General features: G+C 67.2%; 183 protein-coding genes, 3 tRNA genes and 1 pseudogene. 73 read left to right on the forward strand and 114 right to left on the reverse strand.

All coding sequences use genetic code 11. The annotated features are described in order from the left end of the window. Positions 1-174: 174 nt before the first annotated feature. The 25 genes from IM760_RS06885 to leuC all read right to left on the reverse strand — a co-directional run bounded on the left by IM760_RS06885 (position 175) and on the right by leuC (position 30,350). Positions 175-819 carry a 1-acyl-sn-glycerol-3-phosphate acyltransferase gene (locus IM760_RS06885; protein WP_204427857.1) on the reverse strand — a complete coding sequence of 215 codons (645 nt, stop codon included), beginning with the start codon at positions 817-819 and terminating at the stop codon, positions 175-177. A 1-nt stretch (position 820) separates the two neighbouring features. Continuing rightward, positions 821-1,618: a thioesterase family protein gene (locus tag IM760_RS06890; RefSeq protein WP_204427859.1), complete on the reverse strand. Its 798-nt coding sequence runs from the start codon at positions 1,616-1,618 to the stop codon at positions 821-823. A gap of 65 nt (positions 1,619-1,683) precedes the next feature. After that, positions 1,684-4,125, reverse strand: a complete 2,442-nt coding sequence (hrpB, locus tag IM760_RS06895) for an ATP-dependent helicase HrpB (RefSeq protein WP_204427861.1) — start codon at positions 4,123-4,125, stop codon at positions 1,684-1,686. A gap of 76 nt (positions 4,126-4,201) precedes the next feature. Then, positions 4,202-6,337 (reverse strand): putative bifunctional diguanylate cyclase/phosphodiesterase, encoded by a 2,136-nt coding sequence (locus tag IM760_RS06900; protein ID WP_204427863.1) that lies wholly within the window; start codon positions 6,335-6,337, stop codon positions 4,202-4,204. A 114-nt stretch (positions 6,338-6,451) separates the two neighbouring features. Beyond that, positions 6,452-7,228: an iron-containing redox enzyme family protein gene (locus IM760_RS06905; protein ID WP_204427865.1), complete on the reverse strand. Its 777-nt coding sequence runs from the start codon at positions 7,226-7,228 to the stop codon at positions 6,452-6,454. A gap of 96 nt (positions 7,229-7,324) precedes the next feature. Further along, positions 7,325-9,346, reverse strand: a complete 2,022-nt coding sequence (locus IM760_RS06910; RefSeq protein ID WP_204427867.1) for a transglutaminase TgpA family protein — start codon at positions 9,344-9,346, stop codon at positions 7,325-7,327. Beyond that, complete coding sequence (locus tag IM760_RS06915) at positions 9,346-10,290, reverse strand: DUF58 domain-containing protein (RefSeq protein WP_204427869.1); 945 nt, start codon at positions 10,288-10,290, stop codon at positions 9,346-9,348. Before IM760_RS06915 ends, IM760_RS06910 begins: the two co-directional genes overlap by 1 nt. A gap of 21 nt (positions 10,291-10,311) precedes the next feature. Next, complete coding sequence (locus IM760_RS06920) at positions 10,312-11,223, reverse strand: AAA family ATPase (protein ID WP_204427871.1); 912 nt, start codon at positions 11,221-11,223, stop codon at positions 10,312-10,314. 96 nt (positions 11,224-11,319) lie between these two features. After that, positions 11,320-12,531, reverse strand: coding sequence for an O-succinylhomoserine sulfhydrylase (locus tag IM760_RS06925; RefSeq protein WP_204427873.1), 1,212 nt, complete (start codon positions 12,529-12,531; stop codon positions 11,320-11,322). Positions 12,532-12,560: 29 nt separating this feature from the next. Continuing rightward, positions 12,561-14,090 (reverse strand): amidophosphoribosyltransferase, encoded by a 1,530-nt coding sequence (gene purF / locus IM760_RS06930; RefSeq protein ID WP_204427875.1) that lies wholly within the window; start codon positions 14,088-14,090, stop codon positions 12,561-12,563. A gap of 37 nt (positions 14,091-14,127) precedes the next feature. After that, a complete protein-coding gene (locus tag IM760_RS06935; protein ID WP_204427877.1) occupies positions 14,128-14,622 on the reverse strand; it encodes a CvpA family protein in 495 nt (164 codons plus the stop codon). Between the two features lie 77 nt (positions 14,623-14,699). Next, a complete protein-coding gene (locus IM760_RS06940; RefSeq protein ID WP_204427879.1) occupies positions 14,700-15,359 on the reverse strand; it encodes an SPOR domain-containing protein in 660 nt (219 codons plus the stop codon). A 13-nt stretch (positions 15,360-15,372) separates the two neighbouring features. Beyond that, positions 15,373-16,617, reverse strand: a complete 1,245-nt coding sequence (locus IM760_RS06945; RefSeq protein ID WP_204427881.1) for a bifunctional folylpolyglutamate synthase/dihydrofolate synthase — start codon at positions 16,615-16,617, stop codon at positions 15,373-15,375. 22 nt (positions 16,618-16,639) lie between these two features. After that, complete coding sequence (gene accD / locus IM760_RS06950) at positions 16,640-17,524, reverse strand: acetyl-CoA carboxylase, carboxyltransferase subunit beta (protein WP_204427883.1); 885 nt, start codon at positions 17,522-17,524, stop codon at positions 16,640-16,642. Between the two features lie 22 nt (positions 17,525-17,546). Next, complete coding sequence (trpA, locus tag IM760_RS06955) at positions 17,547-18,353, reverse strand: tryptophan synthase subunit alpha (RefSeq protein ID WP_204427885.1); 807 nt, start codon at positions 18,351-18,353, stop codon at positions 17,547-17,549. A gap of 22 nt (positions 18,354-18,375) precedes the next feature. Next, entirely contained in the window at positions 18,376-19,605 is a 1,230-nt protein-coding gene (gene trpB / locus IM760_RS06960; protein WP_204427887.1) for a tryptophan synthase subunit beta, read from the reverse strand. Between the two features lie 64 nt (positions 19,606-19,669). Then, positions 19,670-20,314, reverse strand: a complete 645-nt coding sequence (locus IM760_RS06965) for a phosphoribosylanthranilate isomerase (RefSeq protein WP_204427889.1) — start codon at positions 20,312-20,314, stop codon at positions 19,670-19,672. Positions 20,315-20,351: 37 nt separating this feature from the next. Beyond that, a complete protein-coding gene (gene truA / locus IM760_RS06970; protein WP_204427890.1) occupies positions 20,352-21,161 on the reverse strand; it encodes a tRNA pseudouridine(38-40) synthase TruA in 810 nt (269 codons plus the stop codon). 77 nt (positions 21,162-21,238) lie between these two features. Further along, positions 21,239-24,334, reverse strand: a complete 3,096-nt coding sequence (locus IM760_RS06975; protein WP_204427891.1) for a FimV/HubP family polar landmark protein — start codon at positions 24,332-24,334, stop codon at positions 21,239-21,241. 181 nt (positions 24,335-24,515) lie between these two features. Then, complete coding sequence (locus tag IM760_RS06980) at positions 24,516-25,535, reverse strand: aspartate-semialdehyde dehydrogenase (RefSeq protein ID WP_204427893.1); 1,020 nt, start codon at positions 25,533-25,535, stop codon at positions 24,516-24,518. After that, positions 25,535-26,647 (reverse strand): aspartate-semialdehyde dehydrogenase, encoded by a 1,113-nt coding sequence (asd, locus tag IM760_RS06985; RefSeq protein WP_204427894.1) that lies wholly within the window; start codon positions 26,645-26,647, stop codon positions 25,535-25,537. The genes IM760_RS06980 and asd overlap by 1 nt, the downstream gene beginning before the upstream one ends. 69 nt (positions 26,648-26,716) lie before the next feature. Next, positions 26,717-27,793: a 3-isopropylmalate dehydrogenase gene (gene leuB, locus IM760_RS06990; RefSeq protein WP_204427895.1), complete on the reverse strand. Its 1,077-nt coding sequence runs from the start codon at positions 27,791-27,793 to the stop codon at positions 26,717-26,719. Between the two features lie 31 nt (positions 27,794-27,824). Beyond that, positions 27,825-28,253 (reverse strand): hypothetical protein, encoded by a 429-nt coding sequence (locus tag IM760_RS06995; protein ID WP_204427896.1) that lies wholly within the window; start codon positions 28,251-28,253, stop codon positions 27,825-27,827. A 15-nt stretch (positions 28,254-28,268) separates the two neighbouring features. After that, positions 28,269-28,922 carry a 3-isopropylmalate dehydratase small subunit gene (leuD, locus tag IM760_RS07000; RefSeq protein ID WP_204427898.1) on the reverse strand — a complete coding sequence of 218 codons (654 nt, stop codon included), beginning with the start codon at positions 28,920-28,922 and terminating at the stop codon, positions 28,269-28,271. Between the two features lie 12 nt (positions 28,923-28,934). After that, positions 28,935-30,350 (reverse strand): 3-isopropylmalate dehydratase large subunit, encoded by a 1,416-nt coding sequence (leuC, locus tag IM760_RS07005; protein WP_204427900.1) that lies wholly within the window; start codon positions 30,348-30,350, stop codon positions 28,935-28,937. Positions 30,351-30,508: 158 nt separating this feature from the next. Between leuC and IM760_RS07010 the strand changes: the two genes are divergently transcribed. Next, entirely contained in the window at positions 30,509-31,402 is an 894-nt protein-coding gene (locus tag IM760_RS07010) for a LysR family transcriptional regulator (protein WP_204427901.1), read from the forward strand. Here the strand turns inward: IM760_RS07010 and IM760_RS07015 are convergent. From IM760_RS07015 to prmB, 3 genes are read right to left on the reverse strand one after another with little or no spacing between them, the layout of a single operon-like run. Then, entirely contained in the window at positions 31,399-32,550 is a 1,152-nt protein-coding gene (locus IM760_RS07015; protein WP_204427902.1) for an MFS transporter, read from the reverse strand. The two genes, IM760_RS07010 and IM760_RS07015, sit on opposite strands and share 4 nt — an antisense overlap. Before the next feature lie 10 nt (positions 32,551-32,560). Then, entirely contained in the window at positions 32,561-33,658 is a 1,098-nt protein-coding gene (aroC, locus tag IM760_RS07020; RefSeq protein ID WP_204427903.1) for a chorismate synthase, read from the reverse strand. A 19-nt stretch (positions 33,659-33,677) separates the two neighbouring features. Continuing rightward, positions 33,678-34,619 carry a 50S ribosomal protein L3 N(5)-glutamine methyltransferase gene (gene prmB, locus IM760_RS07025; protein ID WP_204427904.1) on the reverse strand — a complete coding sequence of 314 codons (942 nt, stop codon included), beginning with the start codon at positions 34,617-34,619 and terminating at the stop codon, positions 33,678-33,680. Positions 34,620-34,790: 171 nt separating this feature from the next. Between prmB and IM760_RS07030 the strand changes: the two genes are divergently transcribed. The 5 genes from IM760_RS07030 (at position 34,791) to IM760_RS07050 (ending at position 39,479) form a co-directional block, all read left to right on the forward strand. Continuing rightward, on the forward strand, positions 34,791-35,294 hold the full coding sequence (locus IM760_RS07030; RefSeq protein WP_204427905.1) for an EVE domain-containing protein: 504 nt from the start codon (positions 34,791-34,793) through the stop codon (positions 35,292-35,294). A 77-nt stretch (positions 35,295-35,371) separates the two neighbouring features. Next, positions 35,372-36,694: an ammonium transporter gene (locus IM760_RS07035; protein ID WP_239549671.1), complete on the forward strand. Its 1,323-nt coding sequence runs from the start codon at positions 35,372-35,374 to the stop codon at positions 36,692-36,694. After that, entirely contained in the window at positions 36,691-37,311 is a 621-nt protein-coding gene (locus IM760_RS07040) for a hypothetical protein (protein ID WP_204427906.1), read from the forward strand. Before IM760_RS07035 ends, IM760_RS07040 begins: the two co-directional genes overlap by 4 nt. 71 nt (positions 37,312-37,382) lie before the next feature. After that, positions 37,383-38,672 carry a dicarboxylate/amino acid:cation symporter gene (locus tag IM760_RS07045; protein WP_204427907.1) on the forward strand — a complete coding sequence of 430 codons (1,290 nt, stop codon included), beginning with the start codon at positions 37,383-37,385 and terminating at the stop codon, positions 38,670-38,672. Further along, positions 38,673-39,479, forward strand: coding sequence for an SDR family NAD(P)-dependent oxidoreductase (locus IM760_RS07050; RefSeq protein ID WP_204427909.1), 807 nt, complete (start codon positions 38,673-38,675; stop codon positions 39,477-39,479). It begins immediately after the preceding gene. Between the two features lie 113 nt (positions 39,480-39,592). On the opposite strand, the gene IM760_RS07055 is transcribed toward IM760_RS07050, so the two are convergent. Continuing rightward, positions 39,593-40,099 (reverse strand): DUF2505 domain-containing protein, encoded by a 507-nt coding sequence (locus IM760_RS07055; protein ID WP_204427910.1) that lies wholly within the window; start codon positions 40,097-40,099, stop codon positions 39,593-39,595. Positions 40,100-40,220: 121 nt separating this feature from the next. On the opposite strand from IM760_RS07055, the gene IM760_RS07060 reads away from it, so the two are divergent. Continuing rightward, positions 40,221-41,402 carry a saccharopine dehydrogenase family protein gene (locus IM760_RS07060; protein WP_204427911.1) on the forward strand — a complete coding sequence of 394 codons (1,182 nt, stop codon included), beginning with the start codon at positions 40,221-40,223 and terminating at the stop codon, positions 41,400-41,402. Here IM760_RS07060 and IM760_RS07065 read toward each other — a convergent pair whose 3' ends face one another. Next, complete coding sequence (locus tag IM760_RS07065) at positions 41,403-42,254, reverse strand: alpha/beta fold hydrolase (RefSeq protein WP_204427912.1); 852 nt, start codon at positions 42,252-42,254, stop codon at positions 41,403-41,405. It lies immediately after the preceding gene. After that, positions 42,241-43,083: an alpha/beta fold hydrolase gene (locus IM760_RS07070; protein ID WP_204427913.1), complete on the reverse strand. Its 843-nt coding sequence runs from the start codon at positions 43,081-43,083 to the stop codon at positions 42,241-42,243. Before IM760_RS07070 ends, IM760_RS07065 begins: the two co-directional genes overlap by 14 nt. A 115-nt stretch (positions 43,084-43,198) precedes the next feature. Here IM760_RS07070 and xthA point away from each other — a divergent pair, with 115 nt between their 5' ends. Then, on the forward strand, positions 43,199-44,023 hold the full coding sequence (xthA, locus tag IM760_RS07075; RefSeq protein WP_204427914.1) for an exodeoxyribonuclease III: 825 nt from the start codon (positions 43,199-43,201) through the stop codon (positions 44,021-44,023). Next, on the forward strand, positions 44,020-45,030 hold the full coding sequence (locus tag IM760_RS07080) for an ion transporter (RefSeq protein WP_204427915.1): 1,011 nt from the start codon (positions 44,020-44,022) through the stop codon (positions 45,028-45,030). Before xthA ends, IM760_RS07080 begins: the two co-directional genes overlap by 4 nt. 7 nt (positions 45,031-45,037) lie before the next feature. On the opposite strand, the gene sixA is transcribed toward IM760_RS07080, so the two are convergent. The 5 genes from sixA to IM760_RS07105 all read right to left on the reverse strand — a co-directional run bounded on the left by sixA (position 45,038) and on the right by IM760_RS07105 (position 51,043). Then, complete coding sequence (gene sixA, locus IM760_RS07085; protein ID WP_204427916.1) at positions 45,038-45,499, reverse strand: phosphohistidine phosphatase SixA; 462 nt, start codon at positions 45,497-45,499, stop codon at positions 45,038-45,040. After that, positions 45,496-46,530 carry an NAD(P)H-dependent glycerol-3-phosphate dehydrogenase gene (locus IM760_RS07090; RefSeq protein WP_228233679.1) on the reverse strand — a complete coding sequence of 345 codons (1,035 nt, stop codon included), beginning with the start codon at positions 46,528-46,530 and terminating at the stop codon, positions 45,496-45,498. Before IM760_RS07090 ends, sixA begins: the two co-directional genes overlap by 4 nt. A 100-nt stretch (positions 46,531-46,630) precedes the next feature. Next, complete coding sequence (gene htpG / locus IM760_RS07095; RefSeq protein ID WP_204427917.1) at positions 46,631-48,511, reverse strand: molecular chaperone HtpG; 1,881 nt, start codon at positions 48,509-48,511, stop codon at positions 46,631-46,633. Positions 48,512-48,578: 67 nt separating this feature from the next. Next, complete coding sequence (locus tag IM760_RS07100) at positions 48,579-49,484, reverse strand: TIGR01777 family oxidoreductase (protein ID WP_204427919.1); 906 nt, start codon at positions 49,482-49,484, stop codon at positions 48,579-48,581. After that, the gene (locus IM760_RS07105) at positions 49,481-51,043 is read right to left on the reverse strand and encodes a hypothetical protein (RefSeq protein ID WP_204427921.1); all 1,563 of its coding nucleotides are present in this window, start codon (positions 51,041-51,043) and stop codon (positions 49,481-49,483) included. The genes IM760_RS07100 and IM760_RS07105 overlap by 4 nt, the downstream gene beginning before the upstream one ends. Positions 51,044-51,402: 359 nt before the next feature. On the opposite strand from IM760_RS07105, the gene IM760_RS07110 reads away from it, so the two are divergent. Continuing rightward, on the forward strand, positions 51,403-51,642 hold the full coding sequence (locus IM760_RS07110) for a PA3496 family putative envelope integrity protein (protein ID WP_204427922.1): 240 nt from the start codon (positions 51,403-51,405) through the stop codon (positions 51,640-51,642). 64 nt (positions 51,643-51,706) lie between these two features. On the opposite strand, the gene sucD is transcribed toward IM760_RS07110, so the two are convergent. From sucD to sdhC, 9 genes are all read right to left on the reverse strand, one after another. Beyond that, positions 51,707-52,582 carry a succinate--CoA ligase subunit alpha gene (gene sucD, locus IM760_RS07115; protein ID WP_138771890.1) on the reverse strand — a complete coding sequence of 292 codons (876 nt, stop codon included), beginning with the start codon at positions 52,580-52,582 and terminating at the stop codon, positions 51,707-51,709. Next, positions 52,579-53,748, reverse strand: a complete 1,170-nt coding sequence (gene sucC / locus IM760_RS07120; protein WP_204427923.1) for an ADP-forming succinate--CoA ligase subunit beta — start codon at positions 53,746-53,748, stop codon at positions 52,579-52,581. The genes sucD and sucC overlap by 4 nt, the downstream gene beginning before the upstream one ends. Positions 53,749-53,843: 95 nt before the next feature. Then, positions 53,844-55,283: a dihydrolipoyl dehydrogenase gene (gene lpdA / locus IM760_RS07125; RefSeq protein WP_204427924.1), complete on the reverse strand. Its 1,440-nt coding sequence runs from the start codon at positions 55,281-55,283 to the stop codon at positions 53,844-53,846. A 15-nt stretch (positions 55,284-55,298) separates the two neighbouring features. After that, on the reverse strand, positions 55,299-56,558 hold the full coding sequence (gene odhB, locus IM760_RS07130; protein WP_204427925.1) for a 2-oxoglutarate dehydrogenase complex dihydrolipoyllysine-residue succinyltransferase: 1,260 nt from the start codon (positions 56,556-56,558) through the stop codon (positions 55,299-55,301). 36 nt (positions 56,559-56,594) lie between these two features. Continuing rightward, positions 56,595-59,432, reverse strand: a complete 2,838-nt coding sequence (locus tag IM760_RS07135; RefSeq protein WP_204427926.1) for a 2-oxoglutarate dehydrogenase E1 component — start codon at positions 59,430-59,432, stop codon at positions 56,595-56,597. A gap of 479 nt (positions 59,433-59,911) precedes the next feature. Next, positions 59,912-60,628, reverse strand: a complete 717-nt coding sequence (locus tag IM760_RS07140) for a succinate dehydrogenase iron-sulfur subunit (protein ID WP_204427927.1) — start codon at positions 60,626-60,628, stop codon at positions 59,912-59,914. 16 nt (positions 60,629-60,644) lie between these two features. Next, positions 60,645-62,420 (reverse strand): succinate dehydrogenase flavoprotein subunit, encoded by a 1,776-nt coding sequence (gene sdhA, locus IM760_RS07145; protein ID WP_204427928.1) that lies wholly within the window; start codon positions 62,418-62,420, stop codon positions 60,645-60,647. 3 nt (positions 62,421-62,423) lie between these two features. Continuing rightward, positions 62,424-62,795: a succinate dehydrogenase, hydrophobic membrane anchor protein gene (gene sdhD / locus IM760_RS07150; protein WP_204427929.1), complete on the reverse strand. Its 372-nt coding sequence runs from the start codon at positions 62,793-62,795 to the stop codon at positions 62,424-62,426. Further along, a complete protein-coding gene (gene sdhC, locus IM760_RS07155; protein ID WP_204427930.1) occupies positions 62,789-63,163 on the reverse strand; it encodes a succinate dehydrogenase, cytochrome b556 subunit in 375 nt (124 codons plus the stop codon). The genes sdhD and sdhC overlap by 7 nt, the downstream gene beginning before the upstream one ends. Before the next feature lie 573 nt (positions 63,164-63,736). On the opposite strand from sdhC, the gene gltA reads away from it, so the two are divergent. The 3 genes from gltA to IM760_RS07170 all read left to right on the forward strand — a co-directional run bounded on the left by gltA (position 63,737) and on the right by IM760_RS07170 (position 67,103). Then, on the forward strand, positions 63,737-65,023 hold the full coding sequence (gene gltA, locus IM760_RS07160; protein WP_204427931.1) for a citrate synthase: 1,287 nt from the start codon (positions 63,737-63,739) through the stop codon (positions 65,021-65,023). Between the two features lie 123 nt (positions 65,024-65,146). Then, positions 65,147-66,220, forward strand: coding sequence for an SMP-30/gluconolactonase/LRE family protein (locus IM760_RS07165; RefSeq protein ID WP_204427932.1), 1,074 nt, complete (start codon positions 65,147-65,149; stop codon positions 66,218-66,220). 4 nt (positions 66,221-66,224) lie between these two features. Next, on the forward strand, positions 66,225-67,103 hold the full coding sequence (locus IM760_RS07170) for an NAD(P)-dependent oxidoreductase (RefSeq protein WP_204427933.1): 879 nt from the start codon (positions 66,225-66,227) through the stop codon (positions 67,101-67,103). 13 nt (positions 67,104-67,116) lie between these two features. Here the strand turns inward: IM760_RS07170 and IM760_RS07175 are convergent, their stop codons facing one another. Continuing rightward, the gene (locus IM760_RS07175; protein ID WP_239549672.1) at positions 67,117-68,151 is read right to left on the reverse strand and encodes an amidohydrolase family protein; all 1,035 of its coding nucleotides are present in this window, start codon (positions 68,149-68,151) and stop codon (positions 67,117-67,119) included. A 217-nt stretch (positions 68,152-68,368) separates the two neighbouring features. Between IM760_RS07175 and IM760_RS07180 the strand changes: the two genes are divergently transcribed. Both IM760_RS07180 and IM760_RS07185 read left to right on the forward strand, forming a co-directional pair. After that, a complete protein-coding gene (locus IM760_RS07180; protein ID WP_204427934.1) occupies positions 68,369-68,767 on the forward strand; it encodes an MbcA/ParS/Xre antitoxin family protein in 399 nt (132 codons plus the stop codon). Continuing rightward, positions 68,764-69,462 carry an RES family NAD+ phosphorylase gene (locus IM760_RS07185; protein WP_338021375.1) on the forward strand — a complete coding sequence of 233 codons (699 nt, stop codon included), beginning with the start codon at positions 68,764-68,766 and terminating at the stop codon, positions 69,460-69,462. The genes IM760_RS07180 and IM760_RS07185 overlap by 4 nt, the downstream gene beginning before the upstream one ends. Positions 69,463-69,527: 65 nt before the next feature. Here the strand turns inward: IM760_RS07185 and IM760_RS07190 are convergent. From IM760_RS07190 to IM760_RS07205, 4 genes are all read right to left on the reverse strand, one after another. Beyond that, positions 69,528-69,603: transfer RNA gene (locus IM760_RS07190), tRNA-Glu, on the reverse strand. Between the two features lie 5 nt (positions 69,604-69,608). After that, positions 69,609-69,684: transfer RNA gene (locus tag IM760_RS07195), tRNA-Ala, on the reverse strand. Positions 69,685-69,799: 115 nt separating this feature from the next. Continuing rightward, positions 69,800-71,290: a glutamate--tRNA ligase gene (gene gltX, locus IM760_RS07200; protein WP_204427938.1), complete on the reverse strand. Its 1,491-nt coding sequence runs from the start codon at positions 71,288-71,290 to the stop codon at positions 69,800-69,802. Positions 71,291-71,403: 113 nt separating this feature from the next. Then, a complete protein-coding gene (locus IM760_RS07205) occupies positions 71,404-71,559 on the reverse strand; it encodes a DUF1328 domain-containing protein (RefSeq protein WP_204427940.1) in 156 nt (51 codons plus the stop codon). Positions 71,560-71,684: 125 nt separating this feature from the next. Here IM760_RS07205 and dusA point away from each other — a divergent pair, with 125 nt between their 5' ends. Genes dusA through IM760_RS07220 form a run of 3 tightly spaced genes read left to right on the forward strand, consistent with a single transcriptional unit; the run spans position 71,685 to position 74,142 of the window. Beyond that, positions 71,685-72,707, forward strand: coding sequence for a tRNA dihydrouridine(20/20a) synthase DusA (gene dusA, locus IM760_RS07210; protein WP_204427941.1), 1,023 nt, complete (start codon positions 71,685-71,687; stop codon positions 72,705-72,707). Positions 72,708-72,745: 38 nt separating this feature from the next. Next, positions 72,746-73,702, forward strand: coding sequence for a transaldolase (locus IM760_RS07215; RefSeq protein WP_204427943.1), 957 nt, complete (start codon positions 72,746-72,748; stop codon positions 73,700-73,702). Continuing rightward, positions 73,699-74,142 (forward strand): tellurite resistance TerB family protein, encoded by a 444-nt coding sequence (locus IM760_RS07220; protein ID WP_338021376.1) that lies wholly within the window; start codon positions 73,699-73,701, stop codon positions 74,140-74,142. The genes IM760_RS07215 and IM760_RS07220 overlap by 4 nt, the downstream gene beginning before the upstream one ends. Before the next feature lie 22 nt (positions 74,143-74,164). On the opposite strand, the gene IM760_RS07225 is transcribed toward IM760_RS07220, so the two are convergent. From IM760_RS07225 to IM760_RS19075, 7 genes are all read right to left on the reverse strand, one after another. Further along, positions 74,165-75,034, reverse strand: coding sequence for an MlaA family lipoprotein (locus IM760_RS07225; protein ID WP_338021377.1), 870 nt, complete (start codon positions 75,032-75,034; stop codon positions 74,165-74,167). Positions 75,035-75,139: 105 nt separating this feature from the next. After that, positions 75,140-75,931, reverse strand: coding sequence for an HvfC family RiPP maturation protein (locus tag IM760_RS07230; RefSeq protein ID WP_204427945.1), 792 nt, complete (start codon positions 75,929-75,931; stop codon positions 75,140-75,142). Further along, a complete protein-coding gene (locus IM760_RS07235; RefSeq protein ID WP_204427947.1) occupies positions 75,931-76,791 on the reverse strand; it encodes an HvfB family MNIO-type RiPP peptide maturase in 861 nt (286 codons plus the stop codon). Before IM760_RS07235 ends, IM760_RS07230 begins: the two co-directional genes overlap by 1 nt. 11 nt (positions 76,792-76,802) lie before the next feature. After that, positions 76,803-77,063, reverse strand: coding sequence for an HvfA family oxazolone/thioamide-modified RiPP metallophore (locus IM760_RS07240; protein ID WP_204427949.1), 261 nt, complete (start codon positions 77,061-77,063; stop codon positions 76,803-76,805). A 126-nt stretch (positions 77,064-77,189) separates the two neighbouring features. Then, positions 77,190-78,320, reverse strand: a complete 1,131-nt coding sequence (locus tag IM760_RS07245) for a beta-ketoacyl-ACP synthase III (protein ID WP_204427951.1) — start codon at positions 78,318-78,320, stop codon at positions 77,190-77,192. An 86-nt stretch (positions 78,321-78,406) separates the two neighbouring features. Beyond that, entirely contained in the window at positions 78,407-82,273 is a 3,867-nt protein-coding gene (gene hrpA, locus IM760_RS07250; RefSeq protein WP_204427952.1) for an ATP-dependent RNA helicase HrpA, read from the reverse strand. Positions 82,274-82,284: 11 nt separating this feature from the next. Next, positions 82,285-84,105, reverse strand: coding sequence for a M61 family metallopeptidase (locus IM760_RS19075; protein WP_204427953.1), 1,821 nt, complete (start codon positions 84,103-84,105; stop codon positions 82,285-82,287). A gap of 86 nt (positions 84,106-84,191) precedes the next feature. Here IM760_RS19075 and IM760_RS07260 point away from each other — a divergent pair, with 86 nt between their 5' ends. Then, a complete protein-coding gene (locus IM760_RS07260) occupies positions 84,192-85,106 on the forward strand; it encodes an alpha/beta fold hydrolase (protein WP_204427954.1) in 915 nt (304 codons plus the stop codon). Between the two features lie 9 nt (positions 85,107-85,115). On the opposite strand, the gene IM760_RS07265 is transcribed toward IM760_RS07260, so the two are convergent. From IM760_RS07265 to IM760_RS07275, 3 genes are all read right to left on the reverse strand, one after another. Then, complete coding sequence (locus IM760_RS07265) at positions 85,116-87,194, reverse strand: transporter substrate-binding domain-containing protein (protein ID WP_204427955.1); 2,079 nt, start codon at positions 87,192-87,194, stop codon at positions 85,116-85,118. A gap of 171 nt (positions 87,195-87,365) precedes the next feature. Continuing rightward, complete coding sequence (locus IM760_RS07270) at positions 87,366-88,787, reverse strand: thrombospondin type 3 repeat-containing protein (protein ID WP_204427956.1); 1,422 nt, start codon at positions 88,785-88,787, stop codon at positions 87,366-87,368. An 11-nt stretch (positions 88,788-88,798) separates the two neighbouring features. Then, positions 88,799-89,890 carry an OmpA family protein gene (locus IM760_RS07275; protein ID WP_204427957.1) on the reverse strand — a complete coding sequence of 364 codons (1,092 nt, stop codon included), beginning with the start codon at positions 89,888-89,890 and terminating at the stop codon, positions 88,799-88,801. A gap of 251 nt (positions 89,891-90,141) precedes the next feature. On the opposite strand from IM760_RS07275, the gene IM760_RS07280 reads away from it, so the two are divergent. The 5 genes from IM760_RS07280 to IM760_RS07300 all read left to right on the forward strand — a co-directional run bounded on the left by IM760_RS07280 (position 90,142) and on the right by IM760_RS07300 (position 94,206). Further along, on the forward strand, positions 90,142-92,163 hold the full coding sequence (locus IM760_RS07280) for a neutral/alkaline non-lysosomal ceramidase N-terminal domain-containing protein (RefSeq protein ID WP_204427959.1): 2,022 nt from the start codon (positions 90,142-90,144) through the stop codon (positions 92,161-92,163). 102 nt (positions 92,164-92,265) lie between these two features. Beyond that, positions 92,266-92,877 carry a hypothetical protein gene (locus IM760_RS07285; protein WP_204427961.1) on the forward strand — a complete coding sequence of 204 codons (612 nt, stop codon included), beginning with the start codon at positions 92,266-92,268 and terminating at the stop codon, positions 92,875-92,877. A gap of 100 nt (positions 92,878-92,977) precedes the next feature. Further along, a complete protein-coding gene (msrA, locus tag IM760_RS07290; protein WP_204427963.1) occupies positions 92,978-93,598 on the forward strand; it encodes a peptide-methionine (S)-S-oxide reductase MsrA in 621 nt (206 codons plus the stop codon). Between the two features lie 28 nt (positions 93,599-93,626). Further along, positions 93,627-94,052, forward strand: a complete 426-nt coding sequence (msrB, locus tag IM760_RS07295; RefSeq protein ID WP_204427965.1) for a peptide-methionine (R)-S-oxide reductase MsrB — start codon at positions 93,627-93,629, stop codon at positions 94,050-94,052. Between the two features lie 78 nt (positions 94,053-94,130). Beyond that, a tRNA-Thr gene (locus IM760_RS07300) sits at positions 94,131-94,206 on the forward strand. Between the two features lie 24 nt (positions 94,207-94,230). Here the strand turns inward: IM760_RS07300 and hmpA are convergent. Then, entirely contained in the window at positions 94,231-95,442 is a 1,212-nt protein-coding gene (gene hmpA / locus IM760_RS07305) for an NO-inducible flavohemoprotein (RefSeq protein WP_204427966.1), read from the reverse strand. 80 nt (positions 95,443-95,522) lie between these two features. Here hmpA and IM760_RS07310 point away from each other — a divergent pair, with 80 nt between their 5' ends. Beyond that, positions 95,523-95,948, forward strand: a complete 426-nt coding sequence (locus tag IM760_RS07310) for an Rrf2 family transcriptional regulator (protein WP_204427967.1) — start codon at positions 95,523-95,525, stop codon at positions 95,946-95,948. Between the two features lie 8 nt (positions 95,949-95,956). On the opposite strand, the gene IM760_RS07315 is transcribed toward IM760_RS07310, so the two are convergent. The 3 genes from IM760_RS07315 to IM760_RS07325 form a co-directional block, all read right to left on the reverse strand. Continuing rightward, complete coding sequence (locus tag IM760_RS07315) at positions 95,957-97,786, reverse strand: chloride channel protein (RefSeq protein ID WP_338021378.1); 1,830 nt, start codon at positions 97,784-97,786, stop codon at positions 95,957-95,959. Positions 97,787-97,846: 60 nt separating this feature from the next. Next, positions 97,847-98,167: a quaternary ammonium compound efflux SMR transporter SugE gene (gene sugE, locus IM760_RS07320; RefSeq protein ID WP_204427969.1), complete on the reverse strand. Its 321-nt coding sequence runs from the start codon at positions 98,165-98,167 to the stop codon at positions 97,847-97,849. A 77-nt stretch (positions 98,168-98,244) separates the two neighbouring features. Beyond that, positions 98,245-99,120 carry a LysR family transcriptional regulator gene (locus tag IM760_RS07325; protein ID WP_204427970.1) on the reverse strand — a complete coding sequence of 292 codons (876 nt, stop codon included), beginning with the start codon at positions 99,118-99,120 and terminating at the stop codon, positions 98,245-98,247. Between the two features lie 105 nt (positions 99,121-99,225). Here IM760_RS07325 and IM760_RS07330 point away from each other — a divergent pair, with 105 nt between their 5' ends. From IM760_RS07330 to IM760_RS07405, 16 genes are all read left to right on the forward strand, one after another. Further along, entirely contained in the window at positions 99,226-100,977 is a 1,752-nt protein-coding gene (locus tag IM760_RS07330) for a diflavin oxidoreductase (protein WP_204427971.1), read from the forward strand. Between the two features lie 8 nt (positions 100,978-100,985). Further along, positions 100,986-102,686 carry an NADPH-dependent assimilatory sulfite reductase hemoprotein subunit gene (locus IM760_RS07335; protein WP_204427972.1) on the forward strand — a complete coding sequence of 567 codons (1,701 nt, stop codon included), beginning with the start codon at positions 100,986-100,988 and terminating at the stop codon, positions 102,684-102,686. Between the two features lie 14 nt (positions 102,687-102,700). After that, positions 102,701-103,027 (forward strand): DsrE family protein, encoded by a 327-nt coding sequence (locus tag IM760_RS07340; protein WP_204427974.1) that lies wholly within the window; start codon positions 102,701-102,703, stop codon positions 103,025-103,027. A 17-nt stretch (positions 103,028-103,044) separates the two neighbouring features. Continuing rightward, on the forward strand, positions 103,045-103,458 hold the full coding sequence (locus tag IM760_RS07345) for a DsrE/DsrF/TusD sulfur relay family protein (protein ID WP_204427975.1): 414 nt from the start codon (positions 103,045-103,047) through the stop codon (positions 103,456-103,458). Between the two features lie 2 nt (positions 103,459-103,460). Continuing rightward, the gene (locus IM760_RS07350; protein ID WP_204427976.1) at positions 103,461-103,841 is read left to right on the forward strand and encodes a hypothetical protein; all 381 of its coding nucleotides are present in this window, start codon (positions 103,461-103,463) and stop codon (positions 103,839-103,841) included. Continuing rightward, positions 103,835-104,836 carry an NAD(P)H-dependent flavin oxidoreductase gene (locus IM760_RS07355; RefSeq protein ID WP_204427977.1) on the forward strand — a complete coding sequence of 334 codons (1,002 nt, stop codon included), beginning with the start codon at positions 103,835-103,837 and terminating at the stop codon, positions 104,834-104,836. Before IM760_RS07350 ends, IM760_RS07355 begins: the two co-directional genes overlap by 7 nt. A gap of 29 nt (positions 104,837-104,865) precedes the next feature. Beyond that, positions 104,866-105,228, forward strand: coding sequence for a DUF488 domain-containing protein (locus IM760_RS07360; RefSeq protein ID WP_204427978.1), 363 nt, complete (start codon positions 104,866-104,868; stop codon positions 105,226-105,228). Positions 105,229-105,358: 130 nt separating this feature from the next. Further along, positions 105,359-108,349 carry a xanthine dehydrogenase family protein molybdopterin-binding subunit gene (locus IM760_RS07365; protein ID WP_204427979.1) on the forward strand — a complete coding sequence of 997 codons (2,991 nt, stop codon included), beginning with the start codon at positions 105,359-105,361 and terminating at the stop codon, positions 108,347-108,349. Beyond that, entirely contained in the window at positions 108,346-109,173 is an 828-nt protein-coding gene (locus IM760_RS07370) for an FAD binding domain-containing protein (RefSeq protein WP_204427980.1), read from the forward strand. Before IM760_RS07365 ends, IM760_RS07370 begins: the two co-directional genes overlap by 4 nt. Further along, positions 109,157-109,687: a (2Fe-2S)-binding protein gene (locus IM760_RS07375; protein ID WP_204427982.1), complete on the forward strand. Its 531-nt coding sequence runs from the start codon at positions 109,157-109,159 to the stop codon at positions 109,685-109,687. Before IM760_RS07370 ends, IM760_RS07375 begins: the two co-directional genes overlap by 17 nt. Then, positions 109,680-111,215, forward strand: coding sequence for an AMP-binding protein (locus IM760_RS07380; protein ID WP_204427984.1), 1,536 nt, complete (start codon positions 109,680-109,682; stop codon positions 111,213-111,215). Before IM760_RS07375 ends, IM760_RS07380 begins: the two co-directional genes overlap by 8 nt. Positions 111,216-111,239: 24 nt before the next feature. Continuing rightward, positions 111,240-112,043 (forward strand): enoyl-CoA hydratase/isomerase family protein, encoded by an 804-nt coding sequence (locus IM760_RS07385; protein WP_204427986.1) that lies wholly within the window; start codon positions 111,240-111,242, stop codon positions 112,041-112,043. Between the two features lie 120 nt (positions 112,044-112,163). After that, positions 112,164-113,402, forward strand: a complete 1,239-nt coding sequence (locus tag IM760_RS07390) for a benzoate/H(+) symporter BenE family transporter (protein ID WP_204427988.1) — start codon at positions 112,164-112,166, stop codon at positions 113,400-113,402. After that, on the forward strand, positions 113,399-115,363 hold the full coding sequence (locus tag IM760_RS07395; RefSeq protein WP_204427990.1) for a TRAP transporter permease: 1,965 nt from the start codon (positions 113,399-113,401) through the stop codon (positions 115,361-115,363). The genes IM760_RS07390 and IM760_RS07395 overlap by 4 nt, the downstream gene beginning before the upstream one ends. Positions 115,364-115,400: 37 nt before the next feature. After that, the gene (locus IM760_RS07400) at positions 115,401-116,396 is read left to right on the forward strand and encodes a TAXI family TRAP transporter solute-binding subunit (RefSeq protein ID WP_204427992.1); all 996 of its coding nucleotides are present in this window, start codon (positions 115,401-115,403) and stop codon (positions 116,394-116,396) included. Next, the gene (locus tag IM760_RS07405) at positions 116,393-118,033 is read left to right on the forward strand and encodes a thiamine pyrophosphate-binding protein (protein WP_204427994.1); all 1,641 of its coding nucleotides are present in this window, start codon (positions 116,393-116,395) and stop codon (positions 118,031-118,033) included. Before IM760_RS07400 ends, IM760_RS07405 begins: the two co-directional genes overlap by 4 nt. Positions 118,034-118,081: 48 nt before the next feature. Here IM760_RS07405 and IM760_RS07410 read toward each other — a convergent pair whose 3' ends face one another. From IM760_RS07410 to IM760_RS07430, 5 genes are all read right to left on the reverse strand, one after another. Continuing rightward, positions 118,082-118,873: a sterol desaturase family protein gene (locus IM760_RS07410; protein ID WP_204427996.1), complete on the reverse strand. Its 792-nt coding sequence runs from the start codon at positions 118,871-118,873 to the stop codon at positions 118,082-118,084. A gap of 76 nt (positions 118,874-118,949) precedes the next feature. Then, positions 118,950-119,708 carry an SDR family NAD(P)-dependent oxidoreductase gene (locus IM760_RS07415; protein WP_194295815.1) on the reverse strand — a complete coding sequence of 253 codons (759 nt, stop codon included), beginning with the start codon at positions 119,706-119,708 and terminating at the stop codon, positions 118,950-118,952. 11 nt (positions 119,709-119,719) lie between these two features. Next, positions 119,720-120,979 (reverse strand): TRAP transporter large permease, encoded by a 1,260-nt coding sequence (locus tag IM760_RS07420; protein ID WP_204427998.1) that lies wholly within the window; start codon positions 120,977-120,979, stop codon positions 119,720-119,722. 4 nt (positions 120,980-120,983) lie between these two features. Continuing rightward, on the reverse strand, positions 120,984-121,553 hold the full coding sequence (locus tag IM760_RS07425) for a TRAP transporter small permease (RefSeq protein ID WP_204427999.1): 570 nt from the start codon (positions 121,551-121,553) through the stop codon (positions 120,984-120,986). Between the two features lie 64 nt (positions 121,554-121,617). Continuing rightward, positions 121,618-122,514: a TRAP transporter substrate-binding protein gene (locus tag IM760_RS07430; protein ID WP_239549674.1), complete on the reverse strand. Its 897-nt coding sequence runs from the start codon at positions 122,512-122,514 to the stop codon at positions 121,618-121,620. A gap of 367 nt (positions 122,515-122,881) precedes the next feature. On the opposite strand from IM760_RS07430, the gene IM760_RS07435 reads away from it, so the two are divergent. The 7 genes from IM760_RS07435 (at position 122,882) to IM760_RS07465 (ending at position 130,729) form a co-directional block, all read left to right on the forward strand. Continuing rightward, complete coding sequence (locus IM760_RS07435) at positions 122,882-124,303, forward strand: UbiD family decarboxylase (protein WP_204428001.1); 1,422 nt, start codon at positions 122,882-122,884, stop codon at positions 124,301-124,303. A gap of 77 nt (positions 124,304-124,380) precedes the next feature. After that, on the forward strand, positions 124,381-125,823 hold the full coding sequence (locus IM760_RS07440; RefSeq protein WP_204428002.1) for an aldehyde dehydrogenase family protein: 1,443 nt from the start codon (positions 124,381-124,383) through the stop codon (positions 125,821-125,823). Positions 125,824-125,844: 21 nt separating this feature from the next. Further along, on the forward strand, positions 125,845-126,795 hold the full coding sequence (locus IM760_RS07445) for a LysR family transcriptional regulator (RefSeq protein ID WP_204428003.1): 951 nt from the start codon (positions 125,845-125,847) through the stop codon (positions 126,793-126,795). Next, a complete protein-coding gene (locus tag IM760_RS07450; protein WP_204428004.1) occupies positions 126,782-127,411 on the forward strand; it encodes a UbiX family flavin prenyltransferase in 630 nt (209 codons plus the stop codon). Before IM760_RS07445 ends, IM760_RS07450 begins: the two co-directional genes overlap by 14 nt. After that, positions 127,398-128,363, forward strand: coding sequence for an XdhC family protein (locus IM760_RS07455; protein WP_204428005.1), 966 nt, complete (start codon positions 127,398-127,400; stop codon positions 128,361-128,363). Before IM760_RS07450 ends, IM760_RS07455 begins: the two co-directional genes overlap by 14 nt. A gap of 28 nt (positions 128,364-128,391) precedes the next feature. Beyond that, positions 128,392-129,246: a helix-turn-helix transcriptional regulator gene (locus tag IM760_RS07460; protein WP_204428006.1), complete on the forward strand. Its 855-nt coding sequence runs from the start codon at positions 128,392-128,394 to the stop codon at positions 129,244-129,246. 190 nt (positions 129,247-129,436) lie between these two features. Continuing rightward, positions 129,437-130,729, forward strand: a complete 1,293-nt coding sequence (locus IM760_RS07465) for a DUF1835 domain-containing protein (protein ID WP_204428008.1) — start codon at positions 129,437-129,439, stop codon at positions 130,727-130,729. A 249-nt stretch (positions 130,730-130,978) separates the two neighbouring features. Here the strand turns inward: IM760_RS07465 and IM760_RS07470 are convergent, their stop codons facing one another. The 8 genes from IM760_RS07470 to IM760_RS07505 all read right to left on the reverse strand — a co-directional run bounded on the left by IM760_RS07470 (position 130,979) and on the right by IM760_RS07505 (position 139,466). Then, positions 130,979-131,701, reverse strand: coding sequence for a response regulator transcription factor (locus IM760_RS07470; RefSeq protein ID WP_204428010.1), 723 nt, complete (start codon positions 131,699-131,701; stop codon positions 130,979-130,981). Beyond that, a complete protein-coding gene (locus IM760_RS07475; RefSeq protein WP_204428012.1) occupies positions 131,701-133,656 on the reverse strand; it encodes a sensor histidine kinase in 1,956 nt (651 codons plus the stop codon). Before IM760_RS07475 ends, IM760_RS07470 begins: the two co-directional genes overlap by 1 nt. 38 nt (positions 133,657-133,694) lie before the next feature. Next, positions 133,695-134,684 carry an LLM class flavin-dependent oxidoreductase gene (locus tag IM760_RS07480; RefSeq protein WP_204428014.1) on the reverse strand — a complete coding sequence of 330 codons (990 nt, stop codon included), beginning with the start codon at positions 134,682-134,684 and terminating at the stop codon, positions 133,695-133,697. An 86-nt stretch (positions 134,685-134,770) separates the two neighbouring features. Beyond that, on the reverse strand, positions 134,771-135,010 hold the full coding sequence (locus tag IM760_RS07485; protein WP_204428016.1) for an HP1242/YdcH family protein: 240 nt from the start codon (positions 135,008-135,010) through the stop codon (positions 134,771-134,773). Positions 135,011-135,068: 58 nt separating this feature from the next. Then, positions 135,069-135,896 carry a co-chaperone DjlA gene (gene djlA / locus IM760_RS07490; protein WP_204428018.1) on the reverse strand — a complete coding sequence of 276 codons (828 nt, stop codon included), beginning with the start codon at positions 135,894-135,896 and terminating at the stop codon, positions 135,069-135,071. Further along, entirely contained in the window at positions 135,893-136,714 is an 822-nt protein-coding gene (locus IM760_RS07495; RefSeq protein WP_204428020.1) for a hydroxypyruvate isomerase family protein, read from the reverse strand. The genes djlA and IM760_RS07495 overlap by 4 nt, the downstream gene beginning before the upstream one ends. A 69-nt stretch (positions 136,715-136,783) precedes the next feature. Further along, positions 136,784-138,721 (reverse strand): cytochrome c/FTR1 family iron permease, encoded by a 1,938-nt coding sequence (locus IM760_RS07500; RefSeq protein ID WP_204428021.1) that lies wholly within the window; start codon positions 138,719-138,721, stop codon positions 136,784-136,786. 76 nt (positions 138,722-138,797) lie between these two features. Next, the gene (locus IM760_RS07505; RefSeq protein WP_204428022.1) at positions 138,798-139,466 is read right to left on the reverse strand and encodes a DNA-3-methyladenine glycosylase I; all 669 of its coding nucleotides are present in this window, start codon (positions 139,464-139,466) and stop codon (positions 138,798-138,800) included. An 89-nt stretch (positions 139,467-139,555) separates the two neighbouring features. Here IM760_RS07505 and IM760_RS07510 point away from each other — a divergent pair, with 89 nt between their 5' ends. Then, positions 139,556-140,785 (forward strand): pyridoxal phosphate-dependent aminotransferase, encoded by a 1,230-nt coding sequence (locus tag IM760_RS07510; RefSeq protein ID WP_204428023.1) that lies wholly within the window; start codon positions 139,556-139,558, stop codon positions 140,783-140,785. A 12-nt stretch (positions 140,786-140,797) separates the two neighbouring features. Here IM760_RS07510 and IM760_RS07515 read toward each other — a convergent pair whose 3' ends face one another. After that, positions 140,798-141,691: a class I SAM-dependent methyltransferase gene (locus IM760_RS07515; RefSeq protein WP_239549675.1), complete on the reverse strand. Its 894-nt coding sequence runs from the start codon at positions 141,689-141,691 to the stop codon at positions 140,798-140,800. A gap of 154 nt (positions 141,692-141,845) precedes the next feature. Here IM760_RS07515 and htpX point away from each other — a divergent pair, with 154 nt between their 5' ends. Continuing rightward, positions 141,846-142,742 carry a protease HtpX gene (gene htpX, locus IM760_RS07520; RefSeq protein WP_204428025.1) on the forward strand — a complete coding sequence of 299 codons (897 nt, stop codon included), beginning with the start codon at positions 141,846-141,848 and terminating at the stop codon, positions 142,740-142,742. Positions 142,743-142,928: 186 nt separating this feature from the next. On the opposite strand, the gene IM760_RS07525 is transcribed toward htpX, so the two are convergent. Then, a complete protein-coding gene (locus IM760_RS07525; protein ID WP_204428026.1) occupies positions 142,929-143,675 on the reverse strand; it encodes a spermine/spermidine synthase domain-containing protein in 747 nt (248 codons plus the stop codon). After that, complete coding sequence (locus tag IM760_RS07530; RefSeq protein WP_204428028.1) at positions 143,675-146,569, reverse strand: DUF748 domain-containing protein; 2,895 nt, start codon at positions 146,567-146,569, stop codon at positions 143,675-143,677. The genes IM760_RS07525 and IM760_RS07530 overlap by 1 nt, the downstream gene beginning before the upstream one ends. A gap of 156 nt (positions 146,570-146,725) precedes the next feature. Between IM760_RS07530 and IM760_RS07535 the strand changes: the two genes are divergently transcribed. Next, positions 146,726-147,235, forward strand: a complete 510-nt coding sequence (locus tag IM760_RS07535; protein WP_204428030.1) for a hotdog fold domain-containing protein — start codon at positions 146,726-146,728, stop codon at positions 147,233-147,235. On the opposite strand, the gene IM760_RS07540 is transcribed toward IM760_RS07535, so the two are convergent. From IM760_RS07540 to IM760_RS07555, 4 genes are all read right to left on the reverse strand, one after another. Next, positions 147,210-147,860: an alpha/beta family hydrolase gene (locus IM760_RS07540; protein ID WP_204428032.1), complete on the reverse strand. Its 651-nt coding sequence runs from the start codon at positions 147,858-147,860 to the stop codon at positions 147,210-147,212. The genes IM760_RS07535 and IM760_RS07540 overlap by 26 nt on opposite strands. Before the next feature lie 32 nt (positions 147,861-147,892). Continuing rightward, a complete protein-coding gene (locus IM760_RS07545) occupies positions 147,893-148,939 on the reverse strand; it encodes a PA0069 family radical SAM protein (RefSeq protein WP_204428033.1) in 1,047 nt (348 codons plus the stop codon). Between the two features lie 63 nt (positions 148,940-149,002). Continuing rightward, on the reverse strand, positions 149,003-149,314 hold the full coding sequence (locus tag IM760_RS07550) for a DUF2288 domain-containing protein (protein ID WP_204428034.1): 312 nt from the start codon (positions 149,312-149,314) through the stop codon (positions 149,003-149,005). A 175-nt stretch (positions 149,315-149,489) separates the two neighbouring features. After that, positions 149,490-150,914: an alkaline phosphatase D family protein gene (locus IM760_RS07555; protein ID WP_204428035.1), complete on the reverse strand. Its 1,425-nt coding sequence runs from the start codon at positions 150,912-150,914 to the stop codon at positions 149,490-149,492. 150 nt (positions 150,915-151,064) lie between these two features. On the opposite strand from IM760_RS07555, the gene IM760_RS07560 reads away from it, so the two are divergent. From IM760_RS07560 to IM760_RS07570, 3 genes are read left to right on the forward strand one after another with little or no spacing between them, the layout of a single operon-like run. Continuing rightward, complete coding sequence (locus tag IM760_RS07560) at positions 151,065-153,845, forward strand: 7TM diverse intracellular signaling domain-containing protein (RefSeq protein ID WP_204428036.1); 2,781 nt, start codon at positions 151,065-151,067, stop codon at positions 153,843-153,845. Between the two features lie 60 nt (positions 153,846-153,905). Next, entirely contained in the window at positions 153,906-155,927 is a 2,022-nt protein-coding gene (gene metG / locus IM760_RS07565) for a methionine--tRNA ligase (RefSeq protein ID WP_204428037.1), read from the forward strand. Between the two features lie 12 nt (positions 155,928-155,939). Next, positions 155,940-157,841, forward strand: coding sequence for a metallophosphoesterase family protein (locus tag IM760_RS07570; protein ID WP_204428038.1), 1,902 nt, complete (start codon positions 155,940-155,942; stop codon positions 157,839-157,841). Positions 157,842-157,907: 66 nt separating this feature from the next. Here IM760_RS07570 and IM760_RS07575 read toward each other — a convergent pair whose 3' ends face one another. Continuing rightward, positions 157,908-158,369: a Spy/CpxP family protein refolding chaperone gene (locus IM760_RS07575; protein WP_228235357.1), complete on the reverse strand. Its 462-nt coding sequence runs from the start codon at positions 158,367-158,369 to the stop codon at positions 157,908-157,910. Positions 158,370-158,640: 271 nt separating this feature from the next. Between IM760_RS07575 and rsxB the strand changes: the two are divergent. The 3 genes and pseudogenes from rsxB to nth all read left to right on the forward strand — a co-directional run. Next, a pseudogene (gene rsxB, locus IM760_RS19115) lies at positions 158,641-159,039 on the forward strand (electron transport complex subunit RsxB); the annotation flags it as partial. Between the two features lie 499 nt (positions 159,040-159,538). Continuing rightward, complete coding sequence (locus IM760_RS07585; protein WP_204428041.1) at positions 159,539-160,069, forward strand: glycine zipper 2TM domain-containing protein; 531 nt, start codon at positions 159,539-159,541, stop codon at positions 160,067-160,069. Between the two features lie 217 nt (positions 160,070-160,286). Continuing rightward, entirely contained in the window at positions 160,287-160,925 is a 639-nt protein-coding gene (nth, locus tag IM760_RS07590) for an endonuclease III (RefSeq protein WP_204428043.1), read from the forward strand. A gap of 131 nt (positions 160,926-161,056) precedes the next feature. Here nth and IM760_RS07595 read toward each other — a convergent pair whose 3' ends face one another. From IM760_RS07595 to gyrA, 12 genes are all read right to left on the reverse strand, one after another. Beyond that, the gene (locus IM760_RS07595; protein ID WP_228234242.1) at positions 161,057-161,389 is read right to left on the reverse strand and encodes a ComEA family DNA-binding protein; all 333 of its coding nucleotides are present in this window, start codon (positions 161,387-161,389) and stop codon (positions 161,057-161,059) included. 101 nt (positions 161,390-161,490) lie between these two features. Further along, a complete protein-coding gene (gene pyrF / locus IM760_RS07600) occupies positions 161,491-162,186 on the reverse strand; it encodes an orotidine-5'-phosphate decarboxylase (RefSeq protein WP_204428045.1) in 696 nt (231 codons plus the stop codon). After that, the gene (lapB, locus tag IM760_RS07605; protein WP_204428047.1) at positions 162,183-163,361 is read right to left on the reverse strand and encodes a lipopolysaccharide assembly protein LapB; all 1,179 of its coding nucleotides are present in this window, start codon (positions 163,359-163,361) and stop codon (positions 162,183-162,185) included. Before lapB ends, pyrF begins: the two co-directional genes overlap by 4 nt. After that, positions 163,358-163,597, reverse strand: coding sequence for a DUF1049 domain-containing protein (locus IM760_RS07610; RefSeq protein ID WP_204428048.1), 240 nt, complete (start codon positions 163,595-163,597; stop codon positions 163,358-163,360). The genes lapB and IM760_RS07610 overlap by 4 nt, the downstream gene beginning before the upstream one ends. 22 nt (positions 163,598-163,619) lie before the next feature. Next, positions 163,620-163,970, reverse strand: a complete 351-nt coding sequence (gene ihfB / locus IM760_RS07615; RefSeq protein WP_204428049.1) for an integration host factor subunit beta — start codon at positions 163,968-163,970, stop codon at positions 163,620-163,622. A 69-nt stretch (positions 163,971-164,039) separates the two neighbouring features. Continuing rightward, the gene (gene rpsA / locus IM760_RS07620) at positions 164,040-165,719 is read right to left on the reverse strand and encodes a 30S ribosomal protein S1 (RefSeq protein WP_204428050.1); all 1,680 of its coding nucleotides are present in this window, start codon (positions 165,717-165,719) and stop codon (positions 164,040-164,042) included. Positions 165,720-165,930: 211 nt separating this feature from the next. Continuing rightward, positions 165,931-166,602: a (d)CMP kinase gene (cmk, locus tag IM760_RS07625; protein ID WP_204428051.1), complete on the reverse strand. Its 672-nt coding sequence runs from the start codon at positions 166,600-166,602 to the stop codon at positions 165,931-165,933. After that, positions 166,599-168,872 carry a bifunctional prephenate dehydrogenase/3-phosphoshikimate 1-carboxyvinyltransferase gene (locus IM760_RS07630; protein ID WP_204428052.1) on the reverse strand — a complete coding sequence of 758 codons (2,274 nt, stop codon included), beginning with the start codon at positions 168,870-168,872 and terminating at the stop codon, positions 166,599-166,601. Before IM760_RS07630 ends, cmk begins: the two co-directional genes overlap by 4 nt. Next, positions 168,869-169,975: a histidinol-phosphate transaminase gene (gene hisC / locus IM760_RS07635; RefSeq protein ID WP_204428053.1), complete on the reverse strand. Its 1,107-nt coding sequence runs from the start codon at positions 169,973-169,975 to the stop codon at positions 168,869-168,871. Before hisC ends, IM760_RS07630 begins: the two co-directional genes overlap by 4 nt. 9 nt (positions 169,976-169,984) lie before the next feature. Beyond that, on the reverse strand, positions 169,985-171,064 hold the full coding sequence (pheA, locus tag IM760_RS07640; protein ID WP_204428054.1) for a prephenate dehydratase: 1,080 nt from the start codon (positions 171,062-171,064) through the stop codon (positions 169,985-169,987). After that, entirely contained in the window at positions 171,064-172,143 is a 1,080-nt protein-coding gene (gene serC, locus IM760_RS07645; RefSeq protein WP_204428055.1) for a 3-phosphoserine/phosphohydroxythreonine transaminase, read from the reverse strand. Before serC ends, pheA begins: the two co-directional genes overlap by 1 nt. Positions 172,144-172,253: 110 nt before the next feature. Further along, entirely contained in the window at positions 172,254-174,980 is a 2,727-nt protein-coding gene (gene gyrA / locus IM760_RS07650; RefSeq protein WP_204428056.1) for a DNA gyrase subunit A, read from the reverse strand. Positions 174,981-175,289: 309 nt separating this feature from the next. Between gyrA and IM760_RS07655 the strand changes: the two genes are divergently transcribed. The 6 genes from IM760_RS07655 to IM760_RS07680 all read left to right on the forward strand — a co-directional run bounded on the left by IM760_RS07655 (position 175,290) and on the right by IM760_RS07680 (position 181,227). Then, on the forward strand, positions 175,290-176,642 hold the full coding sequence (locus IM760_RS07655; protein ID WP_204428057.1) for a TRZ/ATZ family hydrolase: 1,353 nt from the start codon (positions 175,290-175,292) through the stop codon (positions 176,640-176,642). Beyond that, complete coding sequence (ubiG, locus tag IM760_RS07660; protein WP_204428058.1) at positions 176,639-177,343, forward strand: bifunctional 2-polyprenyl-6-hydroxyphenol methylase/3-demethylubiquinol 3-O-methyltransferase UbiG; 705 nt, start codon at positions 176,639-176,641, stop codon at positions 177,341-177,343. The genes IM760_RS07655 and ubiG overlap by 4 nt, the downstream gene beginning before the upstream one ends. Then, positions 177,336-177,998: an HAD-IA family hydrolase gene (locus IM760_RS07665; protein WP_204428059.1), complete on the forward strand. Its 663-nt coding sequence runs from the start codon at positions 177,336-177,338 to the stop codon at positions 177,996-177,998. Before ubiG ends, IM760_RS07665 begins: the two co-directional genes overlap by 8 nt. A gap of 14 nt (positions 177,999-178,012) precedes the next feature. After that, positions 178,013-178,786 carry a YciK family oxidoreductase gene (locus IM760_RS07670; RefSeq protein ID WP_204428060.1) on the forward strand — a complete coding sequence of 258 codons (774 nt, stop codon included), beginning with the start codon at positions 178,013-178,015 and terminating at the stop codon, positions 178,784-178,786. 240 nt (positions 178,787-179,026) lie between these two features. Then, positions 179,027-180,184, forward strand: a complete 1,158-nt coding sequence (locus IM760_RS07675; RefSeq protein WP_239549676.1) for a putative solute-binding protein — start codon at positions 179,027-179,029, stop codon at positions 180,182-180,184. Then, positions 180,181-181,227, forward strand: coding sequence for a putative solute-binding protein (locus IM760_RS07680; RefSeq protein ID WP_204428062.1), 1,047 nt, complete (start codon positions 180,181-180,183; stop codon positions 181,225-181,227). Before IM760_RS07675 ends, IM760_RS07680 begins: the two co-directional genes overlap by 4 nt. Before the next feature lie 99 nt (positions 181,228-181,326). On the opposite strand, the gene IM760_RS07685 is transcribed toward IM760_RS07680, so the two are convergent. Then, positions 181,327-182,694, reverse strand: a complete 1,368-nt coding sequence (locus IM760_RS07685) for an ABC1 kinase family protein (protein WP_204428064.1) — start codon at positions 182,692-182,694, stop codon at positions 181,327-181,329. Between the two features lie 361 nt (positions 182,695-183,055). Between IM760_RS07685 and IM760_RS07690 the strand changes: the two genes are divergently transcribed. The 3 genes from IM760_RS07690 (at position 183,056) to IM760_RS07700 (ending at position 187,595) form a co-directional block, all read left to right on the forward strand. Then, on the forward strand, positions 183,056-184,078 hold the full coding sequence (locus tag IM760_RS07690) for a hypothetical protein (RefSeq protein WP_204428066.1): 1,023 nt from the start codon (positions 183,056-183,058) through the stop codon (positions 184,076-184,078). Positions 184,079-184,153: 75 nt separating this feature from the next. Beyond that, positions 184,154-185,161, forward strand: coding sequence for a putative solute-binding protein (locus IM760_RS07695; RefSeq protein WP_204428068.1), 1,008 nt, complete (start codon positions 184,154-184,156; stop codon positions 185,159-185,161). Between the two features lie 109 nt (positions 185,162-185,270). Continuing rightward, positions 185,271-187,595 (forward strand): TRAP transporter large permease subunit, encoded by a 2,325-nt coding sequence (locus IM760_RS07700; protein WP_204428070.1) that lies wholly within the window; start codon positions 185,271-185,273, stop codon positions 187,593-187,595. Between the two features lie 55 nt (positions 187,596-187,650). Here IM760_RS07700 and IM760_RS07705 read toward each other — a convergent pair whose 3' ends face one another. After that, positions 187,651-189,480, reverse strand: coding sequence for a long-chain-acyl-CoA synthetase (locus tag IM760_RS07705; protein WP_204428072.1), 1,830 nt, complete (start codon positions 189,478-189,480; stop codon positions 187,651-187,653). A 196-nt stretch (positions 189,481-189,676) separates the two neighbouring features. Between IM760_RS07705 and IM760_RS07710 the strand changes: the two genes are divergently transcribed. From IM760_RS07710 to IM760_RS07725, 4 genes are all read left to right on the forward strand, one after another. Beyond that, a complete protein-coding gene (locus tag IM760_RS07710) occupies positions 189,677-192,004 on the forward strand; it encodes a TRAP transporter large permease subunit (RefSeq protein ID WP_204428073.1) in 2,328 nt (775 codons plus the stop codon). A gap of 73 nt (positions 192,005-192,077) precedes the next feature. After that, a complete protein-coding gene (locus IM760_RS07715) occupies positions 192,078-192,233 on the forward strand; it encodes a hypothetical protein (protein ID WP_204428075.1) in 156 nt (51 codons plus the stop codon). Positions 192,234-192,237: 4 nt separating this feature from the next. After that, complete coding sequence (locus IM760_RS07720) at positions 192,238-192,591, forward strand: PilZ domain-containing protein (RefSeq protein ID WP_204428077.1); 354 nt, start codon at positions 192,238-192,240, stop codon at positions 192,589-192,591. After that, the gene (locus tag IM760_RS07725; RefSeq protein ID WP_204428079.1) at positions 192,588-193,325 is read left to right on the forward strand and encodes a methyltransferase domain-containing protein; all 738 of its coding nucleotides are present in this window, start codon (positions 192,588-192,590) and stop codon (positions 193,323-193,325) included. The genes IM760_RS07720 and IM760_RS07725 overlap by 4 nt, the downstream gene beginning before the upstream one ends. Positions 193,326-193,409: 84 nt before the next feature. Here the strand turns inward: IM760_RS07725 and IM760_RS07730 are convergent, their stop codons facing one another. Genes IM760_RS07730 through rnd form a run of 5 tightly spaced genes read right to left on the reverse strand, consistent with a single transcriptional unit; the run spans position 193,410 to position 196,083 of the window. Continuing rightward, positions 193,410-193,859: an HIT domain-containing protein gene (locus IM760_RS07730; RefSeq protein ID WP_204428080.1), complete on the reverse strand. Its 450-nt coding sequence runs from the start codon at positions 193,857-193,859 to the stop codon at positions 193,410-193,412. Continuing rightward, positions 193,856-194,230 (reverse strand): hypothetical protein, encoded by a 375-nt coding sequence (locus IM760_RS07735; RefSeq protein ID WP_338021379.1) that lies wholly within the window; start codon positions 194,228-194,230, stop codon positions 193,856-193,858. Before IM760_RS07735 ends, IM760_RS07730 begins: the two co-directional genes overlap by 4 nt. Before the next feature lie 28 nt (positions 194,231-194,258). After that, positions 194,259-194,696: a YcgN family cysteine cluster protein gene (locus IM760_RS07740; RefSeq protein ID WP_204428081.1), complete on the reverse strand. Its 438-nt coding sequence runs from the start codon at positions 194,694-194,696 to the stop codon at positions 194,259-194,261. Then, on the reverse strand, positions 194,689-194,988 hold the full coding sequence (locus IM760_RS07745) for a YcgL domain-containing protein (protein WP_204428082.1): 300 nt from the start codon (positions 194,986-194,988) through the stop codon (positions 194,689-194,691). Before IM760_RS07745 ends, IM760_RS07740 begins: the two co-directional genes overlap by 8 nt. A gap of 21 nt (positions 194,989-195,009) precedes the next feature. Then, positions 195,010-196,083 carry a ribonuclease D gene (rnd, locus tag IM760_RS07750; protein WP_204428083.1) on the reverse strand — a complete coding sequence of 358 codons (1,074 nt, stop codon included), beginning with the start codon at positions 196,081-196,083 and terminating at the stop codon, positions 195,010-195,012. Positions 196,084-196,230: 147 nt separating this feature from the next. Here rnd and gpmA point away from each other — a divergent pair, with 147 nt between their 5' ends. Next, on the forward strand, positions 196,231-196,977 hold the full coding sequence (gene gpmA / locus IM760_RS07755; protein WP_204428084.1) for a 2,3-diphosphoglycerate-dependent phosphoglycerate mutase: 747 nt from the start codon (positions 196,231-196,233) through the stop codon (positions 196,975-196,977). A 3-nt stretch (positions 196,978-196,980) separates the two neighbouring features. Here gpmA and IM760_RS07760 read toward each other — a convergent pair whose 3' ends face one another. Continuing rightward, the gene (locus tag IM760_RS07760) at positions 196,981-197,982 is read right to left on the reverse strand and encodes a lipase secretion chaperone (RefSeq protein WP_204428085.1); all 1,002 of its coding nucleotides are present in this window, start codon (positions 197,980-197,982) and stop codon (positions 196,981-196,983) included. Positions 197,983-198,161: 179 nt separating this feature from the next. Between IM760_RS07760 and IM760_RS07765 the strand changes: the two genes are divergently transcribed. After that, a complete protein-coding gene (locus tag IM760_RS07765; RefSeq protein WP_204428087.1) occupies positions 198,162-199,085 on the forward strand; it encodes a lipase family alpha/beta hydrolase in 924 nt (307 codons plus the stop codon). Positions 199,086-199,184: 99 nt separating this feature from the next. Next, on the forward strand, positions 199,185-200,186 hold the full coding sequence (locus IM760_RS07770) for a putative solute-binding protein (RefSeq protein ID WP_204428088.1): 1,002 nt from the start codon (positions 199,185-199,187) through the stop codon (positions 200,184-200,186). Positions 200,187-200,401: 215 nt separating this feature from the next. Here the strand turns inward: IM760_RS07770 and IM760_RS07775 are convergent, their stop codons facing one another. The 9 genes from IM760_RS07775 to bcsA form a co-directional block, all read right to left on the reverse strand. After that, the gene (locus IM760_RS07775) at positions 200,402-201,508 is read right to left on the reverse strand and encodes an acyl-CoA dehydrogenase family protein (protein WP_239549691.1); all 1,107 of its coding nucleotides are present in this window, start codon (positions 201,506-201,508) and stop codon (positions 200,402-200,404) included. Between the two features lie 338 nt (positions 201,509-201,846). Continuing rightward, the gene (locus tag IM760_RS07780) at positions 201,847-203,220 is read right to left on the reverse strand and encodes a phosphomannomutase/phosphoglucomutase (protein WP_204428091.1); all 1,374 of its coding nucleotides are present in this window, start codon (positions 203,218-203,220) and stop codon (positions 201,847-201,849) included. Between the two features lie 14 nt (positions 203,221-203,234). After that, positions 203,235-204,905, reverse strand: a complete 1,671-nt coding sequence (gene pgi, locus IM760_RS07785; RefSeq protein ID WP_204428092.1) for a glucose-6-phosphate isomerase — start codon at positions 204,903-204,905, stop codon at positions 203,235-203,237. Continuing rightward, positions 204,905-206,209 (reverse strand): UDP-glucose dehydrogenase family protein, encoded by a 1,305-nt coding sequence (locus tag IM760_RS07790; protein WP_204428093.1) that lies wholly within the window; start codon positions 206,207-206,209, stop codon positions 204,905-204,907. The genes pgi and IM760_RS07790 overlap by 1 nt, the downstream gene beginning before the upstream one ends. A gap of 8 nt (positions 206,210-206,217) precedes the next feature. Beyond that, a complete protein-coding gene (locus IM760_RS07795; RefSeq protein ID WP_204428094.1) occupies positions 206,218-207,096 on the reverse strand; it encodes a UTP--glucose-1-phosphate uridylyltransferase in 879 nt (292 codons plus the stop codon). A gap of 128 nt (positions 207,097-207,224) precedes the next feature. After that, positions 207,225-208,253, reverse strand: coding sequence for a family 8 glycosyl hydrolase (locus IM760_RS07800; protein ID WP_204428095.1), 1,029 nt, complete (start codon positions 208,251-208,253; stop codon positions 207,225-207,227). Beyond that, entirely contained in the window at positions 208,243-208,716 is a 474-nt protein-coding gene (gene bcsD / locus IM760_RS07805; protein ID WP_204428096.1) for a cellulose biosynthesis protein BcsD, read from the reverse strand. The genes IM760_RS07800 and bcsD overlap by 11 nt, the downstream gene beginning before the upstream one ends. 2 nt (positions 208,717-208,718) lie before the next feature. Further along, a complete protein-coding gene (locus IM760_RS07810; protein ID WP_204428098.1) occupies positions 208,719-213,257 on the reverse strand; it encodes a cellulose biosynthesis protein BcsC in 4,539 nt (1,512 codons plus the stop codon). Further along, a complete protein-coding gene (gene bcsA, locus IM760_RS07815) occupies positions 213,254-217,588 on the reverse strand; it encodes a UDP-forming cellulose synthase catalytic subunit (protein WP_338021381.1) in 4,335 nt (1,444 codons plus the stop codon). The genes IM760_RS07810 and bcsA overlap by 4 nt, the downstream gene beginning before the upstream one ends. Between the last annotated feature and the right edge of the window lie 40 nt (positions 217,589-217,628).

Consider the following 217,628-nt stretch of genomic DNA (forward strand, 5'->3'; position numbering starts at 1 on the left):
CATCTGTGATGGGTGGCCGGGCCCGCTTGCGGGTACTCGCGGCGTTCCCGGAAGGGCGTCGCGCCCTGAGTCGCGCCCCGGCTGGAGCGAGACGTCCCGCTAAACTGCGATGAACCAAAAAAGAGCCCTCAGCGGGCGTAGAGAGAGCCCTCAGCGGGAAACTAACAAAAGCCTTCAGCGGCGCCGTTTGAGCGGCGCCGAAAGACGCTCCGGATGGCGGGGCGTCACGTCGTCCAGGGCCGCATAGATCGCCTCCAGGTCCCGCTCCAGGTCGCCCTCCGGCCAGAACGTCTCCAGAATGCGTGCCTCGCGCCGCCGGTAGCAGAAGGTCACCACGATGATCGGCAGCCCCAGTTCCACCGCGATGCGGTGGAAGCCGGTCTTCCACTCCCCGGCACCACTGCGCGTGCCCTCCGGCGTGATGCCCAGCCAGAACGGATCGCCGGCGGCCAGCAGCCGCTGGGTTTCCGCCACCACGCCACCGGGCCGGCGGCGGTCCACCGGAATCCCCCCGGCGGCGCGCAGCAGCCAGCCGGCGGGGCCGCGGAACAGGCTGTGCTTGGCCATGAAGCGGATATCCAGACGCAGCCCGAGGATCGCGGCGATGCCCACCAGGCCGTCGTAATTGGAGGTGTGCGGCGCGGCGATCATCACCGCCCGGGGGCGATCCGGCAGCCGCCCCACCACCCGCCAGCCGATGCGGCGCAGGATAAACCGGCCCAGCCAGGCCACCCCGGCGCCGCCCCGGCGCGGCACTTGCGGGCCGATGTCCGCCGGCGTCAGCGGCGGCAACGCCCGGTTCGGTTCGGACCCGCTCATCTCAGGCGAACACCACCACGGTCTGGCGGCTGAACGCCACCGGGGTGCCCTGCTCGTCCCAGATCCGCGAGCGGGTATGGCCGTAACCGTCGGCGAAGGCGTCGGTGACCACGTCGTACTGCCAGTCGCGGGTGGGCGGCAGCGTGGCCGGGTCCACCAGGAAGTCCATGGTCCAGGTCAGGGAACTCATCGGCGCCGGCTTTTTCAGCATGGTGATCACCGAGGCCGGCCAGGTGTCCACCAGACAGGCCAGGCTGGCGGTGTCCTGGGGCTGGCCGTCCTCGGCGAAGCGCATGTAGCCCTGAAAGTCCGGCCGGGAGGAGCCGGTGTAGGGGTAGTTGTCGTCGGCATAGAGCAGATCGAAATGGCGCAGGAAGTCCGGCGTCAGGCCCTCCACGAACGGCACCGGGACGCAGTCCGCCGCCGGGCGGATGGCCGGGGCCGGACGGGGCGCCACCGCCAGCGAGGAGGGGCGTGGCTGGCCCAGGCTGCCCAGCATCACCGCCACCACCTGATCGTCCTGGTGGGCGCTGACCTGCACCTGGGTCACCGACTTGCCGGCGCGCAGGGTTTGCGCCGACAACCGCAGAGGCCCCGGCGCCATGGGCGCCACGAACGACAGGGAGAAACTGCGCAGCGGCGCCCGCTGGTCGCCCTGCTCGGCGGCCAGATGGGCGTCCATGTGAGCGATCAGGATGGCGCCGACGATGCCGCCGAAGGTGGCGCGGCCCTGGCCCCAGCCCTCGGGCACGGTCATCGAGGTGCCGGCGGCCGCCTCGACAATGGAACTGTATTTCATAAATCGCTCCCGACAAAAGCGGCTATTGATAGCAGAGCGGCCCCGGCTTGGAAAGGGGGGTTCTGTTAAGGGCGGTCGCGCAGGGCCCGCTTGGTTTTGCCGGTGGCCTCGGCGTTCAGCGGGTCCTCCGGCCAGGGGTGCTTGGGGTAGCGGCCGCGCAGATCCTTACGCACCGCCGCGTAGCCCTCCCGCCAGAAGCGGCCCAGATCCCCGGTGATGGCCGCCGGCCGGCCCGCCGGGGTGAGCAGCTCGGCGGTCAGCGGCAACCGACCCTCCGCCAGGGCCGGCAGCGCCTCCATACCGAAGCATTCCTGCAGCTTCACCGCCAGGCGGGGACCGCCCTCCGCCCGGTAGTTGATGGCCACCGCCCGGCCCGACGCCACCGTCCAGCGGGCCGGCAGCGCCGCGTCCAGGGCCCGCCGCCGGCCGTCGCCCAGGCGCAGGGTCAGGGCGTCGCCCAGGGGCAGCGTTTGCAGGTCCCGGCGGCTGCGCCGCCCGGCCAGAAACGGCGCCAGCCAGTCCGCCAGATCGGCCAGCAGTGCCTCGTCGTCCATGGCCGGCCACTCCGCCGGGGCCAGTTGGTGCATCCAGGCGGCGCGGGCGCGCAGTTGCAGGGTCTGCTCGTCCCAGGGCAGCAGATCCAGGCCCCGGGCGCGCACCGCCGCCAGCAGGCCTTCCTGCAGCAGCGCCGGGGACGGCCGCGCCAGTGGCTGCCGGGACAGCACCAGGGCACCCACCGCGCGCACCCGCTCCGCCACCACCCGGTCCCGTTCCGGGTCCCAGTGGACCTGCTCCCGCTCCTCGGCGCGGCGCGTGAGCACCCGCGCCACGGCGGCGTCGTCCAGGGGCCAGGCCAGCCGCACCCGGCCATCCCGGCTGTGGCCGTCGGTGTCCAGAATCAGCAGCCATTCCCGGGCCGCCAGCGCATCGCCGGGGGCGAGGCGGGCGCCGCCGCCGTCGGCCAGCAGATAGCGGTGGTCCTCCGGGCCCCGGCGCCGCGCCAGCCGTTCCGCGAAGGTGTCGACCAGGATCTCGTCCAGGGGGTCGCCGTCCGCCCGGTCCGGGCGTTCGCCGGCCAGGCGCTGCCATTCCCGCCGCAACGCCGGCCAGCGGGCCGGCTCATCCTGGAAGCGCCGCAGGCGGCGGGCCAGGTCCGGTTCCCGGTCCAGGCCCGGGGCCCGTTCGTTGAGCAGCACCGCCAGGGCGGCGGCGGTGCGCGCCCGTCCCCGGTCGCGGCCGGCCAGCACCAGGGCGCCCAGATCCGGCGGCAGCGGCAGGCCGTTGAGGCGCCGGCCCAGGTCGGTGATGCCACCGTCCCGGTCCAGAGCGCCGGCGCCGATCAGTCGCCTGCGGGCGGCCCGCCAGGGCCCCGCCGGCGGCGGGTCCAGCCAGAACAGGTCGGCGGGGTCGCGGCAGCCCCAACGGGCCAGATCCAGCACCAGAGCGTCCAGCGCGGTCTGCTGAATCTCCGGCTCGATATGGCGGGCCAGCACGTCTTCCCGGGCCCACAGCCGCAGGCAACGGCCCGGCCCCAGGCGACCGGCCCGGCCGGCGCGCTGGTCCGCGTTGGCCTGGCTGATGCGGCGCGTCACCAGGCGACTGCGGTGGCGACGCGGATCGTATTCGGGGCGGCGTTCCAGACCACTGTCCACCACCGTGGTGACACCGCCGATGGTGACGCTGGTCTCGGCCACGTTGGTGGCCAGCACCACCCGGGGCGCCCCGTCGCCGTCCTCCAGCACCGCCGCCTGGGCGTCGCCGTCCAACCGACCGTGCAGCACCCGCACCGGCGGGCCGTCGCGGAGCCGTTCCCGCACCCGCTCGATCTCGCGCACGCCGGGCAGGAACACCAGGGTGGTGCCCTGCCCGGCCACCGCCGCCACCTGGCGGGCGCAATGGTCCAGGGGATCCGTGTCCCGGGGCGACGGCGCATGATCAATGGCGACCGGGAACGCGCGGCCCTCACTGCGCACCACCGGCAGCCCCAGACCCTCCGCCAGCGGCCCCACCGCCAGGGTGGCGGACATCACCAGCAGACGCAGATCCTCACGCAGGGCGCCGCGTACTTCCTGCACCAGCGCCAGGCCCAGATCCGCCTGCAGCGACCGCTCGTGGAACTCGTCGAACACCACCGCCGCGTAGCCTTCGAGGGAAGGGTCGTCCAGCAGCAGGCGCGTCAGTACCCCTTCTGTGACCACCTCCACGCGGGTGGCGGCGCTGACCCGCGAATCCGCCCGGGTGCGGTAGCCGACCAGGCCGCCCACCGCCTCGCCCTGCTGTCTCGCCATGAAGGTGGCCACCGCCCGCGCCGCCACCCGGCGCGGCTCCAGCACCAGCACCCGCCCGTCGCCCCGCCAGGGGGCGTCCAGCAGCGCCAGCGGCACCCGGGTGGACTTGCCGGCCCCCGGCGGCGCCTCCAATACCGCCCCGCCCTGCTCCGCCAGACAGCGCAGCAGCGCCGGCAATACCGCCTGCACCGGCAATTCAGGGGAAACCGTGTAGGACATGGCGCTGGTACCGTGGCCGCAAAACGCACAGGGTAAAGGAAAGCGGGGGGCGGCGCAGGGGAAAAGCGACGGGGGCTCAGTCGGGAAACGCCTGCCGGGTCACCGCCCTGCTGAACCAGTACCCCTGCCCCGCCTGGCAGCCGAGCTGCAGCAACAACAGGGCCTGCTCCTCGTTCTCGATGCCCTCGGCGATCACTTCCAGATCGAGACTCCGGCCCAGGCTGATAATGGCTTTGACGATGGCCAGATCGTCGCGGTTGGACACCAGACCGGTGACGAAGTGGCGATCGATCTTCAGCCTCGTCAGCGGGTATTTCTTCAGCAGGCTGAGGGAGGCGTAGCCGGTACCGTAGTCGTCGAAGGCGATGCGCACCCCCACCTCCCGCAACCGGAACAGGGCACCCAGCACCTCCTCGTCCGCTTCCAGAATGGTGGTCTCGGTAATCTCCAGTTCCACCGCGTCCGCCGGCAGGTCGAAGCGCGCCAGCAGCGCCTGCATCTTGTCCACCAGCGCGGTGTCGCGCAGCTGGCACGGGAACAGGTTGATGCCGATGTGAAAATCCGCGTCCCGGGCGCGCCGTTCGGCGGCGAACGCGCAGCCGGTTTCCAGAATCCAGTCGCCCACCTGCAAGGCGAAGTCACTCGCCTCCAGAACTTCGACAAAAACGCCGGGGGACAACAGTCCGCGCTCCGGGTGGCGCCAGCGCAGCAAGGCCTCGGCGCCGGTCACCCGGCCGCTGGGCAGGGCCACCTGCGGCTGGAAATGAATCTCGAGATGGTGGGCATGGAAAGCGCGGCGCAGTTCCTGTTCCAGCCGGTGGCGCCGCTCGGCGCGCTCGCGCAGTTCTTCGCGGAACCACACGGCCCGGCTGCCGCCCTCCAGTTTGGCTTCCTGCAGCGCCAGCAGCGCGCGCTTGACCAGATCGTGGCAATCCGGGACGCCGCCACCGCCGGCACTGGCGGCGACGCCGGCGCTGGCGGTGAGACGGCATTCGAAACCGCGTACCCGGTAGGGTGCGCCGAGCCGGGCCAGAAGGGTGGCGCACAGCTCGCCGACCCGCTGCTCAGCCCCCTGGCCCGTGTCGCCCTCCAACAGCACCCCGTACTCGTCGCCGGCCAGGCGCGCCACCAGGCTGCCCGACGGCACCGTGTCCGAGATCCGGCGCGCGGCTTCGCGCAGTACCGCATCGCCCACCGCCATCCCCAGGGAAGAGTTGACCGCCTTGAAATGACCCAGGCCGATCTTGATCACGGTCACCCCCTGCCCCCGGTCCAGGGCGTACTGGGCTTGTTCCAGAAAGCGGGACCGGTTGGGAAGATCGGTCAGGCGGTCGTAGTCGCGCAGATAGCGCAGCCGGCTCTGCATGCTGTACCGCTGGGAGACATCGCGGATCACGAAACCACGCTGAAAGACGGCATCGCTGGCCCAGATGGTGGAGGAGACTTCCACCGGGCAACGGCCGCCGTCCGGCAGCATCAAAAATCCGGAGCGGTTGGCGAACGCTCCGGTCGGCTCCGCCGGCGGTTCATCGCTGTTGAACAGCGTGGTTTCCAGGGTGGCGCCGAACAGCTTGCCGAACGGCTGCCCCATGGCCTTATCCTGCGGCACGCCAGTCAGCCGCTCGGCCCCCTGGTTCCAGAAGGTGACGCGGCGGCTTTCGTCGGTGCAGACAATGGCATCGGGCATGGACGAGGCGAGCTTGAAGGCGGCGCGGCGGATCCCCTGAAGGCGCCGGCGGGCCAGATAGTCCATGGCCATGCCGGCCAGGTGTCGCAGGACTTCGGCCTGGGCGGCGGTGAGCGGCACGCGGGGCTGATAATCCACCACGCTGACGGCGCCGATGCTGATGCCCTCATCGGTAATCAGTGGCGCGCCGGCATAGAAACGGATCGCCGGCTCGGCGCGCACCAGGGCGTGATCGCGATAGACCGGGTCGGCCAGGGTATCCGGCACCACCAGCAGTTCGCCCCGGGCCACGGTGTCCGCGCAAAAGGACAGGGCATTATCCAGGGAACAATGTTCAAAGCCGCGACGGGCCTTGAAAACGTGCTGATCCGCATCGGTGAACCCGACCAGGGCCACCGGTACCTCGAAAAAGGCGGCGGCCAGGGCGACGATGCGGTCAAACTCCTTTTCCGGCGGCGAGCCGAGCACTCCATAATCCTTGAGCGCGGCCAGGCGCGACGCCTCTTTCCCGGGACCGGTATCCATAGAACTGACGCCGATTAATTCATGTTTTAATGAAAAAAACGTGAAGGAGCTCTCAGTTCCCTTCTCCCAGAAAATAGCCTCGTAAAAATCACCGGTCCAGTGCTTTTCGTGTTTTTATTCCGAGGAAATGTAGTTTATTTCATGCCCAGGGTAATAACGGTCGCCGCCACTGCGATAGCAATCGTCCAGCGCCAGCAGATAATACTCAAGCCCGCGCACCACGGCCTCGAAAGCGCGGCGGCGCGCCGGTTCATCCACCGCCAGGCGCTTGATCAGTTCCATGGCCTCGTGGGGATGGGCGTCGTCGTAACTGGCGTGGGCGCGCAGCCAGGCCATGGTGTGCCGGTTGATCTCGGCGCGGCCCTGCTCCTTGTAGTGCTTGACGCCGGCCACCACGCGCTGGCTCCACTCCCCGGTGGCCCACTCGATGGCCAGGTTGGTGGCGGCGATGCTCTCTTCCAGGGTGCCCTGGTGCCCGGTGGCCCACAGGAACTGATTGACCGCGTCCATGGCCGGCGGCGGCGTGGTGCTCTCCAGGCGCTCCAGACTCAGCCCGAACCCGGCGGCCCAGTCCTGATACCAGTAGGCGTGACGCTGCTCGATCTTGATATTGCCGATCAGCCAGTTGCGGGTCTCTTCATGGCCGGGTTGTCCGGCGCGGGTCTTGGCCAGCGCCAGCCCCATATATTTGGGGAAGTTCTCCACCAACGGGTAGAAGTGCAGCAACGCATCACGGAAACGTTCCAGGGACAAGGTGCCCTCGCCCATCTCAATGAACAGCGGATGGTCCACCACCCGATCCTTCAGCGGCACCAGCGCGTCCCAGAACCGTTGTGCCCAGCCCGGGTGCTCCGTCAGCGTCAGGGCTTCCTTGTAGCGTGCGACCGCCATAGTCCTTCTCCCTAGCGTGAAATTATTGTGACCCCATGCTAGCGAGGCGCTTTCAAGGCGGCCAGTACCAAAAATCACCGACGCCGCCGGCGCGGATCAGCCGCGCAGGGCACGCATCAGGGCGCGGCGGCGGCGCGCCAGTTGCAGGCGCTCCGAGCGCGGCGGGTCGCCGTCCCGGCGATAGGCGAGGTGTTCAAAATAGCGGCGCCAGTGGCCGGCGGCGCCGGTGGCGGCGGGCCAGCGGCGCGCCACCGCCGCTTCCAGGCCGGCGGCGGACACCGCCTCCGGCAGCGCCAGCCCGCGCCGCCCCAGGGCCTGGCGCAGGCGCCGGAATTCCCGTTCCAGGGGCCGGGCGGGCTGGTCCCGGCGGCGGTTGAGCACCAGCAGCGCCAGCAGGCCCGTGACCAGCAGCACCGCACCCAGCAGCGCCAGGGCGATGCGCGTGGGGGTGACCGCGCCCAGCAACCTTTCCAGCAGGTCCCGCTGTTCTTCCTGGCGGTAACCGAGCACCCATTTCTGCCAGTTGAAGTCCACGTAATCGGCCCATTGCTGAAGCCGGAACAGCACCGGCAGCCGGCCGAAGGCGCCGCCCTCCCCGTCCGCCTGGTCGGCGGACCGGTTGCGCATGGCCTGGCGCAGGCCCAGCTCGATGCGGTCCGGGGCCACCGCGCCGGTGGGGTCCACGCGCACCCAGCGCCCCGCCAGCCAGACCTCGCTCCAGGCGTGGGCGTCGTACTGGCGCACCTGCAGGTAATCGCCGTTGGGCTCGCCACCCTGATAGCCGGCCACCACCCGGGCCGGGACGCCGGCGGCGCGCATCAGGAAGGTGAAGCTGGAGGCGTAGTGCTCGCAGAAGCCGCGCCGGGTATCGAACAGAAAGCGATCCACCGTGTCGCCGGTGACCGGCGGCGGTTCCAGGGTGTAGAAAAAGGGCTGCTCGCGGAAGTAGCCCAGCGCCGCGTTCACCAGGGCCCGGTCGTTCGGGTAGCGGCGGCGCCAGTCCGCCGCCAGGGCCCGGGCGCGTTCGTTGCCCTGCTCCGGCAGGCTCAGCATCAGCGCCCGCTCGGCGCCGTCCAGGGTGGCGCCGGCGCCGGCGGCGGGCACGCTGCGCACCCGGTAGCCCAGGGTGCCGGTGACCGGTGCGTCCGCCACCAGCCGCAGATCCCGGGCCAGGGCCAGGCCGTCCAGATCGGTGAACGGTACCGCCAGGGCATACAGCCAGCGCTGCTGGCTGGGCTCCATGATCACCCGGTACTCCCAGGCCGGTCCGCCGGCGGCGGCGCGCAGGCCGCGATACCAGTCCGGCGCCGGGCCCCGGCCATGGTAGAGGGTGTCCCGTTCGCCCCAGCCCGGGGGGCGGGCCTGGCGCCAGGTGGTGCCGTCGAAGTAGCTGTAGGTGAGGCCGCGCCAGTAGCGCTGGGACGGGGCCGGTGCCGGTCCGTCGAACTGCACGCGGAAAGCCAGCTCGGCGGATTCGGTGAGGCGGCTGACCTGGCCCGGCGACATGCTGTCGCTCATGCCGGTGCGCGCCTGGCCACTGTCCAGGTGCATGTTCCACAGCGGCGCCACCCTGGGCACCAGCACGAACAGAATGGCGGCCAGCGGCAGCGCCTGCAGCACCATCACCGCCGCCACGCCCAGGTGCTGACGGCCCCGGGCGTGGGTGTCGCCGTAGTTGATGCCGGCCAGGCTGGCGGTGAGCAACACCAGGCAGCCGACCACATACAGCGCCGCCAACGGCCCCTGATGAAACAGCAGAATGGTGGCGCACACGAAATAGCCGAGCACGATCAGCACATAGGCGTCCCGTTTACCCACCAGCTCCAGGTACTTGAGCGCGAACAGCCCGGTGATCAGCGCGGTGCCCGCCTCCGGGCCGTGCAGCCGGCCAAAGCTCTGCCAGGTGGCCGCCACCGTGGCCAGCAGCAGCGCCAGGCGCACCACCCGGCCGGGCAGCAGCAGCCGCTGGCGGTCCACCAGCGCCCGCCAGCCCAGCACCAGCAGCAACAGCGGGCTTTGCCACCAGGGCCCGTCGACCAGCTGCGGCAGCGAGGTGGCGATGATCGCCAGGGTCAGCCAGCCCCGGGCATGACTGGGCACCTGATAGATACGCGCCATCAGTCGACCTCCCCGTGCCGGGCCAGCAGATCCAGGGCGCGCTGGCGCTGTTCGCCGCCGCGCGCCGGCGCCAGGGTGGCACCGGGCAGGGTCAGGGCGAACGGCCGGTTCTCATCGCTCAGGCGCAACACCCAGTAGCACAGGATCGACAGGCGCTGTTCCAGAGGCAGCCCCTCCAGCAGATCGTAGCGCAGCCACAGGCGGCCGCTGGCCGGTTCCTCGAACAGCTTGACGTTGAGACCGCGGCCCCGGGCGAACCCCTTCCAGTCCACCTGGGTCAGGGCGTCGCCGGGCACGTAGCCGCGCAGGCCCCGGAACTCCTCGCTGCCGTTCTGGCCGGTGGGCGCCGCGCGGCGCTCCCGGTCACCGCCCCGCGCCGGGCAATCGCGGCTTTCCTGGGGACGCGGCCAGGCCAGGCACACCTGATCCAGGGCCACCAGGGACCAGGCGCGGAGCAGGCCCAGGGGGTAGCGGCTCTCCACCCGCAGCCGTGGCGGCCGCAGAGCGCCGCGCCGGGACAGGGGCAGGTTCAGCCACACGCCGAGTTCCTCGCCGCCTTCCACGCTGGCCTCCTGGGCCGGCTGGTCCAGCCAGCGCAACCACAGGGCGCGGTGCCCGCGACGGCGGGCGATCAGCACCACCTCCAGGCTGCCCTGGCCGCCCACGAAGCCGGAACGGCCGCCGCCGGCGCGCAGAATCAGGCCGGACAGGTTGCGATAGGTGTGCAGAATGGCGACCACGAACAGGCCGATCATCAGAAAGCAGAGGCCGAGAATCAGGTTGTTCTCGTAATTGATGCCGCCGAAAAACAGCAGCACGGCGACCAGCAGATAGAGATAGCCGTAACCGGTGGGCAGGATAAAGATGCGCCGCTGGTCGAGCCGCACCTGGCGGGCCCGGGGCAGCCGTCGATCGAGCCAGCATTGCCAGGCGTCACGGACCATGGCCCCTCCTCCGTCGTGCCGCTAGGCGCGCACCACCGGCACGGTCTGCAGCAGGGACTGGGTGAGCGCCGCCACCTGGCCACCCTGGCGGGCCTGCAGGCGATGTTCCGCCACCGAGGGCCACACCGCCTGCACGTCCTCGGGCAGCACATAGTCCCGGTTATGAATCAGCGCCCAGGCACGGGCGGCGCGTAGCAGGCCGAGACCGGCCCGGGGGGACAGGCCGGCGCTGAAGCGGTCATCGGCGCGGGTGGCTTCCAGCAGGCGCTGCACATAGTCGAGCAGGTCGCGGCTGGCGCGCACCTTGCCCACGTGGGCCACCAGCTTGACCAGACCGGCGGGCTCGATCACCGGCCGCAATTCACGCACCGCCTCGCGCAGGTCACCGCCGGCCAACAGTTGCAGTTCCACTTCCGGGGCCGGGTAGCCCAGGGAGATGCGCATCAGGAAACGGTCCAGCTGGGATTCCGGCAACACGAAGGTGCCGGCCTGGGTCACCGGATTCTGGGTGGCCACCACGAAGAACGGCGACGGCAGCGGCCGGGTCAGGCCGTCCAGGGTCACCTGGCGTTCCTCCATGGCCTCCAGCAGCGCGCCCTGGGTTTTCGGGGTGGCCCGGTTGATCTCGTCGGCGAGCAGCAGCTGGCTGAACACCGGGCCCTCGCGCAGGCTGAACTGGCCGGATTCCGGATCGAACAGGGACACACCAAGGATGTCGGCGGGCAACATGTCGCTGGTGAACTGCACCCGGCGATAGTCCAGCCGGAACACCCGGGCCAGCGCATGGGCCAGGGTGGTCTTGCCCATGCCGGGCAGGTCCTCGATCAGCAAATGGCCGCCGGCGAGCAGGCAGGCCAAGGCCAGTTTCAGTTGTTCCGGCTTCCCCAGCACCACGCTGCCCACCTGGGCCAGCGCTTTGTCCAACGCCTGCATAAAAACCCCAAAGGAGAAAGTTGAAAGTTGAAACGCGGAGGGGCGCCTCGTGACCCGGCCCCCTTTTAACTTTTCACTTTCAACTTTGAACTGGTTTCAGAAACCCAGCGCCGTGATCCCCCGCGCCAGATCCTGCTTGAGATCGTCCACGTCCTCCAAGCCTACCGCGATACGGATCAGGTTGTCGGTGATGCCGGCCCGTTTTTTCTCGTCGGCGTCCACGCGGCCATGGGTGGTGGAGCCGGGATGGGTAATGGTGGATTTCACGTCGCCCAGGTTGGCGGTGATCGACATCAGCTCGGTGCCGTCGATAAAGCGCCAGGCGGCCTGGCGGTCGGCGCGGCCGTCGCTGTCTTCCACCTCGATGGCCAGCACCGCGCCGAAGCCGCTTTGCTGACGGGCCGCCAGGGCGTGCTGGGGGTGGCTCTCCAAGCCGGCATAGTGGACCTTGGCGATGCCCGGCCGCCCTTCCAGCCAGCGCGCCAGCTCCAGGGTGTTGGCGGAGTGCGCCTTCATGCGCAGGCCCAGGGTCTCCAGCCCCTTGAGGAACACCCAGGCGTTGAACGGGCTGAGGCTGGGGCCGGCGGAACGCACGAAACCGTGCACTTCCTTGACCAGCTCCGCCGGGCCCACCACCGCGCCGCCCAGGCAGCGGCCCTGGCCGTCGATGTATTTGGTGGCGCTGTGGATCACCAGATCGGCCCCCAGGGCGATGGGCTTCTGCAGCGCCGGCGTGCAGAAGCAATTGTCCACCACCAGCAGCGCGTCGTTGTCGTGGGCCAGTTTCGCCAGCGCCTCGATGTCACCCACCTCGGACAGCGGATTGGAGGGGGTTTCCAGAAACAGCATTTTGGTTTCCGGACGGATCGCCGCCTTCCACTGGTCCAGGTCGTCCAGATCCACCAGGGTGGTGTCGATGTTGAATTTTTTCAGATAGCGGCTGTAGATCACGTTGGTGGTGCCGAACACGCTGCGCGAGCTCACCACGTGATCGCCGGGCGCCAGCAGCGCGAAGAAGGTGCTGCTGATGGCCGCCATGCCGGAGGCCAGGGCCTGGCACTGCTCGCCGCCCTCCATGGCCGCCAGCCGTTCCTCGAAGGCGCGCACCGTGGGGTTGGTGAAACGCGAGTAGACGTTGCCCGGCTCGTCGCCGGCGAACCGGGCGGCGGCCTGGGCGGCGCTGTCGTAGACGAAGCTGGAAGTGAGAAAAATCGGATCCGAGTGGGCCATCTCGTCGGTGCGCAGTTGCGCCCAGCGGATGGCCAGCGTGTCGGTGTGAAAATCGTTCGGATCCGGTTTATCGCTCATTGCTGTCTCGGTAACGGTTGGGCTCGGGATCAGTTGGAATTGTGCAGGTCGATGACTTCGTTATCGGCCAGAGCCCGGGATTTTTCCCGGTTTTTCTTGGCGCCGTCGCTGCGCCGGGCCTCCAGGTCATCCAGATAATTCTGATCGATGTTACCGGCCAGATAGTGGCCGTTAAACACCGAGCAATCAAACTCGCGAATCTCCGGATTGCCTTCCTGGCAGGCGCTGACCAGATCCTCCAGGTCCTGGTAGACCAGCTTGTCGGCGCCGATCAGCTGGCACACTTCCTCGGTGGTGCGACCGTGGGCGATCAGCTCGCTGGCGGCGGGCATGTCGATGCCGTACACATTGGGGAATTTCACCGCCGGCGCGGCGGACGCGAAGTACACCTTGCGGGCGCCGGCCTCGCGGGCCATCTGAATGATCTCGTGGCAGGTGGTGCCGCGCACGATGGAATCGTCCACCAGCAGCACGTTCTTGCCGGAGAATTCCAGCTCGATGGCGTTCAGCTTCTGGCGCACGGATTTCCGCCGCTGCTGCTGGCCGGGCATGATGAAGGTGCGGCCGATGTAGCGGTTCTTGATAAAGCCTTCGCGGTATTTCAGGTTGAGGCGGTTGGCCATCTGCAGCGCCGAGGTGCGGCTGGTGTCCGGAATCGGAATCACCACGTCGATGTCGTGGTCCGGCCATTCCCGCTCGATCTTCTCGGCCAGCTTCTCGCCCATGCGCAGGCGCGCCTTGTAGACCGAGATGTCGTCGATGATGGAATCCGGCCGCGCCAGATACACCTGCTCGAAAATGCAGGGATTCAGTTCCGGCTGGTCGTAGCACTGGCGGGTGTGCACCTCACCGCCGTCGGTGATGTAGATGGCTTCGCCGGGGGCCAGGTCACGCTCGAGATGGAAACCCAGCGACGACAGCGCCACCGATTCCGAGGACACCATGTACTCGGGGCCGTGCTCGGTGTCCTTGCGGCCGAAGCACACCGGGCGGATGCCGCGCGGGTCGCGGAACGCCAGGATGCCGTAGCCGGTGATCATGGCCACCACCGCGTAGGCGCCTTCGGCCCGGCGGTGCACCGCCGCCACCGCGTCGAAAATGTCGTCCGGCTCCGGACGCAGTTTGCCCTTGCCGCGCTCGTGCAGCTCGTGGGCGAACACGTTCAGCAGCACCTCGGAGTCCGAGGTGGTGTTGATATGCCGCAGGTCGGAGCGGTACAGGTGCTCGGCCAGCACCTCGGAGTTGGTCAGGTTGCCGTTGTGCGCCAGGGTGATGCCGTAGGGCGAGTTGACGTAGAACGGCTGCGCCTCCGCCGAGCTGGAACTGCCGGCGGTGGGATAGCGCACATGGCCGATGCCCATGTTGCCCACCAGCCGCCGCATGTGGCGATTGCGGAACACGTCCCGCACCATGCCGTTGTCCTTGCGCAGGAACAGGCGGTCGCCGTCGCAGGTGACGATGCCGGCGGCGTCCTGGCCGCGATGCTGCAGAACCGTGAGGGCGTCATAGATCGCCTGGTTCACGTAGGAGTGGCCGACAATGCCAACAATGCCGCACATTTTGCGTATCCTCTAGCTTGCTTGGCTAAGTGAGCGTTTAGCTTCCGCTGACGTTCATGAGATAAGCGATCAGATCTCCGGCGACGCGCCGCGTCCAGTCCTCCAGCATGGCGAAATGCGGAACCAGCATCGACTGTTGCCACCAGACATCCTGGGCGAAGAGATGGTGGCCCAGGGCCACCAAAACAATCACCACCAGGGCGCCCCGCAGGGCGCCGAATACCATACCCAGCAGACGATCGGTGCCACTCAGACCGGTGACACGGATCAGTTCGCCGAGCAAATGATTAATCAGAGCACCCACCACCAGGGTGATCGCGAAGAGCACGCCGAATGCCACCGCCAGGCGCAGGCTGGGTGTGTCGATGGAATCGGCCAGAAGCACCGTCAGGGCCGGGCTGAACAGGCGCGCCACCACGAAGGCCGCGACCCAGGTCAGCAGGGAAAACGCTTCGCGCGTAAAACCGCGTCGTACACTGAGCAGTGCCGATACGGCGATGATGAACAGAATGATGCCGTCTGCCAGATTCATGAACACGCGCGTGGTTGGAACAGGCGGCAAAGTCTACCAGAGCGGCCGGACCCGTCCCAGGGCTTTGTGGGGGCGTTTCAGGGCACAAACGGCCGCACCAGACCGTCCAGGGCGAAGGTCTTGTCGTCGGCCAGACGCTGGCGCAGGGCATCGGCGTCGGCGCGGCGGATTTCCGGCCCCACGAACACCCGCTCCCAGGTGTTGCTGTCCTGGCGCACGGTGCGGTGGTAGGCGTTGTAGCCGCCGTCGCGCAGCCGTTTGACCAGCGCCTCGGCGTTGGCGGCGTCGCTGAAGCTGGCCACCTGCACGGTGAAGCCCGGGGCCGGCCCGTCCTCGGTGGCGTCGGCCGGGTCCGGTTCGTCGCCGCTCGCCGGCGGTTCCACGGCCGGCCCGGCGCCGTCTTTCGCGCCCTCTTCCTCCGGCTCTTCCCCGCGCTTGGTATCGTCCCGGGCGGCGTCCGGCTCCGCCGGCGCCTCCTTGGGCCGGGCCAGCTGGCGTTCGCCGGCGTCGGCCACCGCCTGGCGCTCCTCGTCGATCTGCCGGTCGGTGGCGGCGGTTTCCTCCTCGCCGACCACCGGCGCCACCTCCGGCTCATTGACCGCCGGGGGCTCCGGGATGCTCATGTCCAGGGCCACGCGGACCTGGTCCGGAGTGCGCAGCACCAGCGGCGCCAGGATGGCGGCGAGCAGCAGCAACAGCAGCAGACCGATAAGACGTTGGCGGGTTTTCAGATGCATGGGGCGGCCCCGTTCAATCCGTGGAGTCCTCGTCCATGGCGTCGAGCGCCTCGGCGACGGTGTAGAAGGATCCCACGATCAACACCTGGTCGCCAGCCCCGCAGTCGTCCACCGCGCACCGCAGGGCCTCGGCCACGGACGCGCAGCGCCGTACCGGGGTGTCGGCGGGCAGCGCCGCGGCGAGCCGGTTCACGCCGGCCGCGCGGGGCAGGTCCGGCCGCGCCAGGTACCAGTCCGCCGGCCGTTCGGCCAGCAACGCCAGCGCCGCCTCCACCGGCTTGTCGGCCATCATGCCGATGACGATCCGGCGGCGGCCGGCGCAGGGCGGCAGTCGCTCGCGCAGGCGGGTCAGGGCCTCCAGATTGTGCCCCACGTCGAGCACGCACTGGGCACCGTGGAAGCGGCGTACCTGGCAGCGCCCCACCAGGCCGGTATCGGCCACCCGGTGCGGCAGATCGCCGGCCGGCGCCAGGCCGGCGGCGGCCAGCGCCTGGCAGGCGGTGGCCAGGTTGTCGGAACCCAGCCGCGCCGGCAGCGGCAGCGGGTAACGGCGCAGCCGCTCGCCCACGCGGATCGCCAGGTGGGCGTCCGCCACCCGGTATTCCCGGCCGGCGCGCAACGGCACCACGCCCAGGCGCGCGATTTCCTGGTCCAGGTTGGACGGCGCGTCCAGCTCCCCGTACACCAGCGGTCGCCCGGCGCGGCCGATGCCCAGTTTTTCCACCGCCACCTTTTCCCGGCTGTCGCCCAGCCAGTCGGTGTGGTCCAGGCCCACGGAGGTGACCACCGCCACGTCCGCGTCGATCAGATTGACCGCGTCCAGCCGCCCGCCCAGGCCCACTTCCAGCACCGCCAGATCGGCGCCGCTGTCGCGGAACAGCCACAGCCCGGCCAGGGTGGTGAACTCGAAATAAGTCAGCGGCGTGTCGCCACGGGCGGCGTCCACCGCCTCGAAGGCGGCGCACAGGGCGTCGTCGTCCACCGGCCCGTCAGGCAGGCGGATGCGCTCGTTGAAGCGTTGCAGATGGGGCGACGTGTAGACGCAGACCTGCAGACCGGCGGCTTCCGCCAGGGCCTGGGTCAGCGCCACCACCGAGCCCTTGCCGTTAGTGCCGGCCACGGTGATCACCGGCATCGGCAGGCGTTCCACGCCCAGGCGGGCGGCCACCGTGCGCAGGCGCTCCAGCCCCAGTTCGATCTCGCTGGGGTGGAGACGCTCGATGCGGGCGAGCCAGGCGTCGAGCCGGGAGGTGTTCATCGGGTCGGGTTCATGAATACGCTCAGGCGTGATCCGCCTGTTCCGACAGCGGCGCGCCGGTCAGATTGGCGAGTACCCGGTGCAGCGTATCGCGCAGCTGCTGGCGCTCCACGATCATGTCGATGGCCCCGTGCTCGAGCAGGAACTCGCTGCGCTGGAAGCCTTCCGGCAGTTTCTGGCGCACGGTCTGCTCGATCACCCGGGGTCCGGCGAAACCGATCAGCGCATTGGGCTCGGCCACGTTCAGGTCGCCGAGCATGGCCAGGGAGGCGGACACGCCGCCGTACACCGGGTCGGTGAGCACCGAGATGAACGGCAGGCCGGCTTCCCGCAGGCGCTCCAGGGCGGCGGAGGTTTTCGCCATCTGCATCAGCGAGAACAACGCCTCCTGCATGCGCGCGCCACCGCTGGCGGCGAAGCACACCAGCGGCAGGCGTTGCTCCAGGCACACGTCCACGGCACGCACGAAGCGTTCGCCGACCACCGAGCCCATGGAGCCGCCCATGAAGCGGAATTCAAAGGCCACCGCCACCAGCGGCATGCCGTGCAGCTTGCCCTTCATGGCCACCAGGGCGTCTTTTTCCTGGGTGTCCTTCTGGGCCGCCGCGATGCGGTCCTTGTACTTCTTGGAGTCCTTGAACTTGAGGCGATCCACCGGCGCCAGGTCGGCGCCGATCTCACTGGTCTGGCCTTCGTCCAGGAACAGGCGCAGGCGCTTGCGCGCGCCCACGCGCAGGTGGTGGCCGCATTTCGGGCACACGTCCTGGTTGCGTTCCAGTTCCGGCCGGTACAGCGCGCTGTCGCAACGCGGGCACTTTCGCCACAGCCCCTCGGGGACGTTGCTGCGCCGGTTTTCCGGGGTGCGGCGCACCGTGGGAAGAATCTTTTCCAGCCAGTTGTTGCTCATCGCTCGAGCCTTTTCCAGATGATCAGGGCTTGTCCATGGCGGCGCGCATGTCGGCGAGAATCTCCGACACGGCCGGCGTAATGGCCATGGGTTCGTCGGCGTGGGCGGCCACCTGATTGACCAGGGCACTGCCCACCACCACGCCATCGGCCACGCGGCTCACCGCCCGCGCCGATTGCGCGTCCTTGATACCAAAGCCCACCCCGATCGGCAATTGCGCCAGGTTGCGAATTGTTTCAACCCGTGCCGCCACTTCCTCCACATTGAGGCTGGCGGCGCCGGTGACGCCTTTCAGGGACACGTAATACAGGTAACCGCTGGCCGCCTCGGCGATGCGCGCGATGCGCGCCTCGGTGGTGGTGGGCGCCACCAGGAAGATCAGGTCGATGCCCCGTTCCTTGAACAGCGGCCCGATCTCATCGCACTCCTCCGGCGGCAGATCCACCAGCAGCACACCGTCCACGCCCACTTCCTGGCAGGTCTCGGCGAAACGCTCGTAGCCCATGATCTCCACCGGGTTGAGGTAACCCATCAGCACCACCGGGGTCCGGTCGTCGCCACGGCGGAACTCGCGCACCATGGCGAGCACGTCACGCAGGCCGGTGCCGGCGGCCAGCGCCCGCTCACAGGCCTTCTGGATCACCGGGCCGTCGGCCATGGGATCGGAGAACGGCACGCCCAGTTCGATCACGTCGGCGCCCGCCTTCACCATGGCGTGCATCAGCGGCACCGTCACTTCCAGGCCCGGGTCACCGGCGGTGATGTAGGGAATCAGGGCCTTGCGCTGTTTTTCCTTGAGCTGCGCGAAGGTGGTTTCAATACGACTCATGATGCCTTGCTCTCCCCGATCCTCAGAAGTTGATGCCGTCGATTTCGGCCACCGTCAGAATATCCTTGTCGCCACGGCCGGACAGGTTGATGACGATGTCCTGGTCCTTGCCCAGGGTGGGCGCCAGCTTGCGGGCGTAGGCCAGCGCGTGGGCCGACTCCAGCGCCGGCATGATGCCCTCCACGCGGGTCAGCTCGCGGAAGGCGGCCAGCGCCTCCTGGTCGTCGGCGGACACGTAATTGACCCGGCCGATGTCCTTCAACCAGGCGTGTTCCGGGCCCACGCCCGGGTAGTCCAGGCCGGCGGACACCGAGTGGGTTTCCACGATCTGGCCGTTGTCGTCTTCCATCAGGTAGGTGCGGTTGCCGTGCAGCACGCCCGGGCGCCCCACGCTCAGCGGCGCCGCGTGACGGCCGGTGTCGACGCCGTCGCCGGCGGCCTCCACGCCGTACATGGCCACGCCTTCATCGTTGAGGAAGGGGTGGAACAGGCCGATGGCGTTGGAACCGCCGCCCACGCAGGCCACCAGCGCATCGGGCAGCTTGCCGGCCTGGGCCAGACTCTGCTCGCGGGCCTCGCGGCCGATCACCGACTGGAAGTCACGCACCAGCATCGGGTACGGGTGCGGGCCGGCCACGGTGCCGATGATATAGAAGGTGTCATCCACGTTGGTGACCCAGTCGCGCATGGCCTCGTTCATGGCGTCCTTGAGGGTGCGTGAACCGGAGGTCACCGGAATCACTTCCGCGCCCAGCAGCTTCATGCGGTAGACATTGAGCCGCTGGCGGCGGATGTCTTCCTCGCCCATGAACACGTGGCATTCCAGGCCCAGCCGCGCGGCCACGGTGGCCGAGGCCACGCCGTGCTGACCGGCGCCGGTTTCCGCGATCACCCGCTTCTTGCCCATGTGCTTGGCGAGCAGCGCCTGACCGATGGTGTTGTTCACCTTGTGGGCGCCGGTGTGGTTGAGGTCCTCACGCTTGAGCCAGATGCGCGCGCCGCCCAGCTGTTCGGTCCATCGCTCGGCCAGGTACAGCGGCGAGGGACGGCCCACGTAGTGCGCCAGGTCGTAATCGAAATCGGCCTGGAACTGCGGGTCGTCCTTGAGCCGGCGGTACATGGTTTCCAGCTCGTCCAGGGCGGCCATCAGGGTCTCGGAGACGAAGCGTCCGCCGAACCGCCCGAAATGCCCCCGTGCGTCGGGGAAGGCCCCGTAGTCCGGGGTTTGAGTGCTGTCAGGACGTTGAGTCACCTGTTGCTCCTTGGGTTCATGGTGCCTGATATCTTGCCTGAACCGCCCGGCGCGGGCGTCACGGTCAGGCCTTCGCGGCGCGGATGAACGCGGTCACCGCGCGCGGGTCCTTGATGCCGCCAAGGCGGCGGCCATCCTCGCCGAACGCTTCCACCCCGCCGCTTACGTCCACCGCCCACGGGCGCACGGCGCGCACCGCCTCGGCCACGTTGTCCGGGTCCAGCCCGCCGGCCAGGATCAGCGGCAGGGCCAGATCGCCGGGCAGCCGGGACCAGTCGAAGCGCTCGCCGGTGCCGCCGGGCACGCCGGGCACGTAGCTGTCCACCAGCAGCCCCCGGGCGCCAGCGGCGGCGTAGCGCTCCGCCTCGGCGGCCGGGTCGGCGCCATCGCGCATGCGCAGCGCCTTGATCCAGGGCCGCCGGAACGCGGCGCCGTATTCCGGCGTTTCGTCACCGTGGAATTGCAGCAGGTCCAGGGGGACCTGATCGAGGACGGCGGCGACGCTGTCCGGCGCGGCGTCCACGAACAGCCCCACGGTGGTCACCAGGGGCGGCAGCGCGGCGGCGATGGCGGCGGCCTGCCGGGGCGTCACGTAGCGGGGACTGGCCGGATGAAAGACCAGGCCGATGGCATCGGCTCCGGCGAGGGCGGCCTGGCGGCCGTCCTCGGGGCGGGTGATGCCGCAGATTTTGACCCGGGGTGTGTTCATGCGGTGTCCATCATAGCAGAGCGAAGCGATCAAGGCGTCAATTATGGGGATCGTTCAGGCCGCTGAGCCAGAGCGGGCCGAGCGGTTCCCGGGGCAGCGCGAAGCGCTCCGGGTAGCCGATGTCCACCAGATAGAGCCCATAGGGCGGCGCGGTGACGCCGCCCCGGGTGCGGTCGCGGGCGGCCAGCACCTCCGCGGCCCATTCCGGCGGCCGGTAGCCGGCGCCGATGGTCATCAGCACGCCGGCCATATTGCGCACCATGTGCATCAGAAAGGCGTTGGCTTCCACTTCCAGGACGATCATCGCCCCCAGCCGCCGGATTTCAAAACGGGTCAGGTCCTTGATCGGCGATTTCGCCTGGCAGTGCACGCTGCGGTAGGAGGTGAAGTCGTGGGTGCCGATCAGATGGCGGCTGGCGGCGACCATGGCGTCCACGTCCAGGGGCCGGTGGTTCCAGGTCACCTGCCGGCGGAACAGGGCCGGCGGCGTGGCGTGATTGTAGATCACGTAACGATAGCGACGGCGGAAGGCGCTGAAGCGCGCGTGGAAGTCGTCGTCGATGGGCACCGCCCAGCGGATCGCCGCGTCATCGGGCAGAAAGCGGTTGCCGCCCATCAGCCAGGCCTTCATGTCGCGGGGCGCGTCGGAGTCAAAATGGCAGACCTGCCCGGTGGCGTGCACGCCGGTGTCGGTGCGGCCGGCGCAGATCAGCGTCACCGGATGGTCGGCCACCCGCGACAGCGCCTTTTCCACTTCCTCCTGCACCGTGCGCACGCCCGGTTGCTGGGTCTGCCAGCCGTGGAAACCGCTGCCGTCGTACTCCACCGCCACCGCGATTCGCGCCATAAGGGATCCGCAACGCCTGCTCAAAGAAAAGGGGGCGATACCTTAAGGTATCGCCCCCTTTCGCACCAGCCTCCGGCTCAGCTTACCCGGGACAACAGCTCCCGGGCCTCGCCCTGCTGTTCCTCGCTGCCCTCGCTGAGCACCTCGTTGAGGATATCGCGGGCGCCTTCCGCGTCGCCCATGTCGATGTAGGCGCGGGCCAGGTCCAGCTTGGTGGCGTTTTCGTCGGTTTCGCCCAGAAAGTCGAAATCGTCGTCGTCGCCGAGCATGTCGTCGTCCTCGCCGGGGCCGCCGGCCATCGTGTCGTCCGGCACGGGCGTGGCGGGCTCCGGCGCGGCGGGTGCGTCGTCCAGCTCCAGGCTCAAGTCCTCCAGCTCATCGCTGGCCGGGGCGTCGTCCTCGTTGAACGTCAGAGTGGTGTCCCCGGCACGGTCCTCGGGAGCGTCGTCGTCGCTCAGGTCCAGGTCGTCCAGGGACAGATCCAGTTCGTCCACGTCCGTGCGTGGCCGGTCTTCGTCCAGGGTGAGGCCGCCCAGGGTGGTCTCGTCCCGGTCCGCCTCACCCAGATCCACGTCCAGGTCATCCAGCTCCAGATCGCCCAGATCGTCGTCGCTCACGGTCTCGCGGGCCTGGCCGTCGGCGCCGTCCAGCGCGGTCAGCTCCTCCTCGGTGAACGACAGGTCCTGGTCGTCCTCCAGGGAAAACTCGAAGCGTTCGTCCTCGCCGTCGAGAGACGTGGCTTCCGCGGTATAGGGCGACTCGCTCTCCACGTTGGTCGCCGGCGCCTCGCCGCCGGTGGAGGAGAAATCCAGATCCTCCAGGTCCAGCGTTTCCTCTTCCAGGGACGGGCCCCGGTCGGCGACGGCGGGGTCGCGGGCGGGCTCGTCATCGAGCTGGAAGTCGAAGTCCTCCAGCTCCAGGGTGTCCTCGTCGTCATCGGCGGGACGGGCGGCGTACGCCGGGTCCCCGTAGGACTGGCCGCCCAGGGTGCTTTCGTCGGAGTCGGACAGGTCCGAGGCCAGATCCAGTTCCAGATCGTCCAGGGACAGTTCCTCTTCCGGCTCGCCGTCCTCCTCCGGATCGTCGGCGATGGCGGCAAAGGCCTGGTCGTCACCGTCGAAGGCCTCGCCGGGGTCGCCGCCGAGGCGCTTGATGGCCGCGTCCACGGCCACGCTGGTGCCGGCGAACATGGCGGCCTGCTGCTTGAAGCCGCTGTCGTCATTCATTTCGCGCAGCAGTTCGAGCAGACGGATTTTCAGGTCCGCCCGTTCCGGCGCCTGGTTGATCTCGTGGCGCAGAAAATCCACCGCCTGCGGGTACTGGCCGTAGGCCACATAGACGTCGGCGCGTTCCATGGGGTCCATGGTGTCGTCGTCCAGGTCTTCCTGCAGCGCCGCCGTGCGATCCGCCTCCGGCTCGTCGCGCTCCGCCATCAGCGGGCTTTCATCGAAGCCGCCGTCATCGTCGTCGGACAGCGGAGCCCGATCGTCGTCGCCACCGTCACCGCCGTCCCGACGCCGGCGCACGGCCAGCAGCAACAGCAGCAGCAAAACCAGCAGCGCCACGCCGATGTAGAGCAGGTTGTTCATCACCGTGTCGATCAGGCTGTCGAGGAAGCCGCCCTGCTCGCCGGCGCCGGTATCGGCGCCCCGGTCCGCCGCCGGGGTGACATCGGATGCGTTGGGCTCACCGCTGGCGTCGGCCCCGCCCGCCTGGTTCGGGGTCGCGCGATTGGCGCCGGCCTGGTCGGCGACGGCCGGCCGCGCGTCGGTATTGGTGTCGGTGTCGGTATTGGTGTCGGTGCCGGAGGCGGCTTCCTCGCCGCCGCCGTTCGCCGGCGCGGTCGGGTCATCCGTGCCGGCGGTTTCGCCGTTCGGGCCCACCGCGCCGTCACCGATGCCACCGTCCGGTTCCACCGGCATCGGCGTGGCCGGCTGCTCCAGCAGTCGCGGATCAATGTCCGCGCCCTGCTCCTCGCCGAGCCGGCGCAGTTCTTCCTGCAGGGCCGCGATCTTCTCGTTGCGCAGCTCCAGCAGCCGCTGGCTGGTACTTACCTGGGCGTCCAGGTCGCCAATGCGGCTGCGCAATTCGTCGTTTTCCCGGCGCAGGCTGTCCAGGTTCTCGTCGCGGATCGCCAGTTCATTCTGCAAGGCGGCGGTGTTGGCCTGGCCGCCGCCCTGGCTGCCGGTGCCGTCGCCGTCCTGGACACCGTCGGTGCTGTCCGGGGTCACCAGGGTGACCCGGCCGTCACCGCCGGCACCGTCGCGCGGCGCGCTGGCGGTGTCCCGGCCGGTGGCGTCCACCGGCGCCGGTTCCGGGGTGCCGGCACGCTGCTGGCGCAGCCGCTGCCATTCCTGATTCTGGGTGGCCACCCGGGCCAGGGCGTCGCGGTTCGACAGGCGGCGCACCTGATCACCGTCGGGCAGACGCAGCACGGCGCCTTCGCGGACCAGGTTCACGTTGTCGTCGATAAAGGCGTCCGGATTGCTCTCCTGGATCGCCAGCATCATTTGCTGCACGGACACGTCGGTACCGGGGCGGGTGCGGTCGGCGATGCGCCAGAGGGTGTCGGAGGCCCGCACCCGGTAGGTGTCCGGGGTGGCGCTGGCGGCGGTGGAAGACGACGTGGGTGCCACCGGGGCCGGTTCGGGGCGACGGGCCGCCGCGGGTTGCGGCGGGCGTTCCCGGTCCGGCGATTGCTGAGCGGAACGGGAAGGTTGCGGCGCGGCCGGGGGCGGCGTGGTGCGCGCCCGGGAGGGCGCCGGTTGCGGACGCTCGGCGGCGCGCGGCGGCGCCTCGCTGCGGGCCGGGGTCACCGGGGTGCCGCGATCCGCGTAGCTGGGCGGATCCAGCAGCACGGTGTACTCGCGCATCAGCCGGCCGGTGGGCCAGAGAAATTCCACCAGGAAATCCAGATAGGGTTCGCGGACCGGCTGCTCCGAGGTGATGCGCAGCTGCCCGGTGTCGCCGTCCAGCGTGACCTGGAACTCCAGATCGTTGAGGAAATAGCTGCGTTCCACGCCGGCGGCGTCGAACTGCTCCTGGGACGCCAGCTCGACCAGGATCTGCTCCCGGGACAGATCGCCCAGGTCCTGCAGTTGCACGGTCATGTCCAGGGGCTCGTTGAGGTAGGAGTTCAGCTGATACTCCCCTACCCCCAGTGCAGCCGACATCCCCGGCGCCAGCGTCGCCAGAGTGATAAAGCCTATCCCAACTTTTCGGAGCATCAATCGAACCCTTTACTTATTATGCCGTCTGTAATCCCGTCCCCGCTCAGAGGCCCCACGCCCGGATTTTGCAGGATATTGGGCACACCACCTAGAAACTGTGTCACATAATCCCGCTAAGTATTCATTACAGATAGTCTTTTATCAACTTCTCCACCAGCAGCACCGCGTTGTACGCCGCGCCGGTCTTGATGTTGTCCGCCACCGTCCAGAAACTCAGCGCGCCCTGGCCGTCGATGTCCTCGCGCACCCGCGCCAGCCGCACCCCCAGGTCGCCGCGAATCTGCGTGACCGGCGAGGCGCTGCCGGCGTCCTCGCCGCCTTCGTCCATCTGCAGGCCCGGAGCCCGATCCCAGCAGGCCTCCGCCTGGGCCAGGCCCAGCGGCAGGGTGCCCTGCACGGTGACGGTCTGGGCGATGCCGTGGAACACCGGCACCTGCACGCAGCTCACGTCCACCGCCAGTTGCGGCTGCCCCAGCACGCGCCGCGTTTCCAGCATCAGTTTCAGTTCCTCGCTGGTGTAGCCGTTGTCCTGCAGACGGCCGGCCACCGGCAGCAGATTGAAGGCGTGCTGAGGGGCGCCGCCCTCCTCCGCGTCCAGACCGTTGAGCAGACGGGCGCTCTGACGGGCCAGCCGTTCCACGCCGTTGCGGCCGGCGGCGGAGGCGCCCTGCAACTGGGTCACCGAGACCCGCAGCAGATCGCCCAGCTCCAGCAGCGGCTTGAGCGCCAGCAGCAGCTGTACCGTGGCGGCGTCCGGCGCGGCCACGATGTTGCGCTCCCGGGCGGCTTCCAGCTGCTCCTCGTTGACGCCCGCCGCCACCAGCGGCACGTCCGGCTCGTAGCGGAACGCCGGCGACAGATCCAGCACCAGGGCGCCCGCTTCCGCGGCCTTCGGCGCCAGTTCCTGGGACACCCGGGCGCCGGCGGCGAACACCGCCAGTTGCACCCGGGAAAAGTCGAAGTCCGCGGCTTTCTCCACCTTCAGATTGCGCTTACCGAACCTCAGGCTTTTGCCCAGGCTGTTGTCGGAGGCCAGAACGAACAACTCGCCGACCGGAAGCTTCCGGTCGGCGAGCAGTTCGAGAAAGGCCTCGCCTACCAGGCCGGTGGCTCCCACCACGGCCAGATCGACGGTGCTTGTCATCAGTGCTCCAGCAAAATACGCAGCATCCGGCGCAGCGGCTCGGCGGCGCCCCAAAGAAGCTGGTCGCCCACGGTGAAGGCGTTCAGATATTCACCGCCCATATTGAGCTTGCGCAGACGGCCAACGGGTACCGTCAGGGTACCGGTGACGGCGGTCGGCGTCAGGTCACGCAGGGTGGCCTCTTTCTCGTTGGGCACCACTTTCACCCAGTCGTTGGCCTGACCGACCAGATCGTACACCTCGTCCAGGGGCACGTCCCGGGTCAGCTTCACGGTGAGCGCCTGGGCGTGGCAGCGCATGGCGCCGATGCGCACGCAGGTGCCGTCCAGCGGAATCGGCTGGTCGCCGCGACCGAGAATCTTGTTGGTTTCGGCCTGGGCTTTCCATTCTTCCTTGCTCTGGCCGTTGTCCATTTCCTTGTCGATCCAGGGCAGCAGGGAGCCGGCCAGCGGGAAACCGAAATGCTCGTGGGGCAGGCCCTTGCCGCGCATGGTGGTGGCCACCTGGCGGTCGATGTCGAGAATGGCGCTGGCCGGATTGGCCAGTTGCTCGGCCACGTCGCCGTGGATGGCGCCCATTTGCGCGATCAGTTCGCGCATGTTCTGGGCGCCGGCGCCGGAGGCCGCCTGGTAGGTCTGGGCGCTGGCCCACTCCACCAGACCGGCATTGAACAGGCCACCCAGGGCCATCAGCATCAGGCTCACGGTGCAGTTGCCGCCGATGAAATCCTTGACCCCCTGATCCAGGGCCTGGTCGATCACCTGACGGTTGACCGGGTCCAGCACGATCACGCTGTTGTCGGCCATGCGCAGCGCCGAGGCCGCGTCGATCCAGTGGCCGTCCCAGCCGGCTTCGCGCAGCTTGGGGTAGACCTCGTTGGTGTAATCGCCGCCCTGGCAGGTGACGATCACGTCCAGTTGCTTCAGTTCATCGATGCTCTTGGCGTCGCCGAGCACCGGAATGTCCTTGCCCACGTCCGGGCCCTGCTGGCCCACCTGGGAGGTGGAGAAAAACACCGGCTCGATGTCGTTGAAATCGTTTTCCGCGCGCATGCGGTCCATCAGTACGGAACCGACCATGCCGCGCCAGCCGACAAAACCGACTTTCTTCATTGAGTCTTTTCTCCCGAAGGGCCCGGCCCTTCATTGCGATGGATGAACGGGGTGGCGATCACTTCGCGGTCAGCCGTTGGCCAAGGCCTCGGCGACGGCGGCGCCCATTTCCCCGGTGCTCACTTTACGGCTGCCCTCGGTGTGAATATCCGCGGTTCGCAGTCCCTGATCCAGCACCTTTTCCACCGCCGCCTCGATGGCGTCGGCCACATCACCGCGCTGCAGGCTGTAGCGCATCAGCATGGCCAGCGACATGATCGTGGCCAGCGGGTTGGCGATGCCCTGCCCGGCGATGTCCGGCGCCGAGCCGTGGCAGGGTTCGTACAGGCCCTTGCGGTTTTCGTCCAGGGACGCGGAGGGCAGCATGCCGATGGAGCCGGTGAGCATGGCGGCTTCATCGGACAGAATGTCACCGAACAGGTTGCCGGTGACGATCACATCGAATTGCTTGGGCGCGCGCACCAGCTGCATGGCGGCGTTGTCCACGTACATGTGCGACAGCTCGATCTCCGGGTAGGCCTTGGCCTCCTCGGTGACCACTTCCTTCCACAGTTCGGTGACTTCCAGCACGTTGGCCTTGTCCACCGAGCACACGCGCTTGCCGCGCTGCATGGCCAGGTCGAAGGCGACCCGGGCGATGCGCTTCATTTCGGATTCGGTGTAGACGTAGGTGTTGAAGCCCACGCGCTCACCGTTCTCTTCCTTGATGCCACGCGGCTGGCCGAAGTAAATGCCGCCGGTCAGCTCACGCACGATCAGGATATCCAGACCGGACACCACTTCCGGCTTGAGGCTGGAGGCGCCGGCCAGCTGCGGGAACAGAATGGCCGGGCGCAGGTTGGCGAACAGGCCGAGGGACGAACGCAGCCGCAGCAGGCCGCGCTCCGGGCGCTTGTCGCGCTCCAGCTTGTCCCACTTGGGCCCGCCGATGCTGCCGAACAGGATGGCGTCGGCGGCGCGGGCCTTCTCCAGGGTGCCCTCGGGCAGCGGATCGCCCTCGGCGTCGCAGGCGGCGCCGCCCACCAGACCGTGGTCCAGTTCGATGTCCAGACCGAAGCGGGCCTGGGCGGCCTCCAGCACGCGCAGGGCTTCGTCGACAATTTCCGGGCCAATCCCGTCGCCGGGCAATACCAGAATACGGCTCATTCAAATTCCTTAAACTTTTGATTCACCCTGCTCAGAACAGGGTCTCGTCATAAACGTTGACCACACCACTGCCCGCCGGCACCAGTACTGCGCCGTAGGGCTTGTCGCCCTCGCCTTCGCCGACCCAGATCAGGTAGTCAGCGCCGGCTTGGAAGTCATGGCTCAGAGTACCGAAGCGCAAAGTGCCCTGGTGGTCGGCGAAAAATGCCACGTTGTGCTCGCCGGGCTCCAGAAGCACTCTTTGCTCGCCGCCGTTTTCCGCCAGGCGTTTGCCGTCCACCTTGAAAATCGCCACGGTGCTTTCGCCAGCGCCGCGCTCCCCATTGCCGCCCAACATGGTCTCTATGCTCAGCCGCGCCTTGGGAGCACCGTCGCCGGGCGGATCGTACAGGGTGGCGCCGGTACACCCGGTGACCACCAATGCCAGGGCCAGCAACAGGCCAGCGCTACGAACTCTCATTGCTGCCTCTGTACTCTATTGCTGTTGCGGCTCCTGGAAAACCCAGGGCTCGGCGGCCTGGCGGCGGCTTTCGTAGGCACGGATGGCGTCCGCCTGCTGCAGGGACAGACCGATCTCGTCGAGACCATTGAGCAGGCAGTGCTTGCGGAAGCCGTCGATGTCGAACGGCAGCGCCTCGCCGTCCGGGGTCAGCACCTGCTGATTTTCCAGATCGACGGTAAGCCGGAAGTCGTCGCTGGCCGCCTCGGCCTTGAAAAGGTTCTCAACGGTAGCGTCCGGCAACACGATCGGCAACAGGCCGTTCTTGAAGCAGTTGTTGTAGAAAATGTCGGCGTAGCTGGGCGCGATGATCGCCTTGAAGCCGAAATCCATCAGCGCCCAGGGAGCGTGCTCGCGGCTGGAACCGCAGCCGAAGTTACGGCGGGTCAGCAGCACGCTGGCGCCCTGGTACTGCGGCTTATTCAGCACGAAGTCCGGGTTTTTCGGGCGTACGTCGTTGTCCTGACCCGGCTGGCCCTCGTCCAGATAACGCCACTCGTCGAACAGATTGGGGCCGAAGCCGGTGCGTTTGATCGACTTGAGAAACTGCTTGGGAATGATCTGGTCCGTGTCCACGTTGGCGCGATCCAGGGGCGCCACCAGGCCGGTATGTTTAACGAATTTTTCCATGACCACCGCTCCTTAGGCGTCCAAATCACGAATGTCGACGAAGTGGCCGGCCACCGCGGCGGCGGCGGCCATGGCCGGGCTCACCAGATGGGTGCGGCCGCCGTTACCCTGGCGTCCCTCGAAGTTGCGGTTGGAGGTGGACGCGCAGTGCTCGCCGGGCTGCAACCGGTCCGGGTTCATGGCCAGACACATGGAGCAGCCGGGCTGACGCCATTCGAAACCGGCCTCCAGGAAGATTTTGTCCAGCCCTTCCTGTTCGGCCTGCTGTTTGACCACGCCGGAACCGGGCACCACCAGCACCTGCTTCACCGAGTCCGCCTTCTTGCGGCCCTTGACCACCTCGGCGGCGGCGCGCAGGTCCTCGATGCGGGAGTTGGTGCAGGAACCGATGAACACCCGGTCCACGCGGATGTCGCTGACCTTGATGCCCGGCTCCAGGCCCATGTACTCATAGGCGCGCTGCATGCCGGAGCGCTTCACTTCGTCCTGCTCGGCGGCGGGATCCGGCAACAGCGCGTCCACCGCCACCACCATCTCCGGGCTGGTGCCCCAGGACACCTGCGGCCGGATGTCGGCGGCGTCGATCTTCACTTCGGTGTCGAATTCCGCGTCGTCGTCGGACACCAGGGTGCGCCAGTAGGCTTCCGCCTTGTCCCAGTCCGCGCCCTTGGGCGCCGCCGGGCGGCCGCGCACGTAATCGATGGTGGTGTCGTCCACCGCCACCATGCCGGCCCGGGCACCGGCCTCGATGGACATATTGCAGACCGTCATGCGGCCTTCCAGGCTCAGTGACCGGATGGCGCTGCCGGCGAACTCGATGGCATGGCCGGTGCCGCCGGCGGTGCCGATCACGCCGATGATGTGCAGCACCACGTCCTTGGCGGTGACGCCGGGGCCCAGCTCACCGTCCACCTGCACGCGCATGTTCTTCATCTTGCTGGCCACCAGGGTCTGGGTGGCCAGCACATGCTCCACCTCACTGGTGCCGATGCCGTGGGCCAGACAGGCCAGCGCGCCGTTGGTGGAGGTGTGGGAATCGCCGCACACCACCGTCATGCCGGGCAGCACCGCGCCCTGCTCCGGCGCCATCACGTGCACGATGCCCTGGCGTACGTCGCCGATGCCGTACTCGGTGATGCCGAATTCGCGGGTATTGTCCTGCAGAGTGGTCACCTGGATGCGCGAGGTCTCGTCCTCGATGTCGGCGGCGCTGTCGAACGGCGTGGTCGGCACGTTGTGGTCGATGGTGGCCACCGAGGCGCCGGCGCGCCAGGGTTTGCGACCGGCCAGACGCAGGCCCTCGAACGCCTGCGGCGAGGTCACCTCATGGATGATCTGCCGGTCGATGTAGATCAACGCCGAGCCGTCCTCGCGTTCGGCGACCAGGTGGGCATCCCACAATTTGTCGTAAAGCGTCTTGCCAGCCATAGGTCTTGGTCCAGGTATAAAAGGAAAACGTCAGGGTAGGCACACCATACGCAGGGGCTTTCGATAATTCCAATTCATAATTTTTATGTTTAGGATTCCATACGGTTATCTGAAACACCGCGCCCAGCGGCGTGTGCCGGCGACGGAGGCCGGCTTTCATGGACACACATTCCCTGACGGTTTTCATGGCCGTGGCGGAAAGCGGCTCATTTTCCGCCGCCGCCGAGCGGCTGTTCCTCACCCAGCCGGCGGTGAGCAAACGCATCGCCCAGCTGGAGCAGCAGTTGGGCACCCGGCTGTTCGACCGGGTGGGCCGCCGCATCCGCCTCACCGAGGCCGGCGAGGCGCTGCTGCCCCGCGCCCGCCAGGTGCTGCTGGACCTGGAAGACATGGGCCGGGCAATCAGCAACCTCACTGGCCGGGTGGCCGGCACCCTGCGCATCGGCACCAGCCACCATATCGGCCTGCACCGCCTGCCGCCGGTGCTGCGGCGCTTCTCCCGGGAGTACCCGGACGTGCGCCTGGACATCCAGTTCATCGATTCGGAGGAAGCCTGGGAAGGGGTGCTCCACGGCGACCTGGAGCTGGGGGTGGTGACCCTGCCGCCGCGCCCGGACGGCCGCCTGCGCACGCAAACCATCTGGAACGACCCGCTGGTGTTCATGTGCGCGCCGGAACACCCGCTTACCCGCCACCCGGCGCTGACCCTGGACGCCCTGACCCGCTACAGCGCCATTCTGCCCTCCCCGGCCACCTTCACCCGGGGCATCGTCGAGCAGTTGTTCCACGAGCAACAGGCGGCGCTGCACATTTCCATGTCCACCAACTACCTGGAGACCATCCATATGATGGTCTCCATCGGCCTGGGCTGGAGCGTGCTGCCCGCCACCATGCTGGACGAAGGCGTGGTGGCGCTGAACGTGGACACCCCGCTGCCGGTGCGCAAGCTAGGGGTGGTCACCCACCCGGGCCGCAGCCGCTCCAACGCGGCGCGGGCGTTTCTGGAGATTTTGCAGGGCGATGACGCAGGGGCGTTACCCCCGCCGTCCTAGGCGGGCGGTTCCCCGGCCTCCCCCGCCACCGGCAGCCGCAGGGCCAGCACCGAGGCGATCAGCGTCAGCGCGCCGGCGACCAGGAAGCAGTAGACGCCCAGATAAGGCCAGGCCAGGCCGCTGAGGCCCGAGCCCAGGCCCCAGCCGGCGCCGTAGCCGAGGCTGGAGTACAGCGCCTGGCCCTGGCCGGCGAAGGCGCGGCCAGAGGCGCGCTGCACCCAGGCGATGCCGCCGGCGTGGAAGCAGGCGTAGCTGGCGGCGTGCAGCAGCTGGGCGGCGCCCAGCCAGGGCAGGCTGTCGCCGCACAGGGCCACCACCAGCCAGCGCACCGTGGCCAGCATCAGGCAGGTGAGCAGGATGCGGTTGAGGGCGAAACGGGTCATCAGCCGGTGCATCAGCAGAAAGGCCGCCACCTCGGAGGCCACCGCCACCGACCACAGGGTGCCCACGGTCATCTTGCGAAAGCCCATCTCCTCCAGGTGGATGCTGTAGAAGGTGTAATAGGGCCCGTGGGAGGCCTGCATCAGAAAAGCCACCAGCATGAAGATCTGGATGTCCCGGCGCTTGAGCAGTTTGACCAGGCCGCCGTCGGCGTTGCGCCGGGCCTCGCCCTTCTCCGCCGGCAGCGCCAGGGTGGCCAGCCACAGCAGCCACAGCAGGGCCGACATGACCCAGGGCAGCAGGGTCATGGGCAGATGGTCCAGGGCGGTGCCGACCAGGAACACGCAGGTGATGAAGCCCAGGGAACCCCACACGCGCACCTGACTGTAGCGATGGGCCTGATCGCCCAGGGTGTGCAGGGTGACCACCTCGAACTGGGCCAGCACCGCGTTCCAGAAGAAGCTGAACACCGCCAGCAGGATCGCCATGGACCACACCTGGTCGGCCCAGAACACCGGCAGGAAGGCCACCGCCGCGGCCAGGTTGCCGAGGCGGATGACGCGCATGCGCGCGCCGCTGCGGTCGGCCAGCCAGCCCCACACATTGGGGGCGATCACCTTGGTCAGATGCGGCACCGCCATCAGCAGGCCGATGGTGGTGGCGGAGAAGCCCAGGTCCTTGAGGTACAGGGACCAGTAGGGCACCAGGGTGCCCAACAGGCCGAAATACAGAGAATAAAAGGCGGACAGGCGCCAGTAATACGGCATGGCGATCTCGTCAGGCCTGGCCGGGAATGGGGGCCAGGGGGGGCGTCACATCTCCGTTCTGCGCGCGGTGGCGCAGGTAGTGGTCCATCAGTACCAGGGCCAGCATGGCCTCGGCGATGGGCGTGGCGCGCACGCCCACGCAGGGGTCGTGACGGCCCTTGGTGACCACCTCGGTGGGCTCGCCGTCCAAGGTGATGGAGCGCCCGGGGATGGTGATGCTGGAGGTGGGCTTGAGCGCCAGGCTGGCGCGCAGGGTCTGGCCGCTGGTGATGCCGCCCAGCACACCGCCGGCGTGATTGCTGAGGAAGCCCTGGGGGGTGATCTCGTCACGGTGCTGTTCACCGCGCTGGTTGACCACCTCGAAGCCGTCGCCGATCTCCACGCCCTTGACCGCGTTGATCGACATCAGCGCCTTGGCCAGATCCGCGTCGAGCCGGTCGAACACCGGTTCGCCCCAGCCCGGCGGCAGGTTGTCGGCGTACACGGTGACGCGGGCGCCGATGGACGAGCCGTCCTTGCGCAGGTCGTTGATCAATTGCTCCAGGGCCGGAATCTTGTCCACGTCCGGGAAGAAGAACGGGTTGCCGTTGACCGCGTCCCAGTCGAACTTCTCGGCGCGGATCGGACCGATCTGCTCCACCCCGCCGTACAGGCGCACGCCCAGGCGCTCACTCAGAAACTTGCGGGCGATGGCGCCGGCGGCCACGCGCATGGCGGTTTCCCGGGCCGAGGAGCGGCCGCCGCCCCGGTAGTCGCGGAAGCCGTACTTCTGGGTGTAGGTGTAGTCCGCGTGGCCGGGCCGGAAGGTGGCGGCGATGTTGCCGTAGTCCTTGGACTTCTGATCGGTGTTCTCGATCAGCAGGCCGATGGACGTGCCGGTGGTCTTGCCTTCGAACACGCCGGAGAGAATGCGGACCTGGTCCGGCTCCTTGCGCTGGGTGGTATAACGGCTGGTGCCGGGCTTGCGGCGGTCCAGCTCGTGCTGCAGATCCGCCTCGCTGAGCGCCAGCCCCGGCGGGCAGCCATCGACGATGGCGCCCAGGGCGGCGCCGTGACTTTCACCGAAGGTGGTGACGCGGAAGCGCTCACCAAAACTGTTTCCGGACATAGGGTTCCTCGTCGGGCGGTCAGCCCGTGAAATGCGCTCGCTTGAAACTCTCGTGATGCTCGATCAACTGGCGCCGATCCAGCATGAACACCCCGTGGCCGCCACGCTCGAATTCGAACCACAGGAACGGCACCTCCGGCCAGGCGGCCATTACGTGCCGGTCGCTGTTGCCGACCTCGACGATCAGCACGCCGTCCTCACTGAGCCGCTCCGGCGCCTCGATCAGCAGCCGCCGGGTGAAGTCCAGCCCGTCCGCCCCGGAGGCCAGGGCCAGTTCCGGTTCGTGGCGGTACTCGGCGGGCATGGCCGCCAGATCCTCGGCGTCCACGTAAGGCGGGTTGGAGACGATCAGGTCGTAGGGGCCGGTCAGGCCGTCCAGGCCGTCGGCCCGCACCGGGAACACGCGGTCCTCCAGGCCGTGCCGCTCCACGTTGGCGCGACACACCGCCAGGGCGTCCTCGGAAATATCACTGGCGTCCACCTCGGCGTGCTCCAGGGCGTGGGCACAGGCGATGGCGATGCAGCCGCTGCCGGTGCACAGGTCCAGCACCCGGCCGACCCGGTCCGGGTCCAGCCACGGCTGGAAACGCGCCTCGATCAGCTCGGCGATCGGCGAGCGCGGAATCAAAACCCGCTCATCGACCCGGAACGGCAGGCCGCAGAACCAAGCCTCGCCGGTCAGGTACGGCACCGGCACCCGTTCGTTCACCCGCCGTTTCATCAGCGCCACGAACGCCGAGACCTCGTCGGGCAGCAGGCGGGCGTCCAGCAGGCGCGGATCGCTGTCCGCCGGCAGTGCCAATATATGCAGCAGCAGCGCCAGACATTCGTCGCCGTGGTCGTCGGTGCCGTGGCCCAGGAAGGCGTCGCTGCGGCGCAGCGCCGACTCGCCCCAGCGCAGACAGTCGCGCGGGGTTCGCAAGGTGGCCTGAGCCTGCTCCTGTTCGCGGGGTTCGATCACGGGTACGCCTCCAGAATGGGCGTCGAAGCGTAGCACAAAATCGGCCCGTTGACCGTCACCGGAATGACACCTTGGCGGCCCATGGTGAGGGCTAATGAAGTCATTACTTAAATAAGGATGACTTTATTGACAGACGTGATACATTGCCCCTTCACATGCGGGAGGATCGGTATGCGCAGTTGGCTTTTCAAGACCGAGCCCAAGGACTTCAGTCTGCAGGACTTGCAGAACGCACCCGACCAGACCACCGGTTGGGACGGGGTACGAAACTACCAGGCACGCAACCGCATCCGCGACGAGGTGCAGGAAGGCGACCGGGTACTGATCTACCACTCCCGGGGCAAGAACCCTTCCATTGTCGGGGAAGCCCGCGTGGTCTCCGCGCCCTACCCGGACCCCACCCAGTTTCAGCCTCAGCACCCCGGTTTCGATCCGCGCAGCAGCGAGGACATGCCGCGCTGGTTCCAGGTGGACGTGCGCTACGTCAGCACCTACTCCGAGCCGTTGCCGCTGGCGCGCATGCGTCAATACCCTGAATTCGCCGATCTGGAGCTGGTGATCCGCCCGCGCCTGTCGATCCAGCACATCACCGACCGGCAATATCAGCAGATTCTGTCGCTGTGCGAGCCCGAGCTGTCGGTGCCCGGCGGCCTGGCACCCGCCCTCTACGGATAGCCCTCCCCCGCACGCCACCACGGCTTGGCATAGTCGTTGCAGCGCTTCCCCTCGACAACAATGATCGAGGGGGTCTCATGGAACGACGCGCCATTCTTCCCGCTTTTTCCACCTCTTTACTCGCCATGGTTCTGCTGCTGCCCGCCCCCGCGCTGGCGGCGACGCCGCGCTACGACGGCGCCGACGTGGTGTGGGTGGCGATCGCCGCCGCCCTGGTGTTCCTGATGCAGGCCGGCTTCGCGCTGCTGGAAAGCGGCCTGAGCCGGGCCAAGAACGCCGTCAACGTTCTCATGAAGAATTACATGGACCTGTGCGTGGGCACCCTGGCGTTCTGGGCGCTGGGGTTCGGCCTGATGTTCGGGGCCAACCCCTCCGGCTGGCTGGGCCAGAGCCTGTTCGCCCCCAGCCAGGGCGACAGCGACCTGTGGACGCAGATGCTGTTTCAGCTGATGTTCGCCGCCACCGCCGCCACCATCGCTTCCGGGGCGATGGCGGAGCGCACCCGCTATGTGGGGTATCTGTGCGGCGCGGTGGCGATCACCGGGCTGATCTACCCGCTGTTCGGCAACTGGGCCTGGAACGGCAACGGCTGGCTGGCGCGGCTGGGGTTCGTGGACTTCGCCGGCTCCACGGTGGTCCACAGCGTGGGCGGCTGGTGCGCCCTGGCCGGCATTCTGGTGGTGGGCCCGCGGCTGGGCCGGTTCGACCGCCAGGGCGCGCCCCGGGAGATCCGGGGCCATAATCTGTCGTTCGTGGCCCTGGGCGGCTTTCTGCTGTGGTTCGGCTGGTTCGGGTTCAACGGCGGCTCCACCGTGGCGGCCAGTGTCGACATCGCGCTGATCAACCTCAACACCCAGCTGGCGGCCAGCGCCGGTGCCCTGGGCTCGGCGCTGTACCGGCTGGCGGGGCGGCGCCCGGTGCTGCTCACGGAAACCGTCAACGGCAGTCTGGCGGGGCTGGTCGGCATCACCGCCGGCTGCGCCACCATGAGCCCGGGGTTCGCGGTGCTCACCGGGCTGGTGGCCGGCCTGCTGGTGGGCCCCGGTGGGCGCCTGCTGCTGGCGTTGAAACTGGACGACGTGGTCTCGGCGGTGCCGGTGCACGCCTTCGCCGGCGCCTGGGGCACCCTGGCGGCGGGGCTGTTCTACAGTGGCGATCTGTTCGATCCGGAGCGCATTACCGTGCAGCTGCTGGGCATCGTGGTGGCGTTCGCCTGGGCGTTCTTCGCCGCCCTGATTCTGTACATGCTGCTGGCCCTGAGCGCCGGCCTGCGCGCCCCGGCCCTGCACGAGCAGCGTGGCCTGGACGTCAGCGAGCACGCCGAACTGGGCTACCCGGAGTTCTCCCAGCCGCACCTGTACGACGCGGAGGTGGCCGGCGGGCTGGAGTCCCGGCGATGACCCCGGAAGAGCGCCGTCGCCGGGCGCTGGCCACCGGCCTGGCGCCCTGGCTGGAGGCGGATCAGGTGGTCGAGGCGGTGGCCCTGTGGCAGCGCGACTTCGCCGACCGCCCGCGCTTCTCCCTGCAGGGCTATGTGAGCGAATTGAGCCGGCGCTTCGATCTGGCCCACCGCCGCCACGACCTGCATCTGAGCCTGGTGCAGGCCATGTCCCTGCCCGACCGGCAACTGGTCGCCGACCCCCTGGCCGGCAATGGCGAGGGCGCGGGCACGGACCCTCATCCCGCCACCCGCGCTTTCCAGGCCCTGATGCGGACCCTCTGGGCCGGGCTCGGCGAGACCGAAGCGAGCACCCTGCGCCTCGACCAGTCCACCGATCTCCGCCGCGGCGGGCTCGCCAGCGCGCCGCGCGGGGCGGTGGATCACTGGCTCAATCATCCGCGCGCGGATCTGGCGCCGCTGGATCGCGACACCCTGCGCACACTGCTCAACCGGAGCTACGTATTGCTGTGCGAACGCTACGGTCCGGTGCGCGCCGACCGGCTGCTCAAGGAGGCCGCCGACCGGGTGCGACGGGAGCATCCGGCCCTGGGCCCGGCGCTGAACGGGCTGTTATGAGCGCCGCCGGGTTGCCAGTGGTTCCAACCGGTCATTATGCTTGCCCGTTCCAGCACAAAAAGGGCGGCTGAATGAAACTACATCACCAGATCTTTCTGGCCATGGTACTCGGCGGCGTGGCCGGGGCCTTCACGTCGGAAAGTACCGCCCTGGTCGGGGTGCCGTTACTGTCGGTCTACGACCTGCTCGGCGATCTGTTCATCAACGCGCTGAAGATGGTGGTGGTGCCGCTGATCACCACCGCCATCATCAGCGGCATGATCAATGTGGGCGACGGCGACAACCTGGGCCGCCTGGGCGCCAAGACGGTGGCCTTCTATCTCACCACCAGCCTGATCGCGGTGCTGGTGGGCCTGGTGGTGGTGAATGTGATTTCCCCGGGCATCATCGACGGCCAGCCGGCCCGGGACCTGCTGGGGCTGTCCGCGGACACCGAGCAGACCCTGCAGAGCATCGAGGGCCGGGGCGCCGCCGATTTCACCCAGATCCTGCGCCAGATGCTGCCGCCCAACCTGTTCCAGGCGGCGGCGGAAACGCAGATGCTGGGGCTGATCGTGTTCTCCCTGTTTTTCGGCTTCTTCCTGCGCACCCTGCCCGGCGCCCCCGGCGAGCATCTGCGCCAGACCATCGAGGGCATCTACCAGGTGATTCTGCGCATCACCATGGTGATCATCCGCTTCGCGCCGGTGGGCGTGTTCGGCCTGATCGCGGTGACAGTCAGCCGCACCGGCCTGGACGCGGTGGAGCCGCTGGCGCTGTTCTTCGTCACCGTGCTGCTGGCCCTGGGCCTGCATATGTTCGTGGTCATGCCGCTGCTGATCCGGGGGCTGGCCAAACGCTCTCCGTGGCGGCACCTGCAGGCCATGACCCCGGCCCTGCTCACCGCGTTTTCCTCGGCCAGTTCCGCCGCCACCCTGCCGCTGAGCATGGAGTGCGTGGAAAAGCGCTCCGGCGTCTCCAACCGCACCGCCAGCTTCGTGCTGCCGCTAGGCGCCACCGTCAATATGGACGGCACCGCCCTGTATGAGTGCGTGGCGGCGATTTTCATCGCCCAGGCCTACGGGCTGGATCTGTCGCTGACCACCCAGTTTCTGATCGTGATCACCGCCCTGCTCACCTCCATCGGCGTGGCCAGCATTCCCGCCGCCAGCCTGGTGGCGATCACCGTGATCCTGGGGGTGATCGGCCTGCCCGCCGAAGCCATCGGCCTGATTCTGGTCACCGACCGGCTGCTGGACATGTGCCGCACCGCCGTGAACATCTGGGGCGACAGCGTCTGCGCGGTGCTGCTGGCGCGCAGCGAGGGCGAGGAGGACGTGCTGCGGGGCCCGATGCGCGAACTCAACGTGGAACGGGACTGAATGAACAGCAAACCGGTCATGCTGATCACCGGCGCCGCCCACGGCCTGGGCCGGGCGCTGGCGGAACGGGCCATCGACGGCCACCGGGTGGCGCTGTTTGATCGGGACGAGGCCGCCGGCCGCGCCACCGCCGAAGCGCTGCGGCTGGCCGGCGGCGAGGTGCTGTTCCTGCACGGCGACGTGTCCAGTGAGCGCGACCTGCGCCAGGCCGTGGAACGCATTCAGCGCCGCTGGGGGCGGCTGGACGTACTGATCAACAACGCCGGGCTGGCCGCCGCCGGCCCGTTCGAGGCCCTGGACGAACAAAGCTGGGAGGCGCCCTGGCGGGTCAATGTGATGGGCGCGGTGTACGGTTGCCGGGCCGCCCTGACGCTGATGAAACGGCAGGGCCACGGCCAGCTGGTCAACGTGGCCGCCCTGGCCGGCCTCACCGCGCCGCCGGGCATGGCCAGCTACGTGGCCTGCAACGCCGCCCTGATCCGCCTCAGCGAGGCCCTGGCGGCGGAGCTGTCGGTGCTCGGCATCCGGGTTTCGGTGGTTTGCCCTGATCTGTTTCCCAGCGATCTGGACCAGCGCATGGCCGGCGCCGACGCGCTCAGCCGGGCGCGCCTGCAACGGGCCCTGCGGCGGGCGCCGGACAGCGCCGGGCAGGTGGCGGAGCGGATTCTCGCCGCCCTGCCCAAGGCGCCGCTGCACATCCTGCCCCAGCGCGAGGCGAAAAAAGCCTGGCGCCGCAAGCGCCGCCGACCGGCGCGGTTCCTGGAAGCGATGAAGGAAAAGGCGCGCCGCCTGCGGCGGCATACCTGAAAGACGATTCAGGATAAAAGACGATTCAGGATACAGGATGCAGGATACAGGAGGTGGCACGGCACCACGCCTGCATCCTGTATCCTGGATCCTGTATCGCCGTCAGGCCCCCGTCAGGCCTGGTGATGCTCTTGGATATAGCGGATGGTGTGCCGGTAATCCCCCTCCAGGGCCTGTTCGAAGCGCTGCGCGATCAGGCTCTCCAGTTTGCGCCCCACCAGCGGCACAGAGGATTTCACCGCCACCCGGGTGGTCTGCACCGCCTCGTCGCCGTCGGCGCCCAGCGCCATGGTGCCCCCCACCTTCACCGGCACGCTGCCGAGCACGAAACGGTAATCCGCCTGGTAACCGGCCCGGGCCGGCCGCCAGCGGAATTCGGTGGTCAGTTCCGCCTGCTCGGGCAGGAATTTGCGGGCCACGCTCGGCACCTTGTCCAGGCGGATGGCGATGGGCTGAACGATGCGAATCAGAAAACCGTCGCCCTGGGGCTCGAACGCCTCGAACCGATAATCGTCCACCCCGCCCCAGGCGAAGCGTTGTTCGAAAAACGCCTTGCTGGTGAGAATGCCGTACAGCTCTTCCACATTCACCGGATAACGGCGCTCGACGATCTCTTCCATTTTCTCTCCTGATGAAAAGCGTCACGGTCATGGGCCGACCTGGCCGGCAACGCTACACTGACGTTTGTGCCAATGCCACTTGTACCAATGCCACTGACCCGCCCGGCAACAAGGAGATGCCATGACCACACGTCCCTACGCCCTGGTACTGTTCGGCGCCACCGGTTTCACCGGCGGACTGACCGCTCACTATCTGGCCCGCCATCTGCCACCGGGCACGCCCTGGGCCCTGGCCGGCCGCAACCGCGCCAAACTGGAACAGGTGGCCGCCGGGCTGCCCGGCGACGCCGATACGCCTGCCCTGCTGGAAGCGGACAGCGCCGACCCGCGCGCCCTGGCGGAACTGGCCGCCGCCACCCGCGCCCTGGCCACCACCGTGGGCCCCTATATGCGCCACGGCGAACCGTTGGTGCGGGCCTGCGTGGAACAGGGCACGCATTACTGCGATCTTACCGGCGAGCCGGAGTTCGTGAATACCCTGATTCCGCGCTACCACGAAGCCGCGCAAAAGGCCGGCTGCGCCATTGTTAACTGTTGCGGCTTCGATTCCATTCCCCACGACGCCGGCGCCCTGTTCACGGTGCGCGAACTGGCCCGCGCCCATGGCGGCCGGCTGACCGCGCCGGTGAGCGTGGAGGGGGCGGTATCGTTCTCCGCGTCGTTCTCCGGCGGCACCTGGCAGTCGGCGCTGGAAGCCTTCGCCCGGCCCCGCCAGAACCAGCAGCGTCTGCGCGACGCCCGCGTGCGACTCAAGCAATGGTATCCGCGTCCGGTGGGCGCGCTGTCCTCGCGGCCCCATAAGGACGGCGAGCTGGGCGGCTGGCTGGCGCCCATGCCCACCATCGACCCGCTGGTGGTGCTGCGCTCCGCCAGTGCCCTGGAGGACTACGGCCCCGCTTTCCGCTATGGCCACTACCTGGTCACCCCGAGCCTGGCGAAACTGGTGGGCGGCGCCGCCGGCGTCGGCGGCCTGGTGCTGGCCGCCCAGATCGGCCCGCTGCGGCGACGGTTGATGAAAAGCCGCCCCTCCGGCGCCGGGCCGGACCCGGAAACCCGCGCCCGCTCCTGGTTCCAGGTCCGCTTCCGCGGGCGCTGCGGCGACACCGAGGTGCGCTGCCGGGTGGCCGGTGGCGACCCGGGCTACGACGAAACCGCCAAGATGCTGTCGGAAACCCTGATGGGGCTGGCACTGGATCCGGGCGCGCCGGACCATACCGGCGTGGTCACGCCGGTGATGGCCCTGGGCGACCGTCTTATCGAGCGGCTGCAAGCGGCGGGCATGGTGTTCGAACGGGAAGCCTGATCAGCCGTCGAGGAAAGCGCCGATCTCCGTGGCCACCGGCGCCGGATCGTCCATGTGCAGATGGTGGCGGCCGGGCAGCCGGCCCACGGTGACGTCCGCCAGCCAGGCGATGCGATGGTCGAAGCGGCCGTCGCCGCCCAGGCCCTGGTCGCCCAGGATCAGCAGCGTGGGCGCGCGGATCGCGCGCACGAACCCTTCCACCTGTTCCTCGGTGAGGCGCAGCGACGAGGTCAGCCGCAGGCGTGCGTCGGCGCGCCAGGTCCAGCCGCCGTCCACCGGCTCCAGGCCCCGCTCGCAGAGCAGCCGCGCGGACGCCTCCTCCAGACCGCCCAGGGCCGGCAGCCGGGCGGCCACCGCCTGTTCCGGATCGGCGTAGACCGGTTTGCGCTTGCCCGGCAGGGTGAGCATTTGCTCAATGGCCTTGCGCAGCGTGTCCGGGGCGTCGTCGCCGGCGGTGGCCGGCGGCCCCAGGCCCTCGATCAGCACCAGCTTCTCCACCCGCTCCGGGAAGGTGCCGGCGAACAGGCACGCCACCCCGGCGCCCATGGAGTGCCCCATCAACACGAAGCGCTGCCAGCCCAGGGCATCCGCCACCGCCAGCACGTCGCGGACATGGTCCACATAATGCGTGGCCTGGTCCGCCGGCCGGTGGTCGGAATGACCGTGACCGGCGAAATCCAGGGCCACCATGGGGTTGGGCAGCTTGCCGGCCAGCGGCAGGAACGAGGCCGCGTTGTCCAGCCAGCCGTGCAGGGCCAGGATCGGCAGCCCCTCCCCGTCCCATTGCAGCGCTGCCAGGTCCTGGCCATAAACGTGGAAACAGCGTTCCGCCGGCGGTTCAGAGCGCCACATCGCGCTGCTCCCGATGATCGGCGCCGAGCAGGTCGTCCAGGGTGGCGAGCACCAGCGCGGCGGTGCCCTCCGGACGTTCCAGGGGATACATATGACTGCCCGGCGCGAACAGGCGCTTCATGCGATGGCGCCGGGCATGGCGGGCGCCGCCCTTGTGGAACAGATCCGGCGATTTTTCGCCGGTCACCAGGGCGCCGGGCACCTTGAGGCGCGGCAGCGAGGTGACACCGGTGGGCGTCTCACGGAACACCGCCACTTCCACTTCCGGGCGAAAGCGCAGCCGCCAACCGTCACCGTGGCGCTCCAGGCCGTGCTCCAGATAGTGCTTCAGCGAGCGCGGGTCGAACGCCTTGAACAGGCCCCGGGAATTGAAGTAGCTCTCCACATCGTCCCAGCTGGCCCAATAGTCCAGACGGCCCTTGCTCTTGTGCGCCGGCGAGAACCGGTCTTCCAGGCCGGTCAGCCTGGCGAGCCGATAGACCAGGCCCTGCAGCCCGTTGGCCACCGGCGGGTCGAGCATCACCAGGGCGCTGAACCAATCCGGATGGCGATGGGCCACCCAGAACATCAGCACCGACCCCATGGAGTGGCCCAGGCCGATGATCGGCTTTGGCAGGGGTTCGAGAAAGGCTTCCAGCTCCAGGCTCAGGCTCTCCCAGTTGGCATCCACCGGGTAGCGGGGGTCCTGGCCCAGGCATTCCACCACGCGCACGTCGTAGTGGTCGCGCAGGGGGTCCAGAAAGGTGTCGTAGCTGTGGCCGGGAACACCGTTGGCGTGGGCGAACGCCAGCACCGGCTTGCGGCCGGCCAGCAGGGCCGCGTCGTTCATTGTCCGTCTCCTCGAAACCGAACGCCGATGATACCCGCCTGGCGGGTCAAACTCATGGACCGATTCAACCGCGTGCCGATCCGGTGGTGTACAATGCGCCGCAAACGGAGGTGATATGACGCTGATTTCATTCAACATCAATGGCATTCGCGCCCGTCTCCACCAGCTGGAGACGTTGCTGGAAAAATACCGCCCGACGCTGCTGGGGCTGCAGGAAACCAAGGTGCAGGACAGCGAGTTCCCGGAACAGGCGGTGCGCGATCTGGGCTACCACCCGTACTATTTCGGGCAGAAAGGTCATTACGGCGTCGCCCTGCTCACCCGTGAGCCGCTGGAGGATGTGCGTTATGGCTTTCCCAACGACGGCGAGGATTCCCAACGGCGCATGATCATCGGCCGGCTCCGCGACGCGGACGGCAAACCGGTGACCGTACTGAACGGCTATTTTCCCCAGGGCGAAAACCGCGAGCATCCGGTGAAGTTTCCGGCCAAGGAAAAGTTCTACCAGGACCTGCAGGACTACCTGGAACAATACCATCGCCCGGATGAGCAACTGGCGATCATGGGTGACTTCAACATCTCCTCCACCGATCTGGACATCGGTATCGGCGAGGCCAACCGCAAGCGCTGGCTGCGCGAGGGCAAGACCAGCTTCCTGCCGGAGGAACGGGCCTGGTGGCAGCGGCTGGTGGATTGGGGCCTGGTGGACACCTTCCGCCACCACCATCCGGACACCGACGATATTTTTTCCTGGTTCGATTACCGGTCCCGGGGCTTCGAGCGCGACCCGCGCCGCGGCCTGCGCATCGACACCGTGCTGGCCACGCCGGCGCTGCTGGAGCGCCTCACCGATACCGGCGTGGACTACGATATTCGTGGCATGGAACGGCCCTCGGACCACTGTCCGGTGTGGAGCCGCTTCGATAACCTGCCCTCATGAGCGTTCATGTCCACCTGAAGAAGCTGCGCCCGGGGCTCGATTCCCTGGGCTTCCTGATCGATGTGCTGATGATCGTGCTGGTGATCGTCAACCTGGCGTTGATCGTCTTCGATTGGGTGTATCGGGTGGAATCGGTGCAGGCCCTGCTGCAAACCTGGGTGCCGGGTTTCTACACCTTCTACAAGGAACGGATCCACGCCAATTTCTTTGAAATCGATCTGGCCTTCGTCACCGTCTATCTGACCGAGTTCGTGATCCGCTGGGGCTTCGCCATCGCCCGGCGCACCTACCACCGCTGGTTCTTCTATCCGTTCGTGCACTGGTACGACCTGCTCGGCTGCATCCCGGTGGGCAGCTTCCGCTGGCTGCGGATTCTGCGCGTGGTGAGTCTGATGTTCCGGCTGCAGAAGATGGGCGTGGTGGACTTCCGCGACACCTATCTGGGCCGCACCCTGATCAAGTACTACAAGGTACTGATGGAGGAAATCTCGGACCGGGTGGTGATCAACGTGCTGGAAGGCGCGCAGCGGGAAATCCGCACCGGCGGCCCGATGATGCACCGCATCGAACGGGAGGTGCTGGCGCCCCGCCGGGAGCAGCTGGTGGACTATCTGGCCGGGCGCATCGCCGCCGCCACCCACCGCAGCCACGACCAGTATCGGGACCGGCTCGGCGAGTATCTGGTCTACCTGACCGACGAAGCGGTGCAGCGCACCGCCGCCGGTCGACGCCTGGCGCAGATGCCGGTGGCCGGCCCGCGGGCCATCGCCCTGCTTGGCGACACCGTGCGCGACAGCGGCACCGCCCTGGTGGATCAGCTGGTGGAGGACATCAGCTCACCGGCCAACCGGCCCCGCCTGGACGCCCTGATCGACGACATCATCAGCGCCTCCGGCGGCGGCGGTGAACAGCTCAACGAGATGGTGAAACAGACGCTGCTGGAAATTCTGGACCATGTGAAGGCCCAGGTGGCGGTGCAGCACTGGAAGGAAGAAGAGGATTTCTAGGGCCCGCTCAGCCCGGGCCGCGCATCCACAGCAGACGGGCGCCGCCGGGGGCCGCTACCTCCACTTCCAGGGCGGCCACGGTGCCGACGCGAAAGGCCGGCCGCGCAGTGGGTTCGCCGATCCAGACGGCGGTGAGCAGGGACACCAGCGGCATATGGCTGACCAGCACCGTGTTGTCCTGCTCCGGCTGCAGGATCAGCCAGTCGAGAAACGCCTGGGGCCGCGCCTCCGGCACCAGCCAGCCACAGGCCTCCTGATCCTGACCGCCGTAGGCGCGGGCAATGCACAGGGCGGTTTGCTGGGCGCGCCGGTAGGGGCTGGCGATCAACCGCTCCATCCGCACGCCCTCCGCGCGCAGATCCTGCCACAACGCCATTACCTCCAGACGGCCCCGCTCGGTGAGCGGCCGTTCCGCGTCGGTGGGCGCCTGCGCCACGGCCTCGCCGTGGCGGCACAGATAGACTCTCAAGCGGTTCCCCCGTGAAAGCTGAACTCCACGTCGTGCTTGTGCTCGCCGCTCATCAGCCGGGCGATCATGGTGTCCAGCGGCTTGCCCTCGTAGATGATCTCATAGAGAGCGGTGGCCAGGGGCATATAAACGTTCAGTTCCCGGGCCCGGGTCGCCACCAGCCGGATGGTGTTCAGGCCCTCGGCGGTCTGCCCGAGGGCCTCCAGCGCCTGATTCAGGTCCTGGCCGCTGCCCAGGGCGTGGCCGAGGCGGTAGTTGCGTGACAGCGAGGAGGAACAGGTGGCGATCAGGTCGCCCACGCCGGACAGCCCCAGGAAGGTGAGCGGGTTGGCGCCCAGCTCCACGGCGAAGCGGCTCATCTCCGCCAGGGCCCGGGTCAGCATGAAGCTGCGGCTGTTTTCGCCGATGCCGATGGCGGCGGCCATGCCGGACGCCACCGCGTAGATGTTCTTGAGCGCGCCGCCCAGTTCCACCCCGTAGATGTCCGGGTTGTCGTAGACGCGGAAATAGTCACAGCTGAGCGCCTTTTGCACCGTCTGGCAGAGCGCCTCGTCGGGGCTGGCGATCACCGTGCCGGTGAATTTGCGCTCGACGATCTCGCGGGCCAGATTCGGGCCGCTGAGCACGCCGATGCGCGCCTGGTCCCATTCCCGCTTGAGCAGCTGGCTCATCAACAGGAAGCCGTCTTCATGGATGCCCTTGGTGCAACTGACCACCAGGGTGCCCTCGGCCACCTTGGGGCGGGCCTGCCGCAGCACCTCCACGAAGGCGCCGGAGGGCACCGCCACGAACACCAGATCGGCGCCGTCCAGCACCTCGTCCAGGCTTTCCGTGGCGTGCACCCCTTCGGGCAGGGACTGCCCCGGCAGATAGCGGGGGTTCTCCCGGTCCTCGTTGATGGCCGCGGCGGTTTCCGGGTCGCGCACCCACAGCCGGGTGCGATGGCCGTTCTCGGCCAGGATGCTGGCCATGGCGGTGCCGAAACTGCCGCCGCCCAGGATCGCGGCGGTGTGTGGCTGATGCTGCTTCACGGGCGATGCCCCTCGAATCCGACGCGCGCCGCGCCCGACCAAGGGGCCACGGCGCGCGGAAAATTTCCGGCATCATAGGACCTGCCGGAACAAAATGCGATCAGGCGCGCTCCGCCTGGGCCTGCAGCAGCCGGTTCAGGCGCCGGGCGGTGGCCGCTGGATCCTTGGGCAGGCGCCCCTCGGCGAGCAGGGCCTGGTCCAACAGCAGCTCGGCGATCTCGTCGAACCCGGCCTGATCCTCGATGCCCTGCAGCCGTTCCAGCAGCGGGTGGGACAGGTTCACCTCCAGGGCCGGTTTGCTTTCCGGCACCGGCTGGCCGGCGGCCTCCAGCATCTGGCGCAGCTGCGGACCCAGTTCGTCCTCGCCGAGCACCAGGCAGGCCGGCGATTCCACCAGACGACCGGTGGGCCGCACCTCGGTGACCCGGTCGCCGAGGCTGGCGGCCAGCCGCTCGATCAGCGGGTTGTCCTGCTCGGCGGCCTTGGCCTCCTCTTCCCGGTCGTCCATGTCGAGCTGACCACGGGCGGCGTTGACCAGCTTCTTGCCCTGGTACTCGTCCAGGTAGTTGACCATCCACTCGTCCACACGGCCGGTGAGCAGCAGCACCTCGATGTTTTTCTTGCGGAATACCTCCAGGTGCGGGCTGTTGCGCGCCGCGTCCAGATTGTCGGCGAGCAGGTAGTAGATCTTGTCCTGCCCTTCGCCGGCCCGTTCCAGGTAGCGGTCCAGGGACACCGCGCCGGGAGCGGTGTCCTCGGTGGAGGGGAAACGCAGCAAGGCGGCGATCGCCTCCCGGTTATCCGGGTCCTCGCCGATGCCCTCTTTCAGCACCTCGCCGAACTGGGCCCAGAAGGTGGCGTATTGCTCGTCGTCGTTGCCCAGTTTCTTGAGCATCTGCAGCACGCGCTTGGTGAGCGCGGCGCGGATCTTGCGCACCGGGCCGTAGTCCTGCAGCAGTTCGCGGCTCACGTTCAGCGGCAGATTGGGCGCGTCGATCACGCCCTTGATAAAGCGCAGGTACATGGGCAGAAACTGCTCCGCGTCGTCCATGATGAACACGCGTTGCACGTACAGCTTGAGCCCGCGACTGGCCTCCCGGTGGTACAGATCGAACGGCGCCCGGGCCGGCACATACAGCAGGCTGGTGTATTCCAGGGCCCCTTCCACCTTGTTGTGGCTCCAGGTCAGGGCATCCTGAAAGTCGTGGCTGATGTGCCGGTAGAAATTCTGGTATTCCTCGTCGCTGACCTCGGTGCGCGGGCGCTGCCACAGGGCGGTGGCGGAGTTGATGGTCTGCCATTCGCTTTCGCCCTGCTCGCCCTCCTCGCCGGCTTTCGCTTCGCTGGCCATGAGGATCGGAAAGGCCACGTGATCGGAGTACTGCTGTACCACCGAGCGCACCTTGCCGGCATCCAGGAACTCGCGGGCGTCTTCCCGCAGATGCAGCACCACGGCGGTGCCACGCTGTTCGCGGGTCACCGTTTCCACGATGAACTCGCCCTGGCCGTCGCTCTCCCAGCGCACGCCCTGCTCCGCCGGCTCACCGGCCCGGCGGCTGAACACTTCCACCCGGTCGGCCACGATAAAGGCGGAATAGAAACCGACCCCGAACTGGCCGATCAGCTGGGCGTCCTTCTTGCGGTCGCCGGTCAGGCTGGCCAGGAATTTCTCGGTGCCGGAGCGGGCGATGGTGCCCAGGTTGTCCACCGCGTCCTCGCGGGACATGCCGATGCCATTGTCGGCGATGGTGAGGGTGCCGGCGTCCGGGTTCACCGTGAGCCGGATCCAGGGCTCCGGATCGCTTTCCATCAGGCTGTCGTCGTCGAGCGCCTGGAAGCGCAGTTTGTCGCAGGCGTCGGAGGCATTGGAAATCAGCTCGCGCAGGAAGATTTCCCGGTTGCTGTAGAGGGAATGCACCATCAGATGCAGCAGGCGGGACACTTCCGCCTGGAAACCACGGGTCTCGCGGTCCTGACTCATCGTTTTGTTCTCCACCAGAAATCAGTGTGTACGGCTGGCTGCAAAGATAGGCCCGCGGCGCCGGATTTCAAGAGTCGCCGACCAGATCGGCCAGGGCGTCTTCCAATTGCGGGTAGCGGAACCCGAAGCCCTGGTCCTCCAGGCGTCGCGGGTAGACCCGCTGGCCGCCCAGCAGCATGCCGGACAGCTCGCCCAGGGCCAGCTTGAGCAGCGGCGCCGGGGCCACCCAGGGGGCGGGCCGGTGCACGGCGGCGGCCAGCGCCCGGTGAAAGTGCCGCTGGGTCACCGGGTGCGGCGCGGTGGCGTTGAACACGCCCTCCACCGCCGGATTCTCCAGGGCACGCAGCAGGATGGTGGTCATGTCGTGCAGGTGGATCCAGCTCAACCACTGGGCGCCGTTGCCCAGCCGGGCGCCCAGCCCCAGCCGGTAGACCGGCAGCAGCTTGGCGAGCATGCCGCCGTCGCGGCCCAGCACCACCCCGGTGCGGATCAGGCACAGGCGCATGTCCAGGCGTTGCGCCTCGCGGGCGGTCTGCTCCCAGGTGTCGCAGAGCCGGTAGCCGAAATCCTTGCGGCGGGCGGAACTGTGCTCGGTGAGCTCGGCGTCGCCGGCATCGCCGTAGAAGCCCACCGCGGAACCGCTGACCAGCACCGGCGGGGTCTGTTCCAGCCGCCGGCAGAGGGCCACCACCGCCCGGGTGGTGTGGATGCGCGATGCCATCAGGCGGTCCTTGCGCGGCGCCGTCCAGCGACCGGCGAACAGGTTCTCGCCGGCCAGATTGACGATGCCGCCCAGGGTCTCGCCGCCGTCGATTTCGTCCAGGGAGGCCACCACCCGGGTGTCCGGGGGCAACACCGACCGGGCCCGGTCGGGGCGGCGGCTCAGCACCACCGGCTGGTGGCCCTGGCGGACCAGTCGGGCGCACAGCGCGCTGCCGATAAAGCCGCTGCCGCCGGTGACCAGAACCTTCATGGGGTCTCCTTGAGGGTCTCGATGTCCTCGATGGGGAAGAAGTATTCCATACTGCCCGCTCCCATGGGCACCGCCAAGGTCAGACGCCGTTGATCCAGCGCCCGCAATACACCCTGGCGCCGCTCGCCGCTGGTCAGGGTGACCGTGACCCGGCGTCCGATCCACTGTTCCGCGCCGGCCAGGGTGGCCGGGCCGGCGGGCGCCGCCGCCGGGGCACGCTCGTCCAGCTTGCCGCCGTCGGCGGCCGGCCCGTCGCCCGGCGGCAGCAGGCGGGTACCATCCGCCAGGCGCACCGCCGCCACCCGGGACGCGGCCAGGGTCAGTTCCACCTGCCCGGCGCCGATCCGGCGGTTCAGCCACAGGCGGTCCGCGCCCACCCGGATCAGCTGTCCCTGGTGGGTCTGCCCGCCCGCTTCGACCACCGTCACCGGCTCGCCGACGTGGGCGGCCAGCTCGTCGAACCGGGCCAGCGAGCGCTCCACCCGCGGCGCTGGCCGGTCCGGGGACGCGGCCCCGGCCGCGGCCGGCTCACCGGCGTCACCGCCCTGGCCGTCGAGCACCTGGCGGTCCAGGGTCCCGGGTGTCACCGCCCAACCCGCCGGCCCTTCTTCCAGGGCCATGCCAAGTCGTTCCACGGTGCCGTCACGCAGCGCCACCCGGGCCTGTACCTGGCCGTGGCCGTCGGCGCGACGCAAGTTCACGTTTTCCACCACCACGCTCTCCACCGCCCCATCGGGATACTGGGTGCGCAGATACTGCCGGGCCACCCAGGCCAGCGTGTCCGGATGGTCGAAGAACAGATCCACGGCGCCATCACGGTAGCGCAGGTGATCGGCGTGGGCCGTGAAATTGCCCACCAGATAGCTCTTGCCGGCGTCCGGCAGCAGCAATTGAAGGGTGCCGCTGAAACGGCCCTCGCCGAGGGGCGCCAGAGCCAGCTCCAAGCGGTATCCCCCGTGGAAGATGCGGGTCTCCGGATAGCGGCCGCCCTCCGGGGTCCAGGACAGATGCACCGCCGGGCCGTCGGTCTGGCCCGGGTCCACCAGCAGGGTGCGGCGCTCGTCGATGTCCTCCGCCCGCCAGCCGAGCAGCAGGCTCAGCGAACGCTCGGGAAGAAAGCCCTCCCCTTCCTGCACGCTCAGCACGCCGTTGATCAGCGTCACCCGGGCGGCGGGGTCCAGGCCGGTGCCGTGCAGGCGCCCGCTCAGCGGCCGGCCCTCGCCCCGGGCAATCAGCAGGCTGGCCTCCGGAGAATGCACGAAGGCGCTGGCCGGTGCGTCCTTGGCACCGCGCAACACCTGCCCCGGCGCCACCGCCGGCGTCAGCACCTCCCGCTGCAGATAGAACAGCCCTGCGCCGGTCAGCAGGCACACCAGCCCCAGCACGCGCAGCAGGGCCAGCGGGCCGTAGCTTTCCCAGTGGGCCTGCACCTGGCGCCAGCCGGCCAGCGGCAGCAGAAAAAGCAGCGTACTGTGGCCCCGGGACGCGGCCCGTCTGACCAACCCCGCCGTGGCGATGATCAGCAGGCTGACGCCGGCCACGATAAGCCATTCGGACATGTTGTTCTGTTCTCCCCACCGCACGCGGCACGCTCCCGGCCCAGCTTACAAAGGGCGCGGGGTGCAATCCACCGTTTCGCCCCCCGCCGGCGGCCCTCGGGGCCGGGCTTTGACGGCGGTCACAAAGGCGCCGGCCCCGACCGGCGCGGGCCGGCCAACGGACCGTAACCCGGGCTGCTTTTCCGGTCATCGGATTTCATCAAAAAAGGCTTGTGTGGACGAAAATCAGACGTTATATAGGCGCTGAGGTGATCAGGAAAACGACCGGCGACGAAGGCACTCAGCACCGCGCCGTCCGGTTCGGCTCCTTGGCACCCGGTTGTTTGAGGCCGTTCCCCCATTTCCCGAAGGAGGCGACCATGAGTAACCGACGCGCTGAGACAGACTATGAGTCGGATGAACTACTGATGAATGATGACTACGAAGTGGATGAAGACCTGGAAGAGGATGTCCAGGAGGAAAAGGCGACCCGTGCCCGCGGTTTCAATATGGACATGCGCCATCGTATCGAGGATCGGTTGGAGGAACGTCGTCTCAAGCGCGAGCTGAACGATTACGATTTCTTCGAGCTGGAGGATGATGAGGACGTGCTGCATTAAGGCGGGTCCGGATACAAAAAAGCCCGCCGGATGGCGGGCTTTTTTTCGGTGAAGCGGGTCCGGCTTACCAGCCGGTGGCCTTCTTCACGCCCTCGCCGATTTCGGCGGGGTTGCGGACGGTGACCACACCGGCCGCTTCCAGGGCGGCGAACTTCTCGTCCGCGGTGCCCTTGCCACCGGCGATGATCGCGCCGGCGTGGCCCATGCGTTTGCCCGGAGGCGCGGTGACACCGGCGATGTAGCTGACCACCGGCTTGGTCACGTGCTCCTTGATGTAGGCCGCCGCTTCATCTTCCGCGGTACCGCCGATCTCACCCACCATGACGATGGCTTCGGTCTGCGGATCGTTCTGGAACATTTCCAGCGCGTCGATGAAGGTGGTGCCCGGGATCGGGTCGCCGCCGATACCGATGCAGGTGGACTGACCGTAACCCAGCTTGGTGGTCTGGTTGACCGCCTCGTAGGTCAGGGTGCCGGAACGGGACACGATGCCCACCTTGCCCGGCTTGTGAATGTGACCGGGCATGATGCCGATCTTGCATTCACCGGGGGTGATCACACCGGGGCAGTTCGGGCCGATCAGGCGCACATTGCCCTTGCGGACGATGTATTCCTTCACGTACAGCATGTCCAGGGCGGGAATGCCCTCGGTGATGCAGACGATCAGCTCGATGCCGGCGTCGGCGGCCTCGATGATGGAGTCCTTGCAGAACGCCGCCGGTACGTAGATCACGGAGGCGGTGGCGCCGGTTTCCTTGACCGCGTCGGCCACGGTGTTGAACACCGGCAGGCCCAGATGGGTCTGGCCGCCCTTGCCCGGGGTCACGCCGCCGACCATCTTGGTACCGTACTCAATGGCCTGCTCGGAGTGGAAGGTGCCCTGGCTGCCGGTGAAGCCCTGGCAGATTACCTTGGTGTTCTTGTCGATCAATACGCTCATTTGGCACCTCCCGCGGCTTTCACCACCTGCTCGGCGGCGTCGTCAAAACTCTTGGCGGCAATGATGTTCATGCCGCTGTCGGCCAGCTTCTTGGCGCCCAGTTCGGCGTTGTTGCCTTCCAGACGCACCACCACCGGCACTTCGACGCCCACTTCTTCCACGGCGCCGATGATGCCTTCGGCGATCAGGTCACAACGGACGATACCGCCGAAGATGTTGACCAGAACCGCTTGCACCTGATCGTCGGAGAGGATGATCTTGAACGCTTCGGTGACGCGCTCCTTGGTGGCGCCACCGCCCACGTCCAGGAAGTTGGCGGGCTGGCCGCCTTTCAGCTTGACCAGGTCCATGGTACCCATGGCCAGGCCGGCACCGTTCACCATGCAGCCGATGTTGCCTTCCAGGGCCACGTAGTTGAGTTCCCACTCGGCGGCGCGACGCTCGCGCTCGTCTTCCTGGGAGGGATCTTCCAGGGCCTTGATGTCCGGGTGACGGAACAGTGCGCTGCCGTCCACGTTGATCTTGGCGTCCAGGCAGTGCAGATCGCCCTGCTCGGTGATCACCAGCGGGTTCACTTCGATCAGCGCCAGGTCCTTGTCGTCGAACAGCTTGGCCAGACCGGTGAAGATCTTGGCGAACTGACCGACCTGTTTGCCTTCCAGGCCCAGTTGGAACGCGATCTGGCGAGCCTGATAGGGCTGTGCGCCGACCAGCGGATCCACTTCCGCCTTGAGAATTTTTTCCGGGGTTTCCTCGGCGACCTTCTCGATTTCCACGCCGCCCTCGGTGGACGCCATGAACACCACCCGGCGGGTGGCGCGATCCAGCACCGCGCTCAGGTACAGTTCCCGGGCGATGTCGGTGCAGGTTTCCACCAGGATCTTGGAGACCGGCTGACCGTGCTCGTCGGTCTGGAAGGTGACCAGACGCTGGCCCAGCCATTTCTTGGCGAATTCCGCCGCTTCCTCGGGGCTGTCGACCAGCTTCACACCGCCGGCCTTGCCGCGGCCGCCGGCGTGTACCTGGGCCTTGACGACCCATTTGTCACCACCGATTTCCTTCGCCTTGGCGGCCACCTCTTCGGGGGTGTCGCAGGCGAATCCCTTGGAAACCGGCAGGCCGTAATCAGCAAACAGCTGTTTAGACTGATACTCGTGGAGATTCATGCCTTAACTTCCATCAAATGTCTGTGGATAGCGCTCCCGGCGCAAAATCGGGCCGCGCCGGGCCCCGACCGGATCAGGGCCCGTGCACGCGGGCCTTATTTCTTGCGGCGGCGTTGCGCTACGTGAATGGCTTTGTAGTCCGCGGCCAGAGCGGCCTCATGGACGGTCTCGGAGAGGCTCGGGTGGCCGAATACCATGAGCTGCAGATCCTCGATGCTGGCACCGAATTCCATCGCCACCACACCCTGTTGAATCAGCTCGGAAGCCTGCGGGCCAAGCACATGCATGCCCAGCACCCGGTCGGTCTTCTCGTCCACCACGAACTTCACCAGCCCGGCCGGCTCGCCGGCGGCCAGCGCACGGCCATTGGCGGCGAAGGGTACGGCACCGATTTTGTACGGTTCGCCGGATTCCTTCACCTCTTCCTCGGTTTTACCCACCCAGGCCACTTCCGGATGGGTATAAATGACGCCGGGCACGGCATCGTAATTCACCTGGGTATGTTCCCCGGCGATCACTTCCGCCACCATCACGCCCTCTTCGATGGCCTTGTGAGCCAGGGCGGGACCGCGCACCAGATCGCCGATGGCGTATACGCCGGGCACATCGGTACGGCACTGGTTGTCCACGTAAATGAAATTACGCTCGTCCAGGGTGACACCGGCGTCCTGACTGAGCAGGCCTTCGGTGTACGGACGGCGGCCCACCGCCACGATCAGACGATCGAAGGTTTCCTCGTGCTCTCCGTCTTTGTCTGTATAGGTGACGCGCACGGAATTCTTGTTTTTCTTGGACGCAGTGACCCGGGCACCGAGCTTGATGTCGAGTCCTTGCTTGGTAAACAGTTTCTGGGCTTCCTTGGAGATCTGCTTGTCGACCGCCGGCAGGAAGGTATCGACCGCTTCCAGCACGGTCACTTCACTGCCCAGGCGCGACCACACGCTGCCCAGTTCCAGGCCGATGATACCGGCGCCGATCACGCCCAGCTTCTTCGGCACGGCATCGAATTCCAGAGCGCCGGTGGAATCGACGATGATCTTCTGGTCCACCTCGGCGGGCGGAATCTCCACCGGCACGGAGCCGGCGGCGAGAATCACGTTGTCCGCTTCCAGGGTTTGCTCGTCGCCCTCGTTGGGAGTGAACACCACCTGCTTGTTGGCCTTCAGCTGGCCGGAGCCCTGCAGCCAGGTCACCTTGTTGGCCTGGAACAGGGACGCCACGCCGCCGGTGAGCTGCAGGACCACTTTGTCCTTGCGCTCCTGCATGGCCTTCACGTCGATGTCCAGCTTGCCCACCTTGATGCCGTGGTCGGCGAAGGCGCCTTCGGCTTCGTGGTACTTCCAGGACGAATCCAGCAGCGCCTTGGACGGAATACAGCCCACGTTCAGGCAGGTGCCGCCCAGGGCCGGCTTGCCCTGCTTGTTGATGCGCTTCTCGATGCAGGCGGTTTTGTAACCCAGCTGCGCGGCGCGGATCGCGGCCACGTAGCCGCCCGGTCCACCGCCGATGACGATGACGTCGTATTTGTCACTCATAACCTATCCCTTTGTTCAGATGTCCAGCAGCAGACGGGCCGGATCCTCGATAAAGTTCTTCACGGTGACCAGGAACTGCACCGCTTGCTTGCCGTCGATCAGGCGGTGGTCGTAGGACAGCGCCAGATACATCATCGGCAGAATCTCCACCTTGCCGTCCACGGCCATGGGCCGTTCCTGGATCTTGTGCATGCCCAGGATGGCGGTCTGCGGCGGATTGAGAATCGGCATGGACATCAGGGAGCCGAACACCCCGCCGTTGGAAATGGTGAAGGTGCCGCCGGTCATCTCATCGATGGACAGCTTGCCCTTCTGGGCTTTCTGGCCGTAGTCGATGATCTGGGACTCCACTTCCGCCAGACCCTTCTGGTCGGCGTCGCGCACCACCGGTACCACCAGGCCGCGCTCGGTGGACACCGCCACGCCCACGTCGTAGTAACCGTGGTAGACCACGTCGTCACCGTCGATGGAGGCGTTCACTTCCGGGTAGCGCTTGAGCGCTTCCACGCAGGCGCGGGTAAAGAAGCCCATGAAGCCCAGGCGCACGCCGTGGGCCTTCTCGAAGGCGTCCTTGTAGTTCTTGCGCATGTCCATGATCGGCTTCATGTTGACCTCGTTGAAGGTGGTCAACATGGCCGCGTTCTGCTGCGCGGACACCAGCCGCTCGGCGATGCGCTTGCGCAGACGGGTCATCGGCACGCGGCGCTCTTCGCGCTCGCCGGGCTCCGCCTCGGGGATCGGCGCCGCTTTCGATTCGGACGAGGAGGAAGCGGGCTTCTCCTGGCGGTTGGCCAGGGCCTTCTCCACGTCTTCCTTGGTGATGCGGCCGTCGCGGCCGGTGCCTTTCACGTCACCGGCGGACAGACCGTGCTCGCTCATCATCTTGCGCGCGGCCGGACCGGCCTGGGCGTCGTCGTCACCGCCCTCGGCGTCGGCGGGCTCGCTCTTGGCTTCCGCCTTCGGCTCGTCGGCTTTGGCGTCGGCCTTGCCCTCGTCCTTGCTTTCTTCCTGCTTGGCGTCGCCGCCGCCGGAGCCACTGCCGGCCTCCAGGGAACCCAGGACTTCCTGGCTTTCCACGGTGTCGCCTTCGTCCTTGAGAATCTTGCCCACCACGCCGTCGCTGGGGGCCACTACCTCGAGGACCACCTTGTCGGTTTCGATGTCCACCAGCAGCTCGTCACGCTTGACCGCCTCGCCTTCTCGCTTGTGCCAGGTGGCCACGGTGCCGTCCGCCACGGATTCCGGAAACTGTGGGGCTTTGATTTCTGTCGCCATGCTGATTCCTTTAAACCCTTTTCGGTTCGCTTTCGCTCATTTGATCTGGAATGCGTCTTCGACCAGACGCTGCTGCTGTTCAACGTGCAGGGACATGGAGCCCGCCGCCGGTGCCGCCGCCATGTCGCGGCCGGCGTAGTGCACCGGGAGGTTGTCCTTGACCGCCCGCGCCACGCGCAGGAAGTGGTGCTGGGAGCTGAACCAGGCGCCCTGATTCATGGGCTCTTCCTGGCACCAGACCAGGGTCTCCAGGTTCGGGTAGCTCTCCAGAATCTCGGTCAGACGTTTCTCCGGGAACGGATAGAGCTGCTCGATGCGCACCACCGCGGTGTCGTTGAGGTCGTCGCTTTCGCGCTTCTCCAGCAGGTCGTAGTAGACCTTGCCGGCGCACATCACGACTCGCTTGACGGCCTTGCGGTCAAACTCCGGCTGCTCGTCGATCACGGTCTGGAAGCGACCCTCGGCCAGATCCTCCAGGGAGGACGTGGCGCGCTTGTGACGCAGCAGACTCTTCGGCGTCATCACCACCAGCGGCTTGCGCAGCGGGCGGATCGCCTGACGGCGCAGCAGATGGAAAATCTGCGCCGGCGTGGTCGGCACGCACACCTGCATGTTGTGCTCGGCGCACAGCTGCAGGAAGCGCTCCAGGCGCGCGGAGGAGTGCTCCGGGCCCTGCCCTTCGTAACCGTGCGGCAGCAGCATGGTCAGGCCGCACAAACGGCCCCACTTGGCTTCACCGGAAGAAATGAACTGGTCGATCACCACCTGGGCGCCGTTGACGAAATCGCCGAACTGGGCTTCCCACAGGATCAGCGCCTTGGGCGTGGTGGTGGCGTAACCGTACTCAAACGCCAGCACCGCTTCCTCGGACAGCAGGGAATCGTAGATGTCCATGCGCGGCTGGCCCTCGTAGAGGTGCTGCAGCGGCACATAGTTGTCGCCGTTTTTCTGGTTGTGAATTACGGCGTGCCGGTGGGAGAAGGTGCCCCGGCCCGAGTCCTGGCCAGTCAGACGCACCATGTATCCCTGGTCCAGCAGCGTGGCATAGGCCAGGGTCTCGCCGTAGCCCCAGTTCAGGGGCATGGCGCCGGCGGTCATCTTGCGGCGGTCCTCCAGGATCTTCTTGACCTGACGCTGGGTGACCACGCCCTCGGGCAGGGTCTCCAGGCGGCCGGCCAGGTCCTGAAGTTTCTTCAGCGGGTAACCGGTGTCCCAGTCGTCCTCGACCTGGTGGCCGATGAACGGAGACCAGTCCACGAACAGCGCCTTGTTGGGCTCGCGCACCAGGGCCTTGACCACGTGGTTGCCCTCGTCGAGGGCGTCCCGGTAGTCGTCGACCATCTTCTGGGCGTCCTGCTCGGACAGCACCTGCTCGTTGATCAGACGCTCCGCGTACAGGGTACGGCTGGAGGGGTGGGACTTGATCTTCTTGTACATCAGCGGCTGGGTGGAGGACGGCTCGTCCGCCTCGTTGTGGCCCAAACGGCGGTAACAGATCAGGTCGATCACCACGTCCTTCTTGAACTGCATGCGGTAGTCCACCGCCAACTGGGTGACGAAGTAGACCGCCTCCGGATCGTCCGCGTTGACGTGGAAGATCGGCGCCTGGACCATCTTGGCCACGTCGGTGCAGTACTCGGTGGAGCGGGCATCATCACGACGGCTGGTGGTGAAGCCCACCTGGTTGTTGATGATGATGTGCAGGGTGCCGCCGGTGTGGTAGGCACGGGTCTGGGACATCTGGAAGGTTTCCATGACCACGCCCTGGCCGGCGAAGGCGGCGTCACCATGGATCAGGATCGGCACCACCTGGTCGCCGCCGCTGTCGTCGCGGCGGTCCTGGCGGGCACGCACCGAACCTTCCACCACCGGAGACACGATCTCCAGATGGGAGGGGTTGAAGGCCATCGCCAGGTGCACCTCACCGCCGGAGGTCTGCACGTTGGACGAGAAGCCCTGGTGGTATTTTACGTCGCCGGAGCCGTTCTCGTTGAAGCTCTTGCCCTCGAACTCGCCGAACAGGTCCCGCGGGCTCTTGCCCAGGGTGTTGACCAGCACGTTGAGGCGGCCCCGGTGGGCCATGCCGAGCACCATTTCCTTGGCGCCGTAGCTGCCGACCCGCTGAATCATCTCGTCCATCAGCGGAATCAGGGACTCGCCGCCTTCCAGGCCGAAACGCTTGGTGCCGGGGTAGCGACTGCCCAGGTATTTTTCCAGCCCTTCGGCGGCGGTGAGCCGCTCAAGAATGTGCTGCTTGATGTCGGCGCCGTACTGCGGATGGCTGCGCACGCCTTCCAGCCGTTGCTGGATCCACCGCTTCTCGGCGGTGTTGACGATGTGCATGTACTCCGTGCCCACGGTGGAACAGTAGCTGCCCTGCAGGCAGTCCATGATCTCACGGAGGGTGGCTTCCGGCTTGCCCAGGAACAGGTTGCCGGTCTGGAACACGGTGTCCAGATCGGATTTGCTCAGTCCGTGGTGGGCCAGTTCCAGATCCGGTACCGCTTCGCGTTCCATCAGACCCAGCGGGTCCAGCTTGGCCACCTGGTGGCCACGGTTGCGGTAGGCGGCGATCAGGTGAAGCACCCGCACCTGGCGGCGTTCGTGCTCGGAACTGACGGCGCTGGCGCCCATTTTCTGAACCCGGGAGCGATTTTTGGCTTCCAGCAGAAAATGTTCGCGTACCGCGGAATGGGGAACGTCGGATTCCACGGCGCCGTTGACGCTGGGAAGCTTCTCGAAGTAGGCGCGCCAGTCTTCCGGCACGGAGTTGGGATCGGTCAGGTAGGATTCGTACAGTTCATCAACATAGGCCGCGTTGGCGCCCCCGATGTGGGAGGACTGCCATTGGCGGTGCATGGAACTGTCTTGCATCGTCGCTCGTTCCTTAGCCGGGCGAACGTCACGCCTGTGGGCATGCATGCTTCTGTCCACAGGGCCGCGACCCTGTTACCCGTGCTTATCGCTGTTTACGGAAACGGCGCCTTTTAAGCACCGTCCCCACCCTGCTTTGTCGCGCTCCCGGGGTTGCCGGAAACGCCCGGTATTGTAATACGTTTATGGGGCCATTGTTAGGCACTACAAGACCATGGTAGGGGCAATTTGCCCCGATACGGCCCGTCTACCCCGGCAACGTGCCCTGAATCGCCCGGAAACGCCGTCCAGCTTAACGAAACCCGCCGGTCACGGCCCCACCCCGTCGCATTCGGAAACAAAAAAACGCCGGGAGCGTTTTTTGACGTCGCGCCAGCGACGGCCCGAAGGGCGCCCGCCAGGGACGGTGGGCGCAAAAAAACGCCTGGAGCGTTTTTTGACGTCAAAAAAAAGGCGGCCCGCAGGCCGCCTCTCTTCTCTCACACGCCCCGTTCAAGGAGCATGGAGCGGATGTGCCCGATCGCCCGGGTGGGGTTGAGCCCCTTCGGACAAACGCTGACACAGTTCATGATGCCGCGGCACCGGAACAGGCTGAACGGGTCGTCCAGCCGGGACAGGCGCTCCTCGGTGGCATCGTCGCGGCTGTCCGCCAGGAAGCGGTAGCTCTGCAACAGGGCCGCCGGGCCCAGGAACTTCTCCGGGTTCCACCAGAAGCTCGGGCAGCTGGTGGAGCAGCACGCGCACAGAATGCACTCGTACAGACCGTCCAGCTTGGCCCGCTCTTCCGGCGACTGCAGGCGCTCGATGGCCGGCGCCGGCGACTGGTTCTGCAGGTAGGGCTGCACTTTTTCGTACTGCTCGTAGAACACGCCCATGTCCACGACCAGGTCGCGGATTACCGGCAGGCCGGGCAGCGGACGCAGCACCAGCGGTTTCTTGCCTTCCTTCACGCCCGGCGCCACTTCGGACAGCGGGGTGATGCAGGCCAGGCCGTTCTTGCCGTTGATGTTCATGCCGTCGGAACCGCACACGCCCTCGCGGCAGGAGCGGCGATAGGACAGGCTTTCGTCCTGCTCCTTCACCAGTGCGAGGATATCGAGCACCATCAGGTCCTTGCCCTGGGTGTCGACCTCGTACTCCTTCATGGTCGGCTCGCGGTCGGTGTCCGGGTTGTAGCGGTAGATACTGACTTTCATGGCTACACGTCTCCGATTAGTAGGTCCGGACCTTGGGCTGGAAGGTCTCCACGGTCTTCGGCTTGAAGTTCACTTCACGCTTGCCCAACTGCTTGGTGCGCGGGTCGTAGATGGAATGGCAGAGCCAGTTCTCATCGTCCCGGTCCGGGTAGTCGTAGCGGGAGTGGGCACCACGGCTTTCGGTGCGGTTGTAGGCCGCGATCGCGGTGGCTTCCGCCACTTCCAGCAGGTTGTCCAGCTCCAGGGCTTCCACGCGGGCCATGTTGAAGGCGCTGCTCTTGTCGTCCAGGTGCGCCTTGGCGATGCGACCACGCAGGTCGGCCAGCTTTTGCACGCCCTCTTCCATCAGGTCGCCCTTGCGGAACACACCGAAGTGGTTCTGCATGGTGGTTTGCAACTCCTTGCGCAGACTGTGCACGGATTCGCCACCCTTGGAGTCGTTCCAGCGGTTGACCCGGGTCAGCGCGGCTTCGATGTCGTCGTTGCTGGGCTCGTACTGGGTCATGCCCTGGCGCAGCGCGTCCTCGATATAGAGGCCGGCGGCGCGGCCGAACACCACCAGGTCGAGCAGCGAGTTGCCGCCCAGCCGGTTGGCGCCGTGCACGGACACACAGGCTACCTCACCCACCGCGAACAGACCGTTAACGATCTGATCCTCGCCTTCGTGGCCGCCGCTCATCTTCAGCGCCTGGCCGTGAACGTTGGTGGGAATGCCGCCCATCATATAGTGGCAGGTCGGCACCACCGGGATCGGTTCCTTGACCGGGTCGGTACCGGCGAAGGTGATGGCCAGTTCACAGATGCCCGGCAGGCGGCTGTGCAGCACTTCCTCGCCCAGATGGTCGAGCTTCAGGTAAACGTAGTTACCGTCCGGGCCGTCGCCACGACCGTCGAGAATTTCCATCATCATGGACCGGGCCACCACGTCGCGGGACGCCAGGTCCTTCGCGTTGGGGGCATAACGCTCCATGAAGCGCTCGCCGTCCTTGTTGATCAGATAGCCACCCTCGCCCCGGCACCCTTCGGTCACCAGTACCCCGGCGCCGGCGATGCCGGTGGGATGGAACTGCCACATCTCGATGTCCTGCACCGGCACGCCGGCGCGCAGGGCCATGCCCACGCCGTCCCCGGTGTTGATCAGGGCGTTGGTGGTGGACGAGTAGATGCGGCCGGACCCGCCGGTGGCGAACACCGTGGCCTTGGCCTTGAAGAACACCGTCTCACCGGTTTCGATGCTGATCGCGATCACGCCACAGACGTTCTCGTTGGCGTCCTTCACCAGCTCGGCGGCGTACCACTCGTTGTAGAACTGGGTGCCGTTCTTCAGGTTCTGCTGGTACAGGGTGTGCAGCAGAGCGTGGCCGGTACGGTCGGCGGCGGCACAGGTACGGGCGGCCTGGCCACCCTCACCGAAGTTCTTGGACTGGCCACCGAACGGACGCTGATAAATGCGGCCTTCCTCGGTGCGGGAAAACGGCAGACCCATGTGGTCCAGCTCGAACACCGCTTCCGGGCCCACCTGACACATGTACTCGATGGCGTCCTGGTCACCGATATAGTCGGAGCCCTTGACGGTGTCGTACATGTGCCAGCGCCAATCGTCATTGGGATCGGCGGAGGCAATCGCACAGGTGATGCCGCCCTGGGCGGACACGGTGTGCGAGCGGGTCGGGAACACCTTGGAGATCAGCGCGGTCTTGAAACCGGACTGGGCCATTTGCAGGGAGGCACGCATGCCCGCGCCCCCGCCGCCGACGACGATCGCGTCAAAGGTAATGGTACGAATGGACATGGATTATGCGCCTCCCCAGATCATCAGCAGACCCCACAGGATGTACACCAGCAGCAGCAGGCCGATGAGGGCCTGGGCCACCAGCCGAACGCCGGTGGCGGCGCCGCCGAGGGCCAGACGGGTCAGATAGTCGGTGGTTACGGTCCACAGGCCCACCCAGGTATGGGCGGCCACGGAGAACAGCAACAGGGTGTTGGCGATTTGCATCGGCAGGGAACCCATGAAGGCCGCCCAGGTGCCGTAATCCAGATCCGGGTGGGCCAGCAGGTAGCCCAGCAGGCCGATCACATATACGCCCATTACTACAGCGGACACCCGCTGAATCAGCCAGTCGTACAGGCCGTTGCGGCCCAGGCTGGTTACGCTGGTTACCATATCCAGCCTCCTGCCAACAGAATCAGTACCGCGGTGATCACGAACGTGGCGGTAGCGCCGCGTCGACCACCTTCCAGGGTTTCACCTACACCGTTATCCATGATCAGGTGACGGATACCGGCCACCAGGTGATATAGAAGAAGGGCGAGGATCGCCCACACCACCAGTTTCACCAGCGGCGAGGTCATCAGCTGTTTCAGGTCCGCAAAGCTCTCGGGGGACGCCAGGGAGCGATCCATCATCCACAGCAGCACGGGCAGCGCGAAGAACAGCGCGACGCCGGTAATGCGGTGGGTGATGGACGCAATGGCGGTGACCGGGAACTTGATCGTCGTCAGATCGAGGTTAACGGGTCTCTTGTCGTTCACGGTAGCCTACACTTTTGCCGGGCTCCGGCGGTGACCGGAGCGGTTGTCGGGAACTTGGCACCAACGGCGGCGTCGTAACACCTGTGAGGTTTGGCCGCTGCTGCCCGGGCCGGGGTGGAGCCCACTGAAGCCAGAAACCACGCCAGACCGGGCCAGGGGTCCGGGCGGCGCAGGCGGGAGACTTCGTCGCGGGCGGCAGTATATCGCCGCGCCTGCGGCAAAACAAACGTCAACCACCTGTTTTTATAGTAGCCGGAACCCGGGTGGGCGGATCGTGAAGAACGACGGCGCCGCTCCCCTCCCCCACCGTTAATCGCTTGTTTTCCAAAGCGCTTTGCCGGCGACGAGCGGCGGTGGTCGGACCGGCGCGCCCCGTCAAGGTGCGCGTAATCGCCTGTTTACCCTACAAAAGTCGCCGGGGCACGGGCGGGCTTCTCGTTGACAAAGACCCCTCAAAACTTTAACGTCCCCCGCGCTCTGGAGGACCTTCCCCACGGGACCCACGGCGGTTAAGCCACGATATTAATCGCGCGCCCGGCGGGTGTACCCTCTATTCACCGAGGAGAAATTCCCATGACCGAGAAGAAAGCCATTCTCAAGGTAGAGGGCCGCGACGATCTGGAATTGCCGATCCTGACGCCCACCCTGGGCCGCGACGAGATCGACGTTTCCTCCCTGACCGCCAACGGCCTGTTTACCTTCGACCCGGGCTTCACGTCCACCGCCTCCTGCGAATCCAAGATCACCTATATCGACGGTGAAGTCGGCAAGCTGTTGCACCGGGGCTATTCCATCGAGGAACTGGCCGCCAAGTCCGACTACCTTGAAGTGTGCTACCTCCTGCTCAACGGCGAACTCCCCAACGCCGAGCAGAAAGAGGCGTTCGTCGGCACCGTGAAAAACCACACCATGGTGCACGAGCAAATTCGCAATTTCTTCAACGGCTTCCGCCGTGACGCGCACCCGATGGCGATCATGTGCGGCGTGGTCGGTGCCCTGTCCGCGTTCTATCACGACTCCCTGGACATCACCAACCCCGAGCATCGCGAGATCACCGCCTACCGGCTGATCGCGAAAATGCCGACCATCGCGGCCATGTGCTACAAGTACGGCCTCGGCCAGCCGCTGATGTACCCGCGCAACGACCTCGGCTACGCGGAAAACTTCCTGCACATGATGTTCGGCAATCCGTGCGAGGAAACCCAGGTCAGCCCCACCCTGGCGCGGGCCATGGACAAGATCTTCATCCTGCACGCCGACCATGAGCAGAACGCCTCCACCTCCACGGTGCGTCTGGCCGGCTCCTCCGGTGCCAACCCGTTCGCCTGCATCGCCGCCGGCATTTCCGCGCTCTGGGGCCCCGCCCACGGCGGTGCCAACGAAGCGGTGCTGAACATGCTCGACGAGATCGGCGACATCAGCCAGATCGAGACCTACATCGCCAAGGCGAAGGACAAGAACGATCCCTTCAAGCTGATGGGCTTCGGTCACCGGGTCTACAAGAACTACGACCCGCGCGCCACCGTGATGCGGGAGTCCTGCCACGAGGTGCTCAACGAGCTGGGCGTCAACGATCCCAAGCTCGAGCTGGCCATGAAGCTGGAAGAGATCGCCCTGAGCGACCCCTACTTCAAGGAGAAGAAGCTGTTCCCGAACGTGGACTTCTACTCCGGCATCATCCTCAAGGCGATTGGCATTCCGACCTCCATGTTCACCGTGATCTTCGCTCTGTCCCGTACCGTGGGCTGGGTCGCGCACTGGAACGAAATGATCTCCAATCCCTACAAGATCGGTCGTCCCCGCCAGCTCTACACCGGCGAGAAAGAGCGTCACCTGGTGCCGCTCAACGAGCGCAAGTAAAACCGCGTCTCGTGCCGATCGAAAAGGCCGCCCCCGGGCGGCCTTTTTTTATGGCCGGCGAGTGCCTACACTTCTGGCGGCCATCGCGGGCATTTTTCTGGATCAGACTGATAGGGAATGACAATGAAAAAAATCGTCGCCGTGCTGATCATCGTGGCGCTGGGCGCCTACCTGTTGTTCTGGCCGGTGCCGGTGGAGCCGGTGGCCTGGAAGGCGCCGGCGGCGCCGCCCCTGGAAGGCCGCTTCGCGGTCAATGATGCCCTGGCCGGCGCCCGCCGGCTGGCCGCCGGCGAAGGGGTGGGCCCGGAGGACGTGGCCATCGACGCCGACGGCAATCTCTACGTGGGCTACCAGGACGGCCGGCTGGTGCGTTTCGGCCCGGACGGCACCGACCCGGACCTGATCGCCAGCACCGACGGCCGCCCCCTGGGCCTGGATTTCGCGCCGGACGGCACCCTGGTGGTGGCCGACGGCTACCGGGGCCTGCTGCGGGTGAACCCGGACTCCGGCGCGCTGACGGTGCTCGCGGACAGCGCCGACGGCGTGCCGTTCCGCTTCACCGACGATGTGGACGTGGCCAGTGACGGTACCGTCTATTTCACCGACGCTTCCTCCAAGTTCGGCCCGGCCATGCACGCCCGGGACGACATCATCGAGCATGGCGGCCATGGCCGCTTCCTGCGCTACGACCCGGCCAACGACACCACCACGGTGCTGATCGACGGCCTTCAGTTCGCCAATGGCGTGGCCCTGTCCCGCGACGAGGACTTCGTGGTGGTGACCCAGACCGGCAGCTACAACATCGTGCGTTACTGGCTCAAGGGCGAGCGGGCCGGCGAGCACGAGGTGTTCTTCGACAACCTGCCGGGTATTCCGGACGGCATCTCCGCCAACGGTGACGGTACCTTCTGGGTGGCGCTGTTCGCGCCGCGCAACGCCGCCCTGGACGCCATGTCGGACAAGCCCCTGCTGCGCGAGGTGGTGTACCGCCTGCCCGCCTTCATGCAGCCGCAGCCCGCGCGCCATGCTTTCGTGCTGGGCCTGGACGAGCAAGGCCAGGTCACCCATAACCTGCAGCATCAGGACGAGGGCGCCTTCGCCCCGATCACCAGCGTGGAACAGCACGGCCAGCGCCTGTACCTGGGCAGCCTGACCCGGGACAGCTTCGCCGTTTACCCGCTTACCCCCAAGGAGTAACGCCATGACCACCGCCGCCTTTATCGGCCTGGGCAACATGGGGTATCCCATGGCCGGCCACCTGGCCCGCGCCGGGCTCGAGGTCACCGTCTACAACCGCACCCGGGACAAAGCCGACCGCTGGGTGGAGGAGTTCGGCGGGCGCGCGGCCCTCACCCCCGCCCTGGCCGCCCGCGACGCCGAGTTCGTGTTCGTGTGCGTGGGCAACGACCGGGACCTGCGACAGGTCACCCTGGAAGACAACGGCGCGGTGCACACCCTGGCCCGGGACGCGGTGCTGGTGGATCACACCACCGCCAGCGCCACCATGGCGGAAACCCTGGACGCGGCCTGCCGCGAAAAAGGCGCGTGCTTCATGGACGCACCGGTGTCCGGCGGCCAGCAGGGGGCGGAGAACGGCCAGCTGTCGATCATGTGCGGCGCCGAGCCGGTCACCTTCGAACGGCTGTCGCCGGTGCTCGCCCACTACGGCAAGACCGTGGTGCACATGGGCGCGGTGGGCCAGGGGCAGCTCACCAAGATGGCCAATCAGATCTGCGTGGCCAGCGTTATCGAAGGGGTGGCGGAGGCGCTTTCCTTCGCCCGCGATGCCGGCCTGGACGCGGAAAAGGCCGCGCGGGTGATCGGTGCCGGCGCCGGCGGCTCCTGGCAACTGATCAACCGCCACGCCACCATGCTCGCCGACCAGTACGATCACGGGTTCGCGGTGGACTGGATGCGCAAGGACCTGGACATCTGTCTGGCCGAGGCCACCCGCCTGGGCACCAGCCTGCCGGCCACCGCCCTGATCAACGAGTTCTACAAGGAAGTGCAGTCCATGGGCGGCGGCCGCTGGGACACCTCCAGCCTGCTGCGCCGGCTGCGCCGCCACCGCGACGACTGATCAGGACGCACTTTTACTTGCGCGGCCGGGCGCCCTGCTCCGGCACCAGCGCCAGGGCGTTGTCGCGGGCCAGGGCCCGGGCCACGTCCGCCGGCAGCGCGTCCAGCAACGGCCGGTAGGCGTCGAGAATCTTCTTCATGCTGTCGAAATGGCCCACCAGGTCCGTGCCCAGGGTAAAGCGGTCCGGGTGGTCCTCGATCAGCGCCAGCCAGGTTTCACTGGGCTTGTCGTCGTCCAGCAGGTAGTGCTCGCGCACGCTCCAGGACAGATCAATATAAAGATTGTCATAGCGGTCCAGCAGCGCGCGGATGATTTCCGGCAGGGTGTCCAGCGGTGCCTGGCGCTTCTCCACCCCGCCACTGGTCCCAGCGTGGGCCAGCACGAAGCGGGTGTCCGGATGGGCGGCCAGCGCCTCCTCCAACTCCTGCAGATAAATGGGCGTTTCCTCGCGCAGCGAGGTCAGGTTGCTGTGCAACAGCACCGGCAGATGGTAACGGCCGGCCAGGTCGTACACCTTCATCAGCGCCGGGTGGTTGGCGCGGGGCGTCTCGCCATGGGTGAGCGCGGTCAGATCATCGTGACGGGTGATCACCTCGCCGATACCGCGCCACAGGCCCGGGTAACGCTGGATCAGCGCCTCCACCTGACGGGCCGCGTTCATGTCGGTGGGATTGAAGCCGCTGATAAAGGGCATCAGGCGCCGCTGCTGTTTCTCCGGCAGCGACAGGACCGCCTGGGCCATGATGTCGTCGGTGGCGCTGTAATGGTACAGGGGCGCCTCGTCCCCCAGATAGTAACGGGGACGGCGCGGCGCGCTGGCTTCCCATTTCTTCATGACCGGCATGCCGAACAGCCACGCCTGCTCCACCCCGGCCCGGTCCATGGCCTTCAGCATGGCGGCGGTGCCCTCGCTTTCCTGCATGAAATCCACATAGTGCAGATGGGCGTCCACCCAGGCGGGGCCCTCCGCCTCTCCCTGTCCGGCCCGGCCGGGCCCGGCGGCCAGCAACCCCGCGGCCAGTAGCACCAGCATCATGACGACGCGCATTCCCTTCTCCCTTCCCTGATCGGTTGGCAAAGACTCGGTAAAGAGACCCCACCCGTCAATGGCGGTTTCCGGTATCGGCGGGCTTTGAACATTTTTTGACAGTCCGCGCGGCGAACCGGACCGGATCCCGGCGGGAAATGTCCATTTGTGGACTTTTAATGCTCAATGTGCTTATTATGGACTCATTGGTCGAGGCCTGCTTACAAGGAGAAAGGCGATGCAAGCGCTTCCGGCGTCCCCGCCACTGGACGATTCAGCCCGTCACGCCGCCCTGCGCGCGGTGTTGCGCCTGTTTGACCACTGGCAGTGTTCGGAGAAGGAAAAGATGGCCCTGCTCGGGGTGGGACGTTCCACCCTGCACAAGTATCAGAGCCGCCCGGACAGCGCCCGGATCGGCAATGATCTGCTCGAGCGGCTCAGCTATCTGCTCAATATCCATCAGGCGCTGCGCACCCTGTTCGGCAACAAGGAGAACGTGTACGGGTTCGTGCGGCTGCCCAATCACAACCCCTTCTTCAACGGCGCCAGCCCGATGGACGTGATGAGCAACGGTCGCGTGGCCAGCCTGTATGAGGTGCACCGGCAACTGGACAGCCTGCGCGGAGGCCAGTGGTGACCGCTCCGGACGACCTGCCTCTGCGGGCCTTTCCGGAACAGGACGCCTACCGGCTGGTGAACGGCAAGTACCCGCCCATCGAGATCTTCGACGACGTGGCCGACCAGGCCGACTTCGAAGCGCTCTACGCGGTCCAGGCGCTGACCAATCCGCGCCTGCAGATGCTGGTGGGCGAACTGCACCGGGTGCCACCGCACCGGCGCCCGTGGGGCATCCCCGGGTGCAATTACGCACTCGGGCCGTTCGTGCATCTGAGTCCGCAGGGCTCGCGGTTTTCCGATGGCGGCTACGGCGTGTTCTATTGCGCCGAGCGCATGGCCACCGCCCTGGCCGAGACCCGTTTCCATCAGGAGCAGTATTTCCGCCGGGTGCCGGGGCTGAAATACGATCGCATCGTGATGCGCGGGCTGCGGGTGCGGTTCAGCGCCCGGCTGCGGGACATTCACACGCCCTACCGGGACGACAGCGGCTGGTACCGGCCGGACGACTACGGACCGGCACGGGCCCTGGGCCAGCGCCTGTTCGACGCGGATGAACACGGCCTGGCCTACGGGTCGGTGCGCCACGACGGCGCCCTGTGCTTCGCCCTGCTCTCGCCGCACCTGATCGAGTCGGTGACGCCGGCGACCCATTACGAGTACGTGTGGGACGGGGAGCGGATCGCCCATGTGTTGACGATCCGGCGGCTGTCGTAGGGCAAGGTAGAGAATGAACGCCACATAAAAAAGCCCCGGCTCTTTCGAGCCGGGGCTTTTTTATGTGGCGTCCCCTAGGGGAGTCGAACCCCTGTTACCGCCGTGAAAGGGCGGTGTCCTAGGCCACTAGACGAAGGGGACGTATTTGGTGGAGCCAGGCGGGATCGAACCGCCGACCTCTACAATGCCATTGTAGCGCTCTCCCAGCTGAGCTATGGCCCCAAAACTGTCCCACCGGGTCATGCCCTGTGTGGAGCCGCGTATTTTACGCAGCGGCCCTACCCTGTCAAGCACTCCCCGGCGGTTTTTGACGGTTCGGTGTCCGTCTGCTCAACGCTTAATCAGTTTGTGGAAAAAGTGCGCTGAATTCCTTCTCCAGCTTCTTGGTTTGCTTCTTCGACACGCCGCCCAGCACCTCGATGGCATGGCGCAGGCGGGCCCGGCTGATGTCCGAGCCGAGCAGTTCCATGCTGTCCACCACCGAGAAGCTGGCGCTGGTACCGGCGATGGCCACGAACACCGGGAACAGGAAGTCCTTGATCTTCACTTCCAGCGCATCGGCCAGGGCCTTGGCGTCGGCGAACAGCGCATCGCGGCGCCAGTCCCGTTGTGCCTCGCAGGCCCACAGATAAAACTGCAGCCACTGCTTCTGGGTCTCCAGGTCGATCTTCGGATGCTCGAAATCCGCTTCCCGCACCGTCACCTGACCGGCGAAGCAGAAGCCGGCCTTGTCCACCACCTCGCCGAAGGTTTCCACCCGCTGCTTGATATGCGGCAGCACCTGCATGGCGTAGTCGCGGTTGAACGCCCACTGCACCAGTTGCTCGAGAAACTGCTCGTCGGACAGGTCACGCAGCCATTGCCCGTTCAGCCAGCTGAGTTTTTCCACGTCGAACACCGGCCCGCCCAGGGACACCCGCTGGATGTCGAAGGCCGCCTGCATCTCCTCCAGGCTGAAGCGCTCGCGCTCGTCGGGCATGGACCAGCCCATGCGACCCAGATAGTTGACCACCGCCTCCGGCAGGAACCCCATGCGGCGGTAAAAGTTGATGCTGGTGGGATTCTTGCGCTTGCTGAGCTTGGACTTGTCCGGGTTGCGCAGCAGCGGCATATGGCACAGCACCGGCATGTCCCAGCCGAAGTACTCGTAGAGCAGCTTGTGCTTGGGCGCGGAGTTGAGCCATTCCTCGCCGCGCAGCACATGGGTGATGCCCATCAGGTGATCGTCCACCACGTTGGCCAGGTGGTAGGTGGGCATGCCGTCGGACTTGAGCAGGATCTGCGCGTCCACCAGGGCCCAGTCCAGTTCCACCGGCCCGCGCAGCAGGTCGTGGATTTCACACCGGCCGTCACGGGGCACGCGCATGCGCACCACAAAGGGCGCGCCGTCGGCTTCCCGGCGGGCCTGCTCGTCCGCGTCCAGTTCCAGGTCCTCGGGTTTCAGGGCGCGGTTCTCGCCGGCCTCCTTGAGGGCGGCGCGCAGTTCGTCCAGCTCGCCGGCGGTGCGGTAGCACTTGAAGGCGTGCCCGTCGGCCAGCAGCTTGTCCGCGTATTCCCGGTACAGATGGGCCCGCTCGCTCTGGCGGTAGGGGCCGTGGGGGCCGCCCACGTCCGGGCCCTCGTCCCAGTTCAGGCCGAGCCAGCGCAGGGAGTCCAGGATCGCCTGCTCCGAGGCCTCGGTGGAACGGCTCTGGTCGGTGTCCTCGATGCGCAGAATGAACTGGCCGCCGTGCTGACGGGCAAAGCAGAGATTGAACAGAGCGATATAGGCGGTGCCCACGTGGGGGTCGCCGGTGGGCGAAGGCGCCACCCGGGTGCGAACGGTCATGCTGACTCCGTGGCCGGAAACAAAAACAAGAGGGCCCGCATTATAGAAGATGCGGGCCCTCTTATCAGCCGGTCAGCGAGCGACCGGCCACGGTTCGGGGAACAGCCGACGCGTCAGCGTCGTCCCAAGACCAGACTGATGATCCAGATAACCAAAAAGACCACAAACAGAATCTTGGCGATGCCGGCCGCCGTGCCGGCGATACCGCCGAAACCCAGTACCCCGGCGATGATGGCAATAACCAGGAAAATCAGACTCCATCCCAACATGGTTTTCTCCCTGCTTCGTCTTAGGTGGCTTTTATGAAAAACGAAGCAGCGAAACCCGGCAAGACGCTTTTACACGAATATACCTTTGTTTGCGGTGTTTTGCGGTTTTCACGATAATCGGCGCCATGCTGACCTGCCCTTCTTCCCCGCCCCCCGCTCCGCTGTCCCGGCGTTTCTCCATCGCGCCGATGATGGCCTATACCACCCGGGACTTCCGTTACCTGGCCCGGCTGATCACCCGTCGCACCCTGCTCTACACCGAGATGGTGGTGGCGCCGGCGGTGATTCACGGCGACCGGGATCGGCTGCTGGGCTTCGACGCCGCCGAGCATCCGCTGGCGGTGCAGCTGGGCGGCAGCGACCCGGCCCAGCTGGCGGAGGCGGCGCGGGTGTGCGCCGATTACGGCTACGACGAGATCAATCTCAACGTGGGCTGCCCGTCGGACCGGGTACAGCAGGGCAAGATCGGCGCCGTGCTGATGGCGGAGCCGGACCAGGTGGCGCGCTGCGTGGAAGCCATGGCCACCGCCACCGAGGTGCCGGTGACGGTGAAGACGCGCATCGGCATCGACGACCAGGACGACTACGCTTTCCTGCGGCGCTTCGTCACGCATATGGACGGCGCCGGCTGCCGCAGCCTGACGATTCATGCCCGCAAGGCGATCCTCGCCGGCCTGTCGCCCAAGGAGAACCGTGACATTCCACCGCTGATCTATGAGCGGGCCTACGCCGTGAAAGCGGAGTTTCCGCACCTGGAGATTATCCTCAACGGCGGCCTCAAGGACATCGACGGCATGCTCGCCCATCTGGGCCAGGTGGACGGCCTGATGGTGGGCCGCGAGGCCTATATGAACCCCTGGTTCCTGGCGGACGTGGACCGTCGCGTGTTCGGCGAACCCGGTCCGGCGCCCGACCGGCGCGCCGTGGCCGAGGCCTTCCTGCCCTACCTGCAGCGCCGCTACGCCCAGGGGGTGCACCCCAAACACGTGCTGCGTCACGCGCTCAATCTGTTCCAGGCGGTGCCCGGCGCCCGCGCCTATCGCCGCCATCTGAGTGAGAACGCCCATCGCCGCGACGCCACGCCAAAGGTGTTCGAAGAGGCGCTGGCCCTTTTGGATGCGGCCACCGTTGGCTATGCTGCTTCCTGAACATTCATGCGAAGCAGGCCAACAGGAAGGTGGACATCATGACGAGCAAACGGCAACAACTGGAACAGTGGACCACCGTGGTGGCGGACACCGGCGACCTGGAAAAAATCGCCGCCCTGCGCCCCCATGACGCCACCACCAACCCTTCCCTGCTGCTCGCCGCGGCCCGCGACGAACGCTTCCGTTACCTGCTCGATCAGGCCCGCGAACTGGCCCGGGAAATGGGGCACGGCGACGACCTGGCCTGGTGCTGCGACGCCTTCGCCTGCGTGGCCGGCCAGGCAGTGCTGGAACATATCCCGGGGCTGGTCTCCACCGAGGTGGACGCGCGTCTGTCCTTCGACACCGCCGCCACCGTGGCCAAGGCGCGCCGGCTGATGGCGCTGTACCGGGAGCTGGGGGTGGACGGCGACCGGGTGCTGATCAAGGCCGCCGCCACCTGGGAAGGCATCCAGGCGGCGCGCATCCTGGAAGAGGAAGGCATCCACTGCAACCTGACCCTGGTGTTCGCGGTGGAACAGGCCCTGGCCGCCGCCGAGGCCGGCGCCACCCTGATTTCACCGTTCGTGGGCCGGATCCGCGACTGGCACGTGAAGCAGGGCCTGGAGATCAATCACATCGATCAGGACCCGGGCGTGCAGTCGGTGCGTCGCATCTTCCATCTGCTCAAGGCCCGCGGGCTGGAAACCATCGTGATGGGCGCCAGCTTCCGCAATGCCGCCGAAATCGAGGCACTGGCCGGTTGCGACCGCCTGACCATCAGCCCCGCTCTGCTGGACGAGCTGGGCAACGACGACGGCAAGCTGGAGCGGCGCCTGGAAGACACCAACGTGGAACCGGACACCGAGTGGCAGCCAGTGAACGAAGCGGCGTTCCGCTGGTCCCTGAATGACAACCCCATGGCCTGCGATCTGCTCAGCGACGGCATCCGCCGTTTCGCCGCCGATCAGCGGGCCCTGGAGCAACGGCTTACCGAGGAGGAGATCGCCGCGTGAAATGGCTTGCCCGCCTGTTTCCCACCGATGACTGCGCCAGCGAAACCAGCACCGATGACCTGCACCGCGCCGCCGCCGCCCTGTTGATGGAGGTGGCGCGCACCGACGGTGAAGTCGACGAACGTGAAGAGCGCCTGTTGATTCAGGCGGTGCAGCGCCATTGGCGGCTCGATGACACGGAGATGGCGGACATCGTCTCGGAGCTGCGCGAACGGGTGGAGGCCGCCACCGACCTGTTCGAATTCACCCGTCCGCTGCGCGAGCGCTGGGACCCGGAAACCCGGGTGCGGCTGATCTACGACATGTGGGCCATCGCCGCCGCCGACGGCAAGGCCGACGTCCACGAAGAGCAGCTGATCCGGCGGGTCTCCGAGCTGCTCTACGTGTCCCACGGCGACTACATTCGCGGCAAGATGGCGGCCCTGGGCGAGGACGGCTGACCGCCGTCCCCGCCGGCTTCCGTTACTCCCAGCCGTCGTCCTCTTCCAGAGCCGGATCCTCGTCCGGCAGCGGCGGCGCCGCCGCGTCCGGCCCTTCGATCTGAATCAGCCGACGCTGCAGATAGGCGTTGCGGATAAAGGTATAGCGGTCGCCGACGATGTTCTTTTCCAGGTCCAGCAGGTCGGCGCGCAGATCCACGCCGTACAGCGCCGCCACCCCGTAGCGGGTCAGGTCGTCCTCGATGTAGGTGGGCGGCCACAGGTAGGAGCGCGGGTACAGGGTGCCGGCGTCCCGTACCGAGGACGGCCCGAAGATCGGCAGCACCAGATAGGGCCCGGAGGGCACGCCCCAGCGGCCCAGGGTAACGTCCAGATTGGTGTCGCTGTTGTGCAGATTCATGTCGCTGGCCACGTCGAACAGCCCGGCCAGACCCAGGGTGGTGTTGACCGTGAAGCGCCCCAGGTTCTGCCCGGCGTCGCCCCACTGCCATTGCAGCGCGTAATTGATCGAGTCGCCGATGTCACCCAGGTTGCTGAAGAAGCGCGTCACGGTGTCGTCCAGCCACTGCGGGGTGATCCAGCGATAGCCCTTGGCCGCCGGCTTGATGGCATAGCGGTCGACGAATTCGTTGAAGCCGAAAATCTTGCGGTTGAAACCTTTCCAGGGATCCCTCGCCTCGAAGGCGGCGGCGCCACCGCGATCAAAGGGGGTGGAGGCCTCGCCCCATTCGTCGTCGCCGGCGTCGGCGTCGGCCTGCTCGCTGGCGGCGGCACGGGGGTCATGACGGGCCGGGGCGTCCGCCGGCGGTGCGTCGTCCGCCGGGGTCTGGGAAGGAGAATGAGCACAACCGGCCAGGGCGATCCATAACAGAGCGGGAATCCATACGCGCACGGGCAACGTCCTTTATTCGTGATTTTATCGTCGGCGCATTATAGCGGCGCGCCCGGTGGGCAGAGCAACCACCCCCTGGCCGACCCCGGCGGTTGCGCCAGCCAGTCAGCGCCCGGACGTCTCCTCGCGGGTACCGAGAATCAGCCCGCGCCGGCGCAGCCCGGCCAGCAGGTCGGCGCCAAAGGCCCGCACGGCGGCCGGATCGGGGTGCCCCATCTCCTCCGCCAGCCGCGCCAGCAGCCGTTCGCCGCTGTCCGCCGGATGTTCGCCGATCAGCGCCAGCAGGCGGGCGGTGGCCGCGTTGATTTCCATGAACGCCACCCGCTCGTCGCCGTCCCGGTAGATCAGCAGCCAGACCGGCTGCGACGGCGGCTCGACGGGCCGGTGCTCCGGGCCGATGCGATGCACCGGCCAGCGGTATTGCAGCACCGCGTGCAGGGGCGACAGACAGGGCACGCCGGTGAGCGGATCGCCGTCCGCGCGGATGCGATCCGGCGCCGGCGCGTCGGTGGTCTCCAGCACCACCTCCATCCACTCGTAATGGGCCAGCTCGGCCAGAAACGGCGGGGCGCCCTCCTCCGGCGTGTACTCCTCCGCCAGAAAGGTCACGAACTCCCGGCCGATCTCCAGAAAATACGGTGAGCGGGAGGTGTGGGCGTCAAAAAAAGTGCGCACCAGCCGGCGCCAGCCCGGCTCGTCGTGGAGCGCCCGGAGGACCGGGAAGCCCTTTTCCAGAAAGCCGTTGATGTTGTTGAAGAACAGATTGCGATAGACCGCCAGACGCCGCTCTTCGATGCCCTCCGGGGCCGGGTGCCGCTCCGGATCGCGCAGGTGGGCGGCGAACCGCCGCTGGATGCGCTGAAACTCCGGTTCTCTCCCGCTGCCCGGCGCCCCCATCAGGCGCTCCGCAACGACGGTCGGCCGGCGCCGTGGGTGTGCTGCAGCGCGCCGATATGGCGCAGCTCATCGCACAGGGTGTCGAACGGCGGAAAGTTGAAGTCGCGCTCCAGCAAGGTGGGCAGTACGCCGAACGCCTGGTAGGCCACCTCCAACAGGCGCCACACCGGGTCGATCACCTCGGCGCCGTGGGTGTCCACCTTCAGGTCCTCGGCCTCGTCGAAATGACCGGCCACGTGCACATAAAAGATGCGCTCACCGGGCAGACCGCGAATGAAGTCGGCGGCGTCGTAGCCGTGGTTGATGCCGTTCACGTAGGCGTTGTTCACGTCCAGCAGCAGGCCGCAGTCGGCCTCTTCCAGCACCGCGCGCACGAACTCCAGCTCGCTCAAGGCGGCGCTTTCGCGCACCGGCGGCGCCGCGTAGTAGCTCACATGTTCGATGCCGATACGCTGGCCAAGAAAGTCCTGCACCTGGCGGATGCGCTGCGCCGCGTGGTGCACCGCTTCCTCGGTGAAGGGGATCGGCATCAAATCGTAAAGATGGCCGTGGTCACCGCAATAGCTCAGATGCTCGGTATAGCAGCGGATGCGGTGTTCGGCGAGAAAGGTTTTGATGCGGCCGAGCAGGTCGAAATCCAGCGGCTCCGGGCCGCCCAGGGACAGGCTCAGACCGTGGCTGACAAAGGGAAAGCGCTCGGTGAAGGCGCGGAACTCGCGGCCCAGGCGGCCGCCCATGGGAATCCAGTTCTCCGGCGCCACTTCCAGAAAATCCACCGGTGGCGACGGGGCTTGGGACAGCGGGCCCATCAGGGCCCGCCTCAGCCCCAGACCGGTGCCGGTCACGGGGAACGTCTTCATGGGTTGGCCGATCAGCCCTGGCCGCCGCAGCTGCCTTCGGACTTCTTGTCACCGCCGCAGCTGCCTTCACCTTTCTTGTCGCCGCAGCTGCCTTCGCCGCATTTGCCTTCACCGTCCTTGGAGTGATCGCCGGCGAGCTGATACCCGCTCTGCAGATCGGTGGCGCCGAACGGGTTGTCGGCGGCGTGTACCGCGGGGATGGACATCGCGGACGCGACGACGGCGGCACCCAGGGTGGCGGCCAGCGGGTTCAGTTTGCTTTCTTTAGCCATGATCGATCTCCTGAAACGCATCATTCTCGGAATGTATGAAACTTATTGTCGACGGCGCCTCGGGACGCCGTGACCCTATGGAGGCACGGGTCAGGTAAAGATTACGTGGAGATCGGAATCTTTTTTTCAGCGCACCCGGTTGACCACCACGCTGCCGATGGAATAACCGGCGCCAAAGGAGCAGATCACGCCGTGAGTGCCCGCTTCCAGGTCAGTGTTGTATTTGTGAAACGCAATGATCGAACCGGCGGAACTGGTGTTGGCGTAATCGTCGAGAATCACCGGCGCTTCCTCGCGGCTGGCGTCGCGGCCCAGCACCCGGCGGGCGATGAATTCGTTCATGCTCAGGTTGGCCTGATGCAGCCACATGCGTTTCACGTCGCTCACCGGCACCTGGAGATCGCTGAGGTGGGAGGTGATCTGTTCCGCCACCATCGGGCACACTTCCTTGAACACCTTGCGGCCTTCCTGACGGAACAGCTTGTCGCGGGCGCCCACGCCGGACGGGTCCGCGCGGTTCAGAAAGCCGAAGTTGTTGCGGATATTATTGGAGAAACGGGTCTGCAAACGGGTGCCCAGCACTTCCCACTGGGTGGCGCTGGTGGCGTCCTCGGCACGTTCCAGAATCACCGCCGTGGCCACGTCACCGAAAATAAAGTGGCAGTCCCGATCCTGCCAGGCCAGATGGCCGGAACAGATCTCCGGGTTGACCATCAGTACGCGACGGGCGGAACCGTTGCGGATGGCGTCCACGCCGGCCTGGATGCCGAAGGTGGCGCTCGAACAGGCCACGTTCATGTCGTAGCCCCAGCCGTGCTCCATGCCCAGCGCCTGCTGCACTTCCACCGCCATGGCCGGATAGGCGCGCTGCATGTTGGAACAGGCCACCAGCACCGCGTCCAGATCGTCCGGCCCCAGGCCGGCGTTATCGAGCGCCTGGCGCGCCGCCTTGACGGCGATCTCCGCCTGCACCGACAGTTCCTCGTCGCCGCGCTCCGGAATGTTCGGGCACAGACGGTCCGGGTCGAGAATGCCTTCCTTATCCAGCACGTAACGCTGTTTGATGCCGGACGCCTTTTCGATAAAGGCGCTGTTGGACGGGGTCAGCGCCTCGCGCTCACCGGCCTCGATGGCGGCCGCGTGTTCGCGGTTGTGCCGCTCCACGTACTCGTTGAAGGAGGCCACCAGCTCATCGTTGGTGATGGATTGCTCAGGGGTCCAGAGTCCGGTCCCGCTGATCACTACGGAATGGGTCACAAGCCTGTCCTCGCGCAAAGGGCGGTAAATAGGTCAATTATCCGGATATGACAGGTCCGGCGCAAAGGGCGGAAGCGGCGCGGCCCTCAACAAGCCTCCCACTGCTTGTTGAGGCGCTTGGCGGACACCGGCACCTTGGTGCCCAGGGGCTGCGCGAACAGGCTGACCCGGTATTCCTCGATCATCCAGCGAAACAGGCGCAGCGGCGCCGGCTGCCGCCAGGGCGGCGTGTCGCCGGCGCGACGCCGGAAGCGCTCCTGGTAATCCTCCAGCTCGGCCACCAGGGCGCGGTCGCGGCCGATCTGGCCGCCCATCTTTTCCAGACGCTGGGCCACCGCCGCCAGATAACGGGGGTACTCGCTCAGCCATTCCGCTTCCACCGCCAGCGGGAAGGCGTCGCTGAACAAACCGCCGAGCTGGCTCTTCAGGTCCCGGTGGGCGTGGGCCCAGGCCAGGGGAAAATTTTTCTCCAGACGGGCCATGGTATCCCGATAGGCCGCGAACAGTTCCCCGTAGCCGGTGAGCGCCTTCTCCGCCGCGCTGACGAAGTTGCCGCGACCGGCGTCGAAGCGCGCCCGCCAGGCGTCGCCATCGCGCACCGGCTCGGCGTGAAAACGGAAATGATCGGCGGCGAACCGCAACAGCACCCGCTCCAGACCTTGCCGGCCCAGTTCGGATTTGTCCGCCTTGAGTTTCTGAAAGCCCGGGCGCTGGCCGGCGAAGCGCTTCAGGGCGCGGACCTGATCGCCCAGCGCCAGCAACGCCAGGCGCGCGCAGCCGTAGCCGTGGTGCCAGGCGGCATCATCGGCGTCCGCCCGGCGCCGCAGCGCCACCCGGTCACCCAGGTCTTCCAGGGCCGGATAATGGCGCAGCCGCAGGCCGCCCTGCTCCCGCTCCTCGCTGGCCGGCACACTGCCGAAACACCAGTCCCGGCCTTCCGGGTCCGGTTCGTCACGGACCACCGGCGCCGCCGCCACCTGCTCCGCCAGGGCCCGGCGCAAGGCGGCGGGGTCCCGGCTCTCCCGCAGGGTGGCGCCTTCCCCGTCCACCACCCGCACGTTCATGCGCAGATGGTCCGGAATGCGATCCACCGGCCACTCCTCCTGCTCCACCCGCACGCCGGTGATGCGTTGCAGCTCCCGGGTCATGGCCGGCAGCAGCGGCTGGTCCGGCGATAACGCCTCCATCAACGCGTTGACGAAGTCCGGCACCGGCACGAAATGACGCCGGCGCGCCTTGGGCAGACCGCGAATCAGCGCTTCCAGCTTTTCCCGGAGCAGCCCCGGCACCAGCCAGTCCAACCGCTCGTCGGGCACCTGTCCCAGGGCCGCCACCGGCACCACCAGGGTGACCCCGTCGGTGTCGCCGGTGGGGTCGAAGCTGTACTCCAGCGGCAGGCTCAGACCATCCAGATCGAGCCGGTCCGGGAAGGCGTCCTCGCGCAGGTCCGGGCTGCGCGACAGCAGAAAATCGTCGTCCATCAGCAGCGCCCGGCGCTGCGCCTCGGAGGCGGTTTTGCGATACCAGGTTTCCAGGTGCGTGAGGGTGTACAGCCCCTCCGGCAGCCGTTCGTCGTAGAACGCCACCCGGGTTTCCTCGTCCACCAGAATGTCCCGGCGACGCAGCTTGTGCTCCATGGCCTCGAGCTGTTCCAGGCGCTCCCGGTTGGCGCGCACGAACACCGGCTCGCGGCTCAGCTGGCCGGCCACCAGCCCCTCGCGGATCATCAGTTCCCGGGCCAGGGGCGGATCCAGCGGGCCATAGTTGACCCGTCGCCCGGACGCCAGGATCAGGCCGAACAGATTGACCTGCTCCTTGGCCATCACGCAGCCGCGTTTTTTCGACCAGTGCGGCTCGAAGTACTGGCGCTTGATCAGGTGCGCCGCTTCCTGCTCCACCCAGTGCGGTTCGATGCGCGCCACGCAGCGGGCGAACAGGCGGCTGGTCTCCACCTGCTCGGCGGCCATCAGCCAGCGCGCGCCGTTCTTGCGGTTGGCGCTTTTGCTCAGCGACGAGCCCGGCCAGATCAGGGGCTTGCGGTTGCGGGTGGACAGCCACTCGCCCTCCTCGCCGCGCTGCATCACGTTACCGAGCAGGCCGGTGAGCAGGGCCCGGTGCACCGCCTCGTACTCCGCCGGCTCGGCGTTCAGCGTCCAGCCCTGCTCCCGGGCCAGCAGCAACAGCTGCCGGTGGGTATCGCGCCACTCGCGCATCCGCGACGGCGCCAGGAAGGTTTTCTTCAGGGTCTTTTCGAACTGCGCCCGGGACAGTGCCTCGCGCTGCTCTTCCGCCCAATGCCAGAGATTGAGAAACCAGAGGAAGTCGCTGTCCTTGTCCTCGAACGGCTGGTGCGCCTGGTCCGCCTGCTGCTGTTTGTCCCGGGGCCGCTCACGGGGATCCTGCACCGCCAGGGCGGCGACGATCACCAGCACCTCGCGCAGGGCTTTCTTGTCGGCGCCGCCCACCACCATGCGCGCCAGGGTCGGGTCCAGGGGAAAGCGCGCCAGCTGGCGCCCCAGGGCGGTGGGCCGGCGGCCCTTGTCCAGGGCGCCCAGCTCCTCCAGCAGCCGATAGCCGTCGCGGATAAAGCGGCCATCCGGCGGCTCCATGAACGGAAAATCCTCCACCGCGCCCAGGCGCAGGTCCGCCATCTGCAGAATCACCGCCGCCAGATTGGTGCGCTGGATTTCCGGATCGGTGAACACCGGACGCTGCAGGAAATCGTCTTCCTCGTAGAGCCGGAAACAGACGCCGGGCATCAGCCGGCCACTGCGGCCGGCGCGCTGGTTGGCGCTGGCCTGGGACACCGGCTCCACCGGCAGACGCTGCACCTTGGAGTGCACGCTGTAGCGGCTGATGCGCGCGGTACCCGCATCGATCACATAGCGGATGCCGGGCACCGTCAGGGAGGTTTCCGCCACGTTGGTGCTGAGCACCACCCGCCGTCCCCGGTGGCTGGAGAACACGCGCTGCTGCTCGGCGCCGCTCAGGCGCGCGTACAGCGGCAACAGTTCCGTGTCGCGGAAATCGCAGCGCTTGAGATGATGGTGCACGTCCCGGATGTCGCGCTCGCCGCTGAGAAACACCAGCACGTCGCGGGCGGAGGGCGGGCCACTCCGGCGTTCCTCGCGCTGGATCTCACGGAGCACGTCCTCCACCTGCAGCCCCAGGTCCCGGTCCGCCTCCGGCGGCCGGTAGCGGATGTCCACCGGAAAGGTGCGCCCGGACACCTCGAACACCGGCGCATCGCCGAAGTGGGCGGCGAAGCGCTCATGGTCGATGGTCGCCGAGGTGATGATCACCTTCAGGTCGGGACGGCGCGGCAGCAGTTGCTTGAGGTAGCCGAGCAGGAAATCGATATTGAGGCTGCGTTCGTGGGCCTCGTCGATAATCAGGGTGTCGTACTGATTGAGGAAGCGATCGTTCTGGATCTCGCTGAGCAACATGCCGTCGGTCATCAGCTTGATCAGGCTGTCCTCGCCCACCTGTTCGCTGAAGCGCACCTTGTAGCCGACCTTCTCGCCGACCCGGGTGTGCAGTTCCTCGGCCAGCCGCGCCGCCACCGAGCGCGCCGCCAGACGGCGCGGCTGGGTGTGGCCGATGTAACCGTCCACGCCGCGCCCCAGTTCCAGACAGATCTTGGGCAGCTGGGTGGTCTTGCCGGAGCCGGTTTCGCCGGCCACCACCACCACCTGATGATCGCGGATCGCCGCCGCCAGCTCCTCCCGGTGGCGCACCACCGGCAGGTCCGGCCATTCCAGCGGCGCCGCCCCCAGAGCCTGGCGCCGCGCCCGGGCGGCCACGGAGGTTTCAATGGCGGCGGCCACCTTGTCGCGGCCGCCTTCACTGAAACGCCGGGCCAGGCCGTCCAGGCGTTTTTTCAGGCGCGGCCGGTCGCCGGCGCGCGCCTGCCGCAGACGTTGATAAAGATCCTGCAATGAAGTCTCGGTCATGAAGGTCCGTGTCAGCGGCGATTGAGCAGCCAGGCCCGGCCCTTGTCGTTGAGCACATCGCCGTCCAGGCTCAGCCAGGCGGTGGTCGGCTCCGACGGCGCCAGGTCCACGGTGAACCGCATCAGTTCGTCACGACGGAAGGCGTGCACCTCCACCCGCTCGCCCTCGCAGTAAGCGGCCAGTACCGTGTCCAGATTGCCGGCGTCCACCTTGAGTCCGTCCACCGCGATGATCACATCACCGGCGGACAGGCCGGCCGCCATGGCGGCGCCCTGCTCGTAGGCCAGCTGCACCCGGGCGCCCCCCGGGTCCGCGGCCACCCGCACGCCCAGGTTCACCGGCGCCGCCGTGGCGCCGGCCTTGTTGCCGGGTTTGCCACCCCCCGGTTTCCCACCTAAGTCGCCATGGCCCTCGGCGGCGCGCCAATGCAGGGTAACGCCACGCTCCGCCAGCAGCTCCGCCAGCGGCAGATCCTCGGTGCTGTACAGCGCCTGCTCGAAGAAATCGCCGAGATCGACGCCGGCGACTTCCTCCGCCAGCGGCCGGATGCCCTGCTCGGGCACGCCTTCGCCGGTCTGGCCGTGGCGCCGCCACAACAGCCGCATCAGATCGTCCAGGCTCTTTTCGTCGTCGGTCTCGCGGCGCAACGTCAGGTCCAGGGCCAGGGCGATCAGGGCGCCCTTGGCGTAATAGCTGACGATGGCGTTGGGAGCGTTCTCGTCCTGCTGGTAGAAGCGCGTCCAGGCGTCGAAGCTGGATTCGGTGACGGTCTGCTTGAAGCGGCCCTGGCCGCGATAGACCCGGGTCAGGGTCTGGCCGAGCAGCTCCAGATAGCTCTGCGGGGTGATCAGCCCGGTGCGCGCCAGGGACAGATCGTCGTAGTAACTGGTGATGCCCTCGAACGCCCACAGCAGCTCGGTGTGCACTTCGCCGCGCAGGTCGAAGGGGGTGAACGCCGCCGGCTTGATGCGCTTCACGTTCCAGGTGTGGAAGTATTCGTGGCTGCACAGGCCCAGGTAGCTACGATAGCCGTCGCGGACCCGGTCCGGAGCGTCGGTGCGCAACGGCAGATCGGTGCGCGGGCTCATCAGGCTGGTGGAGTTGCGGTGCTCCAGCCCGCCGTAGCCGTTGGTGACCAGGGTCATGAACACATAGCGGTCCATGGGCGCCGGTTCGCCGAACAGCTTGATGTGGTGTTCACAGATCGGTTTCAGGTCCCGGCACAGGCGCGCCATGTCGGCCCGCTGGCGGCCGCTGAGCACCACCTGATGGGGCACCCCGCAGGCCTCGAATTCGGCGTGCTCGAAGTCGCCCATCTCCACCGGGTGGTCCAGCAGGGCGTCGTAGTCGTCGGCGCGGAAGCGGCCGAAGCCCAGCGCCGGACCGCTGACCCGCTCCAGGCCGGTGGCCAGTTTCCAGGTGCCGTAGGCGGCCCCCGCCGGCGCCTCGATGTCGACCTCGCAGGGTTGATCCTCGAATCCCATGGCGGCCAGGAACACGCAGGGCCCGTTGAAATAGCCGTGGGTGGTGTCCAGGTGGGCGCCGCGCACCGACAGGTCCCAGGCGTACACCTGATAGTCCACGGTCACCGGGCCGTCCACCGGCGGCAATTGCCAGGTCTGTTTGTCGATCTTGGCCACGTCCAGGGCCCGGTCGCCGGCGTGCGCCTCCAGGCTGACGATGTGACGGGCGAAATCGCGAATCATGTAGCTGCCCGGAATCCAGGCCGGCAGGGTCAGGCCCTGCCCTTCCGGGGTGGGCTCGGCCACCGTCAGGGTTACCTGGAAAAGATGGGCTTCCGGTCTGAGCGGACGAATCCGATAGTGAATCACACCGACTCCTTAACTGGCGGGGAAGCTGGTCACTGGAAGCCCATCATGATACATGTTCAGCACGTTTTCAGGGGACCCCATCCACGATGACTTCGGATTGTTTCGAACTCGACGCCGGCGACGGCCACACCATCGGCGTGCACGAATGGCGCGCCGCCGATCCCATCGGCACCTTGATCTGGCTGCACGGCATGGGCGAACACGGCGCCCGCTACCAGGCGCTGGGCGAAATCCTCGCCGAGCACGGCTGGAATTTGTACTGCCCGGACCATCGCGGTCACGGCCTCAGCCAGGACGCGGACCAGCCGCCGGGCCATTTCGGTGACCGGGACGGCTGGGCCAAGGTGATGGGGGATGTACAACGGGTGGTGGAGGCGGTGGCCGAACGCCATCCCGGACCGCTGGTGCTGGGCGGCCACAGCATGGGCTCGTTCATCGCCCTGGCCGGCGCCGAGCGCTTCGGCGAACGGCTGGATGGCCTGGTCCTGTGTGGCAGCGACTACCATTCCGCCTGGTACTATCGAAGCCTGCTGCCGGTGATTCGCTGGCAGCAACGGCGCCAGGGCCCGCGCGGCCAGAGCGCCCTGATCGACAAGCTCACCTTCCGCGCCTGGGCGCGCAGCGTGCGCGACGCGCGCACCGACTTCGACTGGCTCAGCCACGACCACGCCCAGGTGGACGCCTACATCGACGATCCCAAATGCGGCTTCCAGTGCACCAACGCCACCTGGGTGGCGCTGGTCTCGGCGCTGGCCCGGGTGCAGAGCCACGGCGGCCTGGCCGCCCTGCCCGCCCGCCTTCCGATCTTGCTGCTGGGCGGCCGCCAGGACCCGATGAGCAACTTCGGCAAGGGCATGGACCGGCTGGAAAACGCCCTGCGCCGGCGCGGCCTGCCCCTGCAGCGCCTGGACTGCCCGGAAGGCCGCCACGAAATCCTCAACGATTATTGCGCCCCGGAAGTGCGGCAGGTGTTGGTGGAGTGGTTGAATCGGCGGCTCTAGCGGCGTCTCTCATTCCGGCTGCGCGGAGATATTGTTCTCCACCGTGAACTCCACGTAGCCCAGATACCGGTTGCGAATCTCGCGCACGTATTTCACCGGCTCGGAACCGCGCACATAACCGAACCGGGCCTGGCGGGCGTATTGCGGGCGCGAGAGCAGCAGCATGGCGGTTTCCACATTGTCGAACCAGACGTCCGGGTCCTTGCCGAGCCGCTGGGCCAGCCGCCGGGCGTCCTCCACATGGCCGGCCCCGGCGTTGTAAGCGGCCAGCCCGAAGTACAGTTTCTGAGCCAGCTCCAGCCGCTGCGGGAAACGGTCCTCCAGCCATTGCAGATAGGCCATGCCGGCGGCGATGCCCTGCTCCGGATCGTGGGGGTCGCTGAAACCGAACTGGCGGGCGGTGCGCGGCATCACCTGCATCAGTCCCTGGGCGCCGGCGAAGGAGCGGGCGTCCGGATTGAAGCGGCTTTCCTGATACATCTGCGACACCACCAGACGCCAGTCGAAGCCGTACTTCAACGCGTATTCCTTGACCAGATCGTCGTAGGGGGAGATTTCCTTGCCCGCCTCCACCCGGTATTCCTCGTGCAGGCGGATGGTCTTGGGCTCCTTGAAATAGCGATTGAAAGTGACGTTGTAGAACAGGCCCTTGTAGTGCCGGCTGATGTAGGCATCCAGTTGCTTCTTGAGGCCGGGCTGGTTGGCGCGCAGCCCCCAGGCGATGTCGCGCTCGCCCTCCAGGGTCCAGAGCGGCTGGATGTCGTCCCGGTAGGTGCTTTCCAGGGCCGCCAGGTGGCTGTCCACCAGGGTCAGATCCAGCTCGCCGTCGGCCACCTGCTGAATCAGCATTTCCGAGGTGGCGCCCTCCTCCCGGCGCACGGTCACGTCGATGCCACGCTCGCGCAGCCGCTCCAGGGAGTCCACGAAGGCGCTGTCGGCGGCCACCGCCACGGTGCGTCCGGCCAACGCTTCCACCGATTCCAGCGGCTCTTCATCGGCGGGACCGATGATCTGCTCGTGGACTTCCAGATAGCGCTTGCTGAAATGCCAGCCGGCGCGGCGCCGCTCCTCGGTGACCGTCATGGAGGCGGCGATCACGTCACCGGCGCCGTCCTCCAGGGCCTGGAACATCTCCGAGGCGCTGTTGCGCACCACCATGCGCACCCGCAGGCCGTGCTGCTTGGCGAAATGGCGGATCAGATCGTAATCGAAGCCCATCAGCTCACCGCGCCACAGGAAGTAGCTGGCCGGGTTGTTGGAGGTGATCACGCGCAGCACGCCTTCCTCCTTGATGGCGGCCCAGTCGCGCTGCACCCGGGTCTGCACCGAGGCGCTCACATGATGGCTGACGATGAATTCATTGATCGCCGCGCGCAGTACCGGATTGTCCTGGCGCACCGCCCAGGCGATGCGGCGGCGCTCCTTGACCACCGGTCCGCGGCGCAGGCCGTCGTAATCCAGCAACAGGCTCTCGAGCATGTTGCCGTCGACGATGGTGGCGCCGTAGCGCCCCTCCGCCACCGCCTCCAGCAGGCCGGCGTCGGAGGTGTCGCCGGGCAGGGTCTCCACCTTGATGGTGTCGAAGCGCCCCGCCAGTTCCTCCGCGGTCTCCGCGTAGGCGGTGCCCTCCGGGACCGCCAGGGTCATGGCGCCGAGGGCGGCCAGGTCGTCGCCCTCGCGGCTGTCGGGCACCACCAGGTACTCGTCGATCACCGCCACCGGCGTGCAGAACGCCACCGCCTCGCCGCGGGCCTCGGTGACCGAATAGTTGCTGACGATCATGTCCGCGCGGCCCTCGTTGAGCAGGTCCGCCAGCTCCCCGGTGCCGTCGGTGTACACCCAGCGCGGTTCCAGCCCCAGGGCCTCGGCGGCGGCCTCCGCCTGCTCGCGGAACTCCTGCAGGGGCACGCCTTCGCGTACCAGCGCCTGCTCCTCGTCGAAGCGCGGCGCCGCCAGGCGCAGCACGCCCCGCTCCTGCAGGGCCTCCAAATCGCCGGTTTCGGTATAGTCCGGCCCCTGGCCACAACCGGCCAGCAGCACAAGCGTGAGCACCGCCAGCAGCGTGGCGGTCACGGGGTGGTAGGTCATGCCATCGATCCCTCCTGCGCACCAATCTAACCGAAAAGGATGACCGTCGGCGAATTGTTAAATGGCGGGCGTGAAACCGGGGCGAGGACGAGGCGGCCGGACAAAAAACGGGGGCGAAAAAAAAAGGGCGCCCGAAGGCGCCCCATGATCTGCCTGATCAGAGAAGGAAGATCAAGGTGCCGGCGTGTTGCCGGCGCACACCCGGTGGATGCGCAGGCTGTCGTTGACGTTCAGGAAACCGGCGTACTCCAGTTCCACGCTGTCGAAGGTGGTGGCGCTGGTGTCCACTTCGGCGGACAGGAAGCGCTGGTCGCTGTTCAGGGACAGGCCCAGCAGTTCCAGATCCAGCAGACCGCCATCCACGGTGAAGCTCTGTACCACTTCACCATCGTCGATCAGGCGCAGGGTCAGGAAGTTGCCCAGCAGGCCCAGGCTGAGCAGGGACGAGGCCGGATCGGAGATCACGACACCGATGCGGTTGATGCCGGTGATGTCATTGCCCGGGTCGGCGGCGTCGGCGCTGATCTGCGCACCGCCATAGATCAGCGCGGCGGAGACGTTCAGCTCGGCGAAGTTCTGCTCCACGTCGTCGGTCAGGTATTCCGGGTTGTCCACACTGGCGATGGCGACCCCGAGGGAACCCCCATTGCCCTCGTAGTCCGGGCTCAGCAGGGGCTGATAGGTGCTGGTGTCGTTACAGGTGAAGCCGTCGGTGTCGCACACATCGCCGATGCCGTCACCGTCCGCGTCGGCCTGGTCGGCGTTGGCGATGGTCGGGCAGTTGTCGATATCGTCCGGCACGCCGTCGTCGTCCTGATCCTGGGTGTCGTCCACCGGGCAGCCGTTGTTGATGGCCGGGCCGGGGGTACGCGGGCACTCGTCGTCCACGTTGTCCACGCCGTCGCCGTCGGTGTCGTCGTCGCACACGTCGCCCACGTTGTCACCGTCCAGGTCTTCCTGGTCCGGGTTGGGGATCAGCAGGCAGTTGTCGTCCTGGTTGGGCACGCCGTCACCGTCGGTGTCGCCGTCACAGGCGTCGCCGGTGCCGTCGCCGTCGGTGTCGAGCTGGTCGAAGTTGGCCACGTAGGGGCAGTTGTCGTTGTCGTTCTGGATGCCGTCGTCGTCGATGTCGTTGTCGCACACGTCACCGATGCCGTCGCCATCAATGTCGGACTGGTTCGGGTTGGGGACCGCCGGACAGTTGTCCTCGTTGTCCTCGATACCGTCGTCGTCCTGGTCGATGTTGTTGTCGCAGGCGTCGCCGATGCCGTCGTTGTCGGTGTCGGTCTGATCCGGGTTGACCACGCGCGGACAGTTATCGTCCTCGTTGTCGACGCCGTCGTCGTCGATGTCATCGTCGCAGGCATCGCCGATGCCGTCCTGGTCCTGGTCCAGCTGGCTGTTGTTGGGCACCGCCGGGCAGTTGTCCTGATCGTCGGGAATGCCGTCGTTGTCCTGGTCTTCAGGCGCGTTCGGCGTCGGGTTGCCGCCGCCGCCACCGCCGCCGTCGCTATCGCTGGCGTTGCAACCATAGATCCCGGCGCCGAGCACGGCGAGCAGGACCAGCATGGTCAGGTTTCTGAATTTCAACATGTGGGTTCTCCTCACTTCTCGGTAACGCGGAATTCAACGCGGCGGTTCATGGCACGGCCGGATTCATTGTCGTTGCTGGCGACCGGATCCAGTTCACCGTAGCCCCGGGCGGTAACACGGTCGGCGTCGACGCCGCGCATCACCAGATACTGACGCACCGCTTCGGCACGCTGACGGGACAGCTCCTCGTTGTAGTCGGCGTTGCCGACGCTGTCGGTGTGGCCGGCCACTTCCACGCGGAAGTCGGTCTGTGCTTTCAGGGAATCGGCGATCCGGTCCAGGGTGGATTCGGAACCGGCGGTCAGACGGGCGGAATCGAATTCAAAGTTGATGTTGCTGAGGGTGACGGTCTGGTTGGCGATCAAGCAGCCCTTGGCGTCCACCTGGCCACCCTGCAGGGTGTTGGGGCACTGATCGCGATCGTCCGGCACGCCGTCGCCGTCGGAATCCACGGCCGGTTTGGGCTGGACGCGCACTTCACGGGTCTCCACCACCACTTTTTCCTTGGTGATGACCTTGGTGTAACCGAGCGGGAATTCCACGCCCAGGGACAGCCGCACGTCGCCGAAGGCGCCGTCGCCACGGGCCGGGCCGGCGCCGTCGAAGTCGTCGTACACATAGCGCACGTCGCCACGGAATTTCAGACCGTTGTCGAACACCGGGCCGGTGACCGCGCCGAGACCGGCGGTGGCGCCGAAGTTGGTGTCCTGGTCCTCGTCGGGCAGCACTTCCTGGTCGATGGCGCCCACGGTGACGATGGCGTACGGGGTGAAGCCGGTACGGTCACCGAAGGCGTAGGCCAGACCGGTGGTCAGGTGATACTGATAGAAATCCTGGGTGTTGGGGATACCCGGATCCATCTTGTAGAAGCCGAATTCGGTCTCCCACCAGAAGTGATCGGACAGCTGACGACCGTAAAAGACGCTGTAACCGGCGGCATCGTCGTCATACTGGCGGTCCTCGTCCAGATCCACGTAGGAGCCGAAGCCCCCCACGTACTGGCGCGTGTTCACATCCTCTTCGTAATGCTCTTCCGCCAGAGCCGGCTGCATCGCCAGCCCCACGGCCATTACCAGCGGGGACAATTTCAAGCTTGCTTTCATGGTGTTACCCCCCTCGGGTATCAACGGATTACACTGCAAGCATTGGAATAGTCGGAGGGCTTAAAAAAAACAGACTTCCGGTGACTTCCAGTAGGATTAGTGTTGAGAACTTCGCTCTGCTTTTGCACAACTTGTCCCGGCGGTGTCGTTTTGTATCCGCTCTGTACCACCGTCACCGAAGCACCGCCTTTGTGTTGTGGGCGCCACTCCAAAGTGGTACGTTCGTGCAAAAATAAAAGGATCCGCCCCTGATGTCCTCCCGCCGCCGATTCCGCCGCCCCCTGGGGCTGGCTCTGCTGACCCTGCTGCTGCTTGCCGGCGGCGCCCTGCTGCACACCGCCTGGCCGTTTCTGTTCTATCCCCGCGAGGCGCTGCGCTTCGAGGTGCCGGCGCCGCGACCCGCGTCCCCTTCCGACGTGGCCCTGGCCGGCGTCGCGGAGGTGGACATCACGCCGGCCATCGGCCTGCCCAAATTCGGCTACTCCGCCTGGGCGGCGGACGGCGACGGCCTGCGTACCCGGCTCAAGGCCCGTGCCTTTTATCTGCACGGCCCGGGCGGCACGCCGCTGGCCCTGGTGCAGCTGGACCTGGGTGCCGGCTCCCTGCCGCTGCACTACGCGGTGGCGGAGCGCATCGCCGCCGCCACCGACGTGCCCGCCCACGGGCTCAGTCTGCTGGTCACCCACACCCATTCCGGGCCCGGCCAGTACCTGGGCAGCGACTTCTATAATGTGTTTGGCGGCAACCGGCCGGGCTTCGACCCGGCGCTGTTCGATTTTCTCGCCGACCGCATCGCCCGGGCGGTGACCCGGGCCTACCAGGGCCGCCGCCCGGCCCGTCTGGCGGTGGGCGGCCGGGACGTGTGGGGACTGACCCGCAACCGTTCCCCCCAGGCCTGGGCGCGCAATCACCACCTGGACCCGGAGCGCGTGGACGGCAACACCGCCCTGGGCGCGGTGAACCCGCGCATGACCCAGCTGCGCATCGACCTGCAGGCGGACGACGGCCGTTACTACCCGGCCGGGGCCCTGACCCTGTTTTCCGTGCACGGCACCGCCATCCCCGCCTTCACCGGCCCCTACCACGCCGACGTCTGGCACTGGCTGGCGCGGGGCCCCGGACGCCGCTTCGCCGCCGGCGACCTGCCCTGGCCCTTCGTGCACGGCGCGGTGCAGGCCACCCACGCCGACAACAACCCGGCCTGGCACCCGGACCACCGCGGCGACCTGGAGGCCCGGCGCATCGGCACCGCCCTGGGCGAACAGGCCGCCGACCTGTTCCAGTCCCTGGACGGGACGCTTTCCCCGCGCCTGGTCACCGCCGCCGGCGCCCGGCAGCTGGACCTGCTGACGCTCAGCGACCCGCAGCGCCACGGCCTGTGCGCCCGGCCGGTGGTGGGCGCGTCGGTGGCCGGCGCCGCCAACGGCGACGAAGTGTTTCCGGTGTCCTATCTGCCGTTCCTCCAGGAGGGCTGGCCACGGCGCTGGTTCACCGACGGCTGTCAGGGCGCCAAGCAGTGGATGCTGTCCAAGGCGCAGCTGCTGCTGGCGCCGGAGGCCTTCCCCCACCGCGCCCTGTTCCAGGTGCTGCGCGTCAACGATCTGGTGCTGGTGCCCCTGCCCTGGGAAATCACCCTGGAAAGCGGCAATCGCATCCGTGGCGCGGTGTTGGAGGCGCTGCCGGAGGGCCGTCCCTGGCGGGTGGAGATCTCCAGCCTGGCCAATGGCTTCTTCGGCTACGCGGTGACCCCGGAGGAGTACGGCGCCCAGTACTACGAGGGCGGCCACACGCTGTACGGCCCCCACACCCTGGACTTTCTCGCCGCCCAGAGCGCCCGGCTGGGCGGCGACCTGTTCGCCGCCGGCCAGGTGGACGAGCTGCCGGCCCGCGCCGACTTCGACCTGCTGCGCCACGACTACTGGCCCAATGCCCCCGCCGACCGCCGCTGGGCCCGGCAGTGGCGGCAACCGGCCCGTTTCCAGGAACCGGAGGGCGAGAAAGGTGCCTACTGGGCGTGGCGCTTCCACGGCGAGCCCCCCGGCGCCCTGGCGCTGGACCAGCCGTTGCTGCGCATCACCCGGGCCGACGACCGCGCGCCGGTGATCGACGACGAGAGCGGCGATCTGGCCCTGCGCCTGATCGACCAGGACGACCAGGGCGCGCTCTACGAGGTGCGCTGGTACCATCCGCCGCCGGCCCCCGCGGGCCGCTTTCAATTGGAAGTACGGGCCGGCGCCCGGGCGCCCGCATTGACCTCGCCGGCCTTTCCCTGATTTTTTTGGCGCGGGTGCTCTTTCCGGCGGGATTTGCGGCGTCATCCGGTGACAGCGGCGGGCGCGCTGCTACACTGGCGCCTTATTGATAGGAGATCGTCCATGAGGGCTCTGTTTTTCCCCCTGACCGTCCTCGCGGCGGCGGCCCTGGCCGGCTGCGCCAGCACCACCCAGGTCACCACCCGCACCGTCACCGATACCCCGCCGCCGCCGGCCACCTCCCTGCTGCTGGCCGCCCAGAGCCCGGAAAGCGACACCCGCGAAACCTGGGAGCTGACCTGCCGGCCGATTTTTGCCCGCACCGGCGTCACCGTGCGCCTGGCCCACCAGGAGGTACCGTTCTGGGACGAAGATGGCCGCCAGGCGCTGAGCGACTGGGCCGGCGAGCACGGGGCCGACCGTATCCTGCTGGTGGACCTGACCCGGCTGCTGATGTCGGCCCCCAATCTGCCCGGCGACCGGGAACTCAACCCGCTCAACCAGGACACCGAGGTGCAGCCCACCTGGCGCCTGGGCCTGGACGGCCAGCGCATCCCGCGGGCGCCCCTGGAAGACACCGAGGACCGCTTCCCCGCCTATCTGATGGACGGCACCGGCGCCTCCCTGTGGTACGGCATCGCCCGCACCCACGAAGCCAACGACCAGGCCGCCATCGCCAAGAGCCAGTGTCGCGCCCTGCGCGACAGCCTGCGCCAGAACGGCCTGTTGCCCTGACGCCCGCCCGGCCCGGGATTGATACCCGGGGCCGGTGCCCCCACCCATCAGGACGTGCCGCGCGATGCCGCGCGCCAATGCCCGTGCGAATGGAGGTACCATGAAAGCCGTGATTCCCGGAACGTCCCTGGCGATGCACCCGGACCGGTTCCCCGACCCGGCCGATCCGCTGCCCGCCGACCGCGACAGCGGCCGCGCCATCCTGGCCGGCGGCTGCTTCTGGTGCGTGGAGGCGGTGTACGCCGCCCTGGACGGCGTCAGCAGCGTGGTCTCCGGTTACGCCGGCGGCAGCGCCGACAGCGCCCACTACGAAGCGGTGTGCGGCGGCCGCACCGGCCACGCGGAAGCGGTGGAAATCACCTACGACCCGGCCCGCATCGGTTTTGGCGAGCTGCTCAAACTGTTCTTCTCGGTGGCCCACGACCCCACCCAGAAAGACCGCCAGGGCAACGACCGCGGCCCCCAGTACCGCTCCGCCATCTTTCCCGTGGACGCCGACCAGGAGCGCGTGGCCCGCGCCTACATCGCCCAGCTCGACAACGCCGGCGCCTTCACCGCGCCCATCGTCACCACCATCGAAACCGGCCACCCGTTCTACCCGGCGGAGGACTACCACCAGGACTTCGCCCGGCGTAACCCCAACCAGCCGTACATTCAGCACGTGGCCCGGCCCAAGCTGGACAAGCTTCACGCCGCCTTTCCCGACCTGCTGAAACCCTGAACGACTCATTGAATCAAGAGGTCCGCCCATGAATACGTCCGCCAGCGGCCATGACCTGACGCCGCTCACCGACGCCGAAAAACAACAGCGCGCCGCCGGCCTCACCGCCGAGGAGCGCCGCATCCTGCTCAACCAGGGCACTGAACCGCCGTTCTGCGGCGGCCTGCTCGACAACAAGGAAAGCGGCACCTACCTGTGCAAGCTGTGCCACCTGCCGCTGTTCCGCTCCGACGAGAAATTCGAATCCGGCACCGGCTGGCCCAGCTTCTATCAGCCGGTGGACCCGGAACACGTCAAGGAACTGCGCGACGACAGCCACGGCATGGTCCGCACCGAGATCCGCTGCGCGCGCTGCGACGGCCACCTGGGCCACGTGTTCCCCGACGGCCCGCCGCCCACCGGCCTGCGCTACTGCCTGAACTCCGCGTCACTGGTGTTCGAAGCCGGCGACTGAACGATGACCACCCGCCGGGCTTGTCTCGGCGGGCGGTCCTGCTAAACTAGCCCGCCTCGCCCGTCCGGGCGGGGGCGTGCCGGAATAGCTCAGTCGGTAGAGCAACTGATTCGTAATCAGTAGGTCGGAGGTTCGATTCCTCTTTCCGGCACCATTCTTCCCCTTCCGAACGACTTCTTCAGGCGGCCAGCGACTGCGCCGGACCGAAGAATTCGTAATGGATATCCTCCGGCGGTACGCCCCGGCGCGCCAGCAGCCGGCACAGATGCCGCAGCATGGGTGTGGGACCGCAGAAGTAGTACTCCGCCTTTTCCCTGCCCAACAGTTCATCCAGCAGCGCCTCGTCGATCAGACCCTCGCCGTCGTGGGCGGCATTGAGCCGGTCCTCCGGCAGCGGCTCGCTATAGCGAACATGAACGCGCAGGCCGGGATAACGACGTTTCAGCTGGGCGATCTCATCGGCGAACGGATGCACGAGACCATTCAGCGCGCCCTGGATCAGCCACACCGTTCGTTCCGGCGCAGCCGCCAGCGCTTCGTGCGCCATGGAAAGTATCGGCGTGATACCCACGCCGCCGGCGATCAGCACCAACGGCCGGGCGCCGGGCGCCGCCAGCGTGAAATCACCACAGGGCGGGCTCACTTCGACCCGGTCCCCCACGCGCACCCGTTCGTGCAGATGGTGGGAGCACACTCCCGGCGGCGTCCCCTCGCCCCCTTCCCGCTTCACACTGATGCGGTAGCAGTCCGCGCCCGGTTCGTTGGAGAGGCTGTAGTTGCGCATGATCGCTTCGCCACCCGGCAGCACGACCCTCAGCGTCACATACTGGCCGGCTCTGTGCGCCGGCAACGGCGCATCGTCCGCGGGCTTGAGATACAACGACACGATGTTGTCGCTGGCCGCTTCCCGGCGGCTGACCACGAAGCGTTTGAAGCCGTTCCAACCGGCGCGTTCACGTTGCTCCTGATAGATCGCCGCTTCGCGCTGAATAAAGAGATCGGCGAGCGCGCCGTAGGCGACCGCCCAGGCGTCCAGGATCGGATCGTCCTCGGCCAGCCCGAGCACTTCCCTGATCGAGGCAAGAAGGTTCTCCCCGACGATGGGATAGTGCTCGGGCCGGATACCCAGGGACACGTGCTTCTGGGCGATCAACTCCACCGCCCCGGCCAGCGCCGAGGGATCATTGATGTGTTGGGCGTAGGCGCAGATGGCCCCGGCCAGCGCGCGCTGTTGCTGACCGGAGTGTTGGTGCGCCGGATTGAAGAAGCCGCGGACCTCCGGGTTGTGCTGGAACATGCGCTGATAGAAATGGCGGGTCAGCGCCTCCCCATGCTCCTGCAGGATGGGAACGGTTCGTTGAATCGCGGTGAGCTGGCCGGGTGTGAGCATAGTGTGTCTCCAAAGAGGTATTTTACATGCCTGTTTTAAACAGGAATACTATATACCTGTTTAAAAACGGTCAAGGCCCCATGCAACTGACAACCCACACCGACTACGCGCTGAGGTTATTGATCTATCTCGCGCTGCCAAAGGACGCCGCGCCCGCGACGGTTCAAAAGGTCGCGATGGCGTATGGCATCTCGGCGAATCACGTGGCCAAGGTGGCCCAAACACTGGTTCAGACCGGGCACATCAAGAGCGTGCGCGGCCGTGGCGGCGGTCTGGCGCTGGCCAGGCCAGCGCCAGAGATCGGTGTTGGTGAGGTGGTGCGCGAGACGGAGAATCTCCGGCTTCTGGAATGTTTTGGCCCGGCTTCCCAATGCCCGATCGACCCGGCCTGCCTGCTCAAGCGGGCACTGGTCAAGGCCCAGGAAGCCTTTCTCCGCGAACTGGATCGCTATACCTTGGCGGACCTGGTGGACAACGGCGACGACCTGCGGCGCCTGCTGCGCTAGGCGGAGAGTCAGCGTGCTTTCATCAGCCCGCCCGGGCGGCGGTCTCCTTCTTCGAGGCGACGCCGGCGGGCTTTGAGAATATCGCTGCGTGTCAGCATGCCGATCAGCTGGTCGGGCCGGTCCCCGGATACCACCACCAAGCGGCCCACGTCATAACGCACCATATGGTCCGCGGCCTCTCTCAGGGTGTGTTCGGGCGTAACCACCAAGGGCGCCCGCCGTATCAGATCGCCTACCGGCGTATCGCCGCCGATCTCCAGAGCCATCAGATCCCGGCGCGTCAGTACGCCACGCAGATGACCGGTTTCGTCGGTCACCGGAAAGCCCTGATGATGGCTTTGCACGCTGTCCTCCAGCAACCAGGCGCGAACCCGCGCCAGGCTCTGTGCCCGGGACAGACTCACCGGCGACCGGCTGTACACCTGCTCCACGGTAATTTGCGCCAGAGGGTCGGCGTCATATTCCGCCGGAACCATCACGCCGCGCCGGGTAATCTTCTCGGTCATGATGGTGGTCCGCATGCACAGCGTGGACAACAGATAAGCCATGGCACAGCCGGCCAGCAACGGCAGCAGAGCGTTCGGTTGATGGGTCACCTCAATGGCGAACACCACGGACGTCAAGAACGCCCGCGAGGCGCCCGCGAACATGGCCGCCATACCGACCAGGGCCGCCAACCCGGGGTCGACGCCCCAGCCCGGTAGCGCTTCGGATATCAGCAAGCCCAGGCAGGCGCCCAGGGCGCCGCCAATAATGAACAGCGGCGCCAGCGTTCCGCCCGACGTGCCGCTGCCCAGCGCAATCGACCAGGCAAGAAACTTCATCAAACACAAGAACGCCAGCGTGCCGACCGCCAATTTGACGTTCAGAATTGACTGGATGAGCTCATAGCCGACCCCTAACACCCGAGGCTCCACGTAGCCCGCCAGGCCCACCGCCAGGCCTCCCAGCGCCGGCCACCACATCCAGTGCACGGGCAAACGCTCGAAGCCATCCTCGATCCAATACAATATTCGCGTCACCGCCACGCTCAGCACGCCCATCAACAGGCCTAACGCCGCATACATCGCCAGTGCGGAGGGTACGGCCGGCGCAATCGCGGCCATGGAAAATACCGCCCCGGTGCCAAGCAGGACGTAGCGAACACCGGTGGCGGTGACCGCCGCAAGCGCCACCGGCACCATCGAGCGACCCCGGAACTCAAACAGCAACAACTCCACGGCCAGCAGAACCGCCGACACCGGCGCGGAGAACACCGCGGCCATGCCGGCCGCGGCGCCAGCCGCCAATAAAATCTTCCGCTCCGACGCGCTGATGTGCAGGAGCTGCCCCAGCAATGACCCCAGAGCGCCGCCGGTGGCGATGATCGGTCCTTCCGCGCCGAACGGTCCACCGCTGCCAATGGAAATGGCCGACGACAGCGGCTTCCAAAAGGTAATACGGGCGGGAATCCGGCTTTCGTTGGTCAGCACTTGTTCCATGGCCTCGGGGATCCCGTGTCCCCGGATCGCCTTGGCGCCCCAGCGGGCCATCAGACCGATGACCAGCCCACCCAGCACCGGCACCGCGATCACCCATCCCCCCAGGCCATGATCCACTGGCGTGGCCGGCGCAAAGGATAGCCGTGCGAAAAAGAACAGCTGCGTAAAGAGATCGATCAGCATCAGCAATAACTTCGCCACCGGCCCGGCCAGCAAACCCAGCATCACCGCCAGGGCACAGACCCAAAGCAAGCGTCCCCGGCTTTCACCGCCCCCCGGGGGCAGACTGGCCGGCGGATTATTTTCCGCCAGGGCGGGAGAGACGGGAATCGGATTGGACGAACTGATGTGGGTCACCAGCATCTCCTTGACAATGCATACAGCCAGGGACGCCCGGGCGGCCTGGCACCATGGCCCCTAAGACGGGGAGAGAATCTTCAGGCCCGCCAGGCCGATAAAAATAAGCAGCAGGCAAAACAGACGGGCAGGACTGGCGGAATCGCCGAACAGCACGATGCCGAGCGTCACCGTGCCGATCGCGCCGATTCCCGTCCACACCGCGTAGGCGGTGCCGACGGGCAGCTCTCTCATGGCGAGTCCCAGCAACCCCATGCTGATGCCCATCGCCAGAAGCGTGGCGACGGTCGGTAACGGACGGGTGAACCCCTCGGTGTATTTGAGCCCGACGGCCCAGGCGACTTCGAACAAGCCGGCGATGAAAAGTACCAACCAGGACATGATAAAACCTTGAACATCCGGGGCCGTCCCCGGTGAGTCGGCCAACGCGGGGTCGTCCCCGCGCGCGCCATTATAGGTCACCGGTCGGGCACATCCAGTGGTGTCTCTTGCTTCGGGGTCGCGCCGTCGCCATTCACCAGCGTCCGCAAGGTGTCGATCACCCTGGCCATCACCGGGGATTGCTGTTGCCTGCCGTAGATCAGGTAAACCGGGTAACTGAATTCCGGCGCCGTGTCTTCCCGCCGCAGTTCACCGCTCTCCAGGTAAGGCTGCGCCACCCGGGTGCGGAAATAGCCGCTCCCCCCGTACCGGAGAATATAGCGCAACGCCAGGGGACCGAGGTCGATACTGACGCCCGCCCGCGCCCGCTCCGGCCAGGCACTGTCGTGCTGACGTCGGAAGTCCGCGCCCCAATCCACATACACATAGGGCGAGGCGGTGTGCGCGGCGCGCACCAAAATCAGCTTTTCCTCCATCAGCTGCTCGACCTGCATGCCCGGCCAGTAATCCGGCTGGTGAACCAGCGCCGCGTCCAGCACCCCCTGCTCCAGCTTTTCATTCAGAGTGGCCCGCTCCCCGACTTCGGCGCGAACGGCGGCGTCCGGGGACGCCTCGCGCAGCGCCACCAGCCAATCCAGCAACCAGGGATTCCAGAGGCTGATCTCCGCGCCCAGGGTCACCGTGCGCCCCGCGCCCTCTGGCAGCGGCAGCGACCGCCGCGCGGCGTCCCAGGTTCGTACCAGCTGGCTGGCATGGCCGGCGAACTGTTCGCCATTCAGGGTCAGGCGCGCGCCGCTGCGATTGCGCACGAACAGCCGGCAGCCGAGTTGCCCTTCCAGGTTGTGGACACGGGCGGTGACTGTGGTCTGGGTGACGTGCAGACGCTCCGCCGCCGCCATGAAACTGCCGGAGCGAACGATCTCCAGAAAAGTGCGGGCCAGCTCAATATCCATGATTTGTATCAATATCTTTAAAGTGAAAGCGCATTGTATTTCATTATTCGTCACCAATTCAGCCCGGCATACTGCCGCCCGTTCACTCATCGGACGGAGGCCGCGATGACCGCCCACGGGTTGGCGCACCCCTTCTCGGAAACACAATGGCAGCGTATCCACGCTCTCCTGGAGGATCTCGATCCTCGCCAGGCCCTGTGGTTGAGCGGTTATCTGGCGGGCCAGCGGATCGACCCCGGCGACGCCGCACCCGCCGACCCGGCCCCCACCACCGGTCCGGCCGTCCTGATCGCCTATGGCACGGAGACCGACAACAGCCGCCACCTCGCGGAGCGTCTGAAGGCGCTCTGCGACCAGGCGGGCATTGCCTCGGATCTGCAGAACCTTGAACGGGTGCGCGTCCGCCAGTTGGCACGGCGCGCTTATCTGGTGGTGATTACCGCCACCCACGGCGACGGCGAGCCCCCGGAGCCGGCCTTGTCGTTTTTCGAGGAACTGGCGGACGACACCGCGCCGAAGCTGGACGGAGTGCGCTTTGCCGTCCTGGCACTGGGCGACAGTACCTACGAGCATTTCTGCACCGCCGGTCGGACCCTGGACGCGCGGCTGGAAGCGCTGGGTGGCCAGCGGCTGATCGAGCGGCAGGAATGCGACGTGGATTTCGAAACCCCGGCCCGCCAGTGGCTGACCAGGGTGTTGGCATCGCTTCCCCGCCCGAAAGGCGCCACCGTGTCCAAGGCACCCGCCACCCCGGTGCCGGCCCGCCCGGCCTACGACAAACAGACGCCCTTGGAAACGGAGGTCCTGGTCAACCAATGTCTCAGCGCGTCGGACCGGGCCAGCCCCATCCATCATCTGGAGCTGGCCCTGGATGTGGCGGATTTTCCGGCGGCCCCCGGCGATGCGGTGGGTATTCTGGCCGACAACCCTCCGGAACTGGTGGCCGCCGTTCTGGACGCCAGCGGCCTGTCCGCGGAACAGCCGGTGACGGTGGACGGCCAGGCGCGCCCCCTGGTCGAAGCCCTCAGGCAACACCGCGACCTGACCCTGCCGGGAAGCCGCTTCCTGGAATACTGGGCCGGACTGAGCGGCGACGCCGGGCTGCGACGTGTGCTGGAAAACGGCGCCCGCGATCAGCGCGCTTTCCTGCGCCGTCATCAGGTGCTGGACATCCTGCATCATTACCCGGCCCGGCCCGAGGCCGCCGCCCTGGTGGACGCGCTCCGGCCCCTTCAGCCGCGGCTCTACGACCTGGCGAACAGCCTGGACGTGGAAAGCGATGCGCTGCATCTGACCGCCAAATTGTTCCGCTATCCATTCGAGGGTCGCCTGGAAACCGGCATCGCCTCCCGTTACTTGCTGAACCTGCAACCCGGGGACCCGGTGCGTCTGTATCCGCACCGCAACGCGCGCTTTCAGCTCCCCTCGGATCCGCGCGCGCCGTTGATTCTGATCGCCGAGGGAACCGGCATCGCTCCCTACCGCGCCTTCGTACAGCATCTGGCGGCCAGCGGCCGACCGGCGCCGTGCTGGCTGGTGTTCGCCGAGCAGCGGTTCGAGGAAGACTTTCTCTATCAACTGACGTTCCAGGACGCCCACGCCCGGGGCGTGCTCGAACGCGTCGACACGGTGTTCCACGCGGATCAGCCGGACCGCGACCTGGCCGACCCGCTGCTGGCCCGGGCCGGGCAGCTTTTCGATTGGCTGAACCGGGATGCCCATCTCTATTTCTGCGGTGACAAGGACCGGCTCGGCGACACCGAGGCGCGACTGCGCGAGGCGGTGGACGCACACCTCGGAGCCGGCCACTGGAAGCAACTCTCGAAGGCCAGACGCCTTCATCGAAACCTTTATTAGGAGGCGACATGATCCAGCGTGATCGCGATCTGAGCCAGCCGTTGGACACCTTGCACGACAACGAGCAACTGAAGGCTCGCAGTCGTCATCTGCGTGGCACCATCGCCGAAGGCCTGGAGGACACCCTCACCGGGGCGGTGCCGGGCGAGGATCCGCTGCTGATGAAGTTTCACGGAATCTATCAGCAGGATGATCGGGATCAGCGGGCGGCGCGGCGGCGTCGCCATCTGGAGCCGATCTATCAGTTCATGGTGCGCCTGCGTATTCCCGGCGGCCTGCTGACCAAACAACAATGGTGGGGTCTCGACGACCTGTCGCGGCGCTACGCCGAGCGGGGCATCCGCATCACCACCCGTCAGACGGTGCAGCTGCACGGAGTGCGCAAGCCGGCCCTGCGCGCATTGATGCGTGGTCTGCGCGACATTGGCCTGGACACCATCGCCGCCTGCGGTGACGACAGCCGCGGCGTGGTGTGTGGCGCCAACCCCTTTCTGTCCCGCGCCCACCGTCGGGTGGCTGAACTGGCACGCGCCACCAGCGACCGGTTGATTCCGAAAACCCGCGCCTACCCGGAGATCTGGTATCAGGAAGCCGGCGCCCGCGTCGAGCATGAGGAACCGGTCTACGGCGAGCTCTACCTGCCGCGCAAGTTCAAGGTCGGCTACGCCCTGCCGCCGGTCAACGACATCGATGTGTACGGCCAGGACCTGGGCCTGATCGCGGTGGTCGATCGCGGGGAACTGCTCGGTTTCAATGTGTGCGTGGGCGGCGGCATGGGGCAGTTGGACAATCGCGACGACAGTTATCCCCGGCTGGCGGAGGAAATCGGCTTTATCGACGCCGACGACGCCCCCCGGTTCAGCGAAACGGTGATGTCGATTCAGCGGGACTTCGGTGATCGCAAGGACCGTCACCGGGCGCGTTTCAAGTACACCCTGGATCGCCTGGGCCTGCCCTGGTTTCTCGATGAGCTGGCGACCCGTTGGGGGCATCCGCTGGCGCCGGCCCGGCCACAGCGCTTTGACCATAACGGCGATCGGCTCGGCTGGCACCAGGGCGACGATGATCTGTGGCACGCCACGCTCTATATCGAAAGCGGGCGCATCGACGATGCGCTGAGAGCCCGGATCAGCGGTCTGTTGGAACAATACGGCGGCCGCCTGCGGCTGACCACCAATCAGAACCTGCAGTTGACGCACGTCGAGGATCACGAACGGGAATCACTCCAATGGCGTCTGGATGACCTCGGTTTATCCTGGCGCCTGACGCCGGACCTCCAGGCGGCTCACACCCTGAGCTGCGTGGCACTGCCCACCTGCGGTCTGGCCATGGCCGAGGCGGAGCGCTACACCCCCCGCCTGCTGGATTTGTTCCAGCGACTCAAGAGCCAGTACGGGCTTGCCGCGGTGCCGATTTCACTGCGACTGACCGGTTGCCCCAACGGCTGCGCGCGGCCCTATCTTGGCGAGATCGCGCTGACCGGTCGGGCGCCCGGCCTCTACAACCTCTATCTCGGCGGCAGCTTTAACGGTGACCGCCTCGCGCTTCTGTATGCGGGCAATGTGGACGAGGCGCGCTTTCTGGATCTGCTCGCGCCGCTCTTGGAGCGGTTCGCCCACGACCGGCACGACGACGAACACTTCGGTGATTTTCTGCTGCGTCGGGAATTACTCGCCGACTGCCCGGTGTCGTTGACCTCTTCTTCCTGAAACCGGAGTTCTCCATGTCCAAGTATCTGTTCATTCAAAGTCAGGACCCTTTTACCGAACAGCGGACCCGTCATCAGTTCGAACTGATCGGGCAACTGCACGACGCCGGTCATGACGTCTCCGTTCTGCTGGTTCAGAACGGTGTCACACCGGCCCGCCGCGGCGCCCTCGGTGAGGGGCTCGACCGGTTGCTGGACGGCGGCGTACCGGTTTATGCCGATGCCTTTTCCCTGGCACAACGGGAACTGGAAGAAGACGATCTCAAGGACCGCGTCGGCCTGTCCGACCTGCACATCATCATTGATGCGATGCTCGCGCGCGGCAAAGTTATCTGGCACTGAATCCAAGGAGAGCGCAAATGAGCCATGACCGTATCCTGACCTTCGCTTTCATGGAGCCCCCGTTTGAAAGCGAACGCACCATTACCTTCTTCCGGCTTCTCGACGCCGCCCTGGATCGCGACGTGGGGGTCCGGGTATTCGCCTACGAGGGCGCGGTAGCGCTGGCTTTCGCCCATCAGCAGCCGCACGGCAACGCCGTGCATGGCCGCGATAGCGGCGAGGAAGCGCACCCACTCACCAAGGACTGGATCCAGGCGCTGCAGGAGAAAGCACAGGCAAGAAGGATCGGCTTCGAGTGGATCAACTGCGGCTTGTGCGTGGACGAGCGCGGTGTCAACGACGTTATCGACGGCTGTGGCCGTGGCGGTCCGCCTGACCTGTGGCGCTACGCCAGCGAGGCACGCAACACCCTGACCATTGGCACGAGGTAATCATGAACGTACTGCAGGTGATCGATCAGGCCTACCGCACCACCACCGAGGAACAGGACGACACCATTCTGTGGCTGACCCGCTCGATGCGTGGCGCCGGTGGCAATCTGACGGTGCTGCTCAGTGGCCATGCCGTGCATTACGCGGTGCTGCGCCGTCGGCAGCCGGCGCTGACGTTGGGCCAGTGGCGGCAGACCCAGCCGGCGGAGCTGCCCCGCGATATCGCCGAGCTGGTCGCGAGCGGCGTGCCGGTTTACGCGGTTCAGGAGGATCTGGAAGAGCGCGGTCTCGGCCAATTGCCTTTACAAGGGGGTGTCCGTCCCATCGCTCGTCATGCGCTGCCGGGGCTGTACGAACAAGTGGACCAAGTCTGGCAATGGTAGGCCCTTCACTGCACAGGCCCCTGTGCGATCTGCTGGGATGTCGCTGGCCGATCCTTCTGGCCGGGATGGGCGGAGTGGCCCGGTACCGGCTGGCCGCCGCCGTGTCCCGAGCCGGGGGCTTCGGTGTGCTGGGCATGGTCCGTGAGCCGGCCCAGCGCATCCGGGCCGAGGTCCAGGCGCTGCGAAATGCCGGCATCGAGCGCTTCGCCGTCAATCTGATTCCCGCCGCGACGGACTCCGCGCGACTGGACGAACAGGTCGCTGCCTGCCTGGACCTGCAGGTGCCGTGGGTAGTGCTGTTCTGGGACGTGGATACCGTGCTGGTGCGCCGGCTGAAAGCAGCCGGGCTGGGCGTTATTCACCAAATCGGAGGTCGCGCCGATGCCGAAGAGGCCGTGAGCGCCGGCGCCGACATTCTGATCGCTCAGGGCCTGGAAGCCGGCGGTCATGTGCGCGGCACCATGACCACTTTCGGTCTGCTCACCGAGCTGGTGCCGTGGAGCCCGGTGCCACTGGTCGCCTCCGGCGGCATCGGCGGCGGACGGGGGCTGGCGGCCGCGCTTGCGCTCGGTGCCCAGGGGGCGAGCCTGGGCAGCGCGTTTTTGGCCACCCACGAAGCCAATGCCCACGACCACCACAAACTTCGTCTGATCAAGGCCCGGGGCGAGGACACCGTGCGTACCCGCCTGTTCGACCGCAACTGGCACGAGGCCGCGCCAGTGCGGGTACTGAACAACCGGGTCACCCGGGGTGAGTACGACGATTTGAAACGCAACGGAATCAGCGAGATCATCGGCGAACAGGACGGTCAGCCGGTCTATCTGTTTTCCACCGACTCGCCCCTCGCCGACGCCACCGGCGAGCTCGACGACATGGCGCTGTACGCCGGCCAGTCGTGCGGCACCATCAACCGGATCGACACCGCCGGCGAGCGTGTCGAACAGATTGTTCGGGAGGCTCTCGCCACTATTCGCCGACTTCAGCCGGCGCTCTGATATCCCGCTACTGTGTATCAGGAGATCCCATGAAACAGCCCTCTCGCATTCAGTGCAAACGTGTCCAGGATCCGGCGGAACCGTCTGACGGCTACCGCGTGCTGGTGGACCGGATCTGGCCCCGCGGCATCAAAAAAGAGGTCCTGAAAGCCGACGATTGGCGCAAGAACCTGGCGCCCTCCACCGAGCTGCGCAAATGGTTTGGCCACGATCCGGCCCGCTGGGCGGCGTTCTACCAGAAATTCCACGCCGAACTGCGTCAGCGACCGGACGAGGTGGACAGCCTGCTGGCCGCCTGTGACGGCCGCGTGCTGACCCTGCTGTTCGCCGCCCGCGACCGTGAACACAACAATGCGGTGGCGCTTCGGATGTTCCTCCTGGGCGAGTCGTAGCGCCCGCCTCCGATCAGACTCAAAGGTAAATTCGCCGACCCGGGGACAGAAATCCATCGCCGCCGGCAAGGCATCGCCATGGCCGGCGACCGACACTAGGGCTCTCGGATAAGAGAATAAAGAGTCCTGGATGAGCGATCACAGCACCGAGACCGGCGTCGATGGTGGTTACATCGGCCGGTCCCAGACCCGTTTCGAGGATCAGGCCCTGCTGCGTGGCCTGGGCCGATACGCCGACGACCTGGCGACGCCGCCGGGCACCCTGCACGCCGCCGTCGTGCGCTCCCCCCATGCCCATGCCCGGGTGCTGTCCGTGGACGCCTCCGAAGCGCTCGCCCTCAAAGGCGTGCGCGCGGTGCTCACCGGCGAGGACGTGAAGCGCTGGGCCCATCCGTTTCCGGTGGGGGTGCGCGGCGCGCCCATGGAGCACTGGTGCCTGGCGGTGGACAAGGTGCGCTATGTGGGCGAGCCGGTGTGCGTGGTGATCGCCGAGGACCGCTACCGGGCGGAGGACGCCCTGGAGCTGGTGCGCGTGCAGTACGAGCCGCTGAAGCCGGTGATTGATCCGGAAAAAGCCGCCGCCGAGGACGCGCCGGTGCTGCACGAGGCGGTGGGCGGCAACGTGGTCAACGAGCGCCACTTCCGCTACGGCGATCCGGAAAAAGCCTTCGAGGAGGCGGCACACCGGGTGTCCATCAAGGTGCGCTTTCCGCGCAACTCCTGCACCCCCATCGAATGCTATGTGGTGGTGGGCCAGTATCAGCCGGCCACCGGCGTGTACGACATCCTCTCCAATTTTCAGGGCCCCTATGCGCTGCATTCGGTGATGGCGCGGGCGCTGAACGTGACCAGCAACCGGCTGCGGCTGCGCACGCCGCCGGATTCCGGTGGCAGCTTCGGCATCAAGCAGGGCGTGCTTACCTATGTGGTGCTGATGGGGCTGGCGGCGCGCAAGGCCGGCGCCCCGGTGAAATGGGTGGAAGACCGGCTTGAGCATCTGCAGGCCTCCTCCAGCGCCACCAACCGGGTGGCGGACATGGAGGCGGCGGTGGACGCGGACGGCCGCGTCACCGCCCTGCGCTACGACCAGATCGACGACTGCGGCGGCTATTTGCGCGCGCCGGAGCCGGCCACCTTCTATCGCATGCACGGCAACCTGACCGGCGCCTACGGCATCCGCAACCTGGCGGTGCGCAACCGGGTGGTGCTCACCAACAAACTGCCCAGCGGCCTGAACCGGGGCTTCGGCGGCGGCCAGATGTACTTCGCCCTGGAGCGCCTGATGCACCAGGTGGCCCGGCAGCTGAACCTGGACCCGCTGGAAGTGATGCGCCGCAACCTGGTGCCGGCGGACGCCTTCCCCTACCGCACCGCCTCCGGGGCGCTGCTGGATTCCGGCAACTACGCCGACACCGTGGACCTGGCCCTGCGCGATGGCGGCTATCAGGAACTGATTCAACGCCGCGACCGGGCCCGCGCCGAGGGCAAACTGTACGGCGTGGGCCTGTGCGCGGTGGTGGAGCCGTCGATCTCCAATATGGGCTACATCACCACCGCCCTGACGCCGGAACAGCGCCGCAAGGCGGGGCCGAAGAACGGCGCGGTGAGCACCGCCACCATCGGCATCGATCCGCTCGGCGGCATCACCGTGCACGTGTCCTCCACACCCCAGGGCCAGGGCCACCAGACCGTGGCCGCCCAGGTAGTGGCCGAGGTGCTGGGCGTGGACCCGGCCAGCATCCTGGTCAATGTGGAGCTGGACACCGGCAAGGACCCCTGGTCGATCGCCTCGGGCAACTATTCCAGCCGCTTCGCCGGCGCCGTGGCCGGCGCCGTGCACAAGGCGGCGCTGCAGGTGCGCGCGCGGCTGGCGAACATCGCGGCGACGATGTGGGAGGCCGACGCCGAGCGGGTGCGCTTCGCCGACGGCAAAGTTTTTATCGAGGACGGGCCGAGCCTGGGCTTCCATCGCGTCGCCGGCACCGCCCACTGGTCCCCCGCCCTGCTGCCGGACAATGAAAGCGGCGGCCTGCGCGAAACCGCGTTCTGGACGCCGCCGCAGCTGGAAGCGCCGGACGACGACGACCACATCAACAGCTCGCTGTGCCACGGCTTTATCTTCGATTACTGCGGCGTGGAGATCGACCGGGTCACCGGCGAGGTGCACATCGACCGCTACGTGACCTGCCACGACGCCGGCCGCCTGCTGAACCCGATGCTGGTGGACGGCCAGATCCGCGGCGGCTTCACCCAGGCCCTGGGCGTGGCGCTGATGGAAGAGTTCGCCTACGGCGAGGACGGCAGCTTCCTGTCCGGCACCCTGGCGGACTATCTACTGCCCACCGCCCCGGAAGCGGTGGAACCGCTGATCCTGCACACCGAAACGCCCTCCCCGTTCACCCCTCTGGGCGCCAAGGGCGTGGGCGAAGGCAACAACATGAGCACGCCGGTGTGCATCGCCAACGCGGTGGCCGACGCCCTGGGCCGCGACGACATTCAATTGCCGCTGACCCCGTCCCGGGTGCGCGGCCTGATCGGCATCGACGAGCCGCCGGCGCCGGAGGGGCTGGAGCCGTTGGCCGCGCCGCGCGCCGGCGGGCCTGCCCTGCAGGCGCGCGACTCGGTGGTGGTGCCGGCGTCGCCGCAAACCGTCTACGACACCGTGCTCGACCCGGAAACCCTGCGCGCCATCATTCCCGGCTGCCATGCCCTGGAGCTGGAAGGCGAAAACCAGTACCGCGCCGACGTCACCGTGGGCGTGGGCATGATCAAGGCGCGCTTCGCCGCCCGGGTCCGTCTCAGCGACCTGGACCCGCCCCACTCCCTGCGGCTGTCCGGCTCCGGCGATAGCGCCATGGGTTCCGCCTCCGGCAGCGCCCACGTGACACTGGTGGAACTGGACAACGGCCACACCCGCCTGGAGTACGTCTACGAAGTGGACGTGGGCGGCAAGATCGCGGCGGTGGGCGGCCGCATGCTGCAAAGCGCCTCGAAAATCATTATCGGCCAGGTGTTCAACCGGCTCGCCCAGCGCCTCACCGGCAAGCCGGTGGGCGGCGGCCTCTGGCAACGGCTGCGCGCGCTGATCGCGCGGCTGCTCGGCAAGGGAGACGCATCATGAAGGCGGCCTCATTCGACTACGTCCGCGCTTCCAGCAAAAAGGAAGTGCTGCAACTGCTGCATGAGCACGGCGAGGACGCCCGTGTGCTGGCCGGCGGCCAGTCCCTGATGGCCACGCTCAACATGCGCCTGACCCAGCCGAAGGTGGTGATCGACATCAACCGGGTGGACGAGCTGAACCGCATCCGCAACGAAAGCGGCCACCTGGCCGTGGGCGCGGCGGTGCGCCAGGTGCAGCTCACCGACCGCGCCGAGCTGGCCCGGGAGGTGCCGCTGCTGGCCCGGGCCCTGCCCTGGATCGGCCACTTTCAGACCCGCAATCGGGGCACCGTGTGCGGCTCCGTGGCCCACGCCGACCCCAGCGCGGAAATTCCGCTCTGCCTGGTAACCCTGGGCGGCACCGTGGTGCTGGAATCGCTCAAGGGCAAACGCCGGGAGGTGCCGGCGGCGGACTTCTTCCAGGGACTGCTGACCACCGACCGCAAACCCGGGGAGCTGATCAGCGAGGTGCGGTTCCCCCTGGCGGAGGACGGCACCGACTACCGCTTCCAGGAAATCGCCATGCGCCACGGCGACTTTGCCCTGGTGGCCCTGGCCCTGTGCCTGCGCGCCGACGGCGCCCACCTGGGCGTGGGCGGCGTGGCCGACCGGCCGGTGGCGCAAACGCTGCCGCTGGGCGACGACTTGCCCGACGCCCTCAACACCCTGGCCTGGTCGCTGGGCGCCCAGGACGACGTTCATGCCTCCGCGGCCTACCGGCGCCAGCTGGTCCGCGAACTGGGCCAGCGACTGATCGAGGAGCCTTCCCATGCACGCCCCCGCTGAACAGCGCACTGAGATCGAACTGGAACTGAACGGCGAAACCCGCCACGGACGCGCCGAGCCGCGCACCCAGCTGTGCGACTTCCTGCGCCACGACCTGGGCGCCACCGGCGTGCACGTGGGCTGCGAGCACGGCGTGTGCGGCGCCTGCACGGTGCTGGTGGATGGCGTCGCCTCGCGCTCCTGCCTGATGCTCGCGGTGCAGGCGGACGGACGCCGCATCGACACCGTGGAATCCCTGGCCCGCGACGACGTGATGAACGACCTGCAGCAGGCCTTCAGCCGTCATCACGCCCTGCAATGTGGCTTCTGCACCAGCGGCATTCTGATGTCCTGCGTGGAATTTCTGCAACGGGTGCCGGCCCCGGATGAAGCGCAGGTGCGCGACATGCTGTCCGGGCATCTGTGCCGTTGCACCGGCTACACCGGCATCGTGCGCGCGGTGCTGGAGGTGGCCCGCCAACGCCAAAGCGGCGAATCACAACAAAATGCTTCGGAGAAACCCTACGATGTTTGATCTTGGACGCAGCTTTCTGGCCGCCGTGGAACGTCGCCCCCGGGCGACGGCGATCAGCGACGGCCCGCAACGCCTCAGTTACGAGGCCTGGTTCGATGTCATTCAGCGCGCCGCCCGGGGGCTCGAGGATCTGGGACTCGCCAAAGGGGACCATCTGGTGGCGGCGATGCAGAACCGCTGGCAGATGGCCACGCTGCACTGGGCCTGTCAGTTCAGCGGCATCGTCATGACCCCGCTCAACTGGCGCTGCACCGCCGAGGATCTGGCCTGGACCCTGGAAAACGCGGACGCCCGCGCCCTGGCCCACGACGAATCGGTGCTGGAAGCGGTGCGCGCCATGGGCCGCCCGGCGGTGCCCTGCATCAGTGTCGGCGAAGCCGCGTTCCCCGAGGCCCTCGGCTTCGACGATCTGTGCGCCCGCGCGCCGGCCGGCACCCTACTGCGCGCCGGCCCGGAAGACTGGTCACTGATGCTGTACACCTCCGGCACCACCAGCCGGCCCAAGGGCGTGCCACGCCGGCACCGCGCCGAGCGCGCCGCCGCCCTCGCCCATGTGGCGCAGAACCTGTACAGCCAGGAAGAATGCACGCTGGGCGTGATGCCGCTGTACCACACCATGGGGGTGCGTTCGCTGCTGTCCATGGCGCTGCTGGACGGCCACTTCGTGTGCGTGCCGCGCTTCGACGTGGAGGCCACCCTGGACGCCATCGAGCGCGAGCGCATCAGCAACCTCTACCTGGTGCCGACGCTCTATCACATGCTCATCGAAGACCCGGCCTTCAGTGCCGAGCGGGTGGCCAGCGTGCGCAAGATCGGCTTCGCCGGGGCGCCCATGAGCGACGGCCTGATGCGCCGGGTGCAGGACGCCTTCCAGCCGGACCTGTTCGTCAACCACTACGGCAGTTCCGAGGTGTACACCTTCACCATCGATCAGGCCGCCAACCGCAAGCCCGGCTCCTCCGGCCGCAGCGCGCTCAACCAGCGCATCCGCGTGGTGCACCTGACCAGCGACTCCCCCGCCGAGGTGGCAGCGGCCGGCGAGGAAGGCCAGATCATCGCCGACCTGGCCAGCGACGAGGCGTTCGAGGGCTACTGGCGCCGTCCGGACGCGGACGCCAAATCGATCCGCGAAGGCTGGTACTTCACCGGCGACACCGGCTTCTTCGACGAGGACGGCGACCTGTTCGTCACCGGCCGGGTGGACGACCTGATCATCACCGGCGGCGAAAACGTGAGCCCGGCGGAGATCGAGAACGTGCTGTCCCTGCACCCCGCCGTGGAGGAAGTGGCGGTGGTGGGCCTGCCCGACGAGCAGTGGGGCAAGTTGATTACCGCCTTTATCAAGGTGCGGGAACCGATCACCGACGAGGTGCTCGACGCCCATTGCGTGAGCTCCGGGCTGGCCCGGTTCAAACGCCCGCGCCGCTACGAATTCATTGACCAGATTCCCAAATCCCCGGTGGGCAAGATCCTGCGCCGCGTACTGGTGGCCGACTACAGCGATCCGCAACCGGCGGAACAGCCCTGAATGACCCAGAAAAGGAAAAACACGATGAACGTGTCCGAGATTGAACAGTTTCTAAATACCGAGTTCGACGGCTTCAAGGTGGAACTGCGCACCGACCAGGAGCGTGGCGACATCATCCTGGGCCGCCCGCCCTACAACGTGATCGCCATGAGCCAGCGGGAATACCTGCGCCAGGTGTTCGAGGCGCTGGACGCCCATCCCGGCGTGCGCGTCATCGTGCTGCGCGCCGAGGGCCAGCATTTCTCCAGCGGCGGCGACATCCGCGGCTTTCTGGAAGCCTCCCCGGAGCACGTCTCCAAACTGGCCTGGAACGTGGCCGCCGCCGAGCGCTGCAGCAAGCCGGTGATCGTCGCCAACCGGGGCTACACCTTCGGCGTCGGCTTCGAGCTGTCGCTGGCCTGTGATTTCCGCATCGCCTCGGAAACCGCCCGCTACGCCCTGCCGGAACAGAACCTGGGGCAGATCCCCGGCTCCGGCGGCTCCGCGCGCCTGCAGAAAATGATCGGCATCACCCGCACCAAGCACATGGTGATGCGCGCCAAGCGGGTCAGCGGCGAACAGGCCCTGGCCTGGGGCTTCGTCACCGAATGCGTGCCGGACGACGAGCTGGAGAGCGCCACCGATGCCCTGGTGGAAGAACTGCGCCGGTTCTCGCCGCTGGCCCAGCGCACCGCCAAGAAGCTGATCAACGACAACGAGGACTCGCCGCTGAAGGTGGCCATCGAAATGGAAGGCCACTGTTACAGCCGCCTGCGCAGCTCCGCGGATTTCAAGGAAGGCGTGGAGGCGTTTCACGCCAAGCGTCCGGCGGTGTTCAAAGGCGAATAGGCCCGCGCCCCGCGCTCAACAGCGGCCCCGGCCGGTCTTCCCGGCCGGCCCGGGCCGCGCCCGGTGGCTAACAACATTCGGTTGATAACACCCGGTTGATAACAAAAACGGAGGCTTAGCATGCCCCACGAAGTGCCCGTCGATACCGGCGAGCGGAGCCGTCCGCCGCTGCGTGCCGCCTTCAACAGCCGCACCCTCAGCACCGGCGTGGTGGCCGCCCTGTTCGGCTGCACCGGTCCGGCGGTGATCGTCATGAACGCCGCCGAGGCCGGCCGGTTATCCAACGCCCAGACCGTCGCCTGGCTGTTCGGCATCTATGTGCTGGGCGGTCTGATCAGCCTGTTCTTCGCGTTGCGCTATCGTCTCCCGATCAGCGGCGCCTACACCATTCCCGGCGCCGCCATCCTGGCCGCTTCGCTGCAAATGATCCCCTTCAACGAAGCCGTGGGCGCCTTTATCGCCAGCGGGCTCCTGGTGCTGGCGCTGGGCTTCAGCGGCCTGATCGGCCGTCTGGCGCACTGGCTGCCGGTGCCCATCGTCATGGCGATGATCGCCGGCGCCCTGTTCCGCTTCGCCACCGGCGCGGTGGACTCGGTGGTGGCGGCGCCCTGGGTGGCCGGCATCGCCGCCCTGGCCTTCTTCCTCACCGGCCGCCTGACGCGCGCGGTGCCGCCGGTGTTGGTGGCCGGCGTGGTGGGTCTGGGCATGGCGCTGTGGCTCGGCGAGCTGCAAACCGCCCAGGTGTCCCTGGAACTGGTGATGCCGGCCTTCACCGCGCCGGCGTTTTCCTGGCAGGCGTTCTTCGCCATTTCGGTGCCGCTCACCGCCCTGGTGATCGGCGCCGAGAACGCCCAGGCCATCGGCGTGCTGATGGCCGAGGGCTACCGCCCGCCGGTCAACGCCATGACCATCGCCAGCGGCGTCGGCGGCCTGCTGGCCGGCCTGTGCGGGGGCCATAACGCCAATATAGCCGGCCCCATGACCGCCATCTGTTCCTCGGACCAGGCCGGCGAGGACCGCCGCCTGCGCTACGGCGCCTCGGTGGTCAACGGGGTGCTGTTCATCTTGTTCGGCCTGTTCGCGGGCTTCGCGGTACCCTTTATTCTGGCCCTGCCCAAGGCGCTGATCATGGTGATCGCCGGCCTGGCCATGATCGGCGTGCTGCTGGGCGCCTTTCAGCAGGCGTTTCGCAAGAACGGTCCCTGCCAGGTGGGCGCCTTCGTGGCGCTGACCGTGGCAATGAGCAAGTTTTCCCTGCTCGGGATCAGTTCGCCCTTCTGGGCGTTGCTGCTGGGCGTGGCCACCTCCGCCCTGCTCGGTGAACTCGGCGCCGCCCGGCGCCAGGAGGCACAGGCATGAAAAAGTACTGCAACCCGGCCAGCGTGGTGGCGCTGCTGTGGGCCCTGTTCCAGATCTGGATGGTCTACGGCTCGCCGCTGGAGTTGATCGTGGCGGTGCCCATCCACGTGATGTTCGGCGTCATGCTCACCTTCATCACCCATCCGCTGATCGCGCCGCCGGAAGGCGGCCCGCGACACTTCGGCGTCAGCCGCGCCAGTGACTACCTGCTGGTGGCGGTGGCCGCCGCCATCGCCGTGCATTACTACCTGAACGGCGAAACCCTGATCACCCGCATCGCCATGGTCGATCTGCCCACCACCTTCGACCTGGTGGTGGGCGTGGTCACCATCGCCCTGGTGGTGGAGGCGGTGCGCCGTTCCCTGGGCATGGGCCTGACCACCGTGATCCTGGTGTTCCTGGTCTATCAGTTCTGCGGCCCGCTGCTGCGCGAGGTGCCGCTGCTGCGTATCATCGGCCACGACGGCCAGCCCAGCCGCATGTTCTTCGAGACCTTTATCGATCTGCAGACCATGCAGAATGAGGGCGTGTTCGGCATTCCCAGCATCGTCTCCTACGGCCAGGTGTTCTATTTCCTGCTGTTCGGCGCTTTCCTGCAACTGTTCGGCGGCGGCCAGCTGTTCATGGATCTGTCCATGCTGCTGGTGGGCCGCCTGCGCGGCGGCATGGCCAAGGTGTCCATCGTTTCCTCCACCCTGTTCGGCGCGGTCAGCGGCAGCGCCACCGCCAACGCGGCGGTGATGGGCATGTTCACCATTCCCGCCATGAAGCGCTCCGGGATGCGCGCCGAGCAGGCCGCCGCGGTGGAGGCCACCTCCTCCACCGGCGGGCAACTGATGCCGCCGGTAATGGGCGCCGCCGCCTTCCTGATCGCCCAGTTCATGGGCATCCCCTACGCCGAGGTGGCACTGGCGGCGATCATTCCGGCGCTGCTGTTCTATCTGGCGCTGTACTTCGTGGTCGATCTGCTGGCCCGCCGCAATAATCTGAGCGGCCTGACCAAGGCGGAGCTGGAGACCGACTGGGGCAGCGTGCTCAAGCGGCTCTATCTGCTGATCCCGGTGTGCGTGCTGGTCTACCAGATCATGGCCGGCCGCGCGCTCAGCTCCGCCACCCTGGAAGCGGTCTGGCTGACCGTATTCCTGGGCCTGTTCACCCGCTGCTGGGACGGCGTGCGCGAGCACGGCCTGGCCGGCCTGGCCGGCGCCGTCCGCTCGGTGGTGGGCGACTCGGTGCAGGCGCTGGACTCTGGCGCGCGCAGCGCCATCGCCGTGGCCATCCCCTGTGCCGGCGCCGGCATCGTGGTGGGCATCGCGTCCAGCACCAACCTGGGCCTGACCTTCGGCACCTTCGTCACCACCCTGTCCGGCGGCCAGATGATCCCGGCGCTGCTGCTGGTGATGGTCATGGTGATCGTGATGGGCATGGGCATGCCCACCACCGCCGCCTACATCATGGGCGCCATCCTGGCCATTCCGGCGCTGGACAAACTGGGCGTGCCGCAGCTGTCCTCGCACTTTTTCGTGCTGTACTTCGCCGCCCTGTCGATGGTGACGCCACCGGTGGCGCTGGCCGCCTTCGTGGCCGGGGGCATCGCCAAGGCGGACGTCTGGAAAACCGGCTGGGCCGCGTTCCGCTACAGCCTGGCCGGCTTCCTGGTGGCCTTCGCGTTCGCCTTCAGCCCGGCGCTGCTGCTGCAGGGCGAGTGGATCAAGATCGCCACCGCCACGGTCACCGCCGCCATCGGCTGCTATGCGCTGGCCGGTTGCGTGGCCGGCTTCCTGCGCACCCGCAATTCAAGACTGGAGTCGGTGCTGCTGCTGGCCGCCGCGGTACTGCTGATCACGCCCAAGCTGGCCGTTTCGCTGGTCGGCCTGGTGCTGCTCGCGGCGGTGCTGGGCGCCCAGATTTGGCGCCGGCGCGCGGGCGACACCGCGTCCATCTCCACCGCACAAGAATAACGGTCGACCTTACTTTTCATTATCAGGAGAACAAAAAATGCCACATCTCAGCGTACGCTCTCTCGGCCTCGCCCTGTTCGCGGTCCTGCTCGCCCTCACCGGCGCGGCGCGGGCCGCCGACCCGGTCAAGGTCAAGTTCGCCGCCGGCCCCACCGGCACCACCTGGTACGCCTACGCCGGCGCCCTGCGCACGGAAATGCTCAACGGTCTGCCGCAGGGTTCCACCGTGGACATTCTCGGCACGCCGATGGCCATCGCCAATACCAAGCTGCTCACCGCCAAACGCACCGACGTGGCGCTGATCTTCCCGCCGGTGGCGTCCTGGGCGGAGCGCGGCTTCGGCCCGTTCGAAAAGAAAATCGACAACATCCGTGGCCTGGTGGGCGGCCTGGATCAGTACTACCAGCGCGTTACCGTGCAGAAGAACAGCGACATCAAAAGCCTCGCCGACATCAAGAAAGGCAAGCTGGCGGTGCGCATCGGCACCGGCCCCCAGGGCAGCCTCAATGAGTACATCGCGCGTTTGATCCTGGCCGCCAACGACCTCAGCTACGAGGACATCGAAGCCTTCGGTGGCAGCGTCAGCCGCTCCAGCCTGAGCATCCTTCAGGACCAGTTCGGCGACGGTAAACTGGACATGATCATCGGCATCACCACCGCCGGTCATCCCAACACCTCGCAACTGTCGATCACTCCCGGGCAGCGCTTCCTGAGCCTCAGCGACGACGCCATCGCCTACCTGGAAAAATACGGCTTCACCCCGGCCACCATGCCGGCGGACCTGTTCGAAGGACAGAGCGAACCGGTCAAGGGCGTGGGCTTCAGCACCTCCATCTACGCCAACGCGGACATGCCCGAAGAGGAAGCCTACCGGATCACCAAGGCGATCATGGAAGGCCGTGAGAGCGTGCAGCGCTCGTTCGGCTCCATGTCCGGCTGGACCGTGGACGGTTCCGCCGCCAATGAAAACCTGGCGGCACCGCTGCACCCCGGCGCCAAAAAGTACTACCAGGAAGCGGCGCAAGCACAATGACCACCGCCAGCGCGCAAGGCCGCACCGGCGGCCAGGTGATCGTCGACCTGCTGCGCCGCAACGGCGTGGACCGGGTGTTCACGGTGCCCGGCGAAAGCTTTCTGCCGGTGCTGGACGCGCTCCACGATGCCCCGGACATTGCATTGGTGGTGTGCCGTCAGGAGGGCGGCGCCACCATGATGGCCGAGGCCCATGCCAAGCTCACCGGCCGCCCCGGGGTGTGCTTCGTGACCCGCGGGCCGGGCAGCGCCAACGCCCTGGCCGGCCTGCACGTGGCGTCCCAGGACTCGACCCCGCTGCTGGTGTTCGTCGGCCAGGTGCCGAGCGGTTTTCAGGAACGGGAAGCCTGGCAGGAAGTGGACGTGCAGGCGCTGTTCGGCTCGGTGGCGAAGTGGGCCATCGATCTGCAGCACAGCGCGCGGCTGCCGGAGTATCTGGGTCGCGCCTTCGCCACCGCCCGCTCCGGCCGCCAGGGGCCGGTGGTGATCGGGCTGGCCGAGGATCTGCTCTATGAATCGGTGACGGCGGTGGATACCGCCGCCGTCACCCCGGCGCAAAGCTATCCGGCGGTGCGCGACGTGCGCGCCCTGGAGCGCCGCCTGGCGGCGGCGCGCCGTCCGCTGGCGGTGTTCGGCGGCTCCGGCTGGGACAGCGAAAGCCACGACAAACTGCGCCGCTTCGCGGAGGCCCACGGCGTGCCGGTGGTCACCGGCTTCCGGCGCCAGGACCGCTTCGACAACAGCCACCGGCTGTACGCCGGTGACGCCGGGCTCGGCATGAACCCGGCGCTGGCGGCATTGATCGAGGAAGCGGATCTGATCCTGGCGGTGGGCACCCGGCTCGGCGACATCACCACCCGCCACTATCAACTGCTGGAGGTGCCCCGGCCCCACCAGCAACTGATCCATGTGCACCCGCAACCGGAAGAGCTGGGGCGGGTTTATCACACCGATCTGGCGATCTGCGCCGGCGTGCGCGGCTTCGCCGAAACCGTCGCCCTGCGCGCCGACCGGCCGCTGGACGACAAACGCCGCGCCTGGCTGGAACGGGCCGGCCAGGTGTACCGGGACTGGGCAACGCCCACCGAATCCCCCGGCCCCATGCAGCTGGCCCGGGTGGTGCAATGGCTCGGCCAGCGGCTGCCGCCGGAGGCGGTGGTCAGCAACGGCGCCGGCAACTACACCCTCTGGGTGCATCGCTTCTACCCGTTCCGCGCCCTGGGCAGCGCCCTGGCGCCCACCTCCGGCTCCATGGGCTACGGTCTGCCGGCGGCGATCGCCGCCAAGCTCGCCGATCGGCAACGGCCGGCGGTGTGTTTCGCCGGCGACGGCTGTTTTCTGATGACCTGTCAGGAACTGGCCACCGCCGTGCAATACGGCGCCAACGTCATCGTCATCGTGGTCAACAACGGCTCCTACGGCTCCATCCGCATGCACCAGGAACGGCAGTATCCGGGCCGGCGCTACGGCACCGACCTGGTCAACCCGGATCTGATCGGCCTGGCGAAGTCCTTCGGTGCGGACGCGGAGCGTGTGGAAGACAGCGAGGGTTTTCCTGCGGTGTTTGAACGGGCCCTGGAGGCGGATCGCCCGTTTCTGATCGAGCTGACCATCGACCCGTCAATTCTCAAACCCTGAGCCGGTGGTGATCGCGGCCTCAGCCGCGATCCGCCACTTGCACCGGGATCACTCCCCCGCCGGTGCGCCCCGCTCCGGTCGAGGCTGCTTCTGAGCATCCAGTTTTTCCTGAACCTCCGGCTTGCGGGCGGCATCGGACTGGCCGTTGAACAGGGTGCCGATCACGCCCTTGTTCAGATCGCTGGTGCCGAACAGGGCGTCGCAGAGCGGAAACGTCAGGTTGAAATTGTGGGTGTGCATGAAGTCCGGATTGTGGTGCAGCACGTGCATGCGCCGCACCGTGTTCACCAGCGGCAGGCGATCCAGAATCGGATGTTCCAGGTGGGAGAGGGTGTGCAGACCCTCGTACATCAGGAAGTACGCGGCCATGGTCAGCACCGCGATGTAGCCGGCGTTGGCGGACCACAGCATGCCCAGCAGCAGCGCCGGGGGCACCGCGGCGCCGACGAACAGCACCGGCGCGAACGGGGGAAACAGCAGCGCCCGCCAGTCGCGCTGGCCGTGGTAGTCCAGGGTCCGGTGGGAAAAGAACTGGTGGTGGGTGGCCACGTGGCGCTTGTAGGCGGACTTCAGCAGACTGCGCGGGCTGTGCAGCAGGTAACGGTGCCCGGCCCATTCCGCCCAGTTGCCGAACACCAGCATGGGCACCACCACGAACAGCCATTCCGACCAGCTTGTGTCGTGCAGTCGGGTGGCGCAAAACAGAATCACGCCGAAGGTGAAAATCAGGGTGAACGCCAGATGCATTTCACCCCGGTACCAGGCAGGCGTGGACGCCCGATACTGCTCGCGAAAAGCGTGCGACTTTTCGACGATGACTTCTTCTCTACTGGGTTTCATGGTCCTCTCCCATACTACTTTGTTGGAATGTTTATTGATGACGGAGGTGTGGGGTGCCGGGCGAGCCCGGCGAGGCTCAGTGCATCACCGAGCCACCGTCCACCACCACGGTCTCGCCGGTCATGAAGGCGCTGTCATCGGACGCCAGAAACAGCAGCGGCCCGATCAGATCGTCCGGCATCTGGTCGCGCTTGAGGGCGCGGCTGGCCAGGACCGGCGCGGTGAGTGTGTCGCGCATGGCTTCGTTGGCGATCACGCCTTCGCTGAGCACCAGCCCGGGGGCCAGCGTATTCACGGCGATGCCGAATTCCCCGAGCTCCCGGGCCAGGCCCCGGGTCAGGGTCAGGATGGCGCCCTTGGAGGTAACGTAATGCAGCAGGCCCGGGGTGCCCTTGAACGGCGTGCCGGAGGAAATATTGATGATGCGGCCGTAATTCCGCGCCTTCATCATCGGCGCCACCGCGCGGGCACAGACAAAGGGGCCGCGCACGTTCACCGCCATCACCTTGTCCCACTCGTCCAGATCGATCTGGTCGAACGGACGCATTTGCAGGGAGGCATAGATGGCGGCGTTATTGACCAGCACGTCGATGCGGCCGAACCGTTCCTGGACGGTTTCCGCCATGGCCCGGGCCTGGTCCTGGTCGGTGACGTCGGTCTTGATGTACAGGGCCCGTTGCCCGCCGGCCTCGATCTCAGCGGCCACGGCGCTGCCGTCGAGCACGTCGGCGATGGCCACGTCGGCGCCTTCCGCCGCCAGCGCCCGGGCGTAGGTGGCGCCGATACCCTGGGCGCCACCGGTGACGATGACGACTTTATTCTTCATGCGATTCATAACAGTTCTCCTTATAGGAAGGCGGTGACCAGATCGGGCATCCAGGTGATCAGCAACAACACCAGCACCGTCACCAGCAGGAACGGCAGCAGCGCCTTGATGATGTCGCCCGGTTTGCAACCGGTGACCCGGGACGCCACATACAGGGCGGCGCCCACCGGCGGCGTCAGCAGCCCCAGGGTCAGGTTGATGCACATCAGCACGCCCAGGTGATAGGGATTGATGCCGTACACGGATTGCGCCACCGGCAGCACGATGGGCACCAGCAGGATCAGGGCGGCGATGCCGTCCAGCACCATGCCGACCATCAGCAACAGGCCCATCAATAGCAGCAGATAAACAAACGGGTCGGAGGTCATGCTTTGCATCAGCTCGCCCAGCCGCTGGGGCAGCTGTTCGTAGATGATCACCCAGCCGAACACCGCCGCCGCCGCCACCAGGGCCAGCACCACGCCGCTGTTGATGGCCACGCGCAGCAGCATGTCGCCCATGCGGTCGGTCTTCATCTCGCCGTGGGCGAAGCGGCCCACCAGCACCGCCATGGCGGCGCCCACGGCGGCCGCCTCGGTGGGGGTGGCCAGGCCACCGACGATGCTGCCGATCATCACCACCGGCACGCTCAGCGACGGGATACTGGCCACCACGTTGCGCAGTGCCTGACGCGGGGTCAGCCGCTCGTTCTTCGGGTATTCATGAATAAAGCCGAGCACGGCGATGACCAGAATGAAGCCCACCGCCATCAGCAGGCCGGGGACGATGCCGGCCACGAACAGATCACCGATGGAGATCTGCGCCAGCACGCCGAAGATCACGAACAGCATGGACGGCGGGATCACCGGCGCCAGCAAGGCACCGGCGGCGGTGGTGGCGGTGGCGAAACTGCGGTCGTACCCCTTGCGGTGCATTTCCGGCACCATCACCTGGGACATCACCGCCACCTGGGCGTTGGCGGAGCCGACGATGGACGCCAGCATCATGTTCGCCAGGATATTGATATAGGCGAGCCCGCCGCGGATGGAGCCCAGGAATACCGAGGCGAAGGCCACCAGTCGACGGGTCAGCCCGCCTTCGTTCATCAGCTCGCCGACCAGCATGAACAGCGGAATGGCCAGCAGGCCGTACTGACTGAGCCCGCCGAAAAACTGCTGCGGGTAGGACAGGAACAGCACCGCGTTGTCACTGCTGACGATGTAGGCCATGGCACTGACCGCCAGCACCAGCGCGATGGGCACGCCGATAAAAAGCAGAACGAGAAAAATAACGGCTACCATGGAGTTACTCCGCCACCGGGTGGGCTTCGGGAGGATCGACGAACGCCGCGCGCGGCGTCCGGCAGGTGCGCAGCAGGTTGGCCAGGGCGTGCACGCTGCTGGTCACCGAGACCACCGGCAGGATCAGCCAGAACCAGAACTTGGGCACGCCCAGGGTTTCCGTGGGCTCCTGATAGATGTAGTTGAAGCTGTCCGCCGCGAAGGTCTCGATGTTGAAATCACTGTGGATCAGCAGCAGCGGATTGAACCAGCGGTAGCACAGCACGATCAGCGCCACGCAGAACCCCAGCACCACCAGATCGGAGATCAGCTGCAGCCCCTTGCGGGCGGCCGGCGGCACCGCGCCGGTGAGCAGCGTCACCGCCACCGCGTCGCGGCTCTTCAGGGTGATGCTCAGGCCCAGCATGGCCAGCCACACCATCATCAACACGGCCAGCTCATCCAGCCAGAAGATCGGCGCCTTGAAAAAGCGCCCAAATACATTCACCAGGATCATGATCGGCAGGGCGACCACAAGAAAGCGGACCATGCCGCGCTCAACGCGGGCAAACCCGTTGCTCAACGCCTCAATCATAGGGGGAGTTCCTGACGGTGATTCTTTCGGACACCGGGCCGCCGGGGCGGCGGCCCGGGCGGCCTCAGAGTTGCCCGGCTTCCTTGCGAAGCTCGGACAGAACCGGGGCCTTCTTGGTCCAGATCCGTTCCCACTCATCCAGCTTGTCGCCGAAGTAGTCGGGACCGGCTTCCACCACGTTGACCCCTTCGCTTTCGATGTCGGCGCGGGTTTTCTCGCCGAACGCCATGTAGTAGGCGGCCAGCTCGCCCAGGTGCTTGCGGGTCAGTTCGCGGAGAACGTCCCGGTCCGGCTCGCTCATGCCGGCCCAGGTGCGGCCGGATACCAGCCCCACCACCGGGAACATCATATGGCCGCTGAGCAGCAGGGTTTTGGCGCGCTCATAGAGACGCAGTTTCCAGACCAGTTCCAGGTCGGCGTCGACGCCGTCCACCTGACCGTTGGCCAGGGCGTCGTACACGTCGGTGAGCGGCATGGGCGTGGATACGGCGCCCAGCAACCGGTAGAAGTCCTGCACCGGCGGGAACGGGGTGATGCGGATCTTGCGGCCTTCCAGGGCGGCCACGTTATCGGAGGGGAAAGCGTTGAGCATCATGCGCATGCCGGCCACGCCATAGCCCAGGCCCACGGTGCCGGTCTTGACCGGCAGCTTTTCCAACAGCCCCTGGGCGGCGGGGCCCCTGAGCAACTGGTCCGCCTGCTTCTCGTTGTCCACCAGATAGGGCGCGAACAGGGCGCCGAACTCGGGCACCCGGTTGACCACCTGGGCCACGGTCATGAACGACATATCCAGCGCGCCGGTCTGCATCTGCTGCAGCATTTGCGCTTCGCTGCCGAGCTGGCCGGCGGGGAACAAGGTGACGCTGTAACGGCCGTCGGTGCGCTGCTCCAGTTCCTTGCCCATCTCCCGGGCGGCCTGACTCCAGGCGTGGTCGCCGGGCACGATCAATCCGAGTTTCAATTCCTTGGCGCCGACTACCGTGCTAAATGCCAGGACGGCCACACAGATCAAGGCTCGAAAGCAAAGGGTTGTTGTATTCATCGCACTACCTTTTTTCTGCAAGTATTTGTTTTTAGTTATTTCCTGATCTGAAAGGACGCTATCACAGCGCCCTGAAAGCCGCCCATTAACTTATAGTGATTCGTCCAATCACCGAACATTATGGAAAGGCACGACGCTTTTTTCTTATATGGCGGAACAATGTATGGCGTGGCGCGGGGCCGTGATATCGCCGGCGCTGATGAAGCGCATCAGAAATGCTTAATAGGAAGGTGGCAAACCGGCTTATAGCATGGCGGGCAAACAAAAACGGACAAAGGATGATGACATGCCCACCCTGCCCTCCGACACGACCCGGCCGGACAGCCCGCCCGGAACCAGCCTGCGCGGCTGGCTCGATCACCTGCAGCAAAGCGGGCGGCTGAGCGTGATCCGTCCGGGGACCGATCTGCGTTTCCAGGTGGCCGCCATCGCCAACCGGCTCGACAGTCACAGCGCTTCCCTGTTTCTTGAACCCGGTGGCCACCCGATTCCAGTGATTTCCGGCCTGCTTTCCGATCGCGGCTGGATGGCCGAGGCCATGGGCGTGGCGCCCGCCGACGTGCTGGCCCGCTTCCAGGACGCCAGCCTCAATCCCATCGCCTGGCGCGAAGTGGACGAGGCACCCTGCCAGGACGTGGTGCACCGGGAGGTGGACCTGCTGAAACAGCTGCCCATCCCCACCCACAACGAACACGACAGCGGCGCCTACATCACCGCCGGGCTGCTGATCAGCCGCAACCCCCGCACCGGGGTGCAGAACGTGTCCATCCACCGGCTGCAGGTGAGCAGCGCCAACCGGCTCGGCGCCCTGCTGCTGCCGCGCCACACCCTGGCCTATTTCCAGGAGACGGAAAGCGCCGGTGAGGATCTGGAAGTGGCCGTGGTGGTGGGCAACGATCCGCTCACGCTGATGGCGTCCCAGGCCATCGTGCCGCTGGATCACGACGAACTGGAAATCGCCGGTGCCCTGCACGGCGAGCCGCTGAAAGTGGCGCAATGCGTGACCAACCGCATCCGCGTGCCCGCCGACGCGGAGATCGTTATCGAAGGCCGGCTGCTGGCCCACACCCGCGAGCAGGAAGGCCCCTTCGGTGAATTCCCCCAGTACTACGGCGAGCGGGCCGAACGGCACGTGATCGAGGTGGACGCCATCACCCACCGTCAGGCGCCCATGTTTCACACCATCGTTGGCGGTGGCCTGGAGCATCTGTTGCTCGGCGGCATCCCCCGCGAGGCCACCATGCTGGCGCATCTGCAGCGCAGTTTCCCGTCGGTGCGCGACGTGCATCTGGCCCGTGGCGGTGTGTGCCGCTACCACCTGTACGTGCAGATCGACAAGCGCTCCGAGGGCGAAGGCAAGAACGTCATCCTCGGCGCCCTCGGCGGCCACTACGACATCAAGCACGTGGTGGTGGTGGACACCGACGTGAACATCCACGACCCCAACGAAGTGGAATGGGCGGTGGCCACCCGCTTCCAGGCCGACCGCGACCTGGTGCTGGTGCACGACAGCCAGGGCTCCAAGCTGGACCCGTCCACCCGCGACGGCGTCGGCTCGAAGATGGGCTTCGACGCCACCGTGCCCCTGGACGCCCCGACCATGCGCTTCAAGCGCATCCGTGTTCCCGGTGAGCAGGACGTGGATCTTGCCGCCGTCAGCGAACCCGCCGGCGACGACTGGCAGCATCGGCTCGCCCCCTCCCGTTAACCTCGGTGCCGGCCGTCGCCCTCGTGGTGGGAGGCGGCCGCGCCTTTTTTTGGGACGCCTCCCAGGAGAACAACAACATGCAGGTACGACATCACATCAATGGCGACTGGCTCGACGGCGACGGCTGGGTGGACAGCCTGGACCCGGCCACCGGTGAACGGCTGGGCGCCTTCGCGGAAGGCGGCGAGGCCCAGGCCCGGGCCGCCGTGGACGCCGCCACGGCCGCCTTCGCCCAGCCGCTGTGGAGCCAGAATCCCCGTCTGCGCCAGCAGGTATTGCTGGCCTGGGCGGCGGCGCTGGAGCCGCGCCGCGATGAACTGGCGCGCCTGCTGACCCTCGAGAACGGCAAGCCCCTGGCCCAGTCCCTGGGCGAGATCGGCGGCGCCATCTCGGAAATTCTCTATTACGCCGGCCTCGCCCGGCACAACCCGGGCCCGGCCATGGAAGTGGCCCCCGGGGAATTCTCCGCCCTGTTCCGCGAGCCCGCCGGCGTGGCCGGGCTGATCATCCCCTGGAACGCCCCCGCCGTGCTGCTGATCCGCGCCCTGGCCCCGGCCCTGGCGGCGGGCTGCACCACGGTGGTCAAGCCGGCGCCGCAGACCGCCCTGTTCAACGCCGCCATTCTGGAACCGCTGCTGGCCCTGGACGCCCTGCCCGCCGGGGTGGTCAACCTGTTCATGGAAAGCGGCCATCAGGGCGCCGCCCATCTGGTCACCAGCCCGCGGGTGGACGTGCTCAGCTTTACCGGTTCCACCGCCACCGGCACCCGCATCATGCAGGACGCGGCGCCGACCATGAAAAAGCTGTCCCTGGAACTGGGCGGCAAATCCTGCTGCCTGGTGTTCGAGGACGCGGACGTGGACGCTATCGCGCCGCGGCTGGCGGCGGCGGCCACCATCATCTCCGGGCAGCAGTGCACGGCGGCGCGCCGGGTGCTGGTGCACGCCAGCCAGCTGCCGGCCATGAAGACCGCCCTGCGCGCCGCCCTGGCCGCCCTGCCCCTGGGCCACGGCCTGGCGCCGGACAGCCGCATCGGCCCGCTGATCGACCATCGGGCCCGGGATCTGGTGGGCCGCCGCATGGACGAGGCGGAGCAGAGCTGCGACCAGGTGATTCTCGCCGGCGGCCAACCGGGCGATCCCGCCCTGCGGGACGGCGCCTTCCTGTTGCCCAGCCTGATCCATCACCGCGACAGTGGCGCCTTCTTTTGCCAGGAGGAAATTTTCGGCCCGTTACTGGTGCTGGAGGCCTTCGAGGACGAGGCGGAAGCGGTGGCACGCGCCAATCACACCGAGTTCGGATTGTCCGCCAGTGTCTGGACGCGGGACGGTGCCCGCGCCTTGCGCGTGGCCCGGGCGCTCCGCGATGGTACAGTATGGATCAACGACCATAACAAGCTGTTCGCCGAGGCGGAGACCGGTGGCTATCGCAAGAGCGGCCTCGGCCGCCTGCACGGCTTCGATGCGCTGATGGACTTCACCGAGCTGAAGCACGTCTATCAAAACGTCGGTACGGTCTGAACCCACCCCGCCGAGGCCGCCATGGAGCTACGCCAGCTGAAGTACTTCACCTGTCTGTACGAGGAGGGCTCGGTGACCCGCGCCGCCCAGCGCCTCAATATCGTGCAGCCGGCGTTGTCCATGCAGATCTCCAAACTGGAGGAAGAGCTGGGCCAGGCCCTGTTCGAACGCACCTCCAAGGGCATGATTCCCACCGAGGCCGGCGAACAGGCCTACCGCCTGTTCATGCCGCTGCTTGGCGAGCTGCTGGAGGCCCGCCAGACGCTGATCCATCGCAACGGCGAAATCAGCGGCCGCATCAACGCCGGGCTGATCGCCTCGGCGGCCAACCAGGCCCTGGCCAGCACCCTGGCCTACTTCGTCGAGCATCACCCCAACGTGGATCTTCAGGTCAGCTACGGCTACAGCCAGAACCTGATCGACCGGGTGCTGGCCGGCGATCTGGATTTCGCGGTGATCAACCAGGCCTTCCAGCAGGAACGGCTCAACCGCATCGACCTGGTGGACGAAGAACTGCTGGTGGCCACCGGCGCCGCCAACCGGCTGCGGGTGCCGGCGCCGGTGCCGCTGGCCGCCCTCGGCGGCATGAAGCTGGTGCTGCCGTCGCGCCTGCACGGCCTGCGCATCGTCATCGACCAGGCGCTGGCGGCCCTGGGTCTGGAGGTGACGCCGCATCTGGAGCTGGACGACCTCACCGTCATCGAAAGCTTCCTGCGCCGCAGTGACTACGTCAGCGTGCTGCCCGCCACGGTGCTGCGCCAGGGCCTGGAGGAAGGCGCCCTGCGCGGCTATCCTCTGGACCGCCCGGGCCTCACCCGTCGCATGGTTTGCGTGCACGACAGCCGGCGGCCGCTGACGCCGGCGGCGCATCTGTTCGTCGACATCATCGGCAAGACCCTTGCCACCGGTCTCAACGCCATTCATTTCTACAAGGAAGGCGCCAGCCAGGATCCCGACCATGAACTCGGTTAATACCCGTCCACAACGACTGATCATCGGCATTTCCGGCGCGTCCGGCGCCATCTACGGCGTGCGCCTGCTGGAACTGCTGCGCGATACCCCCATCGAGACCCATCTGGTGGTCAGCAAGTCCGCGCTGATCACGATTTCCCACGAAACCGGCCTGTCCTGGTCCGATCTCAAGCCGATGGCCTCGGTGTGCTATTCCAATCAGGACATCGGCGCCGCCATCGCCAGCGGCTCGTTCAAGACCCTGGGCATGATCGTGGCCCCCTGCTCCATGCGCTCCATGTCGGAGATCGCCAGCGGCGTCACCTCCACGCTGCTGACCCGCGCCGCCGACGTGGTGCTCAAGGAACGGCGCCGGCTGGCGCTGATGGTGCGCGAGACGCCCCTGCACCGGAACCATCTGCGCACCATGACCGACCTGACCGAGCTGGGCGCCATCATCGCGCCGCCGGTGCCGGCCTTTTACGCCCTGCCCAAAACCCTGGACGAGATGGTCGATCACAGCCTGGGCCGGGTGCTGGACCTGTTCGACATCGAGCTGGGCATCGTGCGGCGCTGGCGCGAACACGACGCCGGCTCCGCCACCGATCCGGCGGACGACGACCATGCAGCCTCTTGACCTGCAGGTGATCGAGCAGGCCCTGAGCTGGGCCGCCGACGGCCACCCGGTGTGGCTGTGCACGGTGCTGTCCACCTACGGCTCGGCGCCCCGTTCCCCGGGGGCCATGCTGGTGGCCCGCGGCGACGGCGCCCATGTGGGCTCCCTGTCCGGCGGCTGCGTGGAAGAGGAATTTCTCGAGGGGCTGGCGCGGGGCGGATTCCCGGCCCCGGCCCAGGTGGTGCGCTACGGCGAAACCGAGGACGAACGCCAGCGGCTGGAACTGCCCTGCGGCGGCAGCCTGCAGGTGCTGGTGGAACGCCGGGCGGCCACGGCGGACTGGATCGAGCACCTGACCACCCTGCGCTACACCCTGCTCGGCCAGCACCGCCGGGTGCGTCACGTGGATCTGAGCAGCGGCGCCCTGGCCCTGGGCGCGGACCAGGGCGGCGAAGCGGCGCGGCTGCTCGGCGAGCGGGTGGAAATCCGCATCGGCCCGGTGCTGCGCCTGCTGCTGGCCGGCGTATCGCCGGTGGCGCGGGTCTGCGCCAGCTTCGCGGTGGAGCTGGGTTGCGAGGTGATCGTCTGCGACCCCCGCGAAGACAAACAGGGCGTGCTGGCCGCCGGCGTTCCGGTGCGCCCGGTGATGCCCTCGAAATTCATCGCCGAGGGCGGCTGCCACGACACCACCGCGGTGGTGGCGCTCACCCACGACCCGCGCATCGACGATCTGGCGATGATGGAGGCGGTGCGCACGCCGGCGTTCTATATCGGCGCCATGGGCTCCCAGCGCACCTCCGAGCGCCGCGCCGAGCGGCTGCGTCGCATCGGCGGGCTGAGCGACGCGGACATCGCCCGCATCCGCATGCCCATCGGTCTCAACCTGGGCAGCAAGACGCCGGCGGAAATCGCCCTGGCGGTGATGGCCGACGTGCTGCGCGTGTACCGCGGCAAGTCCCGCGACGAACTGTAGCGTCAACAGGCCCGAGAGGAAGCCGACCATGTCCATTGCACAACGCGTCTTTCACGGTTCGTTCGGCCGGGTCGCCCTGCTCGACATGGACCACACGCTGGTGACCCACTCCCACCATGAATGCCATGTGCTGGTAAAAGCGGCCGGCGCCGATACCTTTTTCAACGTCAATGGACGGCGGGTTCCGCTCACCGACCGCCAGGCGGTGCTGGTCAATGCCTGGCAACCGCACTTCTACGATCACCAGAGCGGCGCCGGCCCCACCCAGATCCTGGCGCTCTACATCGAGCCATCCTGGCTGGCGGAGATCCAGCATTCCCTGGCGCTGAGCGCTCATCCAGGCTTTTTCACCCAGTCCGGCATCGAACTGAACAGCAAGAACCGGCGCCTGGCGGATCTGCTGATCGCCGAGGCCTATTCGCCGGAGCTGGTGCCTCGGGAACGCATCGAATCCCTGCTGTTCGACTTTCTGATCGAGCTGATTGAGGACCACTCCGAGTGGCGCCAGCTGCGCCGCCTGGGCGCCGGTTCCCGGCTCGGTTTCCAGGACACCCGCATCCGCCGCGCCTGCGATTATCTGCGCACCCACTTCAACGATCCGGAGTGCCTGACCAACGCCGCCCGCGCCGCCAACCTGTCCCGGGCCCACTTCTTCACCTTGTTCCGGCGCGACACCGGCATGTCGCCCATGCTGATGCTCAACGACACCCGCATGCGGCGCGCCTTCGACTGGCTGGAAACGGAACGCAACGGCACCCTCGGTCAGTTGGCCGAGGACCTGGGCTTCTCCGAACAGGGCCATTTCACCCGCTTTTTCCAGCAGCATATCGGCGCCGCCCCGAGCCAGTACCGGCGCGTGATCGACACCTACGCGGCCCGCTGACGGGGCCGGCCCCACCGGTCCACGGCCCGAATCCGGGCCGTTTCCCCCGGCCGGGGTAAAAGCTTTATAAAAACCCGCCGACGACCCGCTTGTCTCACGCCTCCTTCATTGACTCAGACCTCACCATAGGCAAATGTAATCGACACACTGAACGCCGCTGCATAGCCGGCGGCCCTAGCACGGAGGCACCATGACGCCATCGGTAACCGTTGAGGGAAACGAACCGCTCAGTAACGGTCGTTTTCGTCTGCACGACCCGGTGGAGGACGCGCGGCACCTTCTCGATACCGCGCGCAACGGCGACGGCCGTGCCCAGGCCCGCCTGGCGTTGCACCGGACTTCCTCCGCAAGCACGCCCCTGGAGATGAAGGACGCCCTGCACACCGTGGCAAGGGAAATGGGTTTCCTCGGCTGGCAAAGCTTTGAACAGTATGTGAATGAACTGGACGCCGCCGAACGGCGCTCCGGCAACACCGTGGACGGCGAACAGAACACCGTGCATATCCGTTGCGGCGACGATCTGCGCGACAGCCTGCCCCGCTGCGGCCTGCACGGCCGCTGTCTGACCTTCGCCGATCCGTTCTGCGTGGGGCCGGTGCAACGGCCCTCCGACGGCGACCGCTTCGTGGAGGACCGCTCCCGGTTCCTGTCCGAGGCCCTGCATCTGGACCCGCAACAGACCCTGGACCGGCAGCGCCGGGAGTACCGGGAACTGGGTGAGGTAGGCGGCGAGGAACGGGTGGTGCTGTGGTTCGAGCACGACAGCTACGACCAGCTGATTCTCGCCTACGTGCTGGAGCATTTCGGCCGGCGCTGGCCCCGGGTGCGGTTGGAACTGGTGGCCACCGACGCCATTCCCGGCGTCAAACGCTTCGTGGGCCTGGGCCAGCTGGCGCCGGAGGTGCTGGGGTGGCTGTGGGACCGCCGGCAGCCGGTGGAAGAACCGCTGCTGGTGCTGGGCCGCCGCGCCTGGCGCTCGATCAGCGACGAGACGCCGGAAGCCCTGGACCGGCTCACGCAACGCAATACACCGGCGCTGCCGATGCTGGGCCGCGCCCTGCGCCGCCATCTGCTGGAGCTGCCCGATGAGGAAACCGGGCTGGGTCTGAGCGAACAGCTGATCGTGCAGCTGGTGGCCGAGCGCGGGCCCAAACCCGCCGGCGAGGTTTTCCGGGATCTGATGCTGGAACGGGAGCCGCTGCCCTATCTCGGCGACAGCCTGTTCCATTGGATGCTGCAGCCGCTGCTGTCCGGGCCGTCCCCGGTGCTGGAATGGCACGGTGACGATGACGGACGCTGGCAGGACCGGGACCTGGCCATCACCGACCATGGCCACGCGGTGCTCAGCGGCCACCAGAACTGGCTCGACACTCATCCGCCCCGACGCTGGGTGGGCGGCGTGCCGGTGGATGGGGATCGGCAGAGCTGGTGTCTGAACAAAGCCAACGGCCGGCCGCAGCGGCGGCCCGCCAATTCGCTTTAAGGATGGGTGATTCGCCGTGATGCCGGTGGCTTAAGCCACCGCCGGTGATACCGCCCCCCGCGGCATCACCGACCCCGGTGGCGATGCATCCGGCATCGCCACCCCTGGCGACACGCCTCCCCTTCCGGCGTGGTCGCCCCCAGTTCGATACCGGCGGCGCAATCACACACCCGCATCGACCGGCTCAGTATCGGCCTCCCGAGGCGACAGTGTCAGTCTCATTTCTCTCAAACCTCTCACGCGTTTTCCTCATCCGGGTTCCCGCACCTGGCCGGTGAACACCACGCCCTTGCCGAAGATCGAGCGGATCGGAAGATCGATCCCCTGCTCCCGGGCCTTGCGCCGCAGCCGGCTGAGAATCACGTCGATACGATGGGTGTCCGGGTGCGGCGCGTGGGCGAACAGGAGGTCGTGCAAGGCCTCCTTGCTGAACACCTGGTGCGCCGCGCGCAGCAGGATTTTCAGCAGTTCCGCTTCCTGCTGGGACAGGGGCACCTGGCGATCGCCGGGCGCCCGCAGACGCCCCCCGGCGGCATCCAGACACCAGGCCCCGGGCCCGTCGCCGTGGCGCACCCGGCCCGGGTCCGCCTCGGCGGCCTGGCGCAGGCGGTGGCCCAGGGTGTCCAGGGAACGGTGCAGCTCGGCAAAATTGAGCGGTTTCACCAGAAACAGGTCGGCGCCCAGGTTCAGCCCGCGCAGCCGCTCCGGCTCGCCGCCCTTGGCGGTGATGATGATGATGCCGTAGCCGGTCAGTTGGTGCAGGTATTCCACCACGCTGAAGCCGTCCTCGCCGGGCAGGCCCAGATCCACCAGCACGATGTCCACCGGATTGCGGTGCAACTGCCGCCAGAACGCCTCGGCGCTGTCCGCGCCCCACACGGCGTAGCCGTTGTGACGCAGAAAAAACAACAATTCCTCGCGCAGGTCGTCGTTGTCCTCGACGATGGCGAGGCGTGGCGCGGTGTTCTCCATCAGAGCGATACGTCCTCCGGCAGCAGCGGTAAGGTGAAAAGAAAACAGCAGCCCGGGCCTTCGTCATCCGCCAGCACCAGGTCCCCGCCGTGGGCGCGGGCGATGCGGCGGCTGACAAACAGCCCCAGGCCGACCCCGCCCTGCCGACCGCCGGGCGAGGCCGGCGTGGCCCGGCGATAACGCTCGAACACCAGCGCCCGCCGATCGGCGGCGATGCCCGGTCCGTGATCGCGGATCGCCACCCGCCAGGCGGTACCCTGGCGGCTGATGTCCACCCACGGCTCGCCGTCGCCGTGCTTGACCGCGTTGTCGATCACGTTGGACAGGGCGATGCGCATCATCGCCGGATCCAGCCAGGCCGGCAGCGGCGCCGGCGGATCGGAGGGCGCGCGCCCCTCCACGGTCAGCCGCCAGTTGTGTCCGGCCGGCTGGACCAGCGAGGCCGCCTCGATGACCAGCTCCCGCAGACACACCCGGCGCCGGTCCACGGACAGGTCATCGGCGTCCAGCCGGGCGTCCGCCAGACAGTTGTCGGTGAGCTGCACCAGCCGGTCGGTGGCGCGGCCGATCTTGTCATAGCGGCTGGTGTGGCGCGGGTCCGGCGCGCCCAGATAACGCAGATTCTGCAAGCTGGCGGCGATGATCGCCAGCGGCGTGCGGAACTCGTGGGCCACCAGCCCCATGAACTGGCGCTGATTGAAGCGCGCCTCCCGCTCCACCTCCAGGGCCCGTGCCAGCTGATGCTTTTCCTGCTCGCGCAGGTGCCGGATGCGCACCTGATAGACCGCCAGCCCGGTGACCATCAGCATGTTCACCACCAGGGCGTACTGCCAGACCACGTAGATCTCCTCGCGAAACGGAATCCACCCCACCGCCGAAAACAGGCCGAACAGACTGGCCAGCATACAGATCAGGGGGCTCAGGCCCAGCAACACCGAGGACAGTTGAAAACGGTCCCGCCACCAGATGTACCCGCAGGCCAGCAGGAACACCGCGCCGGTGGTCAGATAGACCAGGGTATGAATGCGGATCGCCGCGCCGTAAAGATCCAACGGCACGCTCAACAGCAGCACCAGAATCAATCCGCAGGCGGCCATCAGCAGACGATGCGCCCAGGGCAGCCGCCGCCGCAATTGCAGCGCCTCGGAGGCCATCCACAGCAGCAGGCCGTAGGACGCCAGGGTGAGCAGACCGGTCAGATAATGCTGCAGCCGCCAGCCCACCTCCGGCACCAGCCAGGCCACATAGCCTTGCACGCACGCCACCAGCACATAGGCGGCGGAAATACCGGTCACCGACCACAACAGGCGACTGCCCAGCACCACCGCGAGCACCAGGGCGAGCAGCGCGGAGAGCGTGGCGAGCCCGAAATAGAAACTCCAGAACCCGGCATCCCGGGCCGCCGCCGGCAGAAACTCCCGGGGCGACCACAGTTTCATCTGCAGCAATACGGCGCTGCTGCTGGCCACCCGCGCCAGCATCTCGTAGCCGCGCGGCTCCGCCGGCAGCACGAACAGAGGGAAGCGGTGATCGATGTCGCCGATGGGGCCGTCGAAGGTGTCCCCGGCCCGCCGTTGCCGCCAGGGACCGTCACCGCCGAGGGGGCGGATGAACAACCGGATGTCGTCGAGAAAGGCGGGCTTCACCTCCAGCCAGTGTTCGCCGTCGGCGACCCGGTCCGGCGGCAACGTGAACCTTAGCCAGAAGGCGGTGCGGGTGTAACCCCGGGAAAACACCTCGCGGTGCGCGGCGCCGTCGCGCAGCGCCGGCAGCACCTGCTCCAGGGTGGCGGAACCGCCGGGATCGGCCACCAGGGTGTAGGGCAGATCCGCACCCAGCCGCGCCGGCGACGCGGCCGCCGCCGTGCTCAACAACAGCCCCAGCAGTATCACCAGGGCGAACCCGGCGGGCAGAAACGCCGGCCTGGTCGAGGCCGGCGGTGGTCGCCTGAACATCAAAAGCAGGTCCCCTCCCGCGGGGACCCGTCACGGTGTTACAGGTCCCGGCAAAGCTGCGCGGCGATGTCGAACGAGCGCAGTCGTTTATCGTGATCGAAAATGCCCCCGGTGATGATCAACTCGTCCACATTGGTGTGGTCGCGGAAGGCACGCAGCCCTTCCATCACCGTTTCCCGGGAACCGATCATGGCGTATTTCATCGCCTGACGCACGCCGTGGGCTTCCATCGGCGACCACAGTTCGTCCATGTTCTCCACCGGCGGCGGCAGCGGCCCCGGGCGGCCCCGGCGCAGATTCATGAACTGCTGCTGCATGGAGGTGGCCAGATAGGCCCCCTCCTCGTCCGAGTCGGCGGCGAACACGCTGATGCCGGCGGCGGCGTAGGGTTGCTGCAACTGGGCGGAGGGCTGGAAATGGCTGCGGTAGACGTGCAGGGCCTCTTCCAGGGACTCCGGCGCGAAGTGCGAGGCGAACGCGAACGGCAGCCCCATCTGCGCCGCCAGGCGGGCACTGAACAGGCTGGAGCCGAGCAGCCACAGCGGCACCTTGCTGCCCTGCCCCGGTATCGCGCGCACCCGCTGCTCCGGGCCCGGATCGTCCAGGTAGCCCTGCAGCTCGGCCACGTCCCGGGGGAATTCCATGGCGTTGCTGTTCAGATCCCGGCGCAGTGCCCGGGCGGTTTCCATGTCGGTGCCCGGGGCGCGCCCCAGGCCCAGATCGATGCGGCCGGGGAACAGGGCCGCCAGGGTGCCGAACTGCTCGGCGATCACCAGCGGCGCGTGGTTGGGCAGCATGATGCCGCCGGAGCCCACGCGGATGCGCCGGGTGCCGGCGGCGATGTGCCCGATCACCACGCTGGTGGCGGCGCTGGCCACGCCGGGCATGTTGTGGTGCTCCGCCACCCAGTAGCGGGTGTAGCCCCACTGCTCCGCGTGGCGGGCCAGATCCAGGGAATGGCGCAACGCCTGACCGGCGTCGCCGCCGCGCAGGATGGGCGCGAGATCAAGAATGGAATAGGCGGTCATTGAGCCTCCCGAGCCGGCATGACTTGCGGTAACGAACCCTTGCAAGTGGGGGCACCGCCCGCCTTTTCAATCGTGGCCGCCGGCCGTCAATCGTGATTGAGGCGCCGCAGAATGGCGTCCTTGAGGCGCAAGCGCTCGGCTTTCATGGCTTCCATGTCCTGGTCGGCGATGGGACTCTCGCGCAGCTCCAGGCCACGGATGATCTTGTCCAGCCGGTCGTGCTCCTCGACCTGGGCATGAAATTCGGGGTGGTCTTTCATCAGCGCGTCGATGCGCGCGTGGTGTTCGGGAAACTCGTGGTGGATGCTGTGGGATTCTCCGAGCATGGCTGCTACTTCCTCCGCGAAACACTGAATATCACGCTACTATCGGGCACCGGGCGGATCAACGAAAACCGCGCGATTCCTTGATCATTTCGTAGGCCTTGCCGATCTCGGCGGTTTTTTCCGTGGCCACCCGGATCATCTCTTCCGGCACGCCCCGGGCGGCCAGCTTGTCCGGGTGGTTCTCGCTCATCCGCTTGCGGTAGGCCTTCTTGATCTCCTGGTCGGAGGCGGACTCGGACACGCCGAGCACCTGGTAGGCCTGGCTCAGCGAGGGCCGCGAGCGGTCGGCGGCGGCCCCGCCGGCGCCGGCACCGGCGCCGCTGAACCGGGATTGCGCCAGGATCATGTTGAGAATCTGGCGGAACTGCGCCTCCGGCACGCCCAGCCCCTCGGCCACGCGGAACAGAATGCGCTCCTCCTCCGGGGCCAGTTCGCCATCGGCCAGGGCCATTTGCAGCAGCACTTCCAGGAACACCAGCACCATATGACGGCGGTAGCGGACCTGCTCGCGGAACGCCGCCACGGTCTGGTCGAGCGGGAAATCGTCTTCCTTGCCGCGCCGGAACGCTTCCCGGGCCCGGCGCCGCTGGTCCTCGTCCAGCTGCATGCGCGTCATCGCCGCTTCGGCGGCGCCGATTTCCTGCTTGCTGACCTGGCCATCGGCCTTGGCCAGATGCCCCATGATCGAGAACCCGGCCGAGAACAGCGCTTCCTGCAGCGCCTCCTTCTCACCCGGGGCGTAGGGCCGGAACGGGTTGAAGGTGCGCACGCGCTCCACGCCCCGATCCAGAAAATGACCCACCAGCACGCCGATGATCAGGCCGATGGGCCCGCCCACCAGCATGCCCAACAGGCCGACGATGATTTTGCCGCCCCAACTTCTCAATCCACTTCTCCTTCTCGATGGTCTGTAAGGGACCCCACCCGGTGGCGAAGGTTCGCCAGCCAGTCGGTACGCCCGGCGGCACCGGACGGAAAATATTCGGCGCTGGCCCAGCCCTGGTAGCCCAGTGCGTCCAGATGTTCCAGCAGCGCCGCCAGGGGCAGATCGCCGGTGCCGGGCTCGTGGCGGCCCGGATGATCGGCGAACTGCACATGCTCGATCAGCGGCAGATACTCGGCCAGGGAAGCGAACAGATCCTCGCCCATCACCCGGGCGTGGTACAGGTCGTACTGCAGGCGCACCGCCGGATGGCCCAGCGCCTCGATCACCGCGCGGGCCCGCCCCGGGGTGTCGATCAGATAGCCGGGCATGTCCAGGCGGCTGTTGATCGGTTCCAGGGTCAGCAGCCGCCCGTGGGCGGCGCAGCGGTCGGCGGCCTCGCCGAGGTTGGCGATCAGGGTATCCAGGGCCCGGTGCGGGGCCACGTCGGCGCCGGGAATGCCGGCCATGCAATGCAGACGCGGGCAGCCCAGGGCGTCGGCGTACGCCAGGGCCTGGTCCAGGCCGTCGCGAAACTCCGCCTCCCGCCCCGGCAGGCCGGCCAGACCGCGCTCACCGGCCTGCCAGTCGCCCGGCGGCAGATTGAGCAGCACCAGCGGCAGGCCGGCATCGTCCAGGGCGGCGCCCAGGTCGGTCACCGGCCAGGCATAGGGGAACAGGCATTCCACCCCCTGGAAGCCCGCCGCCGCCGCGGCGGCGGGGCGCTCCAGAAAGGGAAGCTCGGTGAACAAGAGGGTGAGATTGGCGGCGATACGGGGCATGGCGCGGCCTCCGGCAAGGGGAGCCCCAGCCTACACCAATGCCCCGGGTCCGTCCGACCGGGATGCGCCTCAGGCGCGGGCGGCGCTGCGTCCGGAGCGCCACCAGGCCAGCACCGCCAGCACCACCGCCACCGCCTGGGCCAGGGCGCCCTGCAGGGTCGGGAAGAAGCCCACCCACTCCAGGGTCGGCCAGCCGGGCAGATAGTTGGCGTTCAGCAGACCGGCCTCCTGCAAGGCGGCGATGCCCTTGCCGAGCAGGATCACCGACAGCACCAGCAGCACCAGGCTGGTGGCCTTGAAGAACAGCCCCAGAGGCAGCTTCATGCCGAGCCGGAAGATCAGCACGCACACCACCGCCAGCGCCAACAGGGCGGCGCCCATGCCGTACAGCAGGTAAGGCTGGGTGGCCTCGGTGACCTGGGTCCACAGGGCCTGGTAGAACAGGATGGTCTCGAACATTTCCCGGTACACGGAAATGAACGCCACGAACGTCAGGGTCCAGACCGTGCCGCTGCCCAGGGCGGTGTCCACCTTGCCCTTCAGGTAGCCCAGCCATTTCTGGCTGTTGGAATTGCTGTGCATCCAGAAGCCCACGTAGAACAGAATCACCGCCGCCACCAGCCCGGCGACGCCCTCGGTGAGCTCCCGGGAGGCCCCGCTGAAGTTGATCACCGTGGAGGCGGCGAACCAGGTGGCGATGCCGGCGATGATCGCCGCCACCCAGCCGAAGTGGATATGGCGGGTGGCGGCGGTGGCGCGGGCCTTGCGGGTGAAGGTCAGCAGCGCGGCCACGATCAGCAGCGCTTCCAGGCCTTCCCGGAACAGGATGAAGAAACTGGCGGAGAAGGTGGCGGCGGCGTTGAGCCCGTCGCCGCCCAGGGCGTCGGCGGCCTGGTCCAGGCCGTCCAGGGCCTCGGCCACCCGCGCGCTGACCTCCTCGGCGGGGTCGCCTTCCTGAATCGCTTCGCGCACCGCCATGAACTTCCGTTCGGTGGTGCGCATCAGGCCGCTGTCCAGGGCGGCGATCTGGGATTCCAGCATTTCGAAGCCGTCCAGGTAGGCGGACAGCGCCGCCGAGCGGGCGGCGGCGGCGTCACCGGCGGCGTAGGCCTGATCCGCCTCGCGCAGCTTGGCGGCGCTGATTTCCACGAACCGGTTCTGGCTGAACAGCGCGCCGGGCTCGCTGCGCAGATAGCCCATCGCCGCCAGGGCGTCGTCGCCGTAGGCGTCGCGGGCGTCGGCGGGCGCCTTGGCGATCACCGTGTCCAGGGTCATGTCGGTCTTCAGGTCCGGGTTGTTCTCCAGCGCCCGCCGGCCGGCCTCGGCCTCTTCCGCCGGCACCGCCATGCTGCCCACGTAGAACGCCAGCGCCCAGCGCTCCGCGTCGCTCAGCTGGCTCTCGTAGGCGGCCATGCCGGTGCCGTCCACGCCACCGGTGATGGTGGTGTACAGGCCCAGCACCGAGCGGCCCATGTAGCGGGCGCGCTCGTGGAAGTCGGTGGGGGCCGGCTCCAGATTGGCGCCGGCGGGGCCGTCGCCGTGGCCCTCGCGGCCGTGACAGGCGAAACAGTGGGTCTGGTAGAGCTGTTCGGCGGCGGCCATGTCCGGCGCCTGTTTGGGCACCACCGGCAGGCCGTAGACGTCCACCAGGGAACCGCGAATCTTCTGCGCCAGGCTCTGGATGCGCGCTTCCGGGGCCTTGTCGTCCACCGCCGCTTCCAGATCACGGGCCTGCTGAAGCAGGGTGTCCTTGCCGTCCGCCTCGGGCAGACCTTCGATGCCCTCGCTGAGCAGCGCGGTGAACTCGTCCATCTCCGCGTATTCCGCGTCGCTGACGATCTCGCCGTCCTGCACCGCGTTGACGTAGTCCGCGCCGACGTATTCCACCAGCTGCACCAGGGCGGTCTGATCCGCCGCCCGGGCGGACAGGCTCAACAGGGAAAGGCACGATGCGAACAGGGACAACAACAAAAAGACGCCCAGGGGGCGCCGCGTGGACAAGGTCATGGATCCGGATTCCAAAGCCTAAAGGTGAATAATTCTTATTTATGTTCCTATCCCGGGCGGTGTCTGTCAAAAGTTTTTAACCCACCGTGAACGCCAGAATCTTGCTGATGTGGGCCTGGGGCCGGCCGGACTCCGCCTGCCAGGCGTTGAACGCCGCCTGGGCGGCGCGTTGATCGCGCTGGCTGGACGGCGCCTTGTCGATGATGTTGTGGCTCTTCAGCGCCGCCACCACGTCGCCGGTGGGGTACCAGGTGTCGCGGCCGACCATGCGCAGAAAGGCGGCGCCGGAGTTGCCGCCCAGTTGCTTGCCGCGCTTCTTCAGCAGCTGCCACATGCCCACGGTGTCGTCCGCCGGCCAGTCCGCCAGCCAGTGGCCCACGCCGCCGTATTCCTCGCGCAGGTCCAGAACCAGCCGGGCGTTGTGGCGGATCGCCTTCATCTTGCCCCAATGGCGGATCAGACGGGTGTCCTGCATGCGGTCTTCCAGCATGGTGTCCGGCATCAGCACCAGCTTCTCCGGGTCGAAGCCGAAGAAGGCTTCCTCGAAGGCCGGCCAGCGCGCGTCCACCAGCGCGTGGGTGAGCCCGGCACGGAAGATGCGCCGGGTCAGCGCCGAGAAGTAGAAGGCGTCGTCGGGCTTGCGCAGTTGCGCCGGGGTCTTCACCGCCGGCAGCTGTGCCTCGACCTGCTTGACCCCGCCCTTGCGGTTCACGGCCAGCGCCATCAGTTCCCTGAATTCAATCATCGGTTTCCTCTGTCGGCTTCATATACAGGGTTTTCGGCCCGCTGTAGAATCCCGGGCTTCCGGATTTTTTCAACAGCGGTTATCAAAACATGAGCGGTCAGCAAACCACGGTCAGTAAATCGGACAAACTCCACGACGTCTGCTACGACATCCGCGGACCGGTGCTGCGCGAGGCCCATCGCCTCGAGGACGAAGGCCACCGGGTGATCAAGCTCAATATCGGCAACCCGGCGCCGTTCGGTTTCGAGGCCCCGGAAGAACTGCTCCAGGACGTGATCCACAACCTGCCCGAGTCCACCGGCTACTGCCACTCCAAGGGGCTGTTCCCGGCCCGCAAGGCGGTGATGCAGTATACCCAGACCAAGGGCATCGCCGACGTGACGGTGGACGACATCATCATCGGCAACGGCGTGTCCGAGCTGATCGTGATGGCCATGCAGGCGCTGCTCAACAACGGCGACGAAGTGCTGCTGCCGGCGCCGGACTACCCGCTGTGGACCGCCGCCGTGCGCCTGTCCGGCGGCAACCCGGTGCACTACCTTTGCGACGAACAGCAGGACTGGCAGCCGGCCCTGGACGATATCCGCGCCAAGATCACCAGCCGCACCAAGGCGCTGGTGATCATCAATCCGAACAACCCCACCGGCGCCAACTACCATCCGGACCTGCTGGCGGAGATGGTCAAGATCGCCCGGGAACACAACCTGATCATTTTCGCCGACGAGATCTACGACAAGATTCTCTACGACGGCGAGGTGCACACCTCCATCGCCTCCATGGCCGAGGACCTGCTGTGCATCACCTTCAACGGCCTGTCCAAGAACTACCGGGCCGCCGGTTTCCGCGCCGGCTGGATGGTGATCTCCGGCGCCAAGTACCGCGCCGAAAGCTACATCGAGGGCCTGGACATGCTGGCCAGCATGCGCCTGTGCGCCAACGTGCCCAGCCAGCACGCCATCCAGGCCGCCCTGGGCGGCTATCAGAGCATCAGTGATCTGGTGCTGCCCACCGGGCGCCTGGGGCGCCAGCGCGACAAGGCCTGGGAGATGCTGGACAGCATTCCCGGGGTGAGCTGCGTGAAACCCAAATCCGCGCTCTACCTGTTCCCGAAACTGGACCCCAAGGTGTTCCCGTTCCAGGACGACGAGGCCTTCGTGCTCGACCTGCTGCGCCAGGAGAAGGTGCTGGTGGTCCAGGGCACCGCCTTTAACTGGCCCCATCCGGACCATTTCCGGGTGGTGTTTCTGCCGCGCCTGGACGATCTGCAGGATTCCATCGGTCGCATCGCCGAGTATCTGGACCGCATTCGCAAGAAATAAGCGGCGTGCCGGTTAATGCCCACGCCGGTACCCGTACGCCAGCGCCTTCAGCGCCGGCTCGGCGGCTTCGTCGAAACCCGGGGCGCCGGGCAGCCGGCCTTCCAGGGTGGCGCCGGGCAGATTGTCCGCCACCAGGGTCTTCAGCCAGTCCGCCCCCAGCCAGGGGGCGTTCAGACAGATCAACAGTTCCGCCTCCGGCGCCAGCAGCTTGGGCAGCCGCCGCAGCACCTTGGCGTAGTCCCGCTCCACCTGGAAGCTGCCCTTCTGGGCGCTGGGCGGGTCCACCACGATCAGATCGTAACGCCCCAGGCTGTGCAGTTTTTTCCAGCTGCGAAACACGTTGTGCGGCAGGTAGTGCACGTCCGCGTCGCCGAAGCCGTTGGCCTGCTGGTTCACCTGCCCCAGGGCCAGCGCCGGCCGCGACAGGTCGATGTTCACCACCCGCCCGGCGCCGCCGGCCAGAGCCGCCACGGAAAACGCGCAGGTGAAGCTGAACAGGTTCAGCACCCGCTTGCCGGCCGCCCGCTCACGGAGCCAGGCGCGGCCCGGCGCCATGTCGGCGAAAAAGCCCAGGTTCTGGCCACGCTCGAAATCCAGCCGATAGCGCAGGCCGCCCTCCTCCGCCCAGGGCGTGGCCGGCAAGGCGCCGTGCACCACCCGGGTTTCCGCCGGGCGGCGGTGGCGGTGCTGAACCACCAGGGTGTCGCAGCCCAGCGCCGGCAGCGCCTGGATCAGCCGCGCCTGCAGGGCGTCCAGCCGCGGCGCCGGGTAGTCGTCGAACAGGGTGGCCATCAGCACCGGCGGAAACCGGTCAAGGGTCAGCCCTTCCCAGCCGGGCAGGGTCTTGCCACGGCCGTGAAAAAGACGGTGTCGGGCGTCCTCCGGGGGAACCAGAAAGGGCGCCAATGGGTCTACATTCTCTGGGGTCATGATGCGGGAGTCAGGGACGGCTCAAAGGCGGCGAGTATCGCCGTCACCGATCTTGAACACAACCGCCGCGCCCCCATTGAGGCTTTGCTTTCAAGACGTCCGTTTTTTATTTTTCGGGAGTACCTTCGGAATGATGCGCATCGCGCTGTTTCTGCTTACCAACCTGGCGGTGATCGTGGTCGCCAGCATTACCCTCAGCCTGCTGGGCGTGAATTCCTATCTGGCGCAGAGCGGCACCGGTCTGGATTTGGGCAATCTGCTGGTCTTCAGCGCCGTGTTCGGTTTCGCCGGCTCCTTCGTGTCGCTGCTGATCTCCAAACCCATGGCCAAATGGTCGGCGCGCGTTCAGACCATCAAGCAACCGTCCAACAGCGGCGAAAAATGGCTGCTCGACACGGTGCGCGAACTGTCCGACAAGGCCGGCATCAAGATGCCGGAAGTGGGCGTGTTCCCGGCGCAGCAGTCCAACGCCTTCGCCACCGGCTGGAACAAGAACGACGCCCTGGTGGCGGTGTCCCAGGGCATGCTGCAGCGCTTCCGCCCGGAAGAAGTGCGCGCCGTGCTGGCCCACGAAATCGGCCACGTGGCCAACGGTGACATGGTCACCCTGAGCCTGATCCAGGGCGTGGTGAACACTTTCGTGATCTTCGCCGCCCGGGTGGTGGGCTCGGTGGTGGACAGCTTCCTGCGCCGCGACGGCAACGGCGGGCTGGGCTTCGGCTATTACATCGTGGTGTTCGTCGCCGAGATCATCTTCGGCATCGCCGCCAGCACCATCGTGATGTGGTTCTCCCGGCGCCGGGAATACCGGGCCGACGTGGCCGGCGCCCAGCTGGCCGACCGCCGCGACATGGTCAGCGCCCTGCAACGCCTGAAGGCGGAGTACGAAGTGCCCAACCAGATGCCCGATTCCCTGGTGGCCTTCGGCATCAACGGCGGCGTGCGCCACGGCCTGGCCGCCCTGTTCCGCTCCCACCCGCCGCTGGATGATCGTATCCAGGCGCTCAACGAAAAGCGGTACGGGTAAAAGCGCCGCTGCGCGGCGCAGTTGAAAGTTAAAAGTTGAAAGTTGAAACGCGACGGGGGCCTTGCCACACGGTAGGGCCCCCGTCGCGCTTACCCGCCATCCTTTCCCGGGCGCAGGCCGCGCGTGAACCGACCCGGCACGACCTTTCAACTTTCAACTTTTAACTTTTAACTTTTAACTTCTCTCTCAATCCAACTGCCGGATATGGTAGTCCAGCTTCCCCTTCCGTAAGGCCTTGCCCAGGTCCGGGTGCTTTTCCAGGCGCCGGCGCAGGTGGATGCTGCGCGCCGGTTGGCGGGTGAAGGCGATCACCGCGTTGTGGCAGTCCTGGCAGGACAGCCGGAAGCGGCTGCTCCAGCCGGCCATGCGGGCGGCGTCCGCGGCGTGGCTTTGGCGGTACTCCGGGTAATCGCCGAAATTCATCACCAGGGTGCCGTGGTCGCTGACGTGGCGCTGCAGCAGGGTGACCCATTCCCGGTCCGCCTCCACCGCCCGGCTCACCTGGTCGTTGTGCGGCGCGAACAGGTCCTCGATGATCAGGTCGAAGGGCTCGCCGTCGTAGGCCTTCAGCCAGGCCACCGCGTCGCCGAGCACGGTCTGCTCGCCGGGCCGGACCACCGAGAACACCTCCCGGGCCACGGCCAGGTGATGGGGGTCCAGCTCCACCGCCACCAGCCGTTCCGGCGCCAGCAGCGCGCGCAGGGGCGGAATCAGCGAGCCGCCGCCCAACCCCAGAATCAGCACCCGTTTGAGCTGCTCCGGCTCACTGAGCAGGACCGGCAGCCACAGCAGGTCCCAGACGCTGCCGGTGACCAGTCGTTTCGGGTGGAATTCGGAATGCTGCACGCCGTTGGCGAAGAGCCGCAGCCGGGCGCCGTGGCGGCGTACCTCGTAGCGTACGCCCGCCTCTTCCCGTTCCCAGATCACCGCCATCAGAGGCCCTCGGCGCCGAGGCCGACGCCGTGGTACTCGGCGTCCACCTCCGGACTCTCCAGCCGGACCCGCCGGGCGGCCAGGCCGAATTCACCGGTGAGCAAATCCCGGGCCTGTTCCGCCCGCCGTTCCGCCAGCCGGCGCAGGGCGTCGTCGTCCACCTGCTCCGCCGCCTGCTCCAGCAGTTGCCGCCAGGCCTGGCGGGCCCGTTCGCGGGGGTCCGCGTCCAGGCTCTCCGGGTCCCGGTCGAGCCGGTCCCGATAGGCATCGAGAATGCGCTCGCGGCCCGCTTCGCTGGTCAGGGCCATGTCCAGGCCGCGCCAGTCGCCGCCCAGGTCGTCCACCAGTTCCGCCTCGCCGAGCGCCCGACGGTCGTCGGCGTTGCTCTGGCCGGTGAGCAGCAGGGTAATCGCGCCGCGTTGCTCGAGGATGGTGGCCAGCTTCTCCAGCGCCTCGCGGGTGTCTTCCCGGGGCCGCGCCTCGCCGGCCCCGTAGGGCACGTACTCCAGGTCGTCGTCGCCGCCGCCGAGCAGGCCGGCGAGCATGGAGAACGGCGCGGTGGCCGCCTTCACCAGCACATTGCGGATCACCCGCAGCACCACCCCGCTGACGCTGAAGTCCGGGTCCGACAGGTCACCGGACAGACTCACCGGCAGGCGGATCATGCCGGAGCCATCGCGCAGCACCGACAGGCCCAGCTTCACCGGCACGTCCATGGCCTGATCGCTGGGCATGCGCTCACCCAGATAGAAATCGTCGGCGGCCAGATCGATGGTGCTGTCCAGGCGGTTGTCCTTCACATTCACCCGGGATTGCAGACTCAGTTGCCCTTTCTCCACGCCAAAGCCCAGGTAGCGGCTGGTGAAGGGGGTCAGGGTGTCCATGCCGTAGCCCTTGAGCGTGCCGTCCAGATCCAGGGTCAGCGGATCGGCGTCCACGGTGCCCTTGAGGGTCAGGGTGGCGGTGCCGTTGACCTCGCCCCGGGTGTCCACCCGCGCTTCGCCGCCGGCGCTATCGAAGCCGTCCATCCGCCCCTGCCAGTCCTGCACCGTGACCTGGTATTCCGGCGACAGGGTCAGGTCCCGGTGGGCGATCCGCGATGCGTTCACCGACACCCGGCCCAGGCGCACCCGCCAGTCGCCGCCGTCCGATCCGTCCGCGTCGTCCTCGCCGGACAGCCGGGCCGCCAGGCCCCGGCCCTGGTCGTCGATCACGTGCAGAACGTCCAGGCCCCGGGCGGCCAGGCCGTCCACGGTCACGGTTTCGGCCCCGGTGTCCACCTTGAGGCCGTCGGCGCTGAGATTGGCCACCGACAGAAAACGCCGGCCGTTCTCCGCCAGCGCGCCCTCTTCCACACTGGCCCGGCCGCTCACCGTCACCCGCGGCGTGTCGCCGGCCACGGTCAGCGTCAGATCACCGCCGGCGCGGCCCTGCTGAACGGTGATCGGCAGCGCCGCTTCCACCCAGGGGGACAGGGTGGCCAGGGGCAAGCCCTGCAGTTTCAGGTCCGCTTTCAGGTCCAGGGGGGCCAGGCGCGCCTGGCCGGAATGGCCGAGCCGGCCCTCCTCCAGCACCCGGGTGTCGCCTTCCCATTGCCAGCGCAGCCCGTCCTGGTCGATCCGGAAGTCGGTGACCGTCAGGGCCCCGTCGGTGAGGGTCAGTTCGCGGGCCTCGGGCAAGGTGGTATCGCGGAACACGGCGGCGGCCCCGGTGACCGCGAAGCGGTCCAGCCGGACGCGCCAGTCCGCCTCGCCCTGGCGCAGTTTCTCCTCGGCTTGGCGGGCTTCCTCGCGGACCTTCTCGCGGGTCTGCTCGGCCCGTTGCGGGTCCACCGGCAAAAACAGGGTGGCCAGATCCAGGCCCTGGTCGGTGAGTACCGCCCGGGCGGCCGGATCGCTGACCGTCACCTCCGGCACGGTGACCGTGCGCCCGGCGGTGTCCAGCCCGGCGCCGCTGACGGTGAGCTCCGGCACCGTCACCGCGTCCTCGTCACCGTCCCGGGGGCGGAGGCGCAGGCCGCTCAGGGTCAGTGCGCCGTTGTTCACCGTCAGCCCCTGGCCGGGGGCGGCGCTGAAGCGGTAATCAGCGCCCAGCGCCAGCATCCCGGCGGGCACGGTGAAGCGGAAGTGGGGCTCCAGCAGGCGCGCGAACGACACCAGGTCCACCTGGTCCATGCGCAGACGCCCGTCCACGGACAACGGCTCGAACGCGAAGCGTCCGTCCCAGTCCAGGCTGCCACCGTCCGGGCCCTCGACGTGCAGCTGGTAGCGGTTGTCGTCCTCGTCCACGCCCCGGGTGGTCAGGTCCTCGACCACGAAGGCCACCGGCAGGGTCAGCGTCAGCGGCTCCTCGGCGGCGGCGTCGATCAGGTCCACGCTGCCGTCCTCGACACTGAAATGGCTGACCGTAAAGGCCGGCGGGCCGGCCTGCTCCTGCTCGCCATCGGCCTCGGGCCCGGTGGGCTCGTCGGCGGCCCGCTGGCGCAGCCGGGCCAGGATGTCGTCCACGTTGAGGGCGCCGTCCGCCTCGCGGCGCAGCCGGGCGCGCAGCCCGTTCAGGTCCACGTCCCCCACCCAGGGCCGCCAGTGGAACAGGGACGCCCACAGCTCCGCGTTCACATAGAGCCGGTCGAAGCGCACCAGGGTCTCGGTTCGCGGGTCGGCGACGGCGAAGCCCTCGGCGGTCACCGACAGGGTAAACGGATTGAGCGCCACCCGTTCCAGGGTCACGTCGCGGCCGAGCAGCTCGCTCAGCCGCTGGCGGGCCTGATCCCGGGCCCAGCCGGGCAGCAGCAGCCCCACCACCAGCACATAAAGCACATAGAGCACGGCCAGGATCGCCAGGATGCGGCCGCCCCACCCCCGTGAACGCCACCACTGCGCCGGTGTCTGCATCGTGTTGCTTCCTTGTCGTCGCGTGTTTTTATGCAAGATGGCGCGAGTCTAACACCGAACGGCCAGGTCCGCCGCGCCGGCCCGGGCGCGCCCCGGCGGCCATTGTCCGGCGCCCGCCGGTCCCGACAATGGACGCTTCGAAATCGGGAGATCTCCATGAGCGACAACTATCTGCTGAAGCTGTATCAACGCAGCGCCCGTCTGCCCAAGGGCAAGCTGCTGTTCTCCAAACTGTTCGCGCGCCAGGCGCCCTACTTCGGCACCGTGCGGCCGGTGGTGGAAGAGCTGCGCCCCGACTACTGCAAGGTCACCTTCAAGAAGCGCCGGGCGGTGCAGAACCACATCGGCACGGTGCATGTGATCGCCATCTGCAACGCCCTGGAAGCGGCCATGGGCGCCATGGCCGAAGCCTCCATCCCCAAGCACCTGCGCTGGATTCCCAAGGGCATGGACGTGCGCTACACCGCCAAGGCGGACAGCGACATCACGGCGGTGGCGGAAGTGGCGCCGGGAGCCTGGGAGAACGGCCCGGATCTGCCGGTGACGGTGTGCGCGCGCCGGGAGGACGGCACCGTGGTGGTGGAAGGCACCATCCATCTGTGGGTCACGGAAAAACCAGGGGTCACGAAAAAACCGGGGATCACGGAAAAACCGACCCGTCCATAAAGGCGGCGGCGCGGTCGGCGGCGGCGGTCAGGTTAGCCTCGTGGTCACTGCCACTACGCTGGCGCGGCTTCAGGTCGTGGTCGCCGTCGAAGGCCCAGTGCAGGGTCACCGGGTCGCTGAGCCGGTAGCCTTCCACTTCCTCACGGCGGCCGAACGGGTCCCGTTCGCCCTGGCAGATCAGCAGCGGCCCGGTCAGGTCCGGAAAATGGTCCAGCCGGGTGCGCTCCGGCTTGCCCGGCGGATGGAACGGATAGCCGAACACCACCGCCCCGGCCACCGCCGGGTCCGGCGCCGCCAGCAGCAGCGTGGCCATGCGCCCGCCCATGGATTTGCCGCCCACCCAGAGCGGGCCGGCGGCCTGTTCCGCCACCGCCGCCCGCGCCGCCCGGAAACGGTCCAGCAGCTTCGGCGCCCGGTCCGGCGGCGCCTTGACGCCCTCCTCGCGACGCCGCGCCATGTAGGCGAACTCGAACCGCGCCACCGTAACGCCGCGCGCCGCCAGCAGCGCCGCCATGCGCGCCATGAACGGGCTGTCCATGGGCACGCCGGCGCCGTGGGCCAGCAACAGGGTGGCCCGGGCCGGGCCGGCGGGGCGATCCCACAGCAGGTTCAACGCATCGGTCATCGGGGCTCCCGGGCAACGGTATTAAAGGGGCGCTAACCCTCCCACAAATGCATCTGACCGGCCAGCCCCGGCGGGCGGAAGGCGCCGGTGTCCAGGGTAAAGCTCTCCCGGGGCGCCAGACCGGCCCGCTGGCAGGCGGTCTGAAAGCGCCGCGACAGCAGCTGCGCCCAGGGGCCCTGGCCCCGGTGACGGTGGTGCCAGCGGCTGTCGTAGGTGGCGCCGCCGTGCAGCTCGCGCACCGTGGCCATCACCTTGCCGGCCCGGTCCGGGTAGTGGGTGGCCAGCCATTCCTCCCACAGCGGCCCCAGCTCGTGGGGCAGGCGCAGGATCACATAGCCGGCGCTGCGGGCCCCGGCGGCGGCCACCTGCTCGACGATGTCCTCCAGCTCGTGGTCGTTGATGAACGGAATCAGCGGCGCCACAAGCACCGTCACCGGTACCCCGGCCCGGGCCAGCTCGCGCACCGCGCGCAACCGCTCCCGGCCGCCGCTGGCGCGGGGCTCCAGCTGCCCCTTGAGGCGGTTGTCCAGGGTGGTCACCGACACCGCCACCGAGGCCCGGCCCTCCCGCGCCATGGGCCCGATCAGATCCAGATCGCGCAGCACCAGGGCGCTCTTGGTGATCAGGCTGAACGGATGCCGGCATTCGCTGAGCACCTGCAGCACCTCGCGGGTGATGAGCCGTTCCCGCTCCACCGGCTGGTAGGGGTCGGTGGCGGTGCCGATGACGATCGGCCGGCACTGGTAGCCGGGCTTGCGCAGGGTGTCGCGCAGCACCTCGGCGGCGTTGTCCTTGCAGAAGATTTCGCTTTCGAAATCCTGCCCCGGGGACAGGTCCACGTAGGCGTGGTTGGGGCGGGCGAAGCAGTAGATGCAGCCGTGCTCGCAACCCCGGTAGGGGTTGAGGCTGGTATCGAAGTGCAGGTCCGGGCTCTGATTGCGGGTCAGGATGGACCGGGCGATTTCCCGGTGATAGCGGCTGGGCCGGGCCGCCGCCGGTTCGTCATGCTCGCTGTGGATCACCGCGAACCGGCCAGGACGCTGGTTCAGGGTGCCCCGGTTGGACGCGCGGGTGGCCATGGGGACGCTCTCCGATACTGTTCTTATGGACAGTATAGTGAGCGCGGGCGGGACTGCAACGTCTCAGTGCGGACGTACCGGTTGCACCAGCACCCAGGGCTTGACCACCAGGGTCCACATGTCCTGGCCGGCGTCGAACCAGCCACGGGCCTGGTCGTCGCTGACCGCGTCCACCCGGCCCTGGGCGCGCCATTGGCGGATCTGCTCCACCCGGTCCTCGGCGAACGCCACCGCCACCTCGATCAGGTCCAGGTCGCCGGCCACCGCCACGGTCTGGCCGCGGGCGAAGAAGGGCTGCAGCTCGCGCCAGTCGGCGCGGGCGGTTTCCTGGTTGAGTTTGGCTTTGAGTATCGCGGTGTCGTCGGGTTCGGCCATGGGTCCTCCGGATTCAGGGGACGCCATTATGGCGAAAAGAAAGCCCGCCGGGGAGGGCGGGCGGCTGTACCGGGCCGAAAGGGACGTCCGTGTCCTTTAGCGTCCGTGCAAGGACCACTCTAGGGCAGCGCCGGGGCCCTGGGGATCGGAGATTTGCCATGATGTTTGTAGGACATCAGCCATCCCAGCGGATTTCCCGACTCGCCGCCGGCACCGGCGCGCCCTCCCGGTCGAACAGCTCCAGGCGCGCGCCCTCCCCGTCCAGCGTCACCCGCGAGAACGCATCGCGGCTGTACACCTCGCCGGGCACGCTGACCCGCCCCAGGGACGGCTTCCACAGCCCCGCCAGGCGGTGATCGTCGCGGATCATCGGCCGGTACCAGCGGAAGGCCATCAGCGCCGTGGGCCAGAACAGGCCGGAGCAGATCCAGGCGTGGATCGGCGGCTTGCCGGCGCCGTCCAGACGCGCGTACAGGGAGGCGTGCACGTCGCCGCTGAGCACCAGCAGGCGCCGGGCGCGGCTGGCGCGCATGGCGTCGATCAGGCGCTGGCGCTGGGCGCGGAAGCCCTCCCAGCTGTCCTCGCCCCGGAACGGCCAGCGCTGCTCCGGCAGCAGCGGCACCGAGGACACCAGGCACTTGATGCGGTCCGGGCCGTCGTTGAGCCAGGCCACCACCGCCTCTTCCTGCTCCCGGGACATAATGTTGCGCTGCCAGGGCCAACGGCTCAGCGCCCGCTCGGTGCGCAGGTCCATCAGAAAGAAGTCCGCGCCGCCCCAACGGTAGCTGTACCAGAGCCGCTCCGGGTCGCGATCCAGGCGGCTGCCCTCGGCGTTGAGCGGCACCGCCGGCGAGTGCGAGGCCTGGTAGATCTGGTAGGCCTTCATGGCCGCCGGGTACTTGCTGGTCCACAGGTCCGGGTTGGCGCGGGCCGGCCAGTTGTTCTCGATCTCGTGGTCGTCGAGGATCATGTGGTGGTTGTGGTTGGCCATCAGCCGGCGGATATGGGGCTGGCCGAAGCTCTGCCGGTAAAGGTCGAAATACTGCTGCTGGGAGGACGCCGCGCCCACCCGCCAGGTGGCGTCGGCGTAAACCTGATCGCCGGCGAACAGCACGAAATCGGTCGGCCGGTCCCGGGCCTGGTCCGCCATCACCGCGAACACCCGGTCGGCCCGGTCGTCCTCCACTTGGTGGTCCAGCCCGGTGAAGCGGTAACAGCAGGAGCCGAACAGAAAGCTCACCGGCGCCTGATCGGAGGCCGGCGCGGTGCGGAAATGCCCGTCCGTGGCCCGGTGCCAGTCCAGCGCCGTGTCCACCGTGTTCGGGTCGTCCACATAGCCGGCCTGGTACTGGTAGCGGGTGCCCGGGGTCAGGTCACGCAGTACCACCACGCCGCTGCTGTCGAAGTTGCCGTTGATGCGAAAGTGACGCGGGCCGTGCCAGCGGGTCTCGCCGACCGCCCGCCAGCGGATACGCCCGTGGGGCGCTTTGCGCCCCGGGCCCAGGGCGCCGCCGGGCATGGCGCCGAAGAGGCGAATGCTGGTGCGGTCGGCGCTGCCGGCCAGTGGTCCCACCGCGAACGGCGCCACGGTTACGGTCATGGTTCCTTCCCCCTTGTCTCCATTGATTGAGCCCCCGTGGCCGCGCTGCTAGCATCCTGAAACGGTAAACACAGGATTCCGCCGGGATCCGGTCACGGGGTACCTCTTATTTTGGTGCAGGACGCTGTTTCATCCCTTTCGCGGTTCGCCGTGCTGATCCTTCTGATCGGGCTGTTGCCGGCCCTGGCCTGGGGCCAGGCCTCGGCGCCGCCGGCGGCGGTCATCGACGGCCGTTCCGACAGCCTGCGCCCCTACCCGGCGCTGGGCTATTTCTGCCTGCCCGGCGACCAGGCCCCGGATCTGGCCAGCCTGCGCCGTGACCCGGACGCCTGGCCCTGGCGCGCCACCGACGGCATGCCCAATCTCGGCTTCACCCGCGACCGCTGCTGGTTCCGGCTGCCGGTGCGCAACGCCACCGACCAGACCCTGAACTGGCGGCTGGTGGTGGAGTACGCCATGCTCGGCGAGCTGGATGTGTACGTGCTCGGCGGCGATGGCGAGCCCCTGCATTACCAGGCCGGCATGGACCGGGCCTTCGACGTGCGCCCCGGCAACGGCGCGCTGCCGTCGTTTCCGCTGACGCTGCCCCCCGGCGCCGAGCGCACCGTGCTGATGGAAGTGGTCTCCCCGCACAGCATTCAACTGCCTCTGAAGCTGATGAGCAAGCCCGCCCTGGACGAAGCGCTGCTCAGCCACACCCTGGTGCAGGGGCTGTTCTTCGGCGGCATGCTGGTGATGATCCTCTACAACCTGTCGCTGTTTTTCTCGATCCGCGAGAAAGCCTACCTGCTGTACGTGCTCTGGTCCCTGGCGATCACCCTGTTCATGGCGGTGCTGCACGGCTACGCGCAGAAATACCTGTGGCCGGGCGCGCCGCTGCTGAGCCGCTATGTGCTGCATTATCTGCTGCCGGTGCTGGTGATTCTGCCGACCCTCTTCACCCTGCATTTTCTGGATCTGCCCCAGCGGGCGCCGCCCCTGGCCCGGCTGCTCAAGGCGCTGGTGGGCACCGGCGTGGTGCTGCTGCTGGCGGCGCCCTTCGTGGATCGTCACTGGCTGATTCCGCTGGCGGTGCTGGCGATCCTGGCCATGGATTTCAGCATCCTGCTGGCCGGCGTGCTGCGCGCCGCCGCCGGCGACCCGGACGCGCGCATCTTCACCGCCGCCTGGCTGTGCTTCATCGTCGGCGCCGCCGCCATGTCGCTGAACAAATACGGCGTGCTGCCGCGCACCGATCTCACCGAGAACCTGCTGCAGGCCGGCGTGTTCCTGGAAGTGGTGCTGCTGTCGCTGGCGCTGGCGCGGCGCATCAACCGGCTCAAGGAAGCCCACGCCCTGTCCGTGCGCGACAAGGCCATCGCCGAAATGGACGCCTTCAAGGCCGGCGCCCGCAACCAGGCCAAAAGCGAGTTCCTGGCCACCATGAGCCACGAAATCCGCACGCCCATGAACGGCATCATCGGCATGACCGACCTGCTGCGGCGCACCGCCCTGAGCACCCAGCAGGCCCAGTACGTGGACACCATCCACCAGTCCACCCAGTCCCTGGTGACGGTGATCAACGACATCCTCGATTACTCGCGCATCGAATCCGGCAAGCTGGAGCTGGAATACCAGGACGTGGACGTGGAGCAACTGCTGGACGACTGCGTGCGCCTGTTCGCCCTGCGCGCCTCGGAGACCGGCGTGTCGCTGTACACCTTCGTCGATTCCCGGGTGCCGCGCCGCATCCATACCGATCCGATCCGCGTCAAACAGGTGCTCACCAACCTGCTCAGCAACGCCTACAAGTTCACCGACCACGGTCAGGTGGCGCTGCACCTGGGAGTGCGCCAGCCGCCGGACGAACAGGGCCACTGCGTGCTGATGCTGGAAGTGGTGGACACCGGCATCGGTCTGGACGAGGCCCAGCAGCAGAACCTGTTCCAGGTGTTCGGGCAGAGCGGCCGCACCCACCGCCATCGCATGCAGGGCACCGGCCTGGGCCTGACCATCTGCAAGCGGCTCACCGAGCTGCTGGGCGGTGAGATCGGCGTGTCCAGTTCGCTGGGCCGGGGCGCCACCTTCTGGGTGACCCTGCCCACCGTGGCCCGGGAGCCGGCCCGCCCGGAAAAGGCCCTGGCCGGCCACCGGGCGGTGATGATCAGCCACGACGCCTCCCTGGCGCTGAGCCTGTCCCAGCTGATGACCCGCTGGGGCCTGTCGGTGCAGGAGTACGCCGACTGCGACCAGGCCCTGGCGGCGCTCAACGACGAGCCGCCGGAAACCGACATCCTGCTTGCCTCGGAGCCCAACCTGGCGCGGCGCACCGAGCTGATGGCCATCCGCCAGCGGCTCGGCAACCCGCCGCTGCTGATCCTGCAGGCCACCGGCGCGGAGATCACCGGGGAACTGCCCGGCGACCTGCTGCTGGTGGAGACCCCGGTGTCGTCGCGGGCGCTCAAACACAGCCTCTCCACCCAACTGCGCGAACGGGAGGAGGCCGCCGCCGGCGCGCCGCCGGTGGAAAGCGGCGAGCGCCTGCCGCGCCTGTCGCGGCTGAACGTGATGGTGGTGGAAGACAACGCGGTGAATCAGCTGGTGATCGACAGCATTCTGCGCTCCATCGGTATCCAGGCCACCCTGCTCACCGACGGCGCCCAGGCGGTGCGGCGCCAGGAGGAGACCCCCGGCAACTGGGACGTGATCTTCATGGACTGCGAGATGCCGGTGATGGACGGCTACGACGCCACCCGGGAAATCCGCCGGCTGGAACAGGAGCGGGACGTGGACCCGTGCTGGATCATCGCGCTGTCCGCCCACGCCACCGGCGACTACGTGCAGAAGGCCCGCAACGCCGGCGTCGACGATTACCTGAGCAAGCCGGTGTCCCGGGATCAGGTGCTGGAGGCGCTGCAACGCAACCGGGCGCTGAGCGGCGCGGGGGGCTGAAAAGCCGCCCCCGGACCAGTATCATACCGGTCCCGATTTTCCGCCGACCGCGAAGGCCCCATGAGCGACACTCCCCGCAAGATCCTGGTCACCAGCGCCCTGCCCTACGCCAACGGCCCGATCCACCTGGGCCATCTGCTGGAATACATCCAGACCGACATCTGGGTGCGCTTCCAGAAGCTGAACGGGCAGAACTGTCTGTACGTCTGCGCCGACGACGCCCACGGCACCGCCATCATGCTCAAGGCGGAGGAGAACGGCGTCACCCCGGAGCAGCAGATCGCCAAGGTGAAAGCCGACCACGAACGGGATTTCGCCGATTTCCAGATCCGTTTCGACAACTACTACAGCACCCACAGCCCGGAGAACCGCCAGTTCTCGGAAATGATCTTCCAGCGCAACAAGGACGCCGGCTACATCGTCGAGAAGGAGATCACCCAGCTGTACGACCCGGAAAAGGGCATGTTCCTGTCCGACCGGTTCGTGCGCGGCACCTGCCCGAAATGTGGCGCGGCGGACCAGTACGGTGACAACTGCGAGGTGTGCGGCGCCACCTATTCCCCGTCGGAGCTGATCGACCCCTATTCCGCGGTGAGCGGCGCCACGCCGGTGGAAAAGCAGACCACCCAGCTGTTCTTCGACCTGCCCCAGTTCGAGCCGCTGCTGCGCCAGTGGACCCGCTCCGGCTCCCTGCAGGAAGGCGTGGCCAACAAGCTGCAGGAGTGGATCGAGGAGCTGCACCCCTGGGACATTTCCCGGGAAGCGCCCTACTTCGGCTTCGAGATTCCCGGCTACCCGGGCAAATACTTCTACGTGTGGCTGGACGCGCCGATCGGCTACATGGCCAGCTTCAAGAATCTGTGTGATCGCGAAGGCCTGGACTTCGACGACTACTGGAAGGCGGATTCCGACGCCGAGCTGTACCACTTCATCGGCAAGGACATCATCAACTTCCACGGCCTGTTCTGGCCGGCCATGCTGGAAGGCGCCGGCCTGCGCAAGCCCACGGCGATCTACAGCCACGGCTTCGTCACCGTCAACGGCGCCAAGATGTCCAAATCCCGGGGCACCTTCATCAAGGCGCGCACCTATCTGGACCATCTGAATCCGGAATACCTGCGCTATTACTTCGCCGCCAAGCTCAACAGCCGGGTGGACGACTTCGACCTGAACCTGGAGGACTTCGCCCAGCGGGTGAACACCGACCTGGTGGGCAAGGTGGTCAATATCGCCAGCCGCACCGGCAACTTCGTCAAGAAGTTCGGCGGCACGCTCAGCGCCCACCCGGACAACCCGCTGCTGGTGCAGGAAGCCCAGCAGGCCGCCGCCACCATCGCCGGTTTCTATGAACAACGGGAATTCGGCAAGGCGATGCGCGAGATCATGACCCTGGCCGACCACGCCAACGGCTACATCGCCGACAAGGCGCCCTGGTCCCTGGCCAAGGAGGAAGGGCGCGAGCAGGAGGTGCTGGAAATCTGCACCACCGCCCTCAACGTGTTCCGCCTGCTGGTGCTGTATCTGAAACCGGTGCTGCCGGGGCTGGCCGAGCGCGCCGAGGCGTTTCTCAATATCCCGCCGCTGACCTGGGCGGACAGCGCCACCCTGCTGCTGGAACACGAGATCAACAAGTTCAACCCGCTGCTGAACCGCGTGGACATGGCCCAGATCGAGGCGGTGCTGGCCGACTCCCGGGAGACCAACCCGGCACCGGCGGCCGCCGCCGGCGACGACAAGGCCACGGAGGAAGAGGCGCCGATCGGCATCGACGATTTCCTCAAAGTGAAGCTGCGCGCCGCCCGGGTCGTCCAGGCGCAACACGTGGACGGCGCCGACAAGCTGCTGCGGCTGACCCTGGACGTGGGCGAGCTGGGCCAGCGCAACGTGTTCGCCGGCATCAAGGCCAAATACGCCCCCGAGGACCTGGAAGGGAAGATGGTGGTGCTGGTGGCCAACCTGGCGCCGCGCAAGATGAAGTTCGGCGTCTCCGAGGGCATGGTGCTGGCCGCCGGCCCCGGCGGCGAGGACATCTTCCTGCTGTCGCCGGACAGCGGCGCGCAACCGGGCATGGAGGTCCGCTGACCGGCGGCGTCCATGTGTTCCCCGGCCGACCGTTCTCCGGTGCTTGCCGGCCCCCTGCTGCGCCGGCTGGAAGCCGGCCGCCTGGTGCTGTGGCTGGTGGCGGAACGGCCGCTGAGCGGACAGCTGGCGCTGTGGGAAGGCACTGAGGCCGCCACGCGCCGGTGGCCCCTGGAGGAACCGCACTGCCAGGTGATACCGCTGGGCGAACAGGCCCATCTGCATCTGATCGACCTGGCACCGGAGCCGCCGCTGCCCGAGGACACCCTGATCGGCTACGACCTGCGCCTGGACGGCCTGGGGGGCGTGGCCGACTGGGCGCCCCATCTGCTCTACCCCGGCCAGACGCGCCCGGCGTTCGTCCTGCACCGGCGCCGCCGGCAGCTGTTCTACGGCTCCTGCCGCAAACCCCACCATCCCCAGCGTGACGGCCTGGCCCGCGCCGACCGGCATCTGGCCGCCGACCCGGCCTCGGTGAGCCGGCGCCCGGCGCTGCTGCTGCTCACCGGCGATCAGGTCTATGTGGACGACGTGGCCGGGCCCATGCTCAGCGCCGTGCAGGCGCTGGTGCGGGCACTGGGACTGCCCGATGAGGACCTGAGCGGCGCCCGCGTCACCGACAGCGCCGACCTCTTCGACCATCCGGACAACCACAACCGGGAACGGCTGCTGCCGGCCCTGGAATCCAACGAGGCCCTGCGCGAGCGCTTCTTCGGCGGCGTGGAAAAGCCGGTGTTCACCTCCGACCACGCGCATCGGCACCTGATCACCCTGTCGGAGATGGTCGCGCTCTATCTGCTGGTCTGGTCCCCCGAGCCCTGGCGCCGCATCCGCCCGGTCCGGCCGGCGCTGGACGACGAGCAGGCCGAGGAATATGACCGCCAGCAGCCGATCATCGACGCCTTCGTGGCGGACCTGCCGGCGGCGGCCCGGGTGATGGCCCAGCTGCCCACCCTGATGATCTTCGACGACCACGACATCACCGACGACTGGAACCTGACCGCCGCCTGGGAGCGCAGCGCCTACGGCCACCCGTTCTCCCGGCAGATCATCGGCAACGCCCTGATCGCCTATTTGCTCTGCCAGGGCTGGGGCAACGACCCGGACGCCGTGGCCGCGCTGCTGCCGGACACCCGCGCCCTGCTCGCCGACGCCCGCGCCCGGGGGCGCCTGGACGACCCGCGCCACACCGAACTGATCGCCCGGCTGCTGGCCTTCCAGCACTGGCACTACGAGCTGCCCGGCACCCCCAAGCTGGTGGTGCTGGACACCCGCACCCGGCGCTGGCGCAGCGAACGGCACGCCGGCCGGCCCTCCGGGCTGATGGACTGGGAGGCACTCAGCGAATTTCAGCAGGCGCTGCTGGGCGAGACCTCGGTGGTGATCGTCTCGGCGGCGCCGATCTTCGGCGTCAAGCTGATCGAGACGGTGCAGAAGCTGTTCACCCTGGCGGGCAAGCCGCTCACCGTGGACGCGGAAAACTGGATGGCGCACCGGGGCGCCGCCCGGGTGATGCTGAATATCTTCCGCCACTCCCGGACGCCGGGGAACTACGTGATCCTGTCCGGGGACGTGCACTATTCCTTCGTTTACCGGGTGCGCATCCGGCAGCGGGACGGCGGCCCCAGTGTCTGGCAGCTCACCGACAGCGGCCTGAAGAACACCTTCCCGCACCGCCTGCTGACCCTGTTCGACCGGCTCAACCGCTGGCTCTATTCGCCCCGTTCACCGCTCAACTGGTTCACCCAGCGCCGGCCCATGGCGGTGGACCCCTTCGCCCCGGACCGCCGCGACGCCGGCGAGCGCCTCTGGAACGGCGCCGGCATCGGCCTGGTCACCCTGGACGACCAGGGCCGTCCGGAACGCATCCAGCATCTGAGCGTGGACGGCGAGGACGTGGATTTTCATCCGCTTTGACACGCCGGCGGGCATAAAAAAAGCGGCCCGCGGGCCGCTTCTTTTCTGGTGCGCCGGGGACAGCGATTACTGCTGCTGGCCCTGCTGCTGGCGCATCTGTTCCTGCATCTGGCGCATTTGCTCGCGCTGCTGGCGGGCACGCTCTTCCAGGGTGTTGCGCTGCTCCTCGGTCAGGTTTTCCTGAATCCGGGCCTGCAGCAGCACGGTCTCGGCAGCGATGTCGCCGGTCAGTTCACCCAGTTCCTCGGCGTCGTCACGGATTTTGTCCTCGTCGTAATCCGGACCGATCTGGCTGCTCAGCGATTGCTGCAGCTCCTGGGCTTCCATGCGCTTGCTGTTGATCTTGGCCTCGGAGTCCTGCATCAGCTCACGCATCTCCTTTTTCTGGTCGGCGCTCAGGCTCACCAGCTGGTCGAGCTGATCCACCTGATCACCCTGGGCCATTCCCGGGCCTTGCTGCGCCAGGGCGGTACCACTTACCCCCAGGGCCATCAGCATCGCGATACTCAGTCGCTTAACGGTCGTCATATGGTTCTCCATTCAGCCAATCTCGGATCGGTGATCCGCAGTGAGGGAATCACCCTACCCGATGGGGCAGCGGAACTTCATCCCCGTTCCGCACGTTTTGCCCGCCGTGAGCGGCCCGGACCCCGGGCGGGTCCGGCGGGGCCCGGCAATGGCGCGGCTTCCAGGGGGTCTCGGGGAATCGGAAAATTTTGCTAAACTGCCGCCCACCCCGCGCCACAACCGACCGGATGCCATGACAGACACCCCGTTTCACGGCGGCCGCGCCATTGAAGTAGAACGCATCGACGCCCTGTTACCGCAGACCCAGTGCGGCAAATGCGGCCACCCGGGTTGCCGGCCCTATGCCCGCGCGGTGGCCGACGGCGAGGCGCACAACCGCTGCCCGCCGGGCGGCCAGGGCACCGCCGACGCGCTCGCCGAGCTGCTGGACCGCCCGCCGCTGCCCCTGGACGAGCGCGGCTATGACAACGCCACCGCCAGGAAGGTGGCGGTGATCCGCGAGGACGAGTGCATCGGCTGCACCAAGTGCATCCAGGCCTGTCCGGTGGACGCCATTGTCGGCGCCGCGCGGCGCATGCACACGGTGATCACCGACGAGTGCACCGGCTGCGATCTGTGCGTGCCGCCCTGCCCGGTGGACTGCATCGACATGCTGACCGTATCGGCGACACCGTTTCAGCCGGACGCGCCGGCGGACCGCGCCCGCGCCGACCAGGCCCGGGCCCGTTTCGAGGCCCGCGAGGCGCGCCTGGCCCGGGAACAGGCCCGCAAGGCGGAGCAGAGCCGGGCCCGTCTGGCGCGACAACAGCAAACGGAGCGCCGGCGGTCCGCGGCCGCGTCGCCGGCGGACGCGGCGCCCGATCCGCGGCGGCAGCGGCTCAAGCTGACCACCGCCTACAACCGCGCCAGCAAGCAATGCAAGGAGGCGCGGGCGGCGCTGGAACGGGCCCGCCGCCAGGGCGCCGGCCAGCTCGAGGCCATGCAGGAACGGGTGGATGCCATGGCCGCCCGGGCCGAGCAGGCCCGACGCCAGCTGGAAGCGTTCGAGGCGGCCAATTCGCGGGATTGAGAACCCGGGCGGGTTTTTTAACCACCTTATACAACGTTCACGTTCCGATTCCGTTAAAACTACGGCCAAGCCAAATCCAATAAGGAAGAAGGAGGCCGTTATGAATAATTCAGCAACCGTCGCCCTGGCCGTGGTCGGCACCCTGGCGGTGGTCGGCGTGGGTTACGCCGGCTTTCAGGCCCTGGGCGGCGACGCGGATCGCTACGCCGAGGTGGTCAAGGTGGAACCCGCCACCAAGAGCTATCAGGAACCGGAGCAGCGCTGCGAGCAGGTCACCGTGCAGCGGCAGAAGCCGGTGAAGGATGAGCATCAGATCGCCGGCAGCGCCATTGGCGCCGTGGTCGGCGGCGTCATCGGGCACCAGTTCGGCGGCGGCAGCGGCAAGGACGCGGCCACCGCCGCCGGCGCCATCGCCGGTGGCTATGCCGGCAACAAAACCCAGGAACACATGCAGAAAAACAACACCTACACCACCACCGAGGAACGGTGCCAGACGGTGATGAACACCCGCACCGAGAAAAACGGCTACAACGTGACCTACCGTCTCGACGGCCAGACGCACACGGTGCGCATGGACGACGAGCCCGGCGACCGTCTGCCGGTGGAAAACGGCAAAGTGGTTACAGACTAGAAGCGATACAGGATGCAGGATTCAGGATACAGCGCGGTTTTAGGCCGAGCCGTCAGGACGGCCCTGCCCGCGCTTACTGGCCCAAGGGCGCTTAAACGCCGTTAAGCGCCGGCAGGGCTTTACCGGCCCACCAAACCCGGCCCGCGCTGTATCCTGCATCCTGTATCCAATCTCTTTATACTGCGCGTTTTCGTCGATCAGGCCGGAACCGCCAACCATGAATCGGGAAAAACGCACCGAGATCTTTCGCCGGCTGCGCGACCAGCGCCCGGCTCCCACCACCGAACTGAACTACGACACCCCCTTCGAGCTGCTGGTGGCGGTGGTGCTGTCCGCCCAGGCCACCGACGTGGGCGTCAACAAGGCCACCGCGCGGCTGTTTCCGGTGGCCAACACCCCGGCGGCGATCCGTGCCCTGGGGGTGGACGGGCTGAAGGAGTACATCAAGACCATCGGGCTGTTCAATTCCAAGGCCAGCAACGTCATCAAGCTGTGCGACCAGCTGATCGAGAAACACGACGGTCAGGTGCCGCGCTCCCGGGCCGCCCTGGAAGCGCTGCCCGGCGTGGGCCGCAAAACCGCCAACGTGGTGCTCAATACCGCCTTCGGCGAACCCACCATTGCCGTGGACACGCACATTTTCCGGGTCAGCAACCGCACCCGCATCGCGCCGGGAAAAAACGTGGTCGAGGTGGAAAACCGCCTGATGCGCGTGGTGCCGGAGGAATTCAAGCGCGACTGCCATCACTGGCTGATTCTGCACGGTCGCTACACCTGCACCGCACGCAAACCGAAATGCGGCGAATGCATCATCGCCGACCTGTGCGAGTTCCCCCTCAGCCAGCGCCCGGCCTGACGATAAGCCGATATGAAAAAGCCGGCTATCCCGGGGCAGGATAGCCGGACGCGCGGGGCCAAGGAGAGTTGGGCTTGCCATGGACGAACAAGCGGTCACCCCGCGCTAAAAGCGCCGTTGGCGCGAGCACCTCAAAGCGTCAGCCGGTCACGGAAGCGCGCCAGCGTCTTCTCGCCGATCCCCTTGATCGCCATCAGCTGGTCCACCGAGGTGAACGGGCCCTCCTGCTCGCGCCAGTCCACGATCCGCGCCGCCATGGCCGGGCCGATGCCGCGCAGCTGCTGCAGCTGCTCCGCGCTGGCGGTGTTCAGGTTGATGGAGGCCGTGGCGGCCGCCGGGCTGTCCGCCGCCGGCGTCGCCTCCGGCGCCGCCTGCGCCCAGGGCACGCCGGCGGCCAGGAGGGTGCCGAGCAGCAAGGCGCGGCCCAGGCGGGGGCTGGGTATGAAGAAGTTGAACATTCGCATCGTTGATCTCCCTTTCAGGTCATCCTTGTGAAGGTCTGACCACTGTAGGGAAAACGACGCGGAGCGCCTGTCAGCCGATTCGGCGAGTGAACGCGGGACGTCTAGGAAAGACTTTGTAGGATATCGTCCACGACCGCTGTAGGATTTTCCGCACGGGTGATGGGTCGGCCGATCACCATATGACTGACGCCCAGGTCCCGGGCCCGGGCCGGTGTCACCACCCGGCGCTGATCGTCGCCGGCGCTGCCTTCCGGACGGATGCCCGGCGTCACCAGGTCGAAGTCCGGGCCGCAGGCCTGGCGCAGCAGGGGCGCCTCGCGGGCGGAACAGACCACGCCGTCGAGGCCGTGGTCGTGGCTCAGCAGGGCCAGCCGGCGTACCTGCTCCTCGGCGCTCACGGTGAGCCCGATTTCGCGCAGATCGGCTTCGGTCTGGCTGGTCAGCACGGTCACCGCGATCAACCGGGGGCGGGTCTGACGATTGGCCAGCGCCTCCCGGGCGGCGTCCAGCATGCGCCCGCCACCACTGGCGTGCACATTGACCATCCACACCCCCAGATCGGCGGCGGCGCGCACCGCCCCGGCCACGGTATTGGGGATATCGTGGAATTTCAGGTCCAGAAACACCTCGAAACCGCGGGCGGCCAGGGCCTCCACCACCGCCGGGCCGGCCCGGGTGAACAGCTCCTTGCCCACCTTGACCCGCACCCGCGCCGGATCCAGCCGGTCGGCCATGGCCAGAGCCGGGTCGGCGGCGTCGTAGTCCAGGGCAACGATAATGGGGCTTTCGGCGGTCACGATTTGCTGCCTCCTTCGGAACGGGGCTTGATGGTGCCCCAGCGGCGGCAGCTCGGGCAGCGCCATTGCAGCAGCGGGGTCTGGAAGCCGCAGCGGCGGCACTGGTAGACGGTCTTGTCGGAGGTGAGCCGCTCGGTGAGCTCCTTGAGCATGCCCAGATGCTCGCGGGCCTCGCCCTGGGCGGACACCTGCAGATTCATGTCGATGATGCGGTGCAGGCCGCGCACCGACGGGTTGGCCTTCATGTAATCGGCGATAAAGTCCGCCGCCTCACGGTCGCCGTAGCGCTCGCGCAGCTGGTCGGAGAGCAGCAGCACCCGGGCGGTGGAAGGCTCCTCGGCGCTGAAGTCGGCCAGCAGGCGGATAAACTCCTCTTCCTTTTCCAGGCGCTGGTAGCACTGGCGCAGCTCATCCAGCACCTCGTCGAAGAAGGCCTTGTCCTGCTGCCAGATGCGCTTGAAAGCGTCGATGGCGTCGGCCCATTGCTCCTCGCGCATTTCCAGCCGGCCCTGCACCACGCTGGCGCGCACGCACTGCTTGTCGAAGCCCAGCGCCCGGCGCAGCATGCGACGGGCCGGCGCCAGCTCGCCCCGGGCGATCTGGCCGTCGGCTTCCTCGCAGCAGTAATGGGCCAGGATCGGGCCCATCTTGGGGTCGGACTTGACCAGTTGCTCACCCATGGAAATGGCGCTGGTCCAGTCGCGTTCCTGTTCATAGAGATGCGTGAGCTGGCGGATCACCTGCTCGCGCTTTTCGCAATCCTGGTCGAGCATTTCCAACAGCACTTCCTCGGCCCGGTCGAACAGGCCGCCGGCCAGATAATCCTCGGCCAGCTCCAGCTGAATCTGCTCCTGGGTGGGACGCGGCAGTTCGCCCTGTTCCAGCAGGTGGGAATGAATCAGAGTGGCCCGGTCGAACTCCCCGCGCTTGCGGAACAGCCGCGCCATGCTGAGGTGGGTTTCCAGGGTTTGATCGGACACTTCCAGGCTGTTGAGCAGGGCCTCCACGGCCTTGTCCGGCTCTTCATTGAGCAGGAAGTTGAGCCCCGCCACGTACTCCTGGGACAGGGATTCCATGCGCCGGCGCTGGCGGCGCTTGCCTTCCCGCCGCCCCAGGTAGAAGCCCGTGGCGATGGCGAAAAAGAACAGCGGAATCAGCCAAAGCGGTTCGCTCATGAACGGGACCCGAACAGACCACGTACTCCGCGCAGGCCCAGTCCGGTGAGCAGCCCCAGCAACAGCCCCAGAGCCAGCAACAGCACCGCCAGGGCGCCCAGGGTCACCTGCCATTGCCAGCCGGTCACCGGCATCGCCAGGGTCACCAGCTGGGTGTTGGCGGTCACAAACAAAAACGCCGCGACGAACACCGCCAGCAGCGCCAGAATCAAACAAATTCGGTAGAGATTTCGCATCACTTCGTCCTGTCCGGCGGGATCAGCCGTGGGCGGTCTCGCCCCGGGAACCATCGCGGCCGTCGCCTTCACCATCGATCATGGAATCGTTGACCCGTTCACGCAGTTCCTTGCCGGACTTGAAGTGCGGAACGTATTTGCCGTCCAGCTTGACGCTGGCGCCGGTCTTGGGATTGCGGCCCACGCGCGGGGCGCGGAAATGAAGGGAAAAGCTGCCAAACCCGCGGATCTCGATGCGGCCCCCTTCGGACAGGGTGTCGGCCATGTAATCGATCAGGGTTTTGACGGCGAGCTCCACATCCCTGGGAGACAAGTGGTCGTTTTGCTTGGAAATCCGGGCTATCAGTTTCGACTTCGTTAACGCTGACGCCATTGCAACCTTCTCCCCTGGGCTCCCTGCCCAGCGGGGCCGGCCGGTTGGCCGGCCCCCGGGGAGGAGCCGTTATGACTCGTTGCTGTTTTCCATTTGCTGCTTGATCAGGTCACCGATGGTCTTCGGTGCATTGGCGTCCTGATTCTGCAGGTTGTCCATGGCTTCGCGATCCTGTACCTGATCCTTGGCACGCACGGACAGATTGATGATGCGGTTCTTGCGGTCGACGTTGGTGATGCGTGCTTCCACCTCGTCGCCCACCTTGAGAACCTCGGAGGCATCGTTGACGCGGTCGCGGCTGATTTCGCTGGCACGCAGGGTGCCTTCCACGTTGTCGGCCAGGTCGATGGTGGCGCCTTTGGCGTCCACTTCCTTCACCGTACCCTTGACGATGCTGCCCTTCTCATTCGCAGCAACATACTGAGCAAACGGATCGTCTGTCAACTGCTTGATTCCAAGGGAAATTCTTTCCCGCTCGGCATCAATGGACAGGACCACGGTTTCCAGCTCGTCACCCTTGTTGAAGCTGCGCACCGCTTCCTCGCCCTGCTCTTCCCAGGAGATGTCGGACAGGTGCACCAGGCCGTCGATACCGCCTTCCAGGCCGATGAAGATGCCGAAGTCGGTGATGGACTTGATCTTGCCGGTGATGCGGTCGCCCTTCTGGTAGTTCTCGGCGAAGGATTCCCACGGGTTCGCCATGCACTGCTTGATACCCAGGGAAATACGGCGGCGGTCCTCGTCGATATCGAGGATCATCACTTCCACTTCGTCGCCGATCTCTACCACTTTGGAGGGGTGGATGTTCTTGTTGGTCCAGTCCATTTCGGAGACGTGAACCAGACCTTCCACACCTTCCTCGATCTCGGCGAAGCAGCCGTAATCGGTGAGGTTGGTGACGCGGGCACGGACCTTGGAACCTTCCGGGTACTTCTGCACGATGTCGTGCCACGGATCCTCGCCCAGCTGCTTGAGGCCCAGGGACACGCGCATTTTCTCGCGGTCGAACTTGAGAACCTTGATCTCGATTTCCTGGCCCACTTCGACGATTTCACTGGGATGCTTGATGCGCTTCCAGGCCATGTCGGTGATGTGCAGCAGGCCGTCGATGCCGCCCAGATCCACGAACGCACCGTAGTCGGTGAGGTTCTTGACGATCCCCTTGACCACCATGCCTTCCTGCAGGGACTCCAGCAGCGCTTCGCGCTCGGCGGAGTGTTCAGCTTCCATGACTGCGCGGCGGGAAACCACCACGTTGTTGCGCTTCGGATCCAGCTTGATGACCTTGAAGTCCAGGTCCTTGCCTTCCAGGTGGGTGACGTCGCGAACCGGACGGATGTCCACCAGGGAGCCGGGCAGGAACGCGCGGATCGGGCCGATGTCGACGGTGAAGCCGCCCTTGACCTTGCCGGAGATCTGACCCTTGACGATTTCGTCCTTGTCGAAAGCCACTTCCAGCTCGGCCCAGACTTCGGCGCGCTTGGCTTTCTCACGGGACAGGCGGGTGAAGCCCATACCGTCGTCGATGGCGTCGACCGCCACTTCCACTTCGTCGCCTTCGGCGATTTCCAGCTCACCGCTCTCGCTGATGAATTCGTTGCGGGCGATGATGCCTTCGGACTTCAGACCGGCGTTGACGGTGACCCAGTCACTGTCGATGGCGACCACGGTGCCCTTGATGATGGAACCGCGGGCAACGTCCAGGTCCTTAAGGCTTTCTTCGAAAAGTTCGGCAAAAGATTCAGTCATGGATAATCTCGTGATACACATACCAACCAGCAGGTATGGGTTATTCATAAAAGGCCGCGATTCCAAGCTGGTTTACTGTCAGAAACCGGACGACCTGTTTTCAGAAAATCAGAACACCATTGCAGGAGCGGCTTCAGCCGCGAAACCGGCCGGCGGGCGCGGTATCGCGGCTGAAGCCGCTCCTACGGGGTAATCTGGACCACCGATGCCGTCAGATCAGCGACCGGGCAGCGGCTTCACCGAGAATACGATCCACCACCTGCTCGACGGTGAGCTCGGTGGAATCGATTTCCACCGCTTCCGGCGCCGGCTTCAGCGGCGCGACGGCGCGCTGCATGTCACGCTCGTCCCGGGTACGGATGTCCTCGATGAGGGTGGCGAGGTTAGCACCAAAGCCTTTTTCCTTCAACTGGCCCAGGCGCCGCCGGGCCCGTTCCTCGGCGCTGGCGGTGAGGAACACCTTGAGCGGCGCGTCCCGGAACACCACCGTGCCCATATCGCGCCCGTCGGCCACCAGGCCGGGGCGCTGGGCGAAGGCCCGCTGGCGGGCGAACAGGGCGTCGCGCACCGGCTGCAGCACCGCCACCTGGCTGGCCAGCTCGCCGACCCGCTCCTCGCGGATGATCTGACCCACGTCCTCGCCTTCCAGAAGCACCGCGGTGTCACCCTCGCCTTCCCGGAATTCCACCGGCAGCTGCTCGGCCAGGTCCACCAGACACATTTCGTCGTCCAGGGCCACGCCGCGGCGCTCCGCGTGCAGGCCCAGCACCCGGTACAGGGCACCGGAATCGAGCAGATGCCAGCCCAGCCGGGTGGCCACCTGGCGCGCCACCGTGCCCTTGCCGGAGGACACCGGCCCGTCGATGGTGATCACCGGGATCATGCGCTTTCTCCCGCGTCCGCGGTGTCCTGGCCCAACACCTCCAGCGCCAGCCCGGCACCGGCGGCCAGCCCGGCGAAGCCCGGGAAGCTGGTGGCCACGTTGGCGCAGTGGTGGATGGTGATCGGCGCGCCGGCGCGCAGGGCCGCCATGGCGAAGCTCATGGCGATGCGGTGGTCGCCGTGGGACTCCACCTCGCCGCCGCCGAAGGCGCCGCCGACGATGCGGATGCCGTCCTCGTACACGTCATGCTCCACGCCCAGGGTGGCCAGACCGTCGGCCATCACCTGAATCCGGTCGGATTCCTTGACGCGCAGCTCCTCGGCGCCGCGCAGCACGGTCTCGCCTTCGGCGCAGGCGGCGGCGATGAACACCACCGGCAGCTCGTCGATGGCCAGGGGCACCAGTTCCTCGGGGATCACGATGCCCTTCAGCGGGGCGCTCTTCACGACCAGGTCCGCCACCGGCTCGCCACCGGCATCCCGTTGATTTTCCAGGCGAATGTCCGCGCCCATCAGCTTGAGAATGTCGATCACGCCGGTGCGGGTGGGGTTCACGCCCACATGGGGCAGGGTCAGTTCGCTGCCTTCGGCGATGCTGGCGCCGACCAGGAAGAACGCCGCCGAGGAAATGTCCGCCGGCACGTCCAGACGGCCGCCGCTCAGGGTACCGCCGCCGCGCAGGGTGGCGGTGGCCCCGTCCCGGCGCACCGGGTAGCCGAAACCGCCCAGCATGCGCTCGGTGTGGTCGCGGGTGGGGGCCGGTTCGGTCACCGAGGTGTCCCCTTCCGCGTAAAGCCCCGCCAGCAGCACCGCGGATTTCACCTGGGCGGAGGCCATCGGCAGATCGTAATGAATGCCTTCCAGGGTGCGGCCCCCGTGAATGCGCACCGGCGGGCGGCCGCCCTCGCCGGTGTCGATGGCGGCGCCCATTTCCCTCAGCGGCGCGGCGACCCGCTCCATGGGGCGCTTGGACAGGGACTCGTCGCCGGTCAGCTCGGTATCGAAGGCCTGGCCGGCCAGCAGGCCGGTGAGCAGCCGCATGGAGGTCCCGGAGTTACCCATATAAAGAGGCTTGCCCGGGTCACGCAGGCCGTGCAGGCCGACGCCGTGCACCACCACCCGGCCGTTGTGCGGGCCCTCGATCACCACGCCCATGTCGCGAAACGCCTGCAGCGTGGCCAGGGCGTCCTCGCCTTCCAGAAAGCCGCTGATCTCGGTGCTGCCTTCGGCCAGGGAAGCCAGCATGATCGAGCGGTGCGACATGGATTTGTCGCCGGGCACCCGCAGGCGGCCCTGCAGCCGGCCACCGGGGGCCACCACGAAGGTGGGGTCGGAATGTTGTGTCATGCCAGTCTCGTCATCGGAATGCCGCGCCCGGGTATAGGAGGAGCGCGTGTTCATGGCCAGGAAATGGGCGCGGGCGGTGTTGGCCCGGCTCATGATGCCCATCAGGGCCTCGGAGTCATTGTCGCGCACCGCCGCCCGGAAGCGCTCGATGCCGTCACGGAACAGGTCCAGGGCGTCGAGCACCGCGCGGCGGTTCTCGCGGAAGATATCGTGCCACATCAACGGGTCGGAGCCGGCGATGCGGGTAAAGTCGCGGAAGCCGCCGGCGGCATAGCGGAAGATCTCGGTGGAGTCGCCTTGCCGGGCCAGGGTGTCCACCAGGGAGAACGCCAGCAGATGCGGCAGATGGCTGGTTTCCGCCAGCACCCGGTCGTGGTGCTCCGGGGCCATGGTCAGGACCTCCGCGCCGATGGCGCTCCACAGCGCCGCCACCCGCCGGGTGGCCTCGCCGTCGGTGTCCGCCACCGGCGTCAGGATCACCCGGTGCTGCCGGTAGAGGGTGGCGTCCGCCGCCTCCACGCCGCTTTTTTCCTTGCCGGCGATGGGATGGCCGGGCACGAAGCGGGGGAAGTGGTGGCCCAGGGCCCGGCGCGCCTGCTCGATCACCGCGCCCTTGACGCTGCCGCCGTCGGTGACGATGGCGCCCTCGGCCAGCCCCGGCGCCAGCGCCGCGAACACCGACGCCATGGCCGACACCGGCGTGGACACGAACACCAGATCGGCGCCGCGCACCGCCAGCGCCAGGTCCTGGCTGCCCTCGTCGATCAGGCCCAGGGCCATGCCCTGCTCCAGGGTACGCGCCGACCGGGAGCCGGCCACCACGGTGCCGGCCAGGCCCTGGTCGCGCAGGGCGGCGGCGAAGGAGCCGCCGATCAGCCCCAGGCCGATCACCGCCACCCGCCGGAAAAGGGGGGCGGGCTTCATCGGTCGCCCAGCACCTTGCCCAGGGCGGCCAGGAAGCGCTCGTTATCGCGGGCGGTGCCGGCGGTCACGCGCAGATGGCGGGGCATGCCGTAGCCGCCCAGGGGCCGCACGATGACGCCCTCGCGCAGCAGCGCTTCGTAGACCGGCTGGGCGTCGCCGCCGCAGTCGAAGGCGACGAAGTTGGCCACCGACGGAATCTGCTCCAGATTCAGGGCCGCCAGTCCCTCGGCCAGCTGCACCAGGCCGGCGGTGTTCTCGCTCTTGGAGTTCTCGATGTGGTCCACGTCGTCCAGGGCCGCCTCGGCGGCGGCCAGGGCCGGGATGTTCACATTGAACGGCTGGCGCACCCGGTTGAGCACGTCCGCCACCTGGGGATGGGCCACGCCATAGCCCACCCGCAGCCCGGCCAGGCCGTGAATCTTGGAGAAGGTGCGCGCCACGATCAGATTCGGATAGCGCGCCAGACGGCGCAGGCCGTCCGGGTAGTGGCTTTCTTCCACGTACTCGAAGTAGGCCTCGTCCAGCACCACCAGCACGCGCTCCGGCACCCGCGCCAGGAAGGCGTCCAGGGCGTGGTCGTTGAACCAGGTGCCGGTGGGGTTGTTGGGGTTGGCGAGGAACACCACCCGGGTGCGCTCGGTGATGGCCTCGGCCATGGCCGCCAGGTCGTGGGCGAACAGGTGCGACTCCACTTCCACCGGCCGGGCGGAACAGGCCAGCGTCACCAGCGGGTAGATGGCGAAGGCGTATTCCGAGTACACCGCCTCGTCGCCGGGCTGCAGGTAGGCCCGGGCGATCAGCTCCAGCACGTCGTTGGAGCCGTTGCCCAGCACCAGCTGGTCGGCGCCCACGCCCAGCCGCTCCGCCAGCGCCGCCTTCAGCGAATAGCCGGCGCCGTCCGGGTACAGATGAATCTGGTCCAGGGCATGGCGGGCGGCGTCCAGGGCCCGATGGCTGGGGCCCAGCGGGTTCTCGTTGCTGGCCAGCTTGATCACATCGTGAATGCCCAGCTCGCGCTGCAGCTCCTCGATGGGTTTGCCCGGCTGATACGGCCGCAGGCGCTGCACGCCGTCATTGGCCAGTTGAATGTAGTCGCAGGTCATGGTGTGTTCCTACAGAACCGCTTTGGGGTAGGAGCCGAGTACCTTGATGGTGTTGCCGTCCCCATCCAGGGCGGAGAGCACCTCGGTCAGGGCCGGGTCTTCCTTGTGGCCTTCGCAATCGACGAAGAACACATAACTCCAGTTGGCGATGCGCGACGGCCGGCTTTCCAGGCGGGTCAGGTTGATGTTCTTTTCCCGGAACGGGCGCAGCAGGTCGGACAGCAGGCCGGGCCGGTTCTTGCCGGACACCAGCAGGCTGGTCTTGTCACGGCCGGACGGCGGCGTGTCCTGGCGGCCGATGATCAGGAACCGGGTGGTGTTGTCCGGCCGGTCCTCGATATTGACCTGCACCTTTTCCAGGTCGTACAGCTCGCAGGCCATGTCGCCGGCGATGGCCATGGCGTTCCATTCGTCGCGCAGGCGCCGCGCCGCTTCCGCGTTGGAGCTCACCGCGATGCGCTCCACCGCCGGCATGTGCGCGTCCAGCCACTGGCGGCACTGGGCCAGGGTCTGCTGGTGGGAATAGATGCGCGTGACCTTGTCGCGGCGGGTATGGGGCCCGGACAGCAGGTGGTGGTGAATGCGCAGTTCCACCTCGCCGCAGATCTTGAGGTCCGAATTCATGAACGAATCCAGGGTATGGTTGACCATGCCCTCGGTGGAATTCTCCACCGGCACCACGCCGAAATGCACGGCTCCGGCTTCCACCTCGCGGAACACCTCGTCGATGGCGCCCAACGGCACGCTCTCCACCGAGTGGCCGAAATGCTTGATCGCCGCCTGCTGGGTGAAGGTGCCTTCGGGGCCCAGAAACGCCACCCGCATGGGCTGTTCCAGGGCCAGGCACACGCTCATCACCTCGCGGAACAGGCGCGCCATCTCCTCGGCGCCGATGGGGCCGGTGTTGCGTTCCTTGATGCGGCGCAGCACCTGGGCCTCCCGCTCGGGCCGGTAGAACACCGGCTCCGGATCCTCGGCGCGTTTCACCTCGGCCACCTGGTGGGCCAGATCGGCGCGCTTGTTGAGCAGGTCCTGGAGCTGCTGGTCCAGGGCGTCGATCTGGTCTCTGAGTGCGTTCAGATCCGTCATCACGCTTTCCGTTTTTCGAAGTCCGACATGAACCCGATCAGCGCGTCCACCGCCGCCTCGGGCACCGCGTTATAGATGCTGGCGCGCATGCCGCCGACACTGCGGTGGCCTTTCAGATTGCGCAGGCCGGCGGCTTCCGCCTCGGCCAGGAAGGCCTTGTCCAGCGCGCTGTCGGCCAGCACGAAGGGCACGTTCATCCAACTGCGCTGGCCCGGGCGAACCGGGTTGGCGTAGAAGTCGCTGCCGTCGATGTAAGCGTACAGCTTGTCGGCCTTGCGGCGGTTGATCTCGCCCATGGCGCTCACCCCGCCCTGCTCCTTCAACCACTCGAACACCAGCCCCGCCAGATACCAGGCGAAGGTGGGCGGCGTGTTGTACATGGAGCCATTGTCGGCGTGGATCTTGTAATCGAGCATGGACGGCACCGTGGGACCGGCGCGACCCAGCAGGTCCTTGCGCACGATCACCAGGGTCAGGCCCGCCGGGCCGATGTTCTTCTGGGCGCCGGCATAGATCAGACCGAACCGGCTCACGTCCATGGGCCGCGACAGGATCGTGGAACTCATGTCCGCCACCAGCGGCTTGTCCACCTCCGGGACAAAGTCGAACTCCAGCCCGCCGATGGTCTCGTTGGGGCAGTAGTGCACATAGGCGGCGTCGTCGGAGAGCCGCCATTCGCTCTGCGCCGGCGCGTAGCTGAAGTTGGCGTCCTCGCTGGACGCCGCCACGTTCACCTCGCAGAAGCGGCGGGCCTCCTTGATCGCCTTGCTCGACCACTGGCCGGTGTTCACGTAGTCCGCCTTGCCGGCGTCGCCGAGCAGGTTCAGCGGCACCATGGCGAACTGGGCGCTGGCGCCGCCCTGCAGGAACAGCACCGCGTAGTCGTCGGAAATACCCAGCAGATCACGAAGATCGCGCTCCGCCTTTTCGGCCATGTCGACGATCACGTCGTCGCGGTGGCTCATTTCCATCACCGACATGCCGGTGCCCTGGTAATCCAGCATTTCCTCGCGGGCCCGTTGCAGGACCGCTTCCGGCAACGCCGCCGGACCGGCGCAAAAGTTGTACGCGCGGCTCATTCTTCCTTCTCCCGTCGGTTCACGGCTGAAGCCGCTCCTACCGCGTTGGTCGCCCTGGCAGGAGCGGCTTCAGCCGCGATCACTCCACACGCCGGCCCCAAAAGGCCGGCTTATTCCTCGCCGCCCTCGGCCTCGACACTCTGATCGCCGTCGCCGTCCTCGACGTCCTCGGCGTCCGGGTCGACATCACCGTCCAGCTCGGGGATCCGCGCCAGCCCGGACAGGGCCTCGCCCTCGCCCAGCCGGATCAGCCGCACGCCCTGGGTGTTGCGGCCCAGGTGGCTGACTTCGTCCACGCGGGTGCGCACCAGGGTGCCCTGGTTGGAAATCAGCATCACGTCCTCGCCGCCGAACACCTGGGTGGCGCCCACCAGCGGCCCGTTGCGCTCATTGACCACCATGCCGATCACGCCCTGGGTACCGCGGCCCTTGGTGGGGAACTCGCTCAGGTCGGTGCGCTTGCCGTAGCCGTTCTCGGAGGCCGCCAGCATCTGGCCGCCCTCCTGGGGCACGATCAGGGCGATCACCTTCTCGCCCTCAGCCAGTTTCATGCCACGCACGCCCCGGGCGATGCGGCTCATCACCCGCACCCGGGATTCCTGGAAGCGCACCACCTTGCCGTTGCCGGCCACCAGCACCACGTCCTCGTGGCCTTGGGTGACGGCCACGTTGACCAGATCCTCGCCGTCCTGCAGCCGCACCGCGATCAGGCCGCTGCTGCGCGGCCGGGCGAAGCGCGCCAGCTCGGTGCGTTTGACCACCCCGCTGGAGGTGGCCATGAAGATAAAGGGCCCGTTCACCGCCGGGGCTTCCACCTCGGCCTCACCGCCCTCCAGGTCGTCGGCCACTTCCACGGCGTCCGCTTCGTTTTCGTCCTCGTCGTCACCGCCGGCGGCCTGCTGGCGCACCTGCTCCGCGTCCAGGCGCAGGATCGCGGTGATCCGTTCCTCGGGCTTGAGCGCCGGGATCAGGTTGACGATGGGCTTGCCCCGGGAGGCGCGGCCGCCCTGGGGCAACTCGAACACGCGCAACCAGTACACCTTGCCCACATTGGTGAAGCACAGCAGGGTGTCGTGGGTGCCGGCCACCAGCAGCTGCTCCACGTAGTCCTCGTCCTTGAGCTGGCCGGCGGACTTGCCGCGCCCGCCACGCTTCTGGGCGCGGTAGGTGTCGATCGGCTGAATCTTGGCGTAGCCGCCGTGGCTGAGGGTCACCACCACGGTTTCCTCGGCGATCAGGTCTTCCATGCTCAGGTCCAGACGGGAAGTCTGGATCTCGCTGCGACGCTCGTCGCTGTATTCGGCGCGAATCGCGTTGAGCTCGTCGCGGATCACCTGCATCAGGCGCTGGGGATCGGCCAGGATCAGCATCAGCTCGCGGATCTGCTCCAGCAGTTCCTGGTAATCGGTGATCAGCTTTTCCCGTTCCAGGCCGGTCAGTTTCTGCAGGCGCAGATCGAGAATCGCCTGGGCCTGTTCCGGGCTCAGGTAATAAAGGCCGTCGCGCATGCCGTAGTGGTCGTCGAGACCGTCCGGGCGCGCCGCGTCCTCGCCGCCGGCCCGCTCCAGCATGGCGGTCACGTCACCGGGCTGCCAGCCGCGGCCGAGCAGCTTCTCCTTGGCCTCGGCGCCGCTGGGCGAGGCCTTGATCAGCTCGATCACCGGATCGATGTTGGCCAGCGCCACCGCCAGACCTTCCAGCTGATGGGCTTTCTCGCGGGCCTTGCGCAGTTCGTAGACGGTGCGCCGGGTGACCACCTCGCGGCGGTGACGCAGGAAGGCGTCGAGCAGCTCGCGCAGGTTCAGGGTCTTGGGCTGGCCGTCCACCAGGGCCACGGTGTTGATGCCGAACACCGATTCCATCTGGGTCTGCTGATAGAGGTTGTTGAGCACCACCTCGGCGTTCTCGCCCCGGCGCAGCTCGATCACCACCCGCATGCCCTGCTTGTCGGACTCGTCGCGCAGCTCGGTGATGCCCTCGATCTTCTTGTCCTTGACCAGCTCGGCGATCTTCTCGATCAGCCGCGCCTTGTTCACCTGGTAGGGCAGCTCATGGATGATGATCGCTTCCTTGCCGCCCTTGTCCATCTGCTCGATGTCGGCGCGGGCACGCACATAGATGCGGCCCCGGCCGGTGCGGTAGGCCTGCACGATGCCGGCGCGGCCGTTGATGATGCCGGCGGTGGGGAAGTCCGGGCCCTTGATGTATTCCATCAGGTCGTCCGGGGTCAGGCTGTCGTCGTCGATCAGCGCCAGGCAACCGTCGATCACCTCGCCCAGGTTGTGCGGCGGGATATTGGTGGCCATGCCCACGGCGATGCCGGAGGAGCCGTTGACCAGCAGGTTCGGCACACGGGTGGGCATCACGTCGGGGATGCGCTCGGTGCCGTCGTAGTTGTCGACGTAATCGACGGTTTCCTTGTCCAGGTCGGCGAGCAGCTCGTGGGCGATCTTGGACATGCGCACTTCGGTGTACCGCATGGCCGCCGCCGAGTCGCCGTCGATGGAGCCGAAGTTGCCCTGCCCGTCCACCAGCATGTAGCGCAGCGAGAACGGCTGCGCCATGCGCACGATGGTGTCGTACACGGCGGAATCACCGTGGGGGTGGTATTTACCGATAACGTCGCCGACCACGCGGGCGGATTTCTTGTACGGTTTGTTCCAGTCGTTGCCCAGTTCGTGCATCGCGAACAGCACCCGGCGGTGCACCGGCTTGAGGCCGTCACGCACATCCGGCAGGGCCCGTCCGATGATCACGCTCATGGCGTAATCCAGGTACGACTGCCTGAGTTCGTCCTCGATATTGACGGGTGTGACTTCTTTGGCGAGGTCCGTCATGGCGTTCCTTTATAAGAGTCCAGGTACAGTCCGGAAAGCCCCGGATCATAGCACAGCGGCGACTGGCCGGGCGATACGGGCGGCGCGCCGCCGGATACAGGATGCAGGAAGCAGGATACAGGCGCGTGGTCGGGTGGCGGCGAGCCTCTGGCACCGGGCTCCGCGCTGCAAGGCCAGGTTCACGACCAGCATGAACCCGCGGGCTCGGCGCCTCGGTCGGCACGGCTCCGTCCGCGCCTGCATCCTGCATCCTGTATCCTGTAACGCCGCGCGGCTATACTCGCGGCCTGACCGAACAGGGAGCCTTGCATGAGCGACAATCACGCGGATCTGATCATCCAGGCCCGCTGGGTGGCCCCGGTGGCCCCCGCCGACGCCGGCGTGCTCGCCGACCACGCTCTGGTGGTGCGCGACGGCGTCATCGCCGATTTACTGCCCACCGCCCTGGCCGCCCAGAAATGGACCGCCACGGACACCGTCACCCTGGACCGCCACCTGCTGATCCCAGGGCTGATCAACGCCCACACCCACGCCGCCATGAACCTGTTTCGCGGCCTGGCCGACGACCTGCCGCTGATGACCTGGCTGGAGCAGCATGTGTGGCCCGCCGAGGGCCGCTGGGTGGGCGAGGAGCATTTCGTCCGTGACGGCGCCCGGCTGGCGGCGGCGGAGATGATCCGCTCCGGCACCACCTGCTTCGGCGACATGTATTTCTTCCCGGAAACCACCGCCCGGGTGGCCATGGAGGCGGGCCTGCGCGCCGCCCTGTTCGCGCCGATCCTGGACTTCCCCACCCCCGCCGGGGACGGGCCCGACGACTATCTGAGCCAGGCCACCCGGGCCGCCGACAACTGGCGCCACGAGCCGCGCCTGACCATCGGCTTCGGCCCCCACGCCCCCTACACCGTGTCCGACGGACCGCTACAGAAGATCCTCACCCTGGCGGAAGAACTGGATGCCCCGGTGATGATGCACGTGCACGAAACCGCCGGCGAGATCCACTCGGCGGTGGAAGCCACCGGCGAGCGGCCGCTGACCCGGCTCAAGCAGCTGGGCCTGCTCAGCCCGCGCCTGATGGCGGTGCACATGACCCAGCTGCTGGACGAGGAAATCCAGTGGCTGGTGGACACCGGCACCCAGGTGGTGCACTGCCCGGAATCCAACCTCAAGCTGGCCAGCGGCTTCTGCCCCGTGCACAAGTTGCTGGAGGCCGGCGTCAACGTGGCCCTGGGTACCGACGGCGCCGCCAGCAACAACGACCTGGACATGATCGGCGAAATGCGCACCGCCGCCCTGCTGGCCAAGGGCGTGAGCCTGCGCGCCGAGGCGGTGTCCGCCGCCACCGCCCTGCGCATGGCCACCCTCAACGGCGCCCGCGCCCTGGGCCTGGAGGAGCGCACCGGCTCCCTGGAGCCGGGCAAGCAGGCGGACATGATCGCCGTGGACCTGAGCGCCCTGGAGACCCAGCCGGTCTATGACCCGGTGGCGCAGCTGGTGTACGCCGCCACCCGCGACCAGGTCACCCACAGCTGGGTGGCCGGCCGCTGCCTGATGCGGGACCGCCAGCTGACCACCCTGAACGCCGCCCTGATCGCCAAGAACGCCGGCGAATGGCGGGAAAGGATCGCCCGGGACACCCCTTCACCGGAGGACGAGCAATGAGCCAAGCCAACGTCGACAGCGCCGAAATCGCCAAATTCAACGCCCTGGCGGAACGCTGGTGGGATCCGAATTCCGAGTTCCGGCCGCTCCACGAGATCAATCCGCTGCGCCTCAACTACATCGACGAGCGCCTCAGTCTGCCCGGCAAGAAGGTGATCGATATCGGCTGCGGCGGCGGTCTGCTCTCCGAGGGCATGGCCCGACGCGGCGCCCGGGTCACCGGCATCGATCTGGGTGAGGCGCCGCTGGCGGTGGCCCGGCTGCACGCGGAACAGAGTGGCCAGGAGGTGGAATACCGGCAGATCGCCGCCGAGGACATCGCCGCCGAGCGGGCCGGCCAGTACGACGCCGTCACCTGCCTGGAGATGCTGGAACACGTGCCCGACCCGTCTTCGGTGATCCGCGCCTGCGCCACCCTGGTGAAGCCCGGCGGCCAGGTGTTCTTCAGCACCATCAACCGCAACCCCAAGGCGTTCCTGTTCGCCATCGTCGGCGCCGAGTACGTGCTGCGCCTGCTGCCCCGGGGCACCCATGAATACGCCAAGCTGATCCGCCCCTCGGAGCTGGCCGGCTGGGCCCGGGACGCCGGCCTGGAGGTGCGCGACACCACCGGCATGACCTATAACCCCCTGACCCAGGTGTACAAACTCAACCGGGATGTATCGGTGAACTACCTGATGCACGCGGTGCGCCATGCTTGAGGCGGTGTTTTTCGACCTGGACGGCACCCTGGTGGACACCGCGCCGGACTTTTACGTGGTGCTCAACCAGGTGCTGGAGGCCAACGGCCGCCCCACGGTGAGCTACGCGGCGGTGCGCGCCACCGTATCCAACGGCGCCCGGGCGCTCACCGAACTGGGCTTCGGCCTGGCCCCCGGCGAGCCCGGCTTCGACGACTATCTGGACCAGCTGCTGGCCGCCTACGGCCGGCGCCTGGACGTGGACACGGTGCTGTTCGACGGCATGGCCGAGTCCCTCGACTGGCTGGACCGCCAGGGCCTTCCCTGGGGCGTGGTCACCAACAAGCCGGAGCGCTTTACCCGACCGGTGCTGGCCGGCCTGGGCCTGCTTGACCGGTCGGTGGCGGTGATCTGCCCGGATCAGGTGCGCGAGCGCAAGCCGGACCCGGAAGGCCTGCTGATGGCCGCCACCGCCGCCGGCGCCAACCCCACCCATTGTCTGTACGTGGGCGACCACCTGCGCGATATTCAAGCCGGCATCAACGCCAAAATGCGCACCGCCACCGCCGCCTTCGGCTATGTGGATCCGGACGACAACCCGCGCGCCTGGGCGGCGGATTATTATCTGGAACGGGGCGATGAGCTGCTGCCCCTGTTGCAACGCCTGACGCAGTAAAGAAGGACACCGGTATGGACATCAAAGCGATCAATGACCGCGCCGTGGGCTATCAGTGCGCCCCGGACGCCTTCAACAACCGCGTGATCCTGGTCACCGGCGCCGGCGCCGGCATCGGCCGCGCGGTGGCGCTGGCCCTGGCCGCCCACGGCGCCACCGTGATCCTGCTGGGCCGCACCCAGGCCAAGCTGGAAGCGGTGTACGACCAGATCAAGGCCGCCGGCGGCGCCGAGCCGGCCCTGGCGCCGGTCAATATGGAAGTGGCGCGCCCGGAGGACTACCGGGAACTGGCCAATCTGTTCGACAAGGAATTCGGCCGTCTCGACGGGGTGCTGCACAACGCCTCCGTGCTCGGCGACCTGACGCCGCTGGACCGCTATGGCGCCGACACCTGGGATTCGGTGATGCGCGTCAACGTCAACGGCGCCTTCTATCTGACCCAGGCGCTGCTGCCGCTGCTGCGCCACAGCGAGGACGGGCGCATCCTGTTCACCTCATCCAGCGTGGGCCGCCGGGGCCGTGCCTTCTGGGGCGCCTACGCGGCCTCCAAGGCGGCCACCGAAAATCTCGCCCAGACCCTGGCGGACGAACTGGAAAACACCAGCCGCATCCGCACCAACACCATCAACCCCGGCGCCACCCGCACCGACATGCGCGCCCTCGCCTACCCCGGCGAGGACCCGGCCACCCTGAAAACCCCGGCGCAGATCGTGGCGCCGTATTTGTTTTTGCTGGGCCCGGACAGCGCCGACGTCAACGGCGTCTCACTGGACGCGCAACCGAAATAAGCGCCCCGTCCGATTGTAGGAGCGGCTTCAGCCGCGATCAGCGTCGGTGCCACCGGCATCGCGGCTGAAGCCGCTCCTACAACGATACTGGTGCCGGCCATCCGCCTTTGACTCCCGCGCCATTCCCTTCCGTCCTACCGGCATCTTCACTGCCCGGGTGGCGTGCTTTACTCCCTTTATTACCCTCTAAAAACAACAGCAGGGATTATTATGCGCCGATTTTTTCTCATTATTTTTGCAATGGTATTCACCGCTTTTTGCGCGGTGAGCGCGCAGGAGCTGCGTCTTACCAATGAGCAGCGCGCGGCCATGGAAAAACTGCTGCCCGGGGTCACCATCGATGATCGACTGGTAAAAGGGCTCTCGGATATTTTCTATTCCCGGGACATGCCGGTGCGGGTGCGCCTCAAGGCCATCGCCAAGCTGGTGGGCATCGACCAGATGCCGCCGGGTACCGCCCTGAGCCGCAAAATCTGTATCTGGGACATCGCCGGCCGCGCCGGCCCGGTGTTCCAGGCGGCCATGGACCAGCGCGCCCTGGCCATGGAGTACGGCGTCAATCTGGAAATGGTGCCGTTCACCAACGAGACCGTGATGGTGGAGGAGCTCAAGGCGGGCCGCTGCGACGCGGCGCTGATGAGCGGCTTCCGCGCCCGCCTGTTCAACAAGTACACCGGCACCATCGATTCCATCGGCGGCGTGCCGGACAACCAGCACATGCGCACCCTGCTGCAGGTGCTCGCCCACCCCAGCCAGGCGGACAAGATGGTGCAGGGCGAGTACGTGATCATGGGCATGTTCTCCGGCGGCGGCGTGCACATCTTCGTCAACGACAAACAGATCAGTTCCCTGGCCAAGGCCGCCGGCAAGAAAGTGGCGGTGCTCGACTACGACCAGACCCAGGCGGAAATGGTGGCCGGCATCGGCGCCACGCCGGTGCCCTCCGACATCGTCAGCGCCCCCAACAAGTTCAACAACGGCGTGGTGGACATTCTCGCCGCGCCGCTGGTGGCCTATGAGCTGCTGGAGCTCTACAAGGGCATGGAGCCCAAGGGCGGCATCGTCGACTACCCCATCGCCCAGCTCAGCATGCAGCTGGTGGGCCGGCTGGATAAATTCCCCAACGAAATCGCCCAGCTGATCCGGGAGGCGTCGTTCGAGGCCTACGATCAGGTGCGCGAGCGGGTCAAGGTGGAGGAAGACCGGGTGCCGAAACGCTGGTGGATCCATATCCCCGACGACGAGCGCCGCGTCTACGAGAGCATGATGCAGGACGCCCGCGACGTGCTCCGCAAGGAAGGCTACTACAGCGGCGACATGCTGGATCTGCAGAAGCGCATCCGCTGCAAGTTCGACGGGTCCCGGGGTGAGTGCGCCGGCGCGGGGGGCAATGGATGAAAGCGCTTCCCCTCTCCACCCTGCTGATCCTGGTCGCGGCCCTGGCCGGTCCGCTGGCCGGGTCCGCCGGCGCTGACGAGCGCCCGCTGCGCGAACGCCTGGCCGACCGGCGCAACGTGGACATCTGCATCTGGGATCTGGTCGGCCGCCACGGCCCGATCTTCACCGCCGCCCAGGACCAGACCACCCGCTTCCTCCAGTACGGCATCACCGTCAACCTGGAGCCCTACACCAACGAGGCGGTGATGGTGGAGGAACTCAAGGCCGGCCGCTGCGACGCCGCCCTGATGACCGGCATGCGCGCGCGCCTGTTCAACCAGTACACCGGCACCATCGATTCCATCGGCGGCCTGCCCACCCAGGAGCACCTGCGCATGCTGCTCAAGGTGCTGGCCGATCCGCGCTCGGCGCCGCGCATGACCCAGGGCGAGTACGTGATCCTGGGCGTGGCGCCCGCCGGCGGCGCCTACATCTTCGTCAACGACAAGCGCATCAATACCCTGGGCAAGGCCGCCGGCAAGAAGGTGGCGGTGCTGGACTACGATCCGGTGCAGGCGGAAATGGTCGGCGACCTGGGCGCCGCGCCGGTGCCCACCGACATCGTCCACGCCCCGGGCCTGTTCAACAACGGCGTGGTGGACGTGCTGGCCGCGCCGCTGGCCGCCTACCAGCTGATGGAGTTGTACAAGGGCATGGACCCGGACGGCGGCATCATCGACTACCCGCTGGCGCAGATCACCCTGCAGCTGGTGGGCCACAAGGACCGGGTCAGCCCGGAGCTCGCGCAGATTACCCGGGAGCTGTTCTTCCAGAGCTACGACGACTTCCTGGGCCGGGTACGCCAGGAAACCAAGGTGGTGCCCCAACACTGGTTCGTGACCATCCCCGACGAGGACAAGCGGGAGTACGAGGTGATGATGCGCGAGGCGCGTCAGGAGTTGCGTGAGCGCGGCTACTACAGCGCCGACATGCTGGCGCTGCAGAAGAAGATCCGCTGCAAGCTGGATAACACCCGCGCGGAATGTTCCGCCCCCGTCCAATAAAAGCCGACCGCCTAAATCGCGGTCGAACGACCGCTCCTACAATGGGTTATCCCGGTCGGATCGTAGGAGCGGACCTCCGACCGCGATCCCCCGCCCCGCTCAATGCAGCGGTTCGTCGCTGCCCGGCAACTGGTCCAGGGCGCCGAACATGTCCACGCGGCCGTCGCTGAACATGTCCAGCTCCGGGGCCAGCGCCTGCACATAGCGATCAAAATACAGAAACTGCTTGAGCAGCAACGCGAACTCCCGGGGGAAACGGATGCCGTGGCCCTCGCCGATGCGCACCAGATCGGTGAGCAACTGGTTGACCTCCCGGTCGTTGCGGTCCGCCTGCACCAGGGAACTGGCGTCCACGTCGGTGAGCCGTTCCTGCAGGGCGCCGATATCCCGGGCCAGGGCCGCCACGTCCACTTCTTCCCGGGTCATGCCGACCATGGCCATGGCCCGCGCCATGCCGTCCACGTCACCGTGGCCGATGGCCTCGAACAGCTCCATCATGCCGGCCCAGGTCTCGCGGCGGATGCGCCCGACCATGCCGAAGTCGATAAAGCCCACGCGCCCGTCTTCCAGCAGCATCAGATTGCCGGCGTGCAGGTCCGCGTGGAAGAAATCGCAAAGCATCAGGCTGGAGAACCAGGTGTTGAGCGCGGTGATCAGGGTGCCCGCCGGGTCGTCGGTGTAGGCGCGCAGCACCTCCAGGTCGGTGAGCGGCACGCCGTGGAAGCGTTCCATGGTCAGCACCCGGGCGGTGGTATGGGTGCCCACCGGACGGGGCGCCACCACCGCGGTGTTGCCGCTTTCCGCCAGGAACCGGTTGAACGCCTCCAGATTGCGGGCTTCCTGCAGAAAGTCGCACTCCTCCAGCATGCCCGCCTGCAATTCCTCGATCACCCCGGACAGGGCCGACCGGGACAGGCCCGGCGCCAGGGATTCCACCACCCGCGCCGAGAAATAGAGAAAGTTGAAGTCGGTGAGCAGCACATGGCGTACGCCGGGCCGCTGCACCTTGATCACCACCTCGGCGCCGTTGTGCAGCCGCGCGGCGTGCACCTGGGCGATGGAGGCGCTGGCCAGTGGCTGGGGGTCCACCCATTCATACAGGGCGCTCAGCGGCTGGCCCAGTTCCCGCTCCACGGTGTCGCGAATGTAGTGGAACGGCATCGGCGGGGTGCGATCCAGGCACTTCTGGAACTCGCTGACGTACTCCTCGGGGAACAACGACGGGGAACTGGCGATGAACTGACCCAGCTTGATGTAGGTGGCGCCCAGGGACTCGAAGGTGCGCCGCAGCCGCACCGGCAGCTCGTCGCGGTCGCCGAGCAGCCAGCCCATGCCCTGGCGGCCGACCACCCCCACCGTTTCCATCACGCGCAGAGCGCCACGGGCGGTATTGCGCATCAGCGCCAGCCCTTCCCGTTCCCGGGTCAGGTCGCCGCGCGCCGCCTTCAGGGTGGATTCCTTGGTCATGTGTACTCCGTTCAGTTACCGATCCGCTCGTCGATGTCGTCCTCCTTTTTATTGTTTTTCGGACAGCTCTTTCGAAAACAGGCGTTCACCGCCTCACGGCCGCCCCCGCCTTCCGCCAACGCCTTGAAAATCAAGGCATACAGCCCGCCTGCCCGGCCGGTTCCATGAAGGCATTGACTATTTTGACAGTAGAGCCGAGACGCAGGGTCATTATCACCGGCGTGCCGCAAAACGATGATCTCAAGGCTAGCATCATGTTTGTAATGACTTACAGGCATTTATGTAATTGGCGCTTGTGCCAACTCAGAGCCTTTCTGTAATGTTGCCCGCGCCGAGAGAACAATAAAAAGGAGCTCATGGAATGCGTTCTCTACTCGATAAGATCATCCGTTCCTCGCGTCTTGTGCTGGCGGGGGGGATGGTTGTCGCGCTCTCCGGCTGTGCCATGATCTGGAAAAGCACCGGTGACATCCTGGTCACCTTCGGTGAAGCCGAAATGGCCCCCTATCTGTTTACCTACGACGATATCCGCATGGGCTGCATGACCGGCGAGGCACAGACTCCGCTGCTCATGTCCTTCGCCGAGGTCGGCTCCTGGCCCGAAAAACTGGGTGTGCTCACCTTCACCACCGCCGCCGTGTGCATGCAGCAGGAGGCTCTCGAGCAGGAACTGCGTTACCACCGCGAAGTCCGCGCCGGCAACGTGGCCAGCGCCCAGGACGCCCGCATCGCCCAGAAGCGCCTTTCCGCGGTCGCCGCCAAGCGGCTGTACAAGGCCTACACCCTGATGAACGAGAAGTTCGGTCCGCTGGAAGAGGGTCAGTGCCCCTACCTGCGCAAGGACCTGGATGAACTGGTGTGGCTGGTCGGCAACATCTCCGGCGTGCAGGCCCTGGTCGCCGATGGCGCCGCCGACGGCACCGTGGGCGTGCCCCGCGACATCGTCGCCAAGGTCGAGCGCCGCATGAAGTGCCTGGACAACGAGAAATGGTGGGGGGCGCCCATGGGCGTGCGCGCCACCATCTGGTCGATCCTGCCGCAGCTGGCTCCGGAAGGCGCCGAGCCGTGGAAGGTTCTGCACGAGTCCGAGCAGATGGGCTTCGAGAAGGGCGTCCGCCTGGGCAGCGCCTTCTACGCCATGAGCGCCTACAGCAAGGGTGACAACGAGCGCCTGCGCGACGCGATCCGCAACTTCGCCGCCAACGACGACAACGTGGATCCGGACTACCTCATGATGGACACCATCGCCGGCGTGCTGGTCACCGGCCTGTCCGACCTGCTGTGGACCGAGAACACCGGCAAGCGTACCCCGATCGGCGCCCTCGGCACCTTCTGGGATGACGAGGCCGATGAGCCCGAAGTGAACATCGACGACCTGCTTTAATCCGCACCGTGAAGGCGGGACCACCCCGAGCCGGTCCCGCCTTATTCCAAGAAGTATTCGCAAGGAGATACCGTGATGCGCGTTTTCAAGACTTTCGCCCTGGCCGCGGTGGCCTCGCTGGGCCTGAGCGCCCTGTCCCCGGCCCAGGCGGCGGTGGAACGCAGCCTGTGCGTGTTCGACATCATTGGCGCCAACGGTGACGTGTTCAACGTCATGAAGGACCTCAAAACCCAGGCGTCCGGGTGGGGCGTCGACCTGAAGCTCAAACCCTATACCGACGAGAAAATCGCCGCCGAGGACCTGAAAGCCGGTCAGTGCGACGGCGCGGTGCTCACCGGCCTGCGGGTTCGTCAGTTCAACAGCTATGCGGGCAGCATGGAAGCCATCGGCGCCATCCCCACCTACAAGGAACTGAAAACGGTGATGCAGGTGCTGTCCAGCGACGCGCCGTCCATTACCGAAAAAATGAGAACCGGCAACTACGCCATGGGCGGCATGATTCCCATGGGCGCCGCCTATCTGTTCGTGAAGGATAAGGAAATCGATACCGTCGGTGAGCTGTCCGGCAAATCCATCTCGGTAATGGAATACGATCCGGCCCAGGCGGAAATGGCGTCCAAGGTGGGCATGTCTCCGGTGCTTTCGGACATCACCAACTTCGCCGGCCGCTTCAACAACAACTCCGTGGACATCTGCTTCGCGCCGGTGGTGGCCTACTCCGCCCTGGAACTGTACAAGGGCATGCAGCCGGACGGCGGCATCATTCGCTACACCCTGGGCATGCTGACCACCCAGATCGTGCTGCGCGCCGACCGTTTCCCGGATGGCTTCGACCAGAAGTCCCGTGAGTTCATGTTCAGCCAGTTCGACCGCGCCATGAACGTGATCCGCAACGCGGAAAACGAAGTGGACAAGAAGTGGTGGATCGACATCCCCGAGCAGGACAAGCTGCGCTACGACGAAATGCTCCGCGAAGCGCGTCTGGAAATGACCGAGGACGGTATCTACAACAAGGACCTGATTTCCCTGCTCAAGAAAGTACGTTGCAAGTACGAGCCCTCCCGGGCCGAGTGCACCCTGTGATCCGTTGACACGATCGCCAACCGCGGGGCCCTTCCGGGCCCCGCATTTCTGTCCCCTCCGCGCCCCTTTTTGCCGCTCCTTCGGCGATGAACCAGTAACCGGGTGATAAATGGAAAAACCAACCTTTACCGTGGCCAGACGTTCGGCCGGCGAGTGGCTCTCGTCGCTGCCGACGCTTTTTATTTTGCTGATCGTGATTTTTCTTTCTTCCGGTCAGATTATTCATTCCCAGCTTTTGAAAATCGGCGAAGCCACCTGGGATGAATACTTCCTGCTCAGGGGGGCCGGCATGGTGGCCGAACCCACCTGCAATCCAGACCCGGACATCAACCAGCGCGTGCGCGAAGTGGTCGAGCAGCGCCAGGCCGAGGCCGACGATCCGCTGGCGGACATCCTCGGCGGTTCCGAGGTGGACGAAGACGCCATCCGCCAGTCCCTGGAGGCCTCCCGCGCCAACTGCCGCGCCAAATGGATGCGCTACGAAACCGTGCAGGAGAAGGTCACCCCCGGAGTGATCGCGTTCCGCAACATCGAAGGCGGCGTGGCCAGCGTGGTCTCGACCCTCGGCGACTACAAACGGCTGCTGTTGTGTCTGCTGGTGATCATCTGCGCCGCCACCGCCACGCTCGCCCGGCACCACATCGCCCTGCGGCCGCCCCGAACCCGCAAGGACCACTATGTATCCACCCTTGCCCAGCTGACCGCCAATACCCTGCTTCTGATGTCGGCGGCGGTATATCGCAGTGAGGACGCCCAGGCCATGGCTTCCGGCGTCACCGTGGGCAATTTCTATTTGCACGCCTTCTGGATGGCGGGCTTCGCGCTGCTGACCGCCGCCTCCCTGTTTCAGTTGATCCGACCGCCCAAGGATCTCGAGGACGGCGGTTCCTGGCCCAAGGCACTGCTGACCATTCCGCTGTACACCTTTATGTGTCTGACCGCGTCGGCGCAGTTCATCAGCCAGGGCTACTACCACGGCATCAGCGTTTATCTGAACATGATGATGGAACTGTCCACCCTGTTCCTGAACCTGGCCCTGTACATCTGGATCGGCATGCTGCTCAAGCAGACCAAGCTGGCCCACCTGGTGTTCGACGTGCTGCGGCCCTGGAAAATGTCGCCGGAGCTGATGTGCTTCGTGGTGCTGGCCGTGGCCGCTATTCCCACCGCCTACACCGGTGCGTCGGGCATCTTCGTGATCGCCGCCGGCGCCACCATCTACCAGGAACTGATCCGCGTGGGGGCGCGCAAGCAACTGGCCCTGGCCGCCACCGCCATGTCCGGGTCCATGGGCGTGGTACTGCGTCCCTGTCTGCTGGTGGTGATCATCGCCGCGCTCAACAAGAGCGTGACCACCGCCGAACTGTTCGCGTCGGGCTACAAGATTTTCTTCCTGAGTCTGTTCCTGTTCTTTATCTACAGCCAGTTCGCGCGCACCACGCCGGCGCGCATCGCGCCGTTCTCCGAGGCCCTGTCCCGCAGTCTCAAGCGCCTGGTCCCGCTGATGCCCTATGGCATCATCGTTGGCGCCGTGCTGGTGATGTTCAGCGACCTTCTGGGTCGTCACCTGGACGAATTTTCCGCGCCCATCATCCTGCCTGTGATGCTGCTCGCGGTGCTGCTGTTCGAGAAGCTGAGCCGTCACCTGCTGCATCTGTTCAGTCTGTTCCTGGCGGTGATGCTGGTGCTGTCGTTCATGGGCATCTGGGAAGGCTACCAGGTGCTGACCAGTGGCAACGTGCCCGCCAGCATTTCACCCGCGGAACTGGAAGACGTGCTGTGGGGCGAGTTCTGGCGTGATCTGGTGCTGGGCGCCTTCCTGGTCATCCATTATCTGGTCAGGACCGGCGATCAGGACCCTCACTACAAGCCTGAGGCGGGCGTTTCGGAGAAAATGGAAGGCGCGCTGCGCCTGGCCACCAACGAGACCACCGGCCACATCGGTGCCCTGCTGATGCTGATGGCCCTGTCGGTGAGCACCGGCGGCATCATCGAACGCTCCGGCGTCCTGGAGATGTTGCCGGAGACCTTCTCCTCCATCTGGATCGCGATGACCATTCTGGTGGTGACCATGGTGATCATCGGCATGTTCATGGACCCCTATGGCGCGGTGATCCTGGTCAATGCCACCATCGCCCAGGTCGCCTTCGACAACGGCATCGCGCCACTGCACTTCTGGATGATCACGCTGGTGGCCTTCGAGCTGGGCTATCTGACCCCGCCGGTGGCGCTCAACCACCTGCTGACACGGCAGGTGGTCGGCGACGACGAGGTGGAAAGCGCCAAACTCACCACCGGCAGCTTCTTCCGTCGCTACGAGAAGTTCATCCTGCCGATCGCGGTGATGCTGACCGCGCTGCTGATGGTGTCCTTCCTGCCGCTGATCTCCGACGGCCTGCACGAGTGGCTGTTCCAGAAGATCCAGGCGGGCTGATCACCGCGCCAGCAAGAAAAAAGCGGGCTTCGGCCCGCTTTTTTTGTGCCCCGGATCAGAACCGGTACCGGCCCTGGTCGATGCCCTGCTGGATGTCCGGTGTCAGCGGCTGGTAGGTGCGCTCGCCGGGCAGTAACACGTAAACCGGATCGTCCACCTTCGCCAGATCGTACTTTTCTTCCTTGAGCGTGTTCTTCTGGTGTTTGAAGGTGCCGGTGGTTTGCACGCCGCCCTGGATCACGCGCAAGAACACCGGCACCGCGAACGGCGGCAGCGCCCGTTGCAGGGCCCGGGTAAACGCCACCCAGTCCACTTCCTCATGGGGACGATCCAGGCGCAGCTGCGCCATGCCGGCGCGGCCGTCCGTGCCGGGGATCTCCACCCCGTAGACCACGGACTCCACCACCGGCCCGCTGTCATCCAGCATCTGTTCCACCTCGGTGGTGGAGACGTTCTCACCTTTCCAGCGAAAGGTGTCCCCCAGACGATCCACGAACTGGGCGTGGCGGAAACCGATATCACGCATCATATCGCCGGTGTTGAACCAGGCGTCGCCTTTCTTGAACACGTCGCGGAAGATCGCTTTTTCGGTTTTGTCCGGGTCGGTGTAGCCGTCGAACGGGGTCTTGTCGGTGATCTCGCCGAGCATCAGCCCGGCCTCGCCCCTGCCGACCCGGACCATGCGGCCGCGCCGGTCGCGCAGCGGCCGCTCCGCGTCCTTATCGTACTTGACGATGGCATAGCCCACCGGCGAAAAGCCCACCGTGTTGTCGAAGTTGAACACATTGGTGAACGCCACATTGCTTTCCGAGGCGGTGTAGAACTCGGCGATGCGGTCGATGGCGAAACGCCGCTTGAACGGCTTCCAGATGCCCGGGCGCAGACCGTTGCCGACAATGGTGTGCACCGGGTTGTCGGCGTCGTCCGGGCGCTCCGGCTGCTCGTGGAGATACCGGCAGAGCTCGCCCACGTACCCGAAGGCGGTGCAATTGTGCTTGCGCACTTCGTGCCAGAAGCGGCTGGCGGAAAAACGTCGCGCCAGGACCAGGCCGCCGCGGGCGGCGATCACCGAGGCCCAGCACACCACCAGACCGGTGGCGTGATAGAACGGCAGCGTGCAGTACAGACGATCCTGTTCGCCGAGCCGCACCGACGAATAGCCGAAGCCGCCGTAGGCCTTCTCCCAGCGGCCATGGTTGAACACCACCGCCTTGGGCAGGCCGGTGGTGCCGGAGGTGTAGATATGGAACAGCGGGTCGCGCAGAAAGGTGTGGTAGGTGCTGGCCGGATTCTCGTCGGGGCGCTCGCGGATCACCTCGGCCAGGTTCACATAACCCTCCGGCGCCTCCCCCGGATCCGCCAGGGTGTCCTGATCGGCAAAAAACAGAAAGGGACCGTCCAGCGTCAACTGCTCGCGCACCGCGCTCACCGCCGCCCGTTGCTCGGCGCCAAGGATCACCGCCTTCGGGTTCACCAGGTTGATGCTGTGTACCAGTACCTTGCCCTGCTGGGACGTATTAAGCAGCGCCGCGCACACGCCGAGCTTGGCGCAGGCGATCACGGTGGCCAGCAGCTCGGGACGATTCTCCAGGTTGACCGCCACGGTGTCGCCCTTACCCAGGCCCAGGGACGCCAGATAATGGGCAATGCGATTGGCCCACCCATTCAGCGTGCGGTAAGTGAAAGCACGCTCGTCCTGGATCAGCGCGATGCCGGCGGGATGCTCGGCGGCGGCCCGCTCGAAGGCCACGCCCAGCCCCACGGGTTTTCGGGTGTCGGTGATTTTGCTCATCCGCGATCCCTTGAGCAGCGCGGGCAGGTGGCCGATGACGTCCGGCACCCGGGTGAGCAGTTTCGGCAAGGTAATGACGTCCGAATGGCGCATCGCTTTCCCCTTGTTTTTTGTGTTGTTCTGATTCGCGTTGACTTCAGACACACGCCCGGAGGGTGGCTTCAGTCAATCCATCGCGTTGCGGTACCGAAGCCGATTCTATAGCATCGATGTTTATATTTGTACACAACGGAAAAACGCGCGACAGCGACATAATCAGGACAATAAAAACCAGAAAAGGAATCGCACCATGGAGACACGAAGCGGGGGTCTTCTTCATCGCTCTTCCCAGGAATGGCTGTCCACCCTGCCGGTATTTCTGCTGTTACTGCTGGTGGTGTTTCTCTCCTCGGGCCAGATCATTCACTCCCAGCTGCTGAAGATCGGGGAGTCCACCTGGGACGAGTATTTTCTGCTGCGCACCGCCGGATTGGTGCCACCGCCCACCTGTGAACGCGATCCGGACATCGAGGCGCGCACCGACGAGATCGTGCAACGCCGCCAGGCGGAAGCCGGCGACGACCCGCTCGCCGATATTCTCGGCGGCGGCGCCGTGGACCGGGACGCGGTGCGCCAGTCGCTGATGGCCGCCCGCGCCAACTGCCGCGCCAAATGGGACCGTTACCAGACCGTCGAGGACAAGGTCACGCCGGGGGTGGTGGCGTTCCGCAACATGGAAGGCGGCGTGGCCACGGTGGTGGCCACCCTGGGCGACTACAAACGTCTGCTGCTGGCCCTGCTGTTACTGATCTGCGCCACCACGACGACCTTCCAGCGCCACCATATTTCGCTGCGACCCTCGCGCACCCGCAAGGACCATGTGATCTCCATGGGTGCCCAGGTAATCTCCAATACCCTGCTGCTGATCTCCGCCATCGCCTACCGGGGCTCGGACCTGCGCGCCGCCAATGCCGGCGTCACCGTGGACGCGCTCTACCTGCACTGGGTATGGATCATCGGCTTCGCGGTGCTGGCGCTGGCCGCGCTCTATCAATTGCTGAAACCGCCCCGCGATCTGGAGACCGGCGGCTCCTGGGGCAAGGCGCTGCTCACCATTCCGCTGTTCAGCTTCATGTGTATTTCGGCATCGGTACAGTTCTACGGCCAGGGCTATTTCCACGGCGTCAGCGTGTACATGAACATGATGATGGAACTGTCCACCCTGTTCCTGAACCTGGCGCTGTACATCTGGATCGGCATGATGCTCAAACAGACCCGTTTGACGCACATCGTGTTCGACCTGATGCGGCCCTGGAATCTGTCGCCGGAACTGATGTGCGTGGTGGTGCTGTCGTTCGCCGCGGTGCTCACCGCCTACACCGGCGCCTCCGGGATTTTCGTGATCGCCGCCGGCGCCACCATCTATCGGGAACTGACCCGCGTGGGCGCCCGTAAGCAGCTGGCGCTGGCCGCCACCGCCATGTCCGGGTCCATGGGCGTGGTGCTGCGGCCCTGCCTGATCGTGGTGGTGATCGCCGCGCTCAACAAGAACGTGACCACCGCGGAAATGTTCTCCGCCGGCGGCAAGGTGTTCGTTCTGAGCCTGCTGGTGTTTTTCCTCTACAGCCAGTTCGCGCGCACCACCCCGGCGCGGGTGGCGCCGTTCGCCAAGGCCCTGCCCGCCAGCCTTAAACGGGCCGTGCCGCTGATGCCCTACGGCATCGTGGTGGGCGCCGTGGCGCTGTTCTTCAACGACCTGCTGGCCCGCCAGCTGGACGAGTTCTCGGCGCCCATCATTCTGCCGGTGATGCTGATCGCGATTCTGCTGTACGAAAAACTCAGCCGCCATGCGGTGCATCTTTTCGCGCTGTTCATGGTCGGCATGCTGATCAGTTCCTACCTGGGCATCTGGGAGGGCTATCAGGCGCTCAGCGGCGGCACCCTGCCCGCCGGCGTCAACGCCGGCGAACTGGAAGCGGCCCTGTGGGGGGACCTGTGGCGCAACCTGCTGTTCACCCTGTTCCTGGTGGTGCACTATCTGGTACCCACCGGCGACCAGGACCCGCACTACGCTCCGGAGGAAGGCATCTCCGAGAAGCTGGAAGGCGCCATGCGCTTCGCCACCACCGAAACCACCGGTCACATCGGCGCGCTGCTGCTGCTGATGGCCATGTCCATGGCCGCCTCCGGCATCATCGAACGTTCCGGCGTACTGGAGGCGCTGCCCAGCGCGTTCGGCTCGGTGTGGATCGCCGCCGCCTTCTTCGTGGTCGCCCTGGTGCTGGTGGGCATGTTCATCGACCCGCTGGGGGCGGTGATTCTGGTCAACGCGGCCATGGCCCCCATGGCCCAGGCCAACGGCATCAGCGCACTGCACTTCTGGATGATCGCCCTGGTGGCCTTCGAACTGGGTTATCTGACCCCGCCGGTGGCGCTCAACCATCTGCTCACCCGCCAGGTGGTGGGCGACGACGAAGTGGAAAGCGCCAAACTCAAAAGCGGCAGTTTCTTCCGCCGTTACGAGAAGTTCCTGCTGCCCATTTCGGTGATGCTCACGGTGCTGCTGATCGTCGCCTTCCTGCCGCTGTTCTCGGATAGCGTGCACGGTTGGGTGTTCCAGAAAATCCAGGCGGGCTGAGCGACGACGGAGAATGATTTCACCCGGAATATGGGCTAATCTGCCGGAACGTTTCACGCGATACGAGGCCCGTATGAACCGCCCGGAACCTGATCGCGCTCCGTCGCGCGCCACCGAACCGCTGCCGAAAAGCTGGCGGCCGGCCCTGACCTTGCTCGGGGCCCTGCTGGCGGTCACCGCCGCCATCGCCGTGGCCGCCGCGGTGGTGGACCGCATGATCTACGGGTAAGGCCATGCCGCACCGGGACGAGCACCGCCAGCATCCCCGCCAGCCCGCTCCCCGAGGGGTCGCCCTGACCCTGCGCCCGGAACACGCCGGCGCCGACCAGGAGGCCCTGCACCTGTTGTGCCGGGACCTGTCCCGCACTGGCCTCGGCGTCAGCTTTCCCCAACCGATTCCCCCGGACACCGATGTGGAGCTGTGGGTCCATGTGCCAGAACGGTCCGGCGCGCCCCTGCACCTGTTCGGCACCGTGGCCTGGTGCGCGGCGCCGCTGGGCCAGTGGCGCGCCGGCATCGCTCTGGACCTGGAGCGCGGCGACGGCGGTGTCTGGGAGGCCCGTTTCGCCCCCGGCACGCCGCCGTGAACCGCGAGCCGGAGCGCCTGTTCCGGCGCGGCGCCTCTTACCAGTCCCATCGCCCCGACTATCCCGACAGCCTGTTCGCCACCCTGGCCGATCACGCCCCGGCCCGCCGCCGGGCGCTGGATCTGGGCTGCGGCAGTGGCCAGGCCTGTGGCGCGCTGGAAGCGCACTTCGATCAAGTGCTCGGCATTGACGTGAGCCTGGAGCAATTGCGCGCCGCGCCGCCCGGTGGCGCCCGCTATCTGGTGGCCCGCGCCGACGCCCTGCCGGTGGCGGACGCCAGCCTGGACCTGATCACCGTGGCCCAGGCGCTGCACTGGTTCCCGCTGCCGGCCTTTTTTCATGAAGCCGGCCGGGTGCTGCGCCCGGCAGGCCTGCTGGCGATCATCAGCTACGGGCTGTGCACGGTGACGGGTCTGGAAGGGCTGGTGGAGGATTTCCACGACCGCACCCTCAAGCCCTGGTGGCCGCCGGCCCGCTGGGTGGTGGTCAACGGCTACCGGGGCGTCACCCTGCCCTGGCCGGAACGGCCCGACCCGGCGCCGGCGCCCATCGAACGGCGCTGGACCTGGCGGGACATGGCCGGCTACCTGGACACCTGGTCGGCGCTGGTCAAGGCCCGGGCCGCCGGCGAGGACCCGCTGGCGGCGTTTCTGCCGACCCTGCGGGCGGCCTGGGGCGAGGAGGAAAGGACGGTGCGCTGGCCGTTGCGGGTGCGCTGCTGCGCGCGGCCTTGAGGGGGGATCGCGACTAAAGTCGCTCCTACAGTAGCGTGAAAAGGGTGCTGTAGGAGCGACTTTAGTCGCGATAAAACCCGCAGATCAGGCTTTCGGAAAATGCTCCGCCAGCAGGCCCGCCAGCCGGTCCAGGCGGTGGCGGCGTTTGGCCAGGCCGAAGATGTTCATCATGCGCGTGCCCCAGGTCAGCGCCGTGGCCAGGGTGTCGCCGCCGCGCCGGGGGATCACGTGGATGTGCACATGGGGCACGTGCTGGTTGGCCTCGCGGCCGTCGTTGACCATCACGTTGTGCGCCAGCACGTCCAGGCCGGCGCGCTTCTGGGCGCGGATGGTGCGCCGCGCCAGCTCGAACAGATGGGCGGTGAGCTCCGGCGACAGATTCTGCAGCAGCGGCTGATGCTCCAGCGGAATCACCAGGCAATGGGCCTCGCGCACCGGGAACAGGTCCAGCAACACCATCGCCCGGTCGTCCCGGTAGACCACGCTGCCCGGCAGCTCGCCGTCACGGATGCGGCAGAACACGCAGTCGCTCACTCGACCCCCGCGTACTCGTCGTCATCGTAATGGTCGTAGCGGTCGCCGTACTTGCGGCGCCGGCGCCAGATCTCGGCCAGCGCCACCAGCACCGCCACCACCAGGATCGCCAGCAAGGGCGCGCCGGCGCGCCACGGGCTGGTGTCTTCCTGGAACAGGCCGTCGAACACCACCACCACCCAGGCCGGCGCCAGTTCGCCGTGTTCCGGCGACACCGACCAGGGTGTCAGCAGCAAGGCCGCGCCCACCGCGCGCAGTGGCAAACGGACGGCGCTGGCGAACGGCCGGGTGATGTACCACAGCACGAACAGCACCCCCACACATCCCAGCAAATAGGCGAACCATCCCCACATATAGGCTTTCGTCGTCACGGTTACTCCAGTTGATCGGAGGGCGGCCTCAGCCCACCCAGTGCACAATATGCTCTTCCAGGTCGTCCTCGGCCACCCCGCGCTCGGACACCACCCGGCCGGCCACGCTGATGCCCGCCTCGCGCACCGAGTCGGGGCGGCCGGAAATCAGCGGGTGCCACGCATTCAGGGCCTGGCCATGGGCACGGCGCCGGTAGGCGCAGGTCACCGGCAGCCAATCGAAATGCGCCGCCAGGTCCGGCGTCACGCTCAGACAGTCGGGAACATGACGATGACGCTCGGCGTACACGGTGCAACGGCAGGCCTGGTCGTCCAGGTAGGCGCAGGCGACGTTGGTGAAGGCCACCTCGCCGCTGTCCTCGTCCTGCAGTTTAACCAGACAACAGCGCCCACAGCCATCACAGAGCGCCTCCCATTCCTCGGCGTCCAGTTCCTCCAGCGGCAATTCCCAGAACCGTTCACGCACGGCGCGGACGGTCCGGGTGGCCTTCCGCCAGGTACAGGTCCTGGTCCGGCGGCGGCGGCATTTGCAGATAGAAACCCTGCTCGCGGATCTTCGCCATTACCTGGCCCACGTCCGCCCGGCTCAGCGGCCGTGCCGGATCGAGGATCAGGTCGGTGACGTGGCGCGGTGGTCCGAACCGCTCCAGCAGCGCCTCGGGCAGATCCTTCAGGCCCCGGGTTCGCTCCACGTACAGGTACATGTCCTGGCGGCGCGGGCTTTTATAGATCGAACAGAACAACTTGCCTTTCAGCATCGGGATCTCCGTCGAATCGGCTCACAGCCGTTCCAGCAGCGGCCGGGCCACCAGCTCATGGCGCCAGCCGGTGAGCGGCTCGGGCAGCCGGGACGGGTCGCGCACCAGCGCTTCCAACCAGCGCCGGCGTACCAGCACGTCGGGCTTCAGGTTCAGTTGCGCGGCGATCTCGCCGACCCGCTCGCGCAGGGCTTTGACCTGCTGGCGCTGGGCCGGCTCCAGCGGCCCGGGCAGCGGCGCCGGCGGCGTGGCCGCGGCGGCCTGCACCATCAGCGCCAGAATCTCCTCGCCGTCACGGCGGATCGCCTTGGGGTGCAGCCCCGCCGCCCGCAGCGCCTCCTCGGTGGGCCGCGGGGCGCGGCTCAGTTCCAGCAGCGCCGGATCGCGCAGCACGAAGCCCTTGGGCAGATCCCGCGCCCGGGCGCGCGCCTCGCGCCACTCGGCCAGCGCCTCCAGCACCGCCAGTTCGCGACCGCGCAGGGCGCCCGCCCCCTTCACCTGCCGCCAGGCGTCGCCGGGCTCGGCGCGCCGCAGGGCGTCCTCGCGCAGCCGCTCGCACTCTTCTCGCCACCAGTCCAGGCGGCCCAGACGCGCCAGTTCCTGGCGCAGCCCCTCGGCCACCTCGATCAGGTATTTCACGTCGTCCACCGCATAGCGCAGCTGCTCCTCGCTGAGCGGCCGCTTGAGCCAGTCGGTACGGGTGGCGCCCTTGGGCAGACTCACGCCCAGCCGGTCCTCCACCAGACGCTGGTAGCTCATCTGCATGTCCTCGCCGGTGAGCGCGGCGGCGATCTGGGTGTCCTCCACCCGCGCCGGGTAGGCCCCGGTGAAGGTGGCCAGGGCCTCCAGGTCCTCCGAGCAGGCGTGCATCACCAGCACCCGGTCGGCCAGGGCCGGCGCCAGGTCCGCCGCCGCCACCCGGGTGGTGTCGATCAGGCGGATGGTGTCGCCGTCGTGCACCTGCACCAGCGCCAGCTGCGGGTAGTAGGTGCGCTCACGCATGAACTCCGTATCCAGGTACAGGGGCGCGCCGGCGGGCAGGTCGGCGGCCCAGTCGGCGAGGGCGTCGGCGCTCTCGCACCACAGATAACTCATGTCGGTCCAGGCTTGCCAATGGTCCGGCGCATTATACGGATCGCGGGCGGCGGCTGAAACGGCCACGGCGGCTGGCGTTTCGGCCTTCGCGAGGTTTCTGGTAAGATTCGCGGCCTTCACGTTCACGGAAACCCACAGGACATCCCCATGAGCACCAAACTGGTACTGGTCCGTCACGGCCAAAGCGTCTGGAACAAGGAAAACCGCTTCACCGGCTGGAAAGACGTGGACCTGACCGAACAGGGTCGCGAGGAGGCCCGTCAGGCTGGCGTGCTGCTGCAGGAAGCCGGCTTCGAGTTCGACATGGCCTATACCTCGGTGCTCAAACGCGCCATCCGCACCTTGTGGACGATCCTCGACACCATGGACCAGATGTGGATTCCGGTGATCCGCGACTACCGCCTCAACGAGCGGCACTATGGCGCCCTGCAGGGTCTCAACAAGGCGGAAACCGCCGAGAAGTACGGCGACGAGCAGGTATTGATCTGGCGCCGCAGCTACGACACCCCGCCGCCGAAGATGGACCGCGACGACGAGCGTTACGCCGGCCGGCTGCGCGTCTACAAGAATCTGAAGGAAGAGGAAGTGCCGCTGTCCGAGAGCCTCAAGGACACGGTGGCGCGTTTTCTGCCCTACTACCAGGCGGAGATCGAGCCCCAGGTGCGCGCCGGCAAGCAGGTGCTGATCTGTGCCCACGGCAACAGCCTGCGCGCCCTGGTGAAGCACCTGAGCGGCATCTCCGACGAGGAAATCGTCAAGCTCAACATTCCCACCGGCATTCCCATGGTCTATGAGCTGGACGACGATCTGAAACCGATCCGCAATTACTATCTGGGCGACGAGGAAGCCGCCGCCAAGGCCGCCGAGGCGGTGGCCAACCAGACCAAGGGCTGAGCCTCAGGGCGAGGCCATGCGATCGAGCGCCTCCACCCGGCGGCGCTCCCGCTCCTCGAACAGGCGCTCGCGCAGCGCCTCAACCTGGGCGTCCCGGTCCGCCGGGGCCAGGCCGCTGTCGAGAATCGCCGCGCGCTGTTCCCGATAGGCCTGGTAGCGGCGGTCCCACTCCTGGCGGCGCCGGTCCAGCGCCGCCAGCCGGTCCGCCGCCTCGGCGCCCAGTTCCTGCTCGCGCAGCTGGTAAATGCGCGCTTCCGAAACGCCCCGCTCCCGCAACGCGGCCACGTCCGCCGCCAGCCGTACCGGCTGCCGTGACGCCGTGACCATGGCGCGCAGATCCTCCGGCAGCGACGCCTCCAGCTCGGCCAGACGGGCCGCTTTCTGCTCCGCGTTCAGGCTCTCATCGTCAAGGATGTCCCGGCGCGCCAGGGCGAAGCGGTCGTAGCGATCTCGGAATCCGAAAAACGCCTCCCGGGCGGTGGCGTCGAACCATTGGGCGCGCAGGGCCTGGCGTTCTTCCAGGCTGCGCCGCAGCGCCGCCGGCTCGCGGCCCGGCTCCTCCAGCCCGCGCAGCGCCGCCCGATAGCCCACGTACTGCTCGAACAGCGCCCACGCCTGGCGCGCCGCCCGGGGCGGCAGCACCTCATCCAGATGGGCGGCCACCCGGGCACGCAGCACATTGAGATCCTCCTCGCCCAGGGCCGACAGAAAATAATCGAACCGCCAGCGCACGCCTTCGCTCACCACCAGGTCACCGTTGGCGTCGGCGCGCAGTTCGCCGTCCGGCACCGTGCCCCGCCAGGAGGCCGGCGCCGCCTCCAATTTCGAGCCCCGGGCCACGTAGGTCTCGAAATCATCGCCCCCCTGCTGCGCACGCACCGGGGTTTTTGGGACAGAAGTGGGCGTGACCGAGGGCGCGCCCGCGTCCCCGGGAAACGGCACCAGCACCCACGCCAACGCCGCCAATACCAGTATTATCAGCAGGCTCGGGATCCATACCCGCATCCGTGTTCTCCTTTTTCTTCGTCCTTGTTGAACCACCACTGATCGGATTACGACTTTTTTATTAGTGAAATCCCCGCAACAGCGGAATTAGTCTGTTTGAACACCCCGCCACCGGCCGGGCGCTCCCCAATAGGACATTGGGCAAAAACACATTTCAACAACAAACATCAGGGAAGCTTATGAAACCGTTCATTCACGCGCTGCTGGGCGCACTGCTTCTGCTGGGGCTGAGCGGCCCCGCCACCGCCGGGTACACCGAGACCCGTTACCCGATCGTGCTGGTGCACGGCCTGTTCGGCTTCGACACCGCCGCCGGCGTCGACTACTGGTACCGCATTCCCGAGGAACTGCGCCAGGGCGGCGCCCAGGTCTACGTGGCCCAGGTCAGCGCCGCCGAGGACACCGTGGTGCGCGGCGAACAACTGGCGCGCCAGGTGGAGACCATCCTCGCCAGCACCGGCGCCGACAAAGTCAACCTGATCGGCCACAGCCACGGTGGGCCCACCATCCGCTACGTGGCCTCGGTGTATCCGCAATACGTGTCATCGGTGACCAGCGTGGGGGGCGTGAACTGGGGCGCCCGGCTGGCCGACGTGCTGCAGGGCGTGGTCGATAACGTGCCGTTCTCCGGCAATCTGATCGGCTACCTGGGCAACGCGCTGGCCGGCATCATCGATCTGTTCAGCGGCGGCGGTAACGACCAGGACATCCTGGCGGCGCTCAAGGCGCTCACCACCGCCGAAACCGTGGCGTTCAACCAGCAGTATCCGGAAGGCGTGCCGGCGCAATACTGTGGCGATGCTCCGCGCGTGGCGGCCAACGGCATTTCCTATTTCTCCTGGAGCGGCGCCAAGCCCCTCACCAACGGCCTGGACCCGTCCGACGCGCTGCTCGGGGCCACCTCCATCGTCTTTCTGGGCGAGCCCAATGACGGCCTGGTGAGCAGCTGTTCCAGCCACCTGGGCATGGTGATCCGCGACGATTACCGCATGAACCATCTGGACGAGGTCAACCAGGTGCTGGGCCTGCACGACCTGTGGAGCACCGACCCGGTGACCCTCTATCGCCAGCAGGCCAACCGGTTGAAGAACTACAATTTCTGAGTGACCGAAACGCTTTGCGAAGCGGGCGCCAGGGTTTTGTGTCCTGGCGCCACCCGCCTACCATCCATGGGAACACGACATGGATGAAGGACCATAATGATGACAAAACGCGTATCCGCTCTGTTGGCGGCGCTGGCCCTGTCGCTGGCCGGCACCGCCGTGGCCCAGGCCCCCATTGAGCGCACCGTTTGCGTGTTCGACATCGCCGGCCAGGCCGGCCCGACCATGGCCGCCATGCAGGACTGGCGCGCCGCCGCCCTGGGCTGGGGCCTGAAGGCCAACCTGCGGGTCTACACCAACGAGCAGGTGGCCGCCGAGGACCTGAAAGCCGGCCAGTGTGACGCTTCCCTGATCACCGGCCTGCGCGCCCGTCAGTTCAACAAATACGCCGGCACCCTGGATTCCATCGGCGCCCTGCCCACCATGGAACACATGCGAGTGGCCCTGCAGGTGCTGGCCCACCCCAGCCGCGCCGAAAAGCTCACCGCCAATTCCTATGAAGTGATCGGCATCGCCCCGATCGGCGCCGCCTACCTGTTCGTCAACGACCGGGAGATCAACACCCTGGCCAAGGCCGCCGGCAAGAAAGTGGCGGTGCTGGACTTCGACCCCACCCAGGCCAAGATGGTGGCGGCCGCCGGCGCCACCCCGGTGCCCTCCGACATCACCAACTTCGCGGGCAAGTTCAACAACGGCTCGGTGGACGTGATCGCCGCCCCGCTGGTGGCCTATAACGTGCTGGAACTGTACAAGGGCCTGCAGCCGGACGGCGGCATCATCGACTACCCGCTGCTGCAACTGACCATGCAGGTGGTCGCCAAGGAAGACCGCTTCCCCGCCGAGATCGCCCAGAAATCCCGCGAGTACTTCTACCAGAACCTGGACCGCGTGCTCGAGCAGCTCGACCGGGAAGCCCAGGCGGTGGACGACAAATGGTGGGTGGACATTCCCGACAAGGACAAGCGCGAGTACGAACTGATGATGCAGGACGCCCGGGACCAGCTGCGCAACGAAGGCTACTACGACCCGGACATGCTCGATCTGCTGCACAAGATCCGCTGCAAGATCGACGGCTCCCGCGCCGAGTGCACCGCCAACTGATCCTCAATGAGCCTCAGCCGGTCGGCGCGCCCGCGCCGCCACCAGCAGACAGGGCACCAGGGGGCGCGCTGGGGTCGGACCGCGACTAATTATTGATTTTAAAAGCTTTTTTGTTTTTTTAAGCGTCAAAAAAGGGCTTAATGAGCCCTTCTTTGACGCCAAAATGAACCTCTAACAAGCAAATCCTTCCGAGCCAGACGCCTCAAGCGGCGGGGCTAGAGCCCCAGTCGCTTGGCGATCACTTCGTTCATGATTTCGTAGGTGCCCCCGCCGATGGACAGGATGCGGTTGTCGCGGAACAGGCGCTCCACCACCGTGCCACGCATGTAGCCGGCGCCACCGAAAATCTGCACCGCGTCCCAGGTCACCCGATCAGCGCATTGAGTGGCCTGGTTCTTGGCCATGGACACCTCCAGGACGCAGTCCTCGCCGTTGGCGATGCGGGCCGCGGTGCGATAAGTGAACTCCCGGCTTACCGCCACCTGGGTGGCCATCTCCGCCAGCTTGTGACGGGTGACCTGAAAGCCGGCCAGGGGCCGGCCGAACGCCTGGCGCTCGCGGGCGTAATTCATGGCTTCTTCCAGAGCCACCTGGGCGGTCATGTTGGCGGTCACCGCCAGCACCAGCCGCTCCATCTGGAAGTTGCTCATGATGCAGTAGAAGCCGCCGTTCTCCGGACCGATCAGATTTTCCGCCGGCACGCGGCACTCCTCGAAGAACAGTTCCGCGGTGTCCGACGCCCACCAGCCCATCTTCTTGAGCTTGCGCCCCACCGTGAAACCGGGCGTGTCCTTCTCCACCAGCAGCAATGAAATGCCGCCGAAACCCGGATCGCCGGTGCGCACCGCCACGGTATAGAAATCCGCGCGCACGCCACTGGTGATAAAGGTCTTGGCACCGTTCACCACGAAATGATCGCCGTCGCGGACCGCCCGCGTGCGCAGATTGGCCACGTCGGATCCGCCGCCGGGCTCGGTGATCGCCAGAGCGGAAATCTTCTCGCCGGCCAGCACCGGCGGCACCACCCGCTCCTGCAGGGCCTCGGAGCCCCACTTCCATACCGGTGGCAGCCCGATATCCAGGGACCCCAAACTGGCCCCCACGCCACCGGACGTACAGCGCACCATCTCCTCGCAGGCCGCCACCTTCATGAACACATCCTCGCCACTGCCACCCCACCGCTCCGGCGCCCCGATGCCCAGAATCCCCGCGTCCGCGGCCTTCCGGTACAGCTCCCGGGGGAACTCCCCCGCCTCCTCCCAGTCATCCACGGACGGCAGAATCTCCCGCTCGACAAACTTGCGCACCGTCTCGCGCACCATCCCGTGGGTCTCATTGAAATAGGACAAATCCGCCACGCTACCTCCTCAAAATAAACCAAGCGCTTGCTTGGTCCGATACTAACACACCCCCCTGCCGGGGTCAGACCCCGGTTACTCCTTGATTTAGCGGTATTTTTTGGTTTAGGAGGCCCTTTTGGGGCGCTTGGACGGGCTTTTTCACGGGGCAAAAACGGCCTTTCAGGCCCGGGCTGACGTGGGTCGCCAAGGCTCAAGGTCGGATTTTTCAGCCCGAAAATACCCCTCCAAGCGCAAAAAACCACCCTCTTTCCAAACGAAAAGTCTTGGAAATCAGGTGGTTATCGGGGTCCGACCCCGGGTTAGCCGACGGTTTGGATGGCGTGTTGGATGGCGGTTTCGAAGCGTTGGCGGATGCGGGCCAGGGTGGCGTCGTCGCGGGCTTCGTAGCGGGTGACGAGTTTGGGGGAGGTGTTGGAGGCGCGGCACAGGCCCCAGCCGTCGGGGTAGTCCATGCGGATGCCGTCGATGACGCAGCGTTCGCCCTCGCCCAGGTCGGCGTTTTCCTGCAGGTATTCGATGATCCGGAACTTGTTTTCCTCGGTGACCGGGATCTGGATTTCCGGGGTCGAGTGCAGTTTCGGGAAGCGGTCGAAGAACGCCACGGCGTCGCCGTCGAAGCGGCTCAGGATCACCAGCAGGCGGGCCGCCGCCACGGTGGCGTCGTCGAAGCCGTACCAGTCCTCGGCGAAGAAAATGTGGCCGCTCATCTCGCCGGCCAGCAGCGCGCCGGTTTCCTTCATGCGCGCCTTGATCAGCGAGTGGCCGGTGCGCCACATTTCCGGTTCGCCGCCGGCCTGCTTGACCACGTCGAACAATTCACCGGTGCATTTGACGTCGAAGATCACCTTGGCGCCGGGCACCCGGCCCGCCAGGTCCTCCGCCAGGGCCATCAGCAGAATATCCGGATACACCACCTCACCATCGGGCAGCACCACGCCGAGGCGGTCGCCGTCGCCGTCGAAGGCCAGGCCCAGGTCCGCGCCCTGCTCGCGCACGGCGGCGGTGAGGTCCTTCAGGGTCTCGATATCGCCCGGGTCCGGGTGGTGGTTGGGGAAGGTGCCGTCCACGTCCGCGTACAGCGGCGTCACGTCACAGCCCAGCAGCATCAGCGCCTCCGGGGCGCACACCCCGGCGGCGCCGTTGCCGCAGTCCACCACCACCTTCATGGGGCGGGCCAGTTGATGGCGGCGCTGCACCGCGTTGAGATAGGCGGGCATCACGTCACGCTGATCGCGGGTGCCCTCGCCGGCGCTGAAGTCCTGCTCGACGATGCGCGTTTTCAGCGCCTGAATGGCGTCGCCGGACAGCGCGGTGCCCTGGATGACGATCTTGAAGCCGTTGTAGTCCGGCGGGTTGTGGCTGCCGGTGACCATCACGCCGGAGTCCGCGTCGTGGTAATGGTGGGTGGCGAAATACAGCACCGGCGTGGGCACCAGCCCCACGTCCACTACGTTGCAACCGCTGGCCTGCAGGCCGGCGGCCAGCGCGTCCACCAGCACCGGCGACGACAGGCGGCCATCGCGGCCCACCGCCACGGTGTCGCCGCCCCGGGTGCGCACTTCCGAGCCGATGGCCAGGCCGATCAGCCGCGCCGCCTCGTCGCTCAGGGTGTCCTGATAGATGCCGCGAATGTCGTAGGCGCGGAACAGGGAATCGGAAAGTTCGAAGCTCATCAGCAGTCCTTTTATCAGCGATCGTCCGGTTGTCGTTCGCGCACGTAGGCGGCCAGGGCGCGGGTGGAGGCATCCAGCCCGTCGGCGCCGGCGCCGCTCTCCAGCACCTGGATCATATCCTTGGCGATTTTCTTGCCCATTTCCACGCCCCACTGGTCGAAGGGATTGATGCCCCACAGCACCGCCTGCACGAACACTTTGTGCTCGTACAAGGCCACCAGCGCGCCCAGGTGACGCGGCGTCAGCTCGTCCAGCAGCAGCGTGGTGCTGGGTTGATTGCCGCGATACCGCTTATGGGTGGGGGTGCCGTCGTCCTCGGCCAGCGCCCGGTCGCCCAGCGCCAGCAGCCGCGACTGCGCCAGGCAGTTGGCCAGGGTCAGGATGTGCTGCTCCTCCAGCGGCTGCAGCTCGGCGCTGTTGCCGTTGCGGCGGCCGTGACGGGCGGCGGCCAGGAACTCACAGGCCACCGGTTGCGTGCCCTGGTGCAGCAACTGATAGAAAGCGTGCTGGGCATTGGGCCCCACCTCGCCCCAGATCACCGGGCAGGTGTGGTAATCCACCACTTCGCCGTCGCGGTCCACGGACTTGCCGTTGGATTCCATCTCCAGCTGTTCCACATAGGCCGGCCAGTGTTTCAGCCGCCCGTCGTAGGGCAGCACCGCCCGGGCGGTGATATCGAGAAAATTCAGATTCCACACGTCCACCAGACCGAGCAGCACCGGCAGGTTCTTCTCCCAGGGCGCCTCCTGGAAATGCCGGTCCATCTCGTTGGCGCCGGCCAGCAGCTCGCGGAAACCGTCCATGCCGATGGTCAACGCAATCGGCAGGCCGATGGCGGACCACAGGGAATAGCGGCCGCCCACCCAGTCCCAGAACAGCAGCTGGTTGTCTTCGTGGATGCCCCACTCGCTCATGCGCTCCGGCTTGGCCGACACGCCCACGAAATGACAGCGCAGCACGGCGCCGTTCATTTTCGGGAAAGCCTGCTCCAGCCAGCAGCGGGCGGTGGCCGCGTTGCTCAGGGTATCCACGGTGGTAAAGGACTTGGACGACACCACGATCAGCGTGGTGGCCGGGTTCAGCTCGTCCAGCAGCGGCGCGATCTGGCTGCCGTCCATGGACGAGACGAAGTGCACGCGCGGGCGCCGGCCTTCGCGGGGGTGGTTTTCGTGCAACGCCACCGAGGCCATCAGCGGCCCCAGGTCGGAGCCGCCCACGCCCACGTTGACCACATCGGTAATGGCGTCGCCTTCGCAGCCGCGCCACTGGCCGGACAGAATCCGTTTGACGATGCGCTCCATGCGCGCCAGCTGTTCCTGCACCGGGTCCGGCTCACCCTGGGGGCGCGGCGGCTGGCGCAGGCGCCAGTGCATGGCGGCGCGGCCCTCGGTCCAGTTCACCTCGCCGCCTTCAAACAGGCAGCGAATCCAGGTATCCAGGCCACGGGCGGCGGCCAGGGCGCGCAGTTTTTCCAGGGTGTCGGCGGTGAGCCGTTGCTTGCTGATGTCCACCAGCAGGCCGCCGGCGTGCAGGCTCAACGTCTCGAAGCGCCGCGGATCCTCGGCGAACAGGTCCGCCAGATGCCAGTGGCGGGCCTGCTCCGCGTGCTCGCGCAGGGCCCGGTCGGCGTCGCGGGCCGCGTCGGTGTGGTGCGGGGGCAGGTCGTGCAGTGGTGCGGCGGTCATCAGCCTCTCCCGATACCGTGATAGGTGAAGCCCTGACGCTTCACGTACGCCGGGTCGTAGATGTTGCGCCCGTCGAGAATCAGCGGCGTGCGCATGGCTGCCTTCAGGTCGTCCCAGTCCGGGCCCCAGTAGGCCTTCCATTCGGTGACCAGCATCAGGGCGTCGCTGTCGCGGGCCGCTTCATAGGGATCGTCGTGCAGCGTCAGGGTGCCCTTGCCGCGCGCCCAGTTGGACAGCTCCGGCAACGCCAGCGGGTCGTGCACGTGCACGTCCACGCCCTGGGCCCAGAGGGCCTCGATCAAACGCAGGGCGGGACCGTTGTCGACCCGGTCGGAGCCGGGCTTGAAGGCGGCGCCCCACAGGGTCACGCGGCGCTCTTCCACGTCGCCCTCGAAGTGGCGCCAGAACTTGCGGAACAGCACTTCCTTCTGGCGCTCGTTGATCTGCAGCACCTGCTCGAGCAGCTCGGCGCCGATGCGCCGGCTGCGCAGGGTGTCGGTCAGGCTCATCACGTCACGGCTGAAGCCGGGACCGCCAAAACCACAGCCGGCGTACAGATAGGCCTCGCCAATGCGCGGGTCGGACCCCACGCCCTGGCGGATCACGTCGATGTCCACCGCCAGTTCCTCGGCCAGCAGCGCCATGTCGTTCATGTAGCTGAGCCGGGTGGCGAGCATGCCGCTGATCGCCAGCTTGGTGAATTCCGCTTCGCGGGGCAGCATCACCTTGAGCACGTCGCGGCGGCGGTTGTAGGGCCGCAGCAGTTCACGCATCAGCACTTCCGCCTCGCGCTCGTCGCAGCCCAGCAGAATATGGTGCGGCCGGGTAAAGGAATCCAGCGCCTGACCTTCCTGCAGCGTGTCCGGCAAACACACCACCGGGGTGTCGGCGCCGGCATCGCGCAGCCGGGCCTGCAACTGCTCGGTGGTACCCACCGGAAACACACTCTGGTTGACCAGCAGGCGGGCGCCGCCCCGGCCGGCCCAGTCGGCCAGATGCCCGGCCCGTTCCAGATCGCCGGGCTGCAGCGCCAGACACACCACCGGCGCCGGCTCGCTCACCGCCGGCTCGCCGTTGACGTCGGCCAGGCCGGGTTCGTCGGTGCGGCAGTCCAGCCGCCCGGCGCGGCGCTGGGCGCTGACCAGTTCCGACAGGCCGGGCTCCTGATAGAGCACCCGGTCGTCGTCCAGGGCCCGGGCGACGCGTCCCGGCGGCAGCCACCAGCGCACCCGATGGCCGCTCTGGGCCATCGCCGTGGCGGTGACCATGGCGCACAGGGTGTCGCCGAACATATCGATGCGCATGACGTCCTCTAGGCCTGGTAACGATCAAGCAGCGCGCGGGCGGCGTCGCCGATTTCCGCGTGCTTCAGCGAGTAATGCAAAATCGCTTCCAGGTAGCCTTCCTTGCTGCCGCAGTCGAAGGTGCGGCCGAGCATGGCATAGGCTTCCACCGGCGCCTGGCCGATCAGCCTGGCCAGGGCGTCGGTAAGCTGAATTTCGTCGCCGGCCCCCGGCGGCGTGTCGGCGAGCAGATCCATCACTTCCGGCGGCAGCACGTAGCGGCCCACCACCGACAGGTTGGAAGGCGCCTGCTCGCGGGAGGGTTTTTCCACCACGCCGCGCATGGGGGCGCTGTCGCCGGGCTGGGGCGGGGTGCCGTCGAGGTCGGCGATGCCGTATTTGTGCACCAGCTCGTCGGGCACTTTCTCCACCATGATCTGGGCGGCGCCCTCTTCCTCGAACCGGCGGATCATGTTGTTCAGATCGTTGCCGCGCCCGTCACCGTCCACCAGCACGTCCGGCAGAATCACCACGAAGGGTTCGTCGCCAACCACCTGGCGCGCCTGCCAGACCGCGTGGCCCAGCCCCTGGGGCGGCCCCTGGCGCACGCTGATCACCTGCACGCCGTCCGGCAGCGGCCGGCGGATTTTTTCCAGCAGCCCGGTCTTGCCCTTGGCTTCCAGCTGCGCTTCCAGCTCCGGATGGCCGTCGAAGAAGTTCTCGATGGCGGTCTTGCTGCCGTGGCTGACCAGGATGATCTCGGTGATGCCGGCTTCCACCGCCTCTTCCACCACGTAATCAATCGCCGGCCGGTCGACGATCGGCAGCATTTCCTTGGGAATGGACTTGGAGGCCGGCAGCATGCGGGTACCAAACCCCGCCACCGGAATGACCGCTTTCCTGACCATGGAAACTCCTTGAGAAAAAATTCGGGACGAAACGGGCCCGGGCAATGTTTTTATTATGAAACACAACGCCGTGCCGTGTTCCGCAAGCGGTTCGCGGCGTACGGGCTAATTACATTCTTTTACCAGAGCTAGGAATGAGGCCGCCACGCCATGCGGCTGAGCATCAGCAGCGAGGCGCTATAGTAGTCGTCGTCCTGCCCCGGCGACAGGGGAATGCTGTCGCCATTGCCGAGCAGCAGCGCCCGCACCGCCAGCCCCCCTCGGGACAGGCTGAAGTCGGCGCTTTCACCGCTGACCAGATCGACCCAGGCCGGCGGCCGGGGCCGCAGCCAGTAGCGGCGGATGCCGTCCAGGGCGCCGGCGTCGCCCAGGCCCATCCAATAAAAATACAAGGGTACCCGCACCGCCTCGAAACCGAAACGGGGCGGCCAGGCCTCCGGCAGCGCCAGGCTGCCGTCCTTGTTGAGCCGCAGCCAGTCCGGCACCAGCCGGTGTTCGCCGAAACGGGCCTCGTGCATCAGCCGGGCGCCGTCGTACATCAGGCGCCGCCAGGGGCCGTTGGGCTCCAGGCGGGCAAACTCATCCAGCGCCGGCATCACCCAGTAGGAAGGATTCAGGTTCACGTAGCCCTCGTGAACGAAGCCGGAGCGGGCCGGCAACAGCACCAGATAGCCGCCGTATTCCAGCAGCAGATGACGGCGGATCGCTTCGCGCAACGCCAGCGAGTCGCTGAGGTAGCGGCGCACGCCCCAGCGCTGGCCGGCGCGCTGCAACGCCCAGGCGATCAGCAGGTCGCCGTCGCTGGCGTTGTTGGGGTCGACGATGCGCGGGTCCGCGTCCGGCTGATAGCGCCAGGCGTAGAGGCCGTCCACCGGCCGGCGCAGGTGTTCGCGGGTCCACTGGTAGAGTTTTTCAAAACGGGGACGGTCGTCGAAATGGACCGCCATGAGCATGCCCCAGCCCTGCCCTTCCGTGTGGCTGACACCGCCGTTGCCGGTGTCCACCACCCGCCCCTCGTCGGTCATGTAACGCTGTTCGTAGTGGCGCCAGCCGGCGTCCCTCGCCACCGCGCCCGTCGACATCAGCGCCAGCCCGACCAGTAAGGCCACCAGCCAGCCGGCGCGCCGTGTCGCCCCGCCGTCATCCTCAACAGCCATAGCAAAATTCCAGCGGCCCATCCGGTTGGGCCTTGAGTACCTGCACCTCCACGGTGCGATCACCGCCCTGGTCGCGCAGCCAGGCGTTATAGGCGCCGCCCAGCAGCGCCGCCAGCGCCGCCGTCCAGGTTTCGCGCACGGTACCGTCTAGCCGGGGCCAGGCATCGTGCACGATTACGATCATGTCCGATTCGCCGTGAAACTGACACCAGCCCCAGTCCAGCTGGTTCCAGCGCCGGTTGATGGCCGCTTCCAGCCCTTCCAGGGTGTCCTGCTCATCGATCGGCAGGTCGCCGGCGATCTTGGCGCCGAGATGACCGAAAAACGCCAGCATCTCCTGGCTGCCGGCGCTGGCGTTCAGTTCCTCCACCAGCGCGGTCATGAACAACCGCCACTGGCCGCTGAACTGCCGACCCCGGAAGTATTCCAGCGAGCGTGCCTGATTCGCGGTCTTTTTATCCATGATCACGGCTCCATGGTGTAAAGCAGGTTGATCATCGCGGACGTTTCCGAGTAATCCCCGAACGTGTCGTAATCGATGCTGGTGCCGAGGCTGAACGCCGGCGACAACTGATAGTCGAGTCCCGCGCCCAGGTTGAGCCCGAAGCCGCTCTTGCTCTCGGCGTCGTAGTACGACGCAGTGGCGATACCGGCGTCCACCAGAATATCCATCCATTGTTGTTGTTCTCCCAGGGTCGGGAAATACGGTGCTTCCTCCACCGTGTAACTCTGGAAGCCCGGTTGCAGGCGGGCGTTCCAGCTGACGCGGTTGTAGGTTTCCTTGTAGGTGATCGGGAAGGCCAGGCTGACGTAATCCTGCGGGCTGAAATACCCCCCGTGCCCGTAGGTGAACTGGCCCCGGTTTTCGTCGAAGCTGCGGTAATTGAGATGCACGCCGGTCTGCAGCGTGCGCCAGCGTTCGTTGATCGGCTTCACGTAGGCACCCAGGTTGAAGACCGCCGCCTGGTTGGTGTCCACATTGTGGCCCTGGTAGCTGTAGAAACCCAGATCCCCGTAGCTGCCCACTTGACCGTTGTCATAGGCCAGGCCGATTTCCGCGCCGGAGCGCGTCACGCCGCCCCAGCGGTCGCCGGTGACCGGATCCTCGACGCCGGCATAGGACAGCAGGCTGTCGGTGACCGCGCGGCGCTGGGCGGTGAGCCGCAGGTTGGTGTGGGTGGCCACCCGGGGCGCCCAGGTGATGCCGCCCACCAGGTTGGTGACCTCGAAGCCGTAGGGGGTGCTGCCGATGTCGCCGCTGAACGCCCCTTCCCGGTAACCGAACGCCACCGCCATGCCGGCGTCGCTCTGGTTGCCGTAGGCGGCGGCGCGGCGGTAGGCGCCGGCGCGGGCCGCCACGTCGCTGACCAGCTGCCGCACGGCGGCGGCGCGGGCCCGGTAGTCGGCGGTGGTGGCGGCGTCCAGGGAGAAGTCGCTGCTGCCGAATTCCCGCTGCAGGTAGTTGTCCACGAACTGGCGCTGCTCGTTGCTCAGCGCATCCAGGTCGATGCCCGACTCGAACAGCACATTGCGCTGGACGCTGCTTTCGAAGTTGTCCCGGGCGTCGTCGAGCTGGTTCTCCGCGTTGGCGAACTGGTTCTGCCGTTCGTTGAAGGTGCTCTGCGCCTGGTTGAGCTGGGACTCGCGGGTGTCCACCGCCGCCTGCAACGCCGCCAGTTCCTCCTCGGTGGGGTCGTTGGCGTTGAGCAGCGCGTCCTGGGCGTCGGCCAGGTTCTGCTGGGCGGTGGTGACGTTGGTCTGGGCGGCGTCGCGCTGGGCCTCGGCGGTGGTGAAGGCGCCCTGGGCGGCGTCCAGATTGTCGGCCACCTGATCGATGCCATCGATCAGGTCATCCACGCCGCTGAGCTGCTCCACCACCGCCGAGGCGGCGGCGGAGGACGCGCCGGTGGAGCCGAAGCGACGCGTGGCGTCGCCCTCCAGGGTGCCCGCGTTCAGGTAGACCGGCGAGGCGGTGGCGGTAAAGCGGCCACCGCCGAACGGCACCGACGACAGGCCGATGTCGCCGCGAATCTCGGTGAGTTGGCTGAGCCCTTCCTCACCGTCGCGGAAGCGCAGCGAGAGACCGCCCTGCCCCTTCGGCGACAGCGCCCGGCGCAGGTCGCCGCGCAGGTCGTCGATGCGCACCAGCCGTTCTTCGCTGGGCGCCGGCTTGGCCGGTGGCGCGGCGGCGGCGCGGCGCGGGCTGTACCCGCCGCTGCCCGCCTCGCCGGCATCGGCGTAGGCGCCGCCCACGGCGTCGCCCCGGTCCGGCCGGCGCCAGTCGCCGGCCCAGGCCTCGCCACCGCCGCTTCGGTAGGGGCTGGCCGGGGTCGGCGTCGCCGGTGCCGAATCGTAGGAGCGGTTCAGGTAGCCCCGGGCCTCGCCGTCCGGCTGCCAGCGGCCGGCCACCCGGGTCTCGCCGGGCAGCCAGACCCCGGCGCTCTTCGCCGCGCCGGAACGGTCGTCGGCGCCGCTGAAGGCGGCCCAGCGGCCGTCGTCGCGGGAGCGACCGCCGTCGCGGAACGGATTGACCACGCCCACCACCGACGGGCCGCCACTGCGCTCCCGGCCCGCCGCCTGGTTGGCGAAGGTCAGCGCCTGGCGTTTGTCGCCCTGGGCCTCGGCGGTGCGCGCCGCCAACAGCAGCAGTTCCGCGTCTTCCAGCGGCGCCACCTGACGCAGCAGTTCCTCGGCGTGGTTGGCGTCGCCGGCGCCCAGGGCGGCGGCCACGGCGCCGCGCCGGGCCACCACGTCCCCCGGGTCGCGCTGCAGTTGCCATTCGAACACGCTGGCCGCGTCGGCGAAGCGCTCACCCTTGAGATAGAGGTTGCCCAGCTCGTGCAGCAGGGCCGGCTCCCGGGGGCGCCGCTCCAGTTCCGCCACCAGCACGTCATAGGCCTGGGCCAGCTCGCCGCGCTCACGCAGGGCGGTGACCTGATCCAGCAGCAACTGGTCGCGGGTATCGTTGAGGGCGGCCCGGGCCGGCGGCGCGTCGGCGGCACGGCGGTCGAGCAGCGCCATCAGCCGGCGCGCCTCGCGTTCATTGCCGGTGCGCGACAGCACCGAGGCGTGGGCGAGGAACGGCGTCACCGCCTTGCTCTCGCCCAGGTGCAGATCCAGGTCCCGGCGTACCAGCGCCACCGCCAGGGCGTCCTCGCTCTGGTCCACCAGCAGGCTGGCCACCTGGCCCAGCTCGGCGGAGTCCGTGGGCGGATTGCGGTAGAGATCGTCCAGGGCGTTCTCCACCTGCCATTCGTCCCCTTCCGCCAGCACCCGGCGCAGGCTGGCCACCCGGGCGCCGCCGCGCACGCGGTCGCGCAATTGGTTGATCTCGTCGTCGCGCTGGTTGGCGGGAATGCGCTCCACCAGCGCCTGGGCGTCTTCCCAGCGCTGCTGCTTCTCGGCCAGCAACGCGGCCACCTGCAGGTCGGCCACGTCCGGCTTGCCGTCCAGCAGCGGGTCGATCAGCGCCCGGGCCCGACGCGGCTGGCCCTGGTCGTCGTAGAAACGGGCCAGTGACAGCCGCGTCCAGGGATCGTTCGGCGCCACCGCCATGGCTTCGCGCAGGGCCTGTTCCCCGGCGCCGGCGCGGCCGGCGGCGATCAGGTCCTCGCCCTGCTGCCGCAGGCTGTCCACCCGCTGCTGGCGCAGATAGCTCAACTGCTCCTTGGCCGACGCCGGCAGCTTTTCGAATTCCGCGTCCGCGTCCTGATAACGGCCCTGGGCCAGCAGCGCCCGTACCAGGCCACCGCGGGCCTCGGTCATCGCCGGGCGCTCCACCAGCAGGTCCCGATAGAGGCTTTCCGCCACCACCGCGCGGTCCTGGGCCAGCAGAATCTCCCCTTGCAGCAGCTTGGCGTCGCGGCCCTGGTTACCCGGCGCCCGGGTGAGCGGGCGCACGTCCTGAAACGCTTTGTCCAGATTGCCGTTGCGGAAGGCGGTGCGCACCCCGGCCAGTTGGCCGTAGAAGCGGGCGCTCTCCAGGGGCGGCCGCCACTCGGCGGCCTTGTCGGGGTTGAGCTGGATGGCCCGCGCCAGGGACTGCTGGGCGTCCTGGAATTGCTCCCGGCGCAACTGCACCAGGCCCAGGCCGGCCAGCGCGTCGGCGTCATTCGGGTCTTCCTTGAGGGCGGCGCGGAACGATTGCTCCGCCGGGTCCACCCGGCCGGCCTGCAGGGCGGCATAGCCCCGGCCCCGGGCGGCGCGCCCCTGGTTATCGGCGCCGGCCAGCTTGGCGGCCACCGCCTGGTCGTCGGGAAACGCCTCCAGGTACTCGCGCAGGGGCGCCACGCTGTCCTGGGTGTCGGGCAGCCACAGCAGCGCCTGACGCCAGGCGTCCAGCACCTCCCGGTCCTGTTTCGCCTGCCACAGTGCGCGCAGTTGCTCGATGCCGCGCAATCGGGTGGCGTTCTCGTAGGTCAGCACCTTGGCCAGGGCCACCGCCACCTGGCGGTCACCGGGGCGCTGTTCGGCGAGCCGCTGCAGGCCGGCGCGGGCCTCCGCCCGGCGGCCCTCGACGCCGGCCAGGGTCTGGTAATACTCCAGCGCCAGGTCCGCCGGCGGGGGGCCGTCGAACAGTTCTTCATAGCGGCTCACCGCCGCTTTGGCGTTGCCGGCGCGGGCCAGCTGGCGGGCGTCGCGCAGTTGCTCCGCGTCCACGTCCTCCCGCCGCAGCCGCTCGTCCAGGCGGCGCGCGTAATCGCTGTTCGGCGCCGCCTGGCGCAGCCGGTCGGCGTAGCGCTGGGCGGCGGCCGGGTCGCGTTCCTGCTCCAGCACGGCCATCTGGTAGAGCGCCGCCGGATTGTCCGGGTCGGCGGCCAGCACCCGTTGCAGGGTGTCCGCGGCCAGATCCGGGCGATTATTGCCGCGCCAGAACTCCGCCTGATCCAGCAACCGCTGCACCGACGCATCGCTGCTCTGGCCCAGGGACAGCCCCGGCGCCATGGTCAGCGTGGTCCCCAACAGGCCGGCCACCAGCCATTCATTGAAGCGCTTCCCGCTCATCGCTTTTTCCGTTCCCCATGTTCGTTGAGACGCCGCGCGGCCCGGGCGCGCAGCAGCGGCACCAAGGTGCCCGCGATCAGGACCAGTACAAACAACGCGCACAGCAGCAGCACGTCCGGCCGCTGCCCCAGGGACCAGCGCAGCATGGTCGGCCAATCATTGTGTCCGTCCGGACGGACCGGATGGATGCGGAAATTCCGCACCACGTCTTCCTCGTCCAGCACCGACAGATCCTCGCCCATCAGCGCGCGCACCTGCTGCTGGTCCAGGGCCTCCACCAGGGGCGCCAGACCGGAAGCCTCGTTGCTGGTCAGCAGCACCATCTGGCGCTGTTCGCTGAGCGGCGTGTCGTCGGCGATGACGCCCTGGATCAGGGACCGGCTGCTCAGGGCCCGATCCGCCGGGCCGCGCTGCAGGGATTCACCGTGCAGCACCCATTGCTTCAAGCGTTCCAGCAGCGACGGCGCGCGCACCCGCAGGCGGCCCTCGCTGAGATAGTACGGCGCGCGCACCAGGGTGCGCGCCATCGGGTCATCCAGCGGCACCAGCGCCAGCCAGTGGCGGTCCGCCACCGCGCGCAGCTGGTCCTCGCCCATGGCCAGGGCCAGCTTGTCGCCCACCACGCCGGTGGATTCCGCCAGCCGCGACACCGCGGTGAAGGCCGCCCCCAGAGAGGAGAGCGAGGCCTTCTTGGGCAGCACCAGGGCGGTGCGCGCCAGGTCCGCGTAACGGGTGAACGGGAAGCCGGCGGCCACGTACGGCCGCAGGTTGGGCACTTCCGCCAGGTGCCAGGTCTCGGTGAGATCCAGGGTGGAATCCGGGTACACCTGGCTGACCACGTCGGAGGGCAGCGTCACCGAGCAGGGGTCGGGGAAGCGATGCGCCAGATTGAAATAGAAGGTCAGTTCGTTCTGGCCGTGAATCAGCGACGGCGGCACCGGCAGCACCGCCTGCTCCTGGCGCAACGGCCCCATGGCCAGCCCCCACAGGTGCTCGAACAGCCCGCGCCGGGTCACCGGCAGCGAGCCCAGGTACTCGCCGTTGAGCGCCACGTCCAGCCGGGACTTGTCGGTGTTCAGCCATTCGCCGTCCGGAAAGCGGTAGCGCACCCGCAGCGGCACCGTGTCCCCGGGCCACAGTTCCAGATCCGGAGCCACCTGGAACGGCACCCGGATCAGCGCCGGGGTAATGCCGCTGACCCGCAGCTGCTCCGGCGGCACCAGATCGCCGAGCCGCAGGGGGATGGCGTCGCCGGCGTTCCAGCGCGGCGCCGAATAGGGCCGGCTGGGCGCGATGGAGACCGCCTGGGCGGCCATCTGCTCACCGGACAGCACGGTCTGCGGATGAATCAGAAAACGGGCCGCTTCCACCAGCCCGGCACCGTCCGCCGCCTGCAGCACCAGCAGCTTGCCGCGGGTGCGGGGGTTGTCCGCCATGCGCAGCCCGGGCGCCGCGATGGCGCGGGGGGCCAGCCCGGGCAACGGGGCGGCGTCGGAGGTCAACACCACCGCGTTGTCATCGGGCAGCTTGTCCACCACCCGGAAGCTCAGGTCCCGGTAGCGGTTCTGGGCACCGAACCAGGAGGCCACCAGCGCGGCGGCGTGCACCTGTTGCGGGTCGTCCGGATCGGACAGCGCCAGGGTGATGCTCACCGGCCCGGAGGCGCGCGGATCAAAGAACGGCGAAGGCAGCAGATCCAGGCGGTTGGCCAGCGGCAGACGTTCCACCGCCAGATTGAGTACCGTGGCCGGCATCACCCGGGCGCCGATGCGCGGGTCCAGAGGGTTCAGACAGGTCTGGTCCACCACCCCGTAGAGCCGGAAGCCCAGCCGGTTGTGGTCGATCAGCAGCGACGGATTGATGTCGAAGCGGTGTTCGTGCACCTTGCCGTCGCCTTCGCGCAGAGGGATGCGCCGCACCGGCTCGCCGTTCACCGTCACCACCAGCTCGCCCTGCCCGGCGGCCAGCGCCGGATCATGGCGCAGGCGCAGCACCATGCTGGCCTCCACCACCACCTCGTCGGCGGGCAGCGACATGCCCACCCCGGCCTGGCTGCCGTCGCCGGTGAGGGTCAGGCCGTCGGCCTCGCCCAGTTGCTCCAGGCTGACGCTGCGCGGTTCCGAGGGCACCGGCGCCACCGAGATGGGTGGCGCCACCGGCGTGACCCGGGCGGCCTGGCCTTCCTGGGCCAGCGCCGGGCGCACCGCCAGCAGCACCAGTACCGCCACCAGGAACAGCATGGCAATGGGCATGATCCAGCGCCACAGCTTGCCCTCGTGGAACACCCGGTTGGCTTCCCGCTCCTCCGGGTCCCGGGACATCAGGTCGGGCAGGAACAGGCCCAGCACGCAGCGGGCCACCGGCCAGAACGCCCGGATCGGGTGGTCCTGACGGCGCTGGCCGTCGCTCAGCCAGGCGTCCGCCCGGCCCATAACGATGCGCACCAGACGGCGGCGCTGGTTGAGATCGAGCTGGCCGAAGCGCAGCCGGATATAACGGTGGTCGCCGCCCATCAATTCCGCCGGCAACAGCACCGAGCGGCCGTTCATGACCACTTCCACATGCTCCACCGCCTGGTCCGGCAGGCTGTTCTCCGGGTTGCGCAGCCGCCCGCCGGTCATGGACAGGTCCACGGTGCGCGTGGCCAGGGTATGGCCGCCGTCGAAATAAAGCGTGGCCGGCAGGTCCAGCTCCACCCGCACCGAGCCACGCACCTGCCGGCGCTCGCGGGCCACGGCGATGGTGGCCAGCAGGATGAACAGGCTGAAGCTGCCCCAGAACAGGTTCAACGACATGACGTCGCGCTGCACGCCGTAGTAGTCGTTCCAGTACCAGCGCACCGCCCCCCAGCCGAGGCCGGCGAGCAGCAGAAAGGCGGCCACCAGATGCGGTTTCACCGGGTTGACGTCAAAAAAGGTGTCCTTGAGCAGACCGCCCTTCTCGGTGACGTTGAACTTGCCCGCGCGCGGGTTGAAGAAGGTCACCAGGGTCGGCTTGATCAGGTGGAAACACAGCGACGACTCGTAGATCTCGCCCCACAGGGTGTGGCGGAAGCGGCCATTGAGCCGGGAGTTGGTGTAGATGGCGTGGAACAGGTGCGGCACCGCATAGGCCAGAATCATCTGCGCCGAGGAGGCGATGATGTTCTGCCCGATCAGCAGGTAGGCCAGCGGCGCGGTGAGAAACACCACCCGTGGCAGCGGAAACATGAAGTGCAGCGCCGCGTTCAGGTAGCACAGCCGCTGAGCGGCGGTCAGGCCGCGCCCGAACAGGGGATTATCCAGACGCAGGATCTGCGTCATGCCCCGGGCCCAGCGGGCGCGCTGCCCGATGTGCAGCGACAGGCGCTCGGTGGCCAGGCCGGCGGCCAGGGGCAGGCCGAGAAAGGCGGTGCGCCAGCCCTTGCGCTGCATCTTCAGGGCGGTGTGGGCGTCCTCGGTGACGGTCTCCACGGCGAAACCGTCCACCTCGTCCAGGGCCTCCCGGCGGATCACCGCGCAGGAGCCACAGAAGAACGTGGCGTTCCAGAAGTCGTTGCCCTTCTGCACCGGACCGTAGAACAGCTCCCCTTCCCGGGGCAGACCCTCGCCCACCGCCAGATTGCGCTCGAACGGATCCTGGGAATAGAAATAGTGCGGCGTCTGCAGCATGGACAGGCCCGGGTCCACGCAGAATCCGCCCACCGTGCTCTGCAGGAAGCCGGAGGTGGGAATGTGGTCGCAGTCGAACACGCAGATCAGCTCACCGTCGGTGAGCCCCATGGCGTGGTTCAGGTTACCGGCCTTGGCGTGGTTGTGTTCCTCGCGGGCGATGTAACCGACGCCGGCACGGGCGGCGAAGGCGGCGAACTCCTGGCGGCCGCCATCATCCAGCAGGTAGATGCGGATCTTGTCTTCCGGGTATTCCAGCTCCTGGGCGGCCAGCACCGTGTCCATCACCACCGGCAGGGATTCGTTGTAAGTGGGAATATAAACGTCGACGGTGGGCCACTGGCTCACGTCCTCCGGCATCGGCGTGATGCCGCGCTCCAGCGGGAACAGGGTCTGGATGTAGCCAAAAAACAGGATGATCCAGGCGTACAGCTCGGCGGCGTAGAGACCGTAGCCGAGCACGTATTCAAAACCGGTCTGGAAGACCAGGGTTTCGGTGGTGCGCCAGTACAGATAGCGGCTGGACACCACCAGCGACATCAGCATCAGCCCCACGGAGGCGCGGCGGGAGTCCGGGCTCAGCCGGTTGACCAGAATCGCCAGCACCGCGCCGCACAGGCCCAGTACGATCTGGTGACTGGCGTCCATGGGCGTGGTGATAAAAAAGGGTATCCGGATTATCTGGTTGGTATGCGAGAGAGAAAGGTGGCCGACAAACTCA

It is taken from the genome of Alloalcanivorax marinus (assembly GCF_016906305.1).
Taxonomy (GTDB): domain Bacteria; phylum Pseudomonadota; class Gammaproteobacteria; order Pseudomonadales; family Alcanivoracaceae; genus Alloalcanivorax; species Alloalcanivorax marinus.

Coding starts and splice junctions, on each gene's coding strand:
- dusA (WP_204427941.1), top strand. CDS start 71,685: ATGCTGACCTGCCCTTCTTCCCCGCCCCCCGCTCCGCTGTCCCGGCGT.
- asd (WP_204427894.1), bottom strand. CDS start 26,647: ATGAAGAAAGTCGGTTTTGTCGGCTGGCGCGGCATGGTCGGTTCCGTA.
- IM760_RS07380 (WP_204427984.1), top strand. CDS start 109,680: ATGTTTGATCTTGGACGCAGCTTTCTGGCCGCCGTGGAACGTCGCCCC.
- gpmA (WP_204428084.1), top strand. CDS start 196,231: ATGAGCACCAAACTGGTACTGGTCCGTCACGGCCAAAGCGTCTGGAAC.
- lpdA (WP_204427924.1), bottom strand. CDS start 55,283: ATGAGTGACAAATACGACGTCATCGTCATCGGCGGTGGACCGGGCGGC.
- IM760_RS07670 (WP_204428060.1), top strand. CDS start 178,013: ATGGACATCAAAGCGATCAATGACCGCGCCGTGGGCTATCAGTGCGCC.
- nth (WP_204428043.1), top strand. CDS start 160,287: ATGAATCGGGAAAAACGCACCGAGATCTTTCGCCGGCTGCGCGACCAG.
- msrB (WP_204427965.1), top strand. CDS start 93,627: ATGAATACGTCCGCCAGCGGCCATGACCTGACGCCGCTCACCGACGCC.
- IM760_RS07610 (WP_204428048.1), bottom strand. CDS start 163,597: ATGCGAAATCTCTACCGAATTTGTTTGATTCTGGCGCTGCTGGCGGTG.
- IM760_RS07030 (WP_204427905.1), top strand. CDS start 34,791: ATGCGCAGTTGGCTTTTCAAGACCGAGCCCAAGGACTTCAGTCTGCAG.
- IM760_RS07455 (WP_204428005.1), top strand. CDS start 127,398: ATGCAGCCTCTTGACCTGCAGGTGATCGAGCAGGCCCTGAGCTGGGCC.
- IM760_RS07535 (WP_204428030.1), top strand. CDS start 146,726: ATGAGCGACAACTATCTGCTGAAGCTGTATCAACGCAGCGCCCGTCTG.
- xthA (WP_204427914.1), top strand. CDS start 43,199: ATGACGCTGATTTCATTCAACATCAATGGCATTCGCGCCCGTCTCCAC.
- IM760_RS07375 (WP_204427982.1), top strand. CDS start 109,157: ATGCACGCCCCCGCTGAACAGCGCACTGAGATCGAACTGGAACTGAAC.
- IM760_RS07345 (WP_204427975.1), top strand. CDS start 103,045: ATGAGCCATGACCGTATCCTGACCTTCGCTTTCATGGAGCCCCCGTTT.
- leuB (WP_204427895.1), bottom strand. CDS start 27,793: ATGAGCCGTATTCTGGTATTGCCCGGCGACGGGATTGGCCCGGAAATT.
- IM760_RS07495 (WP_204428020.1), bottom strand. CDS start 136,714: ATGCCCCGTATCGCCGCCAATCTCACCCTCTTGTTCACCGAGCTTCCC.
- IM760_RS07585 (WP_204428041.1), top strand. CDS start 159,539: ATGAATAATTCAGCAACCGTCGCCCTGGCCGTGGTCGGCACCCTGGCG.
- IM760_RS07765 (WP_204428087.1), top strand. CDS start 198,162: ATGAAACCGTTCATTCACGCGCTGCTGGGCGCACTGCTTCTGCTGGGG.
- ihfB (WP_204428049.1), bottom strand. CDS start 163,970: ATGGCGTCAGCGTTAACGAAGTCGAAACTGATAGCCCGGATTTCCAAG.
- IM760_RS07270 (WP_204427956.1), bottom strand. CDS start 88,787: ATGTTGAAATTCAGAAACCTGACCATGCTGGTCCTGCTCGCCGTGCTC.
- IM760_RS07205 (WP_204427940.1), bottom strand. CDS start 71,559: ATGTTGGGATGGAGTCTGATTTTCCTGGTTATTGCCATCATCGCCGGG.
- IM760_RS07465 (WP_204428008.1), top strand. CDS start 129,437: ATGACGCCATCGGTAACCGTTGAGGGAAACGAACCGCTCAGTAACGGT.
- IM760_RS07260 (WP_204427954.1), top strand. CDS start 84,192: ATGACTTCGGATTGTTTCGAACTCGACGCCGGCGACGGCCACACCATC.
- metG (WP_204428037.1), top strand. CDS start 153,906: ATGAGCGACACTCCCCGCAAGATCCTGGTCACCAGCGCCCTGCCCTAC.
- IM760_RS07550 (WP_204428034.1), bottom strand. CDS start 149,314: ATGGCCGAACCCGACGACACCGCGATACTCAAAGCCAAACTCAACCAG.
- IM760_RS07010 (WP_204427901.1), top strand. CDS start 30,509: ATGGACACACATTCCCTGACGGTTTTCATGGCCGTGGCGGAAAGCGGC.
- IM760_RS07810 (WP_204428098.1), bottom strand. CDS start 213,257: ATGAGCGGGAAGCGCTTCAATGAATGGCTGGTGGCCGGCCTGTTGGGG.
- IM760_RS07680 (WP_204428062.1), top strand. CDS start 180,181: ATGAAAGCGCTTCCCCTCTCCACCCTGCTGATCCTGGTCGCGGCCCTG.
- lapB (WP_204428047.1), bottom strand. CDS start 163,361: ATGAGCGAACCGCTTTGGCTGATTCCGCTGTTCTTTTTCGCCATCGCC.
- IM760_RS07720 (WP_204428077.1), top strand. CDS start 192,238: ATGCCGCACCGGGACGAGCACCGCCAGCATCCCCGCCAGCCCGCTCCC.
- IM760_RS07425 (WP_204427999.1), bottom strand. CDS start 121,553: ATGATTGAGGCGTTGAGCAACGGGTTTGCCCGCGTTGAGCGCGGCATG.
- IM760_RS07655 (WP_204428057.1), top strand. CDS start 175,290: ATGAGCGACAATCACGCGGATCTGATCATCCAGGCCCGCTGGGTGGCC.
- IM760_RS07575 (WP_228235357.1), bottom strand. CDS start 158,369: ATGACGACCGTTAAGCGACTGAGTATCGCGATGCTGATGGCCCTGGGG.
- leuD (WP_204427898.1), bottom strand. CDS start 28,922: ATGGAAAAATTCGTTAAACATACCGGCCTGGTGGCGCCCCTGGATCGC.
- IM760_RS07420 (WP_204427998.1), bottom strand. CDS start 120,979: ATGGTAGCCGTTATTTTTCTCGTTCTGCTTTTTATCGGCGTGCCCATC.
- IM760_RS07415 (WP_194295815.1), bottom strand. CDS start 119,708: ATGAATCGCATGAAGAATAAAGTCGTCATCGTCACCGGTGGCGCCCAG.
- IM760_RS07275 (WP_204427957.1), bottom strand. CDS start 89,890: ATGAAAGCAAGCTTGAAATTGTCCCCGCTGGTAATGGCCGTGGGGCTG.
- IM760_RS07240 (WP_204427949.1), bottom strand. CDS start 77,063: ATGGCTAAAGAAAGCAAACTGAACCCGCTGGCCGCCACCCTGGGTGCC.
- IM760_RS06995 (WP_204427896.1), bottom strand. CDS start 28,253: ATGAGAGTTCGTAGCGCTGGCCTGTTGCTGGCCCTGGCATTGGTGGTC.
- IM760_RS07015 (WP_204427902.1), bottom strand. CDS start 32,550: ATGCCGTATTACTGGCGCCTGTCCGCCTTTTATTCTCTGTATTTCGGC.
- IM760_RS07800 (WP_204428095.1), bottom strand. CDS start 208,253: ATGGCTGTTGAGGATGACGGCGGGGCGACACGGCGCGCCGGCTGGCTG.
- msrA (WP_204427963.1), top strand. CDS start 92,978: ATGAAAGCCGTGATTCCCGGAACGTCCCTGGCGATGCACCCGGACCGG.
- IM760_RS07335 (WP_204427972.1), top strand. CDS start 100,986: ATGATCCAGCGTGATCGCGATCTGAGCCAGCCGTTGGACACCTTGCAC.
- gltX (WP_204427938.1), bottom strand. CDS start 71,290: ATGACCGTTCGCACCCGGGTGGCGCCTTCGCCCACCGGCGACCCCCAC.
- hisC (WP_204428053.1), bottom strand. CDS start 169,975: ATGACCTGCGACTACATTCAACTGGCCAATGACGGCGTGCAGCGCCTG.
- ubiG (WP_204428058.1), top strand. CDS start 176,639: ATGAGCCAAGCCAACGTCGACAGCGCCGAAATCGCCAAATTCAACGCC.
- IM760_RS06905 (WP_204427865.1), bottom strand. CDS start 7,228: ATGGCGGTCGCACGCTACAAGGAAGCCCTGACGCTGACGGAGCACCCG.
- bcsD (WP_204428096.1), bottom strand. CDS start 208,716: ATGGATAAAAAGACCGCGAATCAGGCACGCTCGCTGGAATACTTCCGG.
- IM760_RS07230 (WP_204427945.1), bottom strand. CDS start 75,931: ATGGGGGCGCCGGGCAGCGGGAGAGAACCGGAGTTTCAGCGCATCCAG.
- hrpB (WP_204427861.1), bottom strand. CDS start 4,125: ATGTCCTACACGGTTTCCCCTGAATTGCCGGTGCAGGCGGTATTGCCG.
- IM760_RS07215 (WP_204427943.1), top strand. CDS start 72,746: ATGACGAGCAAACGGCAACAACTGGAACAGTGGACCACCGTGGTGGCG.
- rpsA (WP_204428050.1), bottom strand. CDS start 165,719: ATGACTGAATCTTTTGCCGAACTTTTCGAAGAAAGCCTTAAGGACCTG.
- IM760_RS07710 (WP_204428073.1), top strand. CDS start 189,677: ATGGAGACACGAAGCGGGGGTCTTCTTCATCGCTCTTCCCAGGAATGG.
- gyrA (WP_204428056.1), bottom strand. CDS start 174,980: ATGACGGACCTCGCCAAAGAAGTCACACCCGTCAATATCGAGGACGAA.
- IM760_RS07410 (WP_204427996.1), bottom strand. CDS start 118,873: ATGAAACCCAGTAGAGAAGAAGTCATCGTCGAAAAGTCGCACGCTTTT.
- IM760_RS07480 (WP_204428014.1), bottom strand. CDS start 134,684: ATGACCGCCTATTCCATTCTTGATCTCGCGCCCATCCTGCGCGGCGGC.
- IM760_RS07530 (WP_204428028.1), bottom strand. CDS start 146,569: ATGCAGACACCGGCGCAGTGGTGGCGTTCACGGGGGTGGGGCGGCCGC.
- IM760_RS07445 (WP_204428003.1), top strand. CDS start 125,845: ATGGAGCTACGCCAGCTGAAGTACTTCACCTGTCTGTACGAGGAGGGC.
- IM760_RS06900 (WP_204427863.1), bottom strand. CDS start 6,337: ATGGATACCGGTCCCGGGAAAGAGGCGTCGCGCCTGGCCGCGCTCAAG.
- IM760_RS07365 (WP_204427979.1), top strand. CDS start 105,359: ATGAGCGATCACAGCACCGAGACCGGCGTCGATGGTGGTTACATCGGC.
- IM760_RS07065 (WP_204427912.1), bottom strand. CDS start 42,254: ATGTGGCGCTCTGAACCGCCGGCGGAACGCTGTTTCCACGTTTATGGC.
- IM760_RS07330 (WP_204427971.1), top strand. CDS start 99,226: ATGACCGCCCACGGGTTGGCGCACCCCTTCTCGGAAACACAATGGCAG.
- IM760_RS07705 (WP_204428072.1), bottom strand. CDS start 189,480: ATGCGCCATTCGGACGTCATTACCTTGCCGAAACTGCTCACCCGGGTG.
- IM760_RS07350 (WP_204427976.1), top strand. CDS start 103,461: ATGAACGTACTGCAGGTGATCGATCAGGCCTACCGCACCACCACCGAG.
- IM760_RS06910 (WP_204427867.1), bottom strand. CDS start 9,346: ATGGCGCGTATCTATCAGGTGCCCAGTCATGCCCGGGGCTGGCTGACC.
- IM760_RS07700 (WP_204428070.1), top strand. CDS start 185,271: ATGGAAAAACCAACCTTTACCGTGGCCAGACGTTCGGCCGGCGAGTGG.
- IM760_RS07180 (WP_204427934.1), top strand. CDS start 68,369: ATGCAAGCGCTTCCGGCGTCCCCGCCACTGGACGATTCAGCCCGTCAC.
- IM760_RS07310 (WP_204427967.1), top strand. CDS start 95,523: ATGCAACTGACAACCCACACCGACTACGCGCTGAGGTTATTGATCTAT.
- IM760_RS07050 (WP_204427909.1), top strand. CDS start 38,673: ATGAACAGCAAACCGGTCATGCTGATCACCGGCGCCGCCCACGGCCTG.
- truA (WP_204427890.1), bottom strand. CDS start 21,161: ATGGCGCGAATCGCGGTGGCGGTGGAGTACGACGGCAGCGGTTTCCAC.
- IM760_RS07795 (WP_204428094.1), bottom strand. CDS start 207,096: ATGGTCAGGAAAGCGGTCATTCCGGTGGCGGGGTTTGGTACCCGCATG.
- sucC (WP_204427923.1), bottom strand. CDS start 53,748: ATGAATCTCCACGAGTATCAGTCTAAACAGCTGTTTGCTGATTACGGC.
- aroC (WP_204427903.1), bottom strand. CDS start 33,658: ATGTCCGGAAACAGTTTTGGTGAGCGCTTCCGCGTCACCACCTTCGGT.
- IM760_RS06975 (WP_204427891.1), bottom strand. CDS start 24,334: ATGTCGGCTGCACTGGGGGTAGGGGAGTATCAGCTGAACTCCTACCTC.
- IM760_RS07500 (WP_204428021.1), bottom strand. CDS start 138,721: ATGACCTTGTCCACGCGGCGCCCCCTGGGCGTCTTTTTGTTGTTGTCC.
- IM760_RS07695 (WP_204428068.1), top strand. CDS start 184,154: ATGCGCGTTTTCAAGACTTTCGCCCTGGCCGCGGTGGCCTCGCTGGGC.
- IM760_RS07035 (WP_239549671.1), top strand. CDS start 35,372: ATGGAACGACGCGCCATTCTTCCCGCTTTTTCCACCTCTTTACTCGCC.
- IM760_RS07745 (WP_204428082.1), bottom strand. CDS start 194,988: ATGCTGAAAGGCAAGTTGTTCTGTTCGATCTATAAAAGCCCGCGCCGC.
- IM760_RS07475 (WP_204428012.1), bottom strand. CDS start 133,656: ATGTTCAGGCGACCACCGCCGGCCTCGACCAGGCCGGCGTTTCTGCCC.
- IM760_RS06980 (WP_204427893.1), bottom strand. CDS start 25,535: ATGACAAGCACCGTCGATCTGGCCGTGGTGGGAGCCACCGGCCTGGTA.
- IM760_RS06965 (WP_204427889.1), bottom strand. CDS start 20,314: ATGAACACACCCCGGGTCAAAATCTGCGGCATCACCCGCCCCGAGGAC.
- IM760_RS07460 (WP_204428006.1), top strand. CDS start 128,392: ATGTCCATTGCACAACGCGTCTTTCACGGTTCGTTCGGCCGGGTCGCC.
- IM760_RS07340 (WP_204427974.1), top strand. CDS start 102,701: ATGTCCAAGTATCTGTTCATTCAAAGTCAGGACCCTTTTACCGAACAG.
- IM760_RS07540 (WP_204428032.1), bottom strand. CDS start 147,860: ATGACCGATGCGTTGAACCTGCTGTGGGATCGCCCCGCCGGCCCGGCC.
- hrpA (WP_204427952.1), bottom strand. CDS start 82,273: ATGACCGAGACTTCATTGCAGGATCTTTATCAACGTCTGCGGCAGGCG.
- gltA (WP_204427931.1), top strand. CDS start 63,737: ATGACCGAGAAGAAAGCCATTCTCAAGGTAGAGGGCCGCGACGATCTG.
- IM760_RS07525 (WP_204428026.1), bottom strand. CDS start 143,675: ATGGCGGTGATCTGGGAACGGGAAGAGGCGGGCGTACGCTACGAGGTA.
- IM760_RS07685 (WP_204428064.1), bottom strand. CDS start 182,694: ATGACCAAGGAATCCACCCTGAAGGCGGCGCGCGGCGACCTGACCCGG.
- accD (WP_204427883.1), bottom strand. CDS start 17,524: ATGAGCAACAACTGGCTGGAAAAGATTCTTCCCACGGTGCGCCGCACC.
- IM760_RS07630 (WP_204428052.1), bottom strand. CDS start 168,872: ATGAAGCCCGCCCCCCTTTTCCGGCGGGTGGCGGTGATCGGCCTGGGG.
- IM760_RS06945 (WP_204427881.1), bottom strand. CDS start 16,617: ATGAACACCTCCCGGCTCGACGCCTGGCTCGCCCGCATCGAGCGTCTC.
- IM760_RS07235 (WP_204427947.1), bottom strand. CDS start 76,791: ATGAAGACGTTCCCCGTGACCGGCACCGGTCTGGGGCTGAGGCGGGCC.
- IM760_RS07595 (WP_228234242.1), bottom strand. CDS start 161,389: ATGCGAATGTTCAACTTCTTCATACCCAGCCCCCGCCTGGGCCGCGCC.
- IM760_RS07045 (WP_204427907.1), top strand. CDS start 37,383: ATGAAACTACATCACCAGATCTTTCTGGCCATGGTACTCGGCGGCGTG.
- IM760_RS07285 (WP_204427961.1), top strand. CDS start 92,266: ATGAGGGCTCTGTTTTTCCCCCTGACCGTCCTCGCGGCGGCGGCCCTG.
- IM760_RS07690 (WP_204428066.1), top strand. CDS start 183,056: ATGCGTTCTCTACTCGATAAGATCATCCGTTCCTCGCGTCTTGTGCTG.
- IM760_RS07170 (WP_204427933.1), top strand. CDS start 66,225: ATGACCACCGCCGCCTTTATCGGCCTGGGCAACATGGGGTATCCCATG.
- IM760_RS07555 (WP_204428035.1), bottom strand. CDS start 150,914: ATGACCGTAACCGTGGCGCCGTTCGCGGTGGGACCACTGGCCGGCAGC.
- hmpA (WP_204427966.1), bottom strand. CDS start 95,442: ATGCTCACACCCGGCCAGCTCACCGCGATTCAACGAACCGTTCCCATC.
- htpX (WP_204428025.1), top strand. CDS start 141,846: ATGATGCGCATCGCGCTGTTTCTGCTTACCAACCTGGCGGTGATCGTG.
- IM760_RS07355 (WP_204427977.1), top strand. CDS start 103,835: ATGGTAGGCCCTTCACTGCACAGGCCCCTGTGCGATCTGCTGGGATGT.
- IM760_RS07790 (WP_204428093.1), bottom strand. CDS start 206,209: ATGCGCATCGATATGTTCGGCGACACCCTGTGCGCCATGGTCACCGCC.
- IM760_RS07175 (WP_239549672.1), bottom strand. CDS start 68,151: ATGCGCGTCGTCATGATGCTGGTGCTACTGGCCGCGGGGTTGCTGGCC.
- IM760_RS07370 (WP_204427980.1), top strand. CDS start 108,346: ATGAAGGCGGCCTCATTCGACTACGTCCGCGCTTCCAGCAAAAAGGAA.
- IM760_RS07140 (WP_204427927.1), bottom strand. CDS start 60,628: ATGAAAGTCAGTATCTACCGCTACAACCCGGACACCGACCGCGAGCCG.
- IM760_RS07435 (WP_204428001.1), top strand. CDS start 122,882: ATGCCCACCCTGCCCTCCGACACGACCCGGCCGGACAGCCCGCCCGGA.
- odhB (WP_204427925.1), bottom strand. CDS start 56,558: ATGGCGACAGAAATCAAAGCCCCACAGTTTCCGGAATCCGTGGCGGAC.
- IM760_RS07510 (WP_204428023.1), top strand. CDS start 139,556: ATGAGCGGTCAGCAAACCACGGTCAGTAAATCGGACAAACTCCACGAC.
- pheA (WP_204428054.1), bottom strand. CDS start 171,064: ATGACGGATCTGAACGCACTCAGAGACCAGATCGACGCCCTGGACCAG.
- IM760_RS07385 (WP_204427986.1), top strand. CDS start 111,240: ATGAACGTGTCCGAGATTGAACAGTTTCTAAATACCGAGTTCGACGGC.
- IM760_RS07400 (WP_204427992.1), top strand. CDS start 115,401: ATGCCACATCTCAGCGTACGCTCTCTCGGCCTCGCCCTGTTCGCGGTC.
- IM760_RS07390 (WP_204427988.1), top strand. CDS start 112,164: ATGCCCCACGAAGTGCCCGTCGATACCGGCGAGCGGAGCCGTCCGCCG.
- IM760_RS07405 (WP_204427994.1), top strand. CDS start 116,393: ATGACCACCGCCAGCGCGCAAGGCCGCACCGGCGGCCAGGTGATCGTC.
- IM760_RS07105 (WP_204427921.1), bottom strand. CDS start 51,043: ATGTCCGAATGGCTTATCGTGGCCGGCGTCAGCCTGCTGATCATCGCC.
- leuC (WP_204427900.1), bottom strand. CDS start 30,350: ATGGCTGGCAAGACGCTTTACGACAAATTGTGGGATGCCCACCTGGTC.
- IM760_RS07780 (WP_204428091.1), bottom strand. CDS start 203,220: ATGAGCTTCGAACTTTCCGATTCCCTGTTCCGCGCCTACGACATTCGC.
- IM760_RS06915 (WP_204427869.1), bottom strand. CDS start 10,290: ATGGTCCGTGACGCCTGGCAATGCTGGCTCGATCGACGGCTGCCCCGG.
- IM760_RS07080 (WP_204427915.1), top strand. CDS start 44,020: ATGAGCGTTCATGTCCACCTGAAGAAGCTGCGCCCGGGGCTCGATTCC.
- IM760_RS07265 (WP_204427955.1), bottom strand. CDS start 87,194: ATGACCTACCACCCCGTGACCGCCACGCTGCTGGCGGTGCTCACGCTT.
- IM760_RS07325 (WP_204427970.1), bottom strand. CDS start 99,120: ATGGATATTGAGCTGGCCCGCACTTTTCTGGAGATCGTTCGCTCCGGC.
- IM760_RS07775 (WP_239549691.1), bottom strand. CDS start 201,508: ATGGTGCGCGAGACGGTGCGCAAGTTTGTCGAGCGGGAGATTCTGCCG.
- sucD (WP_138771890.1), bottom strand. CDS start 52,582: ATGAGCGTATTGATCGACAAGAACACCAAGGTAATCTGCCAGGGCTTC.
- IM760_RS07055 (WP_204427910.1), bottom strand. CDS start 40,099: ATGGAAGAGATCGTCGAGCGCCGTTATCCGGTGAATGTGGAAGAGCTG.
- IM760_RS06920 (WP_204427871.1), bottom strand. CDS start 11,223: ATGCAGGCGTTGGACAAAGCGCTGGCCCAGGTGGGCAGCGTGGTGCTG.
- sdhA (WP_204427928.1), bottom strand. CDS start 62,420: ATGTCCATTCGTACCATTACCTTTGACGCGATCGTCGTCGGCGGCGGG.
- IM760_RS07545 (WP_204428033.1), bottom strand. CDS start 148,939: ATGGCCACCCGCGCGTCCAACCGGGGCACCCTGAACCAGCGTCCTGGC.
- IM760_RS07470 (WP_204428010.1), bottom strand. CDS start 131,701: ATGGAGAACACCGCGCCACGCCTCGCCATCGTCGAGGACAACGACGAC.
- IM760_RS07135 (WP_204427926.1), bottom strand. CDS start 59,432: ATGCAAGACAGTTCCATGCACCGCCAATGGCAGTCCTCCCACATCGGG.
- IM760_RS07760 (WP_204428085.1), bottom strand. CDS start 197,982: ATGCGGGTATGGATCCCGAGCCTGCTGATAATACTGGTATTGGCGGCG.
- IM760_RS07165 (WP_204427932.1), top strand. CDS start 65,147: ATGAAAAAAATCGTCGCCGTGCTGATCATCGTGGCGCTGGGCGCCTAC.
- IM760_RS06935 (WP_204427877.1), bottom strand. CDS start 14,622: ATGAATCTGGCAGACGGCATCATTCTGTTCATCATCGCCGTATCGGCA.
- serC (WP_204428055.1), bottom strand. CDS start 172,143: ATGAGCCGCGCGTACAACTTTTGCGCCGGTCCGGCGGCGTTGCCGGAA.
- IM760_RS06940 (WP_204427879.1), bottom strand. CDS start 15,359: ATGCATCTGAAAACCCGCCAACGTCTTATCGGTCTGCTGCTGTTGCTG.
- IM760_RS06925 (WP_204427873.1), bottom strand. CDS start 12,531: ATGAGCGATAAACCGGATCCGAACGATTTTCACACCGACACGCTGGCC.
- pgi (WP_204428092.1), bottom strand. CDS start 204,905: ATGACCGCCGCACCACTGCACGACCTGCCCCCGCACCACACCGACGCG.
- IM760_RS07060 (WP_204427911.1), top strand. CDS start 40,221: ATGACCACACGTCCCTACGCCCTGGTACTGTTCGGCGCCACCGGTTTC.
- IM760_RS07675 (WP_239549676.1), top strand. CDS start 179,027: ATGGTATTCACCGCTTTTTGCGCGGTGAGCGCGCAGGAGCTGCGTCTT.
- cmk (WP_204428051.1), bottom strand. CDS start 166,602: ATGATCCCGGTGATCACCATCGACGGGCCGGTGTCCTCCGGCAAGGGC.
- sdhD (WP_204427929.1), bottom strand. CDS start 62,795: ATGGTAACCAGCGTAACCAGCCTGGGCCGCAACGGCCTGTACGACTGG.
- IM760_RS07110 (WP_204427922.1), top strand. CDS start 51,403: ATGAGTAACCGACGCGCTGAGACAGACTATGAGTCGGATGAACTACTG.
- purF (WP_204427875.1), bottom strand. CDS start 14,090: ATGTGCGGCATTGTTGGCATTGTCGGCCACTCCTACGTGAACCAGGCG.
- trpA (WP_204427885.1), bottom strand. CDS start 18,353: ATGAGTCGTATTGAAACCACCTTCGCGCAGCTCAAGGAAAAACAGCGC.
- IM760_RS07100 (WP_204427919.1), bottom strand. CDS start 49,484: ATGAAGGTTCTGGTCACCGGCGGCAGCGGCTTTATCGGCAGCGCGCTG.
- IM760_RS07280 (WP_204427959.1), top strand. CDS start 90,142: ATGTCCTCCCGCCGCCGATTCCGCCGCCCCCTGGGGCTGGCTCTGCTG.
- IM760_RS07505 (WP_204428022.1), bottom strand. CDS start 139,466: ATGATTGAATTCAGGGAACTGATGGCGCTGGCCGTGAACCGCAAGGGC.
- IM760_RS06890 (WP_204427859.1), bottom strand. CDS start 1,618: ATGAAATACAGTTCCATTGTCGAGGCGGCCGCCGGCACCTCGATGACC.
- IM760_RS06885 (WP_204427857.1), bottom strand. CDS start 819: ATGAGCGGGTCCGAACCGAACCGGGCGTTGCCGCCGCTGACGCCGGCG.
- htpG (WP_204427917.1), bottom strand. CDS start 48,511: ATGAGTCAGGACCGCGAGACCCGTGGTTTCCAGGCGGAAGTGTCCCGC.
- IM760_RS07360 (WP_204427978.1), top strand. CDS start 104,866: ATGAAACAGCCCTCTCGCATTCAGTGCAAACGTGTCCAGGATCCGGCG.
- IM760_RS07040 (WP_204427906.1), top strand. CDS start 36,691: ATGACCCCGGAAGAGCGCCGTCGCCGGGCGCTGGCCACCGGCCTGGCG.
- IM760_RS07715 (WP_204428075.1), top strand. CDS start 192,078: ATGAACCGCCCGGAACCTGATCGCGCTCCGTCGCGCGCCACCGAACCG.
- IM760_RS07665 (WP_204428059.1), top strand. CDS start 177,336: ATGCTTGAGGCGGTGTTTTTCGACCTGGACGGCACCCTGGTGGACACC.
- IM760_RS07485 (WP_204428016.1), bottom strand. CDS start 135,010: ATGCTCGGAGAATCCCACAGCATCCACCACGAGTTTCCCGAACACCAC.
- IM760_RS07570 (WP_204428038.1), top strand. CDS start 155,940: ATGTGTTCCCCGGCCGACCGTTCTCCGGTGCTTGCCGGCCCCCTGCTG.
- IM760_RS07070 (WP_204427913.1), bottom strand. CDS start 43,083: ATGAACGACGCGGCCCTGCTGGCCGGCCGCAAGCCGGTGCTGGCGTTC.
- IM760_RS07770 (WP_204428088.1), top strand. CDS start 199,185: ATGACAAAACGCGTATCCGCTCTGTTGGCGGCGCTGGCCCTGTCGCTG.
- IM760_RS07450 (WP_204428004.1), top strand. CDS start 126,782: ATGAACTCGGTTAATACCCGTCCACAACGACTGATCATCGGCATTTCC.
- sugE (WP_204427969.1), bottom strand. CDS start 98,167: ATGTCCTGGTTGGTACTTTTCATCGCCGGCTTGTTCGAAGTCGCCTGG.
- IM760_RS07440 (WP_204428002.1), top strand. CDS start 124,381: ATGCAGGTACGACATCACATCAATGGCGACTGGCTCGACGGCGACGGC.
- rnd (WP_204428083.1), bottom strand. CDS start 196,083: ATGAGTTATCTGTGGTGCGAGAGCGCCGACGCCCTCGCCGACTGGGCC.
- IM760_RS07395 (WP_204427990.1), top strand. CDS start 113,399: ATGAAAAAGTACTGCAACCCGGCCAGCGTGGTGGCGCTGCTGTGGGCC.